Annotated in this window: 201 protein-coding genes and 8 pseudogenes (2 of these 209 running past the window's edge); 60 read left to right on the top strand and 149 right to left on the bottom strand. The window is 62.0% G+C overall.

Features of this window, described 5'->3' with window-relative positions:
- The 8 genes from D886_RS0125165 to D886_RS0125130 form a co-directional block, all read right to left on the bottom strand.
- Positions 1-72: the 5' end (the start) of an OprD family porin gene (locus D886_RS0125165; protein ID WP_050580797.1), read on the bottom strand. It extends 1,239 nt beyond the left edge of the window; 72 of the gene's 1,311 nt are visible here — the first part of the coding sequence; the start codon lies at positions 70-72; its stop codon lies off the left edge, out of view.
- 159 nt (positions 73-231) lie between these two features.
- Entirely contained in the window at positions 232-1,515 is a 1,284-nt protein-coding gene (locus D886_RS0125160) for an NAD(P)/FAD-dependent oxidoreductase (RefSeq protein ID WP_027596532.1), read from the bottom strand.
- 367 nt (positions 1,516-1,882) lie between these two features.
- Positions 1,883-2,899 (bottom strand): glutamate cyclase domain-containing protein, encoded by a 1,017-nt coding sequence (locus D886_RS0125155; protein ID WP_027596531.1) that lies wholly within the window; start codon positions 2,897-2,899, stop codon positions 1,883-1,885.
- The gene (locus D886_RS0125150) at positions 2,899-4,206 is read right to left on the bottom strand and encodes a selenocysteine synthase (protein ID WP_027596530.1); all 1,308 of its coding nucleotides are present in this window, start codon (positions 4,204-4,206) and stop codon (positions 2,899-2,901) included. Before D886_RS0125150 ends, D886_RS0125155 begins: the two co-directional genes overlap by 1 nt.
- Before the next feature lie 28 nt (positions 4,207-4,234).
- Positions 4,235-5,230 (bottom strand): glutamate cyclase domain-containing protein, encoded by a 996-nt coding sequence (locus tag D886_RS27320; protein ID WP_050580796.1) that lies wholly within the window; start codon positions 5,228-5,230, stop codon positions 4,235-4,237.
- Positions 5,231-5,234: 4 nt separating this feature from the next.
- Entirely contained in the window at positions 5,235-6,557 is a 1,323-nt protein-coding gene (locus D886_RS0125140; RefSeq protein ID WP_081717238.1) for an MFS transporter, read from the bottom strand.
- A gap of 62 nt (positions 6,558-6,619) precedes the next feature.
- The gene (locus D886_RS0125135) at positions 6,620-8,107 is read right to left on the bottom strand and encodes an aldehyde dehydrogenase family protein (protein WP_027596528.1); all 1,488 of its coding nucleotides are present in this window, start codon (positions 8,105-8,107) and stop codon (positions 6,620-6,622) included.
- Positions 8,108-8,134: 27 nt separating this feature from the next.
- Complete coding sequence (locus D886_RS0125130) at positions 8,135-9,022, bottom strand: NAD(P)-dependent oxidoreductase (RefSeq protein ID WP_027596527.1); 888 nt, start codon at positions 9,020-9,022, stop codon at positions 8,135-8,137.
- A gap of 705 nt (positions 9,023-9,727) precedes the next feature.
- On the opposite strand from D886_RS0125130, the gene D886_RS0125120 reads away from it, so the two are divergent.
- A protein-coding gene (locus tag D886_RS0125120) for an IS3 family transposase (protein ID WP_155951476.1) occupies positions 9,728-10,877 on the top strand; the annotation gives its coding sequence in 2 pieces (ribosomal slippage) (positions 9,728-9,978 and positions 9,977-10,877; 1,152 coding nt in all).
- 15 nt (positions 10,878-10,892) lie between these two features.
- Here D886_RS0125120 and D886_RS0125115 read toward each other — a convergent pair.
- The 6 genes and pseudogenes from D886_RS0125115 to D886_RS0125095 form a co-directional block, all read right to left on the bottom strand.
- Positions 10,893-11,615, bottom strand: a complete 723-nt coding sequence (locus D886_RS0125115; protein ID WP_027596525.1) for a FadR/GntR family transcriptional regulator — start codon at positions 11,613-11,615, stop codon at positions 10,893-10,895.
- Positions 11,616-11,682: 67 nt separating this feature from the next.
- Positions 11,683-12,438: a methyl-accepting chemotaxis protein gene (locus D886_RS28965; RefSeq protein WP_371098686.1), complete on the bottom strand. Its 756-nt coding sequence runs from the start codon at positions 12,436-12,438 to the stop codon at positions 11,683-11,685.
- A gap of 99 nt (positions 12,439-12,537) precedes the next feature.
- Positions 12,538-13,293: pseudogene (locus tag D886_RS28960) on the bottom strand (MCP four helix bundle domain-containing protein); the annotation flags it as partial.
- A gap of 156 nt (positions 13,294-13,449) precedes the next feature.
- The gene (locus D886_RS0125105; protein WP_027596523.1) at positions 13,450-13,659 is read right to left on the bottom strand and encodes a hypothetical protein; all 210 of its coding nucleotides are present in this window, start codon (positions 13,657-13,659) and stop codon (positions 13,450-13,452) included.
- A 153-nt stretch (positions 13,660-13,812) separates the two neighbouring features.
- On the bottom strand, positions 13,813-14,925 hold the full coding sequence (locus D886_RS0125100; protein ID WP_027596522.1) for an FAD-dependent monooxygenase: 1,113 nt from the start codon (positions 14,923-14,925) through the stop codon (positions 13,813-13,815).
- A 223-nt stretch (positions 14,926-15,148) separates the two neighbouring features.
- Entirely contained in the window at positions 15,149-16,147 is a 999-nt protein-coding gene (locus D886_RS0125095; protein ID WP_027596521.1) for a fumarylacetoacetate hydrolase family protein, read from the bottom strand.
- Positions 16,148-16,535: 388 nt separating this feature from the next.
- Here D886_RS0125095 and D886_RS0125090 point away from each other — a divergent pair, with 388 nt between their 5' ends.
- From D886_RS0125090 to D886_RS0125080, 3 genes are read left to right on the top strand one after another with little or no spacing between them, the layout of a single operon-like run.
- Positions 16,536-17,543 carry an ornithine cyclodeaminase family protein gene (locus tag D886_RS0125090; RefSeq protein WP_027596520.1) on the top strand — a complete coding sequence of 336 codons (1,008 nt, stop codon included), beginning with the start codon at positions 16,536-16,538 and terminating at the stop codon, positions 17,541-17,543.
- A 45-nt stretch (positions 17,544-17,588) separates the two neighbouring features.
- On the top strand, positions 17,589-18,599 hold the full coding sequence (locus tag D886_RS0125085; protein WP_027596519.1) for a dihydrodipicolinate synthase family protein: 1,011 nt from the start codon (positions 17,589-17,591) through the stop codon (positions 18,597-18,599).
- A 26-nt stretch (positions 18,600-18,625) separates the two neighbouring features.
- On the top strand, positions 18,626-20,083 hold the full coding sequence (locus D886_RS0125080; RefSeq protein ID WP_305366902.1) for an NAD-dependent succinate-semialdehyde dehydrogenase: 1,458 nt from the start codon (positions 18,626-18,628) through the stop codon (positions 20,081-20,083).
- Positions 20,084-20,592: 509 nt separating this feature from the next.
- Here the strand turns inward: D886_RS0125080 and D886_RS0125075 are convergent.
- The 3 genes from D886_RS0125075 to D886_RS0125070 form a co-directional block, all read right to left on the bottom strand.
- Positions 20,593-21,495 (bottom strand): transporter, encoded by a 903-nt coding sequence (locus tag D886_RS0125075; protein ID WP_177323911.1) that lies wholly within the window; start codon positions 21,493-21,495, stop codon positions 20,593-20,595.
- Between the two features lie 106 nt (positions 21,496-21,601).
- The gene (locus tag D886_RS28955) at positions 21,602-21,937 is read right to left on the bottom strand and encodes a Rieske 2Fe-2S domain-containing protein (protein ID WP_081717561.1); all 336 of its coding nucleotides are present in this window, start codon (positions 21,935-21,937) and stop codon (positions 21,602-21,604) included.
- Positions 21,938-21,959: 22 nt separating this feature from the next.
- Positions 21,960-22,895 carry a VOC family protein gene (locus D886_RS0125070; protein WP_027596516.1) on the bottom strand — a complete coding sequence of 312 codons (936 nt, stop codon included), beginning with the start codon at positions 22,893-22,895 and terminating at the stop codon, positions 21,960-21,962.
- A gap of 390 nt (positions 22,896-23,285) precedes the next feature.
- Between D886_RS0125070 and D886_RS0125065 the strand changes: the two genes are divergently transcribed.
- Entirely contained in the window at positions 23,286-23,891 is a 606-nt protein-coding gene (locus D886_RS0125065; RefSeq protein WP_027596515.1) for a TetR/AcrR family transcriptional regulator, read from the top strand.
- Between the two features lie 54 nt (positions 23,892-23,945).
- Here the strand turns inward: D886_RS0125065 and D886_RS0125060 are convergent, their stop codons facing one another.
- The 7 genes and pseudogenes from D886_RS0125060 to D886_RS28430 all read right to left on the bottom strand — a co-directional run bounded on the left by D886_RS0125060 (position 23,946) and on the right by D886_RS28430 (position 28,635).
- Positions 23,946-24,872 carry a 3-keto-5-aminohexanoate cleavage protein gene (locus D886_RS0125060; protein ID WP_027596514.1) on the bottom strand — a complete coding sequence of 309 codons (927 nt, stop codon included), beginning with the start codon at positions 24,870-24,872 and terminating at the stop codon, positions 23,946-23,948.
- Positions 24,869-25,408 carry a cupin domain-containing protein gene (locus D886_RS0125055; protein ID WP_027596513.1) on the bottom strand — a complete coding sequence of 180 codons (540 nt, stop codon included), beginning with the start codon at positions 25,406-25,408 and terminating at the stop codon, positions 24,869-24,871. Before D886_RS0125055 ends, D886_RS0125060 begins: the two co-directional genes overlap by 4 nt.
- A gap of 49 nt (positions 25,409-25,457) precedes the next feature.
- Complete coding sequence (locus tag D886_RS27310; protein WP_177323910.1) at positions 25,458-25,922, bottom strand: PaaI family thioesterase; 465 nt, start codon at positions 25,920-25,922, stop codon at positions 25,458-25,460.
- Between the two features lie 8 nt (positions 25,923-25,930).
- Positions 25,931-26,920 (bottom strand): fumarylacetoacetate hydrolase family protein, encoded by a 990-nt coding sequence (locus D886_RS0125045; RefSeq protein ID WP_027596512.1) that lies wholly within the window; start codon positions 26,918-26,920, stop codon positions 25,931-25,933.
- A 21-nt stretch (positions 26,921-26,941) separates the two neighbouring features.
- The gene (locus tag D886_RS28125) at positions 26,942-27,754 is read right to left on the bottom strand and encodes an ABC transporter substrate-binding protein (RefSeq protein WP_177323909.1); all 813 of its coding nucleotides are present in this window, start codon (positions 27,752-27,754) and stop codon (positions 26,942-26,944) included.
- Between the two features lie 522 nt (positions 27,755-28,276).
- Positions 28,277-28,396 (bottom strand): annotated as a pseudogene (locus D886_RS28950) (aldehyde dehydrogenase family protein); the annotation flags it as partial.
- 56 nt (positions 28,397-28,452) lie between these two features.
- A complete protein-coding gene (locus D886_RS28430) occupies positions 28,453-28,635 on the bottom strand; it encodes an SRPBCC family protein (RefSeq protein ID WP_027596510.1) in 183 nt (60 codons plus the stop codon).
- Between the two features lie 15 nt (positions 28,636-28,650).
- On the opposite strand from D886_RS28430, the gene leuS reads away from it, so the two are divergent.
- A complete protein-coding gene (gene leuS, locus D886_RS0125030; RefSeq protein WP_027596509.1) occupies positions 28,651-31,245 on the top strand; it encodes a leucine--tRNA ligase in 2,595 nt (864 codons plus the stop codon).
- Positions 31,246-31,776: 531 nt separating this feature from the next.
- On the opposite strand, the gene D886_RS0125025 is transcribed toward leuS, so the two are convergent.
- The gene (locus D886_RS0125025; protein ID WP_033694349.1) at positions 31,777-33,237 is read right to left on the bottom strand and encodes an MFS transporter; all 1,461 of its coding nucleotides are present in this window, start codon (positions 33,235-33,237) and stop codon (positions 31,777-31,779) included.
- A gap of 98 nt (positions 33,238-33,335) precedes the next feature.
- Here D886_RS0125025 and D886_RS27305 point away from each other — a divergent pair, with 98 nt between their 5' ends.
- The gene (locus D886_RS27305; protein ID WP_050580792.1) at positions 33,336-34,166 is read left to right on the top strand and encodes a helix-turn-helix transcriptional regulator; all 831 of its coding nucleotides are present in this window, start codon (positions 33,336-33,338) and stop codon (positions 34,164-34,166) included.
- A gap of 470 nt (positions 34,167-34,636) precedes the next feature.
- On the opposite strand, the gene D886_RS0125015 is transcribed toward D886_RS27305, so the two are convergent.
- Positions 34,637-35,152 carry a cupin domain-containing protein gene (locus D886_RS0125015; protein ID WP_155951472.1) on the bottom strand — a complete coding sequence of 172 codons (516 nt, stop codon included), beginning with the start codon at positions 35,150-35,152 and terminating at the stop codon, positions 34,637-34,639.
- A 157-nt stretch (positions 35,153-35,309) separates the two neighbouring features.
- On the opposite strand from D886_RS0125015, the gene D886_RS0125010 reads away from it, so the two are divergent.
- The 4 genes from D886_RS0125010 to D886_RS0124995 all read left to right on the top strand — a co-directional run bounded on the left by D886_RS0125010 (position 35,310) and on the right by D886_RS0124995 (position 40,916).
- A complete protein-coding gene (locus D886_RS0125010) occupies positions 35,310-37,097 on the top strand; it encodes a thiamine pyrophosphate-requiring protein (RefSeq protein ID WP_027596506.1) in 1,788 nt (595 codons plus the stop codon).
- 98 nt (positions 37,098-37,195) lie between these two features.
- Positions 37,196-37,723, top strand: coding sequence for a (2Fe-2S)-binding protein (locus D886_RS0125005; RefSeq protein ID WP_027596505.1), 528 nt, complete (start codon positions 37,196-37,198; stop codon positions 37,721-37,723).
- On the top strand, positions 37,720-38,721 hold the full coding sequence (locus tag D886_RS0125000; protein WP_027596504.1) for a xanthine dehydrogenase family protein subunit M: 1,002 nt from the start codon (positions 37,720-37,722) through the stop codon (positions 38,719-38,721). The genes D886_RS0125005 and D886_RS0125000 overlap by 4 nt, the downstream gene beginning before the upstream one ends.
- Positions 38,718-40,916: a xanthine dehydrogenase family protein molybdopterin-binding subunit gene (locus D886_RS0124995; RefSeq protein ID WP_027596503.1), complete on the top strand. Its 2,199-nt coding sequence runs from the start codon at positions 38,718-38,720 to the stop codon at positions 40,914-40,916. The genes D886_RS0125000 and D886_RS0124995 overlap by 4 nt, the downstream gene beginning before the upstream one ends.
- Positions 40,917-41,040: 124 nt before the next feature.
- On the opposite strand, the gene D886_RS0124990 is transcribed toward D886_RS0124995, so the two are convergent.
- From D886_RS0124990 to D886_RS0124975, 4 genes are all read right to left on the bottom strand, one after another.
- Positions 41,041-42,294: an OprD family porin gene (locus D886_RS0124990; RefSeq protein ID WP_027596502.1), complete on the bottom strand. Its 1,254-nt coding sequence runs from the start codon at positions 42,292-42,294 to the stop codon at positions 41,041-41,043.
- Between the two features lie 58 nt (positions 42,295-42,352).
- The gene (locus D886_RS0124985) at positions 42,353-43,657 is read right to left on the bottom strand and encodes a CitMHS family transporter (protein WP_027596501.1); all 1,305 of its coding nucleotides are present in this window, start codon (positions 43,655-43,657) and stop codon (positions 42,353-42,355) included.
- Positions 43,658-43,779: 122 nt separating this feature from the next.
- Positions 43,780-45,093, bottom strand: coding sequence for a C4-dicarboxylate transporter DctA (gene dctA, locus D886_RS0124980; RefSeq protein WP_027596500.1), 1,314 nt, complete (start codon positions 45,091-45,093; stop codon positions 43,780-43,782).
- A 62-nt stretch (positions 45,094-45,155) separates the two neighbouring features.
- Positions 45,156-46,235, bottom strand: coding sequence for a 4-oxalomesaconate tautomerase (locus tag D886_RS0124975; protein ID WP_027596499.1), 1,080 nt, complete (start codon positions 46,233-46,235; stop codon positions 45,156-45,158).
- A gap of 148 nt (positions 46,236-46,383) precedes the next feature.
- On the opposite strand from D886_RS0124975, the gene D886_RS0124970 reads away from it, so the two are divergent.
- Positions 46,384-47,277: a LysR family transcriptional regulator gene (locus tag D886_RS0124970; protein ID WP_027596498.1), complete on the top strand. Its 894-nt coding sequence runs from the start codon at positions 46,384-46,386 to the stop codon at positions 47,275-47,277.
- 60 nt (positions 47,278-47,337) lie between these two features.
- Here D886_RS0124970 and tcuB read toward each other — a convergent pair whose 3' ends face one another.
- From tcuB to D886_RS0124950, 4 genes are all read right to left on the bottom strand, one after another.
- Positions 47,338-48,519 carry a tricarballylate utilization 4Fe-4S protein TcuB gene (gene tcuB, locus D886_RS0124965; RefSeq protein ID WP_027596497.1) on the bottom strand — a complete coding sequence of 394 codons (1,182 nt, stop codon included), beginning with the start codon at positions 48,517-48,519 and terminating at the stop codon, positions 47,338-47,340.
- The gene (tcuA, locus tag D886_RS0124960) at positions 48,500-49,954 is read right to left on the bottom strand and encodes an FAD-dependent tricarballylate dehydrogenase TcuA (protein WP_027596496.1); all 1,455 of its coding nucleotides are present in this window, start codon (positions 49,952-49,954) and stop codon (positions 48,500-48,502) included. Before tcuA ends, tcuB begins: the two co-directional genes overlap by 20 nt.
- Before the next feature lie 148 nt (positions 49,955-50,102).
- Complete coding sequence (locus D886_RS0124955; protein ID WP_027596495.1) at positions 50,103-51,023, bottom strand: LysR family transcriptional regulator; 921 nt, start codon at positions 51,021-51,023, stop codon at positions 50,103-50,105.
- A gap of 120 nt (positions 51,024-51,143) precedes the next feature.
- The gene (locus tag D886_RS0124950) at positions 51,144-51,938 is read right to left on the bottom strand and encodes a substrate-binding domain-containing protein (protein ID WP_027596494.1); all 795 of its coding nucleotides are present in this window, start codon (positions 51,936-51,938) and stop codon (positions 51,144-51,146) included.
- Between the two features lie 567 nt (positions 51,939-52,505).
- On the opposite strand from D886_RS0124950, the gene D886_RS0124940 reads away from it, so the two are divergent.
- On the top strand, positions 52,506-52,994 hold the full coding sequence (locus D886_RS0124940; protein ID WP_027596493.1) for a DUF2878 domain-containing protein: 489 nt from the start codon (positions 52,506-52,508) through the stop codon (positions 52,992-52,994).
- On the opposite strand, the gene D886_RS28115 is transcribed toward D886_RS0124940, so the two are convergent.
- From D886_RS28115 to D886_RS0124915, 5 genes are read right to left on the bottom strand one after another with little or no spacing between them, the layout of a single operon-like run.
- Positions 52,968-53,114: a DUF2256 domain-containing protein gene (locus D886_RS28115; RefSeq protein WP_081717559.1), complete on the bottom strand. Its 147-nt coding sequence runs from the start codon at positions 53,112-53,114 to the stop codon at positions 52,968-52,970. The two genes, D886_RS0124940 and D886_RS28115, sit on opposite strands and share 27 nt — an antisense overlap.
- Complete coding sequence (locus D886_RS0124930; RefSeq protein WP_027596492.1) at positions 53,111-54,652, bottom strand: cryptochrome/photolyase family protein; 1,542 nt, start codon at positions 54,650-54,652, stop codon at positions 53,111-53,113. The genes D886_RS28115 and D886_RS0124930 overlap by 4 nt, the downstream gene beginning before the upstream one ends.
- Positions 54,646-54,951, bottom strand: coding sequence for a DUF6482 family protein (locus D886_RS0124925; protein WP_027596491.1), 306 nt, complete (start codon positions 54,949-54,951; stop codon positions 54,646-54,648). The genes D886_RS0124930 and D886_RS0124925 overlap by 7 nt, the downstream gene beginning before the upstream one ends.
- On the bottom strand, positions 54,948-55,484 hold the full coding sequence (locus D886_RS0124920) for a DUF3833 domain-containing protein (protein WP_027596490.1): 537 nt from the start codon (positions 55,482-55,484) through the stop codon (positions 54,948-54,950). Before D886_RS0124920 ends, D886_RS0124925 begins: the two co-directional genes overlap by 4 nt.
- 2 nt (positions 55,485-55,486) lie before the next feature.
- Positions 55,487-56,023 (bottom strand): chalcone isomerase family protein, encoded by a 537-nt coding sequence (locus D886_RS0124915; RefSeq protein ID WP_027596489.1) that lies wholly within the window; start codon positions 56,021-56,023, stop codon positions 55,487-55,489.
- A 201-nt stretch (positions 56,024-56,224) separates the two neighbouring features.
- On the opposite strand from D886_RS0124915, the gene D886_RS0124910 reads away from it, so the two are divergent.
- Positions 56,225-57,553, top strand: a complete 1,329-nt coding sequence (locus D886_RS0124910) for an SDR family oxidoreductase (RefSeq protein WP_027596488.1) — start codon at positions 56,225-56,227, stop codon at positions 57,551-57,553.
- 38 nt (positions 57,554-57,591) lie between these two features.
- On the opposite strand, the gene D886_RS0124905 is transcribed toward D886_RS0124910, so the two are convergent.
- Positions 57,592-58,116, bottom strand: a complete 525-nt coding sequence (locus D886_RS0124905; protein ID WP_027596487.1) for a hypothetical protein — start codon at positions 58,114-58,116, stop codon at positions 57,592-57,594.
- A gap of 185 nt (positions 58,117-58,301) precedes the next feature.
- Here D886_RS0124905 and D886_RS0124900 point away from each other — a divergent pair, with 185 nt between their 5' ends.
- The 10 genes from D886_RS0124900 to D886_RS0124855 all read left to right on the top strand — a co-directional run bounded on the left by D886_RS0124900 (position 58,302) and on the right by D886_RS0124855 (position 68,034).
- Positions 58,302-59,159, top strand: a complete 858-nt coding sequence (locus D886_RS0124900; RefSeq protein WP_027596486.1) for an SDR family oxidoreductase — start codon at positions 58,302-58,304, stop codon at positions 59,157-59,159.
- A gap of 166 nt (positions 59,160-59,325) precedes the next feature.
- Positions 59,326-59,790 (top strand): hemerythrin domain-containing protein, encoded by a 465-nt coding sequence (locus D886_RS0124895; protein WP_027596485.1) that lies wholly within the window; start codon positions 59,326-59,328, stop codon positions 59,788-59,790.
- A 150-nt stretch (positions 59,791-59,940) separates the two neighbouring features.
- Entirely contained in the window at positions 59,941-60,861 is a 921-nt protein-coding gene (locus tag D886_RS0124890; RefSeq protein WP_027596484.1) for an ABC transporter substrate-binding protein, read from the top strand.
- Positions 60,858-62,006 carry a phosphotransferase enzyme family protein gene (locus tag D886_RS0124885; RefSeq protein ID WP_027596483.1) on the top strand — a complete coding sequence of 383 codons (1,149 nt, stop codon included), beginning with the start codon at positions 60,858-60,860 and terminating at the stop codon, positions 62,004-62,006. The genes D886_RS0124890 and D886_RS0124885 overlap by 4 nt, the downstream gene beginning before the upstream one ends.
- A gap of 11 nt (positions 62,007-62,017) precedes the next feature.
- Positions 62,018-62,896 (top strand): sulfurtransferase, encoded by an 879-nt coding sequence (locus D886_RS0124880; protein WP_050580791.1) that lies wholly within the window; start codon positions 62,018-62,020, stop codon positions 62,894-62,896.
- A 120-nt stretch (positions 62,897-63,016) separates the two neighbouring features.
- Positions 63,017-65,182 carry a TonB-dependent siderophore receptor gene (locus tag D886_RS0124875; RefSeq protein WP_050580790.1) on the top strand — a complete coding sequence of 722 codons (2,166 nt, stop codon included), beginning with the start codon at positions 63,017-63,019 and terminating at the stop codon, positions 65,180-65,182.
- A gap of 9 nt (positions 65,183-65,191) precedes the next feature.
- On the top strand, positions 65,192-66,025 hold the full coding sequence (locus tag D886_RS0124870; RefSeq protein ID WP_027596480.1) for a 5'-nucleotidase, lipoprotein e(P4) family: 834 nt from the start codon (positions 65,192-65,194) through the stop codon (positions 66,023-66,025).
- A gap of 19 nt (positions 66,026-66,044) precedes the next feature.
- A complete protein-coding gene (pnuC, locus tag D886_RS0124865; RefSeq protein ID WP_027596479.1) occupies positions 66,045-66,641 on the top strand; it encodes a nicotinamide riboside transporter PnuC in 597 nt (198 codons plus the stop codon).
- The gene (locus D886_RS0124860; RefSeq protein WP_081717558.1) at positions 66,638-67,426 is read left to right on the top strand and encodes a GntR family transcriptional regulator; all 789 of its coding nucleotides are present in this window, start codon (positions 66,638-66,640) and stop codon (positions 67,424-67,426) included. The genes pnuC and D886_RS0124860 overlap by 4 nt, the downstream gene beginning before the upstream one ends.
- A complete protein-coding gene (locus D886_RS0124855; protein ID WP_050580789.1) occupies positions 67,423-68,034 on the top strand; it encodes an HAD family phosphatase in 612 nt (203 codons plus the stop codon). The genes D886_RS0124860 and D886_RS0124855 overlap by 4 nt, the downstream gene beginning before the upstream one ends.
- A gap of 9 nt (positions 68,035-68,043) precedes the next feature.
- Here the strand turns inward: D886_RS0124855 and bcsC are convergent, their stop codons facing one another.
- The 12 genes from bcsC to D886_RS0124800 form a co-directional block, all read right to left on the bottom strand.
- Positions 68,044-71,562: a cellulose synthase complex outer membrane protein BcsC gene (bcsC, locus tag D886_RS0124850; RefSeq protein WP_027596476.1), complete on the bottom strand. Its 3,519-nt coding sequence runs from the start codon at positions 71,560-71,562 to the stop codon at positions 68,044-68,046.
- A complete protein-coding gene (bcsZ, locus tag D886_RS0124845) occupies positions 71,550-72,665 on the bottom strand; it encodes a cellulose synthase complex periplasmic endoglucanase BcsZ (RefSeq protein ID WP_027596475.1) in 1,116 nt (371 codons plus the stop codon). Before bcsZ ends, bcsC begins: the two co-directional genes overlap by 13 nt.
- On the bottom strand, positions 72,665-74,947 hold the full coding sequence (gene bcsB, locus D886_RS0124840; RefSeq protein WP_033694346.1) for a cellulose biosynthesis cyclic di-GMP-binding regulatory protein BcsB: 2,283 nt from the start codon (positions 74,945-74,947) through the stop codon (positions 72,665-72,667). Before bcsB ends, bcsZ begins: the two co-directional genes overlap by 1 nt.
- A complete protein-coding gene (bcsA, locus tag D886_RS0124835; protein ID WP_027596473.1) occupies positions 74,944-77,553 on the bottom strand; it encodes a UDP-forming cellulose synthase catalytic subunit in 2,610 nt (869 codons plus the stop codon). Before bcsA ends, bcsB begins: the two co-directional genes overlap by 4 nt.
- Positions 77,550-78,254, bottom strand: coding sequence for a cellulose biosynthesis protein BcsQ (gene bcsQ, locus D886_RS0124830; protein ID WP_027596472.1), 705 nt, complete (start codon positions 78,252-78,254; stop codon positions 77,550-77,552). The genes bcsA and bcsQ overlap by 4 nt, the downstream gene beginning before the upstream one ends.
- Positions 78,251-78,469, bottom strand: coding sequence for a cellulose biosynthesis protein BcsR (gene bcsR, locus D886_RS0124825; protein WP_027596471.1), 219 nt, complete (start codon positions 78,467-78,469; stop codon positions 78,251-78,253). The genes bcsQ and bcsR overlap by 4 nt, the downstream gene beginning before the upstream one ends.
- Positions 78,466-80,085 carry a cellulose biosynthesis protein BcsG gene (gene bcsG, locus D886_RS0124820; RefSeq protein ID WP_027596470.1) on the bottom strand — a complete coding sequence of 540 codons (1,620 nt, stop codon included), beginning with the start codon at positions 80,083-80,085 and terminating at the stop codon, positions 78,466-78,468. Before bcsG ends, bcsR begins: the two co-directional genes overlap by 4 nt.
- Positions 80,078-80,263, bottom strand: a complete 186-nt coding sequence (bcsF, locus tag D886_RS0124815; protein WP_027596469.1) for a cellulose biosynthesis protein BcsF — start codon at positions 80,261-80,263, stop codon at positions 80,078-80,080. Before bcsF ends, bcsG begins: the two co-directional genes overlap by 8 nt.
- The gene (bcsE, locus tag D886_RS0124810) at positions 80,260-81,750 is read right to left on the bottom strand and encodes a cellulose biosynthesis protein BcsE (protein ID WP_027596468.1); all 1,491 of its coding nucleotides are present in this window, start codon (positions 81,748-81,750) and stop codon (positions 80,260-80,262) included. The genes bcsF and bcsE overlap by 4 nt, the downstream gene beginning before the upstream one ends.
- A 138-nt stretch (positions 81,751-81,888) precedes the next feature.
- Positions 81,889-82,083, bottom strand: a complete 195-nt coding sequence (locus tag D886_RS0124805; protein ID WP_027596467.1) for a hypothetical protein — start codon at positions 82,081-82,083, stop codon at positions 81,889-81,891.
- A complete protein-coding gene (locus D886_RS28945) occupies positions 82,077-82,331 on the bottom strand; it encodes a dermonecrotic toxin domain-containing protein (protein WP_371098643.1) in 255 nt (84 codons plus the stop codon). Before D886_RS28945 ends, D886_RS0124805 begins: the two co-directional genes overlap by 7 nt.
- 77 nt (positions 82,332-82,408) lie before the next feature.
- Positions 82,409-84,847 carry a hypothetical protein gene (locus D886_RS0124800; RefSeq protein ID WP_155951470.1) on the bottom strand — a complete coding sequence of 813 codons (2,439 nt, stop codon included), beginning with the start codon at positions 84,845-84,847 and terminating at the stop codon, positions 82,409-82,411.
- Positions 84,848-85,172: 325 nt separating this feature from the next.
- On the opposite strand from D886_RS0124800, the pseudogene D886_RS0124795 reads away from it, so the two are divergent.
- Positions 85,173-85,373 (top strand): annotated as a pseudogene (locus D886_RS0124795) (hypothetical protein); the annotation flags it as partial.
- A 36-nt stretch (positions 85,374-85,409) separates the two neighbouring features.
- Here D886_RS0124795 and D886_RS0124790 read toward each other — a convergent pair.
- The 4 genes from D886_RS0124790 to D886_RS0124775 form a co-directional block, all read right to left on the bottom strand.
- A complete protein-coding gene (locus D886_RS0124790) occupies positions 85,410-86,051 on the bottom strand; it encodes an alpha/beta hydrolase (protein WP_027596464.1) in 642 nt (213 codons plus the stop codon).
- Positions 86,041-87,168, bottom strand: a complete 1,128-nt coding sequence (locus D886_RS27300) for an MFS transporter (RefSeq protein WP_081717568.1) — start codon at positions 87,166-87,168, stop codon at positions 86,041-86,043. The genes D886_RS0124790 and D886_RS27300 overlap by 11 nt, the downstream gene beginning before the upstream one ends.
- 134 nt (positions 87,169-87,302) lie before the next feature.
- Positions 87,303-87,965 carry an RraA family protein gene (locus tag D886_RS0124780; protein WP_027596463.1) on the bottom strand — a complete coding sequence of 221 codons (663 nt, stop codon included), beginning with the start codon at positions 87,963-87,965 and terminating at the stop codon, positions 87,303-87,305.
- A 59-nt stretch (positions 87,966-88,024) separates the two neighbouring features.
- On the bottom strand, positions 88,025-89,374 hold the full coding sequence (locus D886_RS0124775; RefSeq protein ID WP_027596462.1) for an MFS transporter: 1,350 nt from the start codon (positions 89,372-89,374) through the stop codon (positions 88,025-88,027).
- Between the two features lie 176 nt (positions 89,375-89,550).
- Between D886_RS0124775 and D886_RS0124770 the strand changes: the two genes are divergently transcribed.
- Both D886_RS0124770 and D886_RS0124765 read left to right on the top strand, forming a co-directional pair.
- Positions 89,551-90,450 carry a LysR family transcriptional regulator gene (locus D886_RS0124770; protein WP_027596461.1) on the top strand — a complete coding sequence of 300 codons (900 nt, stop codon included), beginning with the start codon at positions 89,551-89,553 and terminating at the stop codon, positions 90,448-90,450.
- A gap of 99 nt (positions 90,451-90,549) precedes the next feature.
- On the top strand, positions 90,550-91,215 hold the full coding sequence (locus tag D886_RS0124765; RefSeq protein WP_027596460.1) for an RraA family protein: 666 nt from the start codon (positions 90,550-90,552) through the stop codon (positions 91,213-91,215).
- Between the two features lie 75 nt (positions 91,216-91,290).
- Here D886_RS0124765 and D886_RS28660 read toward each other — a convergent pair.
- From D886_RS28660 to vasI, 7 genes and pseudogenes are all read right to left on the bottom strand, one after another.
- Positions 91,291-91,407, bottom strand: a pseudogene (locus D886_RS28660) (IS630 family transposase); the annotation flags it as partial.
- Positions 91,408-91,677: 270 nt separating this feature from the next.
- Entirely contained in the window at positions 91,678-92,175 is a 498-nt protein-coding gene (locus D886_RS28285; protein ID WP_155951468.1) for a hypothetical protein, read from the bottom strand.
- A gap of 66 nt (positions 92,176-92,241) precedes the next feature.
- A complete protein-coding gene (locus D886_RS28495) occupies positions 92,242-93,090 on the bottom strand; it encodes a hypothetical protein (protein WP_155951467.1) in 849 nt (282 codons plus the stop codon).
- Positions 93,091-93,164: 74 nt separating this feature from the next.
- Positions 93,165-93,860, bottom strand: coding sequence for a hypothetical protein (locus D886_RS28275; RefSeq protein ID WP_155951465.1), 696 nt, complete (start codon positions 93,858-93,860; stop codon positions 93,165-93,167).
- A gap of 73 nt (positions 93,861-93,933) precedes the next feature.
- Positions 93,934-96,432 (bottom strand): annotated as a pseudogene (tssM, locus tag D886_RS27285) (type VI secretion system membrane subunit TssM); the annotation flags it as partial.
- Positions 96,429-97,895 (bottom strand): type VI secretion system protein TssA, encoded by a 1,467-nt coding sequence (gene tssA, locus D886_RS0124735; protein ID WP_027596458.1) that lies wholly within the window; start codon positions 97,893-97,895, stop codon positions 96,429-96,431. The pseudogene tssM and the gene tssA, both read right to left, overlap by 4 nt.
- On the bottom strand, positions 97,883-98,464 hold the full coding sequence (gene vasI, locus D886_RS28110) for a type VI secretion system-associated protein VasI (protein WP_371098682.1): 582 nt from the start codon (positions 98,462-98,464) through the stop codon (positions 97,883-97,885). Before vasI ends, tssA begins: the two co-directional genes overlap by 13 nt.
- Before the next feature lie 24 nt (positions 98,465-98,488).
- Here vasI and D886_RS0124725 point away from each other — a divergent pair.
- Positions 98,489-98,848, top strand: a pseudogene (locus tag D886_RS0124725) (contractile injection system protein, VgrG/Pvc8 family); the annotation flags it as partial.
- Positions 98,849-99,105: 257 nt separating this feature from the next.
- Here the strand turns inward: D886_RS0124725 and D886_RS0124720 are convergent.
- From D886_RS0124720 to pedF, 13 genes are all read right to left on the bottom strand, one after another.
- Positions 99,106-100,833: a NahK/ErcS family hybrid sensor histidine kinase/response regulator gene (locus D886_RS0124720; protein ID WP_027596455.1), complete on the bottom strand. Its 1,728-nt coding sequence runs from the start codon at positions 100,831-100,833 to the stop codon at positions 99,106-99,108.
- Positions 100,817-101,980: an alcohol dehydrogenase-like regulatory protein ErcA gene (gene ercA / locus D886_RS0124715; RefSeq protein ID WP_027596454.1), complete on the bottom strand. Its 1,164-nt coding sequence runs from the start codon at positions 101,978-101,980 to the stop codon at positions 100,817-100,819. Before ercA ends, D886_RS0124720 begins: the two co-directional genes overlap by 17 nt.
- An 89-nt stretch (positions 101,981-102,069) precedes the next feature.
- On the bottom strand, positions 102,070-103,239 hold the full coding sequence (gene pqqE / locus D886_RS0124710; RefSeq protein WP_371098639.1) for a pyrroloquinoline quinone biosynthesis protein PqqE: 1,170 nt from the start codon (positions 103,237-103,239) through the stop codon (positions 102,070-102,072).
- Positions 103,190-103,462, bottom strand: coding sequence for a pyrroloquinoline quinone biosynthesis peptide chaperone PqqD (gene pqqD / locus D886_RS0124705; protein ID WP_027596452.1), 273 nt, complete (start codon positions 103,460-103,462; stop codon positions 103,190-103,192). The genes pqqE and pqqD overlap by 50 nt, the downstream gene beginning before the upstream one ends.
- Positions 103,459-104,211 carry a pyrroloquinoline-quinone synthase PqqC gene (pqqC, locus tag D886_RS0124700; RefSeq protein WP_027596451.1) on the bottom strand — a complete coding sequence of 251 codons (753 nt, stop codon included), beginning with the start codon at positions 104,209-104,211 and terminating at the stop codon, positions 103,459-103,461. The genes pqqD and pqqC overlap by 4 nt, the downstream gene beginning before the upstream one ends.
- A gap of 31 nt (positions 104,212-104,242) precedes the next feature.
- Complete coding sequence (gene pqqB, locus D886_RS0124695) at positions 104,243-105,157, bottom strand: pyrroloquinoline quinone biosynthesis protein PqqB (RefSeq protein ID WP_027596450.1); 915 nt, start codon at positions 105,155-105,157, stop codon at positions 104,243-104,245.
- Between the two features lie 53 nt (positions 105,158-105,210).
- On the bottom strand, positions 105,211-105,282 hold the full coding sequence (pqqA, locus tag D886_RS28105) for a pyrroloquinoline quinone precursor peptide PqqA (RefSeq protein WP_003253598.1): 72 nt from the start codon (positions 105,280-105,282) through the stop codon (positions 105,211-105,213).
- A 229-nt stretch (positions 105,283-105,511) separates the two neighbouring features.
- Entirely contained in the window at positions 105,512-107,032 is a 1,521-nt protein-coding gene (locus tag D886_RS0124690; protein ID WP_027596449.1) for an aldehyde dehydrogenase family protein, read from the bottom strand.
- A 135-nt stretch (positions 107,033-107,167) separates the two neighbouring features.
- Complete coding sequence (gene pedH, locus D886_RS0124685) at positions 107,168-108,982, bottom strand: PQQ-dependent alcohol dehydrogenase PedH (RefSeq protein ID WP_027596448.1); 1,815 nt, start codon at positions 108,980-108,982, stop codon at positions 107,168-107,170.
- A 281-nt stretch (positions 108,983-109,263) separates the two neighbouring features.
- Positions 109,264-110,202 (bottom strand): quinoprotein relay system zinc metallohydrolase 1, encoded by a 939-nt coding sequence (locus D886_RS0124680; protein WP_027596447.1) that lies wholly within the window; start codon positions 110,200-110,202, stop codon positions 109,264-109,266.
- 41 nt (positions 110,203-110,243) lie between these two features.
- The gene (locus tag D886_RS0124675) at positions 110,244-111,005 is read right to left on the bottom strand and encodes a quinoprotein dehydrogenase-associated SoxYZ-like carrier (protein WP_027596446.1); all 762 of its coding nucleotides are present in this window, start codon (positions 111,003-111,005) and stop codon (positions 110,244-110,246) included.
- Positions 111,002-111,877, bottom strand: coding sequence for an ABC transporter substrate-binding protein (locus D886_RS0124670; protein WP_027596445.1), 876 nt, complete (start codon positions 111,875-111,877; stop codon positions 111,002-111,004). The genes D886_RS0124675 and D886_RS0124670 overlap by 4 nt, the downstream gene beginning before the upstream one ends.
- Before the next feature lie 5 nt (positions 111,878-111,882).
- Positions 111,883-112,344 (bottom strand): cytochrome c-550 PedF, encoded by a 462-nt coding sequence (gene pedF / locus D886_RS0124665; protein WP_027596444.1) that lies wholly within the window; start codon positions 112,342-112,344, stop codon positions 111,883-111,885.
- Between the two features lie 254 nt (positions 112,345-112,598).
- Here pedF and exaA point away from each other — a divergent pair, with 254 nt between their 5' ends.
- Positions 112,599-114,494 (top strand): quinoprotein ethanol dehydrogenase, encoded by a 1,896-nt coding sequence (gene exaA, locus D886_RS0124660; protein WP_033694345.1) that lies wholly within the window; start codon positions 112,599-112,601, stop codon positions 114,492-114,494.
- A 65-nt stretch (positions 114,495-114,559) separates the two neighbouring features.
- Positions 114,560-115,219, top strand: a complete 660-nt coding sequence (locus D886_RS0124655; RefSeq protein WP_027596442.1) for a pentapeptide repeat-containing protein — start codon at positions 114,560-114,562, stop codon at positions 115,217-115,219.
- Between the two features lie 177 nt (positions 115,220-115,396).
- On the opposite strand, the gene D886_RS0124650 is transcribed toward D886_RS0124655, so the two are convergent.
- Together D886_RS0124650 and D886_RS0124645 are read right to left on the bottom strand one after the other, a co-directional pair.
- A complete protein-coding gene (locus D886_RS0124650) occupies positions 115,397-116,035 on the bottom strand; it encodes a response regulator transcription factor (RefSeq protein WP_027596441.1) in 639 nt (212 codons plus the stop codon).
- A complete protein-coding gene (locus tag D886_RS0124645; protein ID WP_027596440.1) occupies positions 116,035-117,309 on the bottom strand; it encodes a histidine kinase in 1,275 nt (424 codons plus the stop codon). Before D886_RS0124645 ends, D886_RS0124650 begins: the two co-directional genes overlap by 1 nt.
- A 164-nt stretch (positions 117,310-117,473) precedes the next feature.
- Here D886_RS0124645 and D886_RS0124640 point away from each other — a divergent pair, with 164 nt between their 5' ends.
- The 6 genes from D886_RS0124640 (at position 117,474) to D886_RS0124615 (ending at position 122,925) form a co-directional block, all read left to right on the top strand.
- Complete coding sequence (locus tag D886_RS0124640; protein ID WP_027596439.1) at positions 117,474-118,661, top strand: ABC transporter substrate-binding protein; 1,188 nt, start codon at positions 117,474-117,476, stop codon at positions 118,659-118,661.
- Positions 118,662-118,691: 30 nt separating this feature from the next.
- Positions 118,692-119,681 (top strand): YVTN family beta-propeller repeat protein, encoded by a 990-nt coding sequence (locus tag D886_RS0124635; protein ID WP_027596438.1) that lies wholly within the window; start codon positions 118,692-118,694, stop codon positions 119,679-119,681.
- Complete coding sequence (locus tag D886_RS0124630) at positions 119,678-120,424, top strand: ABC transporter ATP-binding protein (RefSeq protein ID WP_027596437.1); 747 nt, start codon at positions 119,678-119,680, stop codon at positions 120,422-120,424. The genes D886_RS0124635 and D886_RS0124630 overlap by 4 nt, the downstream gene beginning before the upstream one ends.
- Complete coding sequence (locus D886_RS0124625) at positions 120,424-121,215, top strand: ABC transporter permease (RefSeq protein WP_027596436.1); 792 nt, start codon at positions 120,424-120,426, stop codon at positions 121,213-121,215. The genes D886_RS0124630 and D886_RS0124625 overlap by 1 nt, the downstream gene beginning before the upstream one ends.
- A 426-nt stretch (positions 121,216-121,641) precedes the next feature.
- Positions 121,642-122,202 carry a PQQ-dependent catabolism-associated CXXCW motif protein gene (locus tag D886_RS0124620; protein WP_027596435.1) on the top strand — a complete coding sequence of 187 codons (561 nt, stop codon included), beginning with the start codon at positions 121,642-121,644 and terminating at the stop codon, positions 122,200-122,202.
- 57 nt (positions 122,203-122,259) lie between these two features.
- Positions 122,260-122,925, top strand: a complete 666-nt coding sequence (locus tag D886_RS0124615) for a response regulator transcription factor (protein WP_027596434.1) — start codon at positions 122,260-122,262, stop codon at positions 122,923-122,925.
- Here D886_RS0124615 and D886_RS0124610 read toward each other — a convergent pair.
- From D886_RS0124610 to D886_RS0124565, 10 genes are all read right to left on the bottom strand, one after another.
- Positions 122,922-125,225: a PAS domain-containing hybrid sensor histidine kinase/response regulator gene (locus D886_RS0124610; RefSeq protein ID WP_050580788.1), complete on the bottom strand. Its 2,304-nt coding sequence runs from the start codon at positions 125,223-125,225 to the stop codon at positions 122,922-122,924. The genes D886_RS0124615 and D886_RS0124610 overlap by 4 nt on opposite strands.
- Complete coding sequence (gene nosP, locus D886_RS0124605) at positions 125,155-126,318, bottom strand: nitric oxide-sensing protein NosP (protein ID WP_027596432.1); 1,164 nt, start codon at positions 126,316-126,318, stop codon at positions 125,155-125,157. Before nosP ends, D886_RS0124610 begins: the two co-directional genes overlap by 71 nt.
- A 145-nt stretch (positions 126,319-126,463) precedes the next feature.
- Complete coding sequence (locus tag D886_RS0124600) at positions 126,464-127,651, bottom strand: porin (RefSeq protein WP_027596431.1); 1,188 nt, start codon at positions 127,649-127,651, stop codon at positions 126,464-126,466.
- Between the two features lie 215 nt (positions 127,652-127,866).
- Positions 127,867-129,231 (bottom strand): ATP-binding protein, encoded by a 1,365-nt coding sequence (locus D886_RS0124595; RefSeq protein ID WP_027596430.1) that lies wholly within the window; start codon positions 129,229-129,231, stop codon positions 127,867-127,869.
- Entirely contained in the window at positions 129,228-129,890 is a 663-nt protein-coding gene (locus D886_RS0124590) for a response regulator (RefSeq protein ID WP_027596429.1), read from the bottom strand. The genes D886_RS0124595 and D886_RS0124590 overlap by 4 nt, the downstream gene beginning before the upstream one ends.
- A gap of 2 nt (positions 129,891-129,892) precedes the next feature.
- Positions 129,893-130,534 (bottom strand): tetratricopeptide repeat protein, encoded by a 642-nt coding sequence (locus tag D886_RS0124585; protein ID WP_027596428.1) that lies wholly within the window; start codon positions 130,532-130,534, stop codon positions 129,893-129,895.
- Complete coding sequence (locus D886_RS0124580) at positions 130,531-131,337, bottom strand: SDR family oxidoreductase (protein WP_027596427.1); 807 nt, start codon at positions 131,335-131,337, stop codon at positions 130,531-130,533. The genes D886_RS0124585 and D886_RS0124580 overlap by 4 nt, the downstream gene beginning before the upstream one ends.
- Positions 131,324-132,013, bottom strand: coding sequence for a TenA family transcriptional regulator (locus D886_RS0124575; protein WP_027596426.1), 690 nt, complete (start codon positions 132,011-132,013; stop codon positions 131,324-131,326). The genes D886_RS0124580 and D886_RS0124575 overlap by 14 nt, the downstream gene beginning before the upstream one ends.
- Positions 132,014-132,021: 8 nt before the next feature.
- Complete coding sequence (locus tag D886_RS0124570) at positions 132,022-133,485, bottom strand: AMP-binding protein (protein WP_027596425.1); 1,464 nt, start codon at positions 133,483-133,485, stop codon at positions 132,022-132,024.
- Entirely contained in the window at positions 133,475-134,152 is a 678-nt protein-coding gene (locus D886_RS0124565; RefSeq protein ID WP_027596424.1) for a thermostable hemolysin, read from the bottom strand. The genes D886_RS0124570 and D886_RS0124565 overlap by 11 nt, the downstream gene beginning before the upstream one ends.
- A gap of 135 nt (positions 134,153-134,287) precedes the next feature.
- On the opposite strand from D886_RS0124565, the gene D886_RS0124560 reads away from it, so the two are divergent.
- Positions 134,288-134,779: a DUF1543 domain-containing protein gene (locus tag D886_RS0124560; protein WP_027596423.1), complete on the top strand. Its 492-nt coding sequence runs from the start codon at positions 134,288-134,290 to the stop codon at positions 134,777-134,779.
- Between the two features lie 164 nt (positions 134,780-134,943).
- Here the strand turns inward: D886_RS0124560 and D886_RS0124555 are convergent, their stop codons facing one another.
- Together D886_RS0124555 and D886_RS0124550 are read right to left on the bottom strand one after the other, a co-directional pair.
- Complete coding sequence (locus D886_RS0124555; RefSeq protein WP_027596422.1) at positions 134,944-135,585, bottom strand: DUF1109 domain-containing protein; 642 nt, start codon at positions 135,583-135,585, stop codon at positions 134,944-134,946.
- The gene (locus tag D886_RS0124550) at positions 135,572-136,159 is read right to left on the bottom strand and encodes a sigma-70 family RNA polymerase sigma factor (protein WP_027596421.1); all 588 of its coding nucleotides are present in this window, start codon (positions 136,157-136,159) and stop codon (positions 135,572-135,574) included. The genes D886_RS0124555 and D886_RS0124550 overlap by 14 nt, the downstream gene beginning before the upstream one ends.
- A 167-nt stretch (positions 136,160-136,326) precedes the next feature.
- On the opposite strand from D886_RS0124550, the gene D886_RS0124545 reads away from it, so the two are divergent.
- From D886_RS0124545 to D886_RS0124530, 4 genes are read left to right on the top strand one after another with little or no spacing between them, the layout of a single operon-like run.
- Positions 136,327-136,605 carry a DUF2282 domain-containing protein gene (locus tag D886_RS0124545; protein WP_027596420.1) on the top strand — a complete coding sequence of 93 codons (279 nt, stop codon included), beginning with the start codon at positions 136,327-136,329 and terminating at the stop codon, positions 136,603-136,605.
- A gap of 16 nt (positions 136,606-136,621) precedes the next feature.
- On the top strand, positions 136,622-137,455 hold the full coding sequence (locus D886_RS0124540) for a DUF692 domain-containing protein (protein ID WP_027596419.1): 834 nt from the start codon (positions 136,622-136,624) through the stop codon (positions 137,453-137,455).
- A complete protein-coding gene (locus tag D886_RS0124535) occupies positions 137,452-138,207 on the top strand; it encodes a DNA-binding domain-containing protein (protein WP_027596418.1) in 756 nt (251 codons plus the stop codon). Before D886_RS0124540 ends, D886_RS0124535 begins: the two co-directional genes overlap by 4 nt.
- A gap of 10 nt (positions 138,208-138,217) precedes the next feature.
- On the top strand, positions 138,218-138,685 hold the full coding sequence (locus D886_RS0124530; RefSeq protein WP_027596417.1) for a DoxX family protein: 468 nt from the start codon (positions 138,218-138,220) through the stop codon (positions 138,683-138,685).
- Between the two features lie 152 nt (positions 138,686-138,837).
- On the opposite strand, the gene D886_RS0124525 is transcribed toward D886_RS0124530, so the two are convergent.
- The 5 genes from D886_RS0124525 to D886_RS0124505 form a co-directional block, all read right to left on the bottom strand.
- On the bottom strand, positions 138,838-139,368 hold the full coding sequence (locus tag D886_RS0124525; protein WP_027596416.1) for a membrane integrity-associated transporter subunit PqiC: 531 nt from the start codon (positions 139,366-139,368) through the stop codon (positions 138,838-138,840).
- A 23-nt stretch (positions 139,369-139,391) separates the two neighbouring features.
- On the bottom strand, positions 139,392-141,032 hold the full coding sequence (locus D886_RS0124520; protein ID WP_027596415.1) for an intermembrane transport protein PqiB: 1,641 nt from the start codon (positions 141,030-141,032) through the stop codon (positions 139,392-139,394).
- Positions 141,016-141,660, bottom strand: coding sequence for a paraquat-inducible protein A (locus tag D886_RS0124515; protein WP_027596414.1), 645 nt, complete (start codon positions 141,658-141,660; stop codon positions 141,016-141,018). The genes D886_RS0124520 and D886_RS0124515 overlap by 17 nt, the downstream gene beginning before the upstream one ends.
- Positions 141,657-142,253 carry a paraquat-inducible protein A gene (locus D886_RS0124510; protein WP_027596413.1) on the bottom strand — a complete coding sequence of 199 codons (597 nt, stop codon included), beginning with the start codon at positions 142,251-142,253 and terminating at the stop codon, positions 141,657-141,659. Before D886_RS0124510 ends, D886_RS0124515 begins: the two co-directional genes overlap by 4 nt.
- Positions 142,254-142,327: 74 nt before the next feature.
- Positions 142,328-142,552 carry a hypothetical protein gene (locus tag D886_RS0124505; RefSeq protein ID WP_027596412.1) on the bottom strand — a complete coding sequence of 75 codons (225 nt, stop codon included), beginning with the start codon at positions 142,550-142,552 and terminating at the stop codon, positions 142,328-142,330.
- Between the two features lie 232 nt (positions 142,553-142,784).
- Here D886_RS0124505 and D886_RS0124500 point away from each other — a divergent pair, with 232 nt between their 5' ends.
- Complete coding sequence (locus D886_RS0124500; RefSeq protein WP_027596411.1) at positions 142,785-143,090, top strand: hypothetical protein; 306 nt, start codon at positions 142,785-142,787, stop codon at positions 143,088-143,090.
- Between the two features lie 36 nt (positions 143,091-143,126).
- Here D886_RS0124500 and D886_RS0124495 read toward each other — a convergent pair whose 3' ends face one another.
- From D886_RS0124495 to D886_RS0124455, 8 genes are all read right to left on the bottom strand, one after another.
- Positions 143,127-144,677, bottom strand: coding sequence for a sensor histidine kinase (locus D886_RS0124495; protein WP_027596410.1), 1,551 nt, complete (start codon positions 144,675-144,677; stop codon positions 143,127-143,129).
- A gap of 523 nt (positions 144,678-145,200) precedes the next feature.
- Positions 145,201-147,138 carry a response regulator gene (locus D886_RS0124485; protein WP_027596409.1) on the bottom strand — a complete coding sequence of 646 codons (1,938 nt, stop codon included), beginning with the start codon at positions 147,136-147,138 and terminating at the stop codon, positions 145,201-145,203.
- Complete coding sequence (locus D886_RS0124480; RefSeq protein ID WP_027596408.1) at positions 147,128-147,994, bottom strand: sensor histidine kinase KdpD; 867 nt, start codon at positions 147,992-147,994, stop codon at positions 147,128-147,130. The genes D886_RS0124485 and D886_RS0124480 overlap by 11 nt, the downstream gene beginning before the upstream one ends.
- Complete coding sequence (locus D886_RS0124475; protein ID WP_027596407.1) at positions 147,987-149,003, bottom strand: ATP-binding protein; 1,017 nt, start codon at positions 149,001-149,003, stop codon at positions 147,987-147,989. Before D886_RS0124475 ends, D886_RS0124480 begins: the two co-directional genes overlap by 8 nt.
- The gene (locus D886_RS0124470; RefSeq protein ID WP_027596406.1) at positions 148,994-149,398 is read right to left on the bottom strand and encodes an anti-sigma regulatory factor; all 405 of its coding nucleotides are present in this window, start codon (positions 149,396-149,398) and stop codon (positions 148,994-148,996) included. The genes D886_RS0124475 and D886_RS0124470 overlap by 10 nt, the downstream gene beginning before the upstream one ends.
- A complete protein-coding gene (locus D886_RS0124465) occupies positions 149,395-149,757 on the bottom strand; it encodes an STAS domain-containing protein (protein WP_027596405.1) in 363 nt (120 codons plus the stop codon). Before D886_RS0124465 ends, D886_RS0124470 begins: the two co-directional genes overlap by 4 nt.
- A 4-nt stretch (positions 149,758-149,761) precedes the next feature.
- Complete coding sequence (locus D886_RS0124460; RefSeq protein ID WP_027596404.1) at positions 149,762-150,613, bottom strand: STAS domain-containing protein; 852 nt, start codon at positions 150,611-150,613, stop codon at positions 149,762-149,764.
- A 175-nt stretch (positions 150,614-150,788) separates the two neighbouring features.
- A complete protein-coding gene (locus tag D886_RS0124455) occupies positions 150,789-151,253 on the bottom strand; it encodes an Lrp/AsnC family transcriptional regulator (protein ID WP_081717555.1) in 465 nt (154 codons plus the stop codon).
- Between the two features lie 513 nt (positions 151,254-151,766).
- Here D886_RS0124455 and D886_RS28270 point away from each other — a divergent pair.
- Positions 151,767-151,958, top strand: a pseudogene (locus D886_RS28270) (AzlD family protein); the annotation flags it as partial.
- Here the strand turns inward: D886_RS28270 and D886_RS0124445 are convergent.
- The 7 genes from D886_RS0124445 to D886_RS0124415 all read right to left on the bottom strand — a co-directional run bounded on the left by D886_RS0124445 (position 151,944) and on the right by D886_RS0124415 (position 162,076).
- A complete protein-coding gene (locus D886_RS0124445) occupies positions 151,944-152,486 on the bottom strand; it encodes an AAA family ATPase (protein WP_027596402.1) in 543 nt (180 codons plus the stop codon). The pseudogene D886_RS28270 and the gene D886_RS0124445 sit on opposite strands and share 15 nt — an antisense overlap.
- Positions 152,487-152,833: 347 nt before the next feature.
- Positions 152,834-154,480 carry a fatty acid--CoA ligase gene (locus D886_RS0124440; RefSeq protein WP_027596401.1) on the bottom strand — a complete coding sequence of 549 codons (1,647 nt, stop codon included), beginning with the start codon at positions 154,478-154,480 and terminating at the stop codon, positions 152,834-152,836.
- Positions 154,481-154,525: 45 nt separating this feature from the next.
- On the bottom strand, positions 154,526-157,051 hold the full coding sequence (locus D886_RS0124435; protein ID WP_027596400.1) for an RND family transporter: 2,526 nt from the start codon (positions 157,049-157,051) through the stop codon (positions 154,526-154,528).
- Between the two features lie 29 nt (positions 157,052-157,080).
- Positions 157,081-158,157 carry a YCF48-related protein gene (locus tag D886_RS0124430; RefSeq protein ID WP_027596399.1) on the bottom strand — a complete coding sequence of 359 codons (1,077 nt, stop codon included), beginning with the start codon at positions 158,155-158,157 and terminating at the stop codon, positions 157,081-157,083.
- 64 nt (positions 158,158-158,221) lie between these two features.
- On the bottom strand, positions 158,222-159,580 hold the full coding sequence (locus D886_RS0124425) for a DUF1329 domain-containing protein (protein WP_027596398.1): 1,359 nt from the start codon (positions 159,578-159,580) through the stop codon (positions 158,222-158,224).
- A 32-nt stretch (positions 159,581-159,612) separates the two neighbouring features.
- Positions 159,613-161,478 (bottom strand): DUF1302 domain-containing protein, encoded by a 1,866-nt coding sequence (locus D886_RS0124420; RefSeq protein ID WP_027596397.1) that lies wholly within the window; start codon positions 161,476-161,478, stop codon positions 159,613-159,615.
- A 31-nt stretch (positions 161,479-161,509) separates the two neighbouring features.
- Complete coding sequence (locus D886_RS0124415; protein ID WP_027596396.1) at positions 161,510-162,076, bottom strand: alpha/beta hydrolase; 567 nt, start codon at positions 162,074-162,076, stop codon at positions 161,510-161,512.
- A gap of 258 nt (positions 162,077-162,334) precedes the next feature.
- Between D886_RS0124415 and D886_RS0124405 the strand changes: the two genes are divergently transcribed.
- Entirely contained in the window at positions 162,335-163,390 is a 1,056-nt protein-coding gene (locus D886_RS0124405) for an AraC family transcriptional regulator (protein ID WP_027596395.1), read from the top strand.
- 10 nt (positions 163,391-163,400) lie between these two features.
- Here the strand turns inward: D886_RS0124405 and D886_RS0124400 are convergent, their stop codons facing one another.
- The 11 genes from D886_RS0124400 to D886_RS0124350 form a co-directional block, all read right to left on the bottom strand.
- Complete coding sequence (locus D886_RS0124400; RefSeq protein WP_027596394.1) at positions 163,401-164,411, bottom strand: YeiH family protein; 1,011 nt, start codon at positions 164,409-164,411, stop codon at positions 163,401-163,403.
- Complete coding sequence (locus D886_RS0124395; protein WP_027596393.1) at positions 164,408-164,734, bottom strand: Rieske 2Fe-2S domain-containing protein; 327 nt, start codon at positions 164,732-164,734, stop codon at positions 164,408-164,410. The genes D886_RS0124400 and D886_RS0124395 overlap by 4 nt, the downstream gene beginning before the upstream one ends.
- A complete protein-coding gene (locus D886_RS0124390) occupies positions 164,731-165,393 on the bottom strand; it encodes a DsbA family oxidoreductase (protein ID WP_027596392.1) in 663 nt (220 codons plus the stop codon). Before D886_RS0124390 ends, D886_RS0124395 begins: the two co-directional genes overlap by 4 nt.
- Positions 165,390-166,724 (bottom strand): MFS transporter, encoded by a 1,335-nt coding sequence (locus D886_RS0124385; RefSeq protein ID WP_027596391.1) that lies wholly within the window; start codon positions 166,722-166,724, stop codon positions 165,390-165,392. Before D886_RS0124385 ends, D886_RS0124390 begins: the two co-directional genes overlap by 4 nt.
- A gap of 221 nt (positions 166,725-166,945) precedes the next feature.
- Positions 166,946-167,998, bottom strand: coding sequence for a 3-keto-5-aminohexanoate cleavage protein (locus D886_RS0124380; RefSeq protein WP_027596390.1), 1,053 nt, complete (start codon positions 167,996-167,998; stop codon positions 166,946-166,948).
- 29 nt (positions 167,999-168,027) lie between these two features.
- Complete coding sequence (locus tag D886_RS0124375; protein ID WP_027596389.1) at positions 168,028-168,876, bottom strand: TauD/TfdA family dioxygenase; 849 nt, start codon at positions 168,874-168,876, stop codon at positions 168,028-168,030.
- A gap of 10 nt (positions 168,877-168,886) precedes the next feature.
- Positions 168,887-169,867, bottom strand: coding sequence for a quinone oxidoreductase (locus D886_RS0124370; protein ID WP_027596388.1), 981 nt, complete (start codon positions 169,865-169,867; stop codon positions 168,887-168,889).
- Between the two features lie 200 nt (positions 169,868-170,067).
- Positions 170,068-171,246 (bottom strand): acyl-CoA dehydrogenase family protein, encoded by a 1,179-nt coding sequence (locus tag D886_RS0124365; protein WP_027596387.1) that lies wholly within the window; start codon positions 171,244-171,246, stop codon positions 170,068-170,070.
- A gap of 27 nt (positions 171,247-171,273) precedes the next feature.
- Entirely contained in the window at positions 171,274-171,984 is a 711-nt protein-coding gene (locus D886_RS0124360) for a histidine phosphatase family protein (RefSeq protein WP_027596386.1), read from the bottom strand.
- On the bottom strand, positions 171,977-172,342 hold the full coding sequence (locus tag D886_RS0124355) for a DUF6285 domain-containing protein (RefSeq protein ID WP_027596385.1): 366 nt from the start codon (positions 172,340-172,342) through the stop codon (positions 171,977-171,979). Before D886_RS0124355 ends, D886_RS0124360 begins: the two co-directional genes overlap by 8 nt.
- Positions 172,339-173,388: a phosphotransferase family protein gene (locus tag D886_RS0124350; protein WP_033694343.1), complete on the bottom strand. Its 1,050-nt coding sequence runs from the start codon at positions 173,386-173,388 to the stop codon at positions 172,339-172,341. The genes D886_RS0124355 and D886_RS0124350 overlap by 4 nt, the downstream gene beginning before the upstream one ends.
- Positions 173,389-173,841: 453 nt before the next feature.
- On the opposite strand from D886_RS0124350, the gene D886_RS28685 reads away from it, so the two are divergent.
- From D886_RS28685 to D886_RS0124295, 11 genes are all read left to right on the top strand, one after another.
- On the top strand, positions 173,842-176,499 hold the full coding sequence (locus tag D886_RS28685; protein WP_027596383.1) for a LuxR C-terminal-related transcriptional regulator: 2,658 nt from the start codon (positions 173,842-173,844) through the stop codon (positions 176,497-176,499).
- A gap of 112 nt (positions 176,500-176,611) precedes the next feature.
- Entirely contained in the window at positions 176,612-178,399 is a 1,788-nt protein-coding gene (locus D886_RS0124340) for an acyl-CoA dehydrogenase C-terminal domain-containing protein (protein ID WP_027596382.1), read from the top strand.
- Positions 178,400-178,512: 113 nt separating this feature from the next.
- Positions 178,513-180,606 (top strand): 3-hydroxyacyl-CoA dehydrogenase NAD-binding domain-containing protein, encoded by a 2,094-nt coding sequence (locus D886_RS0124335; protein WP_027596381.1) that lies wholly within the window; start codon positions 178,513-178,515, stop codon positions 180,604-180,606.
- A gap of 34 nt (positions 180,607-180,640) precedes the next feature.
- On the top strand, positions 180,641-181,825 hold the full coding sequence (locus tag D886_RS0124330) for an acetyl-CoA C-acyltransferase (RefSeq protein WP_027596380.1): 1,185 nt from the start codon (positions 180,641-180,643) through the stop codon (positions 181,823-181,825).
- A 66-nt stretch (positions 181,826-181,891) separates the two neighbouring features.
- Positions 181,892-182,665 (top strand): SDR family NAD(P)-dependent oxidoreductase, encoded by a 774-nt coding sequence (locus D886_RS0124325; protein ID WP_027596379.1) that lies wholly within the window; start codon positions 181,892-181,894, stop codon positions 182,663-182,665.
- Positions 182,666-182,677: 12 nt separating this feature from the next.
- Entirely contained in the window at positions 182,678-184,267 is a 1,590-nt protein-coding gene (prpR, locus tag D886_RS0124320) for a propionate catabolism operon regulatory protein PrpR (RefSeq protein ID WP_027596378.1), read from the top strand.
- An 83-nt stretch (positions 184,268-184,350) separates the two neighbouring features.
- The gene (locus tag D886_RS0124315; protein ID WP_027596377.1) at positions 184,351-185,856 is read left to right on the top strand and encodes a PLP-dependent aminotransferase family protein; all 1,506 of its coding nucleotides are present in this window, start codon (positions 184,351-184,353) and stop codon (positions 185,854-185,856) included.
- 113 nt (positions 185,857-185,969) lie between these two features.
- Positions 185,970-187,031: a sugar phosphate isomerase/epimerase gene (locus tag D886_RS0124310; RefSeq protein ID WP_027596376.1), complete on the top strand. Its 1,062-nt coding sequence runs from the start codon at positions 185,970-185,972 to the stop codon at positions 187,029-187,031.
- 33 nt (positions 187,032-187,064) lie between these two features.
- The gene (locus tag D886_RS0124305; RefSeq protein WP_027596375.1) at positions 187,065-188,330 is read left to right on the top strand and encodes an MFS transporter; all 1,266 of its coding nucleotides are present in this window, start codon (positions 187,065-187,067) and stop codon (positions 188,328-188,330) included.
- A 127-nt stretch (positions 188,331-188,457) separates the two neighbouring features.
- Positions 188,458-190,311 (top strand): ABC transporter ATP-binding protein, encoded by a 1,854-nt coding sequence (locus D886_RS0124300; RefSeq protein WP_027596374.1) that lies wholly within the window; start codon positions 188,458-188,460, stop codon positions 190,309-190,311.
- A gap of 120 nt (positions 190,312-190,431) precedes the next feature.
- Positions 190,432-190,896 carry a MarR family winged helix-turn-helix transcriptional regulator gene (locus D886_RS0124295; protein ID WP_050580787.1) on the top strand — a complete coding sequence of 155 codons (465 nt, stop codon included), beginning with the start codon at positions 190,432-190,434 and terminating at the stop codon, positions 190,894-190,896.
- A gap of 18 nt (positions 190,897-190,914) precedes the next feature.
- On the opposite strand, the gene D886_RS0124290 is transcribed toward D886_RS0124295, so the two are convergent.
- The 12 genes from D886_RS0124290 to D886_RS0124235 form a co-directional block, all read right to left on the bottom strand.
- Positions 190,915-191,181: a DUF3077 domain-containing protein gene (locus tag D886_RS0124290; RefSeq protein WP_027596372.1), complete on the bottom strand. Its 267-nt coding sequence runs from the start codon at positions 191,179-191,181 to the stop codon at positions 190,915-190,917.
- A gap of 221 nt (positions 191,182-191,402) precedes the next feature.
- Complete coding sequence (locus D886_RS0124285; RefSeq protein ID WP_027596371.1) at positions 191,403-191,648, bottom strand: hypothetical protein; 246 nt, start codon at positions 191,646-191,648, stop codon at positions 191,403-191,405.
- Between the two features lie 601 nt (positions 191,649-192,249).
- Positions 192,250-193,755: a hypothetical protein gene (locus D886_RS0124280; protein WP_081717554.1), complete on the bottom strand. Its 1,506-nt coding sequence runs from the start codon at positions 193,753-193,755 to the stop codon at positions 192,250-192,252.
- 106 nt (positions 193,756-193,861) lie between these two features.
- Positions 193,862-194,908, bottom strand: a complete 1,047-nt coding sequence (locus D886_RS28265; RefSeq protein ID WP_155951463.1) for a hypothetical protein — start codon at positions 194,906-194,908, stop codon at positions 193,862-193,864.
- Positions 194,909-195,215: 307 nt separating this feature from the next.
- Positions 195,216-196,964, bottom strand: coding sequence for an acyl-CoA dehydrogenase (locus tag D886_RS0124270; RefSeq protein WP_027596368.1), 1,749 nt, complete (start codon positions 196,962-196,964; stop codon positions 195,216-195,218).
- A gap of 13 nt (positions 196,965-196,977) precedes the next feature.
- On the bottom strand, positions 196,978-198,225 hold the full coding sequence (locus D886_RS0124265; protein ID WP_027596367.1) for a thiolase family protein: 1,248 nt from the start codon (positions 198,223-198,225) through the stop codon (positions 196,978-196,980).
- A complete protein-coding gene (locus D886_RS0124260; RefSeq protein WP_027596366.1) occupies positions 198,222-200,081 on the bottom strand; it encodes a feruloyl-CoA synthase in 1,860 nt (619 codons plus the stop codon). The genes D886_RS0124265 and D886_RS0124260 overlap by 4 nt, the downstream gene beginning before the upstream one ends.
- A gap of 80 nt (positions 200,082-200,161) precedes the next feature.
- Entirely contained in the window at positions 200,162-201,610 is a 1,449-nt protein-coding gene (locus tag D886_RS0124255; RefSeq protein ID WP_027596365.1) for an aldehyde dehydrogenase, read from the bottom strand.
- Between the two features lie 47 nt (positions 201,611-201,657).
- A complete protein-coding gene (locus D886_RS0124250) occupies positions 201,658-202,488 on the bottom strand; it encodes a p-hydroxycinnamoyl CoA hydratase/lyase (protein ID WP_027596364.1) in 831 nt (276 codons plus the stop codon).
- An 89-nt stretch (positions 202,489-202,577) separates the two neighbouring features.
- Positions 202,578-203,117 (bottom strand): DUF3237 domain-containing protein, encoded by a 540-nt coding sequence (locus D886_RS0124245; protein WP_033694340.1) that lies wholly within the window; start codon positions 203,115-203,117, stop codon positions 202,578-202,580.
- Positions 203,114-204,346, bottom strand: a complete 1,233-nt coding sequence (gene mhpT, locus D886_RS0124240) for a 3-(3-hydroxy-phenyl)propionate transporter MhpT (RefSeq protein ID WP_027596362.1) — start codon at positions 204,344-204,346, stop codon at positions 203,114-203,116. Before mhpT ends, D886_RS0124245 begins: the two co-directional genes overlap by 4 nt.
- A gap of 32 nt (positions 204,347-204,378) precedes the next feature.
- Positions 204,379-205,770 carry an alginate export family protein gene (locus D886_RS0124235; protein ID WP_027596361.1) on the bottom strand — a complete coding sequence of 464 codons (1,392 nt, stop codon included), beginning with the start codon at positions 205,768-205,770 and terminating at the stop codon, positions 204,379-204,381.
- A gap of 283 nt (positions 205,771-206,053) precedes the next feature.
- On the opposite strand from D886_RS0124235, the gene D886_RS0124230 reads away from it, so the two are divergent.
- Both D886_RS0124230 and D886_RS0124225 read left to right on the top strand, forming a co-directional pair.
- The gene (locus tag D886_RS0124230) at positions 206,054-207,718 is read left to right on the top strand and encodes an arylsulfatase (protein WP_027596360.1); all 1,665 of its coding nucleotides are present in this window, start codon (positions 206,054-206,056) and stop codon (positions 207,716-207,718) included.
- Positions 207,715-208,752 carry a formylglycine-generating enzyme family protein gene (locus D886_RS0124225; protein WP_027596359.1) on the top strand — a complete coding sequence of 346 codons (1,038 nt, stop codon included), beginning with the start codon at positions 207,715-207,717 and terminating at the stop codon, positions 208,750-208,752. Before D886_RS0124230 ends, D886_RS0124225 begins: the two co-directional genes overlap by 4 nt.
- Positions 208,753-208,754: 2 nt before the next feature.
- Here the strand turns inward: D886_RS0124225 and D886_RS0124220 are convergent, their stop codons facing one another.
- Complete coding sequence (locus tag D886_RS0124220; RefSeq protein ID WP_027596358.1) at positions 208,755-210,287, bottom strand: PLP-dependent aminotransferase family protein; 1,533 nt, start codon at positions 210,285-210,287, stop codon at positions 208,755-208,757.
- A gap of 93 nt (positions 210,288-210,380) precedes the next feature.
- On the opposite strand from D886_RS0124220, the gene D886_RS0124215 reads away from it, so the two are divergent.
- Complete coding sequence (locus D886_RS0124215) at positions 210,381-212,039, top strand: NAD(P)H dependent flavin oxidoreductase family protein (protein ID WP_027596357.1); 1,659 nt, start codon at positions 210,381-210,383, stop codon at positions 212,037-212,039.
- Positions 212,040-212,107: 68 nt separating this feature from the next.
- Here D886_RS0124215 and D886_RS0124210 read toward each other — a convergent pair whose 3' ends face one another.
- Positions 212,108-212,605, bottom strand: coding sequence for a RidA family protein (locus D886_RS0124210; protein ID WP_033694339.1), 498 nt, complete (start codon positions 212,603-212,605; stop codon positions 212,108-212,110).
- 81 nt (positions 212,606-212,686) lie between these two features.
- A complete protein-coding gene (locus D886_RS0124205) occupies positions 212,687-214,078 on the bottom strand; it encodes an FAD-binding oxidoreductase (protein ID WP_202883856.1) in 1,392 nt (463 codons plus the stop codon).
- Positions 214,079-214,471: 393 nt separating this feature from the next.
- Between D886_RS0124205 and D886_RS0124200 the strand changes: the two genes are divergently transcribed.
- Both D886_RS0124200 and D886_RS28095 read left to right on the top strand, forming a co-directional pair.
- A complete protein-coding gene (locus tag D886_RS0124200) occupies positions 214,472-214,720 on the top strand; it encodes a CsbD family protein (protein ID WP_027596354.1) in 249 nt (82 codons plus the stop codon).
- 242 nt (positions 214,721-214,962) lie between these two features.
- Positions 214,963-215,247: pseudogene (locus tag D886_RS28095) on the top strand (c-type cytochrome); the annotation flags it as partial.
- Here the strand turns inward: D886_RS28095 and D886_RS0124195 are convergent.
- The 13 genes from D886_RS0124195 to gcvP form a co-directional block, all read right to left on the bottom strand.
- Positions 215,247-216,026, bottom strand: coding sequence for a MetQ/NlpA family ABC transporter substrate-binding protein (locus D886_RS0124195; protein WP_027596353.1), 780 nt, complete (start codon positions 216,024-216,026; stop codon positions 215,247-215,249). The pseudogene D886_RS28095 and the gene D886_RS0124195 overlap by 1 nt on opposite strands.
- Positions 216,023-217,198 carry an N-methyl-L-tryptophan oxidase gene (gene solA, locus D886_RS0124190; RefSeq protein WP_027596352.1) on the bottom strand — a complete coding sequence of 392 codons (1,176 nt, stop codon included), beginning with the start codon at positions 217,196-217,198 and terminating at the stop codon, positions 216,023-216,025. The genes D886_RS0124195 and solA overlap by 4 nt, the downstream gene beginning before the upstream one ends.
- Before the next feature lie 186 nt (positions 217,199-217,384).
- Positions 217,385-218,803: an aldehyde dehydrogenase family protein gene (locus tag D886_RS0124185; RefSeq protein WP_027596351.1), complete on the bottom strand. Its 1,419-nt coding sequence runs from the start codon at positions 218,801-218,803 to the stop codon at positions 217,385-217,387.
- Positions 218,804-218,813: 10 nt separating this feature from the next.
- The gene (locus D886_RS0124180; RefSeq protein ID WP_027596350.1) at positions 218,814-219,854 is read right to left on the bottom strand and encodes a homoserine dehydrogenase; all 1,041 of its coding nucleotides are present in this window, start codon (positions 219,852-219,854) and stop codon (positions 218,814-218,816) included.
- Positions 219,855-220,149: 295 nt separating this feature from the next.
- Positions 220,150-220,587: an Lrp/AsnC family transcriptional regulator gene (locus D886_RS0124175; RefSeq protein ID WP_027596349.1), complete on the bottom strand. Its 438-nt coding sequence runs from the start codon at positions 220,585-220,587 to the stop codon at positions 220,150-220,152.
- The gene (gene thrC / locus D886_RS0124170) at positions 220,584-221,972 is read right to left on the bottom strand and encodes a threonine synthase (protein WP_027596348.1); all 1,389 of its coding nucleotides are present in this window, start codon (positions 221,970-221,972) and stop codon (positions 220,584-220,586) included. The genes D886_RS0124175 and thrC overlap by 4 nt, the downstream gene beginning before the upstream one ends.
- Before the next feature lie 15 nt (positions 221,973-221,987).
- Positions 221,988-222,878, bottom strand: coding sequence for a LysR substrate-binding domain-containing protein (locus D886_RS0124165; protein WP_027596347.1), 891 nt, complete (start codon positions 222,876-222,878; stop codon positions 221,988-221,990).
- Between the two features lie 49 nt (positions 222,879-222,927).
- Entirely contained in the window at positions 222,928-224,367 is a 1,440-nt protein-coding gene (locus D886_RS0124160) for an amino acid permease (protein ID WP_027596346.1), read from the bottom strand.
- Positions 224,368-224,491: 124 nt separating this feature from the next.
- Positions 224,492-225,757: a cystathionine gamma-synthase family protein gene (locus tag D886_RS0124155; RefSeq protein ID WP_027596345.1), complete on the bottom strand. Its 1,266-nt coding sequence runs from the start codon at positions 225,755-225,757 to the stop codon at positions 224,492-224,494.
- Between the two features lie 1,309 nt (positions 225,758-227,066).
- Positions 227,067-228,044 carry a lipoyl synthase gene (gene lipA, locus D886_RS0124150; protein ID WP_027596344.1) on the bottom strand — a complete coding sequence of 326 codons (978 nt, stop codon included), beginning with the start codon at positions 228,042-228,044 and terminating at the stop codon, positions 227,067-227,069.
- Positions 228,045-228,068: 24 nt separating this feature from the next.
- Complete coding sequence (gene gcvT, locus D886_RS0124145; protein ID WP_027596343.1) at positions 228,069-229,193, bottom strand: glycine cleavage system aminomethyltransferase GcvT; 1,125 nt, start codon at positions 229,191-229,193, stop codon at positions 228,069-228,071.
- A 21-nt stretch (positions 229,194-229,214) separates the two neighbouring features.
- Entirely contained in the window at positions 229,215-230,471 is a 1,257-nt protein-coding gene (gene glyA / locus D886_RS0124140; RefSeq protein WP_027596342.1) for a serine hydroxymethyltransferase, read from the bottom strand.
- Between the two features lie 60 nt (positions 230,472-230,531).
- On the bottom strand, positions 230,532-230,686 hold the 3' end of the coding sequence (gene gcvP, locus D886_RS0124135) for an aminomethyl-transferring glycine dehydrogenase (RefSeq protein ID WP_027596341.1). The gene runs 2,716 nt beyond the window's last position; only the last 155 of its 2,871 coding nucleotides appear in the window; the start codon falls outside the window, past its right edge; the stop codon is at positions 230,532-230,534.

Here is a 230,686-nt window from a genome sequence, read left to right as displayed (position 1 = left end):
TACTCCACTAACACTAATCAGAATGACTAGCGAACTGGAGAAGAAGGACTTCACGAAGTCACGCTTAACCATGAACCACAACTCCAATTGCACTTTTGTTATTAGCGGTAAACCGCTGCTTTGGCAGATTGCGAGCTAAAGACAACGCTTAAATAAAAACACTATTCATAGAATGGAAGGCGCATCGATAGACTCCAATCAATGCGCCAATAGGCGCCAAGTCGAGATATTTCAGTGCAACCTCAATTTCGGTCGGGTTTTACGCTGCAGATACTCAGCAAGCGCTTTTAACAGCATTCGCGGCGTACCATAGAGCGCAGCTTGGTGCAATCTATAGAGGGAGGTATAAAGCGTCTTGGCAATAAGCCCTCGCGTTATTACTTTACCACTGAAAATTCCGCTCAGGCTGCCGATTGCGTCGAAGGAAGCCAACGAAATCAATGTACCCTTGTCTTCATATTTGAAGTCAAGAAGTGGCTCGCCGTCCAAGTGCCGCTCCAGATTCTTACACAGCAGCGCAGCCTGCTGGTTAGCAGCTTGGGCACGCGGCGGTACGAAACGTCCGCTGGTATCATCCAACGGGCAAGAAGAACAGTCACCTATTGCGAAGATCGAATCATCCAGAGTCGTCTGAAGCGTTCGCTTTACGTTTAACTGATTGATTCGGTTAGTTTCAAGACCATCCAGTGTCTTCAGAAACTCTGGTGCCTTGATGCCTGCCGCCCAAATTTTCAGATCGGCGTTAAGCGTTTCGCCGTCAGCGAGAACGACACCGTTCTCAGTGACTTCTTTGACCGCAGTGCCGACACGAACATTGATGCCCAGTTCATTAAGGCCATTGTGCACCGCCTGGCTGGCTTTTTCGTTAAGTACGGGCAAGACACGCGGGCCCGCTTCAAGCAGCGTAATATTCAGAGTGGATGGGCACGCGTGCTTGACACCGTACCCTTTGATTACACGTACAGCATGCTGGAGCTCGGCGCACAACTCTACACCAGTAGCCCCTGCCCCCACGATGGCAATCTCGAGTGGATGAGCCGTATCAGAGGCATGTGAGCGCATGTAGCGATTGAGCAGCACTCCATGGAGCCGCTCAGCCTGCGCTCTGCTATCCAGGAACTGGCAATGCTGCTGAACGCCTGGTGTTGCAAAATCATTGCAATGACTACCGACAGCCATTACCAGAGTGTCATACTCGATTTCCCGTTCCTGCCAAGAAGATCCACTCGGTGCAGTCAGGCGGACGGCCTTGCTGGTGCGATCAATTCCCGCCATGCGACCGTGTTGAAAGTGGAAGTGGTTCCATTTGGCTTGAGCAATATAATTAAGCTCGTCGACGCCAGGGTTCAGAGAGCCAGCGGCCACTTCATGAAAAAGCGGCTTCCAAATGTGGGTCAAGTTGGCATCAACCAACGTAATCGTAGCGTGATTTCGCCGACCGAGCGTTTTACCTAACCGAGTAGCCAGTTCGATGCCGCCGGCGCCGCCACCAACAATTACAATTCTGTGTTTCATTACCAAACCCTGAAGGAAGGAGCATGACTTCCCCAACGCACAAACTTTGGTGATTAACCAATTAGCGGCATTTGAGGATGAAAATAAATTCGCTAGATCGCTGACAGCCTAGCTTGACCATCAAAAAACTAGCTTTATTTACAAGCCCGTTGGCAGCCTGTGCAAGACACTCAACAACCAACGGGCGAGGTCAAATCAGTTGTATCCTAGTACCGCGACAGCATCGATAAACTCCTCAACCTTACCTTGCGCAAGCCGAGGTTTAGCGACAACTGAAGGGAGAGGCTTACTTTTGCCTGATAGGCCAACTGTATAGCTCTGCTCAGGAAGCCGTTTTGATAAAATCGAAGAGTTTGTCTTGTTCATACTAGACCTTCAGGGCTGGCCTTATGATTGCGGTGACCATTTCGGCCAACGCCAAGTGACTGCTCAATGGGATGCCATCAACGTTTGCGTCTGTAATCCCTACTACAGAGTTGATCAGTCCTACATCAACGCCCCGACGAAGCAGATTGCCTTCCATTTCTGGGGTGTGGATCAGTCGCGAATCACCGGTGCGGATTGCCATCGCGGCAGCGATGGCGTAGCAGCCCCAGTTCGAACACGCCGCAGTGACCAGAACATCTGCTGGGGTAACAGCTCCAATACCGCCACCGCACCCACACGACCCTTCAGCACCAAACTTAACGTGGCCCTGGACAGAATCATTGACAAGGCCCATGCCTATTTCATTACCACCGTCACCCACTGCTATGGTTGGGATCTCACGGCGAATCGCTTCGTCGAAAACGAAATCGATGCGAGCACGCTCCATTCCGTAGTCGATGCCACGCATGCTGTAGTAAATGCCGTTGCGATTTCGGCCTACGCGTTCGGTGGAGAACAGCACTGAAGGTTGAAGCTCGTCCAGGAGCTTAGGCGCCGCGATGGCGGCCTCTTCATCTGTCACTGTGAAGCCTTGAACGCACACTGTCGCCAGGCTCTTGTCCTTGGCCGCTTTACGAGCCTGCTCATAAGGCAGAACAGTCAAGCCTGCAGTGGTCAGAATGGCTTCCATTGGACGACGCAGTGTTTCTTCGATCAGCACCACTGGAGTGACGTTACGCGCCAGTACCAATGCACGCACCACCGCTGCCAGACCAGCCGGGCCATCGTTTTCGCCGATTTCCGGAGACAACCAGGCACGAGATACCGAGCCGGTTGTCACAATGACGGTAGAACCCTCAGGAGCTGCCAGCAGCGCTTCAGCAGCAGCGCCCACCAGAGGCCGGCCTATGCGAGCGCGAGCCTCCTTGTAAAGATGCTCGACACCACGACCACCGATGTCCAAGGAGATCAGTTGATCGAGACGATGATCGAAGGAAGTGTATTTAGAATCAGACATCATTTGCCCCCCAGGATCAGGTCGATCATTGCTGCGGAATCGTGAATGATGGCTGCGACTTTCGTCAGCGACTCGTCGAACGATTTTATGATTGCTTCCTGACCACCGACGCGGCGAATTGCATCGCCGGAAGGTTTCAAGCGCACAGATACTCGTGCGCCTGGCTGACCATGGGTGTTGACGGTGAGTATCCCGTAATCACGCAGCAGGATCATGCCCAACGCAGAGGTCGCCTCACATGGCACCACCGGTGCTTTATCGGACTCTATGCCAGCACGCTTCAGAATGATTCGGAGGATATCGTCCTCATGAACCATTGGGCCCAAGTCGCTTACTTGTACGCAGTCACCCAGCAGCTTGATCAGATCCGCTGCGAGCGCCTTGCCGGCTTTGGCTTCATCAATCAAATGCTGAGGGTCGTAGCTCTGAAGCGAACGCATCACACCAGCGGAGATCGGTGCCCGTGCTTCCATTCCGTACTCAGCACCCTTTGCAGCAGCCGCCCCGATCATGTCCTTCGCACCAACCAGAATGCCGGCACGTGGCCCAGGAAGGCCGGCCTTGTCACAGTTGGTCACCGCCAAGTCTGCACCAGTCTTGAGGCTCTTAATGCCGCTATGCAGCACCGGACGCAGCCGTGCACCGTAAGCCTCGTCCAGAAACACACGAGAGCCAAACTGCTTAACGTAATCCACCACGCTTAAGGTGATGTTGTCGCTAAGCAGTTCCAGACTGCTGGTGACGGTAGTAACGACAACCAAGCGTGGCTCATTCGCCTGCAGAACACTTCGCCAATCAGCGGAACCTTGCACCTCGACCAGTGGAACACCCGCAAGCTTCGCACCGCGAACGACAGAAGCGTGCGAACGGCCACCAGGAGGAACGATCGATACAACCGTTCGACCGCCCGAGCACGATGCAATTACAGACACGATTGCAGCACTGGTGCGGTTGAAAATGGCGACGCTATCGGTTTCTTCGTCGCCACCCAGGTGCTCAATCGCCAGTTTGTTCAGGCGAGTGGAGCTCAGACCGGGGCCAACCCACTCTTCACAGTAGGTGTCCAGGTCGGTTGCCTTCACCAGATAGTCCCGCTGATTGCCAGTGAAGATGCCGATCGATTCGGAACCATGTTCAATAACACGACTGGCTGCGACCGTTTGACCGTGGCGAAGGCGAGCGCCCTCATCGGTGCTGGAGCGAATAATGTTGCCGCGAGCGAAACCCACTACCGGATCAATTTCATTGCCAAATGAATCAGTCTTAACCGACACCTGTGCACCTTCGACATTGCTTTTGATGTTCATAATTACCGTTCCTGGTGGCGTGAAACGCCTACCGAGAGACTTTCACTATCGAATTCAACAACTGGACAAACGCGGCATGCCCATCGAGATCGATGCCGTCCACAGACGCCTGGTGCAGTCCATTTGCACCATCTCGTCCGCCGCCTCTCACACACGCCTCGACCATGTCACGCTCAAGTTCCGGCGAATGGATCAGATCCGGTTTGCCGGTCAAATAAGCCAGCGCGGCACAGATCGCGTAAGCACCCCAGTTCGATACCGAGGCCGCCACAACCACATCGGTAGCAGTGACGGTGATCACTCCCGAGGCGAAGCCTCCCTTGGAGATGGCGCCCAGCGGATGAACTGCTGTTACCGCAGCGCGGACATCACCGAACCCCACCTCATTGCCACCGTCACCTACACCGACGGTAAGTATGTTTTGCGCCTTGGCCAGATCGGCCAGTAGGTACACGTGACCCACAGCATCTGGCTCGCGGAAGTCACCACGGACGCCGTGGAAGTAGCCCTCGGCGTTAGGGCCATCGCGCTCCACAAAGACCACAGCGGTGGGGTTGTACTCTTGGAACAACCCTTTTGCTGCTTGGCGACCTGCTTCTAGGCCTTTTGGGAAGCTGACAACGGTAATCGAGCCTTGGCCATCAAGTGCTTGGCTGGCGACCTCTGCACAAGCCTCGACCGGTGCCAGGTGGATATCTTCCGTCACCAGTACCACGCGGCATCCAAATCCGCGCGCCAGTGCCCTTGCCAATACAGCAGCACCAGGCGGGCCATCCGTTTCGCCCTGCGGAAGAGCTGGTGCAACTCCAGCGCCGGTGGCAATGAACACAGTGTCACCAGGCTTGATTCGATTATGCAGATACTCCGCGGCCAGCATGCTCAATGGCGCACCATGATACTTTCTGCAGATGTCATACAGCGGTTGGACATATCCCGATGGAAGCCCCCCCGTAAGGGGACGTATTTCCACAGTCATCAACCTATCAATTCTTTCGCCGACTAGGGCGTTGTAAATGTTAGTCATGTCATCACTCGTTAATGTCAATTCGATAAGTTTCTTTGGTCATCGAGATACAGATCAGAGTAATAACAGCCGCTGCCACTACGAACCACGACACCGCCATGGAGTTACCAGTGGTCGCTACAAGCCAAGCCGCGATGATCGGTGTTGGGGCACTGGAAACAATGCCGGAAAGTTGATACGCGACAGACGAACCACTGAAACGGTATTTGGTTTTGTATTGCTCAGCGTAAATCACGCCATGCAGAGAGCCAGTAGACGCGTGGCCGATACCCAAGCCCAACGCCAACGCCAAGGTGATGTAGTACGGATCAGCAGTATTCAGCAGGGCGAAGAACGGGAAGGCGTAGAGAGCAAAGAAGATTGCACCAAAGCCATAAACTTTCTTACGACCGTACTTGTCAGACAGCCACCCAAACACAGGCTGCATGAACAGATCTACTGCAGCGCCTACCATCAATGCGTTAGAGGCGACGCTACGTGGCAGGCCCAGGGTTTGTGTAATGTAACTCAAGGCGTAAACGGTGATGAGGAAGTAGCCAACGTTAGCAGCCGTCTGGAAGAAGGCCATAACAATGGTTTTCTTCTTCTCGTACTTCCAGACGCTGAGCAGCGGAGCTTTCTCGATTTCACCTTTTTCCGCGACTTTCTCAAAGGCCGGAGGCTCAGACACCTGCAGACGGATATACATGCCGACTACCAGCAGTACTAGGCTGAAGATGAAAGGAAGGCGCCAGCCCCACGAGAAGAATTGCTCATCTGGAAGCATGGATACCAAGGCAAACGCACCCGCCGATACCAAAAGGCCCGCAGGAACCCCCATTTGCATGGTGGCACCCCACAATCCTCGCCGCCCTTCAGGCGCGTGCTCTACAGACATGAGCGCTGCACCGCCCCACTCACCGCCAAGAGCAAAACCCTGGATAATTCGAAGTACAATCAGTAAAGCAGGCCCCCATATACCGGCTTGAGCATATGAAGGGAGAAAGCCGATAGCTGCTGTGCAAAGACCCATCAGCATCAACGTAAAGACCAACAACTTCTTCCGGCCCATGCGGTCACCGAAGTGACCAATCACAATCCCTCCAATTGGTCGAACTACAAAGGCGACCGAGAACGAGATCATCGACATCAGCGTAGCCATTTCTGGCGACATATTGCTGAAGAATACCTTAGGAAACACGAGAGCAGCGGCAGTACCATAAATGAAGTAGTCGTACCACTCTACGGTGGTTCCGATGAAGGAGCCTAATGCAGCTTTGACGGAAGTCTTATTTGCACCCTTACTTTCTTCTTGATGCTTGATAGCACCTGCTGTTTGCACGTTCATATGCCCTCTCGATGTCGCCAGTCGCCGGTGGTATCCCACCGGCTTATATTTATAAGTATGGGTTAGACGTTGATCGTTACGCTTTTACGCGACGTATAGCTTTCCAGCGCGCTTTCGATGGAATATTCGGCACCGATACCACTGCGCTTGGCACCACCGTAGGACATGCCTGGGATCTGGCCGCCTGCACGGTTAACCTGCAACCAGCCGGCGTCGATTTGCTCAGTGACACGTAGTGCCGTAGTCAGGTCATTGGTGAACACGTAGGCAGCAAGACCGTAAACGGTATCGTTTGCCCACTGGATAACCTCTTCTTCTTTTTCCCAAGGCAGAGCCACCAGGACTGGGCCGAAGACCTCTTCCTTGCAAACGCGCCAAGAATTATCCACGCCGGTCAAAATCACCGGCTCTGGATAGAAGCCTTTGGCTGTTTCAGGCGAAGCTGGAACCGAGCCGGTCAGAACCTCGGCGCCCGAGTCGATCGCTTCCTTGATGAAGTTCCGGACTTCGGTGTAGCGCTCAATGTTGATGATTGCTCCGATGTCAGTGTTCTCATCCAAAGCGTCGCCGATTCGCAACTCGCGCACCTTGCCCACTACACGCGTCATCACCTCATCCCATACGCTCTTGTGAACATACAGACGCGAACCAGCGGTGCAAGACTGGCCCTGACGTGCGAAACGCATGGCAGCAATGATGCCGTTGACGGTGGCATCAATGTGTTCAGGGGTAGCAGCGTCTGGATAGACGATGCATGGGCTCTTTCCGCCCAACTCCAGAGTTGCGCGACCGATCCGATCAGCTACCGCGTGAGCGATCAGCTTGCCTACTTCAAGCGACCCGGTGAACGAAACCTTAGCGACGTCTTCGTTAGTCGAAAGAGGCGCGCCTGCCTCGATACCCGAGCCGGTAACGATGTTGAAAACCCCAGCCGGGAAGATGTCAGCAGCGAGTTCAGCGATCTTCAGCACAGCGAGCGGAGCATCTTCAGCAGGCTTGAGGATCAGGGTGTTACCGGTACCCAGGGCCATACCGATCTTTACAGCAGCCAGAACCAGCGGGGAGTTCCACGGAATGATTGCGCCCACAACGCCCAGGGGTTCGCGGGTGGTGTAGCTGAACAGACCTGGGCCCAGCGGCAGGGTTTCACCTTTCTGCTCGGCAATGGTACCGCCATAGTAACGCAGGACTTCGGCAGCGCTCTGGGTTTCAGGACGGCTTTGAGTACGCAGAGCGTTACCAGTCTCTGCTGCCAATACGCGAGCGATCTCTTCCTGGTGTGCAGTGATACGGTTGCCCAGCTCGATCAACATCGCACCACGAGCACGTGCAGCGAGGCGGCGCCAGGTTGGGAAAGCAGCTTTGGCAGCGGCGACCGCGCTGTCGACATCATCCTTGTCGCTTGCACCGATGGTGGCCAGCGGAGAGCGGAAGCAAGGGTTTTCTACAACCATCGTCTTGCCGTTAGCAGGAGTGCGCCACTCGCCGTTTACGAATAGGCCAGTGATCCCGGCTGCTGGAAGTACAACAGAGTTATTTGCAGTAGACATCTTCATGGTTCCTTAAATGGCGAAGGATCAGTTGCCCGACAGGCTCAGGCGCACACCGAGCAGCTTTTCGTAGAGCTCGTTGACGCTGGTCGAATCCTTGCCACCCAGACCATTCAAACGAGCGGCGTTGTATGTTTGCAGAACCAGCTGACCCAGAGGCATGGAGTAGTTGCTGAACTCCTGCAAGCACAGGGAGATGTCCTTATGCATCAGGTCGATAGCGAAATTGGCTGGACGCTCTTCGGTGAACAGGGTCTTCGGCAGGTAATCCAGCATCTTGCTGCCGGCCAGACCAGCACCAAACACATCACAGAGAACCTGGAGATTTGCACCAGCCTTGACGCTGACAGACAGGACTTCACCCAGAGCAACAGTGTTGATCGCGGTCAGCAGGTTGTGGCTCAGCTTGGTCAGTTGACCTGCACCGACAGGGCCGCAATGAACGATGCGCGAAGCGAGGATTTCGAGTTCCGGACGAGCAGCGGCGATAACACTTTCATCACCACCGATCATCAGAACGAGGTTGCCCGAGGCCGCGCCTGCTACACCGCCGCTGACTGGGGAGTCGATGAACTTGACGTCTTTAGAGGAGCATTGAGCTGCGATGGCTTTAGTAGTAGCCGGGTCGACGGTGCTGAAATCGACGATGATTGCGCCAGGCTTCGCAGATTTCAGAACACCGCTTTCACCACTTACTGCATCCAGAAGAGTTCTCGGGCTCGGGAGGCTGAGCAGGATACGCTCTGCGGACTCGGCTGCGGCTTGTGGGCTCGAAGCTGCAATTGCACCTTTCGCAACCAGCTCGTTGACAGCGGTATTGTTGGGGTCAAAGACAGACACCTGATGGCCAGCTTCGATCAGCCTGGCAGCCATGCGGGAACCCATGCGGCCAACACCAATAAATCCAATTTTCATTTCAGACCTCTACCTTACCGTTAATTGTTCTACCAAGCGCCGCTCGGCTTTTTAGGCTGGTCATCGCTTGATTCGCTCAAGCGGCGCCTCGGAGTGGGCCTAATATAGGAAGGGCTTAAAGGAAAATAAAAGTTGTATATTTTGACGCTATAGGAAATTTTATCTTTCCAATAGACATGACACATAAGAGCAAAAGCATGCCCCATGAGAGCTCACCCTAAAGCCCCGTAATTGTTGGACTACGTACGCATGCAGCGAAGCGACGCACCAAATGAGTGCTAAATCGACTACTTTTCCGAGATATGGAAATATTTTTAAGAAGAAAAAGTAATAAGCGCGGATGGATAGAGCCGGATCATTTAGCAGCTATTGCGCTTAGCAATAGCCTTCCTACGAATTGAATTCTGCGTAGCTCATAACCCCCGGTTGACTAAGGTAGCGAATCGATCGCCGGTGCTATTCCCTCTGCCATTTCGCGGCAAAAAACCCGCCAATCTGTCAGAAACCATGCCCCCAAACGATGCATGACTAAATCCAAATTCCCCACCAGATCAGGTTGAGCCGGGATGACTGGGTTGTCCGAGTAGGCCTAGCAGAACAGCGGCAAACTCCCTGCTGATAGGCCCTAGAGCTGGGCACGGGTGAATCGCCCCTGGTTCCGTAGACGCCTCCAAGCCTCATAATGAGGCCCAAATAGGAGGTGCCATGAGTCGTCAGCGTTACCCTGAAGAATTCAAGATCGAAGCGGTCAAGCAAGTGACCGAGAAAGGCAAGCCTGTAGCCGACGTTGCCCAGCGCCTGGGCATGTCCGCTCACAGCCTCTACGCCTGGATCAAGCTCTACAGCAAACCCCAAGAGCAGCGTCAGCAAGACGATGACCAGCAAGCCGAACTGCGCAAGCTGCGCGCTGAGCTCAAGCGCGTGACGGAAGAGCGAGACATCTTAAAGAAGGCCGCGCGTACTTTGCCAAGGAGTGCGGCTGAAGTACGCCTTCATCAAGAAGCACTCGACGGATTACCCGGTGCGGCGCCTTTGCCAAACCCTCAAGGTGCATCCCAGCGGCTACTACGCCTGGCTGGCCGAGCCTCAATCTGCCCGAGCAAAAGAAGATCATCGTCTGCTTGGCTTGATCAAACAGGCTTGGCTCGAAAGCGGAGGTGTGTACGGCTACCGCAAAATTCATGGTGACCTGCGTGAACTGGGAGAGACATGCGGGCGAAATCGAGTCGGTCGTTTGATGCAGGCAGAGGGGTTGCGTTCGCAAACGGGCTATCGCCGTCGTCCTGGGTTTTATGGCGGAAAGCCAACAGTGGCATCTCCCAAACACCTTGCCCGGCAGTTCAAGGTCAGCGAGCCGAACAAGGTCTGGGGGACAGATATCACTTACATCCGCACCTATGAAGGATGGCTGTATCTGGCGGTAGTGCTGGATCTGTTTTCTCGCCAAGTGATTGGTTGGTCAATGAAGCCAAGGATGTGCAGCGACCTGACTATCGACGCGATGCTGATGGCCGTTTGGCGACGCAAGCCACAGCAGCAAGTGATGATTCACTCAGACCAAGGCAGTCAGTTCAGTAGCTCAGATTGGCAAAGCTTCCTTAAGGCTAACAATGTGATCAGCAGCATGAGCCGACGAGGAAACTGCCACGACAATGCCGTAGCCGAGAGCTTTTTCCAGCTTTTGAAGCGGGAGCGAATCCGACGAAAGATCTACGCAACGCGTGACGAAGCCCGAAGTGATATTTTCGATTACATCGAGATGTTCTATAACCCAAAACGCCGACACGGCAGTGCTATGCAGCTGTCTCCAGTAGAGTATGAGAAACGCTATTTTCAGAGCTTGGAGAGTGTCTAGGAAACCAGGGGCGATTCAGTGGCGTAGTAACGCCTGGTCAAAAAGCTCTTTGCTGCGGGTAAGATGCATGCGCATAGCCATCCTCGCTCCCTCAGGGTCACGTCGAGCAATAGCCGCGAAAATAGTTTCATGTTCATACTGCAAACGCTGCATATAACTCGCTTGATCTCGTTGAGCAAGACGTAGCGAATTGATCCTTGAGCGCGGGATAACACTCCCCCCCAAATGGCGGGTAACATCCGCGAAATACTGATTGCCGCAGGCTTGTGCAATGCAAAGGTGAAATCTAAAGTCCTCTAGCACCGCACCATTGGCATGGTTGGATTTATCGTTGAGTTCATCCAAGGCAGCCCGCAAATCAGCCAACTGCTCATCACTGCGTCGTTGCGCCGCCAAACCAGCGGACTCTACTTCAAGGGCTATACGCAGCTCCAGCACATGCAATACGTCTCGGATGGAACTGATGGCGGAGACATCAATCTTGAAAATATTTAGTGCTGGGCCCTGCACAAACGAACCTATCCCGTGTCGCGTCTGGACCAGTCCTGTCGCCTGCAACTGAGATACAGCCTCACGTACTACAGTACGACTAACGCCGTGCTCGGCCATGAGCTCCGCCTCAGTTGAAAGCTTGTCCCCGAGATTGAGCTGACCACTGCGGATGCGCTCAGTTAATACAGCCACCAATTGCTGCGACAAGCTACGCAATCTGTCCCCTGGTATTTGATGCTGTGTCATAGTGGTTCCTGCAGTCAGAAGCGGACACCTAGTGTGGTCTTTCAGAAATACCACACTAGACAGTGCCTTAAGCCTCAAATCTTGAAACAAGTTGCTGCAAGTGCCCCGCTAACTCGGAAAGATCGCCACTTGCCTGATCAGTTTGTGTGACGCCTTCAGATGCTTCCTTGGACAGTCCCTGTATTTTCAGCAGGCTCCGATTGACGCTTTCCATCATCCCCTCCTGCTGATCAGCTGAACCGGCAATGACCCTACTTCGCTCAATGATCGTCTCGATTGAGGCCTGAATATCTCTTAAAGCCTGGTCAGCGGACCCAGCCAGACTCAGAGTGATCTCCGCACTTTCTGAACTGCGCCGCATTGACGAAACTGCCCGTTCCGTCACCTCCTGAATGCCCCCGATGAGCACCTCGATCTCATGGGTTGAGTTCTTAGTTCTAAGCGCCAAGGCCCGAACTTCCTCTGCGACTACTGCGAAGCCGCGCCCAGCGTCACCTGCCCGGGCCGCCTCAATGGCAGCGTTGAGCGCGAGAAGATTCGTTTGCTCCGCGATTGAGCGAATGACCTCGATGATTCTGGTGACGTTTGCAACATTCATGGCCAGCTCGCCGACCTGTGCGTTTGTCAGCGAAACCTCTTCAGTAAGCTCAGAGATGGAGTTGACCATCCGAGCGAACTGTTCACAGCCCGATCTCACGCTTTGATCGGAAATCTGAGAGGCCTCCGCAGTCCTGGCTGCGTTCTTTGCGACCTCCACCACTGCGAGCGTCGCGACATTCACAATAGAAACCGCTGACACAACCTCCTCATTCTGCAACTTCATTGCCCTTGAAGAAGATGTGGTGACTACTTTGAGCTCAACTGCAGAGGCCGCAATGCGGGTGGATGACTTGGTGATCGCCTTGATCATCTCCCTCAGACCGTCCTGCATGAGGTTTAGCGAGCTAAGAACCTGAGCAGGCTCGTCTCGGCCCTGGGCGTCTATCTTGACGTCCAGCCTTCCCAGGGCAACCCTCTCAACCACCTGCACTGCGCGCCGAAGGGGTCGCACAATGCTCTTGGTGTAAAAAATCGCTAAACCCACCGTTACCAGTAAAGCGATTAATACGGCAGCGATGATACCCCGCCGGGCACTGTCCCGGGCCTCGAGAAGCCCTACCGTGGCTTTCTCATAACCTTCCATGTTTAGCTTCATGAGTTCCTCGGTTGCCATCCCAAGCCGAGTCCCATAGCCAATTATTGCTCCCCTCAGCATTGAGGAAGCCGAGGCCAGATCGCCAGAAGAAATTGCACGGATGATATTCTCCTGCTCAGTGGTATAGATCTTGTCAGTCTGGTCGAACTGATCGAATACACTTCGCTCTTCCACACTCGTCAGCCCGACATTGACCTGTTCCTTCAGCGACTGAACTTCACCCACAAGCGCTTTCAGTTGGCGAAGACCGACCGCCCTTGCCGCTGGATTTTCCAGAGAGGAGAGTTGAGCAAGAAATACATGATTCCTAAGCTGTGCTTTAACCAGGTTACTGAGATTGACTATATTGGGCAGCCACTTCTCATTGATGACCGCAGATTGCTTCGCCATCCTTTCCATTTTATGAATAGAGAACGTACCCAAAAGAAAAACAATCAGCGCGATGATGCCAAAACTAAATGCCGAGCGCGGCGCCAATTTCATACTTCGTAACATATCGCCCCCGTATAGCCAAAGGCAGCAAACAAGAAAGCGCCTGACGAGGACCGTACAGGCGCACAAGTAACGCAAGGGACAACAACAATAGGCGCTAAATAGCACTCAAACCATTGAGGAATATCTGACCTCGTAGCCTACAGGTCAAAAGGCCAGCTTCTTGATCACAAGAAATACACCAATGAAGCCGCTGGCCAATCCACTGAAAAACCCACTCATGCCGTTGCCGATGGAATTATCAAGTGGATTGAGTGGAAACGGCGCAAGGTAATATGCAACAAGAAAGGCCACAACTGCGGAGATAACGCCACCAACAAGGCCAGCCACAACAGATTCTTTCAAAGCAAGACTCATAGTAGTTCCTCTGTTTTTATTTTCGGACGTACATCAACAAACAACCCTCCCCAGGCGAGGAAGATCATTGGCCAGGTATTTCTTTGAGCCCTCTACTGTCCTAGATTCGCCGTTTTCAGGCGAACCGAGGACTCATCCTTGATGGATAGGGAATTAGAGCGGACGCCCCAAATACTGGTAGGTCTGCAGTAGCAGCCCAGCCGATCTCTCTCGGTTACCCAACGCGTCTTCCTGTTCATTCCTGCACAACTGCAGCGATGCGTCGCAGATCGTCTTACAACGTTCAAATCGACGATTGGAGTACATTTCAAGAGCAGCTTTTGCTGTGGTGGTGGCAGCAATGCTTTCAGCAAGGACAACAGCATCTTCGATGGCCATGCCACCGCCAGAGGTCATGTGAGGCGTAGGAGCGTGTGCGGCGTCGCCGAGCAGAATCACACGATTGCGATGCCAAGGCGCCGGCACCAGTGTGATATCCAGCGGACGGAAAATGACCTGCTTGGCATCGGTCACACGCTCGAGCGAGTCGCGGATTGCCGGAGCAGTGTACTCCATCAAGCGCTCCCGAATGAGATGATGAGCCTCTCCCTCCGGAATGCGCAGAGGCTCTTTACTGTTTTCGAGATAGAAGATGTAGCAACTTTCTTGCGACGTCGGGAACGATCCCACCGTATGACCCGTGGGAGTGCGATAAAGGCAGAAAGCATCGATTTCAGCGGGCCTCGGCGCATTGAAACGCCAGACACTTTGACCAGCAAATCGAGGGCTGCAGTCTGTACCGAACACCTGACCACGAATCTTCGAGTAGACCCCGTCTGCCGCAACCACCAAGTCGTATGTTGCCTCGCGGCCGTCCGAAAAGCGAACGTCGACGCCATCCTCACGATTGACCAGATTCTCTACGGTCAAACCGCGATCGATAACTGCACCAGCACCCTCGGCGGCAGACTCGAGGATGCCAGCCAGTTCCGGGCGGCGAATCCCACAGCTGGGAGGTGCAGGGTTGGTTACCAGAAGCTCGCCTGCCGAATTGAACTGGCGAAACTTATCGAACCGGTAACCACTATCCAGGCAAGGCTCCGCGAGACCGAGACCTGTGAGAGCCCGCATCGCGTTGTGAAGCATACAGATTCCAGAACCGGTAATCGGAGCCTCAGGCTTGATATCGATACAGTGAACATCAACACCAATTCTGCGGAGCGCGAAAGCTGCTGTGGCGCCCCCGATTCCGCTGCCCACGATCAGGACGCGTTTAATTGCATTCATTCTTGTCTCCTCTCCGCTTCTGTGGCGGGTGGTAACTGCTATAGCAGGTGTAGTCGCCCGCACATGGCTCAAAGCTCTGCACGAGGCTGGTCACATTCGCGCCTCTTACTGACCGGCTCGGACGCTGAACTAGCCACCCGGAGCGGGTCGAATTACTCTCTATGCTCAAATCTCGCGGTTTGACATGTTCAAAGACCGAAATTAAAAGCGGAACATCGATTGTTTACATGAACGGATCGCGACGCTCGGGCCACCAAGACTCTTCCGGACGCTGCCCGATGCGATTGCGCAGGACACCGACACCGCCCACGTCCAGTTCCACCACATCGCCCGGGTTCAAGCTACGCCCCAGCTCGAGTGCCGAGCCATCACCCATGGTACCGGAACCGATGACATCGCCAGGCTGGATGTGGTCGCCGATAGAGACGTAGGCAATCAATTCCTCCGGGGTCCAGAGCATCTCGGACGAATCACCCTCGCCCCAGGTCTCGCCGTTAACGCGAACGGACATCTTAATGGCGTTCAGATCGGAGAATTCGTCAATTGTGGTGATCCACGGGCCGATGCCGTAGGCGAAGTCCTTACTCTTGGTCGGCCCCATACCTATTGCGAACTCGTTGGCCTGGAGATCGCGAGCGCTGAAGTCGTTGAAGATGGTCACGCCGAACAGGTGGGCAAGAGCGGTGTCGGGAGTGATGTTATTGGCCCGGCTCCCGATGACCCAACCGATCTCGAGTTCGTAATCGATACGCTGGCCGCGAGCAGGCCACGGTACCTCAGCGTCATGACCGATGACGGTCCAGGGCGAGCCCTTGAAATAGCCGGGGATCTCCAGCAGGGCCGGCTGTGGCGTGACATTCATTCGCTCGTGGAATTGGCGGATGTGCTTTGTGAACGTCAAGCCATCACGGACCACTGAAGGATCGCACGCCGCGCCCCACTTCAGACCGTCCATGGCCAGCGACGCATCAGCCCCGTTTTTCTCAGCCGCTTCAGCAGCGGTATCCAGGAACTGCTGACCCAAGGCGATGGCAGCAGACATGCTTTCGGGGAAGACCGTGGACGCATAGCGAAGAGCAGCTTCGCGAGTAGCGCCCTTAGCTTGAAGACGCAGAGCTTCAGCGGCGCGCAGATCAATGACTCTGTTCTGCTCCGGCAGAACCATGCAGATACGCTGTACGGGACCGTCCAGACCTTCAACCACAAACCGACCTAGTTTCATCACTTTCTCCCGAGGGGTTGTCGTGCTCTCTCGAGAGTAAACTATACGTATCGTTTCGAAAGTGCAACCAATTCCAATCACTCCTCGGAGTTGACCCTATGTATTGACTCAATGAGCCTTGCTTGGAAAGAATGTTTTGGATACGATCCGTTTCGTTTATCTTACAATCATCCCAGCTGAGCACCACAAGCAAGGGCCTGACTGAGTTGTCTTGGGCATCGAGAGGGCCAGACCACTTGAAACCTTCAACCGCCTCACGAGGAAGGCTATCTGGCTGCAGATCCATGGAGCCGTGTAGTCAGAGACGTCCCTGCAAAGCACTCATCGCCGAAACAGGGACGCCCTGCTATTGCTCCCCCCGCAACCGCCGTTCTTTGGAATCCATCATATGACTGCCAATCTTAAGAACCCCGTATTCGTTTCCAGTGACACAGCTCGAGCCGTCTTTCGCTGGAAAGACGCTATTGCCGCCCTCCAGAAGGCATACGGCCACTCCATCCCTCCGAAAGCGACGCCACCTCGCACGGTCGCAGTGCTTGAAAAAACATGGCTACGCAACCTGCCTGCAATTCCTCCTGGCAGCCGATACTACGGCGCCAAACTGATGGGTTCGAACATGGGGGGCGATGCGCCTCCTGGCATCGAATACGTCATTGTCCTGTTTGATCGGACCACCAACCGAATCGCAGCCTTCGTCGACGGCAACCTGGTGACGGGCTACCGCACAGCCTCAACTTCAGCCGCTGCGTTGGATCGACTTGCCCCCAAAGGCCCTGCACGCCTGGCAGTACTGGGTAGCGGCCTGGAAGCAGCGATGCACACCCGCGCGTTTGCAAGTGTTCGCGAGCTCACCGAAGTCAATGTATTCAGCCCGACGCCTGATCGTCGCGCAGCCTTCGCCGCAGCAGTAACCGCAGATATCGGCATTCCGGCCAGAGGTGTCGCATCCGCCAAGCAGGCAGTGGAAGGTGCAGACATCGTGCTGACCGCCGCCCGCTCGCGCGGCGAGGAGCCGATTCTTTTTGCCGAATGGCTGAAGCCCGGCGCAACCGTTGTCTCGATTGGTTCGACCATTCCTGAACAGCGCGAGATAGACGTTTCGGTGGTTGAGCGCAGCGACATCATCATCTGCGACACACTGGAAGAGGTGCTCGAGGAAACTGGGGACATGTTGGCTGCCAAAGCAGCAGGCGTTGAGTTCCAAAACAAGGCATTCAGCCTGGCCGACCTCATGGGCGGCGCCTGCGCCGATGCCCTGGCAAAAGCTCGCGCCCCGATGTTCAAGTCTGTCGGCGGCGGTCTGCAGGACATCGTCGTCGCGGAGCTGATTCTAACCAAGGCACTCGAAGCCGGCCTTGCCACCCCGCTCCCCATCGAATTCGAAACCAAACGCTAAACGAGCTTTTAGTCCAGATAAAGCAATCCACAGAGGAAACTGAACATGGCCAATTACAACAAAAAGGACGCCCGTGAGTGGGCACGTGAACACCTGCTCGGCGTGGCCAACGTCACCATTCCGACGATGACCTCCGACTTCAAGCGCATCAACGAAAAGGCAGTGCGACATGATGTCGAACTGGCGATCCAGCATGGCTTCGTGGGCACGCTGTCCTGCTCTGAGGTTGCGATCACTCAGGACCAGTACGTCGAGTTCTGCCAAATCATGGCTGACCAGGCCGCAGGCCGGATGGTCGTGGTTCACCATGCCGTATTCAACACCCTTGAAGACAACATCGAAGCCGTAAAGCGTGCCGAAGCTGCCGGCGCCGATGTGGTACTGCTGGGCTACCCGCCCTACTTCTACCCGAAGGACTACGAAGAGGTCTTCCAGTACACCAAGGCAATCTGTGACGCGACCAATCTCGGCGTGATCATCTTCCCGCTGCCGGCCTGGGGCTTCAGCCGACTGCACCCTGCAGACATCCCGCTCTCGGTCCTGCGTCGCATGGTCGACGAGATTCCGAACGTTGTAGCGATCAAGGCCGAAGGCGGACTGCCCTACATCATGTCAGCCATTGAGGTTCATCGTGAGTTCCACGAGGAGGTCGTGATCTCTTCCCCTCTGGAATACGAATACGTGCCCCTGGCCCAGGTCATGGACATTCCGTTCTGTGGGACCAACTACTCCGCTTACTACGGCCCGCTGCTGCCCCAGATCCACAAGCTGATCCGCGCAGGCAACTACGATGAAGCCACCCAGCTTTGGTACAAGATGGACCCGGCCCGCAAGGCTTTCGCCAGCCTCCCGATGGCTGCAAACGGTCTGCTGAATCGCATGATGTGGAAGTACCAGGGTTGGCTCCAGGGCTACAACGGCGGCCCGATGCCCCACCCCACTCAACGTGTATTCCAGCGCGATATGGCGGTACTGCGCAAAGGTCTCGAGGCCGCCGGTCTCAATCCCACCCGTGATGCAGACGAAGCCTTCTTCGTCGGCCGTAATCCCGTTTGAGGCCCGCCATGACCTGTGCAAATACTCTGCAACTGAAAGACCCCGACCTGCTGCGTCAAGCCATGCTAATCGATGGCCAGTGGGTTCCAGCCGACAACGGACAGAGCATCGAGGTCCGCAACCCAGCCACCGGCGAGCTGGTGGCTCATGTTCCCAATGGTGGTATGCGTGAAACTCAGCGTGCAGTAGCCGCCGCCGAGCGCGCCATGAAAGGCTGGCGTAAAACGCTGCCGAAGGAGCGCTCCAGGATACTTCGCAAGCTATTCGATCTGATGCTGGAAAACATCGACGACCTTGCGAAAATCATGACTGCCGAACAAGGTAAGCCCCTTGTAGAGTCCCGCGGCGAAATTACCTACGCCGCGGGCTTTATCGAGTGGTTTGCCGAGGAAGCAAAACGCGTTTACGGCGACATCATTCCGCACAACCTGGACGGTCGCCAGATCCTCGTGCAGAAGGCGCCGATCGGGGTGTTCGCAGCAATCACTCCCTGGAACTTCCCCTCGGCAATGATCACCCGCAAAGCGGGTCCGGGCTGGGCTGTTGGTTGCGCCGGCGTGATCAAACCCGCAAGCCAAACTCCGCTATCTGCACTGGCACTGGCAGTGCTCGCGGAGCGTGCAGGTCTGCCTGCAGGCGTCTGCAACGTCGTGACCGGCTCCGCTCGTGCAATCGGCGGCGAGCTGACGTCCAATCCAACTGTACGCAAGCTCTCCTTCACCGGCTCAACCGAGGTAGGCGCCCAACTGCTGGCTCAATGTGCACCGACCATCAAGAAGACCAGCATGGAGCTCGGCGGCAACGCTCCATTCATTGTCTTCGATGATGCCGATGTGGACGCGGCGGTGAAAGGTGCCATCGCAGCCAAGTACCGCAACACCGGACAGGCCTGCGTTGCTGCCAACCGGCTTCTGGTTCAATCGGGCATCTACGATACGTTCGCGCAGAAGCTCGCAGAGGCCACCGCGGCTTTGAAAGTTGGCAACGGCATGGACGAAGGCGTAGTGCTTGGCCCGCTGATCAATGATGAAGCGGTCAAGAAAGTCGAAGAGCACATCGCCGACGCGGTCGAGAAAGGCGCCCGGATAGCAACTGGCGGTAAACGACACACCCTGGGTGGGAGCTACTTCGAGCCGACCGTTCTCACAGATGTGCCGCACGAAGCGTTGATCTTCAACGACGAAACCTTCGGCCCGGTAGCCCCCTTGTTCCGCTTCGACTCTGAAGAAGAAGCGATAAACATGGCTAATGACACGCCGTACGGCCTGGCCGCGTATGTCTATGCGCGCGATGTGGGCAGGATCTTCCGCATCGTCGACAGCCTCGAATTCGGCATGGTCGGTGTGAACGAAGGGATGATTTCTACTGAGGTTGCTCCCTTCGGCGGCATTAAAAACTCCGGCCTCGGCCGCGAAGGCTCCAAGTACGGGGTAGAAGACTACCTGGAGATCAAGTACATCGCCCTTGGAGGTCTGAACCAGTAACCGCAGGCATCGCCAATGCTCGGCAGCCAGAGATGGCTGTCGAGTACTCCCCTAAGCATTTCCTCTGCTGCGCAGAGCAGCACTGTCGTTAGCTGCTAGCCCTCTATATAGCTCTCTTCCTTTTCCTCAGTGTTTCGCGGTCGACAACGCTACTGTTCAGGCTCCACAGATCTACATGCCTAGAGTCATAGAGTCGAGAGCTCCTTGCCAAATAGGGACACCATTGGGCTTTGACGATTTGCGCCGTCTTACCCCGCTACGCCGTCTAATCCGCTTCCTGTTCGTCAGGCCAGCATTTTGCCTCGGGCTTCTTTCAGATTCGCAGTCACCCACGACACCCTTGCCTCTGGCTAACACTTCCCCTTGCCGGGTGTGTAGAGGACTTTCAACTCCAAGTCGCCCGCTCAGCCACCATAGCCAAACGGGTTGCACTAACGCGCAACGCGCCATGCCTGGCGCACGCAAAAAAAAACGCCCAGCCATGCGACTGGGCGTTGCTGTAATTCATATCAGTACTTCAGAAAACCATTAAGCATGATGGTGTCGCCTTCCGAGGCATTACGGGAGTAAATGTCATTCTGGTAAGCGGCAACAATTCCCCAATCACGAGTGCCGTAGCCAACCTGTGGGCCGATTTTGGTGGTGCGGCTGCGATTACCTACATTATGACCTTGAGACTGATCGTCGTTCAGCTGAGTTGAGACGAATCCGCCCACGCCAACCAACCAGCTCTGGGTCACTCGATAGTTCAGACCATAATCAGCTACTAACTGAACGCCCGACTTATAGTCAGTATCGCTATTTTCCCAACTGTAGTTCAGGCTGATCTTCGAACTCAGTTCGACACGCTCCATCGGGAACCAAGTGAAGGCATAGGCCATGTATAGGGCGCGACTGTTGTTACCCGCGTTGATGAGCGCGTTCTTGTCATACTTACCCCACGGTTCGATCAGTTCAATATCGACGTTCTGCAGGTAGTTCGCAGACACCCAGCTGACCAAGAAGCCAAACATCGGATCGCCGATACCGCTGACGGAGTCACGCTCGAACGCACCAAGAGCCGGGATGTTAATGTGCCCCTTGACATAAGGAATCGCTGCCTGCAAAGAGACATCGCCGCCCAGCAACTTCGGACCGTCCAGGGTGTGAACAACTCGAATGGCGTGGGCGTGAACTCGACCCTTGGCCTTCGGAAAGACTTTATCGCCATCATTGTTTCGGACCGAATCGATATCGATAAGTTTATTGTACGTGTAGAAATGAGTTTCACCAGGAGCACCCACAGCGCCACTCATCACAGTTACGGTACCTGCTGGATAGCTAGAGCTCCCCCCCTCCAACGCATAAGTATGCGAAGCCAACAGGGAACCGACGAAACAGGTAACCACTCGCAAAGCACCAGCACTTTTCATGGATAGACTCCGCTTTGTTTTTGTTTTAGTTCTAATTGAGCCACCCGGAAAATAGAGTCCCCACCCAGCCATTTATTGGGACACGGCAAAAGGCTTGGAAACTATTCTAGGCGTTTACTACAAAAACATTACCTTCCTCGTCCACTGCTATAGACAGAGCGCTTAGTTTCTCCCCCAAGCAAGGACCGTGAACACAAACACCTGTATCAATCTCAAACAGCGCACCATGCCCGTGACAGACGATATACTTCGATTCTCGATCGAGGTATTGCCCCCTCCTCATGGGCAACGTTGACCCGGGCCAGTGCGGACAAGAGTTCCGATATCCATATATTTCCCCGAGCTTATTGACCAAAAAAATATCGTCTTTGCCATACAGCGAATATCGGAACCCTATGGAAGTTCCTGGCAGAACATCATCGATATGGCAGATTCGCTCCATTACGTTTCGGCCCAATTAACGCCTACTGGGGACGTTCACCACCCGGCGCCCACTGTTCGCGCCAATGGAACAAGAACACCTGGGAATTATCCATGATGCCCGGAGCAATGCGAGGCTCCCAGTTGTCATCATGCTGGTCCATATCTGCGTCGTATTCGATATGGCAACCCATCGGGGTGTTGAAGTACCAGAACCAATTGGAGCCGAAGCGGTGGCGGCCAGGCCCCCAAAAGGTTTCGTAACCTTTCTCGACCAAGGCAGTGCCGGCGCTGAGGACTTCAGTCGGGCCGCCCATGTGGAAGGTGAAATGCTCACAACCTTGCAGGTGCGGTGGGGTTTGGATAAAGAACAGGGTGTGGTGCTCGAAGGTGCCCGCAGGGCGCAGGAACGGCCCCATGCCGACGAACTTGTCGGTGAGCTTGAAACCGAGGCGATTGGTGTAGAACGCCTCTGCCTTTTCGATATCGGGCACGAAGAAGACGACGTGGGAGAGTGACCGCGGGCGCGCGTCGATCAGCGTAGCCACATCGGACGGAACCCCGGTGACGTTTGCAGGACGACGGACATCGCCCGGAGCGTTCACAACCTCGGCAGGCAAGTCGAGGGGCTTGCGTACAGTGACTTGGAAGCCCAGCGCGAAACCGAGGTCATCAACAAGCTCCAAAGACCCATCGGCCAATGTCTTGACCTCACGCTCACCTTCGAACTCCTGCTTAATCTGCTGCAGCACCGAGGCGTCTTTAACGCCGTAGACGGTCTTTCGCAACATGTTTGCAGTCGGAAGATCCCAGGCCGGTAGGGAAGGATCTTTGCAATGCTTCAGCTCAACGCCGGTGCCATCAAGGGCTTCGAAACGTCCGTTTCCTACAGCTTTCAGACCGTAATCAGTCAGAAACTGCTCGCAGAGAACAACGTCATCCACACCAAAGACAAGCGTATCCGGACCAATAATGTTCATTCAATCACCTTTTTTTATTATTCATCGTGCCGTCGGCTCGACCAGCAGACCTGACGAAGCCAACCAGCGACTCACACATGAAAGGCCTGTGCACTTGCGACCACCTGCCACCCTATTTTGTCAACGTTTACTGCCTATTGGCACATCCCGTTGTGATCTGATCCTTAGGGTAAAAAATAATCTATACGGCACGTACCGTTTTGTAAAGCATTTACCATACTAATCCATTCGAAGCGAGCATCAGTCAAGCCTTCACCTCTAACCAAACCCAAGGCTAAAAGCACTGCTGTGGCAAAACCGAAGCGCAGAGACTATACTGACCGAACCGTATCGTAAGCATCTCCAGCGCGGGCTGCACGAGCGTTTTAGCCAACTTGAAAGGACGGATGCATGCAGGTTAAGAAGACCGCATCGAATGAAAAAACATCGGTCGGCCGCCCCCGCAGCGAGGCAACTCGCCGCCAAATCCTTAGCGCGACCATCGCCCTTCTCCAGGAAAAATCAATTCAGGCCATATCCATCGAGGCGATCGCACGCGAAGCTGGTGTGAGCAAGGCGACGATCTACCGCTGGTGGGACTCCAAGGCGCTCATAGTCATCGACGCTTTCATGGAAAACCACCTGGTCAAAACCACCATCCCTCGTGAGCTTGGACCGCGTGACGCGCTGGCCTACCACTTCAAATCGCTGGTAGAGCAGTATTCAGGCTGGCCGGGCCGCCTGGTTGCCCAGATCATTGCTGAAGGGCAATCGGATCCTTCGATTTTGCGTGCCTTCCGTGAGCGTTTCCACTACGGCCGCCGTGCTGTCGTACGTGAGGTACTCGAAGAGTGGAAAGCCACTGAAGAGATTTCCGCAGACACCAACATCGAGATACTCATGGATGTGATCTACGGTGCGGTCTACATGCGCCTGATGCTAAACCACGCACCGCTGGATGAGGCTTTTGCCGAGTCGCACATTGCCTACGTGTATCACCTGCTCGGCATCAACTGAACATCAAAAAAAAGCCGGCCATAAGGCCGGCAATGAGATAGACAAATCTTGGGCTTAGAATGCGGTGTTGTCTTTACCTTTCAGGGCCAGGATTTCGCGTGCCTCTGTTGGAGTAGCGATCTCGATGCCCAGGCCCTCAAGTATTTCCCGGATTTTGCGCACCTGCGCGGCATTCGACACTGCGAGCTCGCTGCGGCCGATGTACAAGCTGTCCTCCAGGCCGACGCGCACATTGCCCCCCAGGATTGCGCTGATGGTCGACAGCGGGATTTGATCCTTCCCTGCCCCCAGCACTGACCAGTGATACTGATCGCCAAACAGGCGGTCTGCGGTGCGCTTCTGGTGCAGGACATCCTCGATGTGAGAGCCAATGGCGCCGCGCAAACCAAAGATGGTTTGAATGAACAGCGGCGGCTTTACCAAGCCCTGATCAAGGAAGTACTTCAGGGTGTAGAGGTGGCTGACGTCGTAGCACTCGAACTCGAAGCGAGTCCCCGCACCACCGATCGTTTTCAGGATCCACTCGATATCCGCATAAGTGTTTCTGAACACCAAGTCCTTGGTCGCCTCAAGGTGCTCAACCTCCCAGCCATACTTCCACTCTCTGTTCTTTTTCGCCATCTCGGACAGATTGAGGTTGATAGACCCCATGTTCAGAGAACACATCTCGGGCTGCAGATCGATACCGGCGGCGGCGCGCTCATTGATCGGCATACCGGGCCCACCTCCCCCCGTGGAAATGTTCACGATCGCATCGGTTTCACGCTTGATGCGGCCGACAAACTCACGGAACACCTCCGGACTACCCGTAGGACGACCATCCTCAGGGTTTCGTGCATGAAGGTGGACAATGGCGGCACCGGCCTCAACCGCTTCAATAGCCTGCTCGGCAATCTCTTCGGGAGTCACAGGCAGGTAAGGAGACATCGAAGGGGTATGTGCGCCACCGGTGATCGCAGCGGTAATGATCGCTTTCTTCACAGTTCCTCTCCTTCGTTAAGAGCCAGAAGGACGAAGAGCATCCGGCAGTTCTTGCCCGACCTGTTCGACCAGCTATGGTTTGTGGCGCGCTGAATCAGGACGTCGCCAGACTTCATCAGCGACTCGCCTTGGTCGAGCATTGCGTAGATCTCACCCTCGAGTACTACGGCGTAATCCAACGACTCGGTTTTATGGAACCAGAAATGCCGAGGCTGCGCCTTATCACGCACGCCCTCCTTGTCGAGAAACTCGATGAGTTTCTCTTTGTCGTACGACTCATCCGGCGGAAAGTCCACGACGCGCAGCAGCGAACCACCTTCGGAATGGAAGCCGAATTTGTGCCCAGCGGGTGCGGGTTCTGAACCGGCCGCACGGCCTTCCCCTGTAGCCCAGAGCACCTGAGCAACAGGTTTCCCAGGCTCAGCAATGACATTCAGCGCACGACCATCGCTGACGATGATCGATTCACCTTTTTCATCGTGACCGGTAACAATTCGTCGCACTGCTGCGTAACCAAGCTTTGGCAGCTTATTCATCTTTTCCCCACGAGAACGAAACGTTTCGTATTATAATTACCCAAATTTTTTAAACCCTCGGACTTACATCCATGACAAAGAAAGTTGCCGAGGCATTAGCTATTAATAAATTTCTCTCAAGGTCATAAACCTCACTTCTAGCAAATGCAACTTGGCGACCAACACGATCGACACTACCAATAACTTTTAAACGAGCAGGTCTTGCCGCAGACTGCATGTTCACAGTCATGCTGGTTGTAGCGCAGGTTTTTCCAAATGGCAGCTTACTGAGCACCGCATAGGCCATCGCATAGTCCAGCATGGTCATGAGAGTCCCGCCGGAAACAACCCCGTTGCCCTGAACGGCTTTGGACGAGACCAAGAAACTGAATTCCAATTCACCTGGAGAGCCATTTACCAGTCGAGCACCGAGCTCCTTCAGTCCATCTGTTGTTTCAAGAGCAACATCAAAGGCTTGCTCGGAGATGATTCTTTCAAGCAGTGCGCGGTCGGGATTGTCGTTGAGAGCCTGCATGATCTGCCTCATTTCGTCTCTACGACACACTTCTGGAGCTGATATCCCAAGCCGGAAATCTCAGCTCGCATCACATCTCCATCGGTGAGATAGCGGTTGTAATGGGTACCGTTACCGGCAGGAGAACCAGTACAGATAATATCGCCAGGCAATATCTTGGCGTACCGGGAGATATAGGCGATCTGCTTTTCAATATTGAAGAGCATATCTGCGGTCGTCTCGTCCTGCATGGTGGCTCCGGACACCATGAGTTTCATCTGCAGATCATAGGGGTTGTCAATGAAGCACTTAGGCACAACGTAAGGCCCCAGAGGCAGGAAGCCCGGCTGCCCTTTCGAGCGGAACCAGTCGGTACCGAGCATTTTATAGTCGGTTCGCGGAATCAGGTCGCGGGCAGAGATGTCATTTACGATCGTATACCCTGCAACATAATCCATCGCGTCCACTTCACTGATGTTGTATCCTTCTTTACCTATTACGACTGCCAACTCCAGCTCCCAATCAGGCCTTTCAGTAGTGAATGGCAGAATGAGATTATCGTAAGGGCCAGAGATAGCGGAAACAGGCTTGGTAAATACATACGGTTCGCCGTTCGCGACCCGATTATCCATCATTTCCTCAGCCCACCGCTTAAGCTCTTCTTTGCTGAAACCCTCAGGACCGACATTGGCATCAACGCTCATGTCGACCACATGTTTTCGATAATTTGCACCAGTGCAAAAAACTTGCCGGGGCAGATCTACCGCTGGATGAAATTCCAGATGATTCTCATCATACCACTCGGTAGTATCTACCTTTTCAGCCAATACCTTCAGCGACTGGAAGGCGCTGGACCAAGACTCGAGAAGCGCCAGTACACTTTTCCCGCCAAGCTGCGGCATGTCGTGCTCTTCTGCCAGCGTGGAGATGGGAGCAACCTTCCGGTCCACAACCAGACCCGCGAATTTCTCGGCATTTTCATGCTGAGCAGAGAATGTACCTAATGCGAACTTTTTCATGCCCACTCCAAACTTATTTTATCAAGCCAGGTATACAACTTGATCGTACGTAACATCTGAGCCGATGAGCCCAAGCCGCCGACGATGTTCAATTAGCAGATTTACGCCATGCTCGTCAGGAATGAGCGATGCTGGAATAGACTGGACCATTGCGCTAACAGCCTTCTCAGGAATGCCTTCGCTCGCCAGACTCTTTCGGAGCTTTTCCTGATTGTCGGGAAACTGAGCGAGCGCCTCTGAAAGACACTTCAGCCACAATTGTATGCCTGGAGTCGAAGACAGCGATGACCTCCTGACAACCAAACCCTGCCCCGGGAACTCGGGGTAAGACTCCTGCACCACAGCGATCTTATGCATCCCCTCTTTGACTGCGAGAGCATCAAATGGCGGGCCAAGGAGAGTGGCATCACCCTCCCCCTTTACCAGCGACACGTACCGCTCTTTGACACCGCCTACCGGAGCGAGTGTGTAGTCATGAAAGTTCAAGCCTGCTTGATGCAACATTGCTCTCAGGGCAATAACAAATCCATTCTCAGGGGCATCAACCAGGATTTTTGCGCCGACAAGATCGCTGACGCTTTTGATGCATGGGGAGGCAACGATAGAGAGTGGCGTCGTGGCCTCTACTTGAGCCACGATGACAAAATCTTTAGGGCCTGGCCGATGATTCCAGTGGAAGACGTTATCCATCGCGGTAACGACGGCATCAACGCTGCCATCCGAGAGCGCAGCGAACTGCTCATCTGAAGAATGGTTCTGACTCGCCTCAAGCGACAAACCAGCGCAATTTTGCCATGCAGCGGCTACCGCGATAGCTGGAGGCAGGAACCACATTACTCGGAGCCTGTGATTGGTCATGTCTTATTCTCGTTTTACCTTGGATCAATATAATACTATACGTATCGTATTGTCAAACGAGCGTAAATCTCCCTTTTCCGTTAAGAAAGCCCTTATAAATCAGTCAATAGCAGAAATATTGCATTCCAGCAGATGTCACGGATCCATCGCTTCAGGAACCCGGCCGTCGGTCCTCTTTTGGCAAATGCCTGTCGCAAGCCGGTCGACTCGCTGGCGATCGGGCCAAACAGCATGGATTCAAAGCTCTCGAGGTCTTCAAAGACTAGAAACCGTCTGGGAGGGAATGCCATGAAGGCTACTTAAGCCAGCGCCAAAATTGCGGGCTGGTGTATGGACTGCAGGCCAGACAAAAAACTTCGACCAGTCAGAGATTTGATGGGAATCAAAGGGGGAGCGTAGTCTTTTCACGGTAACCGAGAACGCCACGACTCATGCTTTGTATTGGCCCGGCGTTTTCGAAAGGTTACGTGCAAAGCCAAAAACAGTGAAACTGATTAATCATACCGCTCTCACAACGTGCTTGAGCTCTTGAAATGACATCAGCCCCCACGGACCGAGCTCTCGCCCTATGCTGCTTTGCTTGTATCCACCCCACGCAGTCTGCGGGAAGATTACCTGAAACGTCGCTTGCATAGTCAGGGTTCACTCTAGTCAGGTGGCGTGCACGGCTCACCTCAACGCGAGGCTTTTGGCAGCATCTGGTCCAGCCACCAGTTGTGGAACTGGTGTACGGTCTTTTTCATGTGCGAGTAGCGCCCCGGCGTGATGAAGCGCGAATGAACTGCCTCGCCCACACCTGTGCACACGCCGATGTCCTCGCCGAGGATCGGCGATTTATCGTCGTCCAGCTCCAACAATATCGAGGCCCCCCTATGCGACAGCAGTATGATCCTGCCTGGGTTGAAAGCACGGCTCAGGCCAAATGGCTTCGCGATGAAGTATTCAAGGCTGTCCAGGACGAAAGCCGGCCAAAGTTCTATGCCTGTTCCATGCTGCCCTACCCTTCCGGAAAGTTGCACATGGGGCATGTGCGCAACTACACGATCAATGACATGTTGGCCCGTCACATGCGGATGAAGGGCTACAACGTCCTGATGCCGATGGGATGGGATGCGTTCGGCCTACCGGCTGAAAACGCCGCGATGCAGTCGGGCGTATCACCCGCTCAATGGACACGGATGAACATCGCCGACATGAAGTCGCAGATGCAGCCGCTAGGACTGGCTTTCGACTGGTCACGAGAAATCGCCACCTGCGATCCCGAATACTACAAATGGAACCAGTGGTTTTTCTTGAAGTTGCTGGAAAAGGGCGTGGCCTACAAGAAGACCCAGATCGTCAACTGGGACCCCGTCGACCAAACCGTGCTGGCCAACGAGCAAGTGGTGGATGGCCGGGGTTGGCGATCCGGAGCGCTCGTCGAGAAACGCGAGATTCCCGGCTACTACCTACGCATCACGCAGTATGGAGAGGAACTGCTGTCGGCCATCGATACCCTGGAGGGTTGGCCGGCCATGGTCCGCAGCATGCAGCGCAACTGGATTGGCAAGGCCAGTGGAGTCCGCCTGGCCTTTGTCCACACTGTCGAAGACGCAAACGGGCAGTTGATCGACGCAGGCAAGCTGTGGGTGTTCACGACGCGCGTCGATACGCTCATGGGTGTGACGTTTTGTGCCGTTTCCCCTGATCATCCGCTGGCCAAGCGTGCCACGGCGCTCGATCCAGGGCTCGAGCCGCAGGTGCAGGCGTGTCGACAGGCGGCACAGACCAGCCCCGCCGCCGGCGCGCAGGCGAAGCTCGGTATCCCGAGCGGCTTGCACGTCGAGCATCCATTGACCGGCGAACCGGTCGCCGTGTGGATCACCAATTATGTGGTTGGTGAGTATGGGGAAGGCGCCTTGATGGGGGTGCCGGCCCATGATGAGCGCGATTTCGATTTTGCCCGTCAGTATGGCTTGCCCGTACACCCCGTCATCGCGCTCGACGGGGCTCCTTATGACCCTGCAGCCTGGTCGGATCGCTACGGCAGCCAGGAAGGTCGCCTGATCAACTCTGGCGCCTATGATGGTCTCACGGTGGAGCAAGCTGCCCTGGCAATCGTCGACGCCCTGGCCGAGCGTGGGCGTGGCGAGCAAGCCACCACGTGGCGCCTGCGTGACTGGGGAATCTCCCGGCAACGATACTGGGGAACTCCGATTCCGATCATTCATTGCGAATACTGTGGCGATGTACCAGTACCTTACGCAGACCTGCCGGTAATATTGCCGACCGATTGCATTCCCGACGGAAGCGGCAATCCGTTGCTGCGGCGTGAATCGTTCCGCCTCGTCGCGTGCCCTCGTTGTGCAGCACCCGCGCAACGGGAAACGGACACAATGGACACCTTCGTCGACTCGAGCTGGTATTTCATGCGCTACTGCGATCCCGACTGCCACACTTCGATGGTAGGGCCTGGCAACCGATACTGGATGCCCATCGACCAGTACATCGGCGGCATCGAGCATGCGGTGCTGCACTTACTCTACGCCAGGTTCTGGACAAGGGCGATGCGCGACGAGGGATTGGTGGACTTCAGTGAACCATTCAAGAATCTGTTCACTCAGGGCATGCTGCTGCGGGAAAGTTATTACCGCAAGGCGCAGGACGGTAGCCGACGATGGTTCTACCCCTGCGAAGTATCGGTTCAATACGATGAAAAAGGCCGTCCGGTCAGCGCGACAGCGATCGAAGATGGCTTGCCTGTCACCCTGGGTGGCGTGGAGAAGATGTCCAAGTCGAAGAACAACGTGGTCGAGCCCAAGGACATCATCGACCGGTTTGGTGCGGACACCGCCCGGTTGTTCACCATCTTCGCCGGCCCCCCTGATCAAAGCACGATCTGGAGCGACACCGGTGTCGAAGGGGCTTATCGCTTCCTGCGCCGTCTCTGGAGCTTTGCCGTTGATGAGCAGGCACGCTGGAGCGAAAGTGACGGCCAGGCGGCAGACGCCACAGAAGCCAGCCGTGTGCGCTTCATGACCCATGACTTGTTGAAGCAAATCAATAACGATTATGAGCGTCTGCAATACAATACCGTCGTATCGGGTGCAATGAAGATGCTCAAGGTACTGGAGAGTGCCCGCAGCGTTGGTCACCAGGTCTGCCGGGAAACCATGTCCATTCTCTTGCAGGTGCTGCAACCTGTGACGCCACATATCTCCCAGGTTCTCTGGGAGGCATTAGGATTCCCCGGCGCGATCTACGACAGTGCCTGGCCGACCCCGGACAGCGACGCCTTAAGGCAGGACGAAGTGAAGTTGATGGTACAGGTCAATGGCAAGCTACGGGGGGAGATTCTGGTCCAGGCCGATGCCGACCATGACACAATCCGTGACCAGGCGCTGTCCGATCCTGTGTTGAGCAAATATCTGGAAAGCGCAGGAAGGATGATCGTAGTGCCTAACCGATTGGTGAACTTCATCGTCTGACCATTCAGGTTGTCCCCTGAAACCAGAAAGCCGGCTTTCTCAGGAAATGTCGGCTTTCTGGTTCAGGCCTCAGTGGAAAACGTGTGCATCCACCCACTTACTGCTGCGACGCGTAGCGACTGTGACGAGCCCAAAGCATAAGTTGCGCAAATGGGCGAGGGATTGCACATTTGAAACCGATCCCTCCTCGTTGCCTCCACTGGAATCCACTCGTAGCTGCAGTTGAAAGGGGTACATCTGCGGGTACAAATCCAATTTCCCATTCATAACCATTTGATTTATATAAATGTCCAAATGTTTTTTGGGGATCCTGACAGCCTTTAAGGCGATTTAGAGGCATTGAAAAACCGCCTCCAGCGTTGCGAGCCATGTATCAGCGATTGATGTCGAGCATTGTCGCAGGAACGCCCGTTCATCACTGGGGATAGCGACTGGCACGAATCCAATGCGTAAGCTGCGCCCTTAACCACGCCGCCTAACGCTCAAATGGGCGCTAGCACAATCAGTTCACGTGCCATCGCACGCTTTCTCTCAACTGCCTACCGCCGGCTGCTGTGCCTTCGCCAACATCAGCAACAAAAGGCCAACCAGCAGCGCTGCCACCAAGTTGTAGAGCATGCCCGTGACGAAAGCCGCCACGTATTGACCTGCCAGCACGACCCCGCCATCACCCGCGACCAGCGCCTTGTTGAACAGGATGCCGACTACCCCTACTCCCAGAGCCGCCCCCACCTGCTGAACAGTCGAGATCACTCCCGACGCCATACCGGCCTGGGCTTCATCGACAAAACCCAATACCAGGTTCAGCAGTGGCGTCATGATGAAACCCTGGCCGGCGCCGACCACCATCAGTACGGGGATCAACCCCGTGGGCCTCAGGGCCGCGCCCGCCATCCAAACCTGCGCAATCAATAGCCCGATCGAAACGGCATACACCATCGCACCTACAACGATGGCGCTCGCCCCCCATCTCGCCACCAGCTTGGGCGCGACGAGCGACGCTAGTACGAATCCCACGCTGCAGGGTGCGAAAATGCTACCCGCAGTCAAAGGATCAAGCCCCAGCCCGGTCTGCACCAACAAGGTGAAGCACAAGAAGAACGAACTGGACGTGGAATACACCAAAAACACCAGCAATGCGCCCAACGCGAAGTGACGCTGGGCCAGCAAGCGCATATCCACCAGTGGCAATCCGCCGTCTGCTCTTCGCTGCTCCTGCTGTCTATGGAAAAGTACCAGCAGTACTCCCGCCAGGCCCAACGACCCTAGACACCAGGCTGGCCAGCCTAGCGCCGGTCCTTCGATCAACGGCACTAGCAGCAGCACTAGGCCGGTGCTGACCAACCCTACGCCCGCCCAGTCCAGGGTAGGTCGCTGTGGTGCGCGCGACTCAGGGATATAACGTGCCGCCGCGATGGCCAACAGGCCGATAGGCACGTTGATGAGGAAGATGCTACGCCACCCCAGGCCGAACAGGTCGGCATGAATTAACCCGCCACCCAGCACTTGCCCTGCGATGGCGGCCAGCCCCAGGGTCATTCCCAGTAGACCAAAAGCACGACGGCTGTCGCCGTCATTGAAATTGACACGGATAGAGGCATAGACCTGCGGGAACAGCAACGCCGCCGCCAGCCCCTGTAATACCCGCGCAGCAATCAGGAAGCCGGCAGTGGGGGCCAGCCCGCACAGCAGGGAGGCGAAGGTGAACCCGGCCATGCCGATCACGAAGAGGCGGCGGCGCCCGAACAGGTCGCCCAGACGGCCGCCGGTAATCAGCAAGACGCCAAACGCAAGTTCATAGCCGGCCACGATGAAGCCAACCTGTGCGAAGCTGGCCGCCAACCCTGCTTGCAGGCTGGGGATGGCCACATTGACCACGAACAGATCGAAAATCGTCACGAAACCGGCTAATAGCAGCACCGACAAACCGAGCCAGGGCGGGCCGTCAACAGTGCGCACAGGCAGTACTGAAGGGTGGGAGTTCGAGTTCATCTTGCGCATCCTGAGAAGAGACGTCAGCATTCTCGAACCACCGTTAAGCGATTACAATTTAACCCTTTATGCTATTACTCAAAGTAACGAGATAAGCAATGCGAACCTTGGCACGAACACGCGTCGATCTGGCGGCATTCCTCCTGGCGCACCGCCAGCGGCTATCGCCTGTAGATGTGGGCCTACCCAGTGGTGGTCGCCGCCGCACGCCTGGGCTGCGACGTGAAGAAGTTGCCGCACTCGCAGGTGTCGGTTTGACCTGGTACACGTGGCTGGAACAGGGCCGTGACATAGGGGTTTCGGCTGCTTTTCTGGACAACCTGGCGAGGGTGCTGAAGCTGGATGCCGCAGAACGACGCCACTTGTTCCTGTTGGCTCACGAACGGCCACCTGCCGAACCCGGCAAAACATGGTGCGTGCTACCCCCACTGGTACGGCGCCTGATGCACGACTTGCCGCACCCCGCCTTTGTACTCAACCTGCGCTGGGATGTACTGGGCTTCAATGCGCTTGCTGATCAGCTGTTTAACTTTGGCTCGCACACACCCGAGCGTCGCAATTTACTGTGGCTGCTGTTTACCGATTCTGTTCTGCGAGAGCAATTGTATGACTGGGATGAACAGGCGCCGCAGATGTTGTCGGGCTTCCGGCGCGACTTCGCCCGCGCCCCACAAGATGCCGACATACATGAACTGGTGTCGGAGTTGGAGCGCGTTTCACCGGAGTTCAAAGTTTGGTGGCGCCGGCACGATGTTCACGCCCCCTCTGCAGGCATGCGCAAGCTGACGATTGACGGCAAGATCGAGCTGTTCGAGCACACCTCGCTGACCATCGACGAAGACCGCCACCTACGCCTGGTGGTCTATGCCAAGTTAGCAGAGCCTTCCGTCGCTCTGCAGGCACCCTCTGGCTATCAGCAGGCCGAATAGAGGGTGAACAACCAGAAAAGGCGCTCCGCCATGAAGCCAGCAAAACCACATACATTACTGCTCGCGTTGTGCCTGAGCCTGGGTGCCCCCCTTGCCTTGGCTGCCACAGACCTGAACGAACAGCGCGCCCCGGGCACACAATCCCATGACAATGGGCACATGAACGGCCAAGGCGATGCGACGGGCTCAGGAACACCAGGCGATAGCATGGGTACCGGTGATGGCGGTACTGATGACAATGGGACGGACAACACCGGAGGTGACGGTACCAACAGTAGCTCGGGAACCGGCAGTAATGGCTCTGGTGATAGCGGTACAGGCTCGGGCAGTGGAAGCAGCGGCTCGGCCGGTAGCGGATCAGGCTCAGGTTCCGGCAGTTAACTGAAATAGCGGATGGCGATGGGTTACTCGTTCATCGCCTATTTGGCGGCCCTGAGATCGTTTCAGCGCAAGCCCCGTTAGCCGCACACTTAACGCCAATGCGTCATCAATGCACCGCGGATGCCACTGACCGGGTCTTGCTCAGGGAGCGGCACCTTGGCGATGCGCGCCAGCGCGCGCGGGTGGGCGGCGCTGTGGGGCCGCTGGATGTCGTAGTCTTCCTGCCCGTGTGGATAGGCGCCGACCACCAGAAAGTCATCGCTGCATTGGATGCAGCGATGACCGGTACCTGCCGGCAGCACCAGCACATCGCCGCGTTTTACGCTGACGCTTTGCCCAGAGGCTCCGCCAAGCGTCAATCGGGCCTGCCCGCAAGCAATGCCCAGCGCCTCATGCGCGTTAGGGTGAAAGTGGTGATAATCGAAGATCCCGTCGCGCCACAGCGGGGTCCATTGGTGAGTCGCAAACAGTGCTTCGAAGGCACGGGCATTATCCACCGACGGATCAAGCTTCAGCCGATAGAACAGCACGGGAAAACGGCTGTTCGGCGTAGCGCCGTCGTCCTCGAAATACAACGCCTGCACGGCGGCATCTGCTGTGTTCATGAGCGTCACGATGCGCATCCTGATCGGTTGATGGGTTCAGGTTCGAACCCGCCCGCTGTAGCCAAGTTCCAGCCGCCAGATTGGTGTGCATACCGTTGAAACTTTCCCGACACCTGCCAAGTCCAGACCCCTATCGATCACTAAACGGGAGCAGGTAATGACCGGCACGGTAGGCGACTTTCTGGTGGAGCGTTTGTATCAATGGGGCGTGCGGCGCATCTTCGGGTACCCCGGCGACGGCATCAATGGCGTGTTCGGCGCGCTGAGCCGGGCCAACGGCAAGATTGAATTCATCCAGGCCCGGCATGAGGAAATGGCCGCCTTCATGGCCAGCGCCCATGCCAAGTTCACCGGCGAGCTCGGTGTTTGCATCGCGACCTCCGGCCCGGGCGCCTCGCACTTACTGACCGGGCTGTACGATGCACGCATGGACCATCAGCCAGTGCTGGCCATCGTCGGTCAACAGGCCCGTGCAGCACTGGGCGGGCACTACCAGCAGGAGTTGGACCTGCTGTCGATGTTCAAGGATGTCGCCGGTGCCTTCGTCCAGCAGGCCTCTACGCCAGAGCAGGTGCGCCACCTGCTCGACCGTGCAGTGCGTACGGCCGTCGGCGAACGCCGGGTCACCGCTGTTATTCTGCCCAACGACTTGCAGGACCTGCCCTACAACGAGCCCCCGCGGGCTCACGGTACGGTGCATTCAGGCATCGGCTACAGCAAGCCGAGGGTATTGCCGTTCGACGAAGACCTGCAGCGCGCCGCCGCTGTACTCAACACCGGGCGCAAAGTGGCGATACTGGTGGGTGCCGGCGCCCTGCAGGCGACTGAGCAAGTAATGGCGGTCGCCGAACAACTCGGCGCTGGCGTGGCCAAAGCGCTGCTGGGCAAGGCTGTGCTACCGGATGATCTGCCGTGGGTCACCGGGTCGATCGGCTTGCTCGGCACCGAACCCAGTTATCAGCTGATGAGCGAATGCGACACCCTGCTAATGATCGGCTCCGGCTTCCCCTATTCCGAGTTTTTGCCCAAGGAAGGCCAGGCACGGGGCGTGCAGATCGACCTGCAACCCGACATGCTCAGCCTGCGCTACCCGATGGAGGTCAACCTGGTCGGCGATGCCTGCGAAACATTGCGCGCACTGTTGCCGTTACTTGAATACAAGACCGAACGGCGCTGGCGCGACAAGGTGCAGACCTGGCGTGCGCAGTGGGACAAGACCGTGGCCAAGCGCGCCCTGGTCAAGGCTGACCCGATCAACCCACAACGTGTAGTGCATGAGCTGTCCCCTCGCCTGCCCGACCAGGCCATCATCACCAGCGATTCCGGCTCCTGTGCCAACTGGTTTGCCCGCGACCTGCAGATTCGCCAGGGGATGCAGTGCTCGCTGTCCGGCGGCCTGGCTTGCATGGGCGCAGCCGTGCCTTATGCGATTGCTGCCAAGTTCGCCCACCCGCAGCGGGCTGTGGTTGCCCTGGTGGGCGATGGGGCGATGCAGATGAACAACCTCGCCGAACTGATCACCGTGGCCAAGTACTGGCAACAGTGGGACAACCCACAATGGATTTGTGCTGTGTTCAACAATGAGGACCTCAATCAGGTGACGTGGGAGCAACGGGTCATGGAGGGCGACCCCAAGTTCGAAGCGTCGCAGTCGATCCCTGACGTGCCCTACCATTTGTTCGCTATTTCCATTGGCCTGCAAGGTATCTACGTAGACCGCGAAGAGGACGTTGCCGCTGCGTGGGAGCGCGCGCTGGCTGCGGATCGGCCGGTACTGATCGAGTTCAAGACCGACCCGAACGTGCCGCCACTGCCACCGCACATCAAGCTGGAGCAAGCGAAGAAGTTTGCCAGTACCTTGCTCAAGGGCGACCCCGACCAGGCGGGCATCATCGTCCAGACAGCCAAGCAGGTGCTCGGCTCGGTGCTACCAGGCAAAAAGTGATGGGCACGTCGGCTAACCGGCTGAACGTTTGCTCAGCCGGCCAGGTCGCACAACAAAGACGCAGCGGACTGCGCGAACCCTGACCGTGAGGACCTACCATGAGCGCGATCTCTCCCCATGGGGCTGAAGAATACCCCCTCCGCCTGACCCTCAATGGTCAACCCCGAACACTGCAGGTGCACCCCTGGACCACCTTGCTCGACCTGCTGCGTGAGCAGTTGGACCTGGTCGGCACCAAGAAGGGCTGTGACCATGGCCAGTGCGGGGCCTGCACCGTGCTGCGCGATGGCAAGCGTGTCAATGCTTGCCTGACGTTGGCCATCATGTGCGATGGGGCCGAGTTGGTAACCATCGAAGGGCTGGCCAACGGCGACGTTCTGCACCCCATGCAGCGCGCATTCATCACTCACGATGCTTTTCAATGCGGGTATTGCACGCCAGGCCAGATCTGCTCCGCCGTCGGGCTTGCCCATGAAGGGCATGCCGACACCCGCGAAGCGATCCGCGAACAGATGAGCGGCAACCTTTGCCGCTGTGGTGCCTACAGCAACATCGTCGCTGCGGTGGAAGAAGCCCTGCCGTTGATGAGGGCCGAGGCCCAGCCACAACGAGGGCCGAACCCATGACGCCCTTCAGCTACCACAAGCCCGCATCGGTCAGTGAAGCCGTCAGCCTGGCTGACGCGTGCTCGCACTTCATTGCCGGGGGCACCAACCTTGTCGACCTGATGAAGGAAAACGTGGTTCGCCCCAAGCGCCTTATCGATATTTCCGGCCTTGGGCTGAACGGCATCCACCCCACCTCAAACGGCGGCGTGCGGATCGGCGCATTGGTGAGCAATGCCGACTTGGCCTGGCACCCGACGATCGAACAGCACTACCCGCTGTTATCGCATGCCATCCTCGCGGGGGCATCACCGCAGTTGAGGAACATGGCCAGCACCGGTGGCAACCTGCTGCAACGTACCCGTTGCTACTACTTCTATGACACCGGCACACCCTGCAACAAGCGCGAACCAGGCAGCGGATGCCCTGCGCGTACAGGTATGAACCGCATCCATGCCATTCTCGGCGCCAGTGATGCCTGTGTCGCGACCCATCCCTCGGACATGTGCGTGGCATTGGCAGCGCTCGAAGCCGTGGTGCATGTACTGGGCCCGGGCGGTGAACGGCAGATACCCTTTGCGGGGTTCCATCGGCTCCCCGAGGGCACCCCGGAGCGCGACAATCACCTGGCAGTCGATGAACTGGTGGTTGCCATCGAGCTGCCGCCCCCGGCGTTCGACCACCATTACCGTTACCTGAAAATACGCGACCGCGCCTCTTACGCGTTCGCGCTGGTGTCGGTCGCCGCCGCCTTGAGCTTCGATGGCAAGCTGATCCAGCAGGCTCGCCTAGCGCTGGGCGGCGTTGCCCACAAGCCGTGGCGGGACCCGATTGTGGAGCGCATGCTGGCCGGCCAAGTGCCTTGCGAAGCGCTCTTCACCCGCGCCGCGCAAGCGTTGCTGCAAGGTGCACAGCCCCTGAGCCACAACGGCTTCAAGGTATCGCTCGCCCAGCGGGCAATCGTGCGGGCATTGAATGATGCGGCGCGCGGCGCCGCGGACTGGGGAACACGACCATGATCACACCCATACCGGTAGTTGGCACGCCCCTGGACCGCGTGGACGGCGTGGCGAAGGTCACCGGGCAGGCACGCTATGCAGGCGAATACCCCGAGGCGGGGTTGCTTCATGGCAGCGTGGTATCCAGTACCATCGCCTGCGGTCGGGTGCTCGACATCGACAGTTCGCAGGCCATGCGTGTGCCAGGGGTCATCGCCGTGCTCGACCATGGCCATCGTCCGCGCATCTCCAGTTACGACGACGACTACAGCGACGCCGATGCTGCGCAGGGGGCGCCGTTTCGGCCCTTGTTCAATGATCGCGTGCGCTACAGCGGGCAACCGTTGGCGCTAGTGGTCGCCGAAACCCTCGAACTGGCCCGCTATGCAGGTTCGCTGATCAGGATCGACTATGCCGAGGAAGCCCACCAGACAGACCTTGGCGCATGCCAACAGTCACATGCGGCACCTGCGCAAACACCGGCGCCGCGTGGCGACTTCGCCGGGCAGTTTGCCGGGGCCGCGGTGCAGGTGGATGCCACCTACCTGACGGCCAACGAGCACCACAACCCGATGGAGCCCCATGCCTCGACCGTACTGTACAAAGCCGATGGCACCCTGGACATCCACGACAAGACCCAAGGCACCCAGAACTGCCAGGACTACCTGCACAAGGTGTTCGGCCTGCCCAAGGCAAACATCCATGTGCGCGCGGCGTTCGTCGGCGGTGCCTTCGGCTCGGGCTTGCGCCCGCAGTACCAGTTGCCGCTGGCAGTGATGGCAGCGTTGCACCTGCAGCGCTCGGTGCGCGTCACGCTAACGCGCCAGCAGATGTTCACCTTTGGCTACCGGCCCCGCACCGAGCAGCGCCTGCGCCTGGGTGCAGATGCAAACGGGCGCTTGCTGGCGATCGCCCACGATGCGCTTGGCCAGACCTCCCGCTTTGAGGACTTCACCGAGCACCTGGTGGAGTGGAGCGGCATGCTCTACCAGTGCGACAACATTGCGCTTAGCTACCGCCTGGCATCGCTCGATGTGTACACCCCGCTGGACATGCGTGCGCCTGGGGCCGCGTCCGGGATGATTGCCTTGGAATGCGCCATGGATGAGCTGGCCTGTGCGGCGCAGATCGACCCGGTTGACCTGCGCCAGCGTAATTTTGCCGCCAACAATGCCAACGAAGGCAAACCCTACTCCAGCAAAGAGCTACTGGCGTGTTACCAGCAAGGCGCCGAACGTTTTGGCTGGCGTAACCGCAACCCCCAACCGCGCAGCATGCGCAATGGCAGCCAGTTAGTAGGCTGGGGTATGGCCGGTGGCGTTTGGGAAGCCATGCAGATGAAGGCCAGCGCCAAGGCCCATATCGATGCCCAAGGCCACCTCACCGTCAGCAGTGCCACCACCGACATCGGGACCGGCACCTACACCGTCATGACTCAGATTGCCGCCGACGCCGCTGGCGTCAGGGTGCAGGATGTCACCTTCATGCTGGGTGACTCCTCACTGCCCACCGCCCCGCTTCAGGGCGGATCGTTCACGGTGTCGTCGGTGGGCTCGGCCGTGCGCCAGGCCTGCCAGGTACTGCGCACCAAAGTGCTGGAACATGCGCGCAAAATGTACCCCCAAGTGGCCAGCACGCTCCGGGAGCAGATCGTTTTCGCCGAGGGCTACCTGCACGCGGGCAGCCATCGGCTGGCCTTGGCGGACATCGTTGCCAGCGTCCCCGGCGGGGAGTTTGCCGTGCAGATCGACGCCGAACCCGGCGCCAGGCGCCAACCGTTCTCCACCGCCACCCATTCGGCGGTCTTCGTGGAAGTCCACGTCGACGAGGATCTTGGCATGATCAAAGTAACCCGAGTGGTGAGCGCGGTCGCGGCAGGACGGGTGGTCAATCCGAAAACCGCGCGCAGTCAGATTCTGGGAGGCGTGGTGTGGGGGGTGGGCATGGCCCTGCACGAAGCAGCGTTGACTGACCATCGGTTGGGCCGCATCGTCAACCACAACCTGGCGGAGTACCACATCCCGGTCAACGCAGACAGCGGGAATATCGACGTGATCTTCGTTGAAGAGCACGACGATATTGTCAACGAACTGGGGTCCAAGGGTGTCGGCGAAATCGGCATCGTCGGGGTAGCCGCCGCGGTGGCCAACGCGGTCTACCATGCCACGGGCAAGCGTGTAAGGGACTTCCCCATCACGCTCGACAAGGTGTTGTGATTGAGACAGCCAACATCACACGGCGCAAAGCTCCTACGAGTCGACACCACGATAGCAAATGATCCCGTATTGGCCGTGCTTGGCTATCTCGAGGGCCACCACCTGTACTTGCAATGGTGCCGCATTACCAAATCGCAATGTCGTAGGTCAGGTAGATGCGATTACTGTCGCGCCCGCGGGAAAAATCAGAACGGTAGACATAGTTGCGTAGTTTTACACCCAGCCCTTTGACGGGCCCTGACTGCACAACGTAGGCCAGTTCCATGTCACGTTCCCATTCGTTGAGTTCGGCTTCAGCGGAACGACCGTTGTCCCCGCTCAGGTATCGCGCCATGAACGTGAGCCCAGGGACACCGGCTGCTGCAAAATTGTAGGCATAGCTTGCCATCCAGGTTTTCTCTTCCTCCTCGATGAACTTGCCGATGCCGACGTTGCTGAATGAATAAACCGTCGCACCGCTGATGTAGGGCAGCCCGGCATCGCCATCTAGCATCTGGTACCCGGCACCGACGGTGTGCCCGGAGTGGGTATACGACACCTGCCCACTGAACATGTCGTTGTCGATCTTGCCGCCATAAGCAGCTCCGCTGTCGCGGCTCTTGAAGTAGCGCAGGTCGGTGGTGAACACCCCGCCGGCCAAGGGTAGATCGTGCACCAGCCCTGCATAATCCTGGCGGTAGAAGTGCTCGAGCTGGCCGTGGAAGTAGCTCACACGCAGTTGCTTGCTGATGGCTAAGTCAGCACCCGCAAAGCTGAAATCGCCAGACTCGTCGCCGCCGTAACCATCCAGGTACAGGCCCGTGCTGTTGGACGAGTCGCGCTGCTTGAACCGATCCAAGTGGCCGGCGGTCAGCGTCAGGCCATCGACATCCGTACTGGTCAACTGCGTGCCCTGGTAGGTCTGCGGCAGAAGCCGGGCATCGTTATAAACAAGCACCGGTGTCTTGGGCAGCAAGGTACCGTGCTTGACCACGGTCTGCCCCACCCGCGCCTTGGCAGTCACGCCGGCACTGGCAAACTCGCCTGCAGCGCGGCCATCGTCATGGACCGGCAGCAGGCCGGTACCGCTGCGGCCACGCCCCGAGTCGAGGCGCACCCCTACAAGCCCTAGGGCGTCGAGCCCAAGGCCCAGCGGGCCTTGGGTAAACCCTGATTGGTAGTCGAGCAAAAAGCCCTGCGCCCATTCCACTCGCTCACTCTTGGCGGTCGCAGCAGCGCGGGCGCTCATGCCCTGTTCGTCGCGGAAGTTTTCGTTGAAATAGACGTTGCGCAGCTGCAGTTTGAGCTTGCTGTCGTCGATGAATCCGGCAGCGCCGGCCACAGGCAACCAGCCGCAGAGCAGGCCACAGGTGGCCCCACGGAAAACAGCTCGGGACATGTTCGATACTCTGTTGTTGTTATTGGATGAGGTGGGCGCAAGCTGCGCCCTATTTAGATCAGACGAAGAAGGACAAGGCACCCGTGAGCAAGGCCAGCGCAGTGATGACCAACGATGTCAAAACCGCCCACTTCACGGTTGCCTTCTGGAAGTCGCCGATATCTCGATCGACCATGCCCACCAGCAGCAGGGTCGAAGCCACCAGCGGGCTCATCAGGTGTACAGGCTGGCCCAGCACCGAGGCGCGGGCAATTTCTACAGGGTCGATACCATACGCGGCAGCCGCATTGGCCAGGATCGGCACAACGCCGAAGTAGTAAGCGTCGTTCGAAAGCACGAAAGTCAGCGGCATGCTGGTCAGCGCCACCACCAGCGGGAACCAGTGGCTCCAGGCTTCCGGAATCCAGTCCACGAGGGTCTGCGCCAACGCATCGACCATCTTCGTACCCGAGAAAATACCGGCGAAGATGCCTGCGGCGAACACCAGGAGCACCACGGTCATGGCGTTGCCTGAATGGGCGAGAATGCGCTCTTTCTGCAAGTCCAGTTGCGGGTAGTTGATCATCAATGCGGCGACAAAACCGATCATGAACAAGATGGCGGCGTGCATAACCCCCAGCACCAGCGCAGTCATGACAGCGATGACCAGCAACAGGTTCACATAGGCCAGCCGTGGGCGCTTGTGCGGGTTATCGCCGAGGATTTCCTTGATGTAGCAGTTACCACCACCGGACTCCAGCGCGATGTTGCCGATGCGTCGGCGCTCGGCGCGGCCAAGCAAGTAGGCTGTGAACACTACCCACGCTGCCCCACCGATGACGGTCGGCAGCATCGGGATGAAGTACTCGGTCGCATCCAGACCCAGCGCCGCAATGGCACGGGTGGCAGGCCCGCCCCATGGGCTCATGCCGCTCATGATGCTCAACGACAGCATCGATACGGTGGCCAGGATCATCGGGTTCATGCCGATACGCTTGTACAGCGGCAGCATGGCGGCACAGGTAATCATGTAGGTCGTGGTGCCATCACCGTCCAGCGCCACCAGCAGCGACAGCAAGGCGGTGCCGATGGCGATCTTGATCGGGTCGCCATTCACCCGCTTGAGAATCTTGCGGATCAGCGGATCAAACAGACCGGCGTCGATCATCAGGCCGAAAAACAGGATGGCGAACAATAGCAGCGCCGCAGACGGTGCGACCATTTTCAGCCCATCGAGCATCATCTTGCCAAGGTCCGGCGCAAAGCCGCCAATCACAGCGAAAACAATCGGAACGACGGTCAGGGCAACGATAGGAGACAGGCGTTTACTCATGATCAGGTAGGTGAAGGTCACCACCATAATCAGGCCCAGAAGTGCGAGCATGGTCTTTTCTCTTGTTTTTATTGTGTGCGGCCGTCTATAGGGCAGACGGCCCCCTACCCCACTCGACATCACTGGGATGTTGAGTGGGATTTTAAGTCAACAATGGGAGGTGGAAGCGGCTATTAGCCGTGATGCCGAGGTTCGGCTGACCAGCTGGCCTGCGCCGTGTCCGCTTCGCCCGGGGCTGCCGGGGTGCCGTTCAGGCGACGCAGCAAGGTTTCCCGATCACAAGCGTTCTCCGACAGTGAAATGACCACCGTGGCCACGGCATTGCTGGCCAGGCTAGTCAGGGCACGCGCTTCGGACATGAAGCGATCAATACCGATCAGCAAGGCAAGCCCTGCCAATGGGATGTCGTGAATAACCGTCAACGTCGAGGCCAGCGCCACGAAGCCACTGCCGGTGACGCCCGCAGCGCCTTTGGACGACAACAGCATGATCGCCAGCATTGTCAACGTTTGGCCCAACGTCAGATCGATGTTGCAAGCCTGGGCGATGAACACCGCCGCCAGTGACAGGTAGATGGCGGTACCGTCGAGGTTGAAGGAATAGCCGGTTGGCAGCACCAGCCCCACCACACCTTTCTTGCAGCCAAGCTTCTCGAGTTTTTCCAACATGCGCGGCAGAACGGGCTCGGTCGACGATGTGCCGAGCACCACCAGAAACTCCTCGCGAAAATACCGCAGCAGCTTCCACAGGCTGAAGCCGTGCGCCCGGCAGATACCCCCCAGCACGACCAGCACGAAGAATGCGCAGGCGATATAGAGTGTACCTACCAGCTTGGCCAATGCGCCCAGGGAGGTCACGCCATACTGCCCGACAGTGAAGGCCAGTGCACCGAAGGCGCCGATTGGGGCGAAGCGCATCAGGTAGCCGAAGATACGAAACACCATGGTCGAGGCCGACTCCAGTACATCGAGTACCGGTTTGCCTTTCTCGCCCATTGATGACAGAGCAAAGCCGCTCAGTACAGCGATGAACAACACCGGCAGCACTTCACCCTTGTTGAACGCCCCCATGAAGGTGTCCGGAATGATGTGCATGAAGAAATCGACCACACTGAGCTTGGCCGCAGAGGCGGTGTACTGGCTGAGGCCTACAGTGCTGAGCGTAGCCGGATCGATGTTCATGCCGACACCCGGACGGAACAGGTACACCGCCCCCAGGCCAATGATCAGGCTGACCACCGTCAATACCAGGAACAGCAGCAAGGTCTTGCTCATCAACCGCCCAAGGGAGCGCTTGTCGGTCATGCCGGCGATGCCGGTGACGATGGTGCAGAACACCACGGGGGCGATCATCATCTTGATCAGCTTGATGAACGCATCACCCAGTGGCTTCAGCGCAACGGCCTGTTGCGCCCAGAAGTGACCAACCACCACGCCCAGCAGGACAGCGCAGAGGATCTGGAAATACAGTGACTTCGCGAGTTTCATGAGGCATCACCCATTGTTGAAATTGTGCGGATGCGATGGTTGCCAACGTGATCCGCCCCTTCCTACCCTGCCATCCTGCGCAAGGTCGGGGCGTAGACGAAGCCTGAAAAGAGTCGGCGTGCGGTTCTCACCACGGAGGCCTGAAGTGTCTTGCCATCGGCACCGCTGCGCGTAAGCGCCACGTCGATACCGCCGCTCGGGTGCTCCAGACGAACCTCTTTCAATTGCTGGGCTTGATCCCCAAGCATGTCCAAGATCACCGTGCCAGGGCTGACGCAGGCAGTCGCCAGGCCAATGGCACCAGTAATGGCCAGGGCGCGGTGGCAGTTATGGGGCATGAAGTAGCGGACCTGCAGCGTGCCGTCATAGCGCGCCGGAGAAACCAACACTGGCTTTGGAATCACCATGCCGCTGACATCGCCCAGCCCCATCGCCTTGCCTGCCTTCAGGCGCAACGCCTCCAAACGTTGCAGCAGGCGCGTGTCCGCATCCAACTGCGCCGGAGTCTCGGAACCCGTGACACCCAACTGGCTGGCATCGACGATCATCATCGGCATGGCCATGTCGATGCACGTGACTGGCACACCGTCGATGACATCCTGGGCCTGGCCAGTCGGGAACAGCTTGCCAGTCTTGCTGCCCACCGCATCGAGGAAGGTCAGGTGTACCGGGGCGGCAGTACCGGGTACCCCGTCGATCGCCGTACGGCCTTCATATCGAACGATCCCGCCAGGTGTTTCCACCAGCGAGTTGACGAAGGTGTTGGTGTTCAAGTTACGGATGCGTACCAGGGTCTTGCCATCCTGGGGCTTGACCAGCCCTTGCTCAATGGCGAACGGGCCAACGGCGCACAGCATGTTGCCGCAGTTGGGCGCAGTATCGACCCGGCGCTGGGCAACCATGACCTGGACGAAGAGGTAATCGACGTCGGCGTCGGCATGCAGCGAAGGGCTGACGATCGCGACCTTGCTGGTTTGAGGGCTACCACCGCCGATACCGTCGATTTCCAGTTCATGCCCGGAACCCATCAGGTTGATCAGCAGTTCGTCGCGTTCGACCACATTGGCAGGAAGATCCCATGCATGGAAAAAGGGCCCCTTAGAGGTGCCACCGCGCATGAGCACGCAGGGAATTCGTTGCATGATTTTTGCACTCTTGTTGATCAATGGACATCATTGATGTTGTGGGCACAAGACTGACAGCTCTGTATAAATCATTCCAATGCAAATATCGTAGGCATTATTGCGATTCACACATCAATTTGCGGCCAAGGTTGGGGAGTCAACTCAGATGGAATATGAGCTTCAAGACATTCGATCTTTCGTTAAAATCGCCGAACTGGGCAGTTTCCATGAAGCTGCAGAAGCCTTGCACCTGTCCCAACCGGCACTCAGCCGGCGGATAAAGAAGCTCGAGGAAGGACTAGGCACCTCATTGCTGGAACGCACCACCCGGCGCGTTAGCCTCACCAGCGTCGGGCGGGACTTTTTGCCCAAGGCCAGGCGCTTGCTGGATGACTTCGAAGATTCGATCCTGAGCATTCGCGAACTCGCCGAACGACAGAGTGGCCAGGTCACCCTTGCCTGTATCCCGACGGCAGCGTTCTATTTTTTGCCGTCGGTCATCCGCGACTACAACGAGCAGTACCCGAAGATCCGTATTCGCCTGCTGGACCTCAGCGCCAATGACGGGCTCGAAGCCGTGCTGCGGGGTGAGGCGGACTTCGGCATCAACATGATGAGCGGCCAGCACCCAGACATCGAGTTCGTCTCCCTGGTGCAGGAACATTTCGTCCTGGCCTGCAGAAGAGACCACCCGTTGGCGAACCGTGACTCCGTCACCTGGACAGAGCTGGCCGACTACCGGCTGATCGGCGTAGGCCGCCTGAGCGGCAACCGCATGCTGCTGGACCATGCGCTGTCCGGGCTCAACCTGCGGCCAAAGTGGTTCTATGAGGTTCAGCACCTGTCCACCTCGCTGGGCATGGTCGAGGCCGGGCTGGGCGTGTCGGCCATGCCTAGCCTGGCCATGCCAAGCGCCGACCACCCGACGCTGGTCAGCGTGCCGCTCATCGACCCGCAGGTAACCCGTACACTGGGATTGGTCTATCGCCGAGGGGCGTCTCTGTCGCCCGCCGCGGAAAAGTTTGTGTCGATCTTGTTGGACAAATGGCCGAACCGTTGAAAGCAATGCGCGTCTTCCGGCCTGACGCAACGCAGGGTAATTACGGGCTGCGTTCATGGCTCATTCCTCCCCCAAACCCAGTGGGTTGGGCCGGCGCTTTTCGATCGCAAATTTGAGCAGTGCGGCGCTGCGGAACAGGCCATGGGCGAACTTGCCGTATGGCAGCGTGATGAATAGCGCCATCACCGCACCCAAGTGAATCGCCAGCGCAATTGCCATCGCTGCAGTATCACGCAGGCCCAGCAAGGCAAGGCCAGTAGCGCTGACCAGCAGCAGAAGCAGGATGAAAGCCCGGTCCATGGGGCGCTGAGCAACATCGCCCTGCTCCGGTGCCCTGCGAAGGTTGAGCATCAGAAGCCCGGCCGGCCCGATGATCAGGCCAACACCACCCAAGGTTCCCAGCAGCACCGGTGCACTCAGCAATGGATACGGCGCCTGCTGGCCCAATAGGTAGTGGTACCCGGTAGCGACCACAGTGGCAGCGAAGCACAACAGGAAGCCGTAGAAGGTGAAATGATGGAAACGACGGCGCCAGAGCGTGTATCGATCATCGACATCAGTGCAGCCTTGGCCATGCCCACCGTCCAGGTACTTCAGGGTCAACGCCGCGCTCGAGGCCTCGAACACTGCCCCCTTGGCCGGTTGCGCCAGGGCCTCGGCAGGCGAGACCGAGCGCCAGAAACGCCGTATCGCCACCGTCAGCGCCACCGCTGCCGCGGCAAAGACACCGCCGAACATCAAGGCCAAGGTGTTGTGCGGGAAGACAGCATAGAAGTTCCCCGCCAACCGCCCCGGCAGCAACGTGCCGTTGACGTACAACGTCAGCAGCAAGAACAGTGACAACGCGATTACCAAAGCACCGGCGACAAAGGTGCCGTTGTGCCGATACAGTCGACCAAAGAGGGGCGGCCAGGCGTAATCGGCATATGTCTGCCCGCGCACTCTGGCCATCGCCTGTGGCACGTTCACGGCAAATTCGTGGGGCTGAGCATACTGGCAGGCGTGCAGGCAGGCGCCGCAGTTGTGGCAAAGGTTGGCCAGGTAATGGATATCGGCCTTGCCGAACTCCAGCCTGCGGGTCATCGCCGGGAACACAGCGCAGAAACCTTCGCAGTATCGGCAGGCGTTACAGATCCGCATTTGCCGATCGACTTCCTGCTCTTCCAGGTTCAGTACCGGGATCAGTGCAAGGCCCGGCTGGGCGGCATCCGGTTGGCGTGGTTCAGGCAGTTGTGCGGTCATGGCGATTCTCTTGTTCTGGATAGACGTGTCCTGCCGCTGCCGCGGCGCTGGTCCCGGCGATGCGGCCGAAAGCGGTGCCGATGGACATGCCGACACCTGCGGTGTAACCCTTGCCCAACACGTTGCCCGCCATCATCTCGCCGGCGACGAAAAGGTTCGGGCTGGGGCGCCCATCGAAGTGAACCGCGGCGGTTTCGTCGGTGCGCAGCCCCAAGTAGGTAAAGGTCACGCCAGGACGCAGGGGGTACCCGTAGTAAGGCGGGGTATCGAGCGGGCGCGCCCAGTGGCTTTTAGCCGGTTCGAGGCCCACGGTGTGGCAGTCGTCAAGGCGCGTGTGATCGAAGGTTCCCACCTGGCAGGCACGGTTGTAGGCACGCACGGTTTCAACGAAGGCCTGCACGGGCAAACCCAGCAAGCCGGCCAACGCCTCCAGGCTGTCGGCGGCAGTGCCTGGGAAAACCGGCGGCATGAACCGACCGAGCGCTTTCTGGTCGATGATCGAAAAACCAACCTGCCCCGGCTGATGTGCCACCAAGCGCCCCCAGATGGCATAGCGCTTGGGCCAAAAATCCTCGCCCTCATCGTAGAAGCGTTCACCGTCGCGGTTGACCACCACGCCCAGCGACACGCAATCGATACGGGTGCAGATACCCCCGTCGTACAGGGGGGCACGGGCATCGATCGCCACCATGTGCGCCTGTGTCGGGTCGCCAATCTTGTCAGCGCCCTTTTCGATCATGCGGCGCAACAGCACGCCGTCATTGAAACGCGTACCGCGAATCAGGAAATTGTCCGAAGGCCACTCCCCTCGCTCGTTCTGCCCCCAGGCCTCACGCAACCATTGGCGATTGGACTCGAAGCCGCCGGCGGCGAGGACGCAACTGCGCGCTTCGATGCGCTCGGCAGGCAGCTGTCGCCCGTGGGACTCACGCGCTGGCACATGGGCCGCAACGAAGCGACCGCCCTGCAGTTCGATGTCGGCCACCGGTGAGTCGTAGCGAATCTGTACCCCGAGGTTTTCGGCGCTACGGTAGTAGGCATTGACCAGCGCCTTGCCGCCGCCCATGAAAAAGGCATTGGTCCGTGCGGTGTGCAGCGCACCAGACAACGACGGCTGAAAATGCACGCCATGACGGCGCATCCACCCGCGGCAATTAGAGGACGCGCGAATCACCAGGCGCGCGAGCTTCTCGTCAGTCTGGCCACCGGTTACCTTCAGCAGATCCTGCCAGAACTCTTCTTCCGGGTACGCCTCCACCAGCACGTCCTGCGGGGCATCATGCATGCACCGCAAGTTACGCGTATGTTGCGAATTGCCACCCCGCCAGGCGCGGGGTGCAGCCTCGAGCAGCAGCACGCTGGCTCCGGCCTCGCGCGCCATCAGCGCGGCACAGAGGGCGGCATTGCCCCCTCCGATGACTAACACATCGATCATTTTGCCTCCAGGTCGCGAAGAGCCGAATGTTCGGGGGCTCTTCGTGGCCACGGACTTTAATCAGTGCCCGGAGGGTGCGAAACGCGATCGCCGAGGGGAGGCATTTAGTTTTACTAAAGGGGTTGGGTGAGAGGCCCCCGAGCCTGGGTCAAAGCAACCGGGCCCCAGGCCATCGGCCCTGTTCCACCAAGTCCCGGGCGACATCCTGCAATACGATCCGTGTCGCCAACGCGGCAGGCGAAAGCTCGTCATCGGTCAGGCTGACAATCACATTGCGACGCTGCGCCTGTGCTTCATCGATAGCGAACACGCGCAAGCCAGCCTGATGCGCCCGGGCCACCGTCGCGCCAGGCTGAATGGTGGCGGCATGCCCGGCACAGACGCAATCCATCAATAACGACAGGCCATCGACTTCCATGACGATGCGGGTCTCTAGCCCCGCCCGTTCGAAAATCGAGCGCATTGTCGTGCGCAAACCATGCTGTGTACTGGGCATCACCAAGGGTAGCGTCGCGATCTGCTCCAGTGTTAACGACTCGCCCCACTCAGCGTTGACCAGCGGCGCAGGAACCAGCACGAACAGTCGCTCTGTCAAAAGCGCCCGCACCTCTAATCGCGGCCCTGTTTCCGTCTGAAACAACACCGCCAGGTCAAGGTGCCTGGTATTGAGTTGGTTGGTCAGATAGCCAGATAGCATTTCCACCAGGTGCAGACGAATGTTGGGATAGCGTTCGCGCATCCTGTCGATCAATGCCAGGCCTAGAATCGACGCCGTGGTCGGTGCCAGCCCCACGCTGGCATAGCCGCTCATGCGCCCGCTTTGTGCCGCCAGGACGGCATGTTCTGCCTGGCGCAGCGCCAGGCGAGCATGGTATTCGAAGGCCAGGCCCGCTGCCGTCGGGGAGACGCCGGTACTCGAACGTGTCAAAAGCCGGGTACTTAATTCACCCTCCAGCTTCGACAGTTGCTGGCTCAATGCAGAGGCGCCAACCCCAAGCTCGACCGCAGCCCTGCCCAGGCTGCCGTACTCCAATACACCCAGAAAATAGCGAAGTTGACGCAGCTCCATACAAGTCTCTTTCAACGACCGGCCCAAGTGCTGAGCCATGTTAAAGGTATTTGCAGAGCCTGGGCGGTTCAGCTGGTCGTAAGTACGCTACAGCCTCGGTATCGGCGCCCGCATGTATGGTTAGCTGGCGGTATGAGGCAGTGGCGTCAGACCACTGTCTTCGATCGCGGCGTCGGCTTGTGGCGAGGCAAGGTAGTCGAGTAGCGCCTGGGCTGCGGCATGATGTTGGCTCTTACTGACGACCGCGCCCGAATACATTGTCATTTTCTGCGCTTCGGCCGGGATCAAACCAACGATGTCGATGCCCTTTACCGGCTTGAGCTCGCTTAGCTGTTGAAAGCCGATCTGCGCCTGGCCGCGCGCGACCACTGCACCGACGGGTTCAGCCGGTATCATGTGAGCCTTAGCCTCGAACTGTTCACCGAGCTGCATGCGAGGAAACAGGGTCTTGGAGAGGTATACCCCGCTCGCGCTGTCAGAGTAGGCGACAGCGCTGCTGTTTTGCAGCACCGTGCGCAATCCCTGCATGGTGCTGATATCCGGCTTCGGTTCGCCCTTGCGTACGGCCATGGCGATGAACGATTTCCCAAGATCGACGCGGCTGGTTTTGTCCGCTTGGCCGTCGGCCACCAGGTTGTCTAGCGCCGAGCCCACCATCAGGACAACATCCGCCTGCTCACCGCGGGCGAGCCTATTCGGGACAGCCTGTGGGGTCTCCCCCATAGAGGGCGCGGCAAGTACTTCCAGCTTCACACCGAACTTCTTCTGATAGATTGGGGCCACTTCCCGGATAGCGCCCATGATGCCGCCTGAACTCAGGACGGTCAGCGTTTGAGCGCCTGCTTGCGCGGCGTCAGCAGCCGAGCAGGCGATTGACGTAATTAGCAGGGCAGCAAAGGGCAGCATTCGACGCATTGGAACGTTCTCCGCAGGAAAAAAGAACGGCATGTTACCGAGGCGAAGGGCGTGCCCATGGTTAATCAATCCTTAAGAATGTTTCACACTTTCAAAAGGAAGCCATCGAGGTACAGGCTGTTTGCACAGTCCTATACCCAACGCTGCCAGTCCATGCTAGACACCGTCTGTGGATCAGACGCACTGCGCTAGCGACGTTACAAGGTCAGCACTGGCCCGCATGCGTGTCGGCCTTGGGCAGCTTGACTGAAAAGCGGAATAGGTTCCTTCGTAGCACTCATCCGGTCATTCAGTATCAAAATGAACACCGAACAGCGGGTTCGCGAACTGCAAGCGGAAATCGCTCACTTACGTACCCGTTGAGTGAGCCCAGGACTGAATAAAAGCTGTACAACTTCGTTGACTTGTACAAATTTAGTCATAGGCTTCAGCTATATCCTTCAACAGTTCACTGTTGCTTGAGGATCATCTGGAGCCAAACATGTCCGTTTTTCAGCCATTCGCCAAGCCCTTCAATAATCTTGAAAGGGGCAATCTCGACGCCCATTTTTGTCCGGCCGGTGAATGATGCCCAGCAGCTGGCTGATCGCCAATGCACTCTGGTTGCAGGCCGGTTGGTGGGCTTGCGTGCTGGGCGCTCGGTACCCTGGGTTGTTGCTGCTGGTGCCACTCGGCCTGGCCATACACCTGTGGCTCTGCCCGGACTACAAGGTAGAAGTCAAGGCATTGTTGCGTGTCGCATTGGGCGGCTGCGTGCTGGATAGCGTGCTCGGGGCACTGGGCGTATTCAGCTTCGATACGTGGCCCCTGCCCTTGTGGCTGGTATTGCTGTGGTGGGTGCTGGCCAGCGGCCTTCGCCATAGCCTGGCCTGGGCCGGCCGGCCTTACTGGCGCGGCGCGTTGCTGGGCGCCCTTGGCGCCCCAATGGCCTACGTCGGTGGCGCCAGGTTGGCGGGGGTCGGCCTGCCGCTGGGTGTGATTGAAACCGGCTTGTTGCTTATGCCGGTGTGGGCCCTGGCCCTGCCATTACTACTGCACATCGCGGCGCGGCGCTGACCGGCGGCAGCGTTCGGAGCAATAGCGCACCTCGGCCCAGCAGCGTGCCCAGCGCTTGCGCCAATTGAAGGGTCGGCCACATACCACGCAGGTTTTGCTGGGCAGCAGGCTCTTTTTCATACCACCTCGCCAGCATCCAGCCGCGCCAGCAGTGACTGACCACGCAACCACACCGCTTCGCGATGGCCAGGCGGCATGCCGTCCAGGTTACGGTAGACCATGACCAGGCGTGGATTGGCCGACAGCTGAGCGCGGTGACGTATCAGAAAATGCCAGTACAAGGCATTGAATGGGCAGGCATCCTCCTCGACCACATGGTCGACCTTGTAGCTGCACGCCTTGCAATGGTCGGACATCCGCTGGATGTAACGACCACTGGCACAGTACGGTTTCGACCCCAGGTACCCACCGTCTGCATGCATGACCATTCCCAGCGTGTTAGGCAGTTCGACCCAGTCGAAGGCATCCATATACACCGCCAAATACCACTCGCAAATGGCGTCTGGCACGATGCCGGCCAACAGGGCGAAATTACCGGTGACCATCAGCCGCTGGATGTGGTGGGCGTAACCCAAGCGCAACGTCTGCCCGATGGTTTGCGCCATGCAGCGCATGCGGGTGGCGCCCGTCCAGTAGAATTCCGGTAAGGCACGCTGGTTACCCAGATGATTGAGCCCGGCATACTCAGGCATGCGCAGCCAGTAGATGCCATGCACATACTCGCGCCAGCCAATCAACTGGCGGATGAAGCCTTCGGCGGCATTCAGCGGCACCCGCCCCTCACGCCACGCCTTGTCGACGTCGTCGCACAGGCAACGCACATCCAGAAGGCCAATGTTGAGTGCCGCGCTGATGCGCGCATGGAACAGGTACGGTTCGCCTTCTGCCATGGCGTCCTGGTAGTCACCGAACGCCGCCAGGCCGAAATCGAGAAAATGCTGCCAGAGCTGATGAGCCTGCTCATGGGTCACGGGGTAGTTGAACCCGTCCACGGCCCCGTAATGGTCACTGAAACGCTGCCGAACCAAGGCCACTACCGCTGTCGTGATCGCGTCTGGCTCAAACTGCGCAGCGAACGGCCCTCGCAACTGGCGCGGCAACGGCTTGCGGTTGTCCCCATCAAAATTCCAGGCACCGCCTGCGGGGCTGCCATCGGCCTCCAACAGCAACCCGCAACGCTTGCGCATGCCGCGGTAGAAATGCTCCATGCGCAGCTGCTTACGCCCCTGCGCCCACCGCGCGAAGGCTTCACGCGAGCACAAAAAGCGCGTATCGCGGTGCCACACAAGCGGCAGCTGCGCATCGCGTAGCGCCTGCTCCAGGCGCCATTCACCGCACTCTGTCAGGTGGATGTGCGTGGCGCCCAATGCCTGCTGCCAGCGACGCAGCTCGCCCGCAATGCTACCGCTGTTGCCGGCAGCGATAAGCTCGACATAGTGCACCTGCCAACCCCGCTCCCGCAGCGCCTTTGCGAAATGCCGCATGGCACTGAAGATGAGGATGATCTTCAGCGGATGATGCGGCACGTAGCGGGCCTCGCCCTCCACTTCCGCCATCAGAATAGCGTCGCGGGTAGGGTCCAGGGCCCCCAGGCTTGCCAGGTCGAACGACAGTTGGTCACCGAGCACCAACCCCAGCCGCGGGGGCCGGGCTACCATTGGGTCGTCAGCGTCACGGGCACCCGCAGCGGCGCGATAGGTCCGTCACGCTGCCCACACATTTCATCATGCACCACCTGCTGCACCAGCATGCACGGCACCGGTGGCAGCTCGGCCAACAAGTGGCGCAGCTCGGTGGTGGAGCGCAGGCGAACGGGCTGACCATGATCATCAATCAACGTGACCGGGCCGGCACCGGTCAGTGCGCGGAGGATGTAGAAGCCACCTTCGAGCGACAGCAGTTCAAGCTCTCTGACTTCACCGGCCGTAACCCGTTGAGTAAGCGCATTCAGGTTCATGGTGTGCCCTCCGGCAAGCGGCGGAAGAACAGCGTGATCTGCCCAATCTCCACGCCCAGTTTGCTCATGCTCGAGCGGTTGATCAGGGTGTCTTCATCCATCAGGTACATCCAGTCGTCCAGGTCCACCTGCCAATGCTCCCCGTCTACCGGCAGGTCCAGCCGGTAGCGCCAGCGCAGCGCATTACCGGCCGATTCGCCACGGGCCTCACCGATCACGTCACCCGCTGTTCCTCGCCAGCGGCCCGCACCTTCCGGCACCAGCGTCCAGGTTCGCTGCTGACGCGTGCCATCGCTGTACAGAAAATGCTCATCGAGGATCAGCCGCTCACCGTCGCGGCGGCTGTCGATACGCACGTGAAAGCGCTTCACCACCTCGCCGGAACGCTTCTGGAACATCCCCCAGGCTTGCACCGGTCGTGAGAAGAATGCCGCCAGGTCGAGTTTTGGTTGCTCCTTGGCATAGTGCTCGACACCGACGTTGCCACAACTGCCGAGGAGCAGGCAGCCAACCAGTAACAGTGCTCTGTACATGTTTACGTCCCTCGGTCGTTGCCCGCCCGCCCGAGCAGGCGCTGGCGCAGCTGTGGGTCCCTGGCCCGTGGGTCGAGCCAGATGGCGAAGAATGCTCGGGAAAATTCCGGGTCGGCGATTACCTGGCTGAGTGTGCCATCGACATAGAAGCGAGCCCCTTGGCCTGGCAGGTACACACCCGTGATACGCATACCTGGGCGCACATCCACGAATGCCCCTTCAAGGGCCTTGCTCCACGCTGCGCGCTGCTGCGGCGTGATGTTGGCGTTAAGGCGGCGTATCTCCGCAAGGCTCGCGTCTACCAGCGTCTCCTTGGACAGCGATCGGTGGTAGCGCAGTTCCAGGGCAAAGGGCTGGTTCCAGTCCTGAACCGGGCCCACTGTCCACAGCCGGGCGCTGTATAGGCGCACGCCGAACCACGTGAAATCGCCAGCACCCAACGGTTGCGCCGTTGGCAATTCGGCTCGCCAGTCCGCCGCCACGGTCGACAGCGCAACCATCAGCACGCACAGGCTGGCCCAACGCGCAGGAGGCACCATGCTTACCTCGAACAATTGGGAAAATCCTGTACAAGAATAGCTTTTTGTATAGGTTTCAACAAACGGTAAGCACTGTCCATCCGCCGCTAAAAAAAAACCGCTGAAACGCTTGCTCTGAACTTTGTCCTGCCCAACGGATTCCCCTGCTTACTCACTGCAATATCTGCTGCACAGCCGGCTTTCAGAAAAGGGGTTTTCACCATGATCGATCAAGCGACAGGTATGAAACCAGGCGAGCGCTATTGCGTGGAGAACGTCGAGCGCGCCCATCAGTTCCCGGGGTACTTTCAAGACGGCAAGTATTACCTCGGCCCCGAACTGCTGACTGCGGTCGGCTGGCTCGAAGGCACGCAGTTCATCTACGACAGCCTGGATGCTGAAGGCGAACCCGTCTTCCCGGATCGGATAGCGGGCACCATCGAGGGCTTGAAGCTGGTAATGGCTGATGGAACCACCCTTGAGCTTTGCGCCCTAGAAGCCAGTGCCACACTGCCGTCTAACGACAGCGAAGACTCACCAGCCCCAGAGCACTCCATGCCAATGAGCCCGACGCCGATCAAAGGCCCATTGCGCGGAAAGGTCGTGGTCATCACCGGCGCCTCCAGCGGCATAGGCCGGGCGGCTGCGCATGCGTTTGCCTGCAAAGGTGCGCGCCTGGTGCTCGCGGCACGCGATGAGGAAGCGTTGTTCGACGTGCTGGATGAATGCACCGACTGCGGCACGGACGCTGTCGCCATCACCACCGACGTCACCCACAGCGATCAAGTGGCAGCCCTGGCCACCCAAGCTGCCGAGTTTGGCCATGGACGTATCGATATCTGGATCAACAACGCCGGGGTTGGCGCGTTGGGCAGCTTCGACGAAACACCGCTAGAGGCACATGAGCAGGTGATTCAAACCGACCTGGTCGGTTATCTGCGCGGCGCTTACGTGGTGCTTCCCTACTTCAAGGCACAGCGCAGCGGCATACTGATCAACACCTTGTCGCTTGGCAGCTGGATCGCCCAACCCTATGCGGCAGCCTACTCGGCGAGCAAGTTCGGCCTGCGTGGCCTGACCGAAGCGCTGCGCGGTGAGCTGACGGCGTTCCCCGGCATTCATGTGTGTGATCTTTATCCGGCCGTCATGGACACGCCAGGCTTGCGGGACGCAGGCAACTACACCGGCCACGCGCTGACACCCCCAGGGCCGATCTACGACCCGGAACGGGTGGCAAACGCCATGGTAGCCTGCGCCATTTCCCCGAGCGCGCGCACCACTGTCGGCGCTGCCGCTCGCCTCGCCCATCTGGCCAGCTACCTGGTACCGGGGCTGCCTCAGTTGTCAGGGTGGCTCACGCGCTGGGGCTTGAACCGCAGCCCCAGCGCGGCGATATCTTCCGGGAATCTGTTCGAGCCACCCGATGACCGGCGAAGTGTGGACGGTGGCTGGAGAACTCAGAAAGATAAAACGTCATTATGGGTAGGTGCGGCGCTGCTGGGTGTCATTGCCGGGTTTGTCTTCACCCGTTCGCAACGCAGGCGCCGCTAGGGTTTGCTGGCAGTCATTTGCGCACAGCAGCGCGCCCGTCACGCGAGCTGGATATACACCGAGTAGCTGCCCAGCAAAACCCAGAACCCGAGAAAAATCCAAGGCGTGCGAAGGGAGAACAGCAAGGATTTCCGGTGCCCGGCCCGGGACGTCTCAGCCTCGCAGAATAAGGGCGATTCATCATAGGCCAGGCCCATCATCGGCTCACTGCGCAGCAAGTGGCTCTGCTTCAACTGCCAGTGCTCGATGATCCGGAACGCCGCGCGGATGCCTGGCCAGGCATTCAACGAGCTCAACACGCCGAGCAGGGCGAGAAACGCCGGCACGATCAACGTGAACATTTCCCCCCAGCTCTGGTTAAGGTTGCTCATCGAAGACACGAAGGCGATGACCAGGAACGACTGAGCGGCCAAATACGCATCGGTACGGTTGGCCAGGATAGTGGTCTCGTACTGGATTTCGCGTCGATAGAAATCCAGGCGTTCCTTGGGCGTGCCGAACATCCGCGCATTCTGCTGATCGATCTCATGCTCAGAGGTGGTGGGCGTAATGATTCGAGGCACTCGGGCGCTCCTGAAAGGGGTGAGAGCAGCGCACTGCTGATCAGCGATAGAGCGATCCCTTCAACGAAAATTCATTGCAAGTGGGTGGCAGGCCGTCCGTCGTTCAAAACCAGCATCCACTTCAACACTGGCTTCTCGCACGGTTCGAACGGTAATGAGCGTTCTCAACTGCAGGAGCTTCGACCATGAGCGACTACCCTACTCCGCCATTCCCCTCGCAACCGCAAAGCGTCCCCGGTTCGCAGCGCAAGATGGAGCCGTACCCGGACTGTGGTGAGCAGACCTATACAGGCCACAACCGGCTCGAAGGCAAAATCGCCTTGATCACCGGCGCCGACAGCGGCATCGGTCGGGCCGTTGCGATTGCCTATGCGCGTGAAGGTGCAGACGTTGCCATCGCCTACCTGGATGAGCACGAAGATGCGCAAGAAACTGCGCGTTGGGTCGAAGCCGCGGGCCGCCAGTGCCTCCTGCTGCCCGGTGACCTGTCGCACAAACAGCACTGTTACGCCATTGTCGACAAGACCGTGGAACAGTTCGGTCGTATCGACATCCTGGTCAACAACGCCGCATTCCAGATGGCCCATGAAAGCCTGGACGACATTGACGATGAGGAATGGGTGAAGACGTTCGACACCAACATCACCGCCATCTTCCGCATCTGCCAACGGGCATTGCCGTCAATGCCGAAGGGCGGCTCGATCATCAACACCAGCTCGGTCAACTCCGATGACCCGTCACCCAGCCTGTTGGCCTACGCCGCCACCAAAGGCGCCATTGCCAACTTCACCGCAGGCCTCGCCCAGTTGCTGGCCAAGCAAGGCATCCGGGTCAACAGCGTGGCGCCAGGCCCGATCTGGACGCCGTTGATCCCTGCCACCATGCCGGATGAGGCCGTCAGAAACTTTGGCTCGGGCTACCCCATGGGGCGGCCAGGGCAACCGGTCGAGGTCGCGCCGATCTACGTTTTGCTGGGCTCTGATGAAGCCAGTTATATCTCGGGTTCACGCTACGGCGTCACAGGGGGCAAACCGATCCTCTGACGACCATGAGGAGGCTTGTTGTTGCAGGCCTGGACGCTTCGTCTGCGCGCTGCGAACCATGCGGTAAAGACTTGAACCATTCGCACGCACATTACGTCCACCGCAACAGAAACGATGAGTTTGTACCCAGCAATCCGTTTTTCTCCGACCACCATGAGGTGCCTGCATGAACGCTATCGACCTGTTGATTCAAGACCATAAATTGGTGAAGAAGCTGCTGGCTGAATTGTCTTCAACCACCGAGCGAGCGGTGAAAAAGCGCGCCGAACTGCTGCACCGGATCGAGCAGGAGCTGCAAGTCCACACTGCACTGGAGGAGGACATCCTCTACCCGGCCATCAAGAAAGCCGGCGGCAAGGAAGAGGCGAAGATGTATTACGAAGCCAAGGAAGAACACCGTACCGTCGATTCGCTGGTGCTTCCTGATCTGCTTCATACCGAAACCGGCACCCTGGAATTTGCCGGGCGGGTGAAGGTGATGAAAGAGCTGCTTGAACATCACATCGAAGAAGAGGAAGGCGAGCTGTTCCCCACGGCGAAAAAACTGCTGGGCAAAGATCAGCTGGAAGAGATGGGCATTGCCATGGAGGCGCACAGGAAAATGCTCAAGGGCGAACGAAAGGCTGCATGAACCGAATGCGCCACAGCCAAAAAGAAATTAAAGCAGGCCAGTTTATTACCTGAAGGAATAAAAATAGCACCGAACGATATTGGTATATACCAGATGTCTACCCGTTAAATCTGCTCCCTGAGCCCCGAGGGCACCAAGGAGCACGAAAGGATGAACGCTGTACGGGTAATGCTGGAATATTTCCACCCTTGGCCAAATTCGGCAGGGTTCTACGTCGCAAGGGAGCGCGGGTGGTATCAGGACGCCGGCTTGTCGGTGCAACTGGTAGTGCCCGACCCCTTCCATGGCGACACGTTGGAGCACCTGCTCAACGGCGATGCGGATGTCGGCGTGTTTCCCAGCAATCGCTTGCTGGTCAGGCGCAGCCTCGGCCAGCCGCTGCTGGGTGTCGCGGCCATCAACCATCGGGGCCTTGAATCGATCCAGACCCTCACCGACTTCGGCATTCGCCGCCCCAGGGACCTCGCAGGCAAACGCCTGGCGCTCAACCCCACGCCCCGTGGCCTGGCCATGGTGCGCCATCTGGTGGCCGCCGATGGCGGCGACCCGGATGCCGTGATCATCGTCGACAGCAAAGTGCGCGAACTGCGCCCGGAAGACCTGGCGGCAGGCATTGCCGACGCCAGTTTTGGCGGCTACTGGGCCTGGGAGGCCTTGATGGACAGCCCGGTTGCGGCCGAGCGACGTGTGGTCTGGCCAGTCGATGACATTGGCGCACCGCGTTATCACAGCTACCTGCTGGGCGGGCAGCAACGCTGGTTCGAGGAAAACCCCGAGATCGCCCGCGCCTTTCTCGCCGCCACCGAGCGTGGCTTTCGCGCGGCGGCCGCTGACCCGCAAAGCGCGTTGGGCGCCTATGAGGCCGCCACCCCTTACTTTCCGAGGGCGCTGCTCAGCCAATCGCTACAGCACATCGCACCCACTTGGCTGCATGAGCAGCGCTGGGGCCAGCAACGCGAAGAATTGATCGCCCCCTACGCCCAGTGGCTGCACCACCACGGCGTACTGGCCGACGCCGACGCTTGGCGTGGTGCCACCAGTAACCGTTACCTGCCGGAGCCACAGGCATGAACAAGCCCTTGCGCATGGCCCATGGCATGGGCGTGCAGCCAGTAGAAGCCGACTGGCCCGCGCTGACTCAGGTGGATGTGGAAGCGGTACTGAGCCATTTCCCGCGGCTTGGCACCGTGGGCCCGCTGCACTGGCACAGCCCCCGCCCCTTCTCGGCTGCCGCGCAGGTGCGCACAGACCAGGGCGAGCTGTTCGTCAAACGCCACCACCGCAGTGTCCGCCAGCCCGCCTGGCTGCTGGAGGAACACCGCTTCGTTCAGCACCTTGAACAGCGTGGCGCGCCCGTTGTCACCCCGTTGCTCGACCGCAATGGCAACAGCGTGGTGGCCCTGGGTGAATGGACTTACGAGGTGCTGCCCTGCGCGCAGGGCCACGACCTGTACCGTGACGCGCTGTCGTGGACACCCTTCCTCAGCCTGCCGCACGCCCATGCGGCGGGCGTTGCCCTTGCTCGCCTGCACCTGGCCGCCGAAGGCTTCACTGCGGGCGCCCGACGCACGCCCGTATTGATTGCCAACCTGCGGTTCTTCAGCCACCACGCGCCGCTGTCGTCCATCGAAACGGCCTTGGCGCAGCAGCCCGCACTGGCTCACTACCTCGCAGACAAACACTGGCAGCAGGCCCTGAGCGAACTCTACCTGCCCCATCACCGCGCCCTGCTGCCGCTGCTGCAGCACCAGCCGGCGCTGTGGACCCACAACGACTGGCACGCCTCCAACCTGCTGTGGGACGAATCGGCAAACACCACGCAGGTGCGCAGCGTCCTTGATTTCGGCCTGAGTGACCGAACTTTCGCCGTATTCGACCTGGCCACTGCGGTAGAACGCAATTGCATTCCCTGGCTTGAACTCGATGCAGGCGGGCGCGCCGCCGCCGACCTCGACGCCGTCGATGCACTGCTGACCGGTTACCACAGCCAGCGGCCCCTGACACAGGCCGACCTGCTCACGCTCAAAGCGCTGCTGCCATTGGTCCATGTGGATTTCGCCCTCGCCGAAATCGACTACTTCCAGGGCATCGTCGGATCCCGGAGCAACGCCGACATCGCCTACCACAATTTCTTGATCGGCCATGGCCAATGGTTTGGCGACAGCGAAGGCACCCGCCTGCTCGATCATCTGCACCGCATCGCACGCGCGCGCTGACAGGAGCCCTTATGCCCGACATCCTCATTTCACCCAACGCCTTGCACCACGCCCTGCAACAGCCGGGCCTGGTGGTGCTCGACGCCAGTGTGGAACTGGCCGCCGCCCAGTTCGATGGCGACTACCGCGTCGCCAGTGGCCATGCGGCCTGGCTGGCCGAACACATCCCGACGGCGCGGCATGCCGACCTGACGTGCGAGCTGGCCGACACCGCAGCGAGCTACAGCTTCGCCCTGCCTTCGCCGACGGAGGCAGCCGCGGCGCTGGCACGCCTGGGCATCGCCGAGGCACGGCACATCGTGGTCTACGACCGGCATGAGGGGTTTTGGGCCGCACGCCTGTGGTGGATGCTGCGTAGCCTGGGCGTGGCCGCGTCGGTGCTCGACGGCGGCCTGAAGGCCTGGCGCCAGGCCAACCTGCCCTTGGCTCGCGGTGAACAAGCTCTGGCTGGTGTACCGGGTTCGCCAGTGTCGTTCACCGTCCATCCAGGGTATTGGGCAAACCGTGAGGACGTGCTGGCCGTACTCGATGGACAGGCCCCAGGCACGCTGGTATGTGCGCTGTCCAAGGGGTTGTTCGAGGGCAGCGCGGTGACCCGCTATGCCCGACGCGGCCATATCCCCGGCAGCCTCAACCGACCGGCGCGGCAACTGTTCGACGAGCAGGGCCGCTACCTGGCGCCCGACGCATTGGCCCGCGCACTCGGCCCAGCATTGGTCGAAGGCACCCAGCCACTGGTCCTCTACTGTGGCGGCGGTATTTCCGCGGCCGCCACTGCCCTGGCCCTGACGCGCCTGGGGCGCCAGGGCGTTTCGATCTATGACGGCTCGCTGCAGGAATGGGCAGCTGACCCTGCATTACCAATGACCACCGGAGCAACGCCGGCCTGAAGTTACACCCCCTTCAAGCGCCCGCTCAACGATGCTGTCGCCGCTGCATAGGCGCGGCATCGCGAGCACAGGTTTACCCGATTTTCGGTGCCACACCGCTGGTCACCCAGGAGTTCGTTCATGGCTTCATCCTTGTCTTTTCAACACCGTCACGGCCTCGCGCTGGGGCTGCTGAGCCTGTCATTGAACCCGGCCCTGGCCTGGGCAGACAGCACCCTGCTGGAGGCCATCACCGTGACGGGCGCACAGACCAACAGCTACCAAGCCACCTCAGCCTCGGTGGGGGGGCTGGGCGAGGCGCCACTGCTCGATACGCCGGCCTCGGTTGCGGTGTTCACCGAGCAACTGCTCAAGGACCGCCAGGTCAGGCTGCTCAGCGAAGTGCTCAGCAACGACGCCTCGACCGGCGAAAGCTATGCGCCGATCGGTTACTACGAAAACTTCGTGGTTCGCGGGTTTTCCCTCAGCGCCGCCAACAGCTACAAGATCAACGGCAGCACTATCACCGGCGAGCAGAACGTCGCGCTGGAAAACAAACAGCAGGTCGAGCTGCTCAAAGGCCTTTCCGGGTTGCAAAGTGGCGTTTCCGAGCCGGGCGGGCTGGTCAACTACGTCACCAAGCGCCCGCAGAACGTACGTTCAGTCACCGTCGCGAGCAACGAATCAGGCGAGCGCTATGTGGCCACCGACCTTGGCGGCTGGCTGGACAGCGAGCAGCGCCTGGGCGTGCGCGCCAACTTCGCCCACGAAGACATACGCTCCTACGTGGACAACTCGGACGGCAAACGCGATTTCGCCTCCCTGGCCGTGGACTGGAACCTCAGCGATGCCGCCCTGCTGCAGCTGGATGCCGAGTACCAGACCCGCGAACAGCGCTCGGTGCCGGGCTATCAGCTACTCGGCGGTAGCGTGGTGCCCAGCGGCATCGACCCCAAGGACCGCCTGGCCGACCAGCGCTGGTCGAAACCGGTGGGTATCGATTCGCTCAACCTTGGCAGCCGCTTCGAGTACCGCTTCGACGACAACTGGAGCGCCAACTTGAGCGCTTCGCGCAGCCGGGTGGTGATCGACGACTACAGCGCCTTCGCCTGGGGCTGCTATGGCGCCCCGAGCTGCGCCAGCTCCGCCGTGCCCAACTACTTCAGCCCCGAGGGCGACTACGATGTCTACGACTTCCGCAACCCCGACGATACCCGCCGCAACGACGAGCTCCAGGCGGCACTGAGCGGGCGCTTCGACAGCGGCCCTTTGCAGCATGAGCTGACCGTCGGCAGCAGCGCCCTGCGCCGTATCGTCGACCGCCGCGACTCGGTCAACGAATGGGTGGGCACTGCCAACATCTACCAGCCTGTACCCGACTTTGCGCCGACCAGCGAACCGCTGGGCCACACCTATCGGCGCCTGGACAGCCGCCAGTACGGGCTGTTCTTCAGCGACCGGCTGAGCTACGGCGAACACTGGCAGGCCATTCTGGGTGGCCGCCAGGTGCGCCTGGACGAAAAAACCTTCGATATCGACGGCAACACCACGCGCCATACCCAACGTTCGGAGTTCCTGCCCAACGTGGCACTGATCTACAAACCGCGCCCGGACATCTCGCTGTACACCAGCTACAGCAAAGGCCTGTCACTGGGCGGTGAAGCGGCGTGGTTCACCACCAATGCCGACGAGATCCTGCCGCCCACGGTTTCACGGCAACTGGAGGTAGGTGCCAAGCGTGACTGGCGGGGCTTAAGCCTCGGCGCCGCGCTGTTTCGCGTCAGCAAGGCCTACCAGTATTCACGCCCCAATGGCGACGGCAGCTTCACCTACGTGCAGCAAGGCGACCAGGAAAACATCGGCCTCGAACTGTCCGCCAGCGGGCACCTGACCGAGCAGTTGCAGGTGTCGGCCAGTGCCGCGGCCATCCGCGCCCGGGTCGAGGACAGCGGCACTGACAGCTACGAAGGGCACCAGGCGATCAACGTGCCGAACGTACGCGCCAGCCTGCACGCCGACTACAGTGTCGCCAGCATCAAGGGCCTGGCCCTGCTCGGCGGCCTGCGCTACAGCGCCAGCAAGTATGCAAGCCAGGCCGGCAACGTGAAGGTCGACGGGTACACGGTGTTCGATGCCGGGGCGCGCTACACCCTGGACCTGGAGGGCTACGAAACCGTAGTGCGCCTGACCGTGGACAACCTCTTCGACAAACGCTACTGGCGTGATGTGGGCGAATACATGGGGGATGGCTACCTGTTCCAGGGTGCGCCGCGCACCGCTCGCCTGTCCGCCACCGTGAATTTCTGAGGAATCGCCATGACCCGGTCCGTCTCGCTGATCGCCACCCTGCTGGCAACGCTGCTCACCGGTTGCCAGCAGCACCCGCCCGCTAACGACCAGCTCGATGCAGTGCTCTGGACCCAGACGTCGGTGGAACACGACCTGCTGTTCCGCCAGGTGTATGCCAGTGCCACCCAGCACCTCGATAGGGCCTTGGCCGACCCCGCCTGGGATGCGCTGGCACACGCACCGCGCGCGCTACACGGTTTGCCACCGGCGCTGATCATCGACATCGACGAAACCCTGCTGGATAACGTCCCGCTCAACGCCCGTTCGATCATCAATGACCGCCCCTATGACTACGACGCCTGGTACCAGTGGGTCGACCGCGCCAAAGCCCCTGCCCTGCCCGGCGCAGTGGACTTCCTGCAGGCCGCCGTGCGCCGTGGTATCACGCCGTACTACCTGACCAACCGAGCGCCAGGCCAGGAGCAGGCAACCCTGGAAAACCTGCGCCGCGCCGGCTTCCCCATCGACAGCAGCGCCCAGATCCTCACCGCCGGCACCGCCATTGGCGGTTGCCAGGCCAGCGGTTCGGACAAGACCTGCCGCCGTCATTGGGTGGGGACTCAGGCGCGGGTGCTGATGCAGCTGGGCGACAGTTTCGGTGATTTCATGGCCACCCGCGGCAGCCAGCAGGCCCAGCTCGACGCGGCCCGCCCCTACTTCGCCTGGCTGGGTGAACGCTGGTTCCTGCTGCCCAACCCCACCTATGGCGGCTGGTACAGCGCGCCGTATCAGGGGCGCGAAGGGTTGTCGGAACAACAGAAGCGCGCCTTCAAGCACAAGGTCTTGAAGCCCCAGTACTGACGCTGCCGAGGAGGCGCCCATGTCAACGTTAGAAATCATCGCCGTGCTGTTCAATATCCTCGGCGTGTGGCTTACCACCCAACGTATTCGCTGGTGCTGGCCGGTAAGCGTGGTCGCCGTGCTGCTCTACGCCTGGATATTCTTCGACGTGAAGCTGTATTGCGACATGCTGCTGCAACTGGTCTTCGCCGTGCTGCAAGGTTACGGCTGGTGGCGCTGGAGCCAGGGTTACAGCGTCGCCGGCAAGGTCGGCGTGCAACGCCTGCCGCGCCGCGAGGCCATCGTCAGCCTGGCGGCGGGGCTTGCTGGCGCAGTACTGCTTGGCGCCGTCATGCAGCGCTACACCGATGCCTCCGCGCCGTGGGTCGATGCGCTGCTGAGTTCGCTCAGCCTGGTGGCCAGCTTCTGGGCGGCACGCAAATACGTCGCCAGCTGGGGGCTGTGGATCGTGCTCGACAGCGCCTACGTCGGGCTGTTCCTGTTCAAGGACCTGCAACTCACGGCGGCCCTGTACGCCGGCTTCGTGGTATTGGCCGCCTACGGCCTGCTGGCCTGGCGCAACGAACTGCTGGCCCAGCAACAGCCCCTGCTTGCAAGCGCCGAGGTATTGCCATGAACCCGTTTCGCACCTCGTTCGTCAGCGAGTCGCAGCCACAGGCCACTTGGCGCGCCAGCCAGCCCCATTACCTGCGTATCCGCGATCAACTGGCCAGTGACCTGGCCAAAGGTTGCCTGCCCGCCGACAGCAAGCTGCCCGCAGAGCGCGACCTGGCCGAGCGTTTCGGCTGCACACGGGTGACCCTGCGCCAGGCACTGCAATTGCTGGAAACCGACGGCGTCATCTACCGCCAGGACCGCCGCGGCTGGTACGTCAGCCCCCCACGCATCCGCTACGACCCAACCGGCATCACAGGCTTCATGGAGTACGTCGCCACCCAAGGGCGCACGCCACGCACCGAGTGCCTGCACGCCGAGCGCCGCCCAGCCGGGGCCTGGCTGGCCAAGCGCATGGGCCTGGAGCATGCGGAGGAGCCGGTGTTCTACCTGCAGCGCCGTCGCTACGTGGACCAACGCCCGGTGCTGCTCGAGTGCAATGTGCTGGTTGCCGACTGGTGCCCCGCCTTGCTCGACGTCGACCTCAACACCTCGCTGACCGCCCTGCTGCGCGAACGTTTCGGCCGCGTGCAGTCGCGCAGCGAGTTGTGCATGCACCCTGAGACGATGAACGACTTTCAGGCCGATCTGCTGCAAGTCTCCCCAGGCTCGAGCAGTTTCTACCTGGAACGCCTGAGCTTCGGCGAGCGCGGCCAGCCCGTGGAGTTCGACCAGGAATTCTGGCGCCCGGACGCCCTCGCCGTGGTGCTGCAAACCCGCTACCCCGGCCAGGTCGAAGCGTTATGAAACACCCACTCGACACCCCACTGGAAACACGCTTGCTGGCCGCCGAAGGCCTGATTTTCGACTGCGACGGCACCCTGATCGACAGCCTGCCCGCCTACGCCAGCGCCTGGCGCGCGGGCTTCGCTGCGTCTGGCAAGGGCATGGACAGCGCATGGCACGCCGCCCGCTGCGGGCTCTGCGAGACGCAATTGATGACGCATTTCGAACAGAGCCACCAGGTCACGCTGGATCGCCCCAGGGTGGTGGCGACGATGCGCCAGCACTACCTGGCCAACCTTTCCCGGCATGTGCGTGAGATCACCCAGGTAACTGCCATCGCCAGGCGGTTTGCCGGGGTGAAGCCCATGGCGGTGGCATCCAGTGGATCACGCGAGATTGTCTTGAACTCACTGGCCGCACTGGGTTTGGTCGAGCTGTTCGGCGCCATTGTGACCATCGACGATGTCGGCAAGGCCAAGCCTGATCCTGCTATCCCTCTAGAGGCCGCCCGGCGACTGGGGCTGCCGCCTGCTCGCTGCCTGGTGTTCGAGGACAGCGAGCAAGGCCTGGAAGCAGCGCAGCGCGGTGGGCTGCCGGTGGTGGACATAAGACGGCTGAGCGCGCCTTAGATGCGCCTGTCAACGCCACTCGCTGTAAGGCTCCAGCGGCGTCACCGGCAGCGCCAGATTGCCCCGCCACGGTTCGAACAGGTAGCGCAGGTAAAGCATGCCATGGCTCGGTGCATAGTCATCGCTGTGCTGCCAGTCGAACCCGCCGCCCATTACCCAGTGATCGCTCAGCCGGCGTTCGAACAGACCGCGCAGGCGGTAACCCAGTCCGCTGCTGTTACTGGCGTCGCTGATGGCGTCGAGGTTGGAGTCGACGCCATACTGCGCCAGCACCTTGTGATTGACATGTGCATCCGGGTACAGACGGCTGCTGCCGCTGTGGGCCTGGGACCAACCGACGGAGCCCTCCAGCAGCAACGACCAGTCGTAGTTGCGCCAGGCATAACTGACCGGCACGCCGACCGACGTGTAGCGCTGCGGGCTGTAATAGCCGCCCTGCCCCAGGCTGTAGCCGCCCAGGTCCTTGTCGTGGCGCCAGTGCATCAGCGTCACGCCAACGCGCACACGCTCGTCAGCTTTTTCCACCAGGCGGTGGTAGTAGCCGGCCATGGCACGGGTACGCTGGTTGTCGGCCACGTTTTCGCCATACAGCCAATGGTGCCCCAGGCTGGCCCAAACCCCGTCATCGCCGCCTTGGTCCCAGCTCAGGCCAAGCGTGGCCCCGTTGGCCGTGACCCCACCCCAGCGCACACCCGTCGCCGGGTCACGCGCGCCCGCGAACGACAGCAGCGAGTTGCTCATCGGCCGCCGCGACGCAGTCAGCGACCAGCCGACCTGGCCGACATCGCCGTTGACCGTGGCGCCACCCAGCCAGTTGTTGACCTCGTAGCCTTGGGTGGTACCCAGGTCGAGGGCCCAGCGGCTGCCCTGCCAGCCCAGCGCCAGCACGCTACCGTCTGCGGTTTGCGAGCCACCGCTGCAGCCTGGGAAGGACACCCCGTCAGCGTTGCGGCCGACAAACTGGCAGGTGCCGAAATCCGTGGTATTGCGCCCCTGATCATTGAGTTCGAATGACCCCGCATCCATGCCGATGCGCTCCACGCGCGCAAAGGCGGTGCCGTCCTGCAACGGGGTATCGACATGCAACAAGGTGGACTGAGTGCTCAGTTCGGATGTGCCCGGCGTACCGTCGTCCTGGCGCCAACCGTAGTCATGCATCAGGGTCACGTGGGTATTGCGCTGTCGATACAGCGCATCGACATCGCTGCGCAGGCTGCGCGCCAACCAGTCATCGCCGTCCTGCTCTCGGCTGGCGAGCGTCATTGCGCGGTCGTCCCGTGGCGACACCGCCGCCGGGTCAAGCAACTGCGCATCGGCCATCGCGGCAGCGTAAAGGCTCAGCGCCCGCTGCGGGTCGTGCTGCGCCACCAGGCGGGCGGCGTCGCGACGCAGCAACGGATCAGGCTGCGGCTGCTGAGCAGCCATCCGCTCAAGCAGCCTGGCTGCCTGGTCGCGCTCACCCAAAGCGACCCATACCGCCGCCATGCGCTGCTGGGCGTTACTGTCATCGGCAGCCAACTGTGGCGGCTGAGCGACCAGCAACTGCCGAGCGTGCGCGAGGTTACCTTCAGCGACCCAGCTTTCGATCACGCCCAGGCGCGCTGCGGGCTGCCCGGGCTGTAGGGCCAGCACACGCTGGTAATAGCCGCGCGCCTTGCCCGGCTCACCGCGTGCCGCTGCCCAGTCGGCCAACAGCATCAGGTCGTCCGCGCCGCCCTCGCCACGCGCCAGGTTGGCCTCAAGCAGCGCGGACGCCTGCGCGCTATGGCCTTGTGCCTGCAACTGCTGCGCCGAGGCCAGGGTCATGCGGCGCCGAATGCGCTGCTCCAGCCCCTGCATGTCAGCGTTCCAGGCGCTCTGCGGCACCGCCGCGAGGCTGTCCAAGGCCAAGGCATCTCGGTCGCTGGACTCCAGGAACAGGCCATGGGCATAGCGGGTCGCCGGGTCATTGGGCTGGCGCTGCACCAGCTTGGCGAATGCCGCGTCGGCCTCCCCGGTGCGCCCCAGGTGGCGCAGGCTGTTCGCCAGCTGATAAACCAGCCAGGGCTCATCCGGGGCCAACGCATAGGCCTGGCCCAGCGCCTGGCTGGCCGCCGACCAGTCCTCGCGCTGCAGGGCTTCATCGCCTTGCTGACGCAGACGCGCCAGTTGCAGGCTGCGGCGCAGGCTGGCGAACTGCGCTTGTTGCCGGGGTGGCAGGCTGTCGAGGTACGCCTGCGCCTTGTCGGGGGATTGCGCCTGGTACACCCGCATCAGGCCACGCACGGCACTTTCGTTATCTGGCGCCCTACGCCGCACCTGCAGGAATTGGCGCTCGGCAGCGGCTGCATCACCCTCTGCCAGGGAGACATCCGCCAGGCCCAGCAGGGCGTATTCATCTTGGGGGCGCTGCTGACGTGCCCGCAGGTAAATGGCACGCGCGCCTCGCACATCGTGTGCCTGCAAAGCCCGCTCACCTTTGTTGAGCAACGCCCAGTACTGGCTGGACGACTCCAGGTCCTTCCACTGGCTGATCCAGTAGGTGTCCTGCTCCTTGGCACTCGCGGCCCGAAACGCCGCATTGGCGTCTTCATAGCGGCCCTGACGCATCAGGGCATAGCCCAACGCACCGTGCAGGCCGGCACCGTCCGGGTACTGCCGCAGCGCCCGACGCAACTGGGTTTCGGCCTCGGCGTTACGGCCCTTGTCGAGCAACGCCTTGCCCCGTTGGCCGGCCTGCCAGGACGGGTCGGCAAGCAGTTTGCGTTGCTGTTGCAGGTTCTCGCTGGCCTGGGCCAACAACGGCGAGGCCGGGTAGCGCTGCAGAAAAGCTTGCCACGCCGCCGCACTGGCGGCGCTCACCGCCTGCCCAGACAGGTAGTCGAACTCGCGCTGGGCAGCGGCATCGCGTGCGCCAGGGTCGCGCGCCAGCTGGTCGAGCAGTGCCAGCGCTTCGCTGTCGCGGTTTTCAGCGAACAGCCAACCGGCCAGGGTCTGGCGCAGTCCCGCACTGCCTGGGTACTGCTGGTCCAACTGCTGCAACTGGCGGATCGCCGCAGAACGTTGGCCTGGCAGGTTGCCGCGCACGCGCCAGTAGTCCAGGGCCAGTTCAAGGCTGGGTGGCTCACCCGCAAACAAGTGCTCATACGCCGCCAGCGCTTCTTCATTGCGCCCGGTAACGGCCAGCAGCCGCGCCTGCTGCAGGCGCCGCGCGGCCTCTGGCTGCTGCAGTTCGAGCAAGCGCAGGGCTTGGCGTGCCTGCGGGCTGCCGGGCGCCAGGGCATTGATCCGAGCCTGCAACTGCTCGGCCTCGGTGATGTTCTTGTCGCGCAACGCCAGGCTCAAGGCTGCCAGCAGCACCTGCGGGTTACGCGGTTCCAGCAATTGCAGGCGGCCCAGCGCATCGCGCACCAAGTCGTCACGGTGCAGCGCCTCGCCCCGGCGCACCTGGTCCAGCAGCCATTGGCGTTGTTCAGTTGCATCCTTGGGTTGCGCAGCGGCCTGGCACGCCACTGCCGCCAGCATCAACACACCCATCATTCGCTGCATGGCGCGCTCCAGGCTGGCAACAGGCGACCGTGCGGGTCAAAACGGTAACGGGATTCATCCCAGCCCTGGCCAAACAGCGCCAGCACCTGGCTGTAATAGGCGTTGGCTTCGACCGGCTGCTCGCGCAGACGCTGACGCTGGGCAGCCAGGCCAGCAGCGTGTTCAGGTAACGCTGCCAGCAAGGGCAACAACGCAGCAGAGAACCCCGTCGGGCCATGGCCACTGGTGTTGCCGCTGTGTGCCTCCACGCGCTCTGGCGGCAGGCCTTGGCGTGTGGTCACGGTCGCCATCGGGGCATAGTGGGCAACGAGCTCGCTACGTTGGGGCGCATCCTTGGCCAACATACCGACCCACAGGTACACCCGAATGGCGTCGTAGTCACCGGCACTGCCATGTTGCGGGTCTGCAGCCAGTTCTCCGGCCGGTGTCCACAGCAGCCAGTCCGGGGCAAACCCCTTGGGCGAGGACGCCAGCCACAAACGTCGTGTGTTGGCTGCCAGCTCACCCCACAGGGGGTCCACCAGGCTGAAGCGCTCTAACAATTGCAGCGGCAGGTAGCTGGGGTTCAAGCGAGTACCGCGGGCATCCTCGAAGCCGTAGTCACCCGGCAGCAGCATTACGCCCAGGCCCGGCAGCTTGCGCACGGTCTGGGCAGCGATGCGCCATAGCACGCGCTGGCCCAGTTGCGTGTACGCGGGCTCGTCCCACAGCCGCCCGGCCTCCAGCAGGCTGTAGGCGATCCACAGGTCGGCGTCGCTGGCGTTGTTGGCGTCCAGCACCTGCCACTGGCTCTGGCCGTCGCGGCCCCACAGCCAGGCTGGCAGGTGCCGGGCCAGGTCGCCCTCAGCCAGGTTATTGTGGGTCCAGCGCAGCACCTGTGCGAAGGCTGGCCGGTCATTGCCCACCAGGGCGAAGAACAGTGCATAGCTCTGCCCTTCCGAGGTGGTGATCAGGCGCTCGTCGCTCGGGTCGATGACCCGGCCATCCACGCTCACCCGTTCAGCCTTGAAGCGGTCCCAGGCTGGCCACGGGCAAGCCGGCGCGGCACTCACGAAAACGGGCACGCCCAAGGCGAACAGCCCTACCAGCCACTGACGCATCATCACCCCGCCTCACCCAGTCGACGCCGGCCAGCCCAGCGCAATGCCCGCCACAGCAAGAAGGCGAACAGCACCACGCAAACGGCCGCGATCGCCGCCAACAACACCGGGTGCTCGGACAAGTGGAACCACAGCAGCAGCCACCACGGCAACGCGCCAACAAAATAATGCTCGCCAACGAACTGGCTGGTCACACCACTGCTGCGTACCAATGTGACCGAGCCCGCCACGGCATCGAGCTTGCCCACATCGCCGAGCACCTCGCGCAGCAACCCGTAGTCGCTGTCGCTGTTGGCCAACAGGGCTACGACGCTGCGCTGCTCATGAAACGGCGATTTCAGCCCGGTAATGGCCGCAATCGGCGCCTGCGCGCTGACCGCCACGCGGCTGCTCGCTGCCACCGGCGTGGTATCGAAACGCTGGCTGCCTGGCAGCCCCGCGCTACGGCCTTGCAGTAACCAGTCACGCTGGGCACTGAGCAGCAGGCCTAGGTTGGGCGCATCGCTCAATGCTTCGGGCAGGCTGCCGATCAGCAGCAGGTCGGCATCTGCCGCTGCTGCCTGCTTCCAGTCGTCGACCAGGCGCAGGCCAAGCGCTGGGTAACCGATCTGCCCGGCCACCCCTCCCACACTGTCGAGCAAGGTGCCAACCTGCATCGCCGAGGGCGTTGCCGGCATGATGACCAAGGTCTCGGAAAGGTCCGCCATGCGGCTGAACGGGAAGCCACTGCGGGCGAATGCGCGCAGGTCAGGCATGGCGATGTAATGGTGGTAGCCCGACAGATCGATGGTCGAGTTTTCGTCGATCGCCGCCCGCACATCCACCGGCAGCGAGGTTTGGCAATGATCCCGCTGAGCACTGCCCAGGGTGCTGGCAAAGCTGAAATCGAAGCGCAACCGGTTGCGGTCGCCGATCTTCAACGCCGGCACCAGCGATTTCTCGGTCAAGGCAGTGCTGTCACCCGACAACACCGCCAGGCGCATCTGCTCAAGCTTGCCAGCACGCCGGTCGTTGCCCACCAGCGGCATACTGGTGATGTACTGGTCATTGACGCTGATACTCAGGCGCGATTCGTCGGTGACTGCCGGTGCCGTGTAGCGGTACAGCGTTCGTAGTGGAATGCCTTGGTTGCGCCAGACAAACAGGTCTGGCGGCAGGTTCAGTTCCAACGTCACCGGCCGCGGCTGCAGGCCGCTGACTTGCAACTGCTCAGGGTAATCGAGCAGTTCGGCGAAACGCACCGGCCGATCAGTACGCGTCCAGTTCGGCGCATCGTAGGGCAGGCGCGGTTGCAGCGCGGTCATCTGCTCGACCTTGACCCTGGCACCACGGAACAGGTTGTTGCCAACCGCCAGGGCCGAGGCTGCCTTGACCAGGTCTTCATCGTTGCGCCCCAGTACCAGTAGCATCTTGCTCCAACGGTCGCCGGGGTGATCGATCATCTGCAACACCGGGCCGTCCACCAGCGGAAACCTCTGCAGGTCACCCAGGAATGCAGGACGTCGCTCATTGCTGGCAAACACGATGCTGGGCCTGGGTTTGTCGGCAATGGCCGGCAGGCTGTTGTACAGCACCGGGAAGGACGCCTTGCGCCAGCCGGCCTGGCTGCCGAAGTAAGACGCCAGGATAGCCGCCGCGCGCTGCTCACCCAGGCTCGGCACACCACTGAACACCACCGGCAGCTCGACCTTGCCGGTGTCGCGGGCGTCGAAGAACGGCAGCGGGAAATACGCCAGGTCGTTGTCCAGCGCCAGTGCCTGCTCGTGCAACTGCACCTGGCTCTTGCGGTTCAGGTTCAGCCATAGGCCGCTGTGCGCCGGGTCTTCGCAGATGTCGGTGTAATGCCCGACGAATTCCAGGCGTACCCGGTTGAAGTCGCTGAGCAGCTTTGGGTCCAGGGGCAGTTGTCGGCGTACGCGCTGGCCCAACTGCTGCTTCTCGACCGGCACTACCCCCATCAGCTCGTCATTGAGGTACACGCGCAGGTGCGACAGGTTCGGCAACAGCGCGGGCGAAGGCGTGTAGTCCAGCTGCAAGGTGGCATCGGTAGCCAGGCGGTCGCGACGCAGGCCGAACTCGATGTGTTCGCTGTTGCGCACCCCTAACAGCAGGCTGTCGGACGCATGCCCGAGCTGCTCGAAGGTTTTCGTAACCGGCCAGTTCGGCACCGTGGCTACGGCTGGCTCGGCAAGCGGGGTTACAGCGTCGGCTGCGGCGCTCTGCGACAAGGCGGCAAACAGCGCCATCGCCAAGCCCCAGGTACGCGCGGGATAACCAGTCATCATGCGTCTCGATCAACAAGGTTCAGGGAAGGGAAAGGCCGCGGTGTGCGGGGCCTGTAGCTGGCCAGCCAGCGCGCCAGCGTACGCAGTGGGCGCAACCACGCACGCAGCCACGGCGGCAGGTGCTCGACCAGGCGCAAGTAACCAACGCCACCCAGCTTCAGCACATCGACCAGGCTGCGCAGCGGGCGATCGGCTTCATGCTGCTCGTGCCAGCCAAGCCAGGCATCGGCGCGGGCGAAGGTGCAGTGAACCAGGTCAATACGCTGTTGCTGGCTCAAGTCATGGAACACCAGGCCCACGTGGTGCCCGACAGTACGGGTGACACAGGCCTGGAAGGCGAATTCGCGCTGGCCACGGTTGAGCAGCAGGCGTACCCGCGCCCCCGGCTGCAGCTCAAGGCCCGGGGGCAGCTGCAAGCCAACACCGCCATCGGAGTAATCCACCAGGGTGCAGGGGTAGGCGTGGCCGCTGGCAAGCACCAGCCCCGCTGGCAAGCGCATTTGTACCCGGTGGGCGCGGCGCACCTGCCGCACTTCGGCGGCCACGGCAACGGCGGCGCCGATGATCAGCAGGTTATAGACAACCCACAGCGAGCTGACGATCACCGTGCCGATTTCTGCTGTGGGGCCTGTAAACAGGCGCCACACGGCAAAGCCCAGGCCGGCCACGTTAAAAGCCGCGAGCCACAGGTAAGGCTGGGCGATACGCCAGTCGAACTGCTCCTGCTCCATCAGGCCGCCCTTGGCGGTGACGTTGAACGTGCCCTTCTTCGGCGCAAACAGGGCGACCGTGGTAGGGCGGGCGATGTACCAGGCCAGCACGGTCTCGTAGACCTCGCCCCAGAACGTTTGCCGGTACTTGCCCTGCATGCGCGAGTTGGTCAGGCTGGCATGGATCATGTGCGGCAATACGTAGAGCAGGATCATCAAGGCCGGCGCATAGATGATGTAGGCATGCAGCAACAGGAACGCCAGCGGAGCGGTCAGGAACACGAGCCGCGGCAAGCCGGCCAGGAAGTGCAGCATGGCGTTGGCATAACACACCCGCTGGAACAGGCTCAGCCCGCGACCGAACAGGGGGTTGTCGGTGCGGAAGATCTGCACCATGCCGCGCGCCCAACGAATACGCTGGCCGATGTGCGCCGACAGGCTCTCGGTAGCCAGGCCCGCTGCCTGCGGGATGCTCAGGTAGGCCGAAGACCAGCCCTGGCGGTGCATGCGCAAAGCGGTATGGGCATCCTCGGTGACGGTCTCTACGGCAAAGCCACCGATGCTTTCCAGCGCGGTACGCCGCAGCACAGCACACGAGCCGCAGAAGAATGCCGCATTCCACATATCGTTACCGTCCTGGATCAGGCCGTAGAACAGCTCCCCTTCATTGGGGCGACGGCGGAACGAACCCAGGTTGCGCTCGAACGGATCAGGCGAGAAGAAATGGTGCGGCGTCTGCACCAGCGCAAGCGTTGAGTCTTTGAGGAACCAGCCCACTGTCAATTGCAGGAAAGAGCGCACCGGTACGTGATCGCAGTCGAAAATGGCGATCAGCTCGCTGTCTGTCACGCTCAACGCATGGTTGAGGTTACCGGCCTTGGCGTGCTTGTTGTCCGCGCGCACGATGTAGCCCACCCCGACTTCGTCAGCGAACGCCCGAAACGCTTCGCGCCGGCCATCATCGAGGAGGTAGATGCGCAACTTCTCTCTGGGCCAGTCCAGGCCCAGGGCTGCCAGTACCGTAGTACGTACCACTGCCAAGTCTTCGTTGTAGGTCGGGATCATCAGGTCGACCGTCGGCCAGTGCCCCGGGTTTGCCGGCAGGCTCGCCGGTTTGCGCTGCAACGGCCAGCTGGTCTGGATGTAGCCCAGGATCAGCACGAACCACGAGTAAGTCTCGGCCGCCAGCAGGATGACACCACACACCAGGTCGGTCGTGTCGTTCCAGTTCAGGGTCGAGGTGTAGCGCCACCACAGGTAACGGCAGGAGATGATCGTCGACAGCACGATCAGCATCAGTGTCGGGAAGCGGCCCGGCATGTGCCGCACCAGCATGGCAATGCCCAAAAGCAGGCAGATGAACACCAACTGCGCCAGGTAGCCGAACGGCTCGGTCACGCACAGCAAGGCCAGGCCAATGGCGCAGAGTGTCAGCACGCTATAGAACGCCCACCGGGCGAAGTCGCTCAAACCGCGCAGGCGTGCCGAGGCTTCTCGCTTGAAGGCACTGGCCCGATAGCGCCCGGGCAATTGTTGCAATCTGTCGATCAGCAGGCCACGGCACTGGCGTACATGCTGCCCCGCGATGCACCACTGCGCTTTTACTGTGCGCCAAGCTTGGCTGGCCAGCCCAGGTTCGCGTGGCACCGGTGGGCGTCGCAGTAGCAGCCACAGGCTCTGGATCAACACACGCAAGGGGTCGCCCAGGGTCGGGCGCTTGCCCGCCAGTTGCGGATACAGGCGCTGACGCTCGGCCAACAGGGCCTGCCAAGCGGGCGACTCCAGACGCAAGAACAGGAAGGCCAGCCAAACACCCAGGGTAAACAGCCAGGCAACTGGCCGCTGTGCGCCGCGGGCAGTGAACCTGGTGTAGGCAGACAGAGGGGTCAAGCTCACGACGGGCGCCTCGTCAGGCAACGCACCGCCAGGCTCTGCACATCCCGGCAGGCCAAGCTCTGCGGCGCGTAATGACCAAGCGGAGCTTTGCACGCCAAGGCTTCGAGAAAGGCCTCGTCGCGGTGCACCACCTGGATGGGCAACTGTTCACGGTACAGATCCCGCCACACCATCAGAAGGTCGCTCTGCAAGCGACTTGCCGGGTCGTAGCGATTGACCAGCAGCAAATCGTAATGCTCGACCTGCCGCCGCCCCAGCAACAGATGGCTGGCCATCTCGGCCTCGGCCACCAGTACCCGCACATCGGTCTCGACACGGGCAGCGACATCAGCCGGCAACTGCGGCACGTCGAACAGCAGCCAGTCAAAGTGTTTGGCCAATTCGACCTGGCGAGCGTCCCACGCGGCAGCATCGGGCGCCCGCTGCGGCGCGTCGGCAGGTAGCGCGCCGAAAGGCATCAGCCACAGCCCATCGAGCACCTCGTATACAGCATCGGTGCACGGCCGCCCTTCCCGCTCGGCAAGCGCCCACCCCTCGCGCGTGTCGAGGGGCAGGTTGAAATGCAACCCCAGCAGGTTGTCTTGGCACAGGTCGATCAGCAGCACCCGCTCACCCACCTCCTGCAACGCATAGCCCAGCGCGGCCAGCAAGGCACTGCGCCCCAAGCCACCGCGCACCCCGTGCAACGCCAAGCTGGTCATGGTGTCACCCTCTCACGCCGCGGTGCCGTCATGGACAGCTCGCCCTGGGCGCTGGAGCGGCAGCTTTCACCCAGCAACGGCCAGCGCTGCAAGGCCTGCTGAACACCTACCAGCATGGAGATGTCCTGGTAGTGCAGGCCCGGCATATCCAGGTGCTGGCGCAGTTGGGCAATGTCGTCGCTACGGTCAGCGGGGTCAGCGTTGCCAGGTTTCATCGGCGCTCCTCGGGAATGGGCTGCCAGTCCGGCTGGCCTTGCAGGCGCATGTAGGCGCGCCCTTGGTAGTTCAAGACCTGCGCACCGGAGGTTTCCGCGACCTGCTCGGTGGTCGGCAAGTCGGTCAGCAGGCTGGGCACATCCAGCGCCTGCTGCTGGCCCAGCCCGGCGTACACGCGCGAGATCAGCTCGGACAGCGCCAGGTAGCTGGTGGGGGCCGAGACCCGCAGCGGCTCGCTGCGTGCAGGCTGCCCCATGCCGATGAACTTGAGGCCAACCGGCACATGGGTAATCGACGGCGTGGGGATTTCGCGCATGCCCGACAATTGCATGCGGTCGCCATGCAGCGCGGCGCCATGTTCCGGGACGATAGCCACGACCACCCGGCGGCCGCTGCGCTCCAGCTCATCGAGGAAGGTGCCCAGCTCGCCGAACAGGCGGTTGGCGCGGGTGGCGTAATCGGCCACGCGGGTCCCCCCATCGGCGGTAACGATGCGGTTACCGTCGTGCAGGCTGATGCTGTTGTAGAACAACGAAACATGATCATCCGCGGTGTCTTTGCGCTGCCCCCACCAACGCCGCAGCACCTCCAGGTCACTGGCAATCGGCGAGCCGTCGAAGCCGACCAATGCCCGCGGGAAATCGGTGTTACGCATACCAGGTTGCGGCATGTGCTGCTGGGTGATGTCGCCGATGAAGTTGTCGAACCGCCCGCTGTGGTTGAGCAAGGTATTGCTCTGGAAGCCAAGCCTGGCCAGGTTCTGGAACAACAGGCACTGCGCCGGGGCTGGCTGGTACAGGCCCACGTGGGACGACTGCCCACAGCTGGCACGCAACACACGGATAGCAGCTGGCCCGCTGTAGGAGGTGGCCGAGTTGAACTGATCGAAGACCACGTCCAAGCGCGAGAACAAGGGGTTGTCACGCAGCCCCACCGCCGACAGGTCGTCCCAGGCCAGCGAACAGATGTTGATCACCAGCAGATCGAACGGCTGCTCATCGGCGTTCATCGCAGGGAATGCCGTCACCCGTTCACGCTCATGGGTGAAAAAGCGCTCAAGCCAGCTGTCGAATGTGGCGTTGTCGGCTATCGCAGTAGCCTGCACCGGCTCAGCGGGGTGGGTAGTGGCAGTGCTGGGCACCTGGCCCGCGCTGAACCCCAGCGACGGCAGGCCACCGACTGCCAGCCACGCCAGCCCCAACAGGCTCAGGGTGCTCAGGCGCAGCCAATGGCGCAGGTACAGATAGCCCACCAGCAACAGCACCAACGCGCCCAGCAGGTTCCAGTTGATAAAGCGGCCCAGCAGTTCAAGCAGGTAGTCCCACGAGAAATCGAGCACCCCTGGCTGCGCCAGCAGGCGGCTGAACGGCGGCAACCAGGTGTCCTGGTAGAACAGCGCGATGCCAATCGGCAGCGCCACCAGCTGGCGCGCAACGCGCAGCCACTTACCCGGTAGCGGGATCAGCAGAAACACAGCGAACAGCAGGTTTGGCAGGGCCTGGAAGTCGAGCATACCCAGGGCGACCAGCAGGAACTTGGCCAAAAAATAAAGGTTCCACCCTCCCAGTCCAGGCCATTGAGCCGGTACCGGGAGAGTGGTGCTTGCATTAGTCATTACGGGGTTCCTGGCGTATAGCGCGGCGGCGTACGCCCAGCGGTTTCAAGTAACGGGGGGAAAGGCGGCGGCGCAACCAGCCGCGCAACGCGGCGCGCAGGCGCAGCACCAGCAAGGCCAGCCCTACAGTGACCAGCGCAGTGATGCCAACCACTTGCAGCAGTTGCACGAAGTTCATACAGCGCCCCACTTGGCCAGTGCGACCCGGCGCGGCGCCAGGGCCGGCCGCTCACGTGCGGTCAATTGCGCCGCCGCGTCAATCCGTGGCGGCTGTGGCACGTTGTCATCGAGAAAGGCAGGGGCGGCCAGGCTGTCGACGCCGGCAAGCACTTCCTGGCTGATGAACAGCTCTTTCCACGACAGCTGGAAGATGTGATCAAGCGCCTGTTCGACGCCTTCGGACCGGCAGGCGAACAGAAACAGGAACAGCACATCACCTACGACACAGGCGATGTCACCGTCGCGGCGGAACACCGTGCGCGAGCATGCCTGCAGCGGGGTCAGGCCAGGGGCCGGGCGCAGCACCAGCAACTGGTGGACAATTTCGCCGTTACGCACACCGTGCCACATTGTCTGCACCGCTTCAGCAAACGCGCCAGGCGCCACCAGCCCGCAGATCGCCAGCGGCCGCAAGCGCGCAAGCAAAGCATCGAAGTCGGTTGGCAGGTGCCGGCGCCAGACGTAACCCTGGATGCTCTCCACCAGGGTCAGGAAGCGCGACAGGCTCGCGCCAAAGGGCACGATCTGGGTGGCCCCGCAGGCCAGCAGCAGTTGTTCATCCTGATAGCGCAGAGTGGGCGCCATCTCGCGCACTACCAGCTTCAGGGCATTGCCGCGCAACTGGCGCAGGTGGTGCAGCTGACGCGCCAGGGTATCCAGACGCTGCCCACCCTCCATGGCAAAAATGACCGTGGCGGATACCGCCCGGCCGGCTTTGTCAGTCAGTTCGTCGAGGCTTTCGCAGACCTGCCAGTGCTCGGAGAAGGCAGGCGCGCCTTCCAGTACCGGCCGCTGGGCCAGGCACAACAGCTCATCGCCACCTGTGTCGGTTGGCGCCTGCGGCGACGCGGCAACGGCAAAACCTGCATCAAGGCGCACCAACTCGATGTCCCGGGTGCCAACCTTGCCCAGCGCGTTACTCCAGAAGTGCTGCAGGTAACGCACCCCGCCTTTGCCGCGATACACCTGGGCCAACCCGTCGACGCCCTGGTTGAAGGCGCGCAAGCGCTTGACCAGGCCGGCGCACTGCCCGCCGCTGATGACCAGCATCAGCGCAGCCTCCGCCATCAATACCGTGCGCAGGGCATTGCACCATTCCTCGACCTTGCCGCCATCCCAGACGTCGGCAGGCGCCAGCACGATCAGCACACGCCCAGGCACATCGATACGGGGCAGGTCATCGACCAGCCGCAGCATCGCTTGCGGGTTGGCTTCATACAACGCCAACGCGTCCGGCCCCTGCACCGTATCGAGTGCGCCTAGCACGTCACCCATGGCTTGCGCATCGGCGATCAGCGCTGCCCGCGTGCGCCCGGGCAAACCCTCCACCACCTGACGGCACAGCACGGTGGCATCTTCTGCGGTGTCACAGGCCAACCAGTACAGTCCTTGTACATGAAGCTGGCTGCTTTCGGCCCCTAGGCCGGAAATAGCCAACAACGGCATTGCATTCGTCAAAACACTGGCTCTTCGTCAAAAATAAAATGGCTTACAGCATGGAATTTCGCACGTGCACCGATGACGCCTTTTGACTCACGTCAAAAAAGCGATAATTCGGCATGCGAATTCGGGGAAGCGTCAACTTTACAGCACCGAGACAGGGTAGTGGCCGTTTGAAATGTAATAAATTGCAAAGGCATGCCCAGTGACGTCGGCCGAAGCGAAAAGCCAACCGAGCAGGCTCAGTTGCATGGCCACCACCGGATCGCCATCGAGGCGCGGCAAGCGATCGGTCTTGCACAGCCCGACCACCAGCTGCAGTTCGCTCTCGCTCAGCACGCCCTTGAGCCTGGCCCAGAGGCATCAAGCAACAGGCTGTAGCGATGCGAATCGGCCAGCAACCCGGCGACGTGATCGGTACTGCCACTCCCGGCTTGCGGCTGTAGGACACAGTCCAAATGGCGTTGATACTGTCCGCCCACGTCGGTGTCATGGCACAGCCTGGCAAACTCAATGGCACAGGGTGGTTTGATGTTGCCTGCCCGAGCGTTGCTCAAGCGATTGCCCTTCGGCTGTCCGCCCGCCACGCTCTAATCGGCGGTGAAGCAGCTCAACACCATGCGCAGGGAAATGCGCGAAGTTGAGCTGTTCGTTTGAAGTTTCCCTAGACAGGTTTCATTGCCATGGCGCCTGTGACATTCGTATTATAAGAATTCGCAAAGTGAATTGTCTTTGTTGCCACGTGATAGAAAGATCCGGAGCCTGGGCCATTGTTGATACCTTCAGGAAAAAGCCTATGGCCTGTCCAGGTATGACGATTTAATGGCAACTGTGCCCCGTACAATACACGCAGATCCGGGATCAAATCGTCATTCACAGGCAGGGCCGACTCCGCTCTGACAAAACTCTCGGCACTGACCAAATTGTAGCTGCCTGGGCCGATCAGCACCCTGAAGCAATAACTCACCTGCACCGGATAGCTGATGGTTTTTTTCGCCACATCGGTGATCGTGATGGTTACGTCGCCATTGCGTAATGGCCAGACACGACCGTCGGCATCTACCCGAGCAATGGCTGGGGCACTTGAAGCATAGGTATACGGAGGGGTGCCGCCGGTGGGCAATCGCTGTTGGGACCTTGCAATATTGCCATTGACTTTGGGCGGGATAACGGCCCAGGCATTGGCCACCCTTTGACACATTTCGATGGCCCCTCCGCGCAGCACCATCGGGGCTTGGCTGACATCCAACGGGGCAACCAGCATCGCAGGCGTTGCGATTGTAAACTCCAGGTCCGCAGACGCACGATCAGGTGTGTTGGCCTGGGACACAATGTAGTAAACAACGACATCAATAGGGTTTCCATTGAGCTTCAGTTCAGCGGCAGGCACCTGGAACGAGGTCGGTGTATCGCCTGCGTCTATGCCTTGCGACTGCTCGTGGTACCCCCCATCCGAGGTTTCCCAGATCATTTGGAGCGTATAATCCCCCTTCACCGCGCTTAGATCCGGCAGCGCGATATAAACACCGTGTGCAAACTCCCGCCGGCCGGGGTCCAACACATTATTGGAACCGGAAAGATCGGTTTCAGTGGTGGGCGCCGGCAGCGTCTCGGCAAGATAACCAACGTAGAATCGCTGGTATAACGACTTGACCTTGTTCTTGCCCCGTTTCACGGTGTAGTAGATATCCACATAGCCCCCCTCCAAGGGCAGCAGGAACTTAGGCCCGTCCAAGCGTAACCGCAATTCACTGCTGACCTGGACTGCGGTGACACGATGCGTTCTGGGTTTGAATACCAGGCTACGACCGTCGGCAGCAACCCCGCGCATCACGACGTCAACAATATCATCCTTCACCAGATTGGCCAGTTGAGGAATGACCAGGTCTGCTACCGCCAGATCAGAGTCGGTCCACCAGCCATTATCCACACTTTCGGCGCCGTCTATCGACACTGCGGGCAATGCGTTGGATGCACGCGTGCCGATGAAATCAAGCGTGGCTGACTGTGACAACGTGACCGTATTATTGCGTTTTACTTCGTAATAAGCGCTGCCTGCACCATTGGCGAGGCCCCACAACTCCGTGGGGGACAGTGTAAAGGTAAGCACTTCGCCAGCAACTGTTATATCCACAGTACCCAGATCGGATGCTTGAGCAAGGCCTGCTTCGGTAGTGGCTTTCCATTTGACGGTTACACTATCGCCTGGCTGGAAATTGCCGGGGTCAGCTTTAATTTCCAGCCCTCTGCTGCCATAGATGTCCAAATTGAAAGGTTGGACAATAGTGCGTTTCAGGTTTTCCAGATCGCTGAGAGTGGGTGCAGCAAACTTAAGCTTCGATACGGCGACCTGTACACGGGTGGTTACCGACCATTCGGACTCGTTGCCAACCTCATCAACGACGTGGTAATCCACTTCAAGGTCTTTGCTGTCTCCCGCTGCCAGTACTGCAGCCTCCGGCACGGTGATGACAATCGGCTTGCCCACCTGTGCCGCTTGCACGCTATGCTCAACGGTTTCATGGCCCCAATACAGTACGACCGTATCGAAGGCCGCCATGCCCGTGTAAGCCGCAATCGTCACTTGCACGCCGCTCTTGGCGTCGCTTTCGCCTACCGGCCCCGTGGCCGGCGTTGTCAGGGTGGGCGCATTCAACGGCACAGGTGCTGCGTTACCCACATGCCCCGGTTGGCCGAATCGCACCTTTACAATCAACACCTGTGAAGTGCCCACAGTGCCATAGAGGCCAGCGCTGTCTTTGCGTGTAACGTAATACTTTACTTGCGCGTCATCTTTTTCCTTGATGAAGGCACTGGGCACGATCACTGTCAGGTACTGGTTGCTCACGTCCCCTGCTACGACCTTCGCGGGTACTCTCTTGCCGCTCCATTCTGCGATGATCCAATCATCCACGGCCATGCCCTTATAGGCAGGGATGACGACCACCACGCCGTCGTCAGGGTCCCAGACTTCCTCGTGGTTGATACCCACATCCGCGATTGAGACAGGCCACGTGGCACCGATGACCATAGGCCTTGGATAATCCGAAATCGCCTCTTTCGGATAGCGGCTCTTCAGGTGAAGATCAAACTCGATGCGCAAATCGTCAATGCCAGCAGGACTGCCTGGCACAATGCTATTCGGATTAACGGGGGGGGTATCATTGTTGAGCTCATTTTTTCAGTCCTTCGATGCAGTTGGAGCCGCAATAAAACAAGCAACATTAGTTATGGGCGCCCCACCCAGCCCTCTTCAAGCGTAAGGGAAACAGGCGCGCAGGTGCGTTCAGCAACGTTACACACACGGGAACACTTCAACACCTGGTAAAAGTGATAGTTTTGATAGTGCCGGACACTGCATGACCACTACAGTACCAACCCCCGAGATGCATCAAACAAAGAAAGGTAACCCATACTTCTTCGGCATGAAGGTGCATATCGGCGCCAAGGTCGAGCATCCGTTTCGGGTGATCAGGCGTCAGTTTGGCTACGTGAAAGTGCGCTTTCGTGGGCTGATGAAAAACACCGCTCAGTTGACCACGCTGTTCGCCCTGTCGAACCTGTGGATGGCTCGAAAACAGTTGATCGCAACATCCCTAGGGAAAGCCGTGTTTCCCGTGAATGTCTGAGATACCAGGCAGCTATACATCAATCCTGCCGGGCGTTCAGCTTCTCTCGTTCAAATGCCTGACCACCTGGTCCGCTACCTGCGCCAGGCAGCCTTTGAAGAAGTGATTGGCCGCGCTATAGACAACGACCGGGCGGTGCTCTGGCCGTGCCCAATCAAGCAGGTTGGCCAGCGGCGCCATCTCGTCGTGCTCGCCATGCAGCAACAGGCAGCGGGAGGGTAACGGCAGCGCTGGGTAGAACCGCCCGCCAGGCACCTCTCCCACCGGCAGCCCCAACAGCGCGACAGCATGCAGCGAGCTTTCCAGCGTGACCGCGACCCGGGCAAACACGTGCGCACCAAACGAGAAGCCGACGAGTGCGATGGGCAGCTCGGGGTAACGTTCCTGCAGGTGCCTGACGACGACAATGCTGTCTTCGGCCTCACCTACTCCCTCGGCATGTGCGCCAGCGGTTTGCCCCACTCCGCGAAAGCTCGGGCGCACCACGCGCCAGCCTGCAGCGCACAGCTTGCGGGCCAAGGTCAGCGGTACCACGTGGTGCGGGCTGCCGCCCAGCAAGGGTTGCGGATGGCTGACCACCGCTACGCCCCTGACGGGCAACACCGGTTCATCGACAATCAATTCGATCAACCCGGCCGGGCCCGTGATCAGCTGTTCGCTTCGTGCATCATCGTGCATCGCTATCTCCATCGACCGCTATCGTTTCGTCCGTTTCATTCGGTGCCGACTTGGCTGCTGGCAACGCGCGCAACACCATCACTACCAGCCCGACATTGATTGCCGCCAAGCAACCCAACGCCATGAGCACCCCCATGGCACCGAAGTGCTGCAGCAGGTAGCCGCCAACTAACGGTGTCAGTGCCTGGCCGATCAGTGAAGGCCGCGACATCTTGCCCATCAGCACCACGTACTGCGACGGTGGCATCAACGCCAACGGTAGCAGGCCGCGCACGATCGCTCGCAGCCCGTTGCCCAGGCCGTAGAGTAACAAGCCTGCCGCTGTCGCGCCTGGCACAAACGCGACTAGCAATACGCCTACCGCAACCAGCACGACTGACACCAATGCAGTCCAAATGGGGTGGCGCTTGCCCGCTAGCATCTGCAACACCCGCGAGGCGACCTGGCTCGGCCCCAACAACGCCGAAAGCGCGATGGCTGCAGCCAGCGAATAGCCCAGCCCTTGCAGAACGGCGACCAGTTGCACCGAAATGGCGGTCATGATGACCGCACCCAGCGCGAAGATCCACGTCAGTTGCAGGTACACGCGTCGGTTAACGCCCGCACTGCTCTGCTCTATGAGGCGCTTGCGCGGCGCTGACCGGACGGCGCTCGGCAGTACCTTGAGGTAGAACGGCGTGGTCACCAGAAGCACTGCGGCATAGCCGACACACGCGTAGCGCCAGCCCACATGCTCGATGGCAAATGCCACCAGCGGCCAGCACAGCGTTGTGGCAAACCCTGTAATCAGGGTGATGCCGGTGATGGCTTTACCCGCACGCTCGGCATACAGCGCACCCAATGTCGCGAACAGCGCTTCGTAGAGCCCGGCGGCCATGCCAACACCGATGATCACCCACGCGAGCAAAAACGTCGGCAACGTCTGGCTAGCCGCGATGATCAACAACCCGAGAGCAACGATCACGCCACTGCTGGCCAGTTGTGTCCGGCCACCGTAACGGGCAACCAGGCGGCTCGACAGCGGCGCAAGCAGGGCCGAGACCATCAGGCTCAGCGACAACGCGCCGTACACCCACTGGCTGCCCCAACCGGTCTCGCGCGTTATCGGCTCGCCCATGACCGCCAGCAAGAAGAACGAATCAGTGCGCGGGACGCACGCGCCTAGTTTAAGGCGATGCTGCGAGCGGTGCTAAACCCTCTGGGCATAACAGCTATTGACCCCTGCACCTGCAGGGGTCAGCACAATGCCACTTAGGACTTGCGTTGCAAGGTGTGGTAACTCAGCGCTTCGCGCGCTTGCTTGAGGGTGCGCCCTTCGCTGATCAACGCACGGATATCCGCTTCGACTGCTTCGATCTGACGGGCAACCTGAGCAACCTCTTGCGCCCGCTCACGGGGCACTACAACGACGCCGTTGGCATCGGCAACGATGATGTCACGGGAGCAGACACGGGCCTGGCCGATGGAAACCGGCTGGTTGACCGATTCGACCTGGACACGGTCCTTGCCTGTGCGCATGAAGCGCCCCTGGGTAAACAGCGGATAGCCATCGCCCAAGGCCTTGTTCACATCGCGGCAGACGCCGTCGATCACCGTGCCAGCAATCTTCCGGGCCCCAGCATACTGGGTCATGATATCGCCCCACACGGTGCAGTCGGTGCGGCCATCATTGTCGATCACCACGATGTCGCCCTCAGCGACCTCTTCGATGAAATCACCAACGGTGCCCGGTGGCACGCTCGCCGACACGTACTTCACCGTGAACGCCGGCCCCACGACCACCTGCTTGTAGTTGTCGAGCGGCATCACACCAAAGCAATGGCCAGGCAGGCCGAGCTTGTCCAAGGCATCCGAGACGCCGGGCGTGTCCAGGCCTTCGAACAGTGCGACCAGCGCTTTATCTTCTGCGTGCATCATTAGCTCCTTTCAAACAGACGGATTGATCACAACGGGTGACACCACAGGCCGTGAGGTCACGCCTTTTGGGTCTTCGGCACCGGCTCCAGAATCGTCAGCAACAGCACAAAGCTGGCGAACGAACCCATCGCAAGGTAAGAGAACACGTAGTTCCAGCCATAACTGTCAAGCAACAAGCCGGTCAAAAACGGCGTCGCCGCAGCCCCTAGCTGCCCGACCATGTTGACGATGGCGTTGGCGACGGGGAACGTCTGCTTGGTCGCCAGTGCCATTGGGTAAACCATGTAAGAAGAGAACCCGAAGCTCAGCACGATGCCGGTCGCCATCAGCAACAGGCCGTACGAAAACGGATCGGCAGGTGAATGAATCAACAGGTACATCATCACCGAGGTACCCAGCGCTGAGAGCAGCATCCCAGGCTTGCGCCGCCCGCCCAACCAACGGTCCGAGCAATAGCCGCCCAACAAGTTGCCCAGCACTGCCCCAACCCAAGGCGCAGCCGAGACCAGCCCCATATTCATCAACGAGAAGCCTTTGACGGTGATCAGGTAGGTGGGGATCCAGGACAACAATACGCTGGAAACACCCAGCTGGAAGCAGTACGCCAGCGCACTCCCCCAGATCAACCACGAACCGAAGACCTGGCGCTTGGTCTCCAGCGCCGCTACCTCGCGCCGACGAATGAAGAAGTCCAGGCGCTCGAAGCCTCGCCCTGAGGTCGTCTGCACGGTGGGTTCAGTGCTGGCGACGTTTTCGCGCGGCGTTTCGTCAGTGATGTAATCAAGCTCCGCCTGATTGACGAAGCGGCTTTTCGAAGGGTGGTCGGCAATCAGAAAGTACCAGGCGATCGACAGCAAAATGCCCGGCACGGCGAAGAAATAGAACACCTCGCGCCAGCCCCACACCGCGATGATCACGGCACACAGCGGCGGTACGATGACCGGGCCGAACTTGACCGCAGACAGAAAAATGCCTGAAGCAATGCCCTTTTCTCTCGGCGGAAACCAGTTGTTGATGGTGGTGGTCATGCTGATCGGCAGCGGCCCTTCGGCAAGGCCCAGGCCGAACCGATAGATTTTCAACGCCAGCAGTGAGCCTGCGGTGCCCACCAACCCGGTCAGCACCGACGTCATGACCATGGCGGTCGGCAAGATCCGGCTCACGCCCAGGCGGCTGAAGGCCAAGCCTGCCGGGATTTGCGCCAAGGCATAAGCCAGCAGGAACAGGCTCATCAGCCCACCCGCTTCGGCGTTGCTCATCTCGAACTCTTTGCGAATAAAAGGCAACGCCACGCCGAGATTGGCGCGGTCGGCGGCAGCGATGGTGTAGATCGAGAAGATCATGCCAGCCACGATCCACCGGTAACTGCTGCGCCCTTTGGCATAGGCAACTTCAGCGATCGACATAGGTACATACCTTTGTTTTTGTAATTCGGCGGTAATCTAGGCGCCGCAAAGGTAGAAAAAAAGCGACAAATACTCACCACTTATCATCACTTTTAGTGGACAATCGCTCTCATCCACCTGCTTTGAAATCCCTTCGGGGCCGCTCTGAAACGGGCTTTTCACACCTGGAGCACGCGATGATCACGCTGAAGCAAATCGAGGCCATCTACTGGATTGTCGAGCTGGGCAGCTTTGAAGCAGCTGCCGCCAAACTCAATATGTCTCAATCGGCGATCTCCAAACGCGTGCAAGAGCTCGAGGATGCCTTTGGCGTAGCCATCTTCGACCGCTCGAAACGCAGCGCCCGGCTGACCCAAAAAGGCCTGGAGCTGCATGGCTGCGCCGTTGAAATGTTGCGCCAGCGGGATAACCTGCTGGAGCGCATCAGCTCGAAAGAAACGCTGGTCCGACGCTTCAGGCTTGGCGTAACGGAACTCACGGCGCTCACGTGGTTGCCGAACCTGGTCGATCAAATTCACCAGACCTACCCCAAGGTCGATCTGGAACCCTCGATCGAGTTGAGCACCGACCTGTTGCGCCGGCTCGAGGCTGACGAGCTTGACCTGATCATCGTGCCTGACATCTTCCGCGATGCCCGCTTCATCAGTACCCCGCTCGCGTCTGTCGAGAACGCGTGGATGTGCTCACCCTCGCTGTACCCGAGTGACGCGCCCATGGACTTGCAATCGCTGTCGTCGTTCACGGTACTCACCCAGGGTGGCAGCTCAGGCACCGGGAAAACCTACGAACGCTGGCTGGCGGAACATGACGTGCGGCTGACCAAGACGCTCACCAGCAACTACCTGGTGGCACAAGTCGGGTTGGCGATTTCGGGTGTCGGGCTCAGCTACCTGCCTAGGCAATGCATGAGTTCGATGATCGAGCAGGGCCGCTTAAAGGTCATACAAACCGACTTGCCACTGCCGCCGATCAGCTATGCCTGCGTGCACCGGGCTGACCGCTACCAAGGGCTCAGCAATGAAGTGGCGCGGTTGGCGCAACAGGCCTGCGACTTCACCCGGCTTATCATCACCTGAGGCGATGTTTTTTGATCAATAAATATCGCTAAAAGTAACGGCAATTCTCTCCTACCATCGACCCATACCCCACTGGGTCAAGCCATTCAGGAGATTGTCATGCTGTTACCCGGGTCTCGTATCCTGCCGTCGCCAACACTCGCCCCTGCGCATGTGATCGAATCGTTCCGATCGGTCGTCACGCCGCACATCAGCGACAACCTGGGTCGACACATTGGCGCGCGAGGGCTTACCCGCTACAACACCTCGGGCAAGCTGATCGGCACTGCGCTGACCGTCAAAACGCGCCCCGGCGACAACCTGTTCATCTACAAGGCACTGACGCTGCTCGAACCCGGTCACGTGCTGGTCATCGATGCCCAGGGTGACACCAACAATGCGGTCATCGGCGAGTTGATCAAGCTCTACGCAGAGCAGCGTGGCTGCGTCGGTTTCATCGTCGACGGGGCGATTCGCGACGTTGAAAGCTTCAAGACCAGCCCTTGCTATGCAAGGGCTGTCGTGCACTGCGGCCCTTACAAGAGCGGGCCAGGCGAAATCAACGTGCCGGTTTCGATTGGTGGCATGCTCGTCTCACCCGGTGACATCATCGTCGGTGACGAAGACGGCATCGTCGCGTTCCCCCAGAACGTGGCTGAACTCGTGCTAGGCAAAGCGCGCGAACACGAGGCTCACGAAGAGGCCGTCAAGGCAGAGATTGCCACGGGTGCACTGGACCAGTCGTGGCTCGACAAGGTGCTGGATAAAGCAGGCTTGTCGAACTGAAGTGAACTGAATTGCCATTCCAGGCTAGCCGGCTCCCCCCGTGTTAGTGTGGTGTCTCAGAAATACCACTAAAAATTACTTGCCCAGTGCCCGTGCCGTACGGGCGACTGAGGCAAGGATGTCCTCGGCCTTTTTATACCACCGAAATGGCTTCGGGTTTTGGTTGTGGGTTTCCAGATAGGCTTCCCGACTAAGCATGTCGACAAGGCGGCAACCTCGCTCATGTTGTTCCTTTGCCAGCCGATCGATGACTTTCCCCAGTACACCGCTCGTCATCGCTGGAACTCCCTAAGCATATGGATCACACGAACACCTCTTTCGCGCAACACTTCCGCCAATGAATCGTTCAAGTCATTCATTGCGGTACCTCACAAGATGGCCAACCAGATAGCTTTCGCCCATGGCCCCCGACTCCGCCAACACAATCCAAACACAACCAACCGGCGAGACAGTGAGCACCATTCACTCGCACTGCGAGAAGTCCCAACCCTTTTTTTCATCGTAATTTATCAAAACAACATCGGCCTGCCCTTCTTTCAGGCAGAACCTTCTTGAAAACCCAAACACCGGACTATATGGATCAGAATATTTTGCATTTATATACACCTCATAGACATGGCCCTGCTGCAATTTCCGCGCCGCACCGCGATCCTTCGCTCCCAGCGGCAAAACCCCATATGCCAAGCAATCGACACCAGCCACATGACTCCCGTCTACTGGAAAATAAAAAGACCAAACCGCCGCCGCAGGTGACACTGAGATATCATACACCTGTACCGCGTGCAGCCTCGGAAGCTCACCTCCACCAATGCTCGGCGCGAAACATACGCCCTCCCCTTCTCGCCATACGACTGCATTACCCATACGGACATCACTAAAGCAAGACGCCAACAAAAAACAAAAAGACGAAAAGACGCTAAGGCGAATTAATTGCCGACCCCGGATCATTAATGAACTCACTTAGCACATCCTCATACAGCCATAGAGACCCCGAATACTGACGCATGCGAACAACTTCAGGCACCCCTAAAATTTTATCGAAAAATAATCAGCCAGCACATCTCCCTGCGCCTCCATATTATAATCACCAAGCCGCATCCCTTCGACCAACTCATATTCATACCGCAAACCAACTCGAGCCGCCCCGCGCCAAAACACTGGATACCCTAACTGGCGCTGCCACACGTGGGTCATCTCGTGAATAAACCAGCGCTTGAGCGACGCGCTTGCGACGGAGAAATCTTCCTGAAAATCAGCAGGATGAAAATATATATTTCCGTTCGGTGCAATCGCCATTTTTTCAGGCTGAAACGGAAGATACTGCTTGTTGTAAACCCTAACCGCATCATAATTTACAACCTCCTTGAACAGCAATCGCGCCAGCTCAATTTCACCACCACTCAAGGGTCTGCATCCTCTTTTGACAGTAACCTTCCGCTCCGATTCCCCAAAGCCTTCCTTAGATGTTTTAATACCAGGCAAGTCAACTGAAAGCACTATCGGCTCTGGATTTCCCGAACCACAACACGTTTCAATGTCATCGACCAGGAATTCAATTTTTTCGAGGTGAACCGCCTCTGAACTGCGTATCCGCTCAGTGCAACCCAAGTCGTCGGTACAGCCAGTTACGACATGCCCGCCCGACAGCGACACTTTATATTTTGTGCCGGACCTTATCTGGCCATCATCAGATTCAAATTTGAGCCTCTCGTCGAACGACCTGCATTGACACATCCAGCCGAGACCCTGCCTGTCGAGAATCTCACACCCCGTAGTGACTCCATTGAAGTCCGCCCCTTCAAGACTTCTGCCATCACCCGTCTGAAAAGGCAAATGATCAAACTCCTCTCCAAAAGAATCTCGAAGCTTCTGCATAACGGAAAAATATGTTTCGCAGTGACTACCCCGCCCGTCTCGCATACATCGCCCTGAATTTAGCCTTCAACAATTTAACTACTAATTTTCACACCCAGCTTATTAAGACCATAATCCTTGTGGATCATCTCCCCTGTTGCACTCGGATTAACAAGCGCCGGCCTCACCCACACCATCCGATCCTGCAGTCGTCGAATGTGCCCCCGCCGCAGATGCCCCCTTGGAGAGGCATGATGACCGCCTGCGCTAGCAGCCCCACTTCGGGGTGCCTCGACCTGAAGCACGTGGTAACTGAAGAACGGCGGTTTGCCTTTGGCCTTGCGTTTCTTGTTCAACAGACTGGGAGCAGCAACGTCGCCCAGGCGCACATTGGCGCAGTTCAGCATCACGCTGGCTTGCAGGAAGGCCCCGACTTCTTCACGGGTTTCTTTGATAATGCATGCAAGGGAGCTTTCAAGCCCAAGCTCGACACAGCAATGATCGAACTTCTCGGGCATGAGAACCGTAGGCGCGACATTGAATTTTTGTAGCCTGGAACAGGCTGGGTTCACCTCCAGCAACCAGTCGCTGGCCAAGCGGTCCAACAATGTCGCCTCCTCTGGCACATAGTCTGCCACCTCGTTCTGATGGGGAACAAACACGCCACCTATCGGCAGGGTCCATCGACTCGTCGCGTCATTCCAATACAACGAGTACACCACCACGCCACCATGCTCCTCTTTGAGAAACTTTCTGGTATCAGGCAGCAACTCAGCCAGCTCTGGCCCCATAGTGACGCACAGGGCGATGCGCTTTGTTGAACGGTGACAGCCTGGCTTATCCTCGCCTTCGTTGCCGACGAACCGGTGATGAAAGTGATGTGTTGTCCCTTACAGTATCCAGCAGCCGCTGCAGCGGGGCCGTTGGACCGGTGAACTGCTGCAGGATAGCCACCCCATGATCCAGATCGCGGAAGTCAGCCACCGAAATTGCGTTCAAGGCACGCCGCCAACTGTCAATGAAATCGGCGCTGTACAAGTTGCGCAGCCGCTCGCTCAGCGCCTCCCGGTCAGCGTCCGAGTAATCAAGCTGGCCGCGCTCGCCCAGTGCCCATTGGTCGATCATCGCCATGTCGGCAAACCGCTGACTGCGCGGCTCAAAGTAATCCTTGAAGCCTTTGGCGGTGAGCATCGATGCCAGCAAGACGTCATCGTCCTTCCTGGAACTGCCAGTTGACTGATACACCACATCAAAGGCCGGCCCCACCTGCTGACGCAGATCCAAACCGGTGTGCAACTGTTCCGCGGCCTGCTGTTTCAGGCTCGCATAGACCCGCTCTGGCAGGGGTACTTTGCGCAGAACCTGCTGCACCTCGGCGATACGCTGGTTGTACTGTGGCAGTTCGGTATCGGCATAGGCCAACGCGTACTTCAGGTGCTGCATGAGGTCGCGTTGCAGTTGCCCCTGCCCTGGGAAACGCTGCTGCCACTGGCGTGCCATCCAGTCTTCGACCCATTCGGGCCGGCGGTTCTGGCGATCCTCCAGCATGCGGTAAACCCTGAGTGCAGCCATCTGCTGCTCACTGCCTGGGGGCGCCGCGTTCATGGCATCGATCACACCACTGGCCAAGGCCGGCAGGAAGCGTTTGGAAAGCAAGCTCAGGTAGGCCTCGTCGACCGTAGGGCCGATGGCACGCCCTTGGTACAACCCCAGGTCAGCAACACCCGGCCACGCAGCACGATAGTCACCAAACACCGAAACGGCATCGCGGATCTGGTCCAACGGCCCCAGCAGGTTGCGCCCGGTCGGATCCAAACGCTGGTCCACTTCGTGGTGGCTGTATTCCTTACTCTTGGCGAGCACGTTGGCGGCTTTGGCACCATTGATATCAAAGTAGCGCTGCCAACTGGCGAGGCCGACACAGACCGCCAGGACGCCCACAGCGGAGCCGACCCAGAGCAGCTGGCGCTTGCTGCGCGCCACTTTGATGTTGTCCCCGGCAAGGCCGGCTTCCTGATAGATGACCCGTCTGAACGCGTGCTGGATGAAATAGGCCAGCGCCTTGCCTTGCGCCTTGCCCTCACGCAGGGGGAGTTCCGTCTTATAGGGTTGTGCCGCCTCACGCACGAACGCATTGAGCATGTCGCCCTGCTGCACGACCGAAGACCAGTACACGCCACGCACCAAGGCAGGCGTAGTGAAACGATCGCTTGCCAGTGTTTCTTTCAGAAAGCCCAACAGTATCGGGCGCAGCCCGATCAACTGGGCATGTAACGAGAACAAGCGAGCTCGCAGTGGCGCACCGCCTACTCCATCGAGTCGGTCCACCACCTGCTCAAACAATTGACTGATCAACCGATCGTAATGATCGCCATATTCATCCAGCCAGGCATCGAACGTGCCGACCGCATCCAGTTTGAAGGTAAAGCCCAGCATCTTTTCCCGCGTGCCAGCGGGAAGCCCGGCGTACAGCTGGTCAAAACCGTCCAGCAGATCGAACTTGGTCAGTACCACATACAGCGGCAGGCGCGAACCCAACTGGCTACTCACTTCATACAGCCGCGTGCGCAGCACATGCGCTAAGGCGACACGTTGCTCAGGCGTGCCATGCAACAGCGCAGGCAAGTCGACGACCAACAGCAAGCCGTTGAGGGCTCTCTGGCTGCGGTTGCGCAGCAGCCAACCCAACAAGTGCTGCCACAACCTGGCCGGAGTGGCGGGAGGAACTTGCGATGCGTCTGCTTCCTCGGCTGACAGAACTGACCGCGATGCTTGACTGATGAAAGTGCCCGGAGGATCGATGATCACCGCATCGTTGCTGACCCACCAACCAATCGGGTAGGCCAGCGTTTGCGCTTGTCGGCCGCGCGCCTGTGCCTTGTCGATGCGGGTCAGAGAGAAACTTTGTTCGGTACGGTCGATGAAGCTGGTCTTGCCTGCCTGCTGGTCGCCCAACACCAGGTACCAGGGCAATCGGTACAAGGCGCGTCGCCCACCCGCATTGTGCAGAAACCGCGAAAGCCCTTGGTCCAACGCCTTCTCTTGCGCTTGAACGAACGGCAACGCTCGGTCCAGTTCGGCGGCCACTGCCTGATTGCGTTCTGCCTGCAAGCGGCGAAAACGCCTGCGCAGCACAACAAGCCAGCACAGCAGTGGTACCAGCACGAGTACCAGACTTGCCAGCCCTCGATGGGCCACGCTGGACAACGGCTGCTGCTCACGCCACGTCCATTGCGGACCGAGCCACCAGATGGCAACGAGCATCAGTGCAGCCCCCAGCCCGAGCAGCAGCGGCATGGCCAGACCGATACGGGTCACCAAGGGCAAGCCCCAGCGTTTTAGGTGCTTCCATAGTTGATTCATCGTGACTCCCGTTCCTTGTTCCGATCAGTCTGCATGTGCGGTGCCGCATACTGCTGAAGACGTTGAAACACCTCCGGTTCCCAGGCGCTTGCGGTGGTTTCCTGCATCGTTCTGGCTACACCTGCGCACAAGTCGCGGGCCAACCAGGACACGCCCCGAGCAGCCAACAGGTCAGCTGCAATGACGGTGGTATGGCAGCGTTCGCGGGGGGCGTGGAGCTCCGCCTGCATCCCCTGCAACCTGAGCAAAACCGGCTCCACACCGCCCGTTTCCAGCTGGCTGACTAATTCTTCGCGCAGGCTGACAAACTCATGGGTGGCCGCCCCCTGATCGGATGTACCTTGTGTACCCTTGAGCCACGCCAGGCTTTGGTCATCGACAAATACCCTGCCGTCGCTGAAACACAGCTGCTGCAGCGCTGGCATGCGCTGCACGAACCGCGCAGTCGCAGCGCGAATGGCCTCGGCCACCTCGCCCATGGCCAGCCGCGTGGCAGCAGTTGCCGCCAGGAAACTGCCGCGTATCCAGTAGGGGCAAGCCGTCACGCTCTTTTCGATCCGCAGAAGCAATGTCGCGTCAATCGCGCTGCTCGAAATGGCCTCTTCATAATCACTGGCAATATCCTGAGGCACTGCCATCAGCTCTGTGCGGTTGCCTTGCTTGGTTTGAGGCGCCGCCTGGATATGGGCCCACAAGCCGAACCGCCGTAGCTGGTAACCGGTCGGGTCATACGGGTCCTGCTGATTGATCTGCTCGGCCATAGACAGCACGGCCCTTCGTGACTCACGCTCGTTGCCTAGCGATACGCGCGGCATCGGTGTAGCGACGACCTCGGCCAGCGGTACGGGCTTGATGCTCGCCGCAGAGGCCTTGACCGTGGCCGACTCGTCCACGCCGTTGGCAAGCTCTGTGTGTTTGCCAAGCAGGCGCGTCAGTTCGCCCAGGGCTGCTTCATCCAGCTGCGCAGCGGCTTGCTGCTGTTGCAAACGTTGCAACGCGCCCTGGGCCGCCGCCGCATGAGCAGGGCTGTAGGTGAAGCGGTCCAGCCGTGGCAGCGCTTCGATCAAACGATTGAGCATCAGGGCAACCAGCTTGCGTTTGCCCAGGAAGCCTTTAGGGCCAGGTTTCGGGTATGAGCCTTCCCAATACTGTTCGATTAGGCCAGCGAGCATTGCCAAGGTAAAACCCCATCGCTCCCAGCATCGGCTACGCAGCCAGGCGGCACTCAGATGCGCGGCGATGCGCAAATGCTTGCACTGCTCACCCAGGTACTGACGAGACGCTTCTTCGATGTAGGCCCAGTCGATGGAAGCCTCCTGCAGCCCACCCAGCTTGACCATCTCCTGGTCAATGGCCTGGTACGTTTCGTCCTCCACGTCGAACAGGCCGGCAGGGTTATGCGCGTCGATGGGGGCAAGCAACCGAGTAATTTCCTGTGCGATGACCTCGGCTACCAGCGACATGCTTTGCGCGCCTCATTGATGAGTGGATCCAACCCCTGAGCGTCGAAAACCAGGCCGTCAACGGCTCGGTTGTCGCTCTCGACGTGAATGCGATGAGCCCCAATCAGTTGCTTGATCTGCTCGATACCCGGTAGGCCTCGCCCGGCATCGAGCACTTGGCCGTTCTCCATCACCTGCCATGGCCTGGTGGTGGTTGCACCGCGCTCCCCACGCAGGCGCACGTTGACACGGCCTGTGTCGATAGGATGCGCGGTAACCAGCTGCAGTCTGGAGATGCTCTGCACACAACTGATCACCAAGTAGGGCTGAGGGCTGACCGAAGCAATTGCAGGAGCTGAAATCATCACACCGTCGTCCCCAGAACTGAGATGAAACATCAGGTCCTCTGGCGGGCGCCCCTGCTCTTGGGCCATCACGCGGCGCAACGTGGGCGCATCCTGCTCCTGTGCTGACCACTGTCGATTCGTCGTGAGCCCCAGGGTACCCGCCGCCTCATCGAAGCACGCCAAACGCTCAACATTGGACACGATTCGCGGACAGTCCCGCGATTCCGTCGCTAAACCGAGGATGAAGACGAGCCTGTAGACCGCAACATCGTCTTGTACCACGCCAACAGCGGTGGCGATCAAGCCATACCCTGCCTTCGTCGCTTGCGCTACAGCGAGCAGGTGCGCACCGCTCGCCAGGTTCAGCGCGACTACACCTTTACCAACCCAGCCTACCGCCAGGAACACAGAGCTGCAGGGCCCTTCCTGGAGCATCAGTCCAAGGAGTACGAATACTTTGATTACCCGGGCCGCTATAAACGCGATGCCGTGGGCAAGCCGTTCACCGATAACCGCATCACCGCGCTTCGCCATGATGTACGCAATGCCGAAGTCCAAGGTGAAGATGTTCGCCTGCAACCGGGCCTGAGCTTCACCCTGACTGGGCACCCTCGTGACAATCTCAACACGCCTCGTCAGTAGCAGACTACGAAGCTCTGCTGCCGTGGGACTGCTCGCCAGAGACGCCACGGTAAGCCGTTAACCCACTGCTTGGGGAGGTGGGGTTTGTGGACCGCATACGTATAAAGCAGGCTTGTCGAACTGAAGTGGAACGAATTCGCTTGGGTTCAGATTGTGGGTCAGGGTTGTGCAGGATTGCCTGGGCGACTGAGTGGGCTGTTATTGGGGCCGCCGCGCAGCGGACCCTTTGGCCCCAAACCGCCCTACCCCAACAACTGGCTCAACACCGCCCGCAACTTCCCCGGTTTGACGGGCTTGTTCAGCAGCGGCGCGCCAAGCTTCTGCAAGGCGCGCCGGCACTGATCGCTGCGGTCTGCGGTAATGATCACCGCAGGAATGGCGACGGCAAAATGCTCGCGCAAATGCCTGACCACCTCGCAACCCACAACGCCGTGGTCCAGGTGATAATCCGCCAGGATCAACTCCGGCGCCTGCCCCCGCAAGGCCAACAGGGCACCGGCCTGGTCGGTCGCAGTCACCACCTCACAGCCCCACTGCCCAAGCAGCGCGCCCATGCTTTCGAGGATGCTCACTTCGTTGTCCAACACCAGCAGCCGGCGGCCGGGTAACGGGTTTCCGGCGCTGGCTTGCGGCATCGCCGGGTGAGCAGGCAGCGGCATTTCTGTGCCGATCGGTACCTCGATGCTGAACATCGAGCCACGCCCCGGCCACGACCGTACCTGGACGCGGTAACCGAGAATCTTGGCGATCCGCTCGACGATAGCCAACCCCAGGCCCACGCCTTTGCGATCGGCAGCACGGCCGACGTCCAGTTGGTTGAACTCAAGGAAAACGGCCTCCAACCGATCTTCGGCAATGCCCCGCCCGGTGTCCCAGACCTCCAGGCGCAAGTGGCTGCCGCGACGCCTGGCCCCGAGCAAGATCTTGCCTTCGTCGGTGTAGCGGCAGGCGTTGCTGAGAAAATTGCGCAAAATCCGTGTCATCAGCCGCAGGTCGGTGTTGATGGCATAGTCGCCAATGTGCGCCCGCAGCTTCAGCCCTTCAGCGTCCGCCACCGAACTGAACTCCGAGACCAGCGGGCCAAACAGCTCGTCGAGGCGGTACAAGGCCACGTCGGGCTTGACCGCCGCCTGATCGAGCCGGGAGATGTCCAACAGGTCGGTCAGCAGGTCTTCGGCACCCTCCAGTGCCTGGTGGGTGCGCTCCACCAGCACCTGCTCCGCCTCCGGCAACTGCCGTTCGCGCAGGGTCGAGATCAGCAGGCGGGCGGCATTGAGCGGTTGCAGCAGGTCATGGCTGGCAGCAGCCAGGTATTTGTCCTTGCTGCGGTTGGCGGTTTCGGCGGCGTCGCGGGCATCGCGCAGGGCGCGGGCAATCGCTTTACGCTCGGTGATCTGCTGCTGCAGGTTGCGGTTGGCCTCGAGCAGTTCATCGGTCCGCGCGGCGACCCGTTGTTCGAGTTCGTCGTTGAGTTGCTGCAGGTGCTGCTGGGCCTGCTTACGTTCGGTAATGTCGGCGACAAAGCCTTCGACCAGCCCTTCGTGGCCAGGCTTTAGCAGCAGGTTCATCAGCACATCGAGGTGGCTGCCGTCGCGGCGCCGCAAGCGGGTTTCGTAGCCGTGCAGGCTGTGTTCGCGGGCGAGCGTCGCAGTGATCGCATGCAGCTCTTCGGCGCCGCCTACAAACAGGTTGGCGGCCAGGTCCGTCAGGGAAAACAGCACCGCCTGCGGGCTGTCGTAGCCAAGCATGCGCGCCAGCGCGGGGTTGGCGGCGCGCATGCCTTCTTGCAGGCTGGCCTGGAAAATCCCGTGGACGGCATTTTCGAACAGCCATTTGTAGCGGTTGCGTTCGGCCTCCAGCTCGTCCAGGCGGGCTGCCAGCTCCGGGTAATGGCTCTTGCGTGCCGAGTGGTCGCCCAGCCCCAGCAGCCCGGCGAGCGCCCGCTGCTGCTCGTCAGAGGGCCTCGCCATAAACGACCTCGACATCACGCTGGCTCGACGCGCGGGGGTTGGTGAGGATGCACGGGTCATCCATCGCATGTTGCGACAGGAACGGGATGTCGGACGTACGCACCCCATGCAGGCCCAGGGTTTCGTGGAAGCCGATCGCGTGCTTCAGGGCAATCAGGTGCTCCACCAGGCGCCCGCAGATCTGCCGGTGGTTAAGCCCGCGGCAGTCGATGCCGAACACCTCGGCAATCACCTTGAAACGCTCGGGTGCCGAGCTGTAGTTGAACGCCACCACGTGCTCCACCAACACCGCGTTGCACAAGCCGTGGGGCAAGTCGAGGAAGCCGCCCAGGCTGTGGGACATGGCGTGGACCGCACCCAGAATCGCATTGGAAAACGCCAGCCCGGCCTGCATGCTGCCCAGCATGATCTTCTCGCGCAGGGCGATATCGGTCGGGTTGGCGATCATCTGCACCAAATTGCCATTGATCAAGCGCATGGCTTCCAGCGCATGCGGGTCGGTCAACGGCCCGTGGCCGGTGGACACAAACGCCTCGATGGCATGCACCAGCGCATCGATGCCAGTGCAGGCAGACAGGAATGGGTCCATGCTCAGGGTGGTTTGCGGGTCGATCAGCGAGACGTCGGGCACCACCGCCTTGCTGACGATGGAGAACTTCATGCGCTCCTGCTGGTTGGAAATGATCACGAACTGCGACACGTCTGCCGAGGTGCCGGCCGTGGTGGGGATGAGGATCAGCGGCGGGCTGGGCACGCGGATCATGTCCACCCCTTCGAACTCGAGAATACTGCGCCCGTGGGCGACCACGATGCCGATCGCCTTGCCGCAATCCATCGGGCTGCCGCCGCCGACGGCAACGATCACGTCACAGTGGTTTTCCCGGTAGATCTCGGCGCCGAGCATGACCTCTTCGACCCGCGGGTTGGGCGACACGGCCGTGTACAGGCAGTAGTCGATGCCTTGGGCCTGCAGGCTGGCCTCGACATCCGCCACCCAGCCCGCAGCGATTACGCCGGGGTCGCTGACCACCAGCACCTTGCGCGCACCGAAGGTCTTGGCGTAATTGGCGACGTTGTGCCGGCAGCCGGCACCAAAGATGATTTCAGGCGAAACGAACTTGCGAAGCGGGCTGAAACTCTGGCTCATTGGTAAGCCTGTTCTTATTGTTCTGGAAGGTAATCGCCAGCGTAAAGCATCCCGCAGCGAAAGCAACCAGACCAAAGCGGGGGCCCGGCTTAGCCACGAAAAATCAGCCGCGACGCCTGCTCGTTGCGCAGGGTCAGCTGCGCCATGCCCTGCCCCGCTGTTTGCGCTTGCTCCCGGGCCTTGAGGATCACCCCGTGGTGCGGCGACTTGCTGCACACCGGGTCGGCATTGGCGGCATCGCCGGTGAGCATGTACGCCTGGCAGCGGCAGCCGCCCAAGTCCTGGTGTTTTTCATCGCACGAGCGACAAGGCTCCTTCATCCAGTCATTGCCACGGTAGCGGTTGAAGCCAAAAGAATCGCTCCAGATGTGCTCGATGCTGTGCTCGCGCACGTTGGGGAAGGCCACCGGCAACTGGCGGGCGCTGTGGCACGGCAGCGCAGTGCCGTCTGGGGTGATATCGAGAAACAGGTTGGCCCAGCCGTTCATGCAGGCCTTGGGGCGTTCTTCGTAGTAGTCCGGCGTGACGAAAATCAGCTTGCACGGATGCCCCTGGGCCTCCAGCCGCTGGCGATACGCTTGAGTAATGGCTTCGGCCCGCTGCAATTGCTCGCGGGTCGGCAGCAGGCCGGCACGGTTGAGCTCGGCCCAACCGTAGAACTGGCAGGTCGCCAGTTCCACGAAGTCCGCCTGCAACGCCAGGCACAGCTCGATGATGTCGGCAATCTGGTCGATATTGTGCCGATGGGTCACGAAGTTCAGCACCATCGGGTAACCCTGGGCCTTGACTGCCTTGGCCATCGCCAGCTTCTGGGCGAACGCTTTGCGCGAGCCGGCCAGCATGTTGTTGACCGCCTCATCTGCGGCCTGGAAGCTGATCTGGATATGGTCGAGCCCGGCGACCTTGAAGTCGCGGACTTTCTGTTCGGTCAGGCCAATACCCGAGGTAATCAGGTTGGTGTAGTAGCCCATGTCCCGCGCGGCCTTGATCAGCTGCGCCAGGTCCTGGCGCACCAGCGGTTCGCCGCCTGAAAAGCCCAACTGCGCGGCGCCCATCGCCCGCGCTTCGCGGAACACGCGGATCCACTCGTCAGTGGTCAGCTCCTGGCCATGTTGGGCAAAGTCCAACGGGTTGGAACAATACGGGCATTGCAAGGGGCAGCGGTACGTCAGCTCCGCCAGCAACCACAGCGGCGGCCCCGGGCGGGTGTCATTCGATCCAGTGCTTGCCACGGGCCACCTCCAGAAACGCCAGCACATCCTCGTCCAGCCCCTGTACATCGGGGAAGCGCTGCGCCAAGCCGTCGATGATCGCCGCTACGCACCGTTGGCCGTCCAGCAACTCCAGCACCCAACCGGCGCTGGCATTGAGCTTGATCATGCCCTCGGGGTACAGCAGCACATGGCAATCCTGGCGCGGCTCCCATTGCAGGCGGTAGCCGCGGCGCAACCCCAGCACCTGTTCGCCATCGATCAGTTTCACAGGGCGATCCCCCGATGCCAGACGTTTTCCTGGGTCACGCTGTGATAAGGCGGCCGCTCCAGCTCATACGCCATGCTCATGGCATCGAGCATGCTCCAGAGCACGTCGAGCTTGAACTGCAGAATCTCCAGCATCCGCTGCTGGCCGGCACGCGTGACGTAATACGCCAAGGTGATACGCAGGCCATGTTCGACATCGCGCCGCGCCTGGCCCAGGCGTGTGCGGAAGTAGTCGTAGCCGGCGGCATCGATCCACGGGTAGTGCTGGGGCCAGCTGTCCAGGCGCGACTGATGGATCTGCGGCGCGAACAGTTCGGTCAGCGAGCTGCTGGCAGCCTCCTGCCAGCCTGCGCGTCGGGCGAAATTGACGTAGGCGTCCACGGCAAAACGCACCCCAGGCAGGACCATCTCCTGGGAGAGGATGCGCTCACGCGTCAGCCCGACCGCCTCCCCCAGGCGCAACCAGGCTTCGATACCGCCTTCGCTGCCCGGCGCGCCATCGTGGTCGAGCACCCGTTGCAACCATTGCCGGCGCACTTCCCGGTCCGGGCAGTTGGCGAGGATTGCCGCGTCCTTGAGCGGGATGTTGACCTGGTAGTAGAAGCGGTTGGCAACCCAGCCCTGAATCTGCTCACGGGTCGCACGCCCGGCATACATCGCCTGATGAAAGGGGTGGTGGATATGGTAATAGGCGCCCTTGGCACGCAAGGCCGCTTCGAATTCAGGGGGTGTCATGGGGGTGTCGGTCATTGCGGTTCTCCAGGGCACGCGGTGCCTGCCCTTACAGCGTGATAGACAAGCCGTCGTACGCCACTTCAATCCCCCGGCGATCCAGCAAGGCCCGTTCGGCCGAGTCTTCATCGAGGATCGGGTTGGTGTTGTTGATGTGGATGAGGATCTTGCGCTGGCGGCTGAAGCCCTCCAGCACCTCGAGCATGCCACCGGGGCCACTCTGCGCCAGGTGGCCCATTTCGCTGCCCAGGCTTTGGCCGACTTCGCACACACGCATCTCGTCGTCGCGCCACAGCGTGCCGTCCAGAAGCAGGCAGTCGGCATGGCGCATCCAGCTCGCCACCTCGGCATCGACCTGCCCCAGGCCCGGTGCGTAGAACACCGAGGCACCGGTGCGCCGGTCCTCGATGAGCAGGCCAATGGTGTCGCCCGGCTGCGGGTTGCCGCGGTTGGGCGAATACGGCGGCGCGTTGCTCAGCAACGGGATCGCGCGAAATTGCAGGTTTGGGCAGGCAGCGATGCGAAACGGTTCGCGGTCCAGGCCGATGCATTGCCACTGCAGGCCACCGTTCCAGTGCTTGAGCAGGGTGAACAGCGGGAAACCGCTACTCAGGTCTTCACGCACCCGCTCGGTGCACCACACCGTGTGCGGGCAGCCTTCGCGCAGGCTGAGCAGGCCCGTGCAATGGTCGATCTGGCTGTCCAGCAGCACTACCGCGCCAATTGCCGTGTCGCGCAGGCGGCGCGCCGGTTGCAAAGCGGGGAAGCTTTCGAGCTGGGCGCGGATGTCGGGTGAAGCGTTGCACAGAATCCACTGCTCGCCATCGTCGCTCACCGCGATCGAAGACTGCGTGCGCCGCTGCGCCCTCAGGCTGCCATTACGCACACCGGTGCATTGACGACAGTTGCAGTTCCACTGCGGAAAACCTCCGCCAGCGGCGGAGCCGAGAACACGAATGTGCATGGACAACGATCCCCAGAGAAGGAACGGCCATCGCTACGATGGCCGCAGAGCCATCAACGATTGGCGAAATACATCGTCACTTCGAAGCCAATGCGCAGGTCGGTAAAGGCGGGTTTAGTCCACATGGGGCAGTCCTCTTCTTGTGCCGGGCAATTCCGGTAGAGGCATTAATGCACGGGGGGCGGCGGGGCCGAATGCTACTTTGGAACGAACTTGCCGCGTGCGTTGGTAGGGGGTGACGCGGGCTTTTACCCACACGGGTGACGCACGCGGGGAGGCGCCCACCCAGAGCCCTCCCCACGTGCGTCGTTGCATCCAGGCCTGGCGGCACCCTACCGCCGGGCCTGTGTGCCCTTAGAAGAAGCCCAGCGGATTGATGTCATAGCTCACCAGCAGGTTCTTGGTCTGCTGGTAGTGGTCGAGCATCATCTTGTGGGTCTCGCGGCCCACGCCGGATTTCTTGTAACCGCCAAACGCAGCATGCGCCGGGTACAGGTGGTAGCAGTTGGTCCACACGCGGCCAGCTTTGATCGCCCGGCCCATGCGATAGGCGCGGTTGATGTCACGGGTCCACAGGCCTGCGCCCAGGCCGAACTCGCTGTCGTTGGCGATGGCCAGCGCTTCGGCTTCGTCCTTGAAGGTGGTCACGCCCACCACCGGGCCGAAGATCTCCTCCTGGAACACGCGCATCTTGTTGTGGCCCTTGAGCAGGGTCGGCTGAATGTAGTACCCGGTGGCCAGGTCACCGTCGAGCCGCTCGGCAGCGCCGCCGGTGAGCAACTGCGCGCCCTCCTCCTTGGCAATCTCCAGGTAGGAGAGAATCTTGTCGTATTGCTGCTCGGACGCCTGGGCACCCACCATGGTGTCAGTGTCCAGCGGGTTGCCACGGGTGATCTTGGCGATCTTCTTCATCACCTCGGCCATGAACGGCTCGTAGATCGATTCCTGGATCAGCGCCCGCGACGGGCAGGTGCACACCTCGCCCTGGTTGAAGAACGCCAGGACCAGGCCTTCGGCGGCCTTTTCGATGAACGCAGGCTCGGCCTGCATGATGTCTTCGAAGAAGATGTTCGGCGATTTGCCGCCCAGCTCGACGGTAGACGGGATGATGTTCTCGGCCGCGCATTTCATGATGTGCGAGCCCACCGGGGTGGAGCCGGTAAAGGCGATCTTGGCAATGCGCTTGCTGGTGGCCAGGGCCTCACCGGCTTCACGGCCAAAGCCCTGGACAATGTTCAACACACCTGCTGGCAGCAGGTCGGCGATCAGCTCGGCGAAAATCGTGATCGACAACGGGGTCTGTTCAGCGGGTTTGAGCACCACGCAGTTACCGGCGGCCAGGGCCGGGGCGAGCTTCCAGGCGGCCATCAGCAGCGGGAAGTTCCACGGGATGATCTGCCCGACCACACCCAGGGGTTCGTGGAAATGGTAGGCCGTGGTCAGCGCGTTGATCTCTGCCGCCCCACCTTCCTGGGCACGGATGCAGCCGGCAAAGTAACGAAAGTGGTCCGCCGCCAGCGGCACGTCGGCATTGAGGGTTTCGCGCACGGCCTTGCCGTTGTCCCAGCTTTCGCTGACGGCCAGCACTTCCAGGTTTTGCTCGATGCGGTCGGCGATCTTCAGCAGCACCAGGGCGCGGTCTTGCACCGAGGTTTTGCCCCAGGCGTCGGCAGCGGCATGCGCGGCGTCAAGGGCGTGGTCAATGTCCGCGGCGGTGGAGCGTGGGAATTCGGCAATCGGCTGGCCATTGACCGGCGAGCTGTTGGTGAAGTACTGGCCACCGGACGGCGGCACGAACTCGCCGCCGATGAAATTGCCGTAGCGGGGTTTGAACGACACGATGGCGCCTGGGGTTCCGGGTTGTGCGTAGATCATGCTGAGCCTCTGCGGGTCGATGCCTGTCCAACGACAGGCGATGGACCGATGGTAAAAAGCCCCGCGTGCCAGACGTATGCATCGTTGGCAGCGGAGCTCTCGTCATTTGGTAGTAGGGCCGCAAGCGGCCCGGTGTCAGCTTTGCGGCTTGGCGCTGGGTGCTGGCGCCTCGGCACTGGCCGCTTGCTGCAGCTGTTTAGGCAACTTGAAAGTCCAGAGCATGCCGCCCTGGTTGAAGTCCTTCACCCGCTTGGCCACTTCGCCGCCCCACAGCGGCACCGCGCCGCCCCAGCCAGACAGCACCGAGACGTACTGCTCGCCGTCCATTTCCCAGGTCACGGGCGAGCCAAGTACGCCGGAACCCGTCTGGAACTCCCAGACTTTCTCGCCGGTCTTGGCGTTGAATGCCTGCAGGAAACCTTCCGGCGTGCCGGTGAACACCAGGTTGCCTTTGGTGGTCAGCACCCCGCCCCACAATGGCGCAAAGTTCTTGTGGCGCCACACTTCCTTGCCGCTGACGGGGTCGATGGCGCGCAGCACGCCGATGTAGTCTTCGTTGAGCGGTTTGATGGTGAAACCGGCCCCGAGGAACGCCGCGCCCTTCTTGTAGGCGATCCCTTCGTTCCAGATGTCCATGCCCCATTCGTTGGACGGTACGTAGAACAGCCCGGTGTCCCTGTTGTAGGCCATGGGCATCCAGTTCTTGGCGCCGAGGAATGCCGGTGCGACGAACACGGAACTGCCCTTGGCCTCAGTGCCCGGTGCCCCTGGCCGGCTGGCCTCGTTGTAGATCGGGCGGCCATTCTTGTCCAGGCCGGTTGCCCAGGTGATCTTGTCGACGAAGGGGAAGCCGCGGATGAATTTGCCATTGGTGCGGTCCAGCACGTAGAAGAAGCCGTTGCGGTCCGCGGTTGCGGCGGCCTTGACCTCCTTGCCGCCGTCCTTGTAGTTGAACGAGATCAGTTCGTTGACGCCGTCGAAATCCCAGCCGTCATGAGGCGTGCTCTGGAAGTGCCATTTGATGGTGCCGTCGTCCGGGTTCAGGGCCAGGCGCGACGAGGAATACAGGTTGTCGCCTGGGCGCAGGTGGGAGTTCCACGGCGCCGGGTTGCCGGTGCCGAACAGCAACAGGTTGGTTTCAGGGTCGTAGTAACCGCCCAGCCATGGCGCTGCACCACCGGTCTTCCACAGGTCGCCGGGCCAGGTCTTGCCCGCCTCGCCGCCCGAGATACCGTTCTCGATGGCCTTGCCGTCTTTGTAGACGTAGCCCATGTGCCCTTCCACGGTCGGGCGCATCCACAGCAGTTCGCCGTTCTCCGGGTTGTACGCCTGGATCTTGCCCACCACGCCAAACTCGCCCCCGGCCACACCGGTGATCAGCTTGCCGTTGACGATCATCGGCGCGGCGCTGATGGAATAGCCTTCCTTGTGGTCGGCGACCTTCTTGCTCCAGACCACCTTGCCGGTGTCTTTGTTCAGGGCCACCAGCTTGGCATCCAGGGTGCCGAAGAACACCAGGTCGCCGTACAGCGCCACGCCGCGGTTGATCACGTCACAGCAAGGGCGGATGTCATCTGGCAGGCGCGCATCGTATTGCCAGAGTTTTTTGCCGGTACGGGCGTCGACGGCGAACACCCGCGAGTAGGAGCCGGTCATGTACATCACGCCGTCCTTGATCAGCGGCTGGGCCTGCTGGCCGCGCTGCTTTTCACCGCCGAACGAAAAGGCCCAGACTGGCCGCAGTTCCTTGACGTTGCCGACATTGAGCAGGTCCAGCGGGCTGTAGCGCTGGCCCTGGACCCCCAGGCCATTGGTCACGATCTGCTGCGGGTTTTTCGGGTCCTGGAGGATTTCTTCATCGCTGACAGCGGCCTGTGCCGCGCCGGACAGCAGCATGGCGCTGAGCACCAGGCTCACGGCGAACAAGGGACGACGTGGGGATCGGGTCATGACGGCTACCTTTGGTTTTTTTGTTGTGCCCGGGAAATTTTCCCGGTGTGCCGAGAATTCTTGTGCCCGACCTGCTTGCCAACAATTGCCCGCAATGTGGAGTTTTCTAGTTCCTTGGTACAGGGGCTGCCCTCACGCGGCCCGGTGTAGGAGCGGCCTTGCGTCGCGAAACGGCTGCGAAGCAGCCCCAGCAATTTCAGCGGTGATGCAGAAATCCCGGGGCCGCTTCGCAGCCCTTTCGCGACGCAAGGCCGCTCCTACAAATAGGCCGAGTTAACTCATCAGAGAGGCGGCTTGCCGTCGATACGCTGCAACCGCAAACGCTCATACCGCGGGTACAGGTGACTGACGCTGCGAATCAACTCATAACGGGTCAGGCTGATACCGGCAAACCGCTCAGGGATCGGGCTGCGGATCATCTCGACCATGTCATCCCCACGCGCTGCCCCCTCGCGCATCAGGCCATCCAGCCAGCCCAGGTAATCACGCATCTGCGCAAAAGGCTTAGCATCGCTGGCCACCGGCCCATGCCCCGGCACGAGCTGCTTCCAGGGCAAGGCCTGCAAGGTGTCCAGGTCCTTGAGCCAAACGTCCAGCCCTGGGCTGTTGGGGGTGGTCAGGGCGCGCTCGTAAAACACCAAATCGCCGGCAAACAGCACGCCAGTCTTCTCATCGAGAATCGCCAGGTCGGCGCCGGTATGCCCGCCCAGCGCCAACAGCCGCAACCGGTGCCCACCCACCTCATGCACACCCGGTTCCAGCACCCGGGTCGGCAGCACCACCTCGGTGCCGCGCATCCAGTCACCGACCAGGCGGTACATGTTCTCGGCCATCGCCTCGCCCTGCTGGCGTAACAGGTCGCCTGTGCCAGCCAGGGCACCGATGGGCACATCGGTAAAGGCCTGGTTGCCCAGCACATGGTCGGGGTGATGGTGGGTCAGCAGCACTCCGACCACCGGCTTGTCGGTGGTCGCGGCAATAGCCTGGCGCAGGGCCTCGCCGTAACGCTTGGACGGCCCGCTGTCGATCACCACCACACCGCTGTCGGTGACGATGAACGCGGTATTGACGATATTGCCGCCATTGGCCTTGGCGAAATTGTCGGTGCTGCCCTCCAGCAGCCAAGTGCCTTCCGCGATTTGCCGGGGCGTGAGTCGATAGTCCAGGTCCGCCCAGGCCGGCAGGCCCAGGCATAGCAACAACAGCAGCATCCAACGCATGACAGGCGCCTCTGGTCAGGGGGTGAAGGCAAGCAACGCGCTCACGGCACCGCCGCTTCGAACTGGTTACCGCTGTTGTCCCGCAACAGCAGCCGGGTAAGCCCGGGGCCCTGGATATCGAACCCCAGGTTGGGGTTCTCACTGACTGCCGGATACAGCGCGAGGCTGGCCAGGCGCTGGCCATCCGCGCCTTGCAATTCGGCATGTTCGAGGAAGAACTCAGGGATGCCGCTGACCAGGCCGTTGTCCATCGGGTGGGACACCTGCAGGCGCAAGCGGCTGCCATCACCGCGCGGGTAGCGCCCGCCCAGCACCTCACCGACATGCTCCTCCCAGCCAGGCTGGGTGCGCACCACGCTGGGCGCGGTACAACCGCCGCCAGCTGCATCGATCAGGGTTGAACCGACATGCCACACGCCGTCACGCGTCAGCACCGCAGCGCGCAGCGGCGTGGCTTGTTCGATGCGGATGCGGATCGACAGCCACGGCAGCACACGTTCGCCAGGCTCGAAGTCGACAATACGCGGCAGGGGGTTGAGTTCGGCCCAGGCAAGAATCCGAACCACGTCGCCCGCGAATGCGCGGGCGTCGATCTCCAGTGGCACTTGCCGGGCGTCCTCGGCAAAGGGCGGCGCCAGCAGTTTCACTCGCTCATCGAAAACGAACGGCGCCTGCCCCAGCAGTTGCTTGTGGTAGAAATCCCACATCACCGAGGGCACCGGGTCGGTCTTGCTGCTCGGTTCACCGGCCTGGGCTGCCCAAGGCATCCAGCAGGCCAGCAGTAAGGTCGCCCGCCAGTTCATTGGTACATCTCCGGTACCTCGTAGCGCAGGCCGTAGGTGGCGTACAGCGCCTTCAGCCGGCCATCGCGGATCATCGCCTCGAGGGCTTCCTCCACCGCATAGGCCAACTGCCGGTTGCTTTCATGCACGGCCATGCCGATGTCCCATGCTTGCTTGCCCAGGTTAGGGTAGGCGTTTTCCGCCAGGGCCAGTTGCGGGTCGGCGGCCTGATGCAACTGCCAGTCAACCTCGCCGCGCATCGCCATCACCGCGTCCACCTGGCCGGCCTGTAGCGCGCCGAACGCCTGTTGCACGCTGGGGTAATGGTGGGTGTTGGCGCTGAGCATGCCGTTGAACACCGAGGTCAGGTAGAACGACGGCACACTGTCCACCTCGACCCCGATGGGGTGCTGCTGGAACACCGCGACACTGGCCACCGAGGGCAGGCGGCGGCGGTCATAGGCCACCTGCCAGCGCTCCTCCTGATAGGGGCCGAACATCACCACCTGGGCGTTTTCCAGCTCGCCCAGCTCGTTGCGCTTCTGCGCGTAGGCGTGGTCGTAGGGCACCCGCATCATCAGGTCGGCCAACTGCTGGTGGCGCAGCGGGCTGCCGCGCCAGATGTAGTCGCGCAGGTCGTCGTCGAGCTTTTCTCCTGGCGGCGCCCAGATCAATTGCAGGTGCACCCCCAAGGCCGTGGCCAGCGCTTGCGCCAGCTCCACATCGACGCCACGCGGCTGGCCGTGGTCCTCGAAGCTGTAGGGCGCGAAATCCTTGTACACCGCCACCTTCAGTTCACCGGCAGCGATGATCGCGTCGTAGTTGCGCACCTGAGCCTGCACTGCCGCGCAGCACAGCAGCAGGCCACTCAACAGCACGGCCGACAGACGCATGGCGATCACTCCTCGACGTGCACGCTGTCCAGGTAGGTGCGTACCGCCCACAGGGCTTCCTGGCTCAGGTAATCGGCCATCTTCGGCATGTACACCCGCCCGTCACGCACCGCGCCGTGGCGCACCCGCTCAACGAACCACTCATCCCCGGCCTCGCCCACATCGAGCAGGCGCAAATCCGGGGCGATACCGCCAGACTTGGCTTCCAGGCCATGGCAGGCGGCGCAGTTCTGGTTGTAGGCCGAGGCGCCGATTTCCACGGCTTTGTCGTGCTCTGGGGAGGTGCGGTAAGGGTTGACCGCGGCCCAGCCGTCGCCGTCCAGGCTTACCCCAGCATCTTTGATCGGGGTCAGGCCCTGGGTTTCCACCGCCTGGGGCACCACATTGCCATGAGCCCACACCGTGCCCGTCAGCAAAGCACCGGCCAGCAGGCCTGTAGCGAGCAAGACGTTGCGTTTTTTTGTCATTGTTATGCCCTCAAGATTGCACGCAAGGCCTCAACCACAGAGGCCGTGCCGCCATCTTAGAAACAGCCCGCGCGCGGCCGTATGCTGCTTTGGTGGCCGGGCCTTACTCCCTTGGTAGTAGGGCTTGTGGCGAAGGGCCAAATGAGGTGCCGCCCGGGAACTATTCCCGGCAAGGGCGGGACTTTTTCCGTATCCCCAGCCGCCGTCCCGCCGCCACCCTGTGCAGGCCAAAACCTCCACAGGGAACTGCAACCATGACAATAAGATCGCTACCCGCCCTTTCCCCTCTGGCCCTCAGCGTGCGGGCCCTGCTGCTGGCCGGTAGCCTGGCCCTCTGCACGGCGGCCACCGCGGCCACCGCCCCCGCGGCACCTGCCAGCAAGAACGTGACCTGGGAAGACATCGCCAACGACCACCTGACCACCCAGGACGTGCTGCAATACGGCATGGGCACCAATGCCCAGCGCTGGAGCCCGCTGGCCCAGGTCAACGACCAGAACGTGTTCAAGCTGACCCCGGCCTGGTCCTATTCTTTCGGCGACGAAAAACAGCGCGGCCAGGAATCCCAGGCCATCGTCAGCGATGGCGTGGTCTACGTCACCGGCTCCTACTCGCGGGTATTTGCCCTCGATGCCAAGACCGGCAAACGCCTGTGGACCTACAACCACCGCCTGCCAGACAACATTCGCCCGTGCTGCGACGTGGTCAACCGCGGGGCGGCCATCTTCGGCGACAAGATCTACTTCGGCACCCTCGACGCCCGCCTCATCGCCCTCGACAAGCGCACCGGCAAGGTGGTGTGGAACAAGAAGTTCGGCGACCACAGCGCCGGCTACACCATGACCGGCGCCCCGGTGCTGATCAAAGACAAGACCAGCGGCAAGGTGTTGCTGATCCACGGCAGCTCTGGCGATGAGTTCGGCGTGGTCGGCCAGTTGTTCGCCCGCGACCCGGACACCGGCGAAGAAGTGTGGATGCGGCCCTTCGTCGAAGGCCACATGGGCCGCCTGAACGGCAAGGACAGCACCCCGACCGGCGACGTCAAGGCGCCGTCCTGGCCAGACGACCCGACCACCGAGACCGGCAAGGTCGAGGCCTGGAGCCACGGCGGCGGCGCACCCTGGCAGAGCGCCAGCTTCGACCCCGAGAGCAACACCATCATCGTCGGTGCTGGCAACCCTGGCCCTTGGAACACCTGGGCGCGCACGTCCAAGGACGGCAACCCCCACGACTACGACAGCCTCTACACCTCGGGCCAGGTCGGCGTCGACCCCAGCACCGGCGAAGTGAAGTGGTTCTACCAACACACGCCGAACGATGCATGGGACTTCTCCGGCAACAACGAGCTGGTGCTGTTCGATTACAAAGACAAGGACGGCAAGGTGGTCAAGGCCACCGGCCACGCCGACCGCAACGGCTTCTTCTACGTGGTGGACCGCAACAACGGCAAATTGCAGAACGCCTTCCCCTTCGTCGACAACATCACCTGGGCCAGCCATATCGACCTCAAGACCGGGCGCCCAGTGGAAAACCCTGGCCAGCGGCCGGCCAAGCCGCTGCCGGGTGAAACCAAGGGCAAGCCGGTGGAAGTCTCGCCGCCGTTCCTGGGGGGCAAGAACTGGAACCCCATGGCCTACAGCCAGGACACCGGCCTGTTCTACATCCCCGGCAACCAGTGGAAGGAGGAGTACTGGACCGAAGAAGTGAACTACAAGAAGGGCTCGGCCTACCTGGGCATGGGCTTCCGGATCAAGCGTATGTATGACGACCACGTCGGCACCTTGCGCGCCATGGACCCGGCCACCGGCAAGCTGGTCTGGGAGCACAAAGAGCACCTGCCACTGTGGGCCGGCGTACTGGCGACCAAGGGCAACCTGGTGTTCACCGGCACTGGCGACGGCTTCTTCAAGGCCTTCGACGCCAAGACGGGCAAGGAGCTGTGGAAGTTCCAGACCGGCAGCGGCATCGTCTCGCCACCCATCACCTGGGAACAGGACGGCGAGCAGTACATCGGCGTGACCGTGGGCTATGGCGGCGCGGTGCCGCTGTGGGGCGGCGACATGGCCGAACTGACCAAGCCGGTGGCCCAGGGCGGCTCGTTCTGGGTGTTCAAGATCCCAAGCTGGGACAACAAGACCGCGCAGCGGTGATCGCCTGCGGGGAGCGCCCAGCGCCCTCCCCGCACCTGCCCTCCTTTCACCGAGAGTCTTCGAACATGAATTACCTGCCCTTTGCCCTGCTGTTGGTCCTTGCCCCTGCCCTGGCCGTGAGTGCGGACGACGACGGCAACGATGCGCCCTTGACCGTCAACGGCTGCGTGATCGCCGAAGGCAGCCAGTGCCCGGGCGCCAATTTGCGTGGCGCCAACCTGGCCAACCAGGACTTGCGCAAGATGAACCTGGCCGGCGCTGACCTGCGCGATGCCGACCTGCGCCATGCCCGCCTGGACCTGGCCAACCTGGAAAAGGCCCGCTTGCAGGGCGCCAACCTGACCCGCGCCAGCCTGCAGCAGAGCAACCTGCGGTTGGCAGACCTGAGCCATAGCACGTTGATTGCCATTCAAGGCTGGGGGCTGTTTGCCCAGGGTGCGCAGTTCGAAAAGGCCGACCTCAGTGCGGCGTACCTGCAGTTCGCCAGGCTTTCCGGGGCGAACATGCACCAGGCCAACCTGCGGGCGGCGGACCTGGAGATGGCCTGGCTGAGCAAAACCGACCTGCAAGGGGCCAACCTTGGCGATGCTAACCTGCAGGAAGCCAAGTTTGGCCAGAGCAACCTGGCGCAAGCCGATCTGCGCGGCGCGCGGCAGCATTATGGGAATTTTCAGGAGGCCAACATGGAAGGGTGCAAGGGATGCCCTGAAACCTGGGACAAGTGAGCGCAGCTAGTCTGCAGCGACTCGGTCACCTGTGGGAGCGGGCTTGCCCGCGAAGAAGGCGACTCGGTGCCTGGCACCGGCTTCGCCGGTGTTCGCGGGCAAGCCCGCTCCCACAGGGTCCCTGCTAAATCTATGAGTCATGTGTTCGTCTGAGGCCCTGTCAACCACCACAAAACCTCACCCCGCCACCCGCACCACCCCCAGATCGATCCCCAGGTGCACCAGCTCAGCGTGGGAACTCACCTGCAACTTGCTCTTGAGCAAAGTCAGGTGATTGGAAACGGTCTTGGCACTGATGCACAGCTGTTCGGCAATCACCCGCACCGGGGTGCCCTTGGCCAGCATCACGAAAATCTCCAACTCGCGCTGGGTCATGCGCTGCAAGCGCGGGTCGCTGGCGTTCTGTTGCGGTGTGCAGGCCAGCTGTGTAGCTAAAGGCTGCTCGATATAGGCATGCCCGGCCAACACCCGGTGCACCGCCTCGATCAACACCTGGGGCGCCGAATTCTTGGTCAGGTAGCCCGAAGCCCCCGCCTCCAGTGCCTGGCGCACCAGGGGCAGTTCATCATGCATGCTGAAAAACAGCACCCGTAGCTGCGGCAGGCGCTGACGCAGCCGGCGGGTGGTCTCCAGGCCGCTGATGCCGGGCAGGCCGAAGTCCATGATCACCAAGTTCGGCACTTGCTCCTGAACCCGCACCAGCGCCTCTTCGCCACTGGCGGCCTCGCGCACTTCCATCGCCGGCAGCACCGCCCGCAACAGGCTGGCATAACCCTGGCGCACCACGGCGTGGTCATCCACCAATACGATATTCATCAGGCCTCCATGGGAATGTTCAGGGCCAACGCCCAGCCGGCACCCGGGCGACTCAGGATGCGTAATTCGCCGCCCAGGCTGCGCGCGCGCTCGGCCATCGAATGCAGGCCAACGCCGGGCCGCTGGGGCTGGCTCGCGCCGCAGCCGTTGTCACGCACCAACAGGCGCAAGCCCTTGGCACTGCGTTGCAGACGCACCCGCACCTGGCTGGCGCCGGCATGCCGGGCAACGTTGGTCAACGCCTCCTGCAGCAGGCGATACAAATGCGTTCTACTGGGCCCAGGCAGCACCGGCAGGCGCTCACCGACCCGCAAACGGCAATCGATGCCTTGGCTGGCCTGCCATTGGCTCACCAGCACACCAAAGGCTTCGGCCAATGGCACGTGTTGCAACGCCACCGGATACAAGTCGTGTACCAAGGCACGAAAGCCCTGCTGCAGGCGTTCGCAGTTAAGCTCCAGGGCTTGCGCGGTCTGCTCCACCACCGTCGGCTGGCCTGCCACCAGGCGCAGCAGGCAGACCTGGGCGCGGATACCCGCCAAGTACTGCCCGAGGTCATCGTGCAGGGCCTGCGCCAGGTGGGTGCGTTCCTGTTCCTGTACCGCCAACAGGGTTTGGGTGAGTTGGGCATTGTCAGCCCGGGTCTGCTCCAGGGCCGCGGTCATGCGGTTGAAATGCGCCGCCAGCTGGCGTGCCTCCGGCAGGCCGGCCTCGCGCAGGCGGGTGGTCAGCTGCCCACCCGAGACCTGGCGCAACGCACGCAGCAGTTCATCCAGCAGGCCCATGCCGCGCCGCACCGCCCAGCGGATGGACAACAGGCTCACGAGCAAGGCCAGGCCACACAAGCCCAGCAACTGCTGCAGGGAATCCCGGACTTCGTCGATTTCATCCCGCGCATCCACGGCGATCAATACCCGGCGCCCCTCGCTCAAGTCCAGCAAGCGGGTGCTGTGGCGGCGATCACCGAACAGCTGGCGCCCCAGCCAGGCATCCAGGCCGGCCTCCCGCGGCATCTGCGCAGTTTCGCCCGCCGCCAGCCAGTGCACCCGCACGTGGCGCAGGCTCTGGGTCAGCCGCGGTTGCAGGCTCGCCGGGTTGCGTTCGGCCGTGTCGGCGAGGTACGCCACCACAGCTTCGGCAGACTGCAATTCGCGCTCGACATCGGCCACCGCCTGGTGCAGCAGCAACCCGCCGCAGGCCAAGGTGACCAAGGCGAAAAAGAACGTGACCCACAGGTTGATCCGCCACTGGGCCGACAGGTTGATGAGGCGCATTGGGCAGTTTCCTCCGGGTGAACGCGGCCAGGGCGGCGACCCATCGTAAAACCGAGGCCTTAGCGGTGATTTACTACCTTGGTACTGGCCGAGCGCTACTTTCTGCATATTTCCCCCTCCCGGCCGGCTTCCTATGCTGGCGCCATCTGCCGTGGAGTGCGTTTATGCGCCAGCCTGCCCCTCATGCCCTGACCTGCCTGCTGGCCCTGGCCACGGCGCTGTGTTCGGCCTTCGCATCGGCCGCCCCGCCAGAGCCGCAATTGCAGGTGCGCATCGGCTACCTGGGCTATCGCCCCGACCCCGGCCCGCTGCTGTCCAACATCATTCCCGAGCCCGCCGACGCGGGGCTGCAGGGCGCCGAGCTGGCGATTGTCGACAGCAACAGTACGGGGCGTTTTCTCAAGCAGGCGTTCACCCTTGCCAGCACCCACGTAGACAGCCCCGAGGCCCTGCTGCAAGCCGCCAAGGCCCAGCATGACCAGGGCCTGCGGCTGTTTGTGGTGAACGCGCCGGCCGCCAGCCTGCGCGCACTGTCTGCCGCCCTGCCCGACAGCCTGCTGTTCAACGCCGGCAGCCCCGACGACAGCCTGCGCAGCAGCCAGTGCCTGGGCAATGTGCTGCATAGCCTGCCCAGCCGCGCCATGCTGGCCGATGCCTTGGCGCAGTTTCTGGTACTGCGCAAATGGCAGCGGGCGTTGCTCGTCGTCGGCCAGACCGAAGATGACCAGGCCTACGCCGCAGCCCTGCGCCGGGCAGTGAAGCGCTTCGGCGTGCAGCTGGTGGCGGAAAAAACCTGGCGCTTCGACAACGACCAGCGCCGCAGCGCCCAAGCCGATATGCCCCTGTTCACCCAAACCGCCGAGTACGACGTGGTGCTGGTGGCCGACGAACGCGGCGACTTCGGCGAATACCTGCCCTACCAGACCTGGTACCCCCGCCCCGTGGCCGGCACCCAGGGCCTGACCCCCACCGGCTGGCACAAGACCGTGGAAACCTTCGGCGCGGCGCAGTTGCAAAAACGCTTCGAAGCCCAGGCCGGACGCTGGATGAACGACCGCGACTTCGCCGCCTGGATGGCCGTGCGCAGCATCGCCAGCGCCGTCAGCAAACTGCGCCAGGCCGAGCCACGCGCCCTGCAGCAACTGCTGCTCAGCGACCAGCTGCCGCTGGATGGCTTCAAGGGCCGCAAACTCAGCTACCGCCCATGGAACGGCGAACTGCGCCAACCCATCCCGCTGGTTCAGCCCCGCGCGCTGGTCAGCACTTCGCCCCAGGAGGGCTTCCTGCACCCCTTCAACGAAATGGACAGCTTGGGCTTCGACAAACCCGAAGTGACCTGCGGCTACCCCTGAAACCGATAATCACAAAAAAAGGATTCCGCCATGCGTCGCCCCCTTTGCTACCGGCCTGTGCTTTACCCCACCCTGCTGGCCGGCGTGCTGGCGCTTGCCACCGGGCACGCCAGCGCCGCCACCGCCTGGGTCTCGAACGAGAAGGACAACAGCCTTAGCCTGATCGACCTGCAAAGCCTGGAAGTTACCGAGACCCTGCCCGTGGGCCAGCGCCCACGTGGCCTGCTGCTGTCCCACGACAACAAGCGGCTGTACATCTGCGCCAGCGATTCGGACCGGGTGCAGGTGATGGACGTGGCCACCCGCAAGATCATCAAGGAACTGCCCTCCGGCAAGGACCCCGAGCAGTTCGCCCTGCACCCCAATGACCGCTGGCTGTACGTGTCCAACGAAGACGACGCACTGGTAACGGTGATCGACACCGAAACCGACAAAGTGCTCGGCCAGATCAACGTCGGCATCGAGCCCGAGGGCATGGCGGTAAGCCCCGATGGCAAGTGGGCGGTCAATACCAGCGAAACCACCAACATGCTGCACTGGATCGACACCAGCACCCAGACCCTGGCCGACAGCACCCTGGTGGATCAACGGCCGCGCTTCGTCGAGTTCAACCAGGATGGCTCGCGGCTCTGGGCCTCGGCGGAAATCGGCGGCACGGTGACCATTCTCGACGTGGCCACGCGCCAGGTGCTGAAAACCCTGAATTTCCAGATCAAGGGCGTGCACCCGGACAAAGTCCAGCCGGTGGGCATCAAGCTCAGCGCCGATGGCCAGTACGCGTTCGTCGCCCTGGGCCCGGCCAACCATGTGGCGGTGATCGATGCAAAGACTTACGAGGTGCTGGACTACCTGCTGGTTGGGCGGCGTGTTTGGCAGCTGGCGTTCACCCCAGACCAAAGCCAATTGCTGGCCACCAACGGGGTCAGCGGCGACGTCTCGGTGATCGATACGAAAACCCTCAAGGTGCTCAAATCGGTAAAGGTCGGGCGTTACCCCTGGGGCGTGGTGGTCACGCCATGAATACCCTCGACGTCAGTGACGTGAGTTTCGCCTACGGCCAGCGCGAGGCGCTCAAGCACGTGGGGTTCAGTGTGGCGCCTGGGCGTTTTGCTGCGTTGCTGGGCCCCAATGGCGCCGGCAAGTCGACCTTGATCGCACTGCTCACCCGGCTTTACGACGTGCAACAGGGCGACATCCGCGTCTGCGGCTGCTCGTTGCGCAACGCGGCGCGCCCGGCGTTGCGACAACTGGGCGTGGTGTTTCAGCAAAGCACCCTGGACCTGGACCTGAGCGTCGAACAGAACCTGCGCTACCACGCCTCGTTGCATGGCCTGTCGCGGCGCCAGGGCAACCTGCGGGTCGAGGCCGAACTGGCCCGCCAGGGCCTCGACGAGCGCCGGCGCGAGCCCGTTCGTGCGCTGAATATCGGGCACCGGCGCCGAGTGGAAATTGCCCGCGCCCTGCTCCACGAACCGCGCTTGCTGTTGCTCGACGAAGCCAGCGTCGGCCTCGACCCGGCCAGCCGCCTGGCGCTCAACCAGCACCTTCGGCACCTGTGCCGCGAGCAAGGGCTGAGTGTGCTCTGGACCACCCACCTGCTGGACGAGGTGCAGCCCAGTGATGACCTGCTGATCCTGCACCAGGGGCGCCTGGTCGCCAGTGGCACCGCTGATGCCCTGAGCCAAGCGCACGGCGGCGACCTCGACAACGCCTTCGCGCGCCTGACCCGCGCGCCTGGCCCCACCCCAGGAGTGAAGGCCTGATGAACGCCTACTGGCAATGTTTCAACGGCATCCTGCTGCGCGAATGCCTGCGGTTCGTGTTGCAGCGCACGCGGTTTCTCAGCGCCCTGGTGCGCCCTCTGCTGTGGTTGCTGGTGTTTGCTGCCGGGTTTCGTGCGGCCCTGGGCATAGCGATCATCGAGCCCTACGACACCTACATCCCCTACGAGGTGTACATCATCCCCGGCCTTGCCTGCATGATTCTGCTGTTCAACGGCATGCAGGGCTCGCTGTCGATGGTCTATGACCGCGAGATGGGCAGTATGCGCGTGCTGCTGACCAGCCCCTTGCCGCGCGCGTTTCTGCTCGGCAGCAAGCTGCTGGCGACCTCGTTGATTTCCCTGCTACAGGTTTATGCGTTTCTCGCCATCGCCTGGTTGTATGGCGTTCAGCCCCCAGCTGCGGGGTTGCTGCTGGCGCTGCCGGCCTTGTTGCTGGTGGCCCTGATGCTCAGCGCCCTGGGGCTGTTGCTGTCGAATGCGATTCGCCAGTTGGAAAACTTTGCCGGGGTGATGAATTTCGTGATCTTCCCGTTGTTTTTCCTGTCCTCGGCGCTGTACCCGCTGTGGAAGATGCGCGAGGCCAGCCAGTGGCTGTATTGGCTGTGCGCCCTGAACCCCTTCACCCACGCCGTGGAACTGGTGCGTTTCGCGCTGTACGAACGCTTCAATCCGCTGGCGCTGGCGGTTTGCCTGGGCCTGACCGTGCTGTTTACCCTGCTCGCGATACTGACCTTCAACCCCCAGCACGCAGCGCTGCGCAAGCCGCGCTGACAGCTCATGCCTTGCGAAAATCCCTGTAGGAGCAGCCTTGTGCTGCGAAGAGGCCAGTGACAACACAGAGAATCTTCGCTGCTGTTGCCGGCCTCTTCGCAGCACAAGGCTGCTCCTACCGGTCCGTGCTGAGTGAAGGAATAACTGAGCACACGCAAGGGCTTTGCAATGATTAAGGGGTGACGCTGAGCCAATCGCCATGTGCAATCTCTGTAGGAGCAGCCTTGTGCTGCGAAGAGGCCAGTGACAACACAGAGAATCTTCGCTGCTGTTGCCGGCCTCTTCGCAGCACAAGGCTGCTCCAGTGGCGTGCGTCAGCAGCGGGTTAGGTCCTACTACTTTAGTACTGGCTTTACTGTCTATCGTCGCATTCACAAAGCACCGCCGCTGGCATGTAATGGGCCTATAACAAAAAGGATAAACCCCATGCCTCGTGCCCTGCCCAGGCTGCCACGTGCTTTGCTGGCAGCCCTTTCGCTGAGTCTGCTGCTGGGCGTCGCCCAGGCCGACACCACGCCGCTGTTTTCTGCCGAGGGGTATCGCACCACCCTCTACCGCAGCCCGACACCGCACCAGGTCGAGGGCGCCCAGGTCATCGACACCGCCACCTTGCAAAGCTTGCTGGGCCAGCACCCCAAGCCGGTGCTGGTCGATGTGTACCGCCGGCAATGGCTGCAAGGCCGCTTCATCGAAGACGAACCCCACGCCAACCTCCCCGGCAGCCACTGGTTGGCCAACACCGGCGACGGCGAGCTGAGCCCGGCCTGGCAAGACTACTTCGTGCGCCACCTGCAAAAAGCCACCGCCGGCCGCCTGGAGCAACCGCTGGTCTTTTACTGCCGCTCCGATTGCTGGTTAAGCTGGAACGCGGTAAAACGCGCAGCATCCCTGGGCTATAAGACGCTGTATTGGTACCGCGACGGCCTGGACGCCTGGGAAGCTGCCAACCTGCCACTGCAGCCGGCCCAGCCAGAGCCCTTCCCCTGAACTCACCACCGGTAAACGCGTGCGCGCCCCATCCAATAAAAACGAGGTGAAAAGGCCATGTACAAAATTCTGATTGCCGACGATCACCCACTGTTTCGCGAAGCCATCCACAACGTCATCAGCGATGGCTTCCCAGGCAGCGAAGTCATGGAGACTGCCGACCTGGACAGCGCCCTGGCGCTGACCCTGGAACATGACGACCTCGACCTGATCCTGCTCGACCTGAACATGCCCGGCATGCACGGCCTCAATGGCCTGATCACCCTGCGCAACGAGGCTCCGACCACACCGGTGGTGATCGTCTCGGCCGAGCAGGAAAAACAAATCGTGCTGCAGGCCATCACCTATGGCGCCGTGGGGTTCATCACCAAGTCCTCGCCACGTTCGCAGATGATCGAAGCAATCGAGCAGATCCTCACCGGCAATGTCTACCTGCCACCCGACATCATTCGCGCCAACAAAAGCAGCACTAGCCGGCGCCAGAGCGATACCCCGAGCTTCCCACCCGAGATGCTCCAGGCCCTGACCCGCAAGCAGTTGCTGGTGCTCGAGCGCATGACCAAAGGCGAGTCGAACAAGCAGATCGCCTACACCCTGGACATCGCTGAAACCACGGTCAAGGCCCACGTTTCGGCGATCTTGCGCAAACTCAACGTGCACAACCGGGTGCAGGCCATCCTCAGTGCTGGCGATATCGACTTCGGCGACTACCTGCGCCGTTAAAGCGGCTGACCGGGGCTGTTGGCCAGCAAATGGCTCATCGCAGCCTTGAGTTTCATTGGCCGCACCGGCTTGTGCATCAGGGTGTGGCCCCGCTCGCGGATCTGTTGCTTGAGTTCGTTGCTGTAGTTGGCGGTGATCATCAATGCCGGAATCGGCACGGCGCGGCGGGCACTGATCCGCGCCACGGCATCGACACCATTGCAGTCGTTGTCCAGGTGGTAGTCGGCGATCAACAGGTCGGCTTCGGCGTGGTAGTTGTCCACCTGCCGCGCCAGGTCTTCCTCCGACAGCGCAGTGACCACCCGGCAACCCCACCCTTCCAGCAGGGTGCGCATGCCGGCACAGATCGCCGCATCGTTATCCAGCACCCACACCCGCGCACCGCGCAGGCGTTCGAGCATCGGCTCGCTGATGGCCAGGCTCGGCGGGGCCTTGGGCGCGGTTGCGCTCAGCGGCACTTCGACGGCGAACACCGAGCCTTTGCCGAGCCAGGAACGCACCCGAATCCGATGGCCGAGAATGCCCGCGATCTTTTCCACGATTGCCAGGCCCAGGCCCAAGCCACGGTCTTGGTCCGGGCGCTGTACATCGCCCCGTTTGAACTCCTGGAACATCTCGTCCAGGCGCTCTTCGGCGATGCCGATCCCGCTGTCCCAGACTTCGATCCACAGGCCCCGGCGCTGGCGCCGACAGCCCAGCACCACGCGGCCGCTGCGGGTGTAGCGGATGGCATTGCTGAGCAGGTTGCGCAGGATCCGCGCCAACAGCTGGATGTCACTGTGCACCAAGGCCGAACAGCCCACGAAGTGCAATTCCAGCCCTTCGCTGCGCGCCACCTGGGCGTATTCGGCGGCCAAATTGTCCATCAGTTCGCTGAGGGCGAAGGGGGCGATATCGGCCTTGATCACCCCGGCGTCAAGCTTGGAAATATCCACCAGGGTGCCTAACAGGTTTTCCACGTCCTCCAGGGAATTACTGACGTTGCGCACCAGTTGAACGCTCTGGTGCGGCTCGCGGCGTTCGAGCAACGCGCTGGTGAACAGCCGCGCCGCGTTCAGGGGTTGCAGCAGGTCATGGCTGACCGCAGCGAGAAATTTGGTCTTCGACAGGTTGGCCTGCTCGGCCTCGCGCTTGGCCTCGCGCAACCGTGATTCGGCCCGGCTGCGCTCATCGATCTCGCGCAGCAACTGGTCGTTGAGGCTGGTCAGCTCGGCGGTGCGCTCGCGCACCCGTTGCTCAAGGTTCTGGTAAGCCTGGTGCAGCGCCTCGGCGCTCTTGCGCCGCTCGGTAATGTCGCGGATCAACACGAAAATCCCCACCACTTCGCCATTGGCCAGGCGGTTAGGGACGTAGGAGCGCAGCATGTAGCGCTCCTGGCCGTTGATGTTGTTTTCGGCAAACTCGAAGGTCACGCTCTCCCCCGCCAGCGCGCGCGCCACGTAGGCTTCCAGGCGTTGGTAATGCGATTCGCTGTGGGCTTCGCGCAGGCTCTGGCCCAGCATCACGCCGCGGGGCCAGCAGTACCACTGCTCATACACCTTGTTGGTGAACTCGTAGACCAGGTCGGCATTCAAGTAGGCGATCAGCGCCGGAACATGGTCGGTGATCAGGCGAATCAGTTGCGATTTCTGCGCCACCGCCTGCTCGCGGCGCAAGGTCTCGCTGAGCTTGACCTCGGTGATGTCGGTGAACAGGAACACCCGCCCGCCTTCGCAAGTAGGCCGTTCGCTGACTTGCAGCCAGCGCCCGTTCTGCAGGCGGTACAGCAGGTGCTCATCGGCCGGCCCGCGGGGCTCTTCGGTGAACACCCCGCTGGCGGTCATCAGTTGCTTGACCTCGGCCAAGCGCATGCCGGCGATGATCCGCACCCGGCTGTTGGCCCAGAACGCCTTGAAACGGCTGTTGCACAGCACGATGCGCTGGTTCTGGTCGAACAGCACGAAGGCGTCGGAGATGCTTTCGATGGCGTCGATCAAGTGTTGGTGGGCGGTCTCGGCCCGCAACCGCGCTTCACTGAGCAGGTGGTTACCGGCCTTGAGCTCGGCCATGGCCTGGTTGAGGGCGTCGGTGCGTTCGCGGACCTGCTCAGCCAGCACCACCGAGTGCTGGAATGCCGCGTAGGGGTCGTTGCCGCGGGTCACGCCCGACTCGACGCGTTCGATCAGCGCAGTGTTGATGCGCTGCAGCTTGCGGTTCTCGTGCTGCAGCCGAACGACCTCGGCCTGCAGTTCAGCGGCTGACGGGTGGCCGGTTGCGGGCAATGGCGACCCCGGTGAAGGTCTGGTTGATATGCATGCCATTGAACTGTTCTCCATAGGTGTTGAAGCCCATCACCCGCTGCTCGCGCAAGAACGCGCCGACCTGCTCGAGGCCGTCGTGGGCTTCCAGTTCCAGGCGCCGCAGGAAACAGTCGCAGCCAATGGTCAGCAGCAAGGGGCCCAGGCGCTGGTGCAGCCCGTCGAACAGGGTGTGCAGCTTTGGCAACAGCGGGCCCGGTGTCATGGCCGTGAGCACGATGCCGTTTTCCACCGCACAGTAGAAACTCAGGCTCAGGTCCGGGTGCACCTGCTGGATTGCCCGGACGTAATACTGATCGTGAATTCGCACCGCCAACGGGTGGGCAGCGAATACCCGGTGATCGAGCTCGGCCACCGGCACGCCGATGTGCCGGGCGTATTCCTCGGCAGCGGGTTCGGCATTGAGTTCGAAGACCCGCCGCTGAGCACTGTCGGCGCCGGTCACCACCAGCTTTTCATCACGCGGCAGGATGTGGTGCGTGGTGAACACTTCAAAGTCGAGCCAGGTATTGACCAGCACCACTACCGCCGCGCCGCTGTGGAACGCCCCGCCGAAGTACACATGGGTACGGGTCAGGTAGTTGTCGTCGCCGGCCGACCCGCCGAAATGCGGAATGTCCCCCAATGCCGCGCTCAGGGCGCCAAGGAACATCTCCTCACGGCTGGACAAGCCGTCGAGCAGGGTCAGGGCAAAGCTGTGGCCTTTGATCGGCGCGAGGGTATTGCTGCGGCAGGTGCCGACCAGCCGTTCGACCATCTGCTGGGCGTCGATCAGGCTGAAGCGTTCCATTTCATCGATCAGTTCGGTGGCGATGGAAAACTGCCGATGATCGAACCCCAGCGCCGTCACGCAATTACGGCCGTAGCCTAGCGGGGTGATTTCGCCGGCACTGGTGCAGCCCACCAGGCGAATGCCGCCGAAACCCTGTTCCAAGGCCTCGCCCAGTTCCTGCAGGTCGTATTCGGCAGAACAGAAGAACAGCACGAACCCCAGGTGCGGGTGCAGCAGCTGCCGCGCCAGGTCCTGGGCTGCAAGCCGCGCATCGGTTGCCTGGGACATGGCGCTGACCACACCGTCGTTCTGGGCCTGCTGCATCGTGGTCTCCGGCGCGGGTTGTCTGAAGGTTGAGTGTACGGAGGACGTCCCGGAGGGCGAATGCTACTTGGGTAGCGGGTAGGCGGTTCCATGGGAGGATGGGTTGCACGTGCAATTGCTGGGGCCGCTTCGCGGCCCCAGCGGTCTACCAGGTCAGCACCGCCCCCAGTGCAAGGGTATCGGTGTCTTCGTTCTGGTCGCTGGTGTCATGCCCATCAATGGAAAACTGGTTGTACTCGGCCACCAACGTGAGGTTGTCGTTGACGTCATGAAACAGCGCCACACCCCGCGTCTCGTAATCCGCGCCACTGCCCACCACACCGTTGCCATCGTCCTTGGTCTTGCCGTAGGACAACGCCAGGCGGTTTTTACCAACTTTGTACGACCCTTGCAGCAGGTAACCGTCGCTGTCGACATTGCGCAGGGTCGGCTCGCCGGCGTTGTTAGTGAAGAACGGGTTGATACCCTTGGCCTGGAAGCCGGAGCCGGTGAGCGACAGCCCGCCCATCTTCGCCTGCACGCCATAGCCGACACCTTTGGAGGTGATCGACTTGACCGTCGAGTCGGTGTTGTCCGAGGTCTGGTAGCTGCCATTGATCCAGCTGTAGATCTTGGCGCCGGCAAGGTCGAACTGGTAGGTGATCTCGCTCTCGGTGCGGGGGTTTTCCTGATACGCCTTGCCGGTCGGGCTACTGTCGTTGGTGTCCACCGGGTCCATGATGCCCACCGCCACCCGCAGGCCCTCCATCACCGGTGTGCGGTAGGTGATCTGCGAGGTGGGGAACGGGTACGGGTAACCGCTGCCGATGTTGCCGAACGATACCCCGCCGCCGTCCACCAGCCCCAGGCTGTCACTGACCTGGCCGTAACCGGCAAGCAGCTCGTCCAGCAGAATGTTGGAACGCGCAAACAGCCCGAAGTCCTTGCCGATCAGCACCTCGCCCCACTCGGGGTTGGCCACGGTGCCGTAGAACTGACGCACGTCGATGGCGGTGTCGGTGCCGTTGGTTTCGCTGTCGTTGATGGTCACCCAGAACGAGGCACGCGCCCCGAGCTTCAGGTCATCCACCTGTTTACCCATGTTGAAGCCCAGGTAGTTGGGCAAAAAACCCATCTTCACCCGTGACTGGCGGCGGTCGAATTGATCGCCCGCCCGGTCGACATCACTGTTGACGTAAAAGGCATTGATGTAGCCGTCGGTGGAAAACGTGGTCTGGTCCTTGTCGTACAGCATGATCTCGGCCTCGGCGACGCCGCTCAGGCCCAGAGTTGAAAGGCTGGCGATGACAGCCGTCAGGATACGAGGCGATAGTTTCTTATTGTTGTTGTGCATGACGCGCTCCAAAAACGTGGGCTCGGTGTTGGAGGCGATTATCAGAAGCAGGCACACCGCTCGGTACGCTGCCTTGGAGGGGGTTGCAGGCTGCTTTGGGCCGGCGCGCGTGGCGCGATGATTAAGACCCGAGACCGGCTTAGGCCAGGGGGCAACACCAAGGGTGTACGCCTGATGATCAGCGAAGGATCAATACCCCAGGCTGAAGCGCCCGCTCACCGCAAGGGCAGTGACAACGTTGCGGCCAACCCGCCGTTGGCGCGATTGTCCAGGCGTACCTGCCCGCCCATCCGCTCGATGATGGTGGCCACGATCGAGAGCCCGAGCCCTGCCCCATTCGGGCTATTGCGGCTGTAGAATCGCTCGAACACACGGGTGAGGCTGGCCTTGTCGATGCCCGGCCCATCGTCGTCGACAGTCAGCTCGAAACGACTGCCCAAGCGCTTGAGTGAAACCGTGATACGCCCGCCGGGTGGCGAGTGCTCGACCGCGTTGGAGACCAAGTTCTGCAATGCGATACCCAACGCGCCGGCATCGATCGCCAGGTGAAGATCACCCTCGCCAATCTCCAGCGATGGCTCAAGGCCGCGGTCCAGTATCCAGGGGGTGAGCTCTGCCAGGATATCGGTGACGACCTCGCCCAGATCGACCTCGGTGGTGGCACGCTGACCGAGGCGCGGTTCGACCCGGGCCAGGGTCAGCAACTGGTTGACCACCCGGGTCAGGCGGTCGACGCCGCCAATCAGGTAGCCCAAGGCTTTCTGCCGCTCGGCATCGGTATTGGCGGCCTGGGCGTTCTGCGCATGCAGGCGCAGGATGGCCAGCGGCGTGCGCATTTCATGGGCCGCATCGGCAATGAACCGGTGTTCACGGCGCAGCAGGTCCTCGATGTGCGCCAACAGGCGGTTGATGGCGGCCTGCATGGGTTCCAGCTCCGACGGCAGCGGCACCAGTTGCAGGGGTTCGAGCGAGTCGGCATGCCGTGCGCGAATGACATTGGCCATGTTCTGCAACGGGCGCAGGCCCCAGCCAATGGCGGCCCAGACCAACAACGCCAAGCCCAGGCTGCCCAACAGGAACGGGAACAACGTATGGCGCACGATGCGGTCGATCAGGTCGAAGCGCACATCATCGCGCTCGCCCACCCAGATCATCCAGTGCTTTTCCGGCACTGGCAGAACGAAACCGCGCCATTGCTCGCCCTCACTGGAAAAATCATAAAAACCCGGCGCCGTGGGCGGTGGGTCGAGTGTCGGTGCACTGGGCGTGTGCACCAGCAGCCCTGCCCCGTCCCCCCAGACCTGGAACGCCAGTTTGCTTTCATAAGGGTGCCCAACCCGGTGGCGCCCGGCCTTGCTCAGTGCCTCGTTGAACGCGCGATACAGTTGCTCGCGGTTGCCCTCCTGCACCGGCAAGCTCATCACCCCCTGTAGCAGCCGTGCATTCTGCGCCAGGTGGGCATCGTAGACCTCGTTGATCTCGCGCCGGCTGTCATGGTAGTTGTACAGCGCCAGCAGCCCTGTACCGAGCAACATCAGCACCATCACCCGCCACAGCGTGCGTTGACGCAGTGAGCTCATACCTTGCCCTCGACCAGATAGCCGATGCCGCGAACGGTGCGGATCAGGCCGTTGAACAGTTTTTTGCGCAGTTGGTAGATGTTCACCTCCAGGGTATTGCTCTCCGGTTCCTCGTCCCAGCCGTACAGCAACTGGGTCAGGCGCTCACGGGTGAACACCTTGCCCGGCTGCGCCAGCAACTCGTGCAGCAACCGGTACTCCTTGGGCGTCAAGACCACGGGCAGGCCGTTGTAGTGGACCTGCTGAGTGCTGGGGTCAAGGGTCACTCCGGCGTGCTCGATGAGCACTTTGGCCCGCCCGGCGCTGCGCCTGAGCAGCGCGCGCAGGCGGGCCTTGAGTTCGTTGAGGTCGAACGGCTTGACCAGGTAGTCGTCGGCGCCAGCATCCAGCCCGACGATGCGGTCCTCGGTGGCATCACGGGCGGTGAGCACCAGCACTGGCAGGCTCTTGCCCCCCGCCCTGAGCCGGCGCAGCAACTCGATGCCGTCCAAGCGCGGCAGGCCCAGGTCGAGGATGGCCAGGTCAAATGCCTCGTGCTGCAGGGCATGCAGCCCGCTCACGCCATCGCGCAACCAGTCGAGGGTGTAGCCCTCTTGGCGCAAGCCGTCGCAAATCCCCTCGCCCAGTGCGGTGTCGTCCTCAACCAGCAGCAGCCGCATGTTCAGTCCTGTTTGTCCTTGATGGCTTTGAGTAAAGCATCGATATCGCCACGCCGGCCCTGGTCGGCCAGTTCACGCCCCGGCCGAGGCGGCGCCTGTCGCGCTTTCTGAAGGGCCGCGGTGGCTTCGGCATAGCGTTTTTGCCGGTAAAGATGATCGGCCCAGAAGTAATTGCTGTCGATGCCGTTGGGGTTGATCTGCAGCGCCTTGCGCAGCAAGGCGTCAGCCTTGTCGCTGTCGCCGAAGCCGATGGGCCAGCCGGGTACCTGGTCGTACAAGGTCCCCAGGCTGGTGTAAGCGGAACCTTGCAAGGCGGTGGGGTCCATTGCCATCGCCTGCTCGAGGCTCGCCTTGGCGGCCTTGACCTTGCCCAGCGCACTGAGGCCGCCGATGGCCCCGGCCCAACTGCTGTTGATGATGCCGTCCCAGATCAAGGGTTCGGCCGACCCTGGGTGCTGGTGGACCAAGGCCGAGGCGTCGGTCGACAGTTTTTCGAAGGCATCCGCGCGCTTGTCCTTGGGCGTCTGATACTGGATCTGCGCCCAGCGTTGCTGCAGCGCGGCCAATTGCTGCGTGCCCGCCTGGTCCAGCGCCCAGGTCAGGGGTGTGAAGGCCAGCAGCCCGACAACGAACAGACGTTTCATTTGAGCGACTCCTTGGAATGGCTACCGATGTAGCGACGAATGACCGGCAGTTGCTTGCGCAGAGTGCGGTCCACCACGCCGGGCAGCATGCCGTTGATGCGCACGAAGAGCTTTTCTGGCCAGCCGAGGTAGAGCTCGCTGCGCTCGGACTGAACCGCCTGCAGGACGGCGCGGGCCACATCGGCGGGGTCGTCCATGCCGACCTTCAGCGCTTCGTTGAGCGCCATGGCTGCACTGCTGTTCATCGCCGTGCGGGTCGCCCTGGGGGCCGCGTACAGCACGTTCACCGAGGTATCGGCCAGTTCGCGGCGCAGTGCCTCGGAGAACCCACGCAGGGCAAATTTGCTGGCGCAGTAAGTGGCATAACCCGGGTAGCCGATAGAACCGTAGGTCGAGCCGACATTGACCACCAGCGCCTTGGGTTGCGCACGCAGCAGTGGCAGGCAGACACGCGTGAGCTGCAAGGCCGCCTTGATGTTGATGTCCAGCAGTTCGTCGAGGGCCTGCTCGTCGAGTTGGTCGAGCAAGGCAAAGCGATTGACGCCGGCGGCGTTGATCAGCACGTTGACACCGCCCATGTCCCGGGCACGGGCGAGCACCTGTTCACGGCCGTCTGGGGTACGCAAGTCGGCCGACTGCCAGCGCAGCCTGTCAGGGTAGCGGTTCATCAGGCTGGCGAGCTTGCCCATCTGCCGGCTCACCGCCAGTACCCGGGCACCGGCTGCGCACAACTGCTCGGCCAATTGCAGGCCAATGCCGCCGCTGGCGCCGGTCAGCACTACCACGGATTCAGACAAGCGCATGGCGCACCTCTTGCTGGCCCAGCTGGCTGCCACGCGGCAACCCCTGGAACATCTCGGTGTACAGGCGGTACACCACCTTGGCGGCGTGGACCACCGCCTGCTGATCGTCAGCAGTGTCCAGGCGGTCCATCAGGCGCTTGTAGGTCACCATATGGTCCTGGTCCAGCGCACCGTGCGAACTGAGGTAGCTGAACGCCTTGTCCGGCAGCGCCAGGGTGCGCTGGATGCTGCCGGCGGCATGAGTCGCCAAGGCAATGCTGGTGCCTTCAAGCACATTGACCATGCCAAACAACCCGACCGGGTTGCCGCGGGCGATCAGGTCGTAGAGGTAGGCGACCATCAATTCGATCGCCATTGCCGGTCGGCCGTCACGCACCGCTTGCCAGTTACCCTCACAGGCATCGATATCGTTGAGAATCCACTGCTCGTGGCCGTACTCCTCCTCGATGTACTCGCACACGGCGCCGCGCAGCCACTCCAGGCGTGATGGCAAGCGTGCGCCGCACGCCATCATCAGTGGCACGGTGTGACGCACATGGTGATACGCCTGGGTCAGGAAGGCGACGTAGCTGTCCAGGCTGACCTGGCCGGCCAAGGCTTCACGGATCACCGGCACACTGAACAGTGCCTGGCGCTCGTCGGTGGTTTGCAATTGCAGCGTGTCGAAAAAGGACATGGCGAACCTCACAATGGGATGTCGGATAACAAGCCTTGGTAGTGCTGCAAAATGGCCTCGCGCCGTGGGCGGCCATTGGCGGTCAGGGTGCCATCAGCGCAGCTGAGGGGGCTGGGTAAGCGTCGCCAGGCATGAACCCGGGCGTAGTCAGGCAGTGACGCATTGCTGTGCTGCACGGCCTGTTCGATCGTGGCATCAGGGGTACTGGGATCCAGTGGCCAGAGCAGTGCCACATTGCGCGGCATGCCCTCGCCGTGCACGAACGCCTGGGCGATGACGCCACTTTGGGTCAGTTCGGCCTCCACCCACTCAGGGTTGACGTTGCGCCCGAAACTGGTGATGAACTGGTGCTTCTTGCGCCCGTTCAGGTACAGGTAGCCGTCCTGATCGACATAGCCGAGGTCACCGGTGGCCCACCATGGCGTGGACACAGGGGCTTCGCCCAGGTAGCCGAGCAGGAGCGAACCTGCCACCAGCACCTCACCGTCGTCGGCGATGCGCACCTGCACATGGGGCAGTGGCTTGCCGACACTGCCGAGGCGCTGGGCGCCGGGGCGGTTCAACGCCACCACCGAAGCACACTCGGACAGGCCATAGCCCTCGAACACCGGTAAGCCGATCGCTTCGGCCCTCGCCAGCAGGCTGGGCGAAACCCGCGCGCCCCCGACGGCGACGAAGCGCAGCGGCCCCACCCGCATCAGGCCGCGCTCGATCGCGGTAATCAGCCCCATTAACAGCTGCGGCACCAGAATCAGGCTTTGGGCGCCACTCAACGCAATGGCACTCAGCAAGCGCTTGAAGTCGACCTGGCTCGCGCCCCCCATGCCCAATTGCACCTGGGGATAGAGTTGCACGCATGCCCCTGCGATCAGGGCGGCGTACACGCCAAGGTTTTCCAGCAGCACGCCAAACGGCAGTACCGCCAGATAGCGCTGGGGGGCGCTCGGCCGGCTGGCGGCTTCAAGTTCCCGGGCCACGCGCAGCATGGCATCGGCACCCAGGCAAACGCCTTTGGGTTGGCCCGTGCTGCCAGAGGTGTAGGTGATCTTGGCGGTACCGCTGGGCAGCGCCACCTCCCCACCGACAGGCCGGGCCCAAAACGCGTCCTGCTGGACAAACCCCAACTCGACGAGCGTATCTATCCACTGCGCCTCGCACAGCACATGGCTGGCGCCGCTTTGCTCGATACAATGCCTGAATTGTGCAGCACTGAAGAACCCAGGGACGATCACGCAAGGGCGCTCGGCAAACAACGCCGCCAAGTCCCAGAACAGCAGTTCGGGGCCGTTATCCAGGGCCAATACCAAGGGGCCTCCCGATTGCGCACGCAAGGTATGGGCCCGTGCTTCGACTTCAGCCAGCAGTTGCCGGAAGGTGAAGCGCCCTGCTACACCTTGCACGGCTACGGCCCGCTCCTGTTCACTTGCATACTTGAACAGCAACTGACGGAAGTACTCCAGCTCATGCGGCATGGCCGGTCTCCTCGATGATCGATGGCAGCCCCAGGCGCTCAAACACGCCAGCCTTGCTCAGCGCCTCGAAACCGAGCCCGATGTTGCCGGCGAACACCTGCGGATGCTGGTCGTAATAGGTTCCCCAATGGTCCATCTGCTCGCCCAACCGCTCAGGGTCGGCCGCAGCTAGCACCGTAGGCATCAGCCCCAGGCGCTGGAAGCTGTTGATCAGCGTGGCCGCCCCCGTGAATGCCACCCATTGCAAACCGCGCGTGGCCAGCAGCCAGGTCACGGCAATGATCATGATGCGTGCACTGCCAGCGCTCAGCGAGGCCAGATTGCCCACCTCGACCATGCTCTCCCGCGCTAGCGGGTAGCCGGCCACGCGGGAAACCGACGCCTCCAATGGCTCGTCCAGGTATCGCTCGAGAAACAGCGCACCACTGCTGGCCGGGCGCATGCCTGCGGCGGCAATCATCCGCCCATGGCTGTCATACAACGCCAGGAGTTCAGGCAGGTAATGGTGCACATCGGCGTGATGCACGCTCAGAAAACACTGGTGAATGAAGTGCTCAAGGTCACGACGCCCTGCATCAGGCTCCAGGTGCAGGGACAGTTGGGCATGGTGGTCGGCGTGGCTGCCGATACGTAGCGGCAGCAGGCTGCTCCATTGATGCGGGTTCATGAAACGCCCCCCGTGGGATTCGATGAGGGGAGTATCCGGCGTGAATCTGAAAGGAATCTGAAGTCAGATGGACTTGCTGATCGGGCAGACGCCACGCATGCTGGTCATTGTCACTGTCAAACCACAGGTTATTCCATGCTCTACGTCGTCATGCTCGGCGGACGCCACCCCCGCGCCAGCATCGAAGTTCACGATGTGGTATTTGCCCAGGCCGACTCGCTGGAGCAAACCTACCCCCTCTTGCGCAACGCCTGGTTCGGCAGCCCCAAAGGGTTGCACATCGACTCCTGGCTGGAAGTGCACGGAGTGGACGGGTATCGCATCGCGTTCAGCCAGGCAGCGCCACCGCCAGGGGCCATGCGCCTGTTCTTCCTGAACCTGGGGGGTTACGAGCGGCAGGTGTTTGGTGAAGCTCACCGTTACCTGCTAGTGGCTGCTACTGACAAAGCCGCCGCCAAGCAACTGGGGAAGCAGCGTATGGCGGCAGGTTGGTTGAAACCCCATACCGACGCGGTGCTCGATGTCGACGATTGCATACCGATTGATCTGCTAGAAGGGCGCTATGTGCACCTGGTTGAGGGTGAGCATTACGGCATTGTGCAGCGTAGCGATTACATTCTGATCTGAGTGACAGGTCATCAACGCCTGTACGTTTCGTGCAGATGACGCGCGACTAAATCTCGCAACAGGGGATCACAGAGTCCCTTCGATTGTTCTGACCGTTATCGTTTTCGCGAAGAACAGCCGATTTGTTAACACATTCGCGTGGGCTTTAGCGTTTTCGCTGCCTCTCACCAGCGCAACAACCGGGACCCTGCCAACGCCCCCACCAACGTGGGGACCAGCATGCCCAACAGGTACCAGGTCCCCCAGAACGGCACCTGCATTTCCGGGCAGTGCAGGCAATACGCCAAGGTCGCAGTCGAACCGGCGAGTAGCCCTGCGGCGGCGCCGGCCTGTCGCAACCGTGTTGGGGCCAGGCCACGCACTGCCCAGAACACAGCGATGAACACCGGCACGCTCAGCAGCGAGATATTCAACGCGCAGGTGCGCCAGGTACGGCCGAAGATCAACTCGGCACGGGCCTCGACCGGGGCGCCCGACAAGCTGATCGCCGCACCCACCCAGACCAGCAGCAACGGCAGCCCCAGCAGCCCCCAAGCCAGCCCGCCCTTCACACCCGGCCGGGCCAAACGTTGCGTGAGCCATAGCGCAAGCAGCGCGAGGCTGCCAGGCAAGGCCAGCTTGGCCCAGAACAACGGCGTGCGCGCCACGTCGGCAAGGTCGCTGCGCACGCCATAGAGGGCCACTGTCATCAGTACTGCGGCGAGCAGGCCCGCGAGCAACGCCTGGGCCAGGCGCCGCGCCAGGGCATGGCGGTCCACCGGCCCTTCGCCAGCGGCCAGCAGGGTAATCAGTTCATCGGTTTTCATCGTCTTCACTGCCTCGAATCAGCCTGGCCAAGGCCTTGAGCCCACGGTGTATGCCTACCTTGACCGCCGAACTGGAGAGCCCGGTGATACGCGCGGTTTCCTCCACCGACAGGCCCTCAAGCTTGACGTGGACGATCGGCAACCGCTGGCGCTCCGGCAACTGCCCCAGCAGTTTACCCAGGTCTCGGCTGGCCTGGGCTGGCGCTTCGTCGCTGGCGGCGAACAGGTCACTGTCGTCGTCCAGCAGGTCGTGCAGCGCATCGTGATGCGCGTAGCGGCGTAGGTAATCCGCCAGCTTGTAGCGGGCAATCGCCTGCACCCAGGCCGTCAGCGGCTGTTGCGGCTGATAGGTTTGCCGCGCGTTATGCACGGCCAGCAACACTTCCTGCAACAGGTCTTCGACCTCGGCAGGGCGCTGTTGCAGCCGCCGCTTGAGAAAACCCCGCACGTGCAGCGCCAGTGCCGCGAGAAATTCGCGGTAAGCCTGCGCATCACCCGCCAGCCCGCGCAGCAGCAAACCCTGCAACTGCGTCTCGCGAGCGGCGAGGAGGTCCTGTGGGTTAGTTCGTTGCATTGGGCGCCAGGGTTACACCGTCGGAAGGTTTCTTTTATCGAACCTTAGATGAGCCACAGCCACTGGAAAAAAATTTTCGTCGGCCTGTAACCCGGGCAGCGATCGCCGCGAACTACTCAATGAGCCTTCGGTACAACACCCTGGCCCCATCCTCTGGAGACACTCTCATGAAAACCCTCGCCCTCGCCACCGCCGCCCTGGCCCTCGCTTCAATGGCCAGTGTCGCCTTCGCCGGCACCACCGCCGGCACGGGTACCGCCATGGAAAAATGCTACGGCGTCGCCATGGCCGGCAAAAACGATTGCAAGGCCGGCGCTGGCACCACCTGCGCCGGCAGCGCGAAAAAGGACTACGACGGCATGCACTGGAAGAACGTCCCGGCCGGTACCTGCACGTCGATCAAGACCCCCAACGGCATGGGGTCGCTGACCCCGATCAAGTCCTGAGCAGAGGCCGCCGACCATGAACCGGAACTTACTCCTGGGCGCTGGGCTAGGGCTCAAAGCCGAGCACTATGCCCAGGCCCTGGCGTGCAACGCCGAAGGCCTGTGGTACGAGGTCCATCCGGAAAACTACATGGTCGGCGGCCCGCGCCTGGCCTGGCTGCAGCGCATGGCCGAGCGCCATCCGCTGTCGCTGCATGGCGTGTCGCTGTCACTGGCAGCGGACGCCGAGCCGGACGCCACCCACCTGCGCCGCTTGCGCACGCTGCTCGACCAGGTAAAGCCGGCGCTGGTGTCCGAGCACCTGGCCTGGTCCACCTGGCGCGGCCAGTACCACCCCGACCTGCTGCCGTTTCCCCGCAGCAGCGAAGCGCTAGCGCGCATCAGCGACAATATCCTGCGCACTCAGGATGCACTGGGGCGGTCAATCGCCCTGGAAAACCCCAGCCACTACCTGCAGTTGCAAGGGCATGAGTGGGACGAGATCGATTTTCTCTACGAACTGGTGCGCCGCACTGGGTGCACCCTGCTGCTGGACGTCAACAACGTGCATGTCAGTGCCCACAACCTGGGTTTCGACGCCGCAGCCTATCTCGACCGCTTCCCTGCCCAGGCCATCAGTGAAGTACACCTGGCCGGGCACAGCCACGACGCGCAGGGCGCGCTGCTGATCGACTCCCACGATGCCGCGATTGCCGAACCTGTATGGGCGCTGTTCCGCCGCTTGATCGCACGAATCGGCCCACGCCCGACGCTGATCGAGCGCGACGGTAACCTGCCAGCGTTCGATGACTTGCTTGCCGAACACGCCATCGCCCAAACCACCCTCACGTCTGCAGGAGACTTGCCATGAACCTGCCCCTCGGCCAGTTCCAGGACGCCTTCATCGACGCGCTCTACCAGCGCCCTGCCCCGGCGCTGCAAAGCCTGATCGGGCAAGCGGCGTTCGCGGTCTACCGCAATACCGTGCTGGCCAGTTGCGTCGACGCGCTGCGGGCCAACTTCCCCAGCGTCGAGACCTTGGTCGGCGCCGATTGGATGCAGGAGGCCGCGACCGCCTACGCCCAGCAGTCCCCCCCGGACGATGCCCGGCTGATCCACTACGGTGCGGGCTTTGCGGCGTTTCTGGAACAGTTGCAGGCTAGCCATGGGCTGCCCTACCTGGCCGATGTGGCACGCCTGGACTTCTACTGGAGTGAAGCGTTCAGCGCTACCGAAGACCCTTGCCTGGCGCTCACCGACTTGGCTGGCATGACCGCCAGCGACTTGATGCACAGCTACCTGGCCCCACGCCAGAGCGTGCGCTGGCAGTGGTTCGATCCGCACCCGGTGCTCAGCCTGTGGCGCTGCAGCCGTGAAGGCCTGCCGTGGTCGGGCGCGCAACCGTGGGTGGCCGAAGGCGTGCTGCTCAGCGGCGGCCTCGACGGCGTCAGCCATCAGCCACTGGAAGCCGGTGGTTGCGCCTTTCTGGATGCCTGCGCGGCAGGCCATACGCTGGAAACCGCTTCGCAATGCGCCCAGCAACGCCAACCCGACCTGGACTTCGGCGACCTGCTCGGCCGACTGATGCAAGCCCGGGTCTTTCGCCCACTCTCATTCGGATGAAGGAATGGCCATGGACACCCTGCGCCCCACTGCCCCGGCAATCAGCCTGCGCCAACGCTGGAACAGCCTGGCCGAACGCCTGCAATTACTGCTCAACGACACCGTGCTGTGCCTGGTCGCGCGCCTGGGTATCGCCTCGGTGTTTTTCATGTCTGGCCGGACCAAGGTCGAGGGCCTTCTGAGCATCACGCCCAGTACCTATGAGTTGTTCCAGAGCGAGTATGCGCTGCCACTGGTCTCACCCTGGCTCGCGGCCCACCTGGCGACCTATGCCGAGCACCTGTTCCCGCTGCTGCTGGTGCTTGGCCTGTTTACGCGGCTTTCGGCGCTGGCCCTGCTGGGCATGACCACGGTGATCGAGGTGTTCGTCTACCCGGACGCCTGGCCTACGCACCTGTCCTGGGCGGGCCTGCTGCTGTTGCTGGTGGCCAAGGGCGCTGGCGCGCTGTCACTGGACCGCGTATTGCGGCTGCGCTGAACGCCGCCTGTTTAGGCTCTGTACGAAACGTTTTGTGGGAGCGGGCTTGCCCCGCGAATGGGGCTACGCGGTGTATGGCACCGGCTTCGCCGGTGTTCGCGGGGCAAGCCCGCTCCCACGTGCGTCAATGTTTAGAAATTGCGCAACAAAGCCTAAGATCTAGGGCAACCCGACACACTGGCACGCACGGCGCTGGCGAGCTTCTGCAGGTTGGCCTGCTGGGCGCCGACCAGGCTGCCGACGCTGTTTTGCGCGGGGGTCTGCACGGAGGTGCGGCAGGTCATCTCGTCCTGCCCAGGGCGCTTCAGCCGCCACACCGCCTCCAGCAGTGCGTACTGGCCAGGGACCGAGTCAAAGCGCTGCACATCCACCCTAAGCAGGGCGCGGGGCGTGCCGCCGACCGGCCCGCCTAGCTGGTCCTGCAAGGCGCTGCGGAACTCATCGACCAGGTTGGCGCCCCACCACTCGGTTTCCAGGATTACCAAGCTGCTCGTGCCCTGGCGGATCACCAACTGCGGGCGGTCCACCTGCGGCGGCATGCTGACCCGCTCGACCAGGATCTTCTCGCCCGCCGCGTGGCTGGGCTGCGCAGCGACCAACGTGTGGTAGTTATTGGGCGCGCTGCGACAGCCCGCGGTCAGCACCACCAGCGTGGCCAGCAACAGGGTAGGCAACGTGCGCATCGGCTCTCACTCCTTGGGCGTGGTCAGGGTTGCACGTCGTCCGCGCCTGCCGCTTTTGGCCGGCCGCGAATGAGCGATTCGGGATGACGGCCGAGGTAATCCGCCAGGTCCCTCAGCGAACGGGACATACGCTCCAGCTCCTGCAGCGTGTCACCGAGTTTTTCCCGCTGCGGCGAGTTCTCGGAGATCGCTGAATTGGCCGTGCGCAGGGTTTTCTGCAGTTCATCCAGTGTGGTCGTCAGCCCAGGCAGGGTTTGCCCATCGACGCGCTTGGCCGCGCTGCGCAGTTCGCGCAGCGTGCCGTCTAGATTTCCGGCAATGCTTTCGAGCGGCAGCTTGCCGATGCGCTCGACCACACCCTGCAACTGCTCCTGGAGTTTTTCCAGGCTGCCGGGCACGGTGGGGATGACGATCGGGTCGGCGCTCATGTCGAAGGCGACCTTCGGCGCCTCGGGGTAGAAGTCCAGCGAGATGTACATCTGCCCGGTGATCAGGTTGCCACTGCGCGCCTGGGCACGCAGGCCGTGCTCGACGAACGTGCCGATCAGTTGCCGGGCACCGGCGGCGTCGCCTTCGGTGTGCTTGAACACCTTGAGCATTTTCTGGTGCACCGGCCCCAGGCGTTTCGGGTAGATCGCCGCATCGACCACCACAGGGAAGATCTGTTTCTTCGGGTCGTAATCCAACGTAATCGACGTCACCCTGCCAAATTCAACCCCTTTGAACTCCACCGGCGCGCCCACCGTCAGCCCGCGCATCGACTGGTCGAAGCGCAGGCGCAAGTACTGCGGGCTGCCCGTTGGCGGTGCGAGGGCCGCATCGCGGTCGGCGAACAGCTCGAACGCCTGCTGGTCGGCGGCGGGCTCGGCTGCAACGGCATATTCGGGCGTGCCGAAGGCCAAGCCGCCCATAAGGATCGACGACAACGACTGCGTCTCGACCTTCAGCCCGTTGGCGCCAATCTGCATGTCGATGCCGCTGGCGTTCCAGAACCGCGTATCGAGGGTGACGAAGGCGTCGTAGGGGGCCTGCACGAAAACGTCGATGTCCACGCCCCTGCCATCGGGCTGCAGCGCGTAGGACACCACCTCGCCCACCGGGATCCGGCGAAAATAGATCGATGAGCCGATATCCAGGGAGCCGAGGTCATTGGCGCTGAGCACGAAGCGCTTGCCCTTCTCGCCATAGGTGATGGCCGGCGGTGATTCCAGGCCGACGAAGGTCTTCGCGGGCTTTTTCGACTCGCCGGCATCGGCGCCGATGAAACTGCCCGACAGCAAGGTGTCGACCCCAGATATGCCACCGGCGCCGATACGCGGGCGCACCACCCAGTAGCGGGCGCTTTCGGTGGCAAACGACTCCGCCTCTTTCGACAGCTCCACCTTGGCCACCACGCTTTTGTGGTCCGCCGCCAGCTCCACCGAGGTGACTTCGCCGATCACCACGCTGCGGTAGCGCACCTGGGTCTTGTGCGCCACCAGCCCCTCGCCGCTGCGAAAGGAAATCGAGATCACTGGCCCCTGTTCCATCCAATTGCGCACCACCAGCGAGGCGCCCACCAGCAGTGCCAAAATCGGCACGATCCACACCAGCGAGACACTGAAGCGGCGTGTGCGTACCTGCGCCTGGCCGGGCCCAGCAGGGTTCTCAGTCTCCAGCGCCATCGTGGTGCTCCCCGTGGTGTGGTTGGTCGTCCCAGATCAGGCGTGGGTCGAAGCTCATGGCCGAGAGCATGGTCAGTACCACCACCAGGCCGAAGAACAGGATGCCAGGCCGCGGCTCGATGGTGCCCAGCCCGCGCAGTTGCACCAGCGCGGCCACCAACGCCACCACCATGACGTCGAGCATCGACCAGTAGCCGATCAGCTCGACGAAGCGAAACAGTTGCGAACGCTGGCGGCGCGCCCACTGGCTGCGGCGCTGGGCAGTGAACAGCAGCAGGCCAAGGGACACGAACTTGATGCCCGGCACACCGATACTGGCGATAAAGATGATCAGGGCGATGTCCCAGGCGCCCGCCTCCCAGAACTCCAGCACCCCGCCAACGATGGTGCTGTCGCTGCCCTGGCCGAGCATCTCGGTGCGCATCACCGGCAGCGCATTGGCCGGCACGTAGAAGATCAGCGCGGCAAACAGAAATGCCCAGCCCCGGGCGATCGGGTTGGCCTTGCGCCGGTGCAGCGGCGCGCCGCAGCGGTCGCACTGGTGCAGGCCTTGGCGCAGGTCGCAGGCCTGGCCGCAGCCGTGGCACAGGCACAGGTGCAGTTGGTCGGCCAGCGCCGGGGCGCTCATACCTGCACCCACAAGTCGCGAATATCGCGGCCGGCAATGAAGATCATCAACACGCTCAACGCCGCCAGCGCGATCAGCCCAATCCCCGGGATCACCTCGAGCAGCCCCGCCAGCTTGATCACCGCCACCATGGCGCCCAGCAAGCACACCTCCAGCATGCTCCAGGGCCGCAACCCCTCCAGCGCCCGCATGCAGGCGGCAAAGCCCGGCGCGCGGCGCCTGCCCAGGGCAAACCCTAGCACCCAGCACAACAGGGCAATCTGCAACACCGGGGCGAAGATGATCGACAGCGCCAATACCAGGGCGATGAAGGTGATGCTGCCGTGGCTGAGGATCTGCACCGAATCCCACAAGGTGGCCGAATTGCTCAAGCCGCTCATGCTGATGGTCATCACCGGGTAGGCGTTGGCGAAGACCAGCAGTACCCCGCCGGTGATGCACAACGCCAGACGCTGCTGCACATTCAGTGGGTTGTGGCGATAAAGCACGCCGCCGCAGCGCTGGCAGCAGGCACTTTGATGACGGTGCAATGGCGTGCGCCGGTACACGGCGTCGCAGTACTCGCAAATGATCACATCATCCGCCTGGGCCATGCGTGCCCCCCGAATTGGCGCTTACCTGGCAGATAGCGTAGACAACGGGTCGGCAATCTGCTCAAGCACCTTGCTCAGGCGAAATTTGCTTGCTGGGGATCTTGGCAGCTATTACGCGCCGCACATTCGAACTCGGCTTCGGCGCGCGTCGAAAAGCTCAGGCTGAGGCGCACCTTTTCTTGCGTATCGTAAAGGTCATAGCCCTCCCCCAAGGCACTGGGAAAACCAATGCGCCGAGGGAAGATCTCTTTATGGCGAGGTACCGCGGGAACCACAACGAAGCGCATGTGCATAATCAGCCCTCTCCGGCAGTTCTTTAGTATTAGTCTGCATATAGGAAAGACTCAAGCTGGCTCATGCAAAGAATGTGGTTAAACCCAAAAAGCTTAGGATTATTGGAGCCATAAATACCGGGCCGGCGGTTGTTCAGGCGTTTTGTCAGAATCCCCAACAATAAATGCACCAGCCAAGATTGCCTCGAAGTCACAACTGAACACAGACCTTCCTGTGTGTGAACAGAGGTATGCAGTCATGGCGAACAATCAAGACTGGGGTGCAAACCAAGGCGGCAACGCCAATACCGGTGCCGGCGATGCCGGTCAGAAAGGCGGCCAGGGTGCCGGGGGCGACATGCCCGACAAACAGAAAGGCGGCCAGCAACCAGGACAGAAACCTGAAGACAAGATGAACAAGGACTGGGACCGCTCAACTGACACGGGGCGCCAAGGTGGGCAGCCCGGCACTGACCAAGCCAACCGCCAAGACCCCGCCGACAAGGGCCGCATGGGTGGCCAGGCCGACCACGGGGATGCTCAGCAACGGGATGAAGACCGCTGATGCCTTTGGCCCCGGGGTGGCAATACTGCCCTGGGGCTAAAGTTTGAAACGCACATGGATCGTGCTTTTTGCTTGCGCACGGTCAACCGTGATCGCCTGGTTGCCATAACCCGAATAGCTTTTAACCAAGCGCATACCCAGGCCGGTACCCGTTGGTTTTGGGTAGGACTCCGGAAAACCCTCGCCCTCGTCGGTTACGGTGATCAGCGCATGATCCCCTTGGCCACTCACGCTGACTTCCACCGTGCCTTTGCCATACTTCAAGGCGTTGGTGATGAGTTCGGAAATCACCAAACCCAGTGGCGCCATCCGTTCGGCGGGTAGGATGAACGTGTCCGCGTTGAGCAAGATTCTGCGCTCGGCCAAGGCTTTGCCCAAATCCCCCAATAACGCCGCAAGGTAGTCACAGGCCCGCACGGCTTGGGCCTCGGCGTTCTGATAAAGGCGTTCATGCACGCTGGCGATAGTCAACACCCGAGTCGCCGCCGTCTCAAGCTGCAGCTTTACCGCTTCATCCTGGGCCATGTTTGCCTGCAGCAACAGCAACGTGTTGACCAGGTGCAGGCTGTTTTTGACCCGGTGATGGATTTCTTCCAGGTACAGGTCGCTTTTGCTCAGCTTGATGTTCTGCGCGTCGATCAACGACAGCAACTGGGCTTCATGATGACGTCGCTCGGTGATGTCGCGTGAAACAGCGATCATCTTTTGAAAGTCCCCTTGCTCGCCAAAAATGGGCGCTACCGTCACGTCCCACCATTTCGGCTCCTGATGCTGGGTTGGGCAAAAGGCCTCAAACCGGGTCGACTCGCCGCCTGTGACTTTACTGATCGCTTCCAGCACCAGGTTTCGGGATTCGTCAGGCCAGAGCTGCGACCACGCCACACCGCGAACCTGGGCCAGGTCGCCGATGTGCATCAGGCACATGCCAGCATCGTTCATGAATTCTATGTCGCCGCTCGCGGACAGGATCTTCACGCAATCGGGGCTGGCGTTGAGCACGCTCTCCGAATAAGGGTCGGACGAATGCATCTCCGAGCTTGCAGAAATCCGCTCGACCGCCATGGAGATGACGTTGGAGATGCCCTCCAGGAACACCAGGTCGCTTTCGATGAAGTCTTCGCCATTGCTGCTGTCGGCTTCGAGCACGCCGAACGGGGCGGATGGCCCGCGAATGGGTACGTTGATCGCACGCTCGATGCCGTATTTTTTAAGCAGTGAGGGGGTTCTGAAGCGTTGCTCCTGGCCCAGGTGGTTGGACAGCACCGGCCGGTAGGTGGAAATGGCATAGCCTGCGGGGCTGGCGATGTCCCCGCCCACCGTGGCATGCCCGATGTCAGCTTCATCCCAACCCACACCATGGGACAGCAAAAACTCGTCGCTGTCCGCTATGGGCGTGAGCACCTTGGCGAATGGCGTCTCCATGCCCTTGGCCACGACATCGCACGCCAGCGTCAGCAGCGCATCCAGGTTAGACGACTTCAGTGACATGACGCCGTACTCGACGACCAGTTCGTGCTGCCGCCGCAGCCTGGCATGCGACTTCTGCAGCGCGGCGCGAATGGTTTCGTCGGGAGATTGATGCTGCATGGGGACTATTTCCAGAAACGAGATAAAGATGCACGCTGAAGCGCTTTCGCCAGTGCGTCAGCACTGTGGTTTACACCGCGCATTGCCCTGATGCAACAACGAAATCAGTCTAACCCCGCCGCTCATGCACGCCGAACACATGGCAGTTCATCTGTTCAACTCACCAAGATGGCCTGATGGTGTTCGATAGAGGGTATGGATACCTCCTCTCGGCGGGCGGCAAGCCACGCCCGCATGCGCTCAGTATCGAAAATCTGACCCTCCTCCATCATCACTAGAATGAGTGATTGAGACATTCTGTAACACCCGCATTGCGAGCAGCGTCGCTCTTCCCACCCGAGCGGGCATTCGACGGAATCAGCATGTCCAGCGCAAATCAGACAACTCATGAAGCCCCCTTATGCTCTTTTTGGCGTGGGAAGTTGTTTACAGGTCGACAGGATGGGTCGCATAACGGTTAGGCATGAGATTTTCATGCCAACTTTAAAATCCCCCTTATGTCATGACCGCGCATCGAGTTGTGCTAGCCAAGGCTAAGTCGCACCTTGTCGAGCAGATCACCGATCTGGAAGGGTTTGATCAAGAGGTCCATCCCCGTGTCCAGAAATGCCTGCCGATCCAGCGCCGTCTCGGCGTAACCGGTCATGAACAAGACCGGCAGCCCCGGGCGGTAAGTACGCGCCATGTCGGCCAGTTCGCGGCCACTCATGCCCGGCAGCCCGACATCGGTCAGCAACAACTCGATGTCGGCATCTTCGCGCAGGTGGTCCAGCGCTTGCTCGATGGTTTCGGCCAGGGTGCAGCGATAACCCGCGTCAGCAAGCACTTCTGCCACCGACAGGCGCACAGAGGCCATGTCTTCGACCACCAGCACATGCTCGCCAGCGCCGCGCTGGTCCAATTGTGGCACCTGTGCCTCACAGGTGACCTGGTGGCTGCTGGCCGGCAACATCAACGTCACCTCGGTCCCCTGCCCTGGCACGCTGCAGATCGACACATGCCCACCCGACTGGCGGGCGAAGCCATAGATGGTCGATAGCCCAAGCCCGGTCCCTTGGCCGACCGGCTTGGTGGTGAAGAACGGGTCGAACACCCGCTCCAGCACCTCCGGTTCGATGCCGCCGCCATCATCGCGCACGCTCACCGCCACATAGGGGCCGTCCTGCAGGTAAGGGTTGCCATGCGACCAGCTCGCCGCGGTGTTGACCCAGATATGCCCGCCTTTGGCCAGGGCATCGCGGGCGTTGATCACCAGGTTGAGCACCGCGCTCTCTAGCTGGATCGGGTCGACCAGGGCGATGGTCGGCTCGCTGGAAAGCTCCAATACCAGCACGATCCGTTCGCCGATAGTGCGGGTGATCAGCTCTTCCAGCGAGCGCACGCGCTCGTTGATGTCCACCGGGCGGGTGTCCAGCGGCTGCTGACGGGCAAATGCCAGCAGCCGGTGGGTCAGCGAAGCGGCGCTCATGGCTGAACTGAGCGCGGCGTCTGCGTAACTCGGGATCTTTTCCAGACGGTTCTGCGCCACCCGTTTGCGGATCAGCTCCAGGCTGGTGATGATGCCGGTCAGCAGGTTGTTGAAATCGTGGGCGATCCCTCCTGTCAGGCTGCCCAAAGCGTCCATCTTTTGTAACTGCAGCAGTTGCGCCTCGGTCTGCGCCCGCTGGGCCATTTCTCGCGCCAGCTGGGTGTTGGCGTCATCCAGGCGTGCCAGGTGCGAGCGTTCGCGGTGGCGGTGTTCGGTGACGTCCTCGACGAACACCAGGCAGAACCCTGGCGCTCGGTAGGGCGAAAGCTGCCACTCGGTGTCCCGTGGCTGGCCGTGCACGCTCATGCCCAGCGTGCCACGCCAGCGCTGGCCAGCGGCCAGGTGCTGGCGCAAGGCGGCGATAGCGGTTTGCTGACCGTCGACAAAGCACTCCTGCAGCGCCTTGGGGTTACGGTTGTCTTGGGTCAGCTGGGCGAATGCATGGTTGCACTCATGCACCTTGAGCTCGGCATCGAGCACGGCGATGGGTGCCGAGACATTGGTGAAAATTTCCCGAAAGTTGGCCTCGCTTGCACGCAGCGCCCGCTCGGTATCGCGCACCCGCATCAGGGTCCGCAGGGTCGCCACCAGCACATCCGGGTCCACTGGATGCACCAAGTAAGCGTCGGCACCGGCGTCGAGCCCGGTAATGATGTCACCGGTCTGGATCGACGCCGCCGACACGTGAATCACCGGCAGCAGTGCAGTCTCAGGGTCCGCGCGCAGCAACCGGACGATATCGAAACCGCTCATGTCCGGCAGGTTGACGTCGAGGATCAGCCCGTCTATCTGCTCGCTGCCGATCATGGCCAGCCCTTCGCCACCGGTGCCCGCCTCCAGCACCTGGTAGCCATGCTGGGCCAGGCGGCGACGCAGCGCATAACGCGTGGCGACGTTGTCGTCGACAATTAGCAGGCGAATGTCAGGGTTCATCAACGCTCTCCTGGGCCAGCGCCAGCGGGATGACGACAAAGAACGACGACCCTTCGCCCGGCACACTGTCCACCCCTACTTCACCGCCCAGCAAGGCCGCGAAGCGCTTGCACAGTGACAAGCCGAGGCCAGTGCCGCGCAGGCGTTTCTGCAGCGGCGAGTCGATTTGGGCGAAGTCTTCGAACAGCCCGCCCAGCAGCTCAGGTGCGATGCCGATGCCCGTGTCGGTCACAGCAAAACGAATCTGGTCGTTGCCCTGCAAGTGCGCCGACACCCGCACTTCGCCACGGGTGGTGAACTTCAGCGCGTTGGAGATGAAGTTGCGCAGGATCTGCGCCAGCTTCTTGTCATCGGTATACATCTTCGGCAGCCCGTGTGGCTCTTCGAAGATGAGGTCTACCGAGCCCATGTCGACGATCGGGCGGAACATCCCGCGCAAGGCAGCGAACAGGTCGAGCATGTCGAACCAGGCCGGCGAAATGGTGATGCGACCGGCTTCGATCTTGGCCAGGTCGAGCAAGTCGTCGACCATGTCGCTGAGTTCGCGCGTGGCGTTGCTGACGAAGGCCACCTGCAATTGCTGCTCCTTGCTCAGCGGCCCGTCCACTTCGTCGGCCAACAGGCTAGTGATGCTCAGGATCGAGCCCAGCGGCGTGCGGAACTCGTGGCTCATGTAGGACAGGAAGCGGCTTTTAAGGTCCGACGCCTGGCGCAACTGTTCGGCCTGGGTATCGAGCTCGGCATACAGCGCCAGCACACCCTGGTTGGTTTCTTCCAGCTCAGCGCGCAGGGCTTGGTTTTCGGCTTGCAGGTGTGCCATGCAGGCAGCCTGCTCGGCCCGGTTGTCGTCAGGCATGCACCGTCTCCAGATCGAGGACCAGCACGGTCACATCGTCCCGCCCACGGCAGAAGTCGCGGTGCAATACCGCCGCGATCACGGCCGGGTGGCGAAGCACGAGGCCCGGGTAAGCTTGAAGGTTCCAACGGGACTGTAGGCCGTCACTGAACATGATCAACAGGTTTCCCCTCACGTGAGCGTAGTCGAACACTTGCCCCTTGCGGTACTGCCCTCCAACGATGCCGGGGTGCGAGGCCAGGCCCCGCGGGCGTTCGCCGCCGACCAGGGTGGCGCCGATGTTGCCGATACCGATGAACGCCACACTGTCACGCGCGCCCTCGTACTGGGCAATCGCGACGGCCCCGCCGCGCGTGCCGGCCATGGCCTGGTGCAGCTCGCCCAGCAGCTGCTGGGGCGCGCTGAAGGGGCTTTGGGCAAAAGCCTGCGCGCCCGCCTTGGCGGCGCGTTCCGCTTCTTCGCCATGGCCCAGGCCGTCGATCAACAAGGCACTCACGCGCTGCTCGCCGAGGGTCACGTGCCACGTATCGCCACAGGCTGGGTCGTCATGCAATGAATGCTGGCTGACGCCCAGGCGAATGTCCTTGGGCGTGCCGTCTTGTTTATAGACCCGCGCCAGTACCACTGCGCCTTGTGCGTCTGTGTGCACATCGAACACCTGTGCCAGACGGCTCACAGCGCCCAGGCCGATACCTTGGGTGCCCCCGGTGGAATAGCCATCGACCAGGCAGTTGGCCAGGTCGAAGCCATGGCCGCGGTCCACCGCCAGCAACTCGATGCCAGGCTGGTCGCCATGGGCAAGCACGCGCAGGTGCAGTTCGCCGCGTGCGGCGTGCTTGAGCACATTGCTGGCAAGTTCGGTGGCGACGAGGGCTGCCCGGCCTGCATCAGCGGCGTCGAAGCCCTGCTGTTCGGCAAGTTTCTGCACCACACGTCGGGCGTGCCCGACCTGGCTGGCATCGTCGAGGCGCAGCACCTGGGTCAGGCTTGCGCTCAGGCTCATATCCATCGGGTGATCATTACCCGGGTACCTTGCCCGGGCGCGGTGTCCAGCTCGAATTCGTCGACCAGGCGTCGTGCGCCGGTCAGGCCAAGGCCCAGGCCGCCGCCCGAGGTCCAGCCATCGGTCAGGGCCAGTTTGATGTCGGCAATGCCCGGCCCTTCGTCACGGAACACCAGGCGTACGCCGACGCGGCCGGCCTCTTCGATGACCTCCCAGTCCATGTCACCGCCCCCGCCGTACACCACCGTGTTGCGGGCCAGTTCACTGACGGCGGTGACCAGTTTGGTCAAGTCGACCAGGCGCATGCCGCAATCGCTGGCGATTTTTCGCGTCAATTGGCGGGCCAGCACCACGTCCTGCTCGATGCGTACCGGCTGGCTGCCACGCTCACGAAGGCTCATGAGTGGCCTACCCGCTTGCGCAACAGGTGCATGCCGCGGTCGACATTGAGCGCAGTGCTGACACCCGGCAGTGTCAGCCCTAACTCCACCAGGGTGATCGCCACCGCTGGCTGCATGCCGACCAGCACGGTCTCGGCATCCATGATGCGCGACAGCCCCGAGATAGTGGCAATCATGCGGCCGATGAACGAGTCGACCATGTCCAGTGCCGAGATGTCGATCAGCACGCCACGGGCCGAGGTGTGTTCGATGCGATCGGTCAGGTCGTCCTGCAGGCGCAGCGCCAGTTGGTCATGCATATCGACCTGGATGGTCACCAGCAGGAATTCGCCCATTTGCAAGATGGGGATTCGTTCCATGGGCTCAGCCCCGCTCGCCAGCAGCGGTACCCAGGCGCGCCAGCGCCAGCTTCAGGGCATCGGCGAGGTTGGATTTGGTGGTCAGCGTGCCCAGGTCCAGGCCCAGGTGCACGATGGTTTGCGCAATTTGCGGGCGCACGCCGCTGATAATGCAGTCGGCGCCCATGAGGCGGATGGCGGTCACGGTCTTGAGCAGGTGCTGGGCCACCAAGGTATCGACTGTTGGCACGCCCGTGATGTCGATAATGGCGATCTCGGAGCCTGTGTCGACGATGCGTTGCAACAGCGACTCCATCACGGTCTGGCTGCGATGGGAGTCCAGGGTGCCAATCAGTGGCAACGCCAGGACGCCTTCCCACAACTTGACCACGGGGGTCGACAGCTCCAGCAACTCTTCCTGCTGACGCTTGATCACGGCTTCGCGATTCTTCTGGTAAGTGCGGATGGTGTGCAGGCCGAAGGCATCGAACAGCGACGAAATCTCCCACAGCTGCTCGGCCAGCAGCGCGGGCTGCTCGCGGTAATGGGTTTGCAGCAAGTTGAACAGCGGGCCCTTCAGCGCAAAGATGAAGAATGCCGTCTGATGGGACTCTTGGCCCACCTGGGCGCGGCTGGCAGACAGCTTCTCGAGGAAGCGGCGTGTCTCTTCCCAGCCTTCGGCAGCAATGTTGGTGCCGCTTTCATTGCGCAAGCCATCGACCACCAACTGGAGGAACTCACGGGTTTCCTGGCGCAGGTCCTGTTCGCGGATATTACGCGTCGCCCCGTTGGCTTCGAGTGAGGCGTGCCACTCACTCAGCAGCTGCGCCTGATTGCTGACAATCGCTTCCAACGTACTGTTTTGCAGTGCTGCCATGTCGAGTTAGCTCCGTAAAATGCGTGGCCGGTGCCCCATAATTCGTACCGGCTCCGAGAAGTGACATTTGCCGAGGGAAATAGTTGTGGCGACTGGCAATTAATTGCATTGCGCCATCGCACGTGCCGCTAACTCTAGGCCAAGATTGCCTGGCGCGTTGCGAATCGAAGCCCGCCTACACCGGCAACTCGGTGGTGAGCTTGATTTTCTCCATGGGCACTTCGGTCTTGACGTTTTGCACCACGCTCAGGCTGGTCAAGTGAGCGATCTGGAAGCGGCGATAGGCCTCAAGGTCCGCTGCTACCACCCGCAACAGCAAGTCGCAGTCACCCGCCATGACGTGGCACTCCACCACTTCGGGCAGCAGCCGCACTGCCTCGACGAACTCATCGGTGGTGTCCTGGTCCTGGCGCTTGAGCCACACCCGCACAAACAAGGTCAGGCCCAGCGCTACCTTGGCCGGGTCCACCAGCGCCACATAGCGCTCGATAACGCCGGCTTCTTCCAGCAGGCGCACCCGCCGCAGGCACGGTGAGGGCGATAACCCCACCTGTTTGGCCAGCTCCTGGTTCTGTAGTCGGCCGTCGCGTTGCAGCGCCCGCAGGATACGTCGATCGATGGCGTCGAGCTTGATTGGCATTGAAAACCTTTGATTGGAATATTTCGGCAGCAGATGCCAAATACTCACGCCAGTAGAGCCACTACGCAACCCTATTTCAGCGATTCATTGGAATAATCCCTCCCACTGGAGGTGACCATGAATGCCCTTGAATCCGTAGTTGAAGATCCCCCTGCAACGCCAGACCGCGAATGCTCCGCTGCCGCGACCACCGAATCGCCACCCCAATCGAGCCCGCGCACCGGCTCCACTTCGAGGGGGTGTCAGTGGGTGGCCTGGGTCAGCTTCATCACGCTCGGCGCGTTGATCGGGCCGCTGCTGGGTGACCTGCACCCCTACGGCTTGGACACGGCATTAGCCGCCGTCTTGCTGGTACTGCTCAAGGGCCTGTGGAATGGGGTGCACGCCGCCCTGCCCTGGCTGTTCAGCCTGGTGACTGCAGGGCTGTTCTACCTGCTGATTCCCGGTGGCGGGTACGTGCTGGCGGGCACGCTGGCCGGCCTGGTCAGCGCGTACCTGTGGGCCAAGCCATCCACCCAGGTGCTCAACGCCGCCCCTGGCTGCGTGCTGGTTGCCGTGATCGCACCCGCCTTCGTTTCTGGCCACCCCGCAGACCTCATCGCCCTGGCACTTACCGCTTATGCCGCTTCACGGTTTTCAATCTTGCCAGTGATGCTGTTCGCCCTCGCCGTGACCGCTGCGATACGTGCGCTACTGCCCGCCTGACGCCAGCACGCCGGCAGCCGGCAAGCTGTCGAGAAACGCGGCAATCTGTTGGCTGCCACGCACGTGCACGACAGGCACCTGCGGCCCTTTCGCCAGGCGCTGCGCCTCGATGCCTGGGCGGTAGCCGCGATCGAAGTTCCACACGAAGTTCAGGAAAGTCAGGAACGCCCGGTCGAGTTTCTCTGTGCAACCGGCGGGTAGGTCTGGACGGGGCCGGTTCATGACGCTGCGCAGGATCACCCGGGTGAAACAGGTAAGCCGGGGCGTATCGAGCCAGATGACCAGGTCGGCACGGGGCAGGCGCAGGTCGAATGTGCGCCGGGCGTAGTTGCCTTCACACACCCAGCTGTCCCCTGCTGTCGCCTCGCCGACCCGCTGGCGGAACTGCTCGGCGTCCGGTTCGACCCAGCCGGGCTCCCAGAACAGGGTATCCAGGTGAACCACCGGCACCCCGAGCCGCTTGCCCACGGCACGAGCAAGGGTGGATTTACCACTGCCGGCATTTCCCAGAATCACAATCCGTTGCATGGCGGCTTCCTGTCGCGAAAAAAGCCGGCAATTGTGCAGGTTCTGGAGGGGCAGTCCAATCCCTACACAAAAATAGACTTCATTGGTTTAGCCGGCTTCCATAGGACAGCACATAACTTAGTGGTTTAGCAGGGACCTGTGGGAGCTACTGTCTTGTAGTGCTTGTTCCGGCCTCATCGCTGGCAAGCCAGCTCCCACAGGTCCGGCGCTAGACTTGGAGGCTACATAGTTCGGGTGGGAGCTGGCTTGCCAGCGATCACCGGCGAAGCCGGTGCCATGCACCGCGGTGCCTGCGTCGCCGGCAAGCCGGCTCCCACAGGATTGGGGGCTTGCTACAGACTGTTCCCCTACACCCCCATGTGCATCTCGCGAATCAGCTTCTTGTTGATCTTGCCGATGCTGGTCTTGGGGATGTCAGTAACGAAGTGCACCTGCCGGGGGATCGCCCACTTGTTGATCTGGCCCCGATCGACGAACTGTTTGAGGTGCGCCTCGAGCATCGGCTGGTCAAGGCTGTCACCCGGCGCGCGGACCACCAGGGCAATCGGCCGCTCACCCCACTGTTCATCGGGAATGCCGACCACCGCCACGGCGCTGACCGCCTGGTGCTGGCTGATCAGGTTTTCCAGGGTCAGCGAGCTGATCCATTCGCCGCCGGTCTTGATCACGTCCTTGATGCGGTCCTTGATCTCCAGCACGCCGTGGCGGTCGATCGAGCCCATGTCACCGGTGTGCAACCAGCCGTCCTGCCACAGCTCGGCGCCTTTCTGCGGTTCGTGCAGGTAGCCCTGGGTCAACCAGGGCGAGCGCACCACGATTTCCCCCAGCGACTCACCGTCGTGGGGCATGTCGTTGCCTTGCGCATCGACGATACGCAAGTCGACCATCGCCACCGGGGCGCCGGTCCTGATGCGCTGCGCGACCTGCTCGCCCATGGGCAAGGCCAGGTCTTGTTCGCGCAAGTGGGTCAGGGTCAGCAGCGGGCAGGTCTCCGACATGCCGTAGCCACTGTAGATCAGCATGCCGCGCTCGCTGGCCTGTCGGGCCAGGCCGTGGGTCAGCGCGCTGCCACCGAGCAGAATCTTCCAGCGGCTGAAATCGGTGTGCCGGCCTTGCTCGCAGTCCAGCATCATCTGCAACAGGGTCGGCACACAGTGCGAGAACGTCACCCCCTCGTCGCGGTACAGCCGGACCAGCGTGTTCGGCTCGTAGCGCCCCGGGTACACCTGCTTGACCCCCAGCACCGTGGCCACGTACGGCACACCCCAGGCGTGCACATGGAACATCGGCGTGATCGGCATGTACACGTCGCTCGAACGTAACAGCGGCTGGCCGTCGTAAGCGGCAAAGGTGCCCAGTTCGTTGAGGGTGTGCAGCACCAACTGACGGTGGGAGAAATACACCCCCTTGGGGTTGCCCGTGGTGCCGGTGGTGTAGAACAAGGTGGCCACCGAGTGCTCGTCGAAATCGTCGAACTCGGCCTGGCAACTGGCGCTGGCCAGCAGCGCCTCGTACTCGCCCAGCACTGGCAGCGTGGTGGCCGTGGCCTGTTCGTCGGTCAGTTGCAGGTAACCTCGCACTGTGCCCAGCTGGCCCTGAATCTGCTCCAGCAGCGGCACGAAGTCGTCGTGCACCAGCACCAGGTCGTCTTGCGCATGGTTCATGGTGTAGGCGACCTGCTCCGGCGATAGCCGCACGTTCACTGTGTGCAGCACGGCGCCTAGCATCGGCACGGCAAAAAAGCACTCCAGCGAGCGGTGGCTGTCCCAGTCCAGCAGCGCCACGGTGTCGCCCGCCTGCACCCCGGCAGCACGCAACACATTGGCCAGGCGCCGAACCCGCTGGTCGAGGTCGCGGTAGGTGTAGCGCAGCCTGTCGGCGTAGACGATCTCCTGCTCAGGATGCTGCCGTACCCCCGACATCAGCAGGCGCTTGATCAGCAAGGGATAGGCATAGGCACCGGCTGCCGGCGGCATTATTTTTGTCTTGGCCATGAAGGTAGATTCCAGTTTCCGTGTTCGTTTCAACTAATAGGGCGCTCAAGCGCTCATCCGTGTGTGCGCCCGGGGTTCGCTCACCTGCTCACCCGGCGGCGCGGTAGGCGCGCAGGGTTGGGGAGCAGCGGCGACAAAGCGTTTGTCCGGCAGCAGGAAGTACGACAGCGCGGGGATCAGCACCAGGGCGCCGAGCATGTTCCACAGGAACATGAAGGTCAGCAGGATGCCCATGTCGGCCTGGAACTTGATCGGCGACCACGCCCAGCCGACCACCCCCGCCGCCAGCGTAATGCCGACCAGCCCCACCACCCGGCCGGTGAAGGCCACGGCGTTCTGGTAGGCCTCGCCCAGCGAACGACCTTGGCGTTGGTAATGCAGCTGCACGCTGAGCAGGTACAAGGCGTAATCCACACCAATGCCGACGCCCAGGGCGATAACCGGCAACGTGGCCACTTTCACGCCAATGCCCATCACCACCATCAAGGCCTCGCACAGCACCGAGGTCAGCACCAGCGGCAACAGCGCCACCAGGGTCGCCCGCCAGCTGCGGAAGGTGATCAGGCAGAACAGCGTCACCGCCAGGTAGACGAACAGCAACATGGTGCGGTTGGCTTCACGGACCACAATGTTGGTTGCCGCCTCGATGCCGGCACTGCCGGCCGCGAGCATGAACTGGCGGTCGGGGCTGCTGTTATCGCGGGCAAAGCGGTCGGCGATGGCCACCACGTCGTCCAGGGTCTGGGCCTTGTGGTCTTTGAGGTAGGCGATCACCGGCATCATCGAGCAGTCGGTGTTGAACAGCTCCGGCGCATTGACCGACGCTTGCTGGGCGGCGTAGTTGAGCATGTCTTGGTTGCGTTGCAGGCTGCTCATCTTCGGGTTGCCCTCGAATGAACCCGCCGTGATCTGGCGCACGGCATTCACCAGCGACACCGTGGTCTGCACGCCCGGGTACTGCTGCAGCTCCCAGGCCAGGCGGTCGGCGAGCATCAGCGTCTGGTAGCTGAGGCAGCCTTCCGGCGGGGTCTTGATCATCACCGCGAACAGGTCGCTGGACAGCGTGTAATGCTGGGTGATGTAAGCGTTGTCGCGGTTGTAGCGGGAATCGGCGCGCAACTCTGGCGCCCCGCTGTCGAGGTCACCGATCTTCAACTGCAGGCTCACCCAGAACCCACCCACGCCCATCAGCGTGGCCACCAGCACGGCGCCCGTGGCCCACTTGCGCGTGGTGAAACGGTCGAGCGCATCCCACAGTTTGCCGAAGCCGCGGTGCTCGGCAGCGCGCTGGTCGATGCACAGCGCCCGTGCGGCGGCCTTGCGGCCCACGCCGACGTAGGACAACGCCACCGGTATCAACAGCAACGAGGTGAAGATCAGCACCGCGACACCAATACTGGCGGTGATTGCCAGGTCCTTGATCACCGGGATGTCGATCAGCATCAGCACGGCAAAGCCCACGGCGTCGGCCAGCAACGCAGTGACCCCGGCCACGAACAGGCGGCGGAATGTGTAACGCGCGGCGACCTGCCGGTGCGTGCCACGGCCAATGTCCTGCATGATGCCGTTCATCTTCTGCGCCGCATGGGACACGCCGATGGCGAAAATCAGGAACGGCACCAGGATCGAATAAGGGTCGATGGCATAGCCCAGCCAGCCGACAATACCCAGTTGCCACACCACCGCCGTGAGCGAACAGAACACCACCAGCAAGGTACTGCGCACACAGCGGGTGTACAGGAAGATGATCACCAGCGACGTGAGCACCGCCAGAGCAAAGAACATCATCACTTGGACCAGCCCGTCGCTCAGGTCGCCCATTAGCTTGGCAAACCCGATGACCCGCACCTTGTACTTGCCATGGCCCTCTTCGCCGGCCTTGCGCGCCGTGCTGTCCCCGGCGTACTCGTACTTGTCGCGCAGCTGCTGCTCGAGCATCTGCGAGAACTGCCGGTAATCAATGCCGCGGCCGGTGGCCAGGTCGTGGTCGAGCAGTGGCACCACCAGCATGCTCGATTTGAAATCGGTCGCCACCAGGCTACCGACGATGCCAGCGCGGTTGATGTTCTGGCGCAGTTGATCGATGTCGGCGGGCTTGCCCTGGTAATCGTCGGGCATCACCGGGCCACCCTGGAAGCCTTCCTCGGTGACTTCGGTCCAGCGCACCCCTGGGCTCCACAACGACTTCATCCAGGCGCGGTCTACGCCCTGGGCCAGAAACAGCTCGTCGTTGATCTGCTTGAGCACGTTCAGGTATTCAGGGTCGTAGATATCGCCCTGGGTGTTCTCCACCACAACCCGCACCGCGTTGCCCAAACCGCGCAGCGACTTGCGGTTGTCGAGGTAATTCTGGATGTAAGGCTGGCTCTGCGGGATCATTTTTTCGAAGCTGGGACGCAGCTCCAGGCGGGTCAGCGCCAGATACCCCAACACCCCCGTGACCAGCACCATGAACAGCATGAACAGCGGGCGGTAGTTGAAGACCATGCGCTCCAGCACGTTGCCGGAACGCGGGTCGAAATCCCTCAGGTCGCGGATGACCGGCAGGGTGTCTTGCTTGATGTTGGCCATCACTGGGTTCTCTTGGAATGCTTGGAGGCTTATCGGGCGGGCAGCACGCGTACACCGCGCTCGCCTACCAGCACGGTGGCATTTGCGCCGGTCTGCAGGGCGCCGGCCACCGGTGCCGGCGGCACCTGCGGTTGCACGGCAAAGCTCAGGCCGCCGTCGCGGCTGCGCAGCACCTGCCCGCCCTGGCTGAACAGCCAGTAGTCACCGTGGCTGTCGAGGCTGGCGGCGGTGATGCTCTGGGTCACCCCGGTGTCCACCTTGGCCCAGCTCTGGCCGCCATCTAGGCTGCGTGCCACATGGCCGCGCAGGCCATAGGCGAGCACCTCGCCAGGCTTGCCGAACACGCCAAACCAGGTACCTGGGTAGGGGCTGGGCAAGGCGACGAAGCGCTGCTGGCCGGCATCCCACTTCAGCAGCAGGCCCTGTTCGCCAACCAGGTACAGCGCATCGCCGACGGCGCGGATCGCATTCAGGTGAAAGCCTTGCGGGTTGTCGGTGCGGTCTTGCATCGGCACCCAGGTGCTGCCGCCGTCGTCAGTGCGCAGGATCAGGTTGAACACCCCCACCGCGTAGCCGTGGCGGGCGTCGGCGAACCACACACCGAGCAACGGCTTGTCGGCGCCCTCCTGCTCCAGGCGCTGGCCCTCGGCAGCGAACTGCGCCCATTGCGCGTCCTCGGGATGGGCCTTGGCCAAGGCCTGGTAATGGGCCGCCACCAAAGCGCCAATCTGCCGGCCATCGAGCTGTACCGCCCAGTTGGCGCCGCCGTCACGGCTGTGCAGGATCACCCCATCGTTGCCCACCGCCCAACCTTCCAGCGCAGTGGGGAACACCAAAGCATTAAGGTCGGCACTGACCGGCACGTTGGCCTGGTGCCAATCCTGGCCCTGGTTGTCGGAATACACGATATGGCCACGCGGCCCTACCGCGACCAGCCGCTCACCGGCCAGTGCTACATCGCGCAGCGCACTGTGTACCACCAACGCACTGGTTTTGGCCGGCAAGTCCAATACATCGACATAGGCCGCCTGGGCCCCACCGCAAGCGCCGCCCAAAGTGAGCGCGACGGCCAGCGCCCACGGCGTAAACGTGTTCAAAGTAGCCATGCCACATCCTCTGCAAACCCTGCCGGCGGCCACCTGTGGCCAGCCGGCAGGCTGATCGTCGGGGTCAGCGAATACCGGCGCCGGCCAGGGCTTCCGGCGACCACTGCGCCTTGGACAGAGGGGCGATGTACTCGATACCGCCGTGCGGGCCAATCAGGCCATTGACGTTGTAGCTGCCACCCACCAGGTCGTAGACCACATGCGGGTTGTTGTTGGGGATCTGCACGTCGTAGCTCTGCGTGAAGAAGCTGAACGAGCCGCGATACAACTGGCCACGGGCGTCGTACTGGTCGGAGGCCAGGGCGAACCAGCTGTCCTCGTCGAGGTAGAAGCGGCGCTTGGCATAGATGTGCCGCGCATTGCCCTTGAGCGTGCCTTCCACTACCCACACGCGGTGCTTCTCCCAACGCACCTGGTCAGGCGCCAGGTGGTTCGGCGTGGTCAGGGTTTTCGGGTCGTGGATGTAGGTCAGCCGGTAGGTGTTGTACGGCACGTACATCTCGCGCTTGCCTACCAGGTGCCAGTCGTAGCGGTCCAACGCGCCGTTGAACACGTACACGTCATCGAACGTACCCGAGCCGGCGGTGCCCGGGTTGGGGGTGTCGTAGGCCAGGTTCGGCGCCAGCTTCACTCGGCGCTGCCCCGGCAGGTACTGCCAGGCGCGACGTTCTTGCACCAGCGGGTTGGCGGCGTCCTTGAGCATCATCGACTCACCGGCACGGCGCGCCGGGCCTTCGAAGTACAGCTTGGTCTGGAAGTAGATGTCCTTGGCTTCGATGACCTTGTTCAGGTCTTCGTAGATCGGGTAGGCGTTATAGGCCAGGCCCGTGGTCGCCAGGGCCGCGACACCGGCAGCGTCGACGTTCCAGGAGTCGTACTTGGCCTTCTGCGCCACGCCCTGGTAGCGCAGCAGGTGGTTCCACATCGCCTCGGCACCCGATTGCGGCACTGGGAACGGCACGCCGGGAAGGACATTTTCGATGGCCAAGCCGTCCTGCAGGGACTTGGCATTGGCGGCGTTCTTCAGGGTGTTGTCGAGCAGTGCCTTGGGCAACGCGGCAGTGCGGTGGCTGGGGTAGACGTCGATGTGGAAGGTGGGGAAGCGCTTGGCCAGCTCCACCGTGGTGGCGGTCAGCGCGTCCTTGTACTGGTCGACGTTCTTGCCGTCGATCACCAGCAGCGGCTTTTCAGTGGCAAAGGGGTCGGGGCGCAGGGTATCGCCTTGCTTGAAGCCCGCGGGCGGGGTGTTCAGGCCGCCCTGGTAGGCCGGGATCGAACCGTCGGCGTTGCCCGCCTTGTCAGCACCCACCGCGGTCAGGTCCTTGCCCAGCCGGGCGACATCCTGGGCCGGGGCGGCCGCTTGGGCGCCCCCGGCGATAACGACCGCAAGCGAGGCCGACAGCAGGCTATTGAGATACTTCATCAGGTTTCTCCGCTTGTTGTTGTAATGGAGTTTCAGAAGGTGGTCTTGAACGAGGCAGTGACCATGCCGCGGTCCTTGAGCAGCGGCGCCAGGCCGGCCTGCGACGTGATCTGCCCGGGGATGCACTGGTAGCGCCCGTTGGTGCCTGGGGTGTTGTTGTCGGTACCGCTCGAGCAGGTATCGAACTTGCCGAAGGAGTCGACGTACTTCAGGTCGAATTTGTATTTTTGGTAGACATCGGCGGCGATCCCCACCGAGTAGCTGCCAGAGTCCTCGTTACCGCCCAGCTGGATGGCCGAGTTGCCCTTGAGGCCGACGTTGTAGGACAGCGGCATCGACACATCGACCCCCGGCAGCGCCTGGAACCAGGTCGGGGTGAAGTTGACCGCCAGGGTGTAGGCGTTGGTGGTGACCTTGTCGACGCCGTGGTAGGTGGAGTCGCCCTTGAAGGTCTGCTCACCCTTGTCGACGCTGACCAGGTGGGTCATCGCGCCCTCCACGGCCAACGACGATGCATTCCACAGCGGCGTGGCACCAAACGACACCAGGCCATTGAGCACCACATGGAAGGTTTTACCGCGGGCCAGCCCGGTTTCACCGTGGCCTGGCACCTCGCCGATCAGGTTGGTGCCGCCGGCGGTGCCGGCCAAGGCCTCGTACAGTGGCCCGTTGATGGTGCTGAAGTTGCTGATCAGCGGCATGTTCTCGCGGTAGTTGACGTCCAACCCCACGCTGACCGGGCCGACGCTCTTCGCCAGGCTGATGCCGTAGATGTCGATATCGTCGGCGTAAGCGGCCATGTAGCTGCTGCCGGCCAGGCTGCCGGTGTGCAGGTTGGGGGCGTTGATCAGCACGGCCGGGGTCGGGTCGGAGGTGTTGCGGTAGTAGAAGCCCAGGGTGCCGTCGAGCCATTCCGGGCTCCACTTGGCCATCAAGCCGAAGTCACCCGTGTTGTGGGGGCGAATGTCATGCCCGCGCGGCGCGCCGTAGAAGGCACCGGCACCGCCGACGGCATTGGGCACCGGCAACCAGAAGATCTCACCGCCATCGCCCAGCATGTCATAGGCACCCATGTAGGTACCGCCTTCGGGCAGGCGCGAGTTCTCGAACTCGAGGAAGTACTGCGCCGCCAGGGTCAGTTCAGGGTTGACCGTGTAGCTCAGCGACAACTGCTTGCGCGGCAGGAACAGTTCTTTGGTTTCGGTACCCGGCACGTTGTACAGCTTGGCCAGGTCCAGGGCCGACTGGCCATAGTTGATGCCGTTGGCGGCGTTGAACAGGGTCTCGCCCCAGTACACCGAGTGCCAGCCCAGCTTGCCGCTCAGCATCGACTCGTCGCCGATTTCGGTGTTGTAGAACACGAAGGCATCCAGAAACTCGCCCGACGGCCCGTTGTAGTAACGGTCGCTGTAACGGCTCAGGCCATGGTGGCGTGCCGGGCCACCGGCCAACACGGTACCCGCCGGCAAGCCACCGGCCGGGCGTGCCAGCACCAGGTTGCCAGCGTTACCCGCTTGGCCGGGGAACGGGTTGGAATTGGACCCCACGTCGTCATAGGCATGGTCGTACCAGCTGGCCGCGCTGACGCGCATGCCCATGGTGTTCTGATAGACCACATCCAGCTCGGTGAGCAGGTCGAGGCGCTGGGTGACCGCGCTACCGACGCTGAAATTCTTGTCGCCGTCATTGAGGTTGGCGGTGCGGGCGATCTTGGCGTTTTCGCCTTCGACCCGCTGGCCATAGCTGAGCTTGGCGGTGTTGTCGAAGCGCACGCTCCAGTCAGGGTTGGCGATGTCCAGCTGGAATGCCTGGGCAGCCGGCGCACCGGCGACCAGCAGCAACGTAGCCATCACGTTACGGCGGGGAAGGCAGAAGAGAACGTTTTTATTGTTGTTCATGCGATGTCTCTGCGTGGGGGTTAGGCGCGGCTCAGCGATCGAGTTGCTGTATCAGGGCCTCGGCTTGGGGCCACGGGCCGTAGCCCGAGGCAGGGTTGAGGTGGCCAACGGCACCGAGTTCGACCAGCGCGCTGCCCCACTGCGTGGCCAGGCCGGCGACTGCGCTCAGGCTGGCCAGGTGGTCGTTGCTGCTGGCGGCTACCAGGCTGGGGAACGGCAGCGGGCCGCCTGGCAATGGCGCCCAACCGTGGGCGCGCAGGGAATCCGGGGTGGGATAGCCTTGTGGCCAATCGCTGTGCAGGTCTGGCGGTGCGGCCAGCAAGGCGCCCTTGATCGGCCGCTGATAGCGCGCCGCCCAGTGCGCCACCATCAGCACGCCGGCGCTGTGCGCGACCAGGATCACCGGGCCCTCGATTTGCGCCAGCTCACGCTCGATCGCTTCGACCCGTGCCGTGCAACTCAGCTTGTCGGTTTCCAGTGGCGGCACCGCACGCACCTTGGCCAGGCGCGCCTGCAACAGGGTCTGCCAGTGTTCAGGTACATGGTCGCGCAGACCGGGAACGATCAGCACGGTGGCGGCGGTTTGCAGTTTTTCCATGTCAGGGCCCTTGCTCTGTTCACTCGGTCGATTGCCGACTGCTTGAGGGCCAGAGTAATGAGTCGGTCCGGCACACGCTTTACATTGCGCGTCACGGATTTTTCAGTTGATGACACGGCCGACGCGGCCGCCCGCAGCCCCCTCGCCACGGGCGACCAACGGCAGGAAAATGGCTTTGCATCTGATGACACAGGCGCTATAAGTGACTACCCGCCAGCGCAGCGGGATGCCCATCAAGAACACGTGGAAAACAACAATATGACCGTGCTCGCCCGAGCGGCTTCGCTCACCAATTACCTGGAAGTTTCCCGCCACCTGGGCCTCAACGGCCATGGCCTGCTGGCCCAGGCTGGCCTCAGTGCGTCCTTGCTCGAAGCGCCTGATCAGCGCATCCCGGTGGCTGCCGCCATCAGCGTACTTGAAGAATCGGCGCGGCTGAGCGGCTGCGAAGCCTTCGGCCTGCGCATGGCCGAACTGCGCCAGTTGTCGGATTTTGGTGAGGTCAGCCTGCTGATCAGCCACCAGCATTCGCTGCGCGATGCGCTGCAGGTGATCGTGCAGTACCGCCATGTGCTCAACAATGCGCTGGCGATCCACATCGAAGAAACCGGCAAGACGGTGATCATCCGCCAGGAGGTCATCACCGAGCAGCCGATACACAGCCGCCAGGCCATCGAGCTGGCCATCGGTGTGATGCACCGCTTCTGCTCAGCGCTGCTGGGCGCCCACTGGCACCCGATCAGCGTCAACTTCACCCATGCCGCCCCTGCCGACGTGGCCATCCACCGGCGCATTTTTGGCTGCAAGCTTGAGTTCAACAGCGACTTCAACGGCATCGTCTGCTCGGCCTCCGACCTGGACACGGCCAACCCGCAGGCCAACGAAGCCATGGCGCGGCTCGCCCAGCGCTACGTGTGTACGCTGCAGGATGACGGCAACCCCTCCCTGGTGCACGAGGTGCGCAAGTCGATCTTTTTGCTGATGCCCATGGGCCGCGCCACCATCGAACACATCGCCCAGACCCAAGGCATGAACGTGCGCACCTTGCAGCGCCGGCTGGAAGAAGAAGGCGCCACCTTCAGCGAGCTGGTCAACGGCGTGCGCCGCGACCTGGTGCTGCGCTACCTGGAAAGCCCCGGCTATTCGCTGGGGCGTATCGCCGACATGCTCGGCTATTCCATGCACAGTTCGTTCACCCGCTGGTTCATCAGCCAGTTCGGCCAGCCACCGGCCACCTGGCGTGTTCAGCATGACCTGCCCACGCCACTCAAACGCGCCCGCAGCGCGGCCCAGGGGCCAGTCACCACGCGCTGAGCGCGTGGTGTTACAAGCCGAAGCGCAACAGCACCAGCACCAGCGCCACCAAGAACACCGTCTCGCCGACCATCAGCAAAATCGGCTTGATGCCCACGGCGGCCAGCTCCTTGAGCTGGGTCTTCATGCCCAGGGCACTGATCGACACCACCAGGCACCAGCGCGACAGCTCGTTGACCCCACCCTGCACGGCCAACGGCACCCAACCGGTGCTGTTGATGCAGGCCAGCGCCAGAAACCCCACCGCGAACCAGGGCAACAATGGCGGGCGCTTGCCTGCGGTGTCGGTACCCTGGCGGCGCGAGATCATGGCCGCGACAACAATCACCGGCACCAGCATGGCGACGCGCATCAGCTTGACCACCGTGGCGGTGTCGCCGGTTTCGGGCGACATGCTGTAGCCCGCCCCCACTACCTGGGCGACGTCATGGATCGTCGCGCCAAGAAAGACCCCGGCAGCCTGTGGCGACAGGCCGAGCGCGTTGGCGATCATTGGGTAGAGGATCATCGCCAGGGTCGACAACGCCGACACACCGATGACGGTGAACAGCGTCGCCCGCTCTTTTTGCGGGTGGCTGGGCAGCGCAGCGGCCAGCGCCAACGCCGCCGAGGCGCCGCAGATCGCCGTGGCGCCACCGGTGAGCATGCCGAACAGGCGCTGGAACCCCAGGGCCTTGGCCGCCACCATCGACACGCCGATGGTCACCACCACCAGGATCACCACCAGTGCGACGGCCTTCCAGCCCAGGCCTGCCATCTGCTCCAGGGTGATACGCATGCCCAGCAATGCCACGCCCAAGCGCAATACCGTGCGTGCGGTGAATTCGATGCCGGCTTTGCATTTGCCATCGCTGGCCAGAAAATTCAGTGCCAGGCCTAGTAGCAGGGCGAACAGCATGACCGGCGCGCCATAATGCTCCGCCAGAAAGCTCGCCGCCCCAGCGGCAATCAGGCTGACGCTAAGCCCCGGCGCCAACTCCCGCGCGCGGTGGTTGACCTGGGCAAGCGCAAGGGTGCTCATGACACCTCCTCCTGGCCGGCGAGGACGATAAAGACCTGGTCGCCCTCCACCTCCACCGGGTAGCTGGCCACTTTGAGTGCCTTGGAGTTGAGTAGGTAGCCGCTGGCAAGGTCAAAGCGCAGGCCATGGGCGCGGCACTGGATCACGGCGCCGTCCAGTTGCCCGGCGCACAACGATGAACCCTGGTGCGGGCAGCTGTCGTCGATGGCCAGCAAACGCCCGTCAACATTGAACAGCGCCAGGCTTTTGCCCCCATGTTCGAACAGCATACGCTCGCCTACGCCGGGCACGCGCTGGGCCGGTACCTCGATACGCCCGTTCACGCCTGCACCCCCGCCGAACGCGACAGCGCCACGTGCATGGCGTCGAGCAGTTGTTCTGCCGGCTGGGCACCGAACACGCGCAGGTGGTCGTCGAAGACGAAACACGGCACGCCCCTGCTGGCGATGTCGGCGCTGGCACTGATGAATGGCCGGCCATCAGCGCTCAGGCTCCCGGCCAGCGCGGCAGGTGTAAAGCCGCACTGTTCGGCGATGCGCAACAGGGTGTCGCGATCGCCCAAGTCTTCGCCCTCGCGGAAATACGCGGCAAACAGCCGCTCCAGTAGCGCCTCGACCTGTTGCTCGCTGCCCAGCTCGACCGCATGCAGCAGCAGGCGATGGGCGTCGGCAGTATTGGGCATGTGCGCGATGCGGCTGAAGTCGATCAGCTCGCCCACGGCACGCGCAGCCTCCTGCACTTGCCCTTGGCGTTGCCGCACCGCCTCGTCGCTGCCCAGGCGGCGGCGGTAGAAATCGGCGAACGGCTGGCCGGTTGCGGGCATGTCGGGCAACAGCTGCACGCCGTGCCAGGCCAGGGTGACCTCGACCTCGGGCCGGGCTTCGCGCAACTGAGCCAGCGCGGTTTGCAGTTGCCGCTTGCCGATCAGGCACCACGGGCATATGAGATCGAAATACACGTCTATCGACAGCGAATGCTTCACGTACGGGCCTCCAGTACAGGCTCGACAGGCGCTTGCGGGTTATTGCCACAGGCCAGGCGCGCCATGTCAGGGTGGTAGTGGCGCTTGGCGTAGAAAAACACCGCGGCGGCGGCGATGCTGATCAACGGCACCAGTTGAAAGGCGGCTTGCAGGCCGATCAGGTCGGACACCTTGCCGGTGATCAACGGGCCAGTGGCCAGGCCGAGCAGGTTGTTGCTCAGGGTCAGGGTGGCGAATGCCGTGCCATGCACCGTGTAGTGGGTCAGGTTGGCGACCATGGCACTGGACGGGCCATTGGTGCCTGCGGCAATCATCATACCCAGGCAGATCAGGACCAGTTGCGGCAGGCCCGCCGGCATGGCGAAGGCCACTGACAGCAGCACACAGCTGCCCAGGCAGTAGGCGATGGCCAGGCTGATCTTGCGATCAGGGCGATCGCGCCCCATGCGGTCGCACAACATGCCGCACAGCACGATGCCGACGCCGCTGCACAGCACAATGATTGCTGCCACGGCGCCGGCCCGGTCGGTGCTCATGGCGTAGTAGCGGTTCAGGTAGCTGGGGATCCAGACGATCACCGTGCCGCCGACGAACAGCTGCAAGCCGCTGCCGACATAGGCGCTGATCACCGAGCGGCTTGAATAGAGCGTGCGTAGTGGGCGCAATGCCTTCAAGGCGGCCTTGTCGCTGGCGCTCGCCCGATTTTTCGGGGCAATGCGCGCCTCGCGCACGATCAGCGGGTAGAGCAGCGCCAGGGCCAGGCCGAAAAACGCCATGCCAGCGAACGCCCAGCGCCAACCCAGGTGCTGAGCCATCACCCCGCCCAGGGCCATGCCCAGCACCGAGCCGAACATGCCACCGGCCATGAACGACCCAGCCAAGGTGGCACGCATCTCACGCGGGAACACCGCCACCACCACGGCAATACCGACGCTGCCATAGGCAGCTTCGCCGACACCGACTAGAAAGCGCGCGATGAACATCTGCTGGTAGTTTTCGGCAACTGCGCAGCCCAGCGTGGCCAGGCTCCACATCACCGCCATGAAGGTCAGGCTTTTGATGCGGCCGATGCGGTCGGCGAGCAATGACAGCGGAAAGGTCAGCAGCCCGACCATCAGGGCGACGATGCCGCTGAGCAGGCCGAGCTGGCTGTCGCTGAGCTGCCATTCCTGCTTCAACAGGGGGAACACGGCGTTGAGCACCTGCCGCGACATGTAGTCGGAGATCAACAGGCCGAAGGTCAGGGCAAAGACGATCCAGGCATAGCGCCGGGGGATGCCCAGTGATGTATCCGTGCCTGGGTCCGTCGCACCGGTGTGATAGGTGGCCATGCTGCCTCCTCGGGTATCTGGCTTGGGTTGTTTTTGTTGTTATGAACAAATGCCAAAATCTGTGCTGCGGGTACTGGCCTCATGCCTCGCGTCAGACGCGCGCCCCTTGTAGGAGCAGCCTTGCGCTGCGAAGAGGCCAGTGAAAGAACCGCAAATCTTCGCAGTAATGACGGGCCTCTTCGCAGCGCAAGGCTGCTCCTACAGGGAGTGAGGCCAGTGCCTTAGGCGCGCTGTGGCACGCCCTTCTGGCCCGGCCGGCGGTTCGGCGCCATGCCGTTGGCCAGCAAGGTTTCCTCGACGGATGCGTACTGCTCGCCGATCCGGTAGATCGCCCGGGCTTCCTTGCCATTGGCCACTTCACGCCCCAGCTCATGCGCCACGCGCACGGTCTGCTGGATCTGCTGCACCGAAGTGAACGGCTTGCCGTGCTGGTCGATGATGGTGTCTTCGATACCACAGCGCGGGTGCAAGCCCATGGCCAGGGCCATGGTGTTGAACGGCAGCACGTTCTTGAGCAGCGACTCTGCGGTCAGGGTGCAGCCATCTGGCGCGCGGTGCACAAAATTGAAGAAGTTGAACGGGTTCGGGCCATCGAAACCGCCACCAATGCCGATCCAGGTCAGGTTCAGCGGGCCTTTGTAAACGCCCTTGCGCACCAGGCGCTCGAGGGTTTCCAGGGCATGCATGCCGGTCAGCTGGAAATGCGGCTGGATATTGCTAGCCTGCAGCCGACGCAGGTGCTCCTCGACCCAGGCCGGCCCGGCGGGCACGGTCATTTCACTATAGGCGGCCTGGATCCCAGGGTTGGCCAGCGATGTACCTTCCAGGTATTCCGGGTACAGCAGCTCCATGATGTTCATCTGGGTGGTGTTGATCGCCACCGTCACCTGGTCAGGCTTTGGGGTCAGCTCGGCCAGCATGTGGCGGGTGTCGTCGCTCAGCCACTTGGCCGCTTCACCCTCGCCTTCGGGTGCGAACGAAATCGAGCCGCCGACCTGGATGATCATGTCCGGCACCGCTTCACGCACCCCGGCGATCAGCTCGTTGAACTTGGACAGGCGCTTGGAGCCGGTGCCATCGAGTTCACGCACATGCAGGTGCAGTACAGTGGCGCCGGCTTCGTAGCAATCGACTGCCTTTTGCACCTGCTCGTCCATGGTCACCGGAATGTCCTGGGGGAAATCGTCGGGCATCCACTCGGGGCCATAGGGGGCCACGGTGATGACTACCTTTTCCATGTTTTCCGGGTGCAGCGAGTCGTCGAAGAATTGCATGTCTGATCCTCAGTCTTGTTCTTGTCTGTTCAGAAAGTGCTGTCGCCCATGATCCCGGCCCGCTCCATCTTGCGGTGGCAGGCCGGGTAGTCCATGACGGCGTAGTGCTGGGTGCTGCGGTTGTCCCAGATGGCGATGCTGTTGGGTGTCCAGCGCCAGCGCACCTGGTACTCGGGGATGTACACCTGGCTCACCAGGTAGCGCAGCAAGTCGGCGGCGCCGGGGTTGGCGTCCTGGCCAAAGCGCACGCGCTCGGGGGTGTGGTAGTTGGTGAAGTGGGTGGCGAAGGCATTGACGAACAGCACCTTCTCGCCGGTTTCCGGGTGGGTGCGCACCACCGGGTGCTCGGCATCGGGGTAGCGGGCCTTGAGCGCCAGGCGCTTGTCGGTCGGCATGGCGGCGCCGAAGCTGGCCTCGATGCTGTGGCGGGCGCGCAAGCCCTCGATGCGGGCCTTGATCTCGGCCGGCAGGTTGTCGTAGGCCAGCACCATGTTCGCCCACATGGTGTCGCCGCCCACCGGCGGGCACTCCACGCAGCGCAGCACGCAGCCCATTGGCGGGGTTTCGCGCCAGGTGGCGTCGGTGTGCCAGGCATTTTCGTAGCGGTCGGCCGGTTGGTCGGGGCGTTTGTAGATTTGCACCAGGCCCGGGTGCTCCGGGTCGCTGCCAGCGACGGGGTGATCCTCCAGTTCACCGAAGCGACGGGCGAACGCCACGTGCTCGGCGCGGCTAATGGCCTGGTCGCGCAAAAACAGCACCCGGTGCTTGAGCAACTGGGTGCGAATCTCGGCGAACAGGCCGTCATCGTGAATGGCATCGGCCAGCCTGACGCCGAGCAGTTCGGCACCGATGGCGCAGGTCAGTTGTTCGACTTGCATGGCAGTGCCCTCAGATGACGAAGATCGACGAGCCGGTGGTCTTGCGCGACTCCAGGTCACGGTGCGCCTGCACCGCATCCTGCAAGGCGTAGTGCTGGTTGATCTCGATGCGGATACGGCCGCTGCTGACATGGTCGAACAGCTCGGTGGCCAGGCGGGTCTTCTCTGCCGGGTCGGCGATGTAGTCGGCCAGGGCCGGCCGGGTCATGAACAACGAGCCTTTGATCGCCAACAACTGCGGGTCGAACGGTTCGATCTTGCCGGACGCGGTGCCCACGCACACCATCAGGCCACGGCGCTTGAGCGAGTCCAGCGAGCCCATGAAGGTGTTGCGCCCGACACTGTCGAACACCACGTTGACGCCTACGCCATCGGTCAGCTCGCGCACGCGCTGGGCGACGTCTTCGTGGCTGTAGTTGATGGTGTGGTCGCAGCCATGGGCGCGGGCCACAGCCGCCTTGGCGTCGGTGGAGACGGTGCCGATCACGGTCAGGCCGAGCAGCTTGGCCCACTGCGAAACGATCAGGCCGACGCCACCCGCTGCCGCGTGCAGCAGGATGCTGTCACCGGGCTTGAAGTCGTACAGGCGGCGCATCAGGTACGAGGCCGTCAGGCCGCGCATGGTCATGGCGGCCGCCGTCTCGAAGGAAATGGTTTCCGGCAGTTTGATCAACGGCGCGGCGGGAATCAGGCGCTCGGTGCTGTAGGCGCCGAGGGTGTTGAGGAAGCCGGTGTAGGTCACTCGGTCGCCGACCACCACATGGCTGACGCCCTCACCTACTGCCTGCACCACACCCGACGCTTCCACGCCCATGCCGTTGGCCAGCGGGATCGGGTAGGTGCCATTGCGAAAATAAGTGTCGGCGTAGTTCAGGCCAACCGCCACGTGGCGCAGGCGCACCTGCCCTGGGCCGGGTTCGCCGACGTCGACGTCTTCGTAACGCAGGACCTCAGGCCCTCCGGTTTCGTAGAAACGTACCGCTTTGGCCATGCCAATCTCCCTTCTTGTCATTGTTGTTGAGCACACAAAGTGCGTCTTGAGGGGCAATTTAGGCCGTTGCGCCAAGCGCCGCTTATCATCGGACGACAACCGTTTTACAGTTGATGACAGCGCGCCTGGCGCAGGGGCTCAGAACGCCGAAAGGCCGCCGTCGACGGCGATGGCCACCTGATTCTGATAGCTGTCGTGCTTCATTTGGCGGCCCCCGTGGCCGCGCGGGCGAGGATCTTTTGCGCCAGGCTCATCCGGTGCACTTCGTTGGGGCCGTCATAGATGCGGAAGCTGCGGGCATCGCGAAAGATCCGCTCGACGATCGACTCGCCGGTAACGCCCTGCCCGCCCAGCACCTGCACACTGCGGTCGATCACCCGCCAGATCGCCTCCGAGCTGAGCACCTTGGCCATGCTCGACTCGACGTTACCCCGCTCGCCCTGGTCCAACACCCAGGCGCAATGCCAGATCGCCAGGCGCGTGGCATGCAGGTCCATCTCGTTGTCGGCGAGCATGAAGCCCACCCCCTGATGCTCGCCCAGCGGCTTGCCGAACGAGACCCGGCGGTTGGCATAGGCACAGGCCTCGTCATGGGCGCGGCGGGCCTGGCCCAGCCAGCGCATGCAGTGGGTCAGGCGCGCTGGCGCCAGGCGCACCTGGGCGTAACGGAAGCCTTTGCCCCCTTCGCCGAGCACATCGCTGGCCGGCACCCGCAAGTTTTCGAAACGCAACACCGCATGGCCGCCGGCAAAGCAGCTGTCCAGCGAGTCCATCATGCGCTCCAGGATGAAGCCCGGGCGGTCGGTGTCGGTCAGGAACATCGTCGCGCTGCCGTCTTCCATGCGCGCCATGATGATCGCCAGCTGCGCGCCTTCGGCCCCGGTGATGAACCATTTCTGGCCATTGATAACGTAGTCGTCACCGTCACGCACGGCCAAGGTGGTCAGCATCGAGGGGTCGGAGCCGGCGCCCGGGCTGGGCTCGGTCATGGCGAAGCACGAGCGGATATGGCCCTGCACCAGTGGCCGCAGCCAGCGGTCTTTTTGCGCCGGCGTGGCCACCTGCTCCAACAGGTGGATATTGCCCTCGTCCGGGGCGTGGATGTTCAGGGCCACCGGGCCGAGTGGCGAATAGCCCGCTTCTTCGAAAATGATCGCCTTCTCGACATGGCGCAAGCCCAGGCCACCCATTTCACGCGCGGCATGCGGGGTCAGCAGGCCGTGCTCGCGGGCCCGATCGAGCAGCGCCTGGCGCAGTTCGGGCGAGGGGCCGTGGGCGGTCTGGCGGCGGTCGTGCTCCAGGGGTATGACGCTTTCGGCAATGAACTGCCGGGTCTTGGTTTGCAGGGCGAGCAGCTCGGCGGAAAGGGCGAAATGCATGGTGGGGTTCCTTGTAGAGGGAAAGGCTCAGGCGTGCAGGCGGCGCGGGTCGATGGCGGCATGCAGGTGCTCCATCACGGTTTTGTCGATCGAGGCCTTGCCGGGGTCGTACGGGGTGTAGTTGAGGGTGCGGATGAACGCGTGCTGTGCTTGCGTGCCGGCCATGTCGATATCGACGATGTTCAGGCAAGCAGGGTCTTGTTCGAAGGCGGCCAGCCCGCCCAGCCCCGCGCCGCTGGCCCAGGCCAGGAGGATGCGGTTGACGGCGTCGTGGCTGACCAGCAGCAACGATGTCCAGCCGGGCTCGGCCAGCAATTGCTGGAAGCTGTCCAGCACCCGTTGCTGGAACGCCACCCAAGGTTCGCCGCGCAAAAAGGCGGCGCCGGGGCGGTCGGCCAGGTGATAGGCCTGGGCCACTTCGCGGTGCAGGCAGCCTGGGGGTATTTCCCGCAGGCGGCCGGCCCGCACCTCGCGCAAGGCGGCGCGCTGCTCCACCGCCAAGGTGCGCGGACCCAGCAGTTGGTCGAGGGTCTGGCGGGTGCGCGGGTAGTCCGAACACACCGCCCGGTCGAACCGGGTGTGCGCCAGCACCTGGCCCAACGCCTGGGCCTGGGCCACGCCTTGCGCGGACAGCGGCACATGGCGCGGGTCGAGGGGCCGGCCATCGGCGTCGAAGTAATCGACATGGCCATGCCGAACCAGGTAGCAGCGGCGACGCTGGGCGGGCTGGTCAGTCATGGGCCAGCACCTTCGGGTTGCTGATGCTCAACTGCGCCCGGTTGATCGCCCGCAGCGCCGCCAGTAAACGTGTTGGGTCCTGATCGTAGGCGCCTTGGCGAATGCGCCGCGCCAGCAACGCACGGGCCTGTTCAAGCCCCGTCGCTGCCTGGCCGTGCTGCGCCAGCAAGGCCTCCAGGGCCTGGCGCTCGACCTCGGCACAGTCCGCCGCCTGCGCCAGTTCGCGGCTGGCGATCAACATGGCGCTGGCGACCATCCGGCCTTGATAGTGCAACCCTTTCGGCAACGCCGGCAGTAGATGGGTGAGCAGGGTGTCGCGCGCCGTCACAAGCAGGTCGCGGGCATCGGGCTGGTTCATGCGTGGCCTCCACGGGTGAGCAAGAGGATTTCCTGTTCGAGTTCGCTGACCATCCGCCCGGTCAGCGCCAGCTCCAGCGAGCGTTGCTGGCCAGACACATGGCGTTCGGCCTGCTGCAGGGCGATTACCGCCCAGCGCAGGTGGGCCATGACCTGCCAGAAGCGCAGCGCCTGGCTGTCCAGTTCCAGCGCCGACACGCTGCGGTATCCGGCGAGCAAGTCCTGCAGATGGCCGATGCCGCCCGCCTCCAGGTCCGGCCGGCCGAAGCGCCAGCAGCGCGCGGTGAACCAGCCCAGGTCTTCACGCGGGTCACCCCAGCCAGCGAACTCCCAATCCAGTACGCCGGTCAGTGCACCGGCCTCGACCATGTAGTTGCCAGTGCGGTAGTCGCGGTGCAGCAGGCACGTGGGCAAGGGCGCAGGCTTGTTCAGCTCACACCAGCGCAAGCCCCACTCCAGCACCGGGTGGCTGCCTGGCAAGGCATCCAGAAACTGGCGGTACTGGTCGACGCTGGCTTGCACCGTGTCGGGTGCAGCGGCGGGCAGAAACGCCAGCGCCTGCTGCGGCGGGCGTACCTGATGCAGGCGCGCCAGGTTGGCGCCCAACTGCCGGCACAGTGCCGGGTTGCCCTGGGGCGCGTCTTGTGCGGACGTCAGGCGGTGGCCACTGGCAGTGCCGGCCAGCGCCTGCATGATGAAAAAGTCGCGGCCGATGACCTGCGGGTCCTGGCACAGCCAAAGGGGCTTGGGTACGTTGACACCGGCTTGGTGGACCACGTCGAGCACCGCGAACTCCTGCTCGCGGGTCATGCTGGCGGCTACTGCGGAAGCAGCGTCGGTGCGCAGTACCCAACGCTGTGGTTGGCCTGCGACTTCGGCCTCGAGCAGCCAGTTTTCCTGGATGGCACCGCCTGACAATCGCTCGCTGCGGGTGAGGGTCACGGGGTGGCTGGCGAGTTGGTTTTGTAGGTAGGTAGAGAGCTTTGAACGGGCGTCTGGGATGTCGATGCGAGCGCTGGGGGGGAGCGCGGGATGGGTGATGGGCATGGTGGGTCCAATTGGCTGGTCATTCGTGGACTAGCCGATTGCAAGATGATTGCCAGGTCGTTTATTGGTTTTATTATTTGTTATTAATCAATGGTTTATTTCGATTTTTTGGCTTGATTTCATGGCGGATTTGACCGGGGGCGGTTCAAATTTGAACGGGTTTTTCAGGGCTGATGTGTTCGCCACAACATTTGCAGCGCCTGGGAGATCGAGCGCCGCCCGCGCGGCGCTTCGCAGCACAAGGCTGCTCCCACATCTGTTTCGGGCCAGTGAGGCCTGTGAGATTTGCGCGCGACCGCCTTAGGAATAATTGGCCCGAGAAAAATGTAGGAGCAGCCTTGTGCTGCGAAGCGCCGCGCGGGCGGCGCTCGATCTCCCAGGCACCAAAAATGTTGTGACAAACACCCCCCACCCCCTACGATACCTGGCTGACCCGACGGAGCACTGCTCGCCATGCACCTTCCCGCGCTCAAACCCAACCAGCTGCGCCCACCCGCCGAACCACCCAGGGCCTTACAGCGCACCCGGTTGCTCGACCACCTGGCCAGCGCGCTGGACGACGGCGCTGTCATCCTCCTGCAAGCGCCCTTGGGCTACGGCAAAAGCACCCTGCTCGGCCAGTTCGCCCGCCGCCTCACCAGCCCCTTTGCATGGCTGCGCCTGACCCGCGCCGAAAACCAGCCCCTGGCCCTGCTGCTGCACCTGCACGCCGCCCTTCAATTGCCGGCGTCACACCGCGAATCCCCCCAGGCCGAACCGCTGTGGAGCCACATCCTCGCCGACCTCGAAGCCCGCCAGGCCCCGGTAACGTTACTGCTCGACGACCTGCACCTGCTCAACGCCGCCCAGGCCTGGCAGTACCTCGACACCCTGCTGCACGACCCGCCACCAGCACTGCGCCTGCTCGCCGCCAGCGAAGGCCCGCCGGCGTTACCCCTGGCCCACCTGCGCCGCGACGGCCGGCTGGCCGTGCTAAGCGCGCGTGAACTGGCCCTGGACAGCGAAGAGACCGGCCAGCTGGCACTGGCCCGTGACGTCCGCCTGGGCAGCGACGCGCTGTACCAACTGCGCGCCGGCAGCGAGGGCTGGCCCAGCGGCGTGCTGTTCTGGTTCGAGGCCTACCGCGAAGCGCTGCAGAGCACCGGCCAGCCGCCCGGCGACCTGCGCCCGATCACGCGTCAGGCCTACGCCCATGCCCGGCAGTTTCTGGAAGAAGAACGCCTGCAGCGCTTGCCCACCGCCTTGCGCGGCTTTCTTGAACACACCGCCGTGGCCCAGGTGTTCGATGCGGGGCTGGCCGGTGAATTGGCCACCGATACCGATGTGACGGCGGCGCTGCGCCACTTGCAGCGGCTGGACCTGATCATCGAAATGCCCCAGGCCAGCCACGCCGAATACCGCTACCACCCTGCCCTGCGCAACAGCCTTTACCAACGCCTCGAACAACGCGACCCGCAGCGCCTGCGGCAACTGCACCGCCAAGCCGCGAACTGGCTGCTGGCGCAGCGCCGCTTCACCGAGGCGATCTACCAGTACGGCCGGGCCAGGGACCTGGACGCCGTGCTCGGCATCGTCGACCGGCATGGCTTCGAGCTGTTACGCGAAGGTAAGGTCAACACCCTGGTCGATGTGCTCGACGAGGTGGCCGGCCATGCCGGCAACGACAGCTTCACCCTGGCCGTGACCGAAGCCTCCACGGTGATGGTCACCAACGACATCGCCCAGGCCTGCCAATGCCTGCGCCAGCTGTATGCCCTGCAGCGCCGCCACGCTGTGCCGCGCCACCCCGAGCGGGTGCAGCAGACGGTGATGTTCCTGCGTAGCCGCCTGGCCTACCTGGGCGGCAACCTGGCGCACGGCCTGGCCTTGGCTGCACGGGCATTGCAGCAGTTTGGGCAGCACAACGCTGCGCGCTCGGTGCTGTATTTCGACCGGGCCAACTGCCTGGCGGCCTTGGGTGAGCTGCAACCGGCCCACGCCGAAGCCAGCCGCGCCCTGGTCGAACTGCAAGGCTTCGGGCTGAGCGGCTACACCAACTTGCTGCAACTGCTGCTGGGCCAGATCGAACTGGCCCAAGGCGCCAGCGAAGCGGCCTGGGAACGCCTGCAAGGCATGGCCGAGCAGCCCGCTGCCGGCAGTTCGGGGCGTTTCTATGAGCTGTTCCGCCACTTGGGCAAAGGCCTGGCCCTGCTGCAAGCCAACCAGCTAAGCCAGGCGCGCCACGCCCTGGCCCAGGCCGAAGTACTGGCGCTGGGCTTCCCGCACAGCGCCGCGCTGCCCTGGGTGTTCCACCACCAGGCCTGCCTGCACTGGGCGCTGGGCGAGACCGCCCAGGCCAAGGCGCGCTGGCAAGAAGTGCGCCGGCTGGCCTTGCAGTTCCGCCTGTTCACCCTGTACCGCCAGGCCGGGGCCTGGCTGGCGCGCCTGGCGCTGCGTGACAACGACACCGACTACCTGCCCGGCTGGCTTGACCAGTGGCACTGGTGCAGCCGCCAGTATGACCAGCAGTTGCTGCCTGAAGAGTGGCTGGCCTATGCCTGGGTGCAGCGCCACCTGGGGCAGCGCGACAAGGCGCGGCAGATCCAGGCGACACTGCACACCCAGGCTGAGGCGAACACCAACCGCCGCCTGTTGCTCGACACCCTGTTGCTCGACGCAGCCCTGCACCAGGACCGTGGCGCCCACGACCAGGCCCTGCACAGCCTCGAACAGGCCTTGCAACTGGCGTGTGAATACGGCTTCGGGCAATTGTTGCAGTACGAAGGCGAAGCGTGCCTTGAAGCCTTGCGCGAGTTGCTGCTGCCACAGGTTCGCGAGCGCCTGGCCTTGGCGGTCCCGCCACCGTCACGCGAGCGCCTCAATGCCCTGTTCCGCCCCCTGCTGGCAGGGCGAGACAGCACCGACAGCGCGTTGATCGTGCCGCTGTCGCGCCGTGAACTGGAGGTGCTGCAACGCATGGCACGCGGGCAAAGCAACGGGCAGATTGCCGAGGCGATGTTCATCAGCCTGAGCACGGTCAAGACCCACATCAACAACCTGTTCCGCAAACTCGACGTGGCCGACCGCGACAGCGCCTTGTGCTCAGCGCGCGAATTGCAATTGCTGAACTGACCTCCACCCGCACGCCACGCCGATTCCACCCCCCATTCCACCGGGGGGGTGGACGCGGCGCGCGGGGCCTGCCTGCTACAACATGCCGAATCCACCCAGCCAGGAGTCCGGCATGCCCAGCTACACCGCCCCGTTGCGCGATATCACCTTCGTTGCCCAGGAGCTGCTCGACCTGAGCGGCCACTATCAACAGCTGTCTGGCTGCGAAGCCCCCGACGCGGACACTTTCGCCGCCATCGTCGAGGAAGGCGCCAAGTTCGCCGAGCAGGAACTGGCACCGCTCAACGCCGTGGGCGACCAGCACGGGTGCCAATGGCAGGATGGCAAGGTCAGCACCCCGCCGGGCTTCGCCGAGGCCTTCAAGCGCTTTGCCGCCAACGGCTGGCTGGGCCTGGACAAAGACCCGGCCTACGGCGGCCAGGGCTTGCCGCCCTCGCTGGGCTTCGTCAACCACGAGATGATCTGCAGCGCCAACCACGCCTGGGGCATGTACGGCAACCTCACCGGCGGCGCTATCAGCACCCTCAGCGAGCATGCCGACGAGGCCCTGCGCCAGCGTTTTCTGCCGCCAATGATCGCCGGCCGCTGGAGCGGCACCATGTGCCTGACCGAGGCCCATTGCGGCTCGGACCTCGGCCTGCTGCGTACCAGCGCCCGGCCCCAGGCCGACGGCAGCTACCGCATCAACGGCAGCAAGATCTTCATCTCGGCCGGTGAGCACGACCTGACAGAAAACATCGTGCACCTGGTGCTGGCGCGCATCGAAGGCGCACCGGCCGGGGTCAAGGGCATTTCGCTGTTTGCCGTGCCAAAGGTCCAGGTCGATGCTGATGGCAGCCTGGGCGCCCCCAACGGCGTCAGCTGCGGGTCTATCGAACACAAGATGGGCATCCACGGCAACGCCACCTGCGTGCTCAACTTCGACGGCGCCACAGGCTACCTGCTGGGCGAAGCCAACCGTGGCCTGAACGCCATGTTCACCTACATCAACGAATCGCGCCTGGCAGTTTCACAGCAGGCTCAGGCCCACGCCGAAGCCTCGTTCCAGGGGGCCTTGGCCTATGCCCGCGACCGCGTGCAGATGCGTGCCACACCGCGCCTGCGCGACGACCAGGCCGCCGACCCGATCATCGGCCATGCCGATGTCCGGCGCATGCTGCTGACCCAAAAGGCCTATGCCGAAGGCGGTCGCATGCTCGCCTACACCTGCGCCAAGGGCGTCGACCTGCTGCACCACGGCGCCACCCCAGGTGTGCGCCAGGCCGCGGCTCGCCGGCTGGCCTTGCTCACCCCAATTGCCAAGGGCTTTTTGACCGAAACCGGCAACGAAGCTGCGCAGTTGGGCATCCAGGTCTTCGGCGGCCACGGTTTCATCCGCGAATGGGGCATGGAGCAGATCGCCCGCGATGTGCGCATCACTGCGATCTACGAAGGCACCAACACCATCCAGGGCATCGACCTGCTGACCCGCAAAGTGCTGGCCGATGGCGGTGAAGCCCTGGACGAACTGCTCAGCGAAATAGAAGCCTTCATTCAGAACACCTCGGCCTCAGCCGACCTCGCCCAGGCCTTGCAACAGCGCGTCAGCGCCTGGCGCGACGTCAGCGAATGGCTGCGCGACGCCAGCAGCACCGACGCCAACCTGATCGGCGCCAGCGCCTTCGACTACCTGATGCTCTGCGGCTACACCCTGATCGGCTACCTGTGGCTGCGCGCCGCCTGCGTCGCTGAACAGGCACTGGCGGCCGGCAGCGACGACGTCGCGTTCTACCAGGGCAAGCGCGAGACCGCGCGTTTCTACCTGCAGCGCCTGCTGCCGCGGGCCAGCCTGCACGAGACGCTGATCCGCACGGGCAGTGACAACCTGATGAACATCAGCGACGCCGCCTTCGCCCGCTGACCCTGCCTGGCAGGCTCCGCTGCCGAGTCCCCCAGGGCAGCGGGTTTTTCGGCGGTGGCCAACGCTCCGGGCCGCCGCCTCGTTTTTTTCAGGACACCAACAGGAAGGTTCCCATGCCGCTGATCGACTATCGCCGCGATAACCAACTGGCCTTGATCGGCCTGTGCCACGCCCCCGTCAATGCCCTGGGCCACGACCTGCGCCAGGCACTGCTACAGGCCTGCACCCAGGCCGCCAGCGACCCTGAGGTCAAGGCAGTCATCCTGCATGGGCGCTCACTGCCGTTCAGTGCTGGCGCCGACATCAGCGAGTTCGGCAGCCCACGCACCTGGCAGGCACCCGCCCTGCCCGAATTGCTAGAAACGCTGACCACCCTTGCCAAGCCACTGATCGCCGCCATCGATGGCGTGGCGCTGGGCGGCGGGCTGGAACTGGCCCTGGCCTGCAGCCATCGCGTTGCCAGCGCCACTGCCCGCCTGGGCCTGCCGGAGGTACGCCTGGGCCTGCTGCCCGGTGCCGGCGGTACCCAGCGCCTGCCACGGCTGATCGGCGTGGCGCCCGCGCTGGAGCTGATGCTCGGCGGCGAACCGATCGATGCCCGCCAAGGCCTGGCACTGGGGCTGGTAGACCGCTTGGTCGAACCCGGCCAGGACCTGCTCGACCAAGCGTGCGCCTTTGCCCACGAGCAGCTCGCCCACCCCGCCCCGCCAAGGGTTACACCCGCGCACCCAGCCGAGGGCCTGTTCGCCACGCACGAGGCCCAGCTGGCTGCCCGCAAACCTGGCCAACGGGCGCCACTGCGGGTACTGGCAGCCGTGCGCGCGGCCTGCGAACTGCCGTTGGCCGAAGGCCTGGCCCGCGAACAGGCGCTGTTCCGCGAAGCGCTGCAAGACCCCCAGGCCACTGCACTGCGCCATCTGTTTTTTGCTGAACGCGAGGCGCTGCGCATTCCCGGTGTCGACGCGGCCACCGCGCTGCGCCACATCGCCCAGGTTGCCGTGATCGGAGCCGGCACCATGGGCGCCGGCATCGCCATGAATTTCATCAACGCCGGCCTCCCCGTGCGCTTGCTGGAGCTCAAGCCCGAGGCCCTGGACCGCGGCTTGGCGCAGATCCGCAAACACTACGAAAGCGCCATCAAGCGCGGCAAGCTCACCGCCGAGCAACTCGAACAGCGCATGAGCCTGCTGCAAGGCACCCTCGATTACGCCGACCTGGCTGACGCTGACCTGGTGATCGAAGCGGTGTTCGAAGACCTGTCGATCAAACAGTCGGTGTTCCGCACCCTCGACCGGGTGTGCAAGCCCGGCGCGATCCTGGCCAGCAACACCTCGACCCTGGATGTCGACCGCATCGCCGCCTGCACCCGCCGCCCGCAGGACGTGGTCGGCCTGCACTTCTTCAGCCCAGCGCATGTCATGCGCCTGCTCGAAGTGGTGCGCGGCCGGGCCACGGCGCCAGACGTGCTGGCCACTACGCTGAAAATCGCCAAGCGCATCGGCAAACTGCCGGTGGTGTCTGGCGTGTGCTTCGGCTTCATCGGCAACCGCATGCTCGAACCTTATGCCCGCGAGGCCCACCGCCTGGTCCTCGAAGGCGCCTCACCGGCCCAGGTGGACAAGGTGCTGACCGACCTCGGCCTGGCCATGGGCGTCTTCGCCATGTACGACCTGGCCGGCATCGACGTCGGTTACCTGGTGCGCCAGGCGCGGCGCAGCGAGATCGCCCACGACCGGAGCTACTTCCGCTTGGCCGACGAACTCTACACGCTGGGCCGCCACGGGCAGAAAAGCGGGCGCGGCTTCTACCGCTACGAGGGCCGCGAACGCATCGAAGACCCCGAGGTGGTGCAGCTCGCGGCGCAACTGGCCGCCAAGCTGGGCATCACCCGGCGCACCATCAGCGACGCAGAAATCCACGACCGCTGCCTGTTCATGCTGATCAACGAAGGCCTGCAGTTGCTCGACGAAGGCATCGCCCTGCGCAGTGGTGACATCGACCTGGTGTGGGTCAACGGCTACGGCTTCCCGGGCTGGCGTGGTGGGCCGCTGCATTACGCCCGCGACATCGGCCTGGACACCGTGCTGGCTGGCATCGAGCAATTGCGCGATCGCCTGGGTGCCTACGGCCACCTGTGGTTGCAGCCAGCCCCCTTGCTGCGGCGCCTGGCGAGCAGCACCGGCAAGCTGCGCGCGCAACACCGTTGAGCTGCCCTCTTCTGGCCATCAAGGAACCCCGTTCATGAAAGACGCCGTCATTCTCTCCACCGCCCGCACCCCGATCGGCAAGGCCTTTCGCGGTGCCCTCAACAACCTGCGCTCGCCCAGCCTGGCCGCCCATGCCATCCAGGCTGCCGTATCACGGGCCGGCATCGCTGCCGACGAAATCGAAGACCTGGTGATGGGCACCGCCATGCCCGCTGGCACCGCCGGCTGGAACCTGGGGCGTATGAGCGCGCTGGCGGCCGGGCTGCCCGTGTCGGTCAGCGGCCAAACCCTCGACCGCCAGTGCGCCTCCGGGCTGATGGCGATCGCCACCGCCGCCAAGCAGATCATCGTCGATGGCATGCACGTCACCGTTGGCGCCGGCCACGAAAACATCAGCGCGGTACAAGTGCGCAACCTCGAATGGGCGCTGGGCGAGCAGGACAACGCGGTTATCCAGCAGGTGCCGCACGCCTACATGCCGATGCTGCACACCGCCGAGCACGTCGCCCGGCGCTACGGCATCAGCCGTGACGCGCAAGATGCCTATGCGCTGCAATCGCAGCTGCGCACTGCCGCCGCCCAGCAGGCTGGGTTGTTCGAGGCCGAGATCGTGCCGGTAACTGCGCAGCAAAGGGTCAAGGACAAGCACACCGGCGAGATCAGCTACCGCCAGGTAACCCTGGCGCAGGACGAGGGCAACCGCCCGCAAACCCGCCTGGACGACCTGGCGCGCTTGCAGCCGGTGCTCGACGGTGGCTGCATCACGGCCGGCAACGCCAGCCAGCTGTCCGACGGTGCCAGCGCTTGCGTGCTGATGGACGCGCGCCTGGCCGAGCAGCGCAACCTCAGGCCGCTGGGCCTGTACCGGGGCATCGCCGTGGCCGGCCTGGCGCCGGAAGAGATGGGCATCGGCCCGGTGTACGCGGTGCCGCGCCTGCTCAGGCAGCATGGGCTGAACGTCGACGATATCGGCCTGTGGGAGCTGAACGAAGCCTTCGCCTGCCAGGTGTTGTATTGCCGCGACACCCTGGGCATCGACCCTGAGCGCCTGAACGTCAACGGCGGTGCCATCGCTATTGGCCACCCTTATGGCATGAGTGGCGCGCGGATGGTCGGGCATGCGCTGCTCGAAGGTAAACGGCGCCGGGTGCGGTATGTGGTGGTGACCATGTGCGTGGGCGGTGGCATGGGGGCGGCGGGCCTGTTTGAAGTGCTGTGAACACAACCGGACCGCAAGGGCTCCCACACCGCCCCTGCCCACTCACTGAATGATGAGGAACGCTCCATGCTAGCAACCCCTTTTTCCCTGGCCGGCAAGACTGTTTTGGTAACCGGCGCCTCCAGCGGCCTGGGTGCCCACTTCGCACGCTTGGCCCAGGCCGCTGGCGCCCGTGTGGTGCTGGCGGCGCGGCGGGTCGAACGCTTGCAGGCGCTGGTCGAGCAACTTGAAACCCAAGGCGGCGAAGCGTTGGCCGTGGCGCTCGACGTCACTCAACGCGACAGTGTCGAACAGGCCTTCGACCAGGCCGAGGCCCGCTTCGGTGTGGTCGATGTGGTCATCAACAACGCCGGCATCGGCGACCCTGGGCGCTTTCTCGAACTGAGCGGGCAGGACTGGCAGCGCATGCTCTCGACCAACCTCGATGGCGTGTTCCATGTCGCCCAATGTGCTGGCCAGCGCCTGGTCAAGGCCGGCCGCGCCGGAAGCATCGTCAACATCGCCTCGATCCTGGGCCTGCGCGTAGGGGCCGGGCTGAGCCACTACTGCACGGCCAAGGCCGGTGTGGTGCAGTTGACCAAGGCCATGGCGCTGGAGCTGGCCCGCTACCGGATCCGCGTCAATGCCATCGCCCCCGGTTACTTCAAGACCGAGATGAACGAGGCCTACTTCGACAGCGAGGCCGGCCAGGGTTACATCAAAGACCACGTGCCGATGCGCCGCCTGGGCCAATTGAGCGAGCTCGACGGCCCCTTGCTGTTGCTGGCCAGTGACGCCGGTGCATTCATGACCGGCAGCGTCCTCGCCGTGGATGGCGGGCACTTGGTCAACCCTTTGTAACAAGGAGCCTGCATGCCCACCGCCGCTTACCTGCCCCGCGTGGTCGCGCTGGTCACCCACTTGCGTTGCCCTGGAGCACCCAGCCCCATGGCCCGGCTGATCGAGCAGGTCAGCGCCGACTACCGGCAGCAGGCCCATGTCGAGGTGATTGAAACCACCCTCGGCAAGCTGCTGCCGCTGGCGCGCGAGCTGGAGAGGCGCCAGCAGGCCGACGTCATCCTGTGTTCCGGGGCCGCCGCCGACTACTTGCGCCAGCACTTGTCGACCTCGGTGCAGGCCCTGCACCTGGGCGAGCACGACCTGATCCGCGCCCTCGCCCTGGCCCACACGCGCACCCGGCGCGTCGGCGTGCTCAGCTTTGGCCAGCCCCACCCCGGGCTGGCGACGATGCAAGCGTTGCTCAACCTCAAGGTCCACGAGCACACCTATACCCGCCTGGAACAGGCCCGAGCGCAGGTCGCGCAGCTGGTCGCAGACGGTGTCCAGGTCATCATCGGGTCGCCGACGGTGTGCCAGCTGGCCGACGCGGCCGGTGCTCAGGGGGTGCTGGCCCTGGACAGCGACAGCCTGCGCCATGCGTTCGACAACCTGCGCATTCAGCCCCGGCGCAGCCGCAAGCCGCCTGCCGCGCAGCCGTTCATGACGCGCTATCGTTTCGATCAGTTGCTGGGTGATGCCCCGGCGTTCCGCGCGACCGTGCGGCTGGCGCAGCGCTACGCCGCGACCGACGCGACGGTACTGATCACCGGTGAAAGCGGCACGGGCAAGGAGTTGCTCGCACAAAGCCTGCACCACGCCAGCGCCCGCCAGCAGGGGCCGTTCGTGGCGATCAACTGCGCGGCCCTGCCGGAGTCGCTGCTCGAGAGCGAGCTGTTTGGCTTTGAAGACGGCGCGTTCACCGGCTCGCGCAAGGGGGGCAAACCCGGCCTGATCGAGCTGGCGCACGGTGGCACATTGTTCCTCGACGAAGTCGGCGACATGCCCGCGCCGCTGCAAACCCGTTTACTGCGTGTGTTGCAGGAGCGCGAGGTGCTGCGCCTGGGTGGCTGCGCGCCGACACCGGTGGACATCCGCGTGATTGCCGCCACCCATTGCGACTTGCCAGCACGCATCGCCAACGGGCAGTTTCGCGCCGACCTGTTCTACCGCCTAAACATCCTGCGCCTTGCCGTGCCGCCCCTGCGCGATCGGCTCCAAGACATCCTGCCCCTGTTCGAGGCGCTGCTCGCACGGCACGGCGCAACACCGCTCGCCACACCGCAGCTGCAACCGCTGCTGCCCCTGCTGCTGCGCCACCGCTGGCCGGGGAACATTCGCGAGCTCGACAACATCGCCGAGCGCGCCGCGCTGTGCGCCCAAGCCTTGGTGGGCGCCGATGGCATCGACCTGGCCACGCTCTTCCCGGAATTTTTCGAGCATGTGCAGGCCGCCGCACAGCCGCTGCCCGCTAGCGACAACCTGCGCAGCCTGGGCAAGGCCGCCGAGGCGGCGCACGCCCGGCGCATGCTGGACAGCTGCGACGGCAACATGGACCAGGCTGCGCGTTGCCTGGGTGTCAGCCGCAGCACCCTGTGGCGGCGTTTGCGCGCATCCTGCGGATGACTTATCGCGAGGCGCCCGATACCCTTGGCCTCTGGTGGCCTGACGGTTTCGGGCCCAATCCTTTCTGCGCAGACGAGCATGTCATGAAAACCGCCGCAGGTTTGCTGCTGTCGGCCATCGAGCTGGACCGTGCCAGTGCCATCCCCCTGTACCGCCAGCTGTACCTGCAGATTCGCAAGCAGATACTCAATGGCAGGATCCAAGGTGGCGTGCGCCTGCCCTCGACCCGCACCTTGAGCAACGAGTTGGGGTTGTCGCGGATCACCATTCTCAATGCGTTCGATCAACTGATTGCCGAAGGCTTCCTGGCCTCGCGCACCGGCGCCGGCACCTATGTCGGCACGGAATGGGAAAGCCGCGGCAGCGAGCCCGAGCAGCCCCAGCCGCCGCCGCGCCTGTCCGACCTGAGCCAGTCGATGCTGTCGCTGCGCAGCGATCATTTTCGCGGCGTCTCGTACACCGACTGGGACCCGGCCACCCCGACCTCGTTCCTGCCCAGCCACAGCACCTACGAAGCCTTCCCCCAGGCGATATGGCGGCGGCTGATGAACCAGCACCTGCTTAAGCCCACCAAGGCGATGCTGGGCTACGGTGAGCTGCAAGGTTTGCAGGCCTTGCGCAGCGCCATTGCCGAGTATGTGTTCGATGCCCGTGGCATCGACTGCGATGCCGGGCAGGTGGTGATCGTGTCTGGCGCGCAGCAAGCGTTCAACTTGCTGGGCATGTTGCTGCTCAACCCCCAGGACAGTGTATGGATGGAAGACCCGGGGCACATCGCCGCGCGCATTGCCTTGCAGGCGCAAGGGGCGCGGGTGACCGCGTTGCGTGTCGATGAACACGGGATCGACGTGGAGCAAGGCCTGTGCGAATGCCCTGAGGCCCGGTTAGTGTTCTGCACCCCCTCGCGCCAGCACCCATTAGGCGTCACCTTGAGTTACGCGCGGCGCCAGGCCTTGATCGACTGGGCCGCGCAACAACAAAGCTGGATCATCGAAGACGATTGCGACAGCGAGTTCCGCTACGGTGGCCGTCTGCTGCCCGCCCTGTATGCCCTGGACCAGATGGCCCGGGTGATCTATGTCGGCACCTTCAGCAAAGTGCTGTTTCCGTCACTCCGGCTGGGCTACGTGATCCTGCCGCCGGCGCTGGTCGAACCCTTCTGCACCCTGCGTGCGGTCATGGACCGCAGCCCGCCCACACTGCTGCAGGCCACCACCGCTGACTTCATGGCGCAAGGCCATTTCATTGGCCACATCCGCCGCATGCGCGCGTTGTACAAGGCACGCCAGCAAGCCTTGATCGCACAGCTCGAACAGCACATGGGCGGCTTCTTCACCCTCACCCCGGCCGATGCGGGCATGCACCTGATCGCCTGGCTGCCCCCTGAGCTCAACGATGCCGACATCGCCCGGCAACTGGCTGAGCACGGCATCCACACCTACCCCTTGAGCGACTACAGCATCCAGCATGCGCAACCACCTGCACTGCTGATCGGCTTTGCCGGCACGCCGGAAAACCAGGCCGCAGCGCGCGTCCAGGCACTGGCCCAGGCCTTGCGCACACTGGGGTACCTGCCCGCAAACACCTGAGGCCAGGCAAGTGGTCCTATCGATTGGCGGATAATGGATCTATCGAACGTTCCTCACTGGCGCGATAAAGGTTGCGCCGGTAGACCCCGGCGTCTGAACCAGGAACGACGCTAATGAACAATAAGATCCAGGAACGTTTCAACGCCTTGCTGAGCCACAACGTGGTGGAACAGGCGCCAGCCCCCGTGCTGACCCAGGCACTGGCCCAGCGCTTGCTCGAACGCCTCGGGCAACTGCGCCTGTTTGCTCATGCCTACCCGCTGCTGACCAACCTCACCCACGGCCGGGTCACTCCCGCCGACCTGCTCGACTTCGCCTATCGCCACGAGCTGCAAGGCCTGAGCCTGCACGTGCTCGACGGCGAGCAGAACAGCCTGAGCCAGATGACACCCGCCCAGCTTCAGGCATTTGCCGACAAGGCCAAGGCGCTGGGGCTGGACGTGCATGTGGAAATCAGCAGCACGCTGAAGAAAGACGTCGACCAGGTGATCGCCATCGCCAAGGCCCTGGGGGTGCGCAACATCCGCGTCTACTCGCGTTACGAGGGCACACTGTCGCGGGTCATGGACATCATCGAGAGCGACCTGCACTACCTGGCGCAGCAGGCCGACGCCCACGACCTGTACTTTGACTTCGAGCAACACGAAGAGCTCAAGAGCGACGAGATCGCCCAGTTGCTCAAACGCCTCGACCACCCTCGCCTGCATGCCCTGTTCGACTTTGGCAACATGATCAATGCCTGCGAACAGCCCCTGCAGGCCCTGCGCAACCTGGCGCCGCACATCCGCCAAAGCCACCTCAAGGGTGTGCGCATCGTGGCCGAACACAACGGCTTCGGCCATTACGGCGTGCTGCAAGGCAGCGCCGATGACGACCTGCCCAGTGCCCGCATGCTGTTCGAGCTACTGATGCTGGGCGACACCGCCCCGCAGGTGATCGCCTTCATCCTCGAGCAGGAAAACCACTACGTGGCCCCGGCCTTCCGCCAACAGCAAGAAGCGGCCGACCCCTTCATCGCATATCGGGAAATGAGCGACACCCCCCTGCCGGCCGGCTTCACCCTGGAACGCATGCTGGCTGACGAACACCGTTGGGCGAACAACCAGGTGGCCTACGTGCGCGGCCTGCTGAACGAGTTTCGCACCCTGGCCGAGCTGACCTTGGCCAACGCTTGAACCTGGCGACCCGACTACCTGCGGAGAACAACAATGACAGCCCAGAACAAAGCCAAATGGCTCCGATTCCTGATCCTCGTCCTTGGCGGCGGTACCGTCTACAAGCTGGCGAACCTCAAGGATGCCTTCTACGTCCCCATGCAGGCATTCATGGGCCTGAGCCACACTGAAATCGGCCTGCTACTCAGCGCCAACGCGATCATCGCCACCGCACTGTTCGTGGTCGGCGGCATGCTCGCCGACCGCTTCGAGACGCGCAGGCTGATCCCCCTGGGCCTGATCGGCACCGGCTGCCTGGGTGTGTACCTGGCCACCTTCCCGCCGTTCAGCAGCTTGCTGATCGTGTTCAGCCTGCTGGCCGTGTGTGCCGACTGCCTGTTCTGGCCATCGCTGCTCAAGGCCATCCGCAACCTGGGTAACGACCAGGAACAAGGGCGCCTGTTCGGCCTGCTCGAAGGCGGGCGCGGCGTGGTCGATACGCTGGTCGCGTTTGCCGCACTGGGGGTGTTCGTGGCCATGGGCTCGGGCGAAAGCGGCCTGAAGTCAGCGATCCTGTTCTACTCGATCATCGACCTGCTGGCCGGCACCCTCACCTGGTTCCTGCTCAAGGGCGACAGCGCGCCGTCGCTGGCCAAGCCGAAAAATGGCCTGGCCAACCTGATGGAGGCGATCAAGGTGCCGGGTATCTGGCTGGTCAGCCTGAATGTGTTCATGGTCTACATCGTTTATTGCGGCCTGACCTACTTCATTCCCTACCTGAAGGAGATGTACGGCTTGCCGGTGGCGCTGGTGGGTGCCTACGGCATCATCAACCAGTATTTCCTGAAGATTCTGGGCGGGCCTGCCGGCGGGTTCATTGCCGACAAGCAGTTCAAGAGCACCAGCCGCTACCTGAAGTGGGCCTTTCTGGCACTGTTGCCGCTGATGGCGGTGATCATGCTGATTCCGAAAAGCCCGACCTTCATCTATGCCGGCATGGCCGCCACCCTGTCCTTTGCGTTGATCGTGTTCTCCATGCGCGGCGTGTTCTGGGCGCCGATGGGCGAAGTCGGTATTCCCCAGCACATCACCGGTTCCGCCTTCGGCATCGGCTGCCTGATCGGTTACGCGCCGGGCATGTTTGCCTACGTCATCTACGGTGCGATCCTCGACCACTTCCCCGGCCAGCAGGGGTACAACTGGGTCTTCACCTTGATGAGTATCCTGGCCGTTGCAGGGTTCATGGTGTCCAGCCTGCTGTACCGGGCCGTTAGAAAGAATGCCCTGGCTGCAGGTGGGATGAGTGCGGCGCAAGCATGAAGCATGAACACCCTCGGCCAGCTTCGACGGTGGCGGCTGGCCTAGGGTTCCCTAGGGGTAAGGTTTGCATGTCGGTCTGGCGCCTGACGCCCGCACGGGGTACAACTGGACCTTTTAGGAGGCCACCATGCTCCGTGTGTTTGAACGACGGCTAGACCCCTTCCCACCCGACGAGGCCCCGCCGCCACCGGTCGGCCTGCTGCGTTTTCTGTGGGCCTGCACGCGTGGCGCGCGTGGTTACGTACTGGCGCTGGCGCTGCTCAGCGCCGGTGTGTCGATCTACGAAGCCTGGCTGTTTTCCTTTCTCGGCCAGGTCGTCGACCTGCTCTCGACCTGGCAAACGGGCGGCGCTGAAGCGGCTCAGGAAAGCCGCGTGCTATGGGGCATTGGCATCGTATTGCTGACCAGCATCGGGCTGGTGGCGCTGCGCACGATGGTGCAGCACCAGGTACTGGCGATTAATCTGCCGCTGCGGCTGCGCTGGGACTTCCATCGGCTGATGCTGCGGCAAAGCCTTTCTTTCTTTTCTGACGAGTTTTCCGGCCGTGTCACCACCAAGGTGATGCAGACCGCACTGGCCGTGCGCGAAGTGCTGTTCACCCTGATCGAAATCGCCCCCGGCATTGGCGTGTACTTCATCGCCATCATCGCGCTGGCGGGCGGTTTTGCCTTGAAGCTGATGCTGCCGTTCATTGCCTGGGTTGCGCTGTTTGGGCTGGCCTTGCTGTACTTCGTGCCGCGCCTGGGCAAAGTCGGCCAGGAACAGGCCCATGCGCGCTCATCGATGACCGGGCGCATCTCGGACGCCTACACCAACATCACCACCGTGAAGCTGTTTTCGCATTCCAAACGCGAAGCGCACTTCGCGCGCGCGGCGATGGAGGACTTCAAACAGACCGGTTTTCGCCAGATGCGCCTGGTCAGCCAGTTCGAAATCGTCAATCAGGCCTTGGTGGTCGGGTTGATCATCGGCGCTGGCGGCTATGCCCTGTGGTTGTGGCACCAAGGCGAAGTCGGCACCGGTGCGGTGGCAGCGATTACCGCCATGGCCTTGCGCATCAACGGCATGTCGCACTGGATCATGTGGCAGATGACCTCACTGTTCGAGAACATCGGCACCGTGCAGGACGGCATGGCCACCTTGACCCGCGGCCCCAAGGTGCAAGATGCGCCGAATGCCGGGGTGTTGCTGACGTCGGGCGGCGCGGTGAGCTTCGACACTGTCAGCTTCAACTACAACGGTGAGCGGCAGGTGCTCGATGGCCTGAGCCTGAACATTCGCGCCGGTGAGAAAGTCGGCCTGGTGGGGCGGTCCGGTGCGGGCAAGTCGACGCTGATCAACCTGCTACTGCGCTTTTACGACGTGGACCACGGCGCCATTCGCATCGATGGGCAAAACATTGCCCAGGTGACCCAGGACAGCCTGCGCAGCGCCATCGGCATGGTCACGCAGGACACCTCCCTGCTGCACCGCTCGATTCGCGACAACATCGCCTACGGCCGCCCCGACGCGAGCGACGCGCAAATCCGCGAGGCCGCCGCCAATGCCCAGGCCGACGGGTTCATCAACCAGCTGAGCGACCGCCAAGGCCACAGCGGCTACGACACGCTGGTGGGTGAGCGCGGCATCAAGCTGTCCGGTGGCCAACGTCAGCGCATTGCCATCGCCCGGGTAATGCTCAAGAACGCCCCGATCCTGCTGCTCGACGAGGCGACCAGTGCGTTGGACTCCGAGGTCGAAGTCGCTATCCAGGAAAGCCTCAATGAGATGATGCACGGCAAGACCGTCATCGCCATCGCCCATCGGCTGTCCACAATTGCTGCCATGGACCGGCTGATCGTGATGGATGAAGGGCGGATCATCGAACAAGGCACCCACGCCGAACTGCTGGCCCGCAACGGCACCTATGCACGGCTTTGGCAGCACCAGAGTGGCGGCTTCTTGGGTGAAGACCAAGGCGTAGCGGAGGCCATGGAGTGAGCCTGCGGGGTGGCAGCCGGTTGCGGCTACCACCTGCCCTGCGCTGTTTGCATCGGGTCAGCATCGGTTATACTTCTTAATCATTTTTTTACCCTTACCGTCGCTGACACACGAGATCGCATGAACACATCCCCTGCACTGCAACCGGGCGCCGACAGCAGCGAGGCCACTGCGCCGACCGACCTGAATGATCTGGTTGGCTACGCCTTGCGCCGCGTGCAGATGAAGGTGTTTCAGCACCTTGTCGAGTGCCTGACGCCCTACGACCTGCGGCCTGCACAGTTTTCTGCGTTGGCCATCATCGCGCAAAACCCAGGCCCTACGCAGGCCGAGCTGGCCAAGGCGTTGAACATCGAGCCGCCCCAAGTGGTGCCGCTGCTCAACAAGCTTGAAGAAGCGGGCCTGGCCCTGCGCGTGCGCAGCAAGGCAGACAAGCGCTCTTATGGCCTGTACCTGAGCAAAGCGGGTGAGAAGCTGCTGAAAACGCTGTATGGGGTAGCTGAAGAGAGTGACCGTGCCGCTACGGCCAATCTGGATGATGACGAGCGGCGGCAGTTGCTTGCCCTGCTGCGCAAGGTCTACTAGGCCCTGTACGCCTGCGCCTTAACGCATCCCCAATTCGGCATCATCCATCAGCGCCTTGGCCAAGGCGCTTAAGTAATGTGAGGCCCAGATCAGCTGCGGGTTGTCGTCCATTACGCCGGCGATGGTCAGGTCTCGCACAACGCCCATCAGTTCTGAGGCTTGCTCACGGGCGTCTTGGCAAGGGATGCCGGGTTCGATGCAGAACAGCGGCTGGGTCTTTTTTTCGCCCTGGTAGAACTTGGTCTTGCCGACCGTGGTTGGGGCTTTTGCAATGTCCGTGGTCATTGTTCACTCTCTTCGAAGTTTTACAGCCGGGCCTCTTCGCAGTGCAAGCCCACTCCCCCGCCGGTCCAGCGCGTTTCAGTGTAGGAGCAGCCTTGTGCTGCGAAGAGGCCGGTGGCAGCCCTGAAGATTCCCGGTTTGGTCACCGGCCTCTTCGCAGCACAAGGCTGCTCCTACACTGGAATGCGTAAGCCGCGAGGATCAAACAACGCGTTAGCTGTGGCTTAGTGCTGAGTCCGTGGCTGATGCGCCGGCATCTGCACCTGGATCAACGCCGACTCCAGCAGCACACGCAGTGCCTCCAGCTCATGCATCGTCGCCATCATCAAGATCGACACGGGTGATTTGGGCTGTAGGAGAATGGCCTGATTTGCCACGGACTGTGCGCACAAGGCGTAGTCCGCTGCCTGGATGAGGGTGTCTTCTAGGGAATGGTGGTTGTGGGGTGGATCGGGGACTATTTTTAGCATCACTTAATCCTTTCATGGTGCAGCCACCTGCCTGCTGTCAAACAGAAGGGTGGCAGCTGTACGTGGGTTGACAGACCGGCGGATTAAGCAAAGTTCCGGCGCACGCAAGCGTGCCCGCACGTACAGCCGCCATTGAAGCGAGCTATATGCTTAATACCGTCGCGGCCTGTCAAAGCCGATCGCTGTTTTCAGCGACACGCCGAGACTAGAGCGCTGCCTGAACAGCCGCAACGGAAAAAAGGCGGCAGGAGTATGTTTGGGAAATGCCCTACAAGGAAGGGGTTAAATCTGATTTTCTCTCTCCGAAGTTTCACAGCTGAGCCTCTTCGCAGCGGTCACGCACGGTCTGGGTAGGAGCAGCCTTGTGCTGCGAAGAGGCCGGTGGCAGCCCTGAAGATTCCCGGTTTGGTCACGGGCCTCTTCGCAGCACAAGGCTGCTCCTACACTGATATGCGTAAGCGTTGAGGACCAAATGACTTTGTGGGAGCGGGTTAACCCGCGAAGAGGCCAGACCTGGCAACGCAGTAGCTGTGCTTTAGTGCTGGGGGCGCAGCCTCCTGTACCGCGCTGTCGCTTGATCACTTGGAGTGGATGTTCAACTTTAGCTCGTCGGCACCTGCTTCGGCTCATTCACCGGGTCGCCGTTGCAGTACACGTACGGCGAGCCATTTTGAGTAGCAAGCAGACCTGCACCCGCAGGCACCTGATAGCGGTGCAGCTGCCCATCGTACAAACGATCACCATTGCCCAAGTGGTACAAGCTCAAAGGGTTAAGCGGTTCGCCTTTAAAACCCAGCCAGGTAGTGGATGCTAAGTCGCGAACACGAAACCCATAGGGCAGGTAGCTGTAATAGTCCGGGGCGGTAGATTGGCCGTGCTTAAGGCTGGCGAACACGGTGCCCGCAGCATCGCGCAGTTCGAACGTGCAGGTCGTTGAGTCCCACACGTCTTCAGTGGCCTCTGTGATTTGCTGCAAAAAGCACGAGGGGCTTTTATTGAGCAGCACCATCCGCCGTTTCGCTGCCTTGCCGGTAAAGTGATCGCCCAGTTGTTGAACGGCATAGATCGACCCTTCCCGGTAGTGATACACCTCACGCTGCTCACCTAGCACCACTTCCCTGATCCGCCCCTGAATGTCATAGGCAAACTGGTAATCCGCGCCCTCCCCCCCTGCCTGGCTGCTGTATGACTTGATCTGTCCATTCGCGTGATAACCGAGCTTGCGCTTGCTGCGTTTCAAGGTGCGGCCGCGTTGATCGTTGACTTGCGGGTCGCCGTTCGATGAGATCAGTGCACCTGGGCGGTCTGGGTCATAGCCGTAAGTAGAAACACCTGGCCCCTTGCTCGACTTGTGGCTGCGCGACACAACGTTGCCATCGGTGTCGTACGTAAATATCTGCTCGGTATAGGCTTTGTTGCTGCTGCTGACAGGCGCATTCTCGCCCGTGCAGTACCATTTATGCAGACGCTCATCGCTGTCGTACGTGTAATGGTCGCTGCGGTACTCCTTGTGATCGACCTTTAGCACAGACTGCTTCAGCCGCCCATCACTAAGCAACGTTCGCTCAAGGCTCAGCGTAGGAAAGCCGTCGCCACTGAAGGTGCGCGTAGTTTCATTGCCTGACGGGTCATAGGCGTAACTCACCGTGATCAAGGCGCCGCTGCAGACATCCTTGATGGTTTCCTGAGTGAGTTGGCCTTCGTCGTTGTAGGTGCTGGTTGTCTGGCATGCCGAACTGGCTGAACTGACAACGCGGTGGTTGGTGTCGTAGGTGAACGTTGTGGTAGTACCCGTAATGTCGTCGAAGCTGAGCAACTGGCCGGCCGCCGAGTAGATGTGCAGGGAGGTGGCCGTTTGCTTCGTACCCTTGAAGGTGGGCGCGCAGGCTTCACTGAATTGGCGCTTGGCAAGGTCCAGCGTGCCACTGTAGCCAGCAGCAAGGTAATCTGGCATGTCCTTAGGCTCAGCGTCTTGAAACAGCGTGGCGAGCGGCCCATCGCTGCCAAGGGCGAGTGATTGTTGGCTCGCAAACTCCAAGCGCACGTTACCTACTGCACTATTAAAAAGAACGACGCGCAGGTTATTTTCTGCAGATTGATTGTCCATATTGAGCTATCACCTTTGGCACAAGAAGGATTTCGCCACCTTAGAAACAGTCACCACCTAAACTTTTTACGAACAGCTCCACTGCGTTCACAGCGTCAGCACACCGTCAACCCGCTGCCGCACTCAGCACCTCGCTGCAGCGCTGATCATCTACTTGATCTTCCGAATAGTAAGAAAAGGAATTATACGCCGTTAAACCTTCAGCCCTAGGCGCGATGCTTTTGACTGCCGCCCTCAACGTGCCATGTTCAAAGGCCATGTTCTTAAGCGCTGGGTACACTTCAGCCAACAGTGGGTTAACCTTTTCGATCCTGTCCTCGAAGGGCTCGAGATTCACCTGAAGTATCATCCTACGCAGAATAGGAACTTTACGCCCCGTCACGCGGTTGAATCGGCACTGATTAAATTGTGCACTGGGCAGCCCAATTGCCCTATCCTTCACATTATAGAAAAAAGCTTCAACGGGAAGCGCTGCGGCTGTTTCAGCCGTCCACGAGGTCACCTTGAAGTCATTAGGCACGGTGGTCTTTTCGGACGCCCGCTCAACGACCGCCAGTGCCGTCATAAACGCCTCCGTTACATTTGGCCCCTTAAGGGAAAACGCGCACCGCGTGTCGTAGGCCTTATCTTCAATGGGTGAATGGGCCTCAAACCAGGCCTTGGCATCTTTAACAATGTCACTCGACACCACACATGGCGCACTGCTGTCCTTCTTGTCCTCATATGCTCCACAACCCTTGTCTGAGCGTTTGTCCGAGGCACCATCAACGGGATAGACGCAGGTTGGCTGCAACTTCAATTGACCCGGTTGTTCTTGACCTGGCGGTGACACAATATAACCATTGGTGTATCCATACGCTAACCGCTCAAAGGATATACCGATGCGCACGTAACTAAACGAGGTATCGTGCGTTGCTCCCTTTCGGGCGGGATCCCACGCGTTAAAATGCTTTCCACGCGGATCGCCCACACCTCTTATCAATAAACCGGAGCATTCGTAAGCCGGGCGATTATTCGGACAGGACTCTACATAAGCTTGATAGCGCAATGTAACTTTTTTCTCTATTTCCTTACCGTATCTATTGAGCTCAGGCCATGCCTGTACAGGCCCGATCATCGCCAGCATTATCAACCCTACACAATGTACACGCATCTATTAACCTCCATTTTTCAAGAGATAATGCACTCCACTGTGCGCTTTGCACGCCCTTGAATGACACACTGGATAGTGATGAGCGTCTACTGGTAAAAATGATAGGTTGACGCGAATCGACTATGAGCTGGGCTCCGTATAAAGGTCCGAGAAACCGCTCACCCTGCCTCACCCTCCGGTCTTGCGCGGTCTGGGTAGGAGCAGCCTTGTGCTGCGAAGAGGCCGGTAGCAGCCCTGAAGATTCCCGGTTTGCTCACGGACCTCTTCGCAGCACAAGGCTGCTCCTACACCGAAATGCGTATGCCTCTTACAGGTCATCCACAAACGGCAGCGGTAGTGCGGCCATTTGCAGGCACTGCAACCGGTACTCAAAACGCAACCACAGGTGGTCAAAGAAGTACGCCGCCGTTTGGCGTTTGCGCCGGTAGAACGGTTGCTCCACTTGCAGTAACGCCAAGCGTGCCGCTCGGGCCCAGGCATGGCCGAGCAACACCATCGCTAACGCTTGCAGGAAGTCACCCGCTGCCCGGTAGGCATATTCCCTATCATCATGCCGCACAAGCCCACGCACCCAAGCGCGTAATCCTTCACTGGCTACGTGCAACTGCTGCGCCCAACGCCTGCCTTCGGCGTCACTCGCCAAGACCGCATCTCCCAGCACGTGGTCGAGCAGCGCTTCCAGCGCCTCGCCACGGTCGCCCAACACCTTGCGCACGAGCAGGTCGTTGGCCTGGATCTCATTGGTGCCCTCGTAAATCATGGCCACGCGGCTGTCGCGCACGGTCTGCTCAATGCCCGATTCGGTGACGTAGCCGTAGCCGCCAAACACCTGCAACGCGTCACTGGCCAGCTGGAACCCTTGCTCGGTGAAAAAGGCTTTGACCACGGGCGTGAGCAAGCCGATGCGGGCCTCCAGGGTGTGACGGGCCGCCCCTTGCGACTGCTCGGCAAGGTCGAGCAGATGGGCACTCCAATAGCCGATGGCGCGCATGCCTTCGGTCAGCGCCCGAAACTGCCACAACACCTGACGCACGGCCGGCTGGAAGGCCACCGGGTCCGCTGCGGCAGCTTGAGCACCTTCAGGGCGCACCACCGCACGCATTTGCACACGCGCCTGTGCATAGGCCATGGCACGCTGCCCGGCGCTTTCGGCGTGGGCCAGGCCCTGCAGCCCGACGTAAGTACGGGCACTGTTCATCATCACGAACAACGCAGCCAAGCCGCAATGGGGCTCGCCGATGAGCCAGCCTTGAGCCTGGTCAAAGCTGAGGCTGCAAGTGGCGCTGGCGTGAATGCCCATCTTGTGTTCGATGCCGGTGCAATGAACGCCGTTGGGCTGGCCGTGCTCAGTCAACTTGGGGACCAGGAACAACGACAGCCCGCGGCTGCCCGCAGGCGCATCGGGCAGCCGGGCCAGCACCAGGTGCACGATATTGTCAGTGAGGTCGTGCTCGCCCCCCGAAATGAACACTTTGTTGCCCGTCAGCCGATAAGCCCCCGCTTCATCCAACCGCGCCTGCGTGCGTAGCAGCCCCACATCGCTGCCGGCCTGGGGTTCGGTCAGGCACATGGTGGGCAGGCATTCACCGCTGACGATCTTGCCCAGCCAGGCCTGGCGCAGCTCGGCAGAGCCAAACGTGCGCAGGCACTCGTAGGCGCCATGGGCGATGCCGCTGTACATGGCCCAGCCATGGTTACAGGCGTAGATCACTTCGTGCAGCGCCGCGCCGAGCAGCAGCGGCAGGCCCTGGCCGCCGTGCTCCACTGCGCAGGTCAACCCTGGCCAGCCACCTTCCACGTAATGCTGGTAGGCCTGGCGGAAATCTTTCGGGGTGGTCACTTTGCCGGCGTGGAAGCTACAGCCTTCGCGGTCGCCACTCATGTTCAACGGCAGCAACTGGTGTTCTGCAAAGCGCGCGCCCTCCTCCAGCAGTTGGTGAGCCAGCGCGCTGTCAACGCCGGCAAACCGCTCGGATTCTTCCCAGGCCGCTGGCGCTTGCAGCCAGTGATCGATCACGAAACGGATGTCTTGCAGCGGAGCGCGATAGGTAGACACGTGAACCTCCTTTTCAGGTCTTGGCCAGTGGGTTTTCCAACAGCAAGGCCATGCCCTGGCCACCGCCGACGCAGGCCGATACCACGCCATAGCGCTGGCCACTGGCGCGCAATTGCCGCGCAACGCTGATCACCAGGCGCAGGCCGGTTGCGGCCAGCGGGTGGCCAAGGGCGATAGCGCCGCCACAGGCATTCAGCCGTTCCGGCGCGATGCCCAACGATTGCTGCACCGCTACAATCTGCGCGCCCTGGGCTTCGTTGATTTCAAAGCAGGCGATGGCGTCCAGCGCCAGGCCTGCCCGCTCCAGCAGCAAGCGGATGGCCGGCACCGGGCCCAGCCCCATCAGCTCAGGCGCCACGCCCACCACACTGCTGGCCCGCAACCAGGCCATCGGCATGCGCCCAGCCAGCTGGTCTGCCGAACACATCAGCACCGCCGCTGCGCCATCCACCACCGCACAGCTATTGCCCGCGGTTTGCACCCCCTGCGGGTAAATCGGGGGCAGTTGCTGCAAACGCTCGAACGCAGTCGCGCGCGGGTGGCTGTCTTCGGAGACGGCTTCAACGCCACGCGGCAGGCGAATGCCGCGTGGCAACAAACCCGGTGCTTCAAACACTTCATTGCCAACACTGACGCACTCGTCGGCAAACCACCCTCGCGCCCGCGCAGCCATGGCCCGCGCGAAGCTCTGGGCCGCCCAGGCGTCTACTGCCGCCCGGGGGATGTGACAGTGCCGGGCGATGTTCTCGGCGGTCTGGATCATGCTGATGCCAACAGCGGGGTCGAACAGGGCTTCCCAGAGAAAGTCCTTGAAGCCGACTTCGCCGCCCAAGCGAAAACCGCCACGGAGGGTGTAGGCCACGATCGGATTGCGTGACATCGACTCGGCCGCCACACACAGTACGGTGCCCGCCTCCCCCGCCTGGATTTGCTCACCCGCCTGGCGCAGCAGTTCAAAACCGGTCGCGCAGATGCGTTGCACCATCAGCGCCGGCACCGCCTGGTCGACGCCACAGTACAGCCCGATATGCCGGGGTAGCATGTAGGCGTCGAAGTCAGCCTGGGCCATGGAGCCGGCCAGTACGCTGTCGACGTCGCGCCCCTCCAGCCCGGCGCGCTGCAACACTGCGCGGCCGGCCTTGATGCCCAGGTCGGTCGGCGAGACCAACCCGAATGCGCCATTGAGATCGGCCCACGGCGTGCGGATACCATCGAGCAACGCGGTCGCCGCAAACGCGCGGAATTGCCCCCGGGCCGTCATGGCGCGTCTACACGTAACGGCCCCGGCCCGGCGTACAGGCTGTCGATCAGGCCCTGGCGCAGTTGCAGGACCGCACGCTGGTTGATCGAGCCTTTGTCGGTGATCTCGCCGCGGTCGATGGACGGCGCTTCGTCGGCCAGGCCCGCGAACTGGATGAAGCTGGCGTTACCCGTGGCGCCTCGGTTGAGGCTGGCCAGCAGACTCGACAGCCAGTCCCGCACGGCAGGCGATGCCAGCACCTGGGCATCACTGGCCTGGTCGCCAAGCCCGGCCAACTGCCGGCACTCCGGCAACCGCGGGAAGATCAGCAAGCCCAGGCATTCGCGGTCAGGGCCCAGTACCACGACGTCCAGCACATATGGGGCACCCTGCAGGATCACCTGGGTGCGCATGGGCCCGACGCTGACGAACACCCCGGAGGACAACTTGAAGTCCTCGGCAATACGCCCGTCGAACATCAGCCCAAGCTGCGGGTTGTCGGGGTCGCACAGGCGCACGGCATCACCGCTGCGGTAGAACCCTTCGTCGTCGAACGCCGCTTCGGTTTGCTGGGATGAGCGCCAGTACCCCGGCATCACATGCGGCCCGCGAAACCTCGCTTCGAGTTTGCCGTCCACCGGCACCAGCTTGACCTCGCAGCCCGGGGCCGGCAGGCCAATGTAGCCGGCGACCGACAGCGGCCCCGTGGTGAACGTACACGACGGCGAGGTCTCGGTCATGCCCAGCCCCGCCATCATGCGGATGCGTTCGCCGCAGTGGGCCACGGCCACCGCGTCAAGCCGGTCCCAAATGGCCTGTGACAACCCGGCGCCGGCAAAAAAGAACAGCTTCATGCGTTGGAAAAAGCGTTCGCACAGGCTGCTGTCCTGCTCCAGCGCCTTGACCAGTTCTTCCCAGCCCTTGGGCACGGTCAGGTACGCCGTGGGGGAAATGTCCTTGAGGTTGTGCAGCGTCTGGGCAAAGCCTTGCGGCGTCGGCTTGCCATCGTCGATATACAGCGTGCCGCCGTTGTACAGCACGATGCCGACATTGTGGCTGCCGCCAAAGGTGTGGTTCCACGGCAGCCAGTCGACCAGCACCGGTGGCACTTCGGCGAATTCCGGAAAGGTCTGCAACAGCATCTGCTGGTTGGCGCAGAGCATGCCCTGGGTGGTGACTACAGCCTTGGGCAGCTTGGTGGAGCCGGACGTGAACAGGAACTTGGCCAGGTTTTGTGGGCGCAACGCGGCAAACGCTTGGTCGGCGCAAGGGTGTGCGGCAGTGGCCAACACCTCGGCGAACGGCGTGCTCGCCCGGCCTGGCAGTTCGCCCTCGCCCAGCACCAGTGTCACCGAGGGCTCGAACACCGCATCGATGGCTCTGCCATAGGCTGCGTCGGCCGCGAACACCAGGCCCGGTTGCAGGGTCTGGACGATATGGCGCAGCTTGCCAAAATCCTGGGACAGCAGTGAATAGGCCGGCGATACCGGGCAATATGGGATGCCGGCATACAGCGCGGCCGAGGCCAGTTGCACATGCTCAAGGTCGTTGCCCGAGAGGATCACCAGCGGGCGTTCGGCGCTCAGGCCTTGATCCAGCAACCAGGTGCCGATGCATCGAACACGCTGCAACATGGCAGCGTAAGTAATGTGCTGCCACTCGCCATCGGCACCACGGCGGGCGACGAACGTTTGCTCGCCGCGCTGTTCGGCCCAATGCAGCAAGCGCTCCATCAGCCGTGCCGGGTAAGCAGCAAGGGGTTCCACAGGGTCCAGGTAGAGGATGTCGCCTTGTTGGCGCACCTGTACCTGAGGCTGCCCGATCTTGACGGCGCGCAAGGGCGCACGCTGGGCAACGGAGAGGGTTTCGCAGACCATGAAGGCTACCTCTGCCTTAGTGCGCCCGAGGGCCGAGAGGCCCCCAGATGCATTCGCTATTGTTGTTGTGAGTGCGTGGGTTAGATCGGGTAGTGCCGGGCGCCCTGCTGCACGGTGACCCAGCGCAGCTGGGTAAAGGCGTCGATGGCCGCCGTGCTGCCGAAGCTGCCGTAGCCACTGGCCTTGACCCCGCCAAAAGGCATCTGCGCCTCGTCATGCACGGTCGGGCCATTGATATGGCAGATGCCCGACTCCAGGCGCTGGGCAAGGGCCAGGGCGCGCTGGGTGTCACGGCTGAAAATCGCCGCGCTCAGGCCAAACTCAGAGTCGTTGGCCAGGGCCAGCAGCGCTTCGTCACCGCTGGCGCGTAGCACCACCGCGACGGGGCCGAACGACTCTTCGCGGTACAGCTTCATGTCGGCGTTGACCTGATCGAGCAGCACCGGCTGCATAACGCTGCCCGTGCGCTCACCGCCCGCCACCAGGGTCGCGCCCTTGCTGACGGCGTCATCAACCAGCGCCTGTATGCGCTCACCGGCCCCGGCATCGATCAATGAACCCAGCGGCGCATCGGTTTGTGCAGGGTCCGCTGCGCGCAAGCTGCGGACTTTTTCACCGAGCTTGGCGACAAACGCATCGGCCACGGCCTGGTCGACGATCAGCCGCTCGGTGGACATGCAGATCTGGCCCTGGTTGAAGTAGGCGCCAAACGCTGCGGCATCCACCGCGGCATCCAGGTCGGCATCGGCCAGCACCAGGAACGGCGCCTTGCCGCCCAGTTCGAGCACTGCAGGCTTCAAGTGACGCGCCGCCAATTGCCCAACGATGCGCCCTACATGGGTAGACCCGGTGAAGTTCACCCGGCGCACCGCCGGGTGCGCGATCAGCCGCTCGACCACCGCCGGCGCATCGTGCGGGGCGTTGCTGATCACGTTGACCACGCCATCCCCCAAACCGGCCGCCTGCAACACCTGGCCGATCAGGCCATGTACCGCTGGGCTGGCTTCGGAGGCCTTGAGGACTACGGTGTTACCGCACGCCAAGGGCATGGCGATGGCGCGTGTGGCCAGAATCACCGGTGCATTCCACGGCGCGATGCCCAGCACCACGCCGCAAGGTTGACGCAGGGCCATGGCAAAGCTGCCGGGCACGTCGGAGGGGATGACGCTGCCCTGGATCTGGGTGGTCATCGACGCCGCTTCACGCAGGATGTTGGCCGCCAGCATCACGTTGAAGCCGTACCAGTTGTCCTTGGCCCCTGTTTCCCCGGCCATGGCCAGAAATTCGTCGCGCCGTGCGTCCAGCGCATCGGCCGCCTTCAGCAAGCGCGCGCGACGCTCGCCTGGCCCCAGCGCAGCCCACGCGGGGAACGCCGCCTGGGCTGCTTCGACCGCCGCATCAGCGTCGGCCAGGGTGGCCGCAGCCACCACCGACACCACCTCGCCGCTGACCGGATGGCGACGCTCGAACGTGCCGCCGTCGCTGGCCGCACGGGCCTTACCGCCAATTAACAATGGCACCTCGAACATCGGGCATTCCTCTTTTCTGATTATTCGGGAATGAACGCCAAGATCACTCAGCGCTTGTAGGCTTGCAGGCCAGGCTTGATGCTCTTGTCGTCAAGGAACTGCTTCAAGCCCTGCGCACGCCCGTGCTCCGGGTCACGCAGTTGCGCCTGGTCGAGCTTGGCGTACAGGTAGTCTTCGTTCTGCTCCCAGGTCAACTCGCGGCAGCGCTTGAAGCCGTTTTTGGCGGCGCGCAGTACCACCGGGTTCTTGTCCAGCAGGTCCTGGGCCAGCAGTACCACTTCATCGCGCAGTTGCGCCAACGGCACGCTTTTGTTGACCAGGCCCATTTGCGCGGCTTTCTGCCCGTCGAAGGTCTTGCCGGTCATGATGTAGTACAGCGATTCACGGTGGCCCACGGTGTCGGCCATGGCTTTGCTGACCAGGTTGCCCGGTGGGATGCCCCAGTTGATTTCAGACAGGCCGAAGGTGGCTTCATCGGCGCAGATGGCCAAGTCGCAGGCGACCAGCGGGCTGAAGCCGCCGCCGAAGCACCAGCCGTTGACCATGGCGATGGTTGGCTTGCTGTAGAAGCGCAGCAGCTTCCACTGCCATTCGGAGGCATCGCGGCGGATGCGCTCTTGAAGAATCTCCGGGCCGGCGTCCACCTCGCGGAAGTACTCCTTGAGGTCCATGCCGGCGGTCCAGGCGCTACCTTCGCCGGTCAATACCAGCACACGGGCGTCGGCGTCCTGCTCGATGGTTTCCAGCACATCGCGCATTTCACGGTTGAGCGTAGGGCTCATGGCATTGCGCTTTTCAGGACGGTTGAAGCTGACCCAGGCGATGCCTTGCTCGACGGTGACTTTCACGGTCTGCCAGCGGTTGTCGTATTGGCCCATCACACACCTCTTGTACTGATTGTTCGTTGTGGTTGGCCGAACATTAGCCCGGCCATTTAGTTAAGTCAATTAACCATTAACAAAATTATCTATTTAACTTCGAAGGCGTCGTAGACGACGGCATTGCCCAGGCGCATGGCACTGCCGACGCCCACCGTGCGGTTGAGCCAGGCGTACTGAGGGGCCGAGGTTTCAAAGTGCATCGTGATGCGGAACTGGTACAGGCTGGGGTCGACATCCTCGCCGGCGGCGACTTTTTTCATCACCTCGGGCGGGCCGAAGCGATAGCCCTCGGTACGCAGGTAGATCAACGCGCCGTCGTCGGTCTGCAGCAGGTAACGGGTGTCGATGATGGCGACGCCCTCGGGGGTAACCACTTGCCAGTCCGCGCCATTGTTGAGGATGGTGCCCTTGAGCCGGGGGCCCTCGAAATGCCCACCCGTGATGGGGATGATTCGCCGTTTGCCCTGCCCGCTGGTGGCGCCCAATTCCCAGATCGGTGCCACCAGGTCAACGCTGAAGCGCGCCAGCGGCTCGAGCTTGAGCGGCGGCGGTTCATAGCTCGCGGCCTGGGCCAGTGCGGCGCAGCTGCTCAAGCACAGGGCGATAAGCCCTTTACGCAGGCTCATGGCGCTACCCCTTGCGAAGCCGCAGCCTCGGTGTGCGGTGCACGCCGCCCCAGCAGCGCCATCGCCGCCACAGCCGCTACCACCAGGCCCGGCGAGGCCGCCAGCAACAAGCCCCCTACCCCGGCGCCAGCGGCGAGAATCTGCCCTGCCGCCAAGGGCCCGGCCATCGACCCCAGCCGGCCCACGGCCACCGACGCGCCCACCCCCGTGGCGCGCACGTGTGTCGGGTACAGCGTGGGGGCCAGCGCGTACAGCACCAACTGGCCGCCGATGGCGCAATAGCCGGCGGTAAAACCGGCCAACAGGATCAAACCGAAGGTGGTGGACAGGCCCAGCCCCGCCAGGGAGGCGAGCATGCCGGCGTAGGCGATCAACACCGCACGCCCAGCGTGCCCACGGTCCATCATGCGCCCGGTCAGGAATGACCCCGCCGCGCCGCCCAGGTTGAACAGGATTTGCACCGCGCCGGCCTGCGGCCGCGAATAGCCCTGGCCGATCAGCAGCGAGGGCAGCCAGTTCAGCAGCATGTACAGCACGGTCAGGGTGAAAAAGCATGCCAGCCACAGCAACAGCGTGCGGCTCGCCCGGCCGGGGCCGAACAGTTGCGCTGCCAGCCCGTTCTGCGTGCCGCTGGCGGCGGCCTGGGCGCGAAACGCCTGGGACTCCGGCAGCCAGACCATCAGCACAAAGGCAATCGCAATGGGCGCAAAACCGCCCACGTAGAACACCGTGCGCCAGCCCTCGCCCAGGCCCGCCATGCCAATCACCGAAGCGATGGCGCCACCCAGCGGCACGCCGCAGTAAGTCAGGCTGACCGCCGTGCTGCGCAGGCGCTCATGGGCGGCCTCACTGGCCATGGCGATAAGGATCGGCAGCGCCGCGCCCAGCCCCAGCCCGGTCATCAGCCGCGCCACCAGCAGCGATGGGTAGTCCCAGGCATGCGCGGTGGCCAACGAGAACCCCCCGAACAGCAACACGGCCAGGATCAGGATGCGTTTACGCCCCATGCGGTCCGCCAGCCAGCCGCCGACGAAGGCGCCTGGCAACAGGCCGAGCAAGCCGGCACTGAACACCCAACCCAGCATGGCGGGGGTCAAGGCGAATTCCTTGGCCATGTGGGGCGCGGCAATGCCGGTGGCTTGCAGGTCGAGCCCTTCGAGCAGCGCGACGAGAAAACACAGGCCGATCGTCAGTACCGGCCGGTGCGATTGTGCGATTGAACCACTCATGTGCAGCCCTCTTGTTGTTATGCGAATAGGAGTCAGAGCCTGAAGGTCGCACGTACCGACACCAGCGAGGCGTCGTCGCCCCCGGCATCGCGGATGGCGGCGCCTATGTCGTAGTACTTCAGGTCCAGGTCGAGCGTCAGGTTAGGCGTCGCCAACCAGCGGGTGTTGACGCGGTAGATGGTGCCCACGTGTCGGCCGGTGTCGCGGGTGTTGGCGAGGATGCTCATGCCAGGCATGTATACGCCGTCGTGGGTGTTCTGTTTCCACACCTCGAAGATACCGGGTTCGAAACGCAGGGTGCGCCAGGGTGAAAAGCCAAAGGTCGGGCCGATGACGATGATGTTGCTCAAGGTGGTCAGGCTGGCCTCGCCGTACACGCCGTTGCGCGGGTACAACGGGTCGAAGGTACCGACTTTGCCATCGCCCAGGTCGCCGTCACCGCTGGCCGCATCCAGGCGCATGGCCAGGCGTGGGGCCCAGGGGTGGTTGAAGGTGTAGCCGGTGTCGCTGGACACCGCCCAGGCACGAATGGAGGCGTTGCCCAAATGCCCATTTTGGCCGGCCAAGTCCCAACTCCAGTCCAGGGCTTGGTAGCGGCCGAACAGGCGGGTGCCGAACGTGTAGCGCTGTTCATCACCGGTTTCACCCGCCAGGGCGCGGTCGTCGGTTTCCAGGCCGAAGGCGAACAGGTCAATGTTCCAGGCTTGGGTCAACGGCAGGGTGCCGTACAGGCCATAAAACTTGACCCCATTATTGCTGCCGTCATCCCAGCTGTCCTCGCCGGTCTTCACCGGCCGTACCGCAAAGGCATCGAGCTTACGCCCGTCCTTGAGGTTGAGGCTGGCGCGCAGGCCGTCGAAGGTCTGGCGGATGTTGGGGGAGTCGCGGTAGGTGACGAACACCTGGTTGCCGAACGCCATCTCCTGGCGGCCGACACGGGCCGTGTAACGCCCGCCGTCAATGTCATGGTTCAGGTCGATAAAGGCCTGGCGCACTTCGTTGCGGCTTTCGTCGTTCGGTGAGTACAGGTCCTTGCCGAACGCGCGGGTGTTCTCGACTTGCACAAAGGCACGCAGCGCATCGTCGAACAGGTGCAGGTCGGCGTGGGCTTGCAGGCGCTGCATCAGGTAGGAATCGTCTTTGATCCCGCGCAGGCCGAAGAAGGGTTTGTCCAGTGAATCGGCGCGGTAGCGCGCTTCCGCGCCCAGTTGCAGCCATGCGCTATCGGACAGGCGATGGTAACGCAGGCCATCGAAAGGATCGCGGGCTTTACCTGGGTCATCCAGAAAACGGTAATCCTCGACCCAGCGCGGCGCACCAGGCCGCCCTGGGCGGCTGTCTTCCAGGGGGCTCGCCGCTTGTGAAAGCTGGGCGATTGATAACAGCGCCAGGGACAGACATGCCCCCGTCAGCGGCTTCGTCATCAGAATATCCTTTCTTGTTGTTGTGAAAATGGATAACTCTGTTAACGATTATTTTGTTTAACGATGATGCCGTCAATAGCCGTCAGCGCTTATCGCATACAACGGGGCGCGATCACTGTTCGCTGATCGAACAGTTTTTAAACCCGCTATTTAGGCGGATTGCCTGGATGAACCCGGACAGAAGCGTTTCAGCCAGGGTCGTCGCCGGTCTTCATTCCTTGACAAGATAATTAAATAAAAAAATCATGTAGTGCATCCCACCCACAATAATAAAGAGAAACCCATGATCCCCTCCAAGCCCTTGCTCGCTTTCAGCTTGCTGCTGCTCGGCGCCAGCCAAGCGTTCGCCGCGCCAACCGTTAAACAACCCAACATTTTGCTCGTGGTCGCGGATGACCTGGGGTTCTCCGACCTGTCTGCGCTGGGCAGCGAGATCGCGACCCCGCACCTGGACAAGCTGCTGGCCGACGGACGCCTGATGCTCGACTTCCATGCCTCACCCAGCTGCTCGCCCACCCGCGCCATGCTGATGTCCGGCAACGACCCGCACCTGTCCGGGGTCGGTATGATGGCCGAGTCGCGTGGGCGCCTGCCGGCGGGCAGCGAGGTGCAACCGGGGTATGAAGGGGTGCTCGGCGCCAATGTGGCCACGCTCGCCGAGTTGTTGCGCGATGCCGGTTATCGCACCTACATTGCCGGCAAGTGGCACCTGGGCATGACGCCCGCGCAGCAGCCGCAAAACCGCGGCTTCGACCAGGCGTACGTGTTGCTGGAGGGCGGCGCGGCGCACTTCAAGCAAACCAACATGGGCCTGCTGCCCAACTACAGCTGGAGCTTCCGCCACAACGGCGAGCCGGTGGAACTGCCCAACGACTTCTACTCGACCCGCTGGTTCACTGACCGCCTGATCGACGTCATCGACCAGGGCAAGGCAAGCCAAAAGCCCTTCTTCGCGTTCGCCGCCTACACCGCACCGCACTGGCCGCTGCAAGCGCCCGACGCGTACCTGGCGCAGTACCGTGGCCGCTATGACCAAGGCTACGAACAGATCGCGCGCGAGCGGCTGCAGCGCCAGCGCAAGGCCGGGCTGGTGCCTGCGGACTTCCCGATGGAGCCACAACTCGAAGGTGTGCCCAGCTGGGCGTCGCTGACCCCGGAGCAACGGCAACAGTCAGCACGCACCATGGAGGTGTATGCCGCGATGGTGGCAGCACTGGACGCCGAGGTGGGCCGCCTGGTGGACCACCTGCGTGAAACCGGCGAGCTGGACAACACCCTGGTGTTGTTCATGTCTGACAATGGCCCGGAAAACGCCAACCGCGTCGACCCGGAATGGATCAAACGCAATTTCGATAACCGCCTGGACAACTACGGCCGGCCTGATTCGTTCCTGATGATCGGCTCGGCATGGGCCCAGGTCAGCGCCCTGCCCAGCCGCCGCTACAAGATGACCACCTACCAGGGTGGCATCCGCGTACCGGCCTTCGTCCACTACCCTGCCACGATAAAACCCGGGCGCAGCGAAGAACTGGCCAGCGTGCGCGACATCATGCCGACCTTGCTGCAACTGGCCGGTGCTTCACTGCCTGGCATCAAGTACCGCGACCGCGACATCGTGCCACCGCAAGGCACCTCGGCCCTGGCTTACCTTGAAGGCCGGGACACGCAGATCCACCCCCGCGACGAGGCCATGGGCTGGGAAATCAACGGGAACGCCTCACTGCGCAAAGGCAACCTCAAACTGCTGTTCGACACCACCGACGCTGCACCGGCGTGGCGCTTGTTCGATTTGAGCAAGGACCCAGGCGAGCACCATGACCTGGGCGCACAACAGCCCCAGCAGGTGGCCGAACTGCTGCGCGACTGGAAAAGCTACGCCCAGCGCAACAACATCGTTATCACGACCGAGGGCCGGCCTGTTTCCCCCGCGCTGGTCAGCAAACCATGACACCCCGGCTGCTCGGGGGCGCGGCACTCGCCCTCGGCGTGCTTGCCGCCGCCTATGCGGCATGGCCCGCAGCCCCTGCACCGGCGCTGCTGTGCAGCGGTTACAGCGGTGTGCCCGCGCCCCGCGAGGGGCCGTGGCGCGACGGCATGGTACGGCTGCCCGGTGGCACCTTCAGCTTCGGCTCAAGCCGCTTTTACAGTGAAGAAGGCCCACCGCACCCGGCCAAGGTTTCGGCCTTCTGGATCGACGTGCACCCGGTCACCAATGCCCAGTTCGACCGCTTCGTGCAGGCCACCGGCTACGTGACCCAGGCTGAACAGGGCATCGACGCGCAAGCGGCCCCTGACCTACCTGGCACGCTGCGGGTGCCAGGGGCGATGGTGTTCAAACAGGGTGCCGAGGTATTACGGCCGGGCTGGCAGTTCGTTGCCGGGGCGAGCTGGCGCCACCCCCTGGGGCCCGATAGCCATTGGCGTGAGCGGGCAAACCACCCGGTCGTGCAAGTGACCCTGCGCGATGCCCAGGCTTACGCCCAATGGGCCGGCCGCACACTGCCCACCGAGGCCCAGCTGGAATACGCCATGCGCGGTGGCCTGCAGGATGCGGATTTCAGTTGGGGCGCTACCGAGCAGCCCACAGGCAAACCCATGGCCAATACCTGGCAGGGCCAGTTCCCCTATCACAATCAAGCGCTCGATGGCTTCACGGGCACATCCCCGGTGGGCTGCTTCGTGGCCAATGGCTTTGGCGTGTTCGACGCGGGGGGCAATGTCTGGGAATTGACCCGCAGCGGCTACCGCCCTGGGCATGATCAGGCCCGCGATGCCGCACTCGACCCACTAGGCCCGGCGCTGGACGACAGCTACGACCCTGCCCAACCCGGCACACCAGTGGCGGTGATCAAAGGCGGGTCACACCTGTGCTCGGCGGACGCGTGCATGCGCTATCGGCCTTCCGCACGGCAACCGCAGACGGTGTACCTGGCGACGTCTCATGTCGGGTTTCGGACGGTACGGCAAGCAGAGGGCGAGTGAAGCTACCTGGGCCGATTCCGCGGCGACCTCTGCCCCTGAATCAAGGCCGGCACCAGCACACCTGCAGCCTGCGCCAGCCGCTGGGTGGCAAGGCGGATTTCATCCACATCCAACGAGGCAAACCCCAGCCGCAAGGCGTTCTCGCGGTGGCCAAACGGTGAAAACTGGCCGCCGCCACGCACCACCAGGTCCAGCTCCAGCGCGTTGGCCGCCAGCTGGTCGACGTCGAGGGTGTCGGCAAACTTCACCCAAAGCGCCAACCCGCCTTCCGGCTCCTGCACCGCTATCTGCTCGCCAAAGGCATCGCGCAGGCCACTCAACAGGGTTTCCCGTCGCCGTCGATACTCCGTGGACACCCGGCGCAGGTGCTTTTTCAGTTCGCCGTCATTGATCAGGTCGGCCAACATCCGTTGCATCACCGCATCGCCCTGCCCCAGGGTCAGCACCGCTGTGCGCTCAAGCACCTCGATCACATTCGGTGGCGCCACGATAAAGCTGCAACGGAAGGTACTACCCAACGACTTGGACAACGAGCCGATGTAGATCACATGGCGTTGCGAACGGTCGCTGGCCAGCGGCAGATAAGGGCGCCCGGCAAAATGGTACTCATGGTCGTAGTCTTCTTCGATCACGCAAAAATCATGCAGCCGCGCCAACTCCAGCAGTTGCTGCCGGCGTGCCGCATGCAGGCTGACCGTGGTAGGGAACTGGTGATGAGGGGTGAGGTACATCATGCGCACGTCGTGCAGCCGGCACAGCGCGTCGATCTGATCGACCCGGCAGCCTTCCTCGTCCAGGTCGACGGTGACCAGCCGCGCGCCCAGCTGGCGGAAAATCTCCCACGCCGGCGGGTAGCTCAGGCGCTCGACCAGCACCACGTCACCCGGCTTGAGCAAAGCGCTGGCCGTGAGGTACAGCGACATCTGCACACCTTGGGTCAGGCAAATATGCTCGGCCCCCACATTAAGGCTGCGGTTGTGGCGCAGCATGTCGGCCAATGCACTGCGCAGGTACTGGCTGCTGCTTTCGCAGCCATGGCGCACGGTGTTGGTGGTGAAACTGTTGCGCAAGGCCTTGCGGTAATAGCGGTGCAGTACAGCCTGGGGCAACAGGCGGTGGTCACAGGCGCCGTTATCGAAAAACAGCGCGCCAGGCCGATGTTGCAGCGCCGTCACCTGCTCGCTGTTGGTGAAGTAGGGAACGGCAGGCGCCTCGTGCAGCGCCAGGGCAAATGACGGCGGCGCGCTGTGGGCGGCCAGGGTGCCGGCAGCGAGCCGGGTGCTGACGAAGGTGCCCCGGCGTTGCACGCTCTCCAGCCAGCCTTTGGTAACCGCCTCTTCATAAGCGAGGATCACCGTCTTGCGGTTGACATCAAGCAGCTGCGCCATTTCCCGCGTGCCGGGCAACAGCGTGCCGGGGCGCAGGCGGCCCTCGACGATCGCGGTCACCAGGCCCTCGACGATCTTTCTGTACGAAGCCTGCGGCTGAGCCCCGTCGAGCTTGAGCAACGGCCGCCATTTGCGAAGCTGGACCATGTGAATTATCCAGAACTGGAGGTTCTTATGGTCCTAGTCTAACGCAACAATCAGGCCTTTCTCGCCCCCAATTCAGCCCTGAGGTGTGTGTGTATGCAGCAACGCCATGTCATTGAACTGTCGCCCTCGGGCAAACGCTTCGAAGCCGCAGAAGGCTTGCTGCTCGACGCCATGCTCGCCAGCGGCCTGTCGGTGCCCTTCTCGTGCCGCCGCGGGGCCTGCGGGTCGTGCAAGGTCCAGGTGGTGTCGGGCCAGTACCGGGACAAGCAGCGCAGCGCAGACATGCCCGCGCCCTGCTACCCCCTGGCCGCCAACGAGATGCTGCTGTGCCAGAGCCATGCCTGCAGTGACATGCGCCTGGAAATCCCCGGCTGGTCGCTGGACACGCCAACGCTGGCCATCACTGCCCATGTGCTGAGCCAGCGCGCGCTGAGCGTCGACATCATCGAACTGGTGCTGCTGCCCACCCAGCCTCTCGAAGTGCGCGCCGGCCAATACGTCAGGTTCTGCCTCGACAATGGCGACAGCCGCTGTTTCTCCATCGCCAACCTGCCTGCGCAGGACCAGGGGCGCTTGGTGTTTCATATGCGCAAGGTCAGCGGCGGGCTGTTTACCGAACGCGTGCTGCCCACGCTGCAGGTGGGCGATGCGCTGCAGTTGGAAGGGCCGGTGGGCGCCTGCACCTGGCAGCACGAAGAACAACGCCCGGTCGTGCTGTTCGCCACCGGCACGGGCTATGCCGGCATCAAGCCGTTGTTACTGACGGCCCTTGCTGGCCATGCTCCAGTCACGTTGTATTGGGGCGGCTCATCGCTGGCCGACTTCTATGACGGCGACTTCCTCGACCAGGCAAGCCTTGCCCACCCACACTTTCGCTGGCACCGCGTGCTATCGGCCCAAGCCCGCGTACAACAGGTCGCGCTGACACATGCCCACCGGTGGGCCGATACCCAGGTCTATGCCTGCGGCAACAGCGCGATGATCACCAAGGCCCGCGAACAGTGCCTGGCAGCGGGCGTGCAGGCTCACCGCTTTGTCGCCGAGGCTTTCGTTGCCAGCGGCGCATCGGCGCCAGCGGCTGCGTCGCTGAGCACGCTGGACCCGGTGCTGGAAAAAGTCGGCCCACGTTACTCGTTGGACGGCATGCTCGCAGCCCGCGAGCAATCGGTGCGGGCCCTGGCAGCCATTGTCAGCCAACTGAAAGTCGGCATGACCACTGCCGAGGCGTTGCAGATGGCGGCCGAGACGTTGCAGGCGATGGGCGCGTCGCACACCTGGCACCCGACCTATATCCGCTTTGGCGACGACACCGTGCGCACACCCCGCCAAGGCATCGACCCACAGCGCCAACTGCGCGCCAGCGACATCGCCGTGGTCGACCTCGGCCCGGTGTGGGATGGCTACGAAGGCGACTACGGCGACACCTTCGTGTTTGGCGAGCACCCGCTGTATCACGCCTGCGTCAAGGCCCTGCACGACGTGTTCGAAGAAACGCGCCAAGCCTGGTGCGCGGGGCTGACCGGCCGTGAGCTGTACGACTTCGCCGAACGCAGCGCCCTCGCCAAAGGCTGGCAGCTGGAGCGCAACCTGGCCGGGCATCGCATTGCCGACTTCCCGCATGCCCTGTTCGGGCAGGACAAACTGGCCGAGTTGGACATCGTGCCGAGTGAGATGGTGTGGGTGCTGGAGATTCAGCTGTGCCACCCCACCGAGCCGGTTGGGGCGTTTTTCGAGGACATTCTGGTTGGCTGAAGCGACCCACCAACCGGGCAAGGTCAGCAGGCAGGCGTGGCTGGGCCGCGCCTGCCTTCAGTGACCTCTTAAGGACGAACTGCAGTCACTTCGATCTCAACACGCCAGGCTGGGTGCGCCAAGCCTGCAATCTGGAACGCGGAACGTGCAGGCAGGACTGGCTGCTTGGCGTCTGGGCCGAAGAACTGGGTGTAGCCGGCCATGAAGCCGTCGAAGTCCATCTTGCCGCCGTTCTCCGGGCCGCCTACCAGGAATACCTGCATCTTCACCACATCCTTCAGGCCCAGACCGAGGTCTTTGAGCTGCTTCTGGATGTTCTCGAGCACATTGATGGTTTGTGCTTTGGTATCACCGAAGGATTCCAGCGAATCCTTGGCTGCCTCTGGGTGAATAGCCGACGGAACAGAGCCGCTCAGGTAAACGACGGTCTTGCCTGCGGGTACTTCGACAGCTGCCGAAATGGGGAAACTGCCTGCGCTGTGGCGCACGACATCCTGTGCATGAACGCTTCCGGCACCAGCAATTGTCAGGGCCAATGCAGCAACGGTCTTGAAAGCGACCTTCATGTGTTTCTCCTAGTTGATTACCACGGGTGATGTGCACGCCTCGACGAGGCATGCACGGTCATTCCATTGTCGTAGCGGGGTTTAGAATCGATACAGGCTAAACGGTGTTGGGTCCAGCACTGGGGCTTTGCCCAGCAGCAGGTCGGCCGTCAATTCGGAAGACACCGGGCTTTCTGTCATGCCCCAACCGGTCGCGGTGTTGATGACCAGGCCAGAGTACTCTTTGACGGTCGAGATGATCGGGTTTTCGTCCGGGGCGATCGCCATGGCGCCGCTCCACTGATCGATCAGTTTCGACTCGGCGAAGGCTGGGAATTCGACCTTGAGTTTTGCCAGCGAGGCATTGAGCTCTGGAAGGTCAGGGGCCGCCGTCATCAGCCTGTTTTTCTCGAACGGCGACACTTCATCCAGCTTCCAGCTGGTTGGCTGCAGGAACGAATCGATCAACTGCTTGTTGAGCGAGACGTGAACCGGGAAGTCCGGGATGGCCAGCAGTGGCAGGTACTTGTAGCCATACATGAAGGACTCTTTGACCACCGGCGCAACCACGACGCGCGGCGAGGTGGCGTAGGTGCCGTCAGCTTGCTCGCGGAAGTAGATGTTCCCTGGCAACGCAACGTTACCGCCCGGTGCACGAGGTGCCGCGCTGATGATCTGCTGGGACTGGTAGGCAGGCAAGGTCGGTACATCGACACCCAGGTTCTGCATGAACAGCCTGGACCAGGCACCGCCGGCCACGACGACGCGAGAGGTCTTGATGGCGCCCTTCTCGGTCACCACGTCGGAGATGGCACCTGCTTGGGTTTCCAGCCCACGCGCAGCGCAGTGGGTGTAGATGCGCACGCCCATTTTCTTGGCGTACTCGGCCATAACGTACGAGGCACGCTCGGCGTCCAGGCTGCCCGAGTCTTCCTCGAACCCTGCGATCTTCCAGCTGGACGAGGCACCGCGCAGGCGCTGCTCAAGTTCAGTGCCTTGAATGATGCGGGTCTTGAAGGGGATGTCGGAGCCAACCTCACGGGTTTTGAGGTCGATCCACTTTCTGACGCCTTCCAGGTCTTCTTCATCGAACGGCACTTCGACACGGCCTTGAGTGCGGTAGCTGGTGTCAGCACCAACCTTGGCATTCATTTCGCGCCAGCGTTGCTTGGCAAGGTGGTGCAACTGGAAGGTCGCATCCGGCATCTTGTAGGTCATGACCTGGCCATAGAACCGGCAGGACTGCTCGCCGGCAATATCACCTTTCTCAACGATGACGACCGACAGGCCACGCTCGACCAGGTTGATCGCGGTGGTAAGACCGAGAATGCCCGCGCCGATGACGACCACGTCTGCTTGCTTGGGCAGCACACCCTCGGTGCCTTCGACAAAACCGAACCGCGGTTTGCCGGGGATCAACCGACCCTCGCGCGTCAGCATAGGGGTAAGAATCCCCGCACCTGCCGCAGCTGCCACAACGCCGCCGCCAATCAAAAACTTACGCCTGGTCATTCCCATGACACTTTCCTTACCTAGCATTCAGTATCGGTTACATCAGCCCGAACAACGGGCGCATGCAAGGCCGACAGCCCACCTGGCCAACTATGCGGCCATTGTGTGAGGCTGACGGTTCAAATTGAGGGCGGCTATTCTGGTGATGCAGCACTGCGGGAGGAATCGCTGGGGGCAAATACTTAGTTCACGTATTTCGTAACTTTCACACAAAGGACATAAATAGTTGATATGGCGACGTGGCGACTGCGTAAGTGGCGCTGTCCACACGTTGGCAATTAGCTGGCCACAGCTTCTTTGAACTAATTGGTTAACCCTACACCCTAAGCCTGAGCAGCAAGACCATTGCCACTCACTAGAAAGGTTCGATCATTTATGAAACGTGAACAGATTGAAGGTGTTGCAGAGCAGGTAACCGGTAAAGCACAAAGCGCGGTGGGTCGGCTGATTGACGACCCCGCCCTGGAAGCTGAGGGTGATGGGCGCCAGGTCGCTGGCCAACTCACTAAAAGCTACGGTGACGCATTGAATAACGTTTCTACTTTTGTGAAAGAGAAGCCCATCGCAGCGCTGGCCATTGGTGCAGCCATCACGTTAGTTCTGAGCCGCCTGTTGCGGCGTTGAGCATGAGAGTTCACGGGCCTTTAATGCCAGTCAGTTAGGTGTTATCGCCGGTAATTGGGGCCGCTGCGCAGCCCATCGCAGCGGTTCGGCGCCCCGACAAGCCAGCTCCTACAGGGATCGCGTATTTCTTGTGAGTCGCGCTAACCTGTAGGAGCTGGCTTGCCTGCGATGGGCCGCGCAGCGGCCCCCTAGGCCCTAACTGACTGAAACCCAAGTAAGAAAGAATGTCGGACCACTGTGGGATGCTTGCTCAACAAAAATACCAGCTGACATCAAAAAAACTGTTCTTCGTTTTACTAGGGGTTTTATCGCTCATGCAAATACCCCACGCCTTCGCAGAAAACGCCAATGGCAAAAATCTCTATGTGCAACGATGTGCGGTATGCCACGGAGCAGATATCAAGGGAACCGGGGCGTTAGCCACTAAAAGCAACCCTCCCACACCTGACCTTACAACGGCTGCCTTCAAGAAACGCCTGAACGATTACCCAGGCGTTATTGTGGCGTCAGTGATACTTCGACCAAATTAAAACGCCGGCACCACATCACCGTGATAGCGATCGAGGATGAACGCCTTCACCTGCGGCGAGTTCAACAACGCCCCCAGCTTTTGCACCGCTGGGTCGTTGGCCTTGTCCCGGCGCACGTACAGGTAGTTGGCATACGGCGACTCAGCGCTTTCGATAAACAGCGCATCCTTGTGTGGCACCAGCTTGGCCTCCAGCGCGTAGTTGGCGTTGATCAGCGCCATGTCTACCTGGCCCAGTACGCGCGGCAGCATGGCGGCTTCAAGCTCCTTGAACTTCAGGTGCTTGGGGTTGCTGGTGATGTCGGCGGCGGTTGCCATGATGTTGCTCGGGTCCTTGAGGGTAATCAGCCCCTGCTTGGCGATCAAAAACAGTGCGCGCCCGGAGTTGGTAGGGTCGTTGGGGATCGCGACGGTGGCGCCATCCTGCAGCTCGGCGACCGATTTTATCTTGCTGGAATAGGCACCGAACGGTTCGATGTGCACGGCCACGACCGGTACCTGATCGCTGCTCGGGCGGTCTTTCTGGTACGCCTCGTAATAAGGCTTGCTCTGGAAGTAGTTGGCGTCCAGTCGGCCCTCGTCAACCTGGCGGTCCGGCTGGATGTAGTCAGTGAACACCTTGACCTCGAGCTCCACCCCCTGCTTGGCCAATTCGGGTTTGAGGAACTCGAGGATTTCGGCGTGAGGCACGGGCACCACGGCGATCTTGAGCGTTTCGGCCTGTGCAGTACCGAGGGTGGCCGCCAGCAGGGCAAGCGAGAGTGCAATGCGCTTCACGAGAGTGTTCCTTCGAATCGTTTGAGGGTGAAAGAGGACAGGTCAAGGTCGGTGGAGCCGCGGGTGCACCACTGTGCAAAGGCTTCGCCCAAGGCAGCCGAGTGTTTGAAACCGTGGCCAGAACAGGCCGACACCACCAGGGTGTGCTTGAGCGTGGGGTGTTGGTCGATGATGAAGTGCCTGTCCGGGGTAACGGTGTAAGCGCACACGGCCGACTTGAGGACTTTGTCGGTAACCCCGGCAATACGGCCTTGCACTTGCTGCTCGTACATTGCGCGAGCTTGTTCGGCAGACACACTGCGGTCCAACAAGTCGGGCTGCGAAGCCGTGTGGTACTGAGCCGTGGCAATTTTCAAGCTGCCCTCGCCGGGCTGCGCAGGGAAGCCGTAGTTGATGCTGTTGTCGCCGCGCCCATGGGTGAGGATGAACGTGGGCGATGCGCCCTCCAGGCCTGCACCCGGCTCAAGCTCAAACCAGAACAGCATTTGCCGGTAGACACTCAGCAACCGGTCGAAGGGCTCACCCAACAACCCGCCCGCCCAGTTACCGGCGCTGAACACCAGCTTGCCAGCCTTGACCGTGCGCAGGTTGGTGGTAACCGTGACGCCGTGCTCATCCGAACTGATGCCGGTCACCGTTTCGCCAGTGTGCAATGTGGCGCCGTGCTGCGCTGCCAAGCGCAACTGCACCTCGATGCAGCGCTCGGGGCGCACGAAACCGCCACCGGGCTCGAAGTAACCGATCGCGTCATCGCGCACGTGTGCGAATTGTGGAAAGCGCTGGCGGATTTGCTTGGCATCGAGCACTTCGTGTTCGATGCCATAGGTCTTGGCCAACCCGATGGTGCGCAGGGTGAAGTCGCTTTTATCGTCGGGGTCGAAGTCGGGGCTGGACGTCAGTGCGAGCAGGCCAGACTGTTCGAACAACGACTCGCCGGACAGCGCTTCCAGTTCTCGCCAGAGCTGCTGGGCCCGTTTGACGATGGGCACATACTGCGCGCCCTCGCCTACAGAAAGCCGGGTGATGCGTGTATCGCCGTGGCTTGAGCCAAGGGTATGCGGGGGGTGATAGCGGTCGATACCGACCACATCGACACCCGCCTTGGCCAACTGATACACGGTGGCGGCGCCCATGGCGCCCAGACCGATGACGATGACTTCACAGTGCTCCACGGGCAGCGCTCGTTCAAAAAGGCGCTAGTTGAAAGCAGGCGGGCTCGGGAGACAAAGAATTAAAGGGTATATCGTTATGCCTATGTGTTCTCTGGAAGGCCTGAGCCAGAGCGGGTCCAGGCTTTCAGGAGCCGGCTTGCCGGCTCCCATAGGCCTCACCTGAATCAAAATCTGACCCTGGTGCCATCAATCCAGGTGGTTGATGCACACCACCTTGGGCTGGGTCATGTCCTCATAGGCAAACCGCACCCCTTCGCGGCCCAGGCTGCCGTATTTGAAGCCCCCAAACGGCATGGCGTCGAAGCGGTAATCGGAGGAGTCGTTGATCATCACGCCACCGGCCTCGATCCGCCGCGCCAGCTTCAGCGCCGTCGACAGATCTCGGGTGAATACCCCTGCATGCAGGCTGTATTCCGGGGCATTGGCCAGGGCAACGGCCTGGTCGAGGGTGTCGAACGGCTCCAGGATTACTACGGGGGCGAACACTTCCTGCAGCCAGATACGGCTGTCGTGGCTGACCGTTTCCAGTACCGTAGGTGCGTACAGAGCACCTTGCCGGCGATGACCGCAAAGCAGCGTCGCCCCCTGCCCCAGCGCTTCTTCTACTAGTTGCTCGGTACGGCGGGCCGCCTGCTCGGTAACCATCGGGCCGACATCCGTGTCCGGGCTGGCGGGGTCACCCAGCTGCAAAGCTTTGGATTGCGCGACGAACTGCTCGCGGAAGGCTTCGTACACCGCGCGCTGCACCAGAATCCGTTGCGTGCCGATGCAGTTCTGCCCCGCCGCCCAGAAGGCCCCAGAGACACAGGACTCCACGGTCGGCCCCAGGTCACAGTCCTCCAGCACCAGTACAGGCGCATTGCCGCCCAGGTCCATGGCGAGCTTTTTGAGCCCTGCGCTGCGGGCGATCGATTCGCCGGTGGTAAAACCGCCGGTGAACGAAATCATGCGCACCTCACGCAACTCGACCAGCGCCTTGCCCAGTTCGACACCACCGGTTGCCGTGGTCACCACGTTTTCGCCAAGCCCGGCCTGCACCAGACAATCGACCAGTTTCAACGCCGACAACGGCGCCAGCTCGGACGGTTTTAGGATCACCGCATTGCCCCCGGCAATCGCCGGGCCCAGCTTGTGCGCCACCAGGTTCAGCGGGTCGTTGTAGGGCGTGATCGCGACAATCAGGCCCAGCGGTTCGCGGCTGAACCAGCCTTGGCGGGCTTCGGACCCTTCATAGGCTTCGAACGGCACCACCTCCCCGGCATTGCGTCGGGCTTCTTCGGCGGACAGCTTCAGCGTGTTCACACAGCGCTTCACTTCCTTCTGGGCCTGACGCAGGGTTTTACCGGCTTCGGCCACGATCAAGTTGGCGAACACAGCCGCATCGGCTTCGACCAACCGCGCCGCTTCTTCGAGAATGCGCGCGCGACGGTGCCGGGGCATCGCTGCACTCTCAAGGCACCCCGCCCGTGCGCGTGCCAGCAAGGCGGGCACGGCCGTGGCGTCCAGATTGGGCACACGCCCCACCAGACGGCCGTCGAAGGGGCTGAACACGTCGATGTGGCTCGGCGCTACAGCGTGAACACTGGCCATGCGAGATACGCTCATAAAGGCTCCGTTAATGACGCGGGGTGGTGTGCAGGGCGATGATGTCGGAGAGCAAGGCATAGGCGGTTTCGATACGCCCTGCGCCCGGCCCGGACACCGTGACCGGCCCCAGCAGCCCACTGTTGAACGACACCGCATTGACCGCGCCATTGATGCCGGCAAGCGGATGATCGAGCGGCAACAGACGCGCTTCGACACTCGCGGACACCGTGCCGTCAGCGCCCTTGCTGGCAGCGCCGATCAGTTTCCAGCACTGCCCCGTGGCATGCGCCTTGACGATATCCGACGCACTGATGCCGCTGATGCCCGAGCACATCACGTCGCTGACGCTCAAGCGCGCATCCAGCAACTCGTTGGCCAGGATCACTACCTTCAGGCGCACGTCATAACCTTCGACGTCCGCCGTCGGGTCGGCCTCTGCGTACCCCAGTTGCTGCGCCTGGGCCACCGCATCCGCGAACGACATGCCGTCTTTCATGCGGGTCAGCACGTAGTTGGAGGTGCCGTTCAGAATGCCTTCGAAGCCTTGAATTTGCGAACCTGCCAGGGCCTGCTTGGCCAGGCGGATCACCGGGGTGCCGCTCATGACCGCGCCTTCGTATTCGAACGCGACATTGTGGCGGCGCGCCAGCGCCTTCAGTTCGGCGCCGTGCAATGCAATCGGCCCCTTGTTGGTGGTCACCACATGGATGCCACTCTCCAGCGCCCAGCGGCAGAAGGTGGCCGCCGGCTCGCCATCGACCGGGTTGGTGAAGGTAGCCTCAGCGATGATGTCCGCGCCGGACTGCTTGATGACGGTCTCGTTGAACGCCTCGGCAGTGCCCCCTGCAATCAGGGCGAGCGCGCCCTTTTCGGCGGGCAAGGCTGCCAGCGCGGCAGCGTCCAGGCCATTGCGGTCGACCACCGAACCGAGGAACAGGTCGGTGACGCCGACGATCTTCAGGCTGAAGCCGAGGGTGGCCTGCCAGCTGTCATTATGCGTTGCGATCAACTGGGCCAGGCCTCTGTTGACACCGCCAAAACCGACCAGGGCAATGTTGTATTCAGTCACGAAGGCATTCCTTTTTGCTGTTGTTTGATGGGCCTAGCGTACGAGCCGGCTACGGGCAGTTGAATAGGCCAAAGTGCCGTATTTATTGGGCGTTCTGCCCACACGCGAAATGGCCACTTTACGGATGCCACAGGCAGCTCGCGTTCCCTGTCGGAGCGGCCTTGTGTCGCGAAAGGGTCGCAGAACGACCCCCAGGTTTCAGCATCGCCGCCTGAATTGTGGGGGCTGCTCTGCAGCCCTTTCGCGACACAAGGCCGCTCCTACAGAAAGGGGCACGCGCAGGGGAGAATGGGGGTTAGAAGACAGCGGAGAGCACAAACGAGGTAACGGTGTTTTCAACACCCGGCATGCCGGCGATTTCTTTCCAGACGGCGTGGACCCGTTCCGGGGTCGCCGCAGCAACCCTCAGCATCAAGTCGAACTCGCCACTGAGCACTTCGCACTGGATCACTTCAGGTAAGGTGCGCAATTTGGCCAGCACGTCGTCACCGCGCATGCGGTCGTAGCGATAGACGAAAATCGCCGCGCTGATCAACGATGAAGGGCGGCGGGAATCCCCCAGCCGAACGGTGTAGCCCTGTATCGCGCCATCGCGCTCAAGCCGTTCGATACGCTGGCGCACCGCATTGCGCGAGAGGTTGACCTTGGCCCCGAGTTCGGCATGGGCAATCCGCGCATTGGCAGTCAATTCGGCAAGAATGCGCTCGTCCAGCGGGTCGAGGATGCGTTTCATGCCGGCCTCGACTGCGCTGCCAGCAGGGCCTGGCACAAGCCATCAAGGTCCCCTCTGCACAAGGCTGGCGGCCCGTCCTGCACCACGGGCTGCGGTGCAAGCTCACCCTCCCACACGCCCAACTGCGCCAACAGCGCAGCCGACTTGGCCGGCGCAATCTGGCCCAGGGTCACCATCGGTGCGCCCAGGCTGCGTCGATGCATGCGGCCGGCCAGCGCGCCGACAGCCGTGTGCGGGTCGACCAGCGCTGCGGCTTGCGTGCGCAGCTTGATGACTTCGCGGCGCACCTCGGCCTCATCCACCGCATAAGAGTCGAACAACACCCGCGCCTGAAGCCATTGCGCATTGCCGATGCTCAATTCACCGCAAGCCTCGAACTGCGCCATCAGTGCCGCAACGCTGCTGCCACTGCGCCCGTACAGCTCCCAGATGAAGCGCTCCAGGTTCGAATAGAGCGAGAAGTCCATGGCCGGTGACAATGTGCGCTGACTGGCGTGCGGCGCGTAGCGATTGCGGTGCAGAAACCGGTGGAGGGCATCGTTGCTGTTGGTCGACACGATCACCTGGTTGATCGGCAGGCCCATTTTCTGCGCAATGAAGCCGGCGTAGATCTCTGCGAAACTCGCTGCGGGCACACTGAACCCGACCGGGCGGGTGCCGCCCCCCAGTTGCAGCGCCGCATGGAAGTAGAACACGATCTGGGCAAGTACCCCGACCCAGTTGGTGGAGTTGAAACACACCGGTATCAACCCTTCCAGCGGCCAGGCACGGAACAGCCGCGCCACCAGGGTCTGGCAGTCATCGAAACTGCCATCGACGGGTATCAGCTGAACACTGGCAGGGTCACCCGCCTGCAAGGCGGCCAGGCGGTCTGCCGGGATCTCGTTGCGGGGGTAGAGAATCGCCAGGCGCACCTTCGGCCTGGAGGCGAAGGCTTCGATGGCGGCAATGCCGGTATCGCCATTGGTGGCACCGACCACCAACGCCGCTTCGCCCGACTGCTCGAGAAAGTGGCTGACCAGCCGCGCCTGAAGCTGTGCGGCAAAGTCCTTTGAGGTATGGGTAGGGCCATGAAACAGCTGCAGGATCCATTCGTTATGGCCAATCTGCTGCAGCGGCGTGATGGCACGATGGCTGAAGGCCTTGTAGCTGTCGCTGAGCAGCGCCCGCAAGGCTTGATCGTCGATGGCATCGCCGACGAAGGGCGCGATCACCCGCCAGACCAGCTCATCGAACGGCAGCCATGACCAACTGGCGATCTCCTCCGGGCTGATCACCGGCAAGTGTGCTGGCACGTACAGCCCGCCATCAGCGGCAGGCCCCGACAGCACCACCTCACGGAAGTCCGCCCGTACATCACCGTTGCGGGTACTTACGTAGTGCATGAAAACTCCACAGGGTTACAAAGGCCGGTGCGCGTGTGCCACCAGCCAGGATGAAAACAGCGCGGCATCGGGCGGCAATGGGCGGCCCTGCTCGCGTACCAGGTAAAACGACTCGCTCGCTTCGATGCGCTGGCTGAACGGCGCGACCAGTTGGCCGTCCCTGAGCAGGTCCTCGACCACCGAGGACCGCGCCAGCGCCACCCCCTGCCCCAGCTCGGCCATGCGGATGGTGGACACCAGGGTGTCGAACTGCAGCCCGCGCGAATAATCGACATCGTCCGCGCCCACCCGCTTGAGCCAATACCCCCAGCCCTCTTCATAACCCAGCACATGCAGCAGCGGGTGGTGCCTGAGGTCGCGTGGTTCGCGAATGGCCGAGCGCGCCATCAGTGCCGGCGAACACACCGGCACCAACACGTCCCAGGTCAAGCGTTGGGCATGCAGGCCGGGCCATTCGCCATTGCCCCAGCGCACTTCCAGGTCGTCCTCGCCATCGGGCGCCTTGACCCAGAGGTTGCTGATGTAGCGGATATCGATGTGCGGGTGCTGGCGGCTGAAGTCCGGCAGCCGCGGGGCAAGCCAGTACTGCAGAAACGACAGGCTGCCACGCACCTTCACGGGGCCGCGCTTGTGCTGGCCGAAAATCTCGTTGGTGCCCACCGCTAGGCGGCTGATTGCATCCTGCACCACCGGCAGGTACGACTGCCCTTCTTCGGTGAGGCCCAGGCCCCTGGGCAAGCGCTTGAACAAGGCCACGCCCAGGTGGCTTTCGAGTTGCCGAATCTGCTGGCTTACCGCGCCTTGGGTAAGGTGCAGTTCCTCCGCCGCGTGGGTAAAGTTCAAGGCGCGTGCCGACACTTCGAACGACCGCAGCCAGTTGAGCGGCGGCAGGGATTTTTGCTTCATCGACACGACCTCGTTCACAGTTGAATCCGTGCATCATGAACCGGTTTGTTCAGGTCGCGCCAACACCCGCGCCTGCCGATGCCGCAGCCGCCAGGCGCTGTGCACGTTTGTTGCGGGTCACCCAGTAGACGAAGTAGCACCAGGCAATGAACGGGATGCCGAAATACAGGGCAACGCGCTGCTCCGGGTCGAAGGCAATGCCGACACACGCCAGCACGCAGCAGGCAATCGCGCCCAGCGGCACCCACGGGTAGCCGCGCACCCTGAAGTGCAGGTCTTCGACCCGGCCGCCATTGGCCACATAGTGCCGGCGGAAGGCCATCTGGCTGGCGGCGATGCTCATCCACACCACCACCACTGCCAGGCCGGAAATCGACACCAGCGCCAAGTACACCGTGTCTGGCGCCAGCACGCTGCTGAGCAACGACGCCGCGGCGCCGGCCATGCTCAGCATGATGGCGTTGACCGGCGTGCCGCGTGGCGACAGGCGGGCGAAGCACTTGGGCATATGGCCCTGATCACTGAGCGTCCACAGCATCCGCGAGGCCGCATACAACCCGGAGTTGGCGGCCGACAGCAGCGCGGTGAGGATCACGAAGTTCATGATGTCTGCCGAGTACGGAATGCCGATCAGGTCGAAGACCATGACGAACGGGCTTTCGACCAGGCCTGCCTGTTCACGCGGCAGCAAGGTGGCCAGGACGATGATGGTGCCGACGAAGAACAGCGCCAATCGTACTACCGTAGTACGTATCGCCTTGGGCACGCTGTCCTGTGGGTCTTTTGCCTCACCGGCGGCAATGCCGATGAGTTCGGTGCCGGAGAAGGCGAACGACACCGCCAGCAACGTCATCGCGATCGGCAGCAAGCCGGTCGGGAACAAGCCTTCGCGGGTGAAGTTGGACAGCCCGATGCCCTGCACGTGCTGCACATCGAGCAGGCCAAAAATCGCCGCCCCGCCGATGGCGATGAAGGCGATCACCGTCAGCACCTTGACCAGCGACAGCCAGAATTCGGTCTCGGCAAACAGGCGTACCGACACCACGTTGCTGACCAGTACCGTGATCGCGAACAACGCGCTCCAGATCCACACCGGCGTGTCGGGGAACCAGCGCACCATCAGGATACCCGCCGCGGTGAACTCCGAGCCGATCGCCACCGTCCAGGTCAACCAGTACAGCCAGGCCACCGTGTACCCGGTGCCAGGCCCCAAATAGCGGGTTGCATAACTGCTGAACGAGCCGGTTTCGGGCATCTGCACCGCCAGTTCACCCAGGCAGACCATCACCAGGTAGACCATGACCGCGCCGACGATATAGGCGATGACCGCGCCCAAGGGCCCGGCCTGGTTGACCGTGTAGCCTGACGTCAGAAACAGGCCAGTGCCGATCACGCCGCCCAGCGCCAGCATGACGATATGGCGCGTGTGCATCTCTTTCTTGTACCCGGCCGGGTGGCCCGACGCCGCGTTTGAGTGTTCGGTGGACATAGTTGAGTTCTCATGAAGTGGCTGGCACAGCAGCCGGCAGGCGACCCTGAGGCCGCCACCGTCGCTGTGTCAGCGGCTGTTATTGTTATGGCTTTCATGAATCAGGAAGGGCGTGCCCGACGCCTCAGGTGGACACTTCGACGTGCCGGCCACAGGTGTCGCTGCCCTGCCCCTGCGCGCGCTCGACCTGCACAGCGGCGAACGCCTGGCGCAGGTCTTCCAGCAGGTCGGCGGTATCCTCGATGCCGACCGACACCCGCACCAGGCCTTCTGAGATGCCCAGTGCCTGGCGCTCTTCCAGGGTGTTTTCCACGTGGCTGGTTGTCCGTGCCGGCCCGTAGATGGTTTCCACTGCACCCAGGTTGCCGGCGCGGTGGGCGTAGCGCAGCTTGGGCAGCAACTTGACGACAGTGCCCATCCCACCCACCAGCACGAAACTGACGATGGCGCCAAAGCCGCGCATCTGCGCACTGGCGATCGCGTGGCCTGGGTGCCCAGGCAACCCGGGGTAGTTGACCGACTCGACCAACGGCTCGCTGCACAGGTACTCAGCCAGGGCCTGGGCACTGGCCTGCTGCTGGCGCAGGCGCAGCGCCAGGGTCTTGATGCCGCGAATGATCAGGTACGCGGAAAACGGGTCCAGCGAAGCGCCGTTGATTTCGCGGTAGTGACGCACCTGCGCCATCAAGGCTTCGCTGCCGCAGACCACCCCGCCCAGCACATCGCCATGGCCGGAAAGGAACTTGGTCGCACTGTGCACTACCACATCGACGCCCAGCAGCAGCGGGTTCTGGTTCAGCGGCGTGGCGAAGGTGTTGTCGGCAACGACCAAGGCGCCCACACGCTTTGCTGCGGCCACCAAGCGGCGGATGTCGAGGATTTTCAGCGTCGGGTTGCTCGGGGTCTCCAGGTAGACCACATCGCAACCCCGGGCGATTTCACGCTCCATGGCGTCGGTGTCGAGGGTGTCGCACAGCGTCACTTCGACGCCCTGACGGGGCAGGAATTCTTCGAAAATCTTGTTGGTGCCGCCGTAGCTGTCGCGGGTCGAGACCACGCGTTTGCCATTGCACAGGAAGGTATGCAGCACACCGCTGATGGCCGCCATACCGGTGCTGAAGGCCACGGCCGACTCGGCGTGCTCCAGTGCGCAGAGCTTGTCCTCGAGGACCGCAACCGTCGGGTTGCTCATGCGGCTGTAGATGAAGCCCGGCTGCTTGCCCAGCGCGATGTCGTACCAGGCGTCGATATCCTGGTAGCCGTAGGCGGCACTGGCGATGATCGGGGTTTGGGTGGCATTGAAGGGGTGCTCGACTTGTTCCCCCTCCCACACCACCCGCGTCCCGATACCCGGCTGCACGCCGTTAGCTACCTTTGCTTGGTTATTCATGTCATTGTCTCGCATCGATGAAACACGGCGGTGTTTCGACTGGTCTGCGAGGACTATAGAGCGCACCTGCGCCCATGAAAAACGATGCAATTGGGCCCTAAGGGGCGCTTATTTTAATGGCTTACCAAGCCGCCTGCGCCGGGCAAGCCATTCGGGGTTTACACATTGCCCGGTAGGAGCAGCCTTGTGCTGCGAAGAGGCCGGTGATAGCAACGAAGATTGATTGTGTTTTCACCGGCCTCTTCGCAGCGCAAGGCTGCTCCTACACAGATTGGGGGCGCAGCGCCACTGCACGTGACCTGCGGTTTGCGACAATCTTTAATGGCTTACCAAGCTGCCTGGGCAGGGCAAGCCATTCAGGGTTTATGCATTACCCGGTAGGAGCAGCCTTGTGCTGCGAAGAGGCCGGTGATAGCAACGAAGATTGACTGTGCCTGCACCGGCCTCTTCGCAGCGCAAGGCTGCTCCTACACAGATTTGGGGCGCAGCGCCACTGCACGTGACCTGCGGTTTGCGACAAGCTTTAATGGTTTACCAAGCCGCCTGCGCCGGGCAAGCCATTCGGGGTTTACGCATTGCCCGGTAGGAGCAGCCTTGTGCTGCGAAGAGGCCGGTGATAGCAACGAAGATTGACTGTGCCTGCACCGGCCTCTTCGCAGCGCAAGGCTGCTCCTACACAGATTTGGGGCGCAGCGCCACTGCACGTGACCTGCGGTTTGCGACAATCTTTAATGGCTTACCAAGCCGCCTGCGTCCGGCAAGCCATCCGGGTTTTACGCATTGCCCGGTAGGAGCAGCCTTGTGCTGCGAAGAGGCCGGTGATAGCAACCAACATTGTTGTGTTTTCACCGGCCTCTTCGCAGCGCAAGGCTGCTCCTACACAGATTTGGGGCGCAGCGCTACTGCACGTGACCTGCGGTTTGCGACAAGCTTTAATGGTTTACCAAGCCGCCTGCGTCCGGCAAGCCATCCGGGTTTTACGCATTGCCCGGTAGGAGCAGCCTTGTGCTGCGAAGAGGCCGGTGATAGCAACGAACATTGATTGTGTTTTCACCGACCTCTTCGCAGCACAAGGCTGCTCCTACACAGATTTGGGGCGCAGCGCCACTGCACGTGACCTGCGGTTTGCGACAATCTTTAATGGCTTACCAAGCCGCCTGCGTCCGGCAAGCCATCCGGGTTTTACGCATTGCCCGGTAGGAGCAGCCTTGTGCTGCGAAGAGGCCGGTGATAGCAACGAAGATTGACTGTGCCTGTACCCGCCTCTTCGCAGCGCAAGGCTGCTCCTACACAGATTGGGGGCGCAGCGCTATTGCATATGGGCCTGCAGCGCTTGCTGGTCGGCATGGTAGGAGGACCGCACCAGCGGCCCGGACGCCACGTTCTTGAAGCCCATCGCCAAGGCCCGTTCGGCAAACCAGGCGAAGGTGTCCGGGTGCACGAAGCGCTGCACCGGCAGGTGGCTGCGCGACGGTTGCAGGTATTGCCCCAGGGTCAGCATGTCGACCTGGTGCTCGCGCATGCGCTGCATCACCTCGATCACTTCTTCATCGGTTTCACCCAGGCCCAGCATCAGCCCGGATTTGGTCGGTACGCTGGGCACACGTCGTTTGAAATTCTCCAGCAGGTCCAGCGACCACTCGAAGTCCGAGCCCGGCCGCGCCGCCTTGTACAGGCGCGGCACGGTTTCCAGGTTGTGGTTGAACACGTCCGGCGGCTCCTGCGCGGTGATGGCCAGGGCCACGTCCATGCGCCCGCGGTAGTCCGGCACCAGGGTCTCCAGCTTGACGCCCGGCGACAGCGTGCGGATTTCACGCAGGCAGTCGACGAAGTGCTGGGCGCCGCCGTCGCGCAGGTCATCGCGGTCCACCGAGGTGATCACCACGTACTTCAGGCGCAGGTCGGCAATGGCAATCGCCAGGTTCTTCGGCTCATCGGCATCCAGCGGTTTCGGCCGCCCGTGGCCGACGTCGCAGAATGGGCAACGGCGGGTGCAGATGTCACCCATGATCATGAAGGTCGCCGTGCCACCGGAGAAGCACTCGCCCAGGTTCGGGCATGAGGCTTCTTCGCAAACACTGTGCAGCTTGTGCTTGCGCAGCAGCGCCTTGACCCGTGCGACCTCGGATGACGTGGCAATGCCCACGCGAATCCAGTCAGGTTTGCGCGGCACCTCCTCGGTGGGCAGGATCTTCACCGGGATGCGCGCCACCTTGTCGGCGCCGCGCAGTTTCACACCGGCTTGCAGGGGCTGCGGGCGCGTGGCGGCAGGCAGGGTCTGGTTCATGTTCATGCTCCGGCAATGAAGGCTTCAGCCACGGTAATATCGTTGCGTCACAAAGGGTGTGCGTACCACCTGCATCGGCACCCGCTTGCCTCGCACCAAGGCGAAGACTTCGGTTTCCAATGCCGCGTGCGCACTGTGCACGTACCCCATCGCCAACGGCCCGCCCAGGCTGGGGCCGAAACCGCCGCTGGTGACGCGGCCGACTTCCTGGTCGTTGGCATCGACGATCAGCGCCCCTTCGCGCACCGGTACACGCGCTTTGGGCATCAGGCCCACCCGTTTACTGGCCACGCCCTCGCGTTGCTGGGCAAAGAGGCGTTCGGCCCCCGGAAAACCGCCGGCCCGCACGCCCTCGGCACGTCGAGCCTTGGAGATCGCCCAGGTCAGGCTGGCCTCGATAGGTGTGCTGCGCGCGTCCATGTCATGGCCGTACAGGCACAGCCCGGCCTCCAGGCGCAGCGAATCGCGGGCGCCCAGGCCGATGGCCTCGACCTCGGGCTCGGCCAGCAGCGTGCGGGCGAGCATTGCCGCCGCCTCGGCCGGCACCGAGATCTCGAAGCCATCCTCACCGGTATAACCCGAGCGGCTGACGTAGCAGTCAACACCCAGCAGCTTCACACGGGCGAACTGCATGAAGGTCATGGCGCCGGCCTGGGACGCCAGGCGCCCCAGCACCTTGGCCGCAGCAGGCCCCTGCAGGGCCAGCAAGGCGTGGCTTTCGAACAGCGATTCCACCTCGCACTGCCCTTCCAGATGCTGCTTGAGGTGCAGCAGGTCCTGGTCCTTGCAGCCAGCGTTAACCACCAGCAACAGTTCGTCACCGCCCAGGTTGGCCACCATCAGGTCGTCGAGGATGCCGCCGTCGTCGTTGGTGAACAGCGCATAACGCTGCATGCCCACCGGCAGGTCGAGAATGTCGACCGGCACCAGCGCCTCCAATGCCTTGGCAGCGCCGGCGCCGCGCAGGCGAATCTGCCCCATGTGCGAAACGTCGAACAGGCCGGCCTGCTCACGGGTATGCAGGTGCTCCTTGAGCACCCCCAGCGGGTATTGCACCGGCATGGCGTAGCCGGCAAAGGGCACCATGCGCGCGCCGAGTTTCAGGTGCAGGTCATGCAGTGGTGTTTGTTTGAGTTGTTCTGTGGACATGAACGATTCCCCGTAGTCGATTCAGGCGCGATAGACCGGATATTCCGCGCACAGCCTGGCCACCGACGCGGCCACCTGGGCCTCGACATCGGCATCGCCAAGGTGGTCGAGGATGTCGCAGACCCAGCCGGCCAGGGCCACGCATTCGGCCACCTTGAAGCCACGGGTGGTGACCGCTGGGGTGCCGATACGCAGGCCCGAGGTCACGAACGGCGACTGCGGGTCGTTCGGTACGGCATTCTTGTTGACGGTGATGTGCGCGCGGCCCAAAGCGGCGTCGGCGTCTTTACCGGTGAGGCCCTGGCGGATCAGGCTGACCAGGAACAGGTGGTTGTCAGTACCGCCGGAAACCACGTCGTAGCCGCGGTCGATGAACACCTGGGCCATGGCCTGGGCGTTTTCGATGACTTGTTGCTGGTAGGCCTTGAAGCCTGGCTCCAGCGCTTCCTTGAAGCACACGGCCTTGGCGGCGATGACGTGCATCAGCGGGCCGCCCTGGGCGCCGGGGAACAAGGCAGCGTTGAGCTTCTTCTCGATTTCTTCGTTGGACTTGGCCAGGATAAGGCCGCCACGTGGGCCGCGCAGGGTCTTGTGGGTGGTGGTGGTGACCACGTCGGCGAACGGGATCGGGTTCGGGTACAGGCCCGCAGCAACCAGGCCGGCAACGTGGGCCATGTCGACGAACAGCAGCGCACCGACCTTGTCGGCGATGGCGCGGAAGCGTGGGAAGTCGAGGGTCTTGGAGTAGGCCGAGAAGCCGGCGACGATCATTTTCGGCGTGTGCTCGACCGCCAGGCGCTCGACTTCGTCGTAGTCGATCAGGCCGGTCTTGGTGTCGATGCCGTATTGAACCGCGTTGTACAGCTTGCCCGAGGACGACACTTTAGCGCCGTGGGTCAGGTGGCCGCCGTGGGCCAGGCTCATGCCCAGGAGGGTGTCACCGGCCTGCAGCAAAGCCAGGTACACCGCGCTGTTGGCCGAGGAACCCGAGTGCGGCTGGACGTTGGCGTAGTCGGCACCGAACAGCTGCTTGGCGCGCTCGATGGCCAACTGTTCAACCACATCGACGTGCTCACACCCCCCGTAGTAACGCTTGCCTGGGTAGCCTTCGGCGTACTTGTTGGTCAGCTCGGTGCCCTGGGCCTGCATCACTTGCGGGCTGGTGTAGTTTTCCGAGGCGATCAGCTCGATGTGGTCTTCCTGGCGTTGTACTTCACGGCTGATGGCCTCCTGCAGCACAGGGTCGAAGTCGGACAGGGTGAGGCTTTTATGGAACATGTGGGTGCTTCCTTATTGTTGGGGGCAGGCAAGGCCCGGACGGGGTCCGGGCCTGGGCAGTCAGGCGTCCTGGTAGACCGACATGGGCGGGCAGGCACAAGCCAGGTTGCGGTCACCGTAGACGTTGTCCACGCGCCCCACCGGCGGCCAATACTTGTTCTCGCGCAGCGTTTGCAACGGGTACACCGCCAGCTCCCGGCCGTAGCGATGGGGCC

The sequence above is a fragment of the Pseudomonas sp. LAIL14HWK12:I7 genome (assembly GCF_000483465.1).
Classification (GTDB): Bacteria; Pseudomonadota; Gammaproteobacteria; order Pseudomonadales; family Pseudomonadaceae; genus Aquipseudomonas; species Aquipseudomonas kermanshahensis.
Note: the sequence above shows the minus strand (reverse complement) of the source record. Positions and strands in the feature narration are given on the sequence as shown.

Bases quoted from the DNA above. Each gene is read 5' to 3' on its own strand.
- D886_RS0125150 (WP_027596530.1), bottom strand. From the start codon at position 4,206: ATGAACATCAAAAGCAATGTCGAAGGTGCACAGGTGTCGGTTAAGACT.
- D886_RS0124880 (WP_050580791.1), top strand. From the start codon at position 62,018: ATGCCCGACATCCTCATTTCACCCAACGCCTTGCACCACGCCCTGCAA.
- pqqE (WP_371098639.1), bottom strand. From the start codon at position 103,239: ATGTGCTGGCGTTTCTGGAGGTGGCCCGTGGCAAGCACTGGATCGAAT.
- glyA (WP_027596342.1), bottom strand. From the start codon at position 230,471: ATGTTCCATAAAAGCCTCACCCTGTCCGACTTCGACCCTGTGCTGCAG.
- D886_RS0124510 (WP_027596413.1), bottom strand. From the start codon at position 142,253: ATGGCCCAGGCGGATGATGTGATCATTTGCGAGTACTGCGACGCCGTG.
- bcsE (WP_027596468.1), bottom strand. From the start codon at position 81,750: ATGCCGTTGTTGGCTATTTCCGGCCTAGGGGCCGAAAGCAGCCAGCTT.
- D886_RS0124280 (WP_081717554.1), bottom strand. From the start codon at position 193,755: ATGGACAATCAATCTGCAGAAAATAACCTGCGCGTCGTTCTTTTTAAT.
- bcsB (WP_033694346.1), bottom strand. From the start codon at position 74,947: ATGATGACTGGTTATCCCGCGCGTACCTGGGGCTTGGCGATGGCGCTG.
- D886_RS0125065 (WP_027596515.1), top strand. From the start codon at position 23,286: ATGCAGGTTAAGAAGACCGCATCGAATGAAAAAACATCGGTCGGCCGC.
- D886_RS0124765 (WP_027596460.1), top strand. From the start codon at position 90,550: ATGCTGTTACCCGGGTCTCGTATCCTGCCGTCGCCAACACTCGCCCCT.
- D886_RS0124775 (WP_027596462.1), bottom strand. From the start codon at position 89,374: ATGTCGATCGCTGAAGTTGCCTATGCCAAAGGGCGCAGCAGTTACCGG.
- D886_RS0124545 (WP_027596420.1), top strand. From the start codon at position 136,327: ATGAAAACCCTCGCCCTCGCCACCGCCGCCCTGGCCCTCGCTTCAATG.
- D886_RS0124995 (WP_027596503.1), top strand. From the start codon at position 38,718: ATGATCACACCCATACCGGTAGTTGGCACGCCCCTGGACCGCGTGGAC.
- leuS (WP_027596509.1), top strand. From the start codon at position 28,651: ATGCGACAGCAGTATGATCCTGCCTGGGTTGAAAGCACGGCTCAGGCC.
- D886_RS0124640 (WP_027596439.1), top strand. From the start codon at position 117,474: ATGCGCCAGCCTGCCCCTCATGCCCTGACCTGCCTGCTGGCCCTGGCC.
- D886_RS0124400 (WP_027596394.1), bottom strand. From the start codon at position 164,411: ATGAGCACCCTTGCGCTTGCCCAGGTCAACCACCGCGCGCGGGAGTTG.
- bcsQ (WP_027596472.1), bottom strand. From the start codon at position 78,254: ATGACCAGCTTGGCGTTGCACGGGGTGCGCGGTGGCTTGGGGCGCAGT.
- tssA (WP_027596458.1), bottom strand. From the start codon at position 97,895: ATGTCGCTGGTAGCCGAGGTCATCGCACAGGAAATTACTCGGTTGCTT.
- D886_RS0124210 (WP_033694339.1), bottom strand. From the start codon at position 212,605: ATGAAGGTCGCTTTCAAGACCGTTGCTGCATTGGCCCTGACAATTGCT.
- thrC (WP_027596348.1), bottom strand. From the start codon at position 221,972: ATGCACTACGTAAGTACCCGCAACGGTGATGTACGGGCGGACTTCCGT.
- dctA (WP_027596500.1), bottom strand. From the start codon at position 45,093: ATGAAACTCGCGAAGTCACTGTATTTCCAGATCCTCTGCGCTGTCCTG.
- D886_RS0124520 (WP_027596415.1), bottom strand. From the start codon at position 141,032: ATGGCGCTGGAGACTGAGAACCCTGCTGGGCCCGGCCAGGCGCAGGTA.
- D886_RS27310 (WP_177323910.1), bottom strand. From the start codon at position 25,922: ATGCAGGCTCTCAACGACAATCCCGACCGCGCACTGCTTGAAAGAATC.
- D886_RS0124540 (WP_027596419.1), top strand. From the start codon at position 136,622: ATGAACCGGAACTTACTCCTGGGCGCTGGGCTAGGGCTCAAAGCCGAG.
- D886_RS28495 (WP_155951467.1), bottom strand. From the start codon at position 93,090: ATGCAGAAGCTTCGAGATTCTTTTGGAGAGGAGTTTGATCATTTGCCT.
- D886_RS0124215 (WP_027596357.1), top strand. From the start codon at position 210,381: ATGCAGCAACGCCATGTCATTGAACTGTCGCCCTCGGGCAAACGCTTC.
- D886_RS0125095 (WP_027596521.1), bottom strand. From the start codon at position 16,147: ATGAAACTAGGTCGGTTTGTGGTTGAAGGTCTGGACGGTCCCGTACAG.
- D886_RS0125005 (WP_027596505.1), top strand. From the start codon at position 37,196: ATGAGCGCGATCTCTCCCCATGGGGCTGAAGAATACCCCCTCCGCCTG.
- D886_RS0124495 (WP_027596410.1), bottom strand. From the start codon at position 144,677: ATGCAGCATCAATCTCCCGACGAAACCATTCGCGCCGCGCTGCAGAAG.
- D886_RS0124385 (WP_027596391.1), bottom strand. From the start codon at position 166,724: ATGGCCACCTATCACACCGGTGCGACGGACCCAGGCACGGATACATCA.
- D886_RS28115 (WP_081717559.1), bottom strand. From the start codon at position 53,114: ATGAAAAAGAGCCTGCTGCCCAGCAAAACCTGCGTGGTATGTGGCCGA.
- D886_RS0124175 (WP_027596349.1), bottom strand. From the start codon at position 220,587: ATGAAACGCATCCTCGACCCGCTGGACGAGCGCATTCTTGCCGAATTG.
- D886_RS0124670 (WP_027596445.1), bottom strand. From the start codon at position 111,877: ATGCGTCTGTCGGCCGTGCTGTTGAGTGGCCTGCTGCTGTGCTGCGCG.
- D886_RS0124620 (WP_027596435.1), top strand. From the start codon at position 121,642: ATGCCTCGTGCCCTGCCCAGGCTGCCACGTGCTTTGCTGGCAGCCCTT.
- D886_RS0125015 (WP_155951472.1), bottom strand. From the start codon at position 35,152: ATGAACACAGCAGATGCCGCCGTGCAGGCGTTGTATTTCGAGGACGAC.
- D886_RS0124575 (WP_027596426.1), bottom strand. From the start codon at position 132,013: ATGTCCTTTTTCGACACGCTGCAATTGCAAACCACCGACGAGCGCCAG.
- D886_RS0124160 (WP_027596346.1), bottom strand. From the start codon at position 224,367: ATGTCCACCGAACACTCAAACGCGGCGTCGGGCCACCCGGCCGGGTAC.
- D886_RS0125130 (WP_027596527.1), bottom strand. From the start codon at position 9,022: ATGAAAATTGGATTTATTGGTGTTGGCCGCATGGGTTCCCGCATGGCT.
- D886_RS0124990 (WP_027596502.1), bottom strand. From the start codon at position 42,294: ATGTCCCGAGCTGTTTTCCGTGGGGCCACCTGTGGCCTGCTCTGCGGC.
- D886_RS0125105 (WP_027596523.1), bottom strand. From the start codon at position 13,659: ATGAGTCTTGCTTTGAAAGAATCTGTTGTGGCTGGCCTTGTTGGTGGC.
- D886_RS0124875 (WP_050580790.1), top strand. From the start codon at position 63,017: ATGGCTTCATCCTTGTCTTTTCAACACCGTCACGGCCTCGCGCTGGGG.
- D886_RS0124720 (WP_027596455.1), bottom strand. From the start codon at position 100,833: ATGGCGAGGCCCTCTGACGAGCAGCAGCGGGCGCTCGCCGGGCTGCTG.
- D886_RS0125115 (WP_027596525.1), bottom strand. From the start codon at position 11,615: ATGACACAGCATCAAATACCAGGGGACAGATTGCGTAGCTTGTCGCAG.
- D886_RS0124930 (WP_027596492.1), bottom strand. From the start codon at position 54,652: ATGGTAGCCCGGCCCCCGCGGCTGGGGTTGGTGCTCGGTGACCAACTG.
- D886_RS0124445 (WP_027596402.1), bottom strand. From the start codon at position 152,486: ATGCAACGGATTGTGATTCTGGGAAATGCCGGCAGTGGTAAATCCACC.
- D886_RS0125135 (WP_027596528.1), bottom strand. From the start codon at position 8,107: ATGTCTACTGCAAATAACTCTGTTGTACTTCCAGCAGCCGGGATCACT.
- D886_RS0124295 (WP_050580787.1), top strand. From the start codon at position 190,432: ATGAACACATCCCCTGCACTGCAACCGGGCGCCGACAGCAGCGAGGCC.
- D886_RS0124525 (WP_027596416.1), bottom strand. From the start codon at position 139,368: ATGCGCACGTTGCCTACCCTGTTGCTGGCCACGCTGGTGGTGCTGACC.
- bcsZ (WP_027596475.1), bottom strand. From the start codon at position 72,665: ATGATGCGTCAGTGGCTGGTAGGGCTGTTCGCCTTGGGCGTGCCCGTT.
- D886_RS0125085 (WP_027596519.1), top strand. From the start codon at position 17,589: ATGGCCAATTACAACAAAAAGGACGCCCGTGAGTGGGCACGTGAACAC.
- bcsF (WP_027596469.1), bottom strand. From the start codon at position 80,263: ATGAACTTCGTGCAACTGCTGCAAGTGGTTGGCATCACTGCGCTGGTC.
- pedH (WP_027596448.1), bottom strand. From the start codon at position 108,982: ATGACCCGATCCCCACGTCGTCCCTTGTTCGCCGTGAGCCTGGTGCTC.
- D886_RS0124885 (WP_027596483.1), top strand. From the start codon at position 60,858: ATGAACAAGCCCTTGCGCATGGCCCATGGCATGGGCGTGCAGCCAGTA.
- D886_RS0124285 (WP_027596371.1), bottom strand. From the start codon at position 191,648: ATGCTAAAAATAGTCCCCGATCCACCCCACAACCACCATTCCCTAGAA.
- nosP (WP_027596432.1), bottom strand. From the start codon at position 126,318: ATGCAGCAGGCCCAGAACGACGGTGTGGTCAGCGCCATGTCCCAGGCA.
- D886_RS0124675 (WP_027596446.1), bottom strand. From the start codon at position 111,005: ATGAACTGGCGGGCGACCTTACTGCTGGCCTGCTGGATGCCTTGGGCA.
- D886_RS0124560 (WP_027596423.1), top strand. From the start codon at position 134,288: ATGCTCTACGTCGTCATGCTCGGCGGACGCCACCCCCGCGCCAGCATC.
- D886_RS27305 (WP_050580792.1), top strand. From the start codon at position 33,336: ATGCGAACCTTGGCACGAACACGCGTCGATCTGGCGGCATTCCTCCTG.
- D886_RS0124455 (WP_081717555.1), bottom strand. From the start codon at position 151,253: ATGCCAATCAAGCTCGACGCCATCGATCGACGTATCCTGCGGGCGCTG.
- D886_RS0124790 (WP_027596464.1), bottom strand. From the start codon at position 86,051: ATGCACGATGATGCACGAAGCGAACAGCTGATCACGGGCCCGGCCGGG.
- D886_RS0124920 (WP_027596490.1), bottom strand. From the start codon at position 55,484: ATGTACAGAGCACTGTTACTGGTTGGCTGCCTGCTCCTCGGCAGTTGT.
- tcuA (WP_027596496.1), bottom strand. From the start codon at position 49,954: ATGATCGATGTGTTAGTCATCGGAGGGGGCAATGCCGCCCTCTGTGCC.
- D886_RS0124235 (WP_027596361.1), bottom strand. From the start codon at position 205,770: ATGACGAAGCCGCTGACGGGGGCATGTCTGTCCCTGGCGCTGTTATCA.
- D886_RS0124650 (WP_027596441.1), bottom strand. From the start codon at position 116,035: ATGAATATCGTATTGGTGGATGACCACGCCGTGGTGCGCCAGGGTTAT.
- D886_RS0124555 (WP_027596422.1), bottom strand. From the start codon at position 135,585: ATGAAAACCGATGAACTGATTACCCTGCTGGCCGCTGGCGAAGGGCCG.
- D886_RS0124890 (WP_027596484.1), top strand. From the start codon at position 59,941: ATGAACGCTGTACGGGTAATGCTGGAATATTTCCACCCTTGGCCAAAT.
- D886_RS0125160 (WP_027596532.1), bottom strand. From the start codon at position 1,515: ATGAAACACAGAATTGTAATTGTTGGTGGCGGCGCCGGCGGCATCGAA.
- D886_RS0124310 (WP_027596376.1), top strand. From the start codon at position 185,970: ATGAACAATAAGATCCAGGAACGTTTCAACGCCTTGCTGAGCCACAAC.
- D886_RS0124900 (WP_027596486.1), top strand. From the start codon at position 58,302: ATGAGCGACTACCCTACTCCGCCATTCCCCTCGCAACCGCAAAGCGTC.
- pnuC (WP_027596479.1), top strand. From the start codon at position 66,045: ATGTCAACGTTAGAAATCATCGCCGTGCTGTTCAATATCCTCGGCGTG.
- D886_RS0124300 (WP_027596374.1), top strand. From the start codon at position 188,458: ATGCTCCGTGTGTTTGAACGACGGCTAGACCCCTTCCCACCCGACGAG.
- pqqC (WP_027596451.1), bottom strand. From the start codon at position 104,211: ATGACCGACACCCCCATGACACCCCCTGAATTCGAAGCGGCCTTGCGT.
- D886_RS0124975 (WP_027596499.1), bottom strand. From the start codon at position 46,235: ATGCAACGAATTCCCTGCGTGCTCATGCGCGGTGGCACCTCTAAGGGG.
- D886_RS0124500 (WP_027596411.1), top strand. From the start codon at position 142,785: ATGGCGAACAATCAAGACTGGGGTGCAAACCAAGGCGGCAACGCCAAT.
- D886_RS0125055 (WP_027596513.1), bottom strand. From the start codon at position 25,408: ATGAATAAGCTGCCAAAGCTTGGTTACGCAGCAGTGCGACGAATTGTT.
- D886_RS0124580 (WP_027596427.1), bottom strand. From the start codon at position 131,337: ATGCGCTTGTCTGAATCCGTGGTAGTGCTGACCGGCGCCAGCGGCGGC.
- D886_RS0124185 (WP_027596351.1), bottom strand. From the start codon at position 218,803: ATGAGCGTATCTCGCATGGCCAGTGTTCACGCTGTAGCGCCGAGCCAC.
- gcvT (WP_027596343.1), bottom strand. From the start codon at position 229,193: ATGTCCACAGAACAACTCAAACAAACACCACTGCATGACCTGCACCTG.
- D886_RS27320 (WP_050580796.1), bottom strand. From the start codon at position 5,230: ATGACTAACATTTACAACGCCCTAGTCGGCGAAAGAATTGATAGGTTG.
- D886_RS0124360 (WP_027596386.1), bottom strand. From the start codon at position 171,984: ATGACTGACCAGCCCGCCCAGCGTCGCCGCTGCTACCTGGTTCGGCAT.
- D886_RS0124460 (WP_027596404.1), bottom strand. From the start codon at position 150,613: ATGGCAGCACTGCAAAACAGTACGTTGGAAGCGATTGTCAGCAATCAG.
- D886_RS0124305 (WP_027596375.1), top strand. From the start codon at position 187,065: ATGACAGCCCAGAACAAAGCCAAATGGCTCCGATTCCTGATCCTCGTC.
- D886_RS0124985 (WP_027596501.1), bottom strand. From the start codon at position 43,657: ATGCTCGCACTTCTGGGCCTGATTATGGTGGTGACCTTCACCTACCTG.
- D886_RS0125155 (WP_027596531.1), bottom strand. From the start codon at position 2,899: ATGTCTGATTCTAAATACACTTCCTTCGATCATCGTCTCGATCAACTG.
- D886_RS0124335 (WP_027596381.1), top strand. From the start codon at position 178,513: ATGCCGCTGATCGACTATCGCCGCGATAACCAACTGGCCTTGATCGGC.
- D886_RS0124515 (WP_027596414.1), bottom strand. From the start codon at position 141,660: ATGAGCGCCCCGGCGCTGGCCGACCAACTGCACCTGTGCCTGTGCCAC.
- D886_RS0124950 (WP_027596494.1), bottom strand. From the start codon at position 51,938: ATGCGTCGAATGCTGCCCTTTGCTGCCCTGCTAATTACGTCAATCGCC.
- D886_RS0124350 (WP_033694343.1), bottom strand. From the start codon at position 173,388: ATGCCCATCACCCATCCCGCGCTCCCCCCCAGCGCTCGCATCGACATC.
- D886_RS0124265 (WP_027596367.1), bottom strand. From the start codon at position 198,225: ATGACGGCCCGGGGGCAATTCCGCGCGTTTGCGGCGACCGCGTTGCTC.
- D886_RS0124225 (WP_027596359.1), top strand. From the start codon at position 207,715: ATGACACCCCGGCTGCTCGGGGGCGCGGCACTCGCCCTCGGCGTGCTT.
- D886_RS0124915 (WP_027596489.1), bottom strand. From the start codon at position 56,023: ATGGTGCCTCCTGCGCGTTGGGCCAGCCTGTGCGTGCTGATGGTTGCG.
- bcsR (WP_027596471.1), bottom strand. From the start codon at position 78,469: ATGAAACCTGGCAACGCTGACCCCGCTGACCGTAGCGACGACATTGCC.
- D886_RS0125045 (WP_027596512.1), bottom strand. From the start codon at position 26,920: ATGAAAAAGTTCGCATTAGGTACATTCTCTGCTCAGCATGAAAATGCC.
- lipA (WP_027596344.1), bottom strand. From the start codon at position 228,044: ATGAACCAGACCCTGCCTGCCGCCACGCGCCCGCAGCCCCTGCAAGCC.
- D886_RS0124595 (WP_027596430.1), bottom strand. From the start codon at position 129,231: ATGAGCTCACTGCGTCAACGCACGCTGTGGCGGGTGATGGTGCTGATG.
- D886_RS28965 (WP_371098686.1), bottom strand. From the start codon at position 12,438: ATGAAGTTGCAGAATGAGGAGGTTGTGTCAGCGGTTTCTATTGTGAAT.
- D886_RS0124440 (WP_027596401.1), bottom strand. From the start codon at position 154,480: ATGGCCAAGACAAAAATAATGCCGCCGGCAGCCGGTGCCTATGCCTAT.
- D886_RS0124375 (WP_027596389.1), bottom strand. From the start codon at position 168,876: ATGCAAGTCGAACAACTGACCTGCGCCATCGGTGCCGAACTGCTCGGC.
- D886_RS0124970 (WP_027596498.1), top strand. From the start codon at position 46,384: ATGGAATATGAGCTTCAAGACATTCGATCTTTCGTTAAAATCGCCGAA.
- D886_RS0124475 (WP_027596407.1), bottom strand. From the start codon at position 149,003: ATGGATATGAGCCTGAGCGCAAGCCTGACCCAGGTGCTGCGCCTCGAC.
- D886_RS0124430 (WP_027596399.1), bottom strand. From the start codon at position 158,157: ATGGCTACTTTGAACACGTTTACGCCGTGGGCGCTGGCCGTCGCGCTC.
- D886_RS0124910 (WP_027596488.1), top strand. From the start codon at position 56,225: ATGATCGATCAAGCGACAGGTATGAAACCAGGCGAGCGCTATTGCGTG.
- exaA (WP_033694345.1), top strand. From the start codon at position 112,599: ATGACAATAAGATCGCTACCCGCCCTTTCCCCTCTGGCCCTCAGCGTG.
- D886_RS0124290 (WP_027596372.1), bottom strand. From the start codon at position 191,181: ATGACCACGGACATTGCAAAAGCCCCAACCACGGTCGGCAAGACCAAG.
- D886_RS0124425 (WP_027596398.1), bottom strand. From the start codon at position 159,580: ATGAAGTATCTCAATAGCCTGCTGTCGGCCTCGCTTGCGGTCGTTATC.
- D886_RS0125075 (WP_177323911.1), bottom strand. From the start codon at position 21,495: ATGAAAAGTGCTGGTGCTTTGCGAGTGGTTACCTGTTTCGTCGGTTCC.
- D886_RS0124155 (WP_027596345.1), bottom strand. From the start codon at position 225,757: ATGAATAACCAAGCAAAGGTAGCTAACGGCGTGCAGCCGGGTATCGGG.
- D886_RS0124780 (WP_027596463.1), bottom strand. From the start codon at position 87,965: ATGCACGCAGAAGATAAAGCGCTGGTCGCACTGTTCGAAGGCCTGGAC.
- D886_RS0124860 (WP_081717558.1), top strand. From the start codon at position 66,638: ATGAACCCGTTTCGCACCTCGTTCGTCAGCGAGTCGCAGCCACAGGCC.
- D886_RS0124340 (WP_027596382.1), top strand. From the start codon at position 176,612: ATGCCCAGCTACACCGCCCCGTTGCGCGATATCACCTTCGTTGCCCAG.
- tcuB (WP_027596497.1), bottom strand. From the start codon at position 48,519: ATGACCGCACAACTGCCTGAACCACGCCAACCGGATGCCGCCCAGCCG.
- D886_RS0124420 (WP_027596397.1), bottom strand. From the start codon at position 161,478: ATGAACAACAATAAAAACGTTCTCTTCTGCCTTCCCCGCCGTAACGTG.
- D886_RS0125010 (WP_027596506.1), top strand. From the start codon at position 35,310: ATGACCGGCACGGTAGGCGACTTTCTGGTGGAGCGTTTGTATCAATGG.
- D886_RS0124465 (WP_027596405.1), bottom strand. From the start codon at position 149,757: ATGGAACGAATCCCCATCTTGCAAATGGGCGAATTCCTGCTGGTGACC.
- D886_RS0124255 (WP_027596365.1), bottom strand. From the start codon at position 201,610: ATGTTCGAGGTGCCATTGTTAATTGGCGGTAAGGCCCGTGCGGCCAGC.
- D886_RS0124370 (WP_027596388.1), bottom strand. From the start codon at position 169,867: ATGGCCAAAGCGGTACGTTTCTACGAAACCGGAGGGCCTGAGGTCCTG.
- mhpT (WP_027596362.1), bottom strand. From the start codon at position 204,346: ATGAGTGGTTCAATCGCACAATCGCACCGGCCGGTACTGACGATCGGC.
- D886_RS0124645 (WP_027596440.1), bottom strand. From the start codon at position 117,309: ATGCGCCTCATCAACCTGTCGGCCCAGTGGCGGATCAACCTGTGGGTC.
- D886_RS27300 (WP_081717568.1), bottom strand. From the start codon at position 87,168: ATGGGCGAGCCGATAACGCGCGAGACCGGTTGGGGCAGCCAGTGGGTG.
- D886_RS0124625 (WP_027596436.1), top strand. From the start codon at position 120,424: ATGAACGCCTACTGGCAATGTTTCAACGGCATCCTGCTGCGCGAATGC.
- D886_RS0124230 (WP_027596360.1), top strand. From the start codon at position 206,054: ATGATCCCCTCCAAGCCCTTGCTCGCTTTCAGCTTGCTGCTGCTCGGC.
- D886_RS0124680 (WP_027596447.1), bottom strand. From the start codon at position 110,202: ATGCGTTGGATGCTGCTGTTGTTGCTATGCCTGGGCCTGCCGGCCTGG.
- D886_RS0124535 (WP_027596418.1), top strand. From the start codon at position 137,452: ATGAACCTGCCCCTCGGCCAGTTCCAGGACGCCTTCATCGACGCGCTC.
- D886_RS0124895 (WP_027596485.1), top strand. From the start codon at position 59,326: ATGAACGCTATCGACCTGTTGATTCAAGACCATAAATTGGTGAAGAAG.
- D886_RS0124570 (WP_027596425.1), bottom strand. From the start codon at position 133,485: ATGCCGCATGAGCTGGAGTACTTCCGTCAGTTGCTGTTCAAGTATGCA.
- D886_RS0124435 (WP_027596400.1), bottom strand. From the start codon at position 157,051: ATGGCCAACATCAAGCAAGACACCCTGCCGGTCATCCGCGACCTGAGG.
- D886_RS28125 (WP_177323909.1), bottom strand. From the start codon at position 27,754: ATGTGGTTCCTGCCTCCAGCTATCGCGGTAGCCGCTGCATGGCAAAAT.
- D886_RS0124610 (WP_050580788.1), bottom strand. From the start codon at position 125,225: ATGGCATGCATATCAACCAGACCTTCACCGGGGTCGCCATTGCCCGCA.
- D886_RS0125070 (WP_027596516.1), bottom strand. From the start codon at position 22,895: ATGAACATTATTGGTCCGGATACGCTTGTCTTTGGTGTGGATGACGTT.
- prpR (WP_027596378.1), top strand. From the start codon at position 182,678: ATGCCCACCGCCGCTTACCTGCCCCGCGTGGTCGCGCTGGTCACCCAC.
- D886_RS0124615 (WP_027596434.1), top strand. From the start codon at position 122,260: ATGTACAAAATTCTGATTGCCGACGATCACCCACTGTTTCGCGAAGCC.
- D886_RS0124655 (WP_027596442.1), top strand. From the start codon at position 114,560: ATGAATTACCTGCCCTTTGCCCTGCTGTTGGTCCTTGCCCCTGCCCTG.
- D886_RS0124955 (WP_027596495.1), bottom strand. From the start codon at position 51,023: ATGGAGCTGCGTCAACTTCGCTATTTTCTGGGTGTATTGGAGTACGGC.
- D886_RS28275 (WP_155951465.1), bottom strand. From the start codon at position 93,860: ATGGGGCCAGAGCTGGCTGAGTTGCTGCCTGATACCAGAAAGTTTCTC.
- pqqB (WP_027596450.1), bottom strand. From the start codon at position 105,157: ATGCACATTCGTGTTCTCGGCTCCGCCGCTGGCGGAGGTTTTCCGCAG.
- D886_RS28955 (WP_081717561.1), bottom strand. From the start codon at position 21,937: ATGGAGCGAATCTGCCATATCGATGATGTTCTGCCAGGAACTTCCATA.
- D886_RS0124200 (WP_027596354.1), top strand. From the start codon at position 214,472: ATGAAACGTGAACAGATTGAAGGTGTTGCAGAGCAGGTAACCGGTAAA.
- D886_RS0124315 (WP_027596377.1), top strand. From the start codon at position 184,351: ATGAAAACCGCCGCAGGTTTGCTGCTGTCGGCCATCGAGCTGGACCGT.
- D886_RS0124485 (WP_027596409.1), bottom strand. From the start codon at position 147,138: ATGAACCCTGACATTCGCCTGCTAATTGTCGACGACAACGTCGCCACG.
- D886_RS28685 (WP_027596383.1), top strand. From the start codon at position 173,842: ATGCACCTTCCCGCGCTCAAACCCAACCAGCTGCGCCCACCCGCCGAA.
- D886_RS0125140 (WP_081717238.1), bottom strand. From the start codon at position 6,557: ATGAACGTGCAAACAGCAGGTGCTATCAAGCATCAAGAAGAAAGTAAG.
- bcsC (WP_027596476.1), bottom strand. From the start codon at position 71,562: ATGCAGCGAATGATGGGTGTGTTGATGCTGGCGGCAGTGGCGTGCCAG.
- D886_RS0124590 (WP_027596429.1), bottom strand. From the start codon at position 129,890: ATGCGGCTGCTGCTGGTTGAGGACGACACCGCACTGGGCGAGGGGATT.
- D886_RS0125000 (WP_027596504.1), top strand. From the start codon at position 37,720: ATGACGCCCTTCAGCTACCACAAGCCCGCATCGGTCAGTGAAGCCGTC.
- pedF (WP_027596444.1), bottom strand. From the start codon at position 112,344: ATGACAAAAAAACGCAACGTCTTGCTCGCTACAGGCCTGCTGGCCGGT.
- D886_RS0124940 (WP_027596493.1), top strand. From the start codon at position 52,506: ATGCCCAGCAGCTGGCTGATCGCCAATGCACTCTGGTTGCAGGCCGGT.
- ercA (WP_027596454.1), bottom strand. From the start codon at position 101,980: ATGAGCCAGAGTTTCAGCCCGCTTCGCAAGTTCGTTTCGCCTGAAATC.
- bcsG (WP_027596470.1), bottom strand. From the start codon at position 80,085: ATGACTAATGCAAGCACCACTCTCCCGGTACCGGCTCAATGGCCTGGA.
- D886_RS0124470 (WP_027596406.1), bottom strand. From the start codon at position 149,398: ATGAGCCTTCGTGAGCGTGGCAGCCAGCCGGTACGCATCGAGCAGGAC.
- D886_RS0125025 (WP_033694349.1), bottom strand. From the start codon at position 33,237: ATGAACTCGAACTCCCACCCTTCAGTACTGCCTGTGCGCACTGTTGAC.
- D886_RS0124380 (WP_027596390.1), bottom strand. From the start codon at position 167,998: ATGCAATTCTTCGACGACTCGCTGCACCCGGAAAACATGGAAAAGGTA.
- D886_RS0124260 (WP_027596366.1), bottom strand. From the start codon at position 200,081: ATGGTCTGCGAAACCCTCTCCGTTGCCCAGCGTGCGCCCTTGCGCGCC.
- D886_RS0124330 (WP_027596380.1), top strand. From the start codon at position 180,641: ATGAAAGACGCCGTCATTCTCTCCACCGCCCGCACCCCGATCGGCAAG.
- D886_RS0124355 (WP_027596385.1), bottom strand. From the start codon at position 172,342: ATGAACCAGCCCGATGCCCGCGACCTGCTTGTGACGGCGCGCGACACC.
- D886_RS0124165 (WP_027596347.1), bottom strand. From the start codon at position 222,878: ATGAAGCAAAAATCCCTGCCGCCGCTCAACTGGCTGCGGTCGTTCGAA.
- D886_RS0124220 (WP_027596358.1), bottom strand. From the start codon at position 210,287: ATGGTCCAGCTTCGCAAATGGCGGCCGTTGCTCAAGCTCGACGGGGCT.
- D886_RS0125090 (WP_027596520.1), top strand. From the start codon at position 16,536: ATGACTGCCAATCTTAAGAACCCCGTATTCGTTTCCAGTGACACAGCT.
- D886_RS0124325 (WP_027596379.1), top strand. From the start codon at position 181,892: ATGCTAGCAACCCCTTTTTCCCTGGCCGGCAAGACTGTTTTGGTAACC.
- D886_RS0124870 (WP_027596480.1), top strand. From the start codon at position 65,192: ATGACCCGGTCCGTCTCGCTGATCGCCACCCTGCTGGCAACGCTGCTC.
- D886_RS0124855 (WP_050580789.1), top strand. From the start codon at position 67,423: ATGAAACACCCACTCGACACCCCACTGGAAACACGCTTGCTGGCCGCC.
- D886_RS0124245 (WP_033694340.1), bottom strand. From the start codon at position 203,117: ATGAGCCTGCGTAAAGGGCTTATCGCCCTGTGCTTGAGCAGCTGCGCC.
- D886_RS28265 (WP_155951463.1), bottom strand. From the start codon at position 194,908: ATGCGTGTACATTGTGTAGGGTTGATAATGCTGGCGATGATCGGGCCT.
- D886_RS0124690 (WP_027596449.1), bottom strand. From the start codon at position 107,032: ATGATCTACGCACAACCCGGAACCCCAGGCGCCATCGTGTCGTTCAAA.
- D886_RS0125100 (WP_027596522.1), bottom strand. From the start codon at position 14,925: ATGAATGCAATTAAACGCGTCCTGATCGTGGGCAGCGGAATCGGGGGC.
- D886_RS0124550 (WP_027596421.1), bottom strand. From the start codon at position 136,159: ATGCAACGAACTAACCCACAGGACCTCCTCGCCGCTCGCGAGACGCAG.
- D886_RS0124600 (WP_027596431.1), bottom strand. From the start codon at position 127,651: ATGCACAACAACAATAAGAAACTATCGCCTCGTATCCTGACGGCTGTC.
- D886_RS0124630 (WP_027596437.1), top strand. From the start codon at position 119,678: ATGAATACCCTCGACGTCAGTGACGTGAGTTTCGCCTACGGCCAGCGC.
- D886_RS0124770 (WP_027596461.1), top strand. From the start codon at position 89,551: ATGATCACGCTGAAGCAAATCGAGGCCATCTACTGGATTGTCGAGCTG.
- D886_RS0124635 (WP_027596438.1), top strand. From the start codon at position 118,692: ATGCGTCGCCCCCTTTGCTACCGGCCTGTGCTTTACCCCACCCTGCTG.
- D886_RS0124250 (WP_027596364.1), bottom strand. From the start codon at position 202,488: ATGGGCCAATACGACAACCGCTGGCAGACCGTGAAAGTCACCGTCGAG.
- D886_RS0124585 (WP_027596428.1), bottom strand. From the start codon at position 130,534: ATGAAACGTCTGTTCGTTGTCGGGCTGCTGGCCTTCACACCCCTGACC.
- D886_RS0124925 (WP_027596491.1), bottom strand. From the start codon at position 54,951: ATGAACCTGAATGCGCTTACTCAACGGGTTACGGCCGGTGAAGTCAGA.
- D886_RS0124405 (WP_027596395.1), top strand. From the start codon at position 162,335: ATGACCGTGCTCGCCCGAGCGGCTTCGCTCACCAATTACCTGGAAGTT.
- D886_RS0124415 (WP_027596396.1), bottom strand. From the start codon at position 162,076: ATGGAAAAACTGCAAACCGCCGCCACCGTGCTGATCGTTCCCGGTCTG.
- D886_RS0124365 (WP_027596387.1), bottom strand. From the start codon at position 171,246: ATGCATTTCGCCCTTTCCGCCGAGCTGCTCGCCCTGCAAACCAAGACC.
- D886_RS0124565 (WP_027596424.1), bottom strand. From the start codon at position 134,152: ATGAACCCGCATCAATGGAGCAGCCTGCTGCCGCTACGTATCGGCAGC.
- D886_RS0124480 (WP_027596408.1), bottom strand. From the start codon at position 147,994: ATGCCTGACGACAACCGGGCCGAGCAGGCTGCCTGCATGGCACACCTG.
- D886_RS0124530 (WP_027596417.1), top strand. From the start codon at position 138,218: ATGGACACCCTGCGCCCCACTGCCCCGGCAATCAGCCTGCGCCAACGC.